Consider the following 221,405-nt stretch of genomic DNA (forward strand, 5'->3'; position numbering starts at 1 on the left):
AGGTGGTCGGGCAGGGCTGCGGCGCGGGCGGCACGACGCGCTGCGCGTCCGCCAGTTCTTGCAGAGCTGCGAGTTTGTTCGTTCATTTTAGGTATCCGATTATTCAGGTGATTGAGATTGCGATCAAAATCAGACCTGTGCTGGGCGTCCCCGTGCCGCACGCCCACGATCCGCGCCAATCGTGCGGCTGATCAGACGTATTTTCCAGACTTCGTTGTGCATTCAGTTCCTCGGACTTTCAGCCCTATCCTGAGCAGCGGTAGATTTAAGTCTGTTCTGTTTGCGACCTAGCTGTCAATTATGTTGCTTTCTCGGTCACATGACGTTTGCCCATTGTCTTTTCCACAGGACTGCTTTTATTGTGTCCGAACGGGCTTGGCGATTTTGACGCCCATAAGTCCCGCTTTTTTGAGTTTCGCTGCTGTGCCGCATGTGATGATCGATCTTTCACGGCATGGCAGACCGATTGTGCCCCCGTCGGGGCAATGGAGTGCCTGAGCCCGGAAAATTCCGGGCGAAAGGAATAAATGGGCAGGCAGCGACCAAGATCGCGCCTGTCGGAGAAGAACCGCGATGACGCGCGCGCAACGTTTGAGAGACCGGGCAGGGGGCCACAGCGCCAGACCCTGCCGCGCGCCGTCTGATATCGCCCGTACAAGTCACCTCCCCAAAAGTGCCTGTCCGCCTGGATGGGTCAGGACAACGCGTTTGGCGCGGTGCATCAAGGACACATGGCTAAGAAAATGCTTATCGATGCCACCCACGCCGAGGAAACTCGGGTTGTGGTGGTTGACGGAAACAAGGTCGAGGAGTTCGATTTTGAATCCGAAAACAAACGCCAGCTTGCTGGCAATATCTATCTAGCAAAAGTTACCCGGGTCGAACCGTCTCTGCAGGCGGCATTCGTGGACTATGGCGGCAATCGCCATGGTTTCTTGGCGTTTTCGGAAATTCATCCCGACTATTATCAGATCCCCGTCGCCGACCGTGAGGCGCTGATGGAGGAAGAGCGCGCCTATGCCGAGGCGATGAAGGCGCGTGATGAGGCCGAGGAAGCCAAGCCCAAGAAACGCCGCTCGCGGTCGCGCAGCAAGGCAGCAAACGTCAAGTCGAACGATCCGGTCGAGACATTGGATGTCACGTCCGAGCCGACGGGTATGGAGACCATTGATCTCGACGACAGCGAAGAGAGTGATGATCTGACAGTGCCCGAGGGGACCTCTCCGATGGAGACGGTTGCCGAGACGCCGGTGGAAGAACCTTCTGAGGATGAAGCGTCTGAGAGCACTGACGCGCCGACCGCAGAAGAAGAGACTGCTGAGGTCGAGACCGTTGAGGCGACCTCTGATGAGCAGGCTGAAACCGACGCGGAAGCGCAGCCCGAAGCTACTGCTGATGCGGAAGAAGCAGAGGCTGACTCCGAGGAAACCGCGCAGGCTGCGCCTGAGGCAGAAACCACTGAGACAGAGCCTGCCGAAGGCGACGACTCCGACGATGAAGATAAAAAGTCTGATCCGACCGCCAAGGATGATTCGATTGAATCGGTCGCAGATGAGGACGACAGCGAGGATATCCGTCCTCCGCGCAAGCCGCGCCCGCGCCGCTACAAGATCCAGGAAGTGATCAAAGTGCGCCAGGTTCTGCTGGTGCAGGTCGTCAAAGAAGAACGGGGCAACAAGGGCGCCGCGCTGACCACCTATCTGTCGCTGGCCGGTCGCTACTGCGTCCTGATGCCCAACACCGCACGCGGCGGCGGCATCAGCCGCAAGATCACCAACGCGCCCGACCGCAAGAAGCTGAAGGAAATCGCTGCCGAGATTGACGTGCCAACTGGCGCCGGCCTGATCATCCGGACCGCAGGGGCCAAACGCACGAAGTCCGAGATCAAGCGCGACTATGAATACCTGCAGCGCATGTGGGAGCAGATTCGCGAGCTGACGCTGAAATCCATCGCGCCCGCAAAAATCTATGAGGAAGGCGACCTGATCAAACGGTCGATCCGTGACCTCTATAACCGCGACATCGACGAGGTCTTGGTCGAAGGCGAGGGCGGTTACCGTATCGCCAAGGACTTCATGAAGATGATCATGCCGTCCCACGCCAAGAACGTGAAAAGGTATGAAGACGCGTTGCCTCTGTTCGCGCGCTATCAGGTGGAAAGCTATCTGGCCGGGATGTTCAACCCGACCGTACAGCTGAAATCCGGTGGCTACATCGTGATCGGCGTGACCGAAGCGCTGGTGGCGATCGACGTGAACTCGGGTCGGGCGACCAAGGAAGGCTCGATCGAGGAAACCGCGCTCAAGACCAACCTTGAGGCCGCCGAGGAAGTGGCGCGCCAGTTGCGCCTGCGTGACCTTGCCGGTCTGATCGTCATCGACTTCATCGATATGGACGAGCGCAAGAACAACACGGCGGTCGAAAAACGCCTGAAGGACAAGCTGAAAACCGACCGCGCGCGTATTCAGGTGGGTCGTATCTCGGGCTTTGGCCTGTTGGAGATGAGCCGCCAGCGCCTGCGCCCCGGTATGCTCGAGGCGACGACGCAGCCGTGCCCGGCCTGTCATGGCACCGGCCTGATCCGCTCGGACGACAACATGGCGCTGTCAATCCTGCGCCAGATCGAGGAAGAAGGCACCCGCCGCCGCTCTCGCGAGGTTCTGGTGCGCTGCCCGGTCAGCATTGCCAACTTCCTGATGAACCAGAAGCGCGAACATATCGCCCAGATTGAGGCGCGCTATGGTCTGTCCGTGCGCGTCGAAGGCGACATGCATCTGGTCAGCCCTGATTTCTCGCTTGAGAAGTTCAAGACCGCCAGCCGGATCGTGCCCGAAGCGACCGCTCCGGTCGTGTCCGTCGATGCGTCACTGATGGATCTGGTTGACGCAACCGAAGAGGAAGAGACCGAAGAAGAGGCGGTTCAGGCCGAAGAAGAATCCAAGCCCAAGCGCAAGCGTCGTCGTCGTCGCCGTAAGAAGGGCGGTAGCGATCAGCAAGAGGCTGAGGCATCGGAAGCGGCTGAAGACTCGGCTGCCGAGGCTTCCTCGGACGAAACCAAGACGGAAGACGTTCCTGAGGCATCGGACGAGGACGAAAAGCCGGCCAAGCCCAAGCGCCGCCGTGCGCCGCGTCGCAAGAAGAAAGACGTTGAAGCCGAAGCGCAGGATGCCCCCGAACAGGAGGCTGAGGCTAAGGAAGACATCCCAGTGGGAGCAACCGATGTGGTTGCAGAGGCTGAGGTTGCTCCGGAACAGGTTGAAGAGGCTCCTGCGGAAGTCGCGGAGGTTGCAGAAGCCACACCGGAACCGGCTCAAGAGATCGAAGAAACTGCTGAGGCTGTTGAAACCGCAGAGGCCGCTGAGGCGGTGGAAGCAGAAGAACCGGTCGAAGCTCAACCGGCTGAGGAACCCGCTCCGGTCGAAGAGGTTGCCGAGGTTGAGGCCGCACCCGCAGTAGAAGAAACCGCAGCCGAGCCCGTTCTGGAAACGGTTTCGGAAGAGCCGGAACAACCGGCAGAGCCGCCCAAGCCAAAACGGCGCGGTTGGTGGTCGCTGGGAAGCTAAAATGAAAAGGCGGGCTTGAGGCCCGCCTTTTTCGTTTGATAGTTTGGGTCTTAGCCCGCTTTCTGGATCAGATACACCTGATGGCCGTTCTCTTCCCCTTGCGACAGTAGCGTGTGGCCGCTCTCCGCGCAAAAATGCGGGACATCAACTATCGCCGCAGGATCATCTGCCAGCACGCGCAACACGGCACCATCGGGCAAAGACTTCAACCTTTTGCGCGCTTTCAACACGGGCAAAGGGCACAGCAGACCCACGGCATCGAGGGTTTCAGTAGGATTAGACATAAGGCTCAGATATTTCGCCCAAGGCGCAGTGTCCAGCGCGCAACCACGAGGATGTGACTTAATAGCCCCGTGACGAAGCCGCCTCCATACCATATGTGCTGAAACATGTTCGGAATAGATATCATCGACGCGGGTCTGCTGCCTGCTATGTTCATTGCCCTGATCGGCGGTTTGATCAGCTTTCTGTCGCCCTGTGTGCTGCCCATCGTGCCGCCGTATCTGGCGTATATGAGCGGCGTCAGCATCAACGAAATGCAGGATCAGGCCCGCGCCCGGCGCAAGGCGACTTTGACCGCCTTGTTCTTCGTTTTGGGTCTGTCGACCGTGTTCCTGCTGCTTGGCTTTACCGCCTCGGCCTTCGGGGCGTTTGTTCTGAAAAATCAGGTGCTTTTCGCCAAACTCTCGGGTGCGGTGGTGATTGTCTTTGGTCTGCACTTTCTGAACGTTTTCCGCATACCTCTACTTGACCGCGAAGCGCGGGTTGAAACCGGTGACTCCGGCGGTACGGTCTTTGGCGCCTATATTCTGGGTCTCGCTTTTGCCTTTGGCTGGACGCCGTGTATTGGCCCTCAGTTGGGTGCAATCCTGTCGCTGGCCGCATCTGAGGCGTCGGTCGCGCGGGGCACTTTGTTGCTCGGCGTCTATGCGGCGGGTCTGGGCATCCCGTTCCTGCTGGCTGCGATGTTCCTGAATCGCTCGATGGGTGTCATGAACCGGATCAAACCCTATATGGGCACGATCGAGAAGGTCATGGGCGGGCTTCTTCTGTTCGTGGGCATCATGCTGATCACGGGCCTCTTCACCGAATTCAGCTGGTGGCTGCTGGAAACCTTCCCGGCGCTGGCGGTTCTGGGCTGATCCACCTTACCTTGGCCGCAATGCTGCGTTAACCTGCGCAGCAGAAGGTAAGGCCATGAGCAGTCAGATAAATCAGCCACAGCTGCGCAGGCGGCATGTGTTATACATTCCCGGCTACGACCCGATCCCTGCGCGGCGTTACCGCGAGCTGTACCGGACCGAGTCGCAAGCGCAGGCTAAGATCTCGGGATATCAGGTCACGCTTGCGCCTAAGACGGGCAATGGCCCGTTTGGCTGGCATGTTTCGTCCGTTCAGGACGGGGTTGAGGTTCAAACGGATGTCGAGGTTCTGGTTTGGTCCGATATCGTGCAGGACAGCATGTCGGGCTCAATTCTGGCGACCTACCGGCAACTTGGTCAGACTGCGTGGACCTATATCTCAACAGGAACTTTGAAGAGACTGCAGAAACTGAGAAAAGGCCCGGTGATTGCGGCGCTCTATCCGGTGGGGATGCTGCTGCTGCAACTTCTCGCCGCCGTATTCGTCGTGTTCCTTGCGGTCACTCTGGCTGGATGGTGGGGGCTGCTGCCGGGTTTGGCTTTGGCCTATGGCTTGCTGAGCTGGTTCCGCAAAATCGACAATCGGCTTTTCGCCTATTACCTGATGCATGATTACGCATACTCGGCGCAATTTCAGGGGGAGACGCCGGACAAGCTGCAGCACCGTCTTGAGGAGTTCGCGGATTTGATCGAGGCCGCGCTAGAGACGGATGTGGATGAGGTTCTGGTCGTCGGCCATAGCTCGGGGGCGCATCTTGGCGTTTCTGTTCTGGCGGATGTTTTGCGCAGACAGACCGCAGGTGGGCCAGCACTGTCGTTTCTGACACTCGGGCAAGTGGTTCCGATGGTCTCGTTCCTACCCAATGCGCAGAAACTCAGGTCGGACCTTCAGTTCCTGTCTACGCAAACCTATTTGACATGGGTGGATGTCTCAGCGCCCGGTGATGGCTGTTCTTTCGCCCTATGTGATCCGGTCGCCGTTAGCGGTGTCGCGGGTCCCGCCAAGAAATGGCCTTTGGTCCTGTCCGCCGCGTTTACACAGACGCTGTCGCACGAGCGGTGGAAAGCCTTGCGGTGGAGGTTTTTCCGGCTGCATTTTCAATACCTCTGCGCCTTTGATCGACCGGGCACATATGACTATTTTCGCATCACTGCGGGACCTCTGACACTGGCAGAACGGTTCAAAGACCGCGCGCCTTCGAACAGCCGGATCGAGACGCCGGTTTCCAGATACACGGATACGTGCTGATGAAGCCGCCCAAGCCGCAGTCTCGCCCGGATCGTGTGTCTCTCTGGCGCTATCTGAAATTGTTCCGGCAGGACCTGCTGTCAGCGCAGCCTCAGCGCCTCTATCGCGCGTGGATGGCTGAGTTTCGCACGCCTTTCTTCAGGTCCTACATGATCAATCAGCCGGATTTGGTGGATGAGGTCCTCAAGAAACGTCCAGATGATTTTCCGAAATCCAATCGCATCAGCGAGGGGTTGCGGCCGTTGCTCGGGGATTCCGTGTTTCTGACCAACGGCGCGATGTGGAAGCACCAGCGTCGTATCATTGACCCTGCTTTTGAGGGCGGTCGGCTGAAGGATACGTTCCCTGCCATGCTCGCCGCCGCTGACGCTTGTGTGGATCGGCTGCGCCCTTTGGCGGGAACGCAAGTCGAGTGTGAACAGGTCACCAGCCATGCCGCCGCTGATGTGATTTTCCGAACCCTGTTTTCCGTGCCCATCGAGCAAAACATTGCCGCACAGGTGTTCGATAGGTTCCGGGCCTATCAGCGTGAGCAGCCCTTGTTGAACCTCGCCGCCTTTGTGCCGCTCCCACGTTGGTTGCCCCGGTTTCATTCGCCAAAGACGCGCGGAACCGCGCAAGAGATCCGCGCCCTGATTGCCAAACTCACGAAAGATCGGGCTGCGGCGATTGCTGCGGATCGCGCGCCTGATGATCTGGCAACCAAGATCATGACGACTCACGACCCGGAAACCGGCAAGTGTTTTGAACCGGAGGAGATGGTCGATCAGGTTGCGATCTTTTTTCTGGCCGGACACGAAACCAGCGCGTCGGCCCTAGCGTGGACTTTCTACCTGATGGCGCTGTACCCCGAGTGGCAGGAGAGATTGGCGAATGAAGCAGAAGCGCTTGAGGACCGGTCTTTCGCGGTGATGTCCAAGCTGAAACTCAGCCGGGATGTGTTCCGCGAGGCCCTGAGGCTCTATCCGCCGGTGCCGATGATGGTCCGGAAGGCCAGTTGCCCCGAGAGGTTTCGCAACAGAGACATTCCAAAAGGCTCACAGATCGTTATCAGCCCATGGCATCTGCATCGGCAGGAACGGCTGTGGGACAACCCGGATGGTTTCGATCCCAATCGTTGGGGCACGGAAAACGGCAAAACCTGTCAGCGCGAAGCCTACATTCCCTTCTCGAGCGGCCCTCGCGTCTGTCCCGGGGCCGGGTTTGCGATGGTCGAGGGGCCATTGATCCTATCCACACTGCTGCGCCATTTCAGATTCGAAACAATCCCGGACAAAACGCCCGTTCCGGTGGCTCATCTGACGGTCAGATCGCAGGATGGCATTTGGTTGCGCGTGGTTGAGCGCTAACAAACTACCATCACCCAGAACTGTGCTGTATGCGGTGAAGGAAATCGGAATCAGTCTTGAACGGGAAAATACTATGTCCAAAGCAGAACAGCGCGCGCAGATGTCAGACGGAGCAGGCTTTATTGCAGCACTGGATCAAAGCGGCGGATCAACCCCGAAAGCTCTGGCACTCTACGGTGTGGACGCTGCGCAATACGCCTCGGAAGAAGAGATGTTCGGCGAAATCCAGAACATGCGCGCGCGGATCATCCTGGCGGATGACTTCACCAAGGACAAAGTGATCGGCGCGATTCTGTTCGAACGCACTCTTGGCGAAGAGATCGAAGGTCGCAAGGTTGCCGATTACCTGTGGTCCGTCAAAGGGATCGTGCCGTTTCTGAAAATCGACAAGGGTCTGGAAGAGACTGCAAACGGTGTGCAAATGATGAAGCCGATCCCAGGCCTGGCCGAGACTCTGGCCCAAGCGGAAAGCGTGTTTGGCACCAAAGAGCGCTCGGTTATCCACGAAGCCAACGCCGAAGGCATCGCCGCCGTTGTTGCCCAGCAATTCGACGTGGCCCGCGTTGTGACCGACGCTGGCATGGTTCCGATTGTCGAGCCTGAGGTGAACATCAGCTCGGAGACCAAAGCCGAGGCCGAGGACATCCTGAAAGCTGAAATCCTGAAAAACCTCGACCAACTGGCCGAGGGGCAGGAGGTCATGCTGAAGCTGACCATCCCAAGCTCTGCGAACCTCTATGATGAACTAGCCGATCACCCACGTGTTCTGCGCGTCGTAGCCCTGTCGGGTGGCTACTCGACCGAGCAGGCCTGTGATCTTCTGGGTAAGAACGGCAAGATGATCGCATCTTTCTCGCGCGCACTGACCGAGGGGCTGTCGAAACAGCAATCGGATGCGGAATTCAACGCCGCGCTCGGCAGCAATATCGACAAGATCTTCAAAGCGTCCGCGTGACGCCTAAACCGGTTTGACGAAATCGCGGCGCATCTGTGCCGCTTTTTCCCGGCTGACGCAGCCTATCGCGTGATCATTGATCAGTCCCATCGCCTGCATGAAGGCAAAAACGGTGGTGGGGCCGACAAACTTCCAGCCCCGCTTTTTCAGGTCTTTCGACATCGCCACTGACTCGGCTGAGGTGCTGGCGGTCTGTGGCTCTGGCGGTGAGGTCGGTTCATACCGCCAGACATAGGCCGCGAGGGAACCTTCCTGCGCCACCAACTCCTGCGCGCGACGGGCGTTGTTGATCACAGCTTCGATCTTTCCGCGATGGCGGATGATACCTGCATCTTGCAAAAGGCGTTCGATATCTGCCTCAGAAAAATCGGCCATCTTGTTGAAATCAAAATCGCAAAAGGCACGGCGAAAATTCTCGCGCTTGTTCAGGATCGTGCGCCAGCTGAGGCCGGACTGAAAGCTCTCAAGACACAGTTTTTCGAACAATCGTCGATCATCGGACACCGGGTAACCCCATTCCGTGTCATGATAGTCGAAGAACTCAGGCGCCGCTTGACACCATGCGCATCGGGCGCGCCCATCTGGACTCAAAACTGTTTTGCTCATGAATGTACCTATTTTGTTCTCGCTCAGGCTACACTCAAAGCTGAGGCTCTGACAAGCATCAAAGCTTGTCGCGGTACCAGTTCAGAACGAAAACGCGAATGGCCGATGCCAGCCCCGTTTCAGGGTCACGTGCAACATCAATATCTGCAGCCAAAGCATTGATGGGTTGTTGTTTTTCTTCGGCAATATCGCGAAAGGCACGCCAGAATTCATCCTCAAGCGAAACCGACGTGCGATGACCTTTGAGGGTCAGAGAGCGTTTGACAGGAGGGCCGCTCATTCATCCAGCTCGTGATTGTCCAGATCGCGGGTCTGCTTGTCTTTTTGCAGCTTCACGACCTGTTTTTCGGCCTTGCTGCGCCCGAAGGCGACCGCGTTCTGATCCGCGCGGGCCTTTTTCTCGGCCCGCGCTTTCTCTTTCCGATACCGGTTCAAGTTGACCGGCTTACCCATCAGTCTTTCGGGCCGATCATCTGTTCGGGGCGCACGACGGCGTCAAAGGTCTCTTCATCGACAAAGCCTAGCGCGATGGCCTCTTCCTTGAGGGTCGTGCCGTTCTTATGCGCCGTTTTGGCAACCGTGGTGGCGTTGTCATAGCCGATTGTGGGGGCCAGAGCGGTTACCAGCATCAGCGATTCCTTCATCAGCTTGTCGATGCGCGGTTCGTTGGCTTGAATGCCCGACAGCATCCGTTCGGTAAAGCTGTCGGTGGCGTCGCCCAGCAGTTGGATCGACTGCAGAAGGTTGTAGGACATCATAGGGTTGTAGACATTCAGCTGGAAATGACCCTGAGATCCCGCAAACTTGATCGCAGCATCATTGCCCATGACATGTGCGGCCACCTGAGTGAGGGCTTCGGCCTGTGTCGGGTTCACTTTACCAGGCATAATGGAAGACCCTGGCTCGTTTTCAGGCAGAATTAGCTCGCCCAGACCCGAGCGGGGGCCTGAGCCTAGCAAGCGAATGTCGTTAGCAATCTTGTAGCAAGACCCGGCGATGGTCGCCAATGCACCCGACAAGAAGACCATGGCGTCATGCGCGGCTAGGGCTTCAAATTTGTTCGGAGCGGTTACAAAGGGCAGGCCAGTAATTTCAGCCATGTTAGCTGCGACGGCTTCGTCCCATCCACCATGGGTGTTCAACCCAGTTCCAACGGCGGTACCACCCTGCGCCAGCTCGTAAATACCGGGCATTGCAGCCTCAACGCGGGTAATGCCCTGACGGATCTGATGGGCGTAAGCTCCGAATTCCTGTTCCAGTGTCAGGGGAGTCGCATCCTGCGTATGAGTGCGACCGATCTTGATTATACCCGCGAATTCAGCCGCCTTTTTCTCAAGCGTTTCGGCAAATTTGGTAAGACCGGGCAGCAGCACGTCGCGCACGCTGACCGCAGTTGCGATATGCATCGCGGTCGGGAATGTGTCGTTCGACGATTGGCCCATGTTGCAGTGATCATTTGGGTGAACCGGGTCTTTCGAGCCGATCACGCCGCCCAGAATCTCGATCGCGCGGTTTGCGATCACTTCATTCGAGTTCATGTTGGACTGCGTGCCCGAGCCGGTCTGCCATACGACCAGAGGGAAGTTGTCGTCGAACTTGCCCTCGATCACCTCGCCAGCGGCTTGAATGATCGCGTCGGCGATCTTGGCGTCCAGCTTGCCGGTCGCTTTGTTCTCCATTGCGCAGGCTTTTTTGATCACGCCCAGAGCGCGCACGATGGCTACGGGCTGCTTCTCCCAACCGATGGGGAAGTTCATAATCGAGCGCTGCGTCTGCGCCCCCCAGTACTTGTCAGCGGGAACCTCGAGCGGGCCAAAGCTGTCGGATTCGGTGCGGGTCTGAGACATCGGGTACTCCGTCTGGTATGCAGTTGTATGCCGTTTAGCCAAGGCAGCGCCGCAACGCAATTGGCCAGTTGCGCGCAGCTTAAACTCAACAAAACCCAAGGTATAGGCGCAAGGCGGGTGAAATTGTTCCAATCGCGCGCACGAGCCCCATTGTGCGCGCCTGCCGCTGAGCTACAATATATGTGTGGCCATCGTGGAGGATGAAATGCCAATCTCAGCTCGGATGATCCCGTTGAAAACCATGCTGTTGGCCATAGGGCTGGTCCTGCTTGGCACGCTGGCGAACGCATCCAGTATTACGCCGTTCGTCGGGGATTACACCGGATCCGCCAATGTTGTCGACGTAGATGGAACTGCAACGCCTCGGGATATGAGCGTTTCGATCCATGAAACCCGCCACGGGTTCAATGTCAGCTGGACCACAACGACCTACAAGCTGGACGGGCGAGTTAAGCAACAGAAATTCTCGGTGGATTTTGTGCCCTCGGACCGACCCGATGTGTTTTCGGCTGCTATGCAACGGAATGTATTCGGCCATGAGGTGCCTCTGGATCCGATGAAAGGTGAGCCTTTTGTCTGGGGGCGGATTGAGGGGGACACGATGACCGTGTTTTCCCTGTTTATTGATGCGCAGGGCGGCTACGAACTGCAGCAATATGATCGCACCCTGGCCGAGGGCGGGCTGAACCTGTCTTTCTCGCGTTTTATCAACGGCAACAAATCCCGTGCGGTAGAGACCTTTTTGCAAAAGCAATAAGCCCCGCGTCGGGCGCGGGGCGTGATTGCCTATTTGCGAAAGCTGTCCAATGAGACGACGTCGGCGTCGTGATGAACCTCGGGTTCTTCGACCTCAATTGTCTCTTCTACGAAATCCTCTTCCGTGTCGTCATCCTCGGGACCTTCAAAGCGCAGGCCGAATTCGACGGACGGATCCACGAAGGTTTTAATAGCCGTGTAGGGGATGTAGAGCGGTTCCGGCGCATCGCCGAAGTTCAACGTAATCGCAAAGCCGTTTTCGCCGACCTCAAGGTTTTCGAACCAGTGCTGCATCACAATCGTCATCTCTTCGGGATAGCGGTCACGCAGCCAGTCCGCGATGTCGACGCCGTCTTCTCTTGTATCAAACGTGATGAAGAAATGGTGCGCGCCTGGTAGCCCGGTTTCAGAGACACCGGTCAGAACGGTTTTGATCAGCCCGCGCATGGCGGTGTGCATCAGGTTTCCATAGTCGATGTCTTGCGACATGTGTCATCCTCGAAAGTGGTTGCCTCCAGCATAGGCGTTTTAGCTGGAAACGAAAGGGCGGGTATCGCCGGATTGATCATAATAGCTGGATAGCGATGCCAGTGACGGACATCAGTGCCAGAACCGTTGCCATCCCTAATTTTGCCCGAAAAATCAATACCCCAGCGGCGATAGTGAGCGCAACCGCAGTGAGGTTTAGCGAGTCCCACCCAGGTAGAGGTATCGAGACAGGCCCCCAACTGTATTGCGTGAGCGCACCGAATAGAACGTTCAAGGCGAACCACACGGAGAGGTTGAGAATCACACCTACGACGGCTGCCGTTATGCCATGCAAAGCGGCAGAGAGCCGAGGGCGGGTCGCCAGTTTGTCCAAGTACGGAGCGGCCAGAAAGATCCAAAGGAAACACGGAACGAACGTCGCCCATAGCGCAACCGCACCTGCGGCGAAGGCCAGCGAGACCCCTCCGTTGATTTGTCCGGTCAGCATCGCGACGAATTGCGTGACCAGAATCAACGGCCCGGGGGTGGTTTCCGCAAGGCCCAACGCGTCGATCATCTGGCCGGTGCTGATCCATTGATATTGATCGACCACTGTCTGTGTCATGTAGGCCAAAACAGCGTAGGCCCCGCCAAAGGTCACCACGGCCAGACGGGCGAAGAACCATCCCAAGTCGCTGAGCAATTGATGACCGGACAGGGACAGGAGGACCAATGGTCCGAGCCAGAGCGGCACCCAAATGGCAACCGTGCGTAGGGTGCCGGAAAAACTTGCGCGTGGGGAGGTGTCTTGCTGTGCAACGGGTCCTTTGAAAGACACATAGCCCCATAGCGCGGCGGCCAGAATGATCAGTGGAAAGGGCAAGTTGAACAGGAAGATACCCAGGAACCCGATCCCCGCGATGAGGCGGTGTTCCGTGTCGGTTAATGCCTTTCGTGACAACTTCAGAAGCGCTTGAAGGACGATCACGATGACCGTGGCCTTGATCCCCAGAAAACCGGCTTGCACAAGGGGCAGGGTGCCGAAGCGCGCATAGAGCAGAACCAGCGCAGAGATGACTATTGCCCCCGGCAGAACAAACAGGGTGCCAGCAATCAAGCCTCCGGTCACGCCCCGAAGACGCCAGCCCGCATAAGTGGCCAGCTGCATCGCCTCTGGCCCCGGCAGCAACATGCATAGGGAAAGAGCGCGCAGATAGGTTTCCTCAGACAGCCAGGCGCGACGGTCTACCAACTCCTGATGCATCAAGGATATCTGCGCCGCAGGGCCGCCGAAGGACAAAAGGCCAATTCTGCCGAAGACCAGAACAAGCTCGCGCACCGAAGGCGTCATGTCACGTTAGCCCAACGGTAAAAATGCGCTCGGACAGCTGGATTTTTCGATCACGAAGCATGACCCATTTCCCTGCAATAGCGGCCGCGCACCGAATGCGCGCGGCACGTATGGCCTTAGCTATCGCGTCAGAAACTTTGGGGTCAAGGCGGCTTGGGTGTTCAGCTCCAATCCAGTCTCTGACCGGTCATGCAGACGGGCAGGGTATCCTGCGGGAATTGCCCAAGCTGTTCAAAAAACGATATGAAATCGAACTGGTTGTAGGCCTCCACCATTTTGTCGCCTTTAAAGCGGGCCATGACCTGGCCCGTCACCTCTAGCGGGGCGCCATTGTCGGCGCGGAAGGTTTTGACGTGCAAAATGCCGGATACCCAGTCCCCGTTTTCGATGATCTTTGGCAGTTCGACCGAGATGTCACCCAGAATATGCCGGAAGGCCATCACCAAATCGCGAAAATCATCGGCACCAACCTGCATTTCGGGGATCAGCCCCTCAGCCATAGTGTCCGGCGCAAAGTACTGATCAATCGCATCGGTATTCCCTTGTTCCCAAACTTCGGCATACCACGCTTTCAAGATATCTGAATGGGTCATCCCGGCCCTCCTGTCTGTCTGGGATGACTTTGGACAAAAGAGATGAATAAACTCTGAATCTGAGCCGAAATAAACGCAGACATAAGGTGGGGGAATGCAGGTTTCTGTTGCCAGGTACCTGCGAACCCCGCCTCACGCGGCTAGGCGCAAGGGCTTAAGTTTCGGTCTTGTTACTGCTTACGCAGCAACTGCAACCGGAGCACGATTGTCGTTTGCAATTGTACTAGTTTCGCCGATAACGGTGGCAGACAGCCGAGACAAAGCTAACCCCTTTAGACGTTCGTCGATCCTATTTCGGCCCCAAAATCCTCAAACGAAGGATGGTTGGTGGAGCCGCCGGGTACCGCCCCCGGGTCCGATCCGCTTATTTCGAGCGCGTTTATGTCCATAGTCCCGAAGGACAGAACTTATATAGGTGAGGAGATTTCGGGATGCAAACCCGGAAATGCCCTTAGAGCACTGTAAATCACGGGGTGCGGTTCAGATTTGCGGCGATCAGCCAGACGGCCAGGATCAGTTCAATTCCCCCGAAAATCATGGCCTTAGCAAGTGGTGGATTGTCCAGAAGCACCGACACGAACCGCCCCAAAGCCGCCCCGGCATAGGCTACGCCCAGCATGGCGTATGCCATTGGGTGGTTTAGCCAGATCACGGCGATGCCCGTGACAACGAACAACCCTCCGACCGAGGCGCGCATCTCGCTCAGACCCATGTTGCTGTTCGTCGGGGCCAGATCCAGCGCCGTCGCGGTGTGCAAAGGTGCGAGAAAGCCGAACAGGCCAAAGCCGATGGTCAGCAGAGCCGCGATGACGTTGAGGATATGTACCATGATCGTGCCTTTGTCCGGTTACACCGCGTAGGCGGCGTCAAAGAAGTCTTTCTCCAGCTCGACCGCCTGGTGGAACAGCCGTGTTACTTCGGCTTGCGCCTCTGGCGTCAAGGTGGGCCAGGTTTTGTCGAGCTGCCCGCGCAGATACTCGACCACGCCCTCAAAACCTTTCCCGGCATGTAGCGTGATCCATTCCGCGAACCAGAAGGGTAAATCGGGTTTCGGCGGATTTTCCGGGCTGGCCCAGCTGAGATAGACCCATTCGGCGACAACCAGCACCGCCAGCATATTCTCATACCGGCCCGAGGCTGCGGCCTCGGCCATCAAGTCCTGAAAGGCTTTGGTAGCGGGGGCAGGGTCGCTGCTGGGTTGGGTGCCCAGCGCTTCGAGCGAGCGCAGGAAGTAGGTATTTTCAGGCCCAGTAATCACCGCAAGAAACTGCGCGGCGGGAACGCTGTCGGCCAGGGTGGGCGCGTGTGCAATGGCGCTGGCCAGCAGGCGGACGAAGCCATCGACGAACTGATAGTCCTGTTGCAGATACCAGCGCATCTTGTCCTCGGGCAGGGTGCCGTCTGACAGCTCGCGCGTGAAGGCATGGGTTGTTGCCGCCTGCCAGTCGGCAGCCTTGCCCTGACGCAGCATTTCCGTGGGGCGCGTGTTCTGGGACACTTCGAAAACTCCTAACTTCTTTCAAAGCAGGACAAAGCGGTTTTTCGGAACATGTGCAAGGTGATCGTGCGGCGACTAGATTGCCGACCAAAGTCCTAGTACGCCGACTAAAATCAGGCTGAGTGCCCAGATGAGTTCCAGGTTGAACCAGGTGCGTGATAGGAATTGCAGCCCGAGCCAGCGATAGACGCCATAGGCCAGAAGACCGCCTCCTAGGATCATAGCCGCCGTGTGCAGCGCGGCCACGGCCAGAACCAGCAGGGTGTTTGTTGTCATGATCTGAGAGATGGCTTGATGCCCGGCGTCTAGCTCATCCAAGTTGCAAAGGCCCAGATAGATCGGAACCAGCATCAAGGCCGCGCCATGGGCGAGCGCGACCAGAAAGGACCAAAGCGCGAGTTTGCTGGGCGGCACACGCGACAAGAACCGAGGGTGGTTGCGTGTGACGGCAATATACAGCCCCATCGCAATAACGATCAGCGCCGCCCCAATGCGGATTTCGCGTTGGTAGTCGATCAACACAGCCATCATTGCAAATGGCAGCAGGACTCCCAGCATCGCCAGGAAATGACCGCCCGCAAGTGCCGCCAACGCGCGCCAGAGGGCCGATTGACGTTGCTCCATCAATGCGGATGAGACAGCAAGCGGCCAGCCCATACCGGGATTCAGACCGTGATAGGCACCGCTGAGAACAACGGCCAGCCAGAGGCCAGCCGTTGATGTCATCAGAAATTCCAACTCAGACCGAGGGGTAGCAGAAACTGTCGGTCGAACAGTCTCCACCCTCCAACCGGATCTGGTGGCTGCGATAGCCTTCGGGGAACTCGACCCAGAACTTGGGATCCAAGGTCAGACCGCCGTTCTCGCCGACGTCGGCTTTGACCATGGCTGCGCCCCGTTCACCCGGATAGAACTGGTCGTCCCAAGTGGAATAGAGCGAGTTTGTCCAGTAGACCCGCTTGCCGTCGCGGCTGATTTCAACCATCTGCGGGCCATAGCCAAAGTCCTGACCGTTTGGATGTTTGGTCTTTTTGACGATCCCGCCAATTTCGACCTTGCCCGCTAGTGTCGGGTTCATCGGGTCCGAGACGTCATATTGGTGCATCTCTCCGGTGCCCCAGCAAGCGACATAGAGGTACTTGTCGTCGAGGCTCAGGTCGATATCCGTCACAAGCGGTGGAACGGCCGAGAACCCTTTCAGCAGGTCCGGCAAGTCATCAGGGTCAGCCGGTTGCGGGTCGATGGTGATGGTCTTCTTGGCCTCAAACGTACCGTCATCGTTTCGCCACCATGTGAAGATCGCGCCTTGCAGGTTGGTTGTGTCCACAACGACGCCGCAGAACCCATACTGTTTGACTGGATCGTGAGCCGGGCGGATTTCCAACGCCATCTGGTGGTTTTCCCCCAGATCAATGGTCTGGATATTGGTGCGGCTGCGCAGGTTCCAGAAATGGATGCTGTGACCATATTTGTTGGACAGCAGATCCTCGGCCACGATTCCGTTCTCAAACTGTGGCGGCAAACCCCACTCGGAACTGACCATGTAGTCACGCGGCAGGTTCCACCAGAAATCATAGTGTTTGTCCTGAACGCCGCGCTCGATCTCATACCGTCCGATGATCTCAAAGCTTTCACAATCCATGATGAAGATACCCGGAGGGCCATCGGTCCCATCCTCTCCGCCGCCACCCAGGGTGCTGACATAGATGCCTTCAGGGCCGCAATGAATGGTGTGTGGGCGGGAATATCCTGTTTTTGCAAAGACTTCTTCGGGTTCGATAATCTTGTGGATTTTGGCCTCAAGCGGGTTCTTCACATCGATGACATAGATCCGGCTTGAGCGGATGCCCGGAACGATCAGATAGCGCCGTTCCAGAAACGCGTGCCCCGTCAGCGGCGACAGCGCCGAAGAGCAAGCATTCCAGCCAAAGTGGTGAAATTCATCGCCTTTTTCCGGCATGATGACCTGATGGACGATCTTTCCATAGTCGTCGGAAGTCGGATCGACATTCACAACCGCCAGCCCGTCAGGTTGCGAAAAATCCGGGCTGAGCATCAGCGTAAAAGCAAGCGTCTCAGTGGGGCCCTCCATCGCCAGCTTGGCAGATGGGTAAAAGGTTGGGTCCGGTCTTGTATTCATAACATCCTCCCGTAAGTCATTGATCTTCAATTCGTTCTGAGAGTTCCGGTCTTGGCGCCGGGTGACATCCTGCCTGCTCGTGTTTCCTTTCTGCCTGTTGGTCTGCGTCAGATTTCGGGCCTGAGTGTCAGGCGGTTTTACGTTTGCGCTCGGCCACATCTCGGGCCAGTTGGCGCGTGTAGGTTTCAAGTTCGATCAGCGTCGCGTCCACGGATGGGGCATCGCGCGCCTCAAGCGCGTCGGCGATCTTGGTGTGCAGCGCAATGATCTCTTCGCGCGAGCGCGCGGTGAAGGTGATCATGTTCATCAGCGGCTGCATGGCCTCGACCGCACCCGCCAGTTGATAGGACAGCACTGGATTGTCCGCGCCATCGACCAGCGCGCGGTGAAAGGCGACGTCCGAGGCGCAGAAGGCCTCATCTGTCAGGCCCGGCTGAGTCTGACGAAAGATCTCGGCCCGCATTGTTGCCAGTTGATCCGCGGTGCGGCGTTCGGCCGACAAGGGCGCGCAGGCGCGTTCCAGCGCATACCGCGCCTCGCACGCCGTATCGAAACTGACGGCGTTCATCGACAGCAGCAGGGTCGAGGTGGTTATTTGCTGCGAATAGGCGTCCTCAAAGCTGATCCGGTTCACAAAGGCCCCGCCGGTTGCACCGCGTTGGGTGCGGATCAGGGACTGAGCAGCCAAGCGCTTTAGGGCCTCTCGAACCGTAGGTCGCGACACCTGGAACTGATCTGCAAGTTCAGATTCAGAGGGCAGGCGCTCATCCACGATCAATTCGCCGGACACAATCGCGTTCCGAATGGCCTGTGCGATCTGGGCAGAGAGGTCTGCGGGATTGGCGGGGTCTATCTTCATTTTTGAGCCGGTCTGAAAAATTTATTTGTCTGACATTTAAAAGTCTGACATTTGAAAAGCAAGAGAGTTGAGTCGGAGGATCACATGAGTCGCGCATTATTCCGCAGCGGAATGTGGCTGGCGTTCTATGCTGTGATCCTTTGGGCGTGGTGGGTCATGTTCTCGATGAGCCGCGACATGGACCTCGACTTCCTTGGTCGGCCGGGGCCGATGGGACAGGCCATGGCGGCGATGGACCCGCGCATGGATATGTATATGCCCATGGCCGAGTTTGGTCCGTTGTTCTGGATGTGGGCAATCATGATGGCGGCAATGATGCTGCCGACGCTGGTGCCGACGCTCCGAAGCTATGACGACCTGATCCGTAGCGCCAATGGCACGCGCGCCGGATGGCTGGGCGTTCTGGCCGGGTATTTTATCGTCTGGGTGGGATTTGCGGCGTTCATTGCGGGTGTGCAACTTGCTCTGCTGTTCGGTGGGTTTGTCGATATGCTGGGCATCGCCAAGTCCAATTGGGTGGCCGGAGGGCTGCTGATCGTGGTCGGCGCCTTCCAGTTCACTCGCGCGAAAGAGGTCTGCCACGGCGTTTGTCACGCCCCAATGACGTATTTCCTGGGCCATTGGAAAACCGGCTTTGCGGGCGGTGTGAGAATGGGGCTGGGGCTCGGCGCGTTCTGCGTCGGTTGCTGCTGGGGCTTCATGGCGCTTGGCTTTGTTGGTGGCGTCATGAGCCTTTTGTGGATGGGTCTGGCGACCCTGTTCATGGTTTTGGAAAAACTCCCCCAGATCGGGCATGCTGTGACCCGACCCATGGGGTTCATACTGATCGCAGGCGGTGTTGTGCTGCTGATCTATCCCTTTGCTTACGGAGGATAAGCTGATGGCGAAAAACAGAAAACCCGAGGCCGACCGGCTTCCGATTAGTCAGCGGATCGACAGCCGTATGCCCAACCCCAAACGGCGTGAGATGAGCCCGACGGACTGGTCCATCAAAGGTGAGTTGATCCTGAACTGCTCGTGCGATGTGTTCTGCCCCTGCGTGGTCTCTTTGGGCGCGCACCCTCCGACTGAGGGCCACTGCCACGCCTGGATGGGTGTGATCATCGACGAAGGGCATTTTGAGGGTGAAGATCTGTCGGGCCTGAATGTTGGTCTTCTGGTCGATATTCCGGGTCGCATGGGCGAGGGGCAGTGGAAAGTTGCCGCCTATGTCGATGAACGCGCCAGCGGCAAGGCCTATAACGGGCTGCTGCAGATTTTTAGCGGTCAGGCCGGCGGCACCACTGGCCTGTTCACCATGCTGGTGAGTGAGATCATCGGGGCCGAACGTGCTCCGGTCCAGATCGAACGGGACGGCAACAAGCGAAGGATCGCGATCGGTCGTAAAATCCAAGGCGAGATCGAGATGCTGGGCGGTAAAGACCCTGAGCATCCGGTGATGGTGTCGAACTCCAAATACTGGATGGGGCCGGACATCATCATAGCCCGAGGAAACAAATCGAAAGTGCGCGACTATGGTCGCGTCTGGGATTTCGGCGGTAAATCGGCCGAGATTTGCCCGATCGACTGGCATGGGCCGAAGTGATGATCACCGGAGCCTTTGCCCGAGAAATGGCGCGCTACAACCACTGGCAAAACAGCCAGTTGGCGGAATTTCTTCAAGCGCTTTCGCCCGAAGAACTGATGCAGGAACGTGGTGCTTTTTTCGGCTCGATTATAGGCACGGCGAACCATTTGCTGTGGGGCGACTGGATCTGGATGTCACGCTTTGACAAAGGGCCGGGGCCAGAGAGCAATATCCACCGACCCGGAGGCGGCATCCACGAAAGCGTGCATCTCTGCCCCGATCTCGACAGCTGGCTGGCTGTGCGCGTGGCTATGGATGACCGGATCTCGGATTGGGCGGATACGCTTGGCGATGAGGTCCTTTCGGGGCCTTTCACTTGGTACTCAGCCGCAAAAGAGGCTGATGTCACTTTGCCTTACGCGCAATGCGTGATGCATTTCTTCAACCATCAAACCCATCATCGTGGACAACTCCACAAAATGCTGACCGAAGCCGGTTCCGAGGCCCCGGTCAGCGATCTTTGCTTCATGCCAAAGGAGGGCTGAATGCCGCAAATATCCCTGTCTCGTCGCCTGCGTCGCACGCCGTTTTCCGAAGGCGTCGAAGCCGCTGGTGTCAAAGGCTACACGGTTTACAACCGGATGTTGTTGCCGACGGTTTTTGAAAGTGTCGAGGCCGACTACCATCACCTGAAAAAGAATGTTCAGGTCTGGGACGTTTCCTGTGAACGTCAGGTTGAGCTGCGCGGGCCCGATGCTGCGCGTCTGATGCAAATGCTGACACCGCGTGACCTGCGCGGCATGCTGCCCGGACAGTGCTTCTACGTGCCGATTGTCGACGAAACCGGCGGGATGTTGAACGACCCCGTAGCCGTGAAGCTTTCTGAAGACCGCTGGTGGATCTCTATCGCCGACAGCGATTTATTGCTATGGGTCAAAGGGTTGGCCAACGGATATCGTCTGGATGTGCTGGTTGATGAGCCGGACGTGTCGCCCTTGGGCGTTCAGGGGCCAAAAGCAGATGAACTGATGGCCCGCGTTTTCGGAGACCGTGTACGTGATATTCGTTTCTTCAAGTTCGACATGTTCGAATTCGAAGGGCGCGATCTTGCGGTTGCCCGCTCGGGCTACTCCAAGCAAGGTGGGTTCGAGATCTATGTCGAGGGCAGCGACATCGGTATGCCTCTGTGGAACGCTCTGTTCTCGACGGGCGAAGACCTGGACGTGCGAGCCGGGTGTCCCAACCTGATCGAGCGGATCGAGGGAGGGTTGTTGTCCTACGGCAATGATATGACCGATGACAACACACCGCATGAATGTGGGCTGGGCAAGTTCTGCAATACGCATACCGCCATCGGCTGCGTGGGCCGAGATGCGTTGTTGCGTGTGGCCAAAGAAGGTCCGGTGCAACAGATACGTCCGATTGCGATCGACGGAGATGCGGTGCTGCCTTGTGTCCAGCCGTGGCCTGTCTTTGCGGACGGAAAGCAGGTGGGTCAGGTGACGTCTGCGGCCTGGTCTCCGGATTTCTCGACCAATGTTTCGATTGGTATGGTCAAGTTGAGCCATTGGGACGCCGGAACCAAGGTTGAGGTTGAAACGCCTGACGGTATGCGGAGCGCGACGGTGCAGGCGAAGTTCTGGATATGAGGGCTCATTGCGCGTCTCCACCGGGTTATTTTGAGCCAGCCGTAGGACTTGGCTGGCCGCCAAAAATGAAAGGATAGCAATATGTTCAATGCGTTGGTTATGGAGAAAGATGAAGAAAGCGGTTTGGCCAGCCCCTCGGTGAAGCAGCTCTCGCTGGAGGATCTGCCTGACGGAGAGGTGACGGTCGCTGTTGAGTATTCAACGGTGAACTACAAGGACGGTTTGTGCCTGTCGGCCAAGGGTGGTGGTCTGGTTCGGAACTATCCGCACATTCCCGGTATCGACTATGCCGGGACGGTCGAGGCGTCCTCGGACGACCGCTACAAGCCCGGTGACAAGGTGGTTCTGACCGGCTGGCGTGTGGGTGAGGCCCATTGGGGTGGTTATTCGCAGAAGGCCAACGCTAAGGCCGATTGGTTGGTGCCGTTGCCGGATGGGCTGGACGCTCGACAGGCGATGGCCGTCGGAACGGCTGGGTTTACGGCCATGTTGGCGGTGATGGCTCTGGAGGATCACGGGTTGACGCCGGATCGTGGGCCTGTGCTGGTAACTGGTGCAGCGGGTGGTGTTGGTTCGGTGGCGACGGCCATTTTGGGCAAACTGGGCTATGAGGTCGCAGCTGTGACCGGACGTCCCGAGACCGGCGTCTACCTGAAATCGCTTGGCGCCACGACCATCGTGCCGCGTGAAGAGCTAAACGAGACCACGAAGCGCCCGCTGGAAAGCGAAACCTGGGCGGGCTGTGTCGATGCAGTTGGCGGTGACATGCTGGCGCGCGTTTTGGGTCAGATGAAATACGGTTGCTCGGTCGCCGCAGTCGGTCTTGCTGGCGGAGCGGGGTTGCCTGCAACAGTGATTCCCTTCCTGCTGCGCGGAGTGAACCTTCTGGGGATCGACAGCGTGATGCAGCCCTATGACAACCGCTTGCGAGCTTGGCAGCGCATCGCGACCGACCTGCCGATGGACAAGCTGGAGGCCATGGTGCATCCGGCAGCTCTGTCCGATTTGCCGCAACTGGGTGCGGATATTCTGAAAGGTCAGGTCAAGGGCCGCGTTGTCGTCGACGTAAACGCCTGATCCAAGAAAATAGCCGGGGCAGAACTGCCCTGGCTTAACCTTCTGGGCGGCAAAAGGACCGAAACAGTTCTGGTCATTGCCACAATTCATGCTCATGATTGCTATACATCCCAAATGCGATGGCTTAAGACCCATCCAAACAGCACTTGAAGACGGGGAGTGAGCAGCATGTCTGACGACTTCGAACTGGACACCGACGATCTGAAACGCCGCATGGACGGCGCGATGTCCAATCTCAAAACTGAATTTGCCTCTCTGCGCACCGGGCGGGCCTCGGCCTCGATGCTGGAGCCGGTGATGGTGGATGCCTATGGCTCGATGACACCGATCAACCAGGTTGGCACGGTCAATGTGCCTGAACCTCGGATGGTGACGGTGAATGTCTGGGATAAGGGCCTTGTGGGCAAGGTGGAAAAGGCGATCCGTGAAAGCGGGCTGGGTATCAATCCACAGCTGAACGGCACAATCATCATGCTGCCGATCCCGGAACTGAACGAAGAGCGCCGCCGCGAGTTGGGCAAAGTTGCCGGGCAATATGCCGAAAGCGCGCGGGTTTCGATCCGCAACGTGCGCCGGGACGGTATGGATCAGATCAAGAAAGCGAAATCGGACGGAATGTCCGAAGATGATCAGAAGTTCTGGGAGAGCGAAGTTCAGGATCTGACCGACACGATGATCAAAGCTGTTGATGCCGCGCTTGAGACCAAGCAGTCGGAAATCATGCAGGTCTGAGCCGGTACTGATGCCCAAAGATCCCCATACGGACGTGCAGGCTGGCCCAAAGCATGTCGCAATTATCATGGATGGCAATGGTCGGTGGGCGCAGGCGCGTGGCCGCCCTCGGCTTTTTGGTCACCACGCAGGTGCGCGGCGCGTACGTGAGGTGGTCGAGGCCTGTCCGGGGTTGGGCATTAAATACCTAACTGTCTTTGCGTTTTCGACGGAAAACTGGAAGCGGACTCAGGTCGAAGTTGCTGGCCTCATGAGCCTGTTTCGGCGCTACATCATCAAGGAAACCCGCACTCTGGCCGAGAACGGCATTCGCGTGCGCTTTATCGGTGATCGGGTCCGCTTGGATGCCAAGCTGATCGACCTGATGGATTCGCTGGAAGAGGCAACGAAGGACAACGATTTGGTCCATTTGACCGTCGCGTTGAACTATGGCGGCCGGGATGAGGTGGCGCGGGCCACAAAACGTCTTGCACGGGATGTGGCCGAAGGGCGGCTGAAGCCCGAGGATGTGGATGAAGAAACCCTGCCCAAGTATCTGGATACACGCGTTCTTCCCGATCCCGATCTGGTCATTCGCACCAGCGGAGAGGCGCGGATCTCAAATTTTCTCCTCTGGCAGTCGGCCTATTCCGAATACGAATTTATTGACACGCTCTGGCCGGATTTCACTGCGGCCGAATTGGAGCGTCTGTGCCGCAACTACGGCTCGCGCGAGCGGCGTTTCGGAGCGGTTCTGGCATGAGCGAAGGCCGATGGTCTGATCTAACCGCACGGATTCTGTCCGCAGTCGTTTTGGTCGCAATCGGCGCGGTTGAGGTATGGCTGGGCGGGTTGTGGTTTGAAAGCTTCATCGCGGTTGCCTGCGGTTTGATGACCTGGGAACTTGTACGCATGATCGAACCGCAGCGCGGAGGCATGGCCATGCAACTCGGTATTCTGACCGGGGTTGCGGTGATCATCAGCTATCACGTGCCGCCGCTCTATAAGTTGCCGTTTCTGGTGGCTCCGGCGCTGGTCGGGGCAGGGCAGGTCACCCGTTCGCGCGGGTTGTACTTTCTGTTCGCCTTGTGGATCGCGGGCGCTGGTCTGGGTTTCATCTCCATCCGTGAAAACATGGGCTTCGGCTGGATGGTCTGGCTGATTGCGGTCGTCGTGGCCACGGATGTTGCCGGGTATTTCGTGGGCAAGGCCATTGGTGGCCCGAAATTCTGGCCCAAGGTCAGCCCCAAGAAGACATGGTCGGGCACGGCAGGTGGCTGGGTCGCGGCTGGCCTGATTGGCGTGGGTTTCGCAATGCACGGCGGGTTCGGAATGCTGTTCGTTCTGGTCTCGGTTCTGGCGTCCATGGCCAGCCAGGCGGGCGATATCGTTGAAAGCGCGGTCAAACGGAAATTCGGCGTCAAGGACAGCTCGAACCTCATACCGGGACATGGCGGCTTTCTCGACCGGTTTGACGGCATGATGGGTGCGGCGTTGTTTGTGCTGATCGCAGGGTTGGTTTACGCACCCGGAGAGATGTGATGCGCAAAGTCTCGATCCTTGGGGCGACCGGATCAGTTGGTCAGAATGCGATTGACCTCATTGCGCGCGATATCGAAGCCTATGACGTGGTCGCCCTGACAGGTGGCGCAAATATCCAGCAACTGGCCGAGGACGCCCAACGGCTTGGCGCGCAACTCGCCGTCACCGCGTTTGAGGACCGATTGCAGGACCTACGCGATGCATTGCAGGGCAGCGGGATCGAGGTGGCAGCGGGTCAGAGCGCGATCGTTGAGGCCGCCGCGCGCCCCGCGCACTGGGTGCTATCCGCGATCGTTGGCGCCGCAGGTCTCGCCCCCGGAATTGAGGCGTTAAAACAGGGCGCAACGCTGGCGCTTGCCAATAAAGAGACTCTGGTCTGTGCGGGCGCCCTTGTGTTGCAGACGGCGCGTGAAAACGATGCGCGTGTACTGCCCGTCGACAGTGAGCATTCGGCGGTGTTTCAGGCATTGGTCGGTGAGGATATGGACGCGGTCGAACGCGTTATCATCACTGCAAGCGGTGGGGCGTTCCGGGATTGGCCGCTTGAGGATTTGGCGTCCGCGACCGTTACGCAAGCCTCAAGCCATCCGAACTGGGACATGGGGCAGCGGATCACGATTGATAGTGCATCCATGTTCAATAAAGCGCTTGAAGTCATTGAAACCCGAGAGTTCTTTGGCGTCGATCCGGGCCAAATCGAGGTTTTGGTGCATCCCGAATCCATTGTCCATGCGATGGTCGGGTTTCGGGACGGGGCGCTGATGGCACATCTGGGTCCGCCTGATATGCGGCATGCAATTGGTTATGCTCTGCACTGGCCCGAACGCCGCAATCTGCCGGTTGAGAGACTGGATCTCGCGCAGCTCAGCCAGTTGCGCTTTTCCCATCCCGACCTGAACCGCTATCCCGCTTTGAAACTGGCCCGAGACGTGATCGCGCAAGGCGGCCTTTCGGGGGCGGTTTTCAACGCGGCGAAAGAGCGTGCGCTGGATCACTTCATCGCAGGCCAAATCGGGTTCACGACCATGGCGGAGGTCGTCTCACGCGTTCTCGACCGTTTTGATGCCGAGGATGGCCTTTTTAACGCCCCTTTGACCCTTGATAATGTACAGCAAACGGACCATCTCGCACGGAAGTGGGCGGATGAAGCCGTGATCAAACGAGCAGGATAGAGTTTTGGACGTACTTTCGCTGATCCCTCAGTTCGGAAATTTGCTCTGGACGATTGTGGCCTTTGTGATTGCCCTGTCCGCGATCGTCGCGGTTCACGAATACGGGCACTACATCGTTGGCCGCTGGTCAGGCATTCATGCCGAGGTGTTCTCGATCGGGTTCGGCCCTGTTCTGTGGAGTCGCGTGGATAAACGCGGCACGCGTTGGCAGATCGCGCTGTTGCCGTTTGGTGGATATGTGAAGTTCCTTGGCGATGCCAATGCAGCGTCGGGCAAGGATGAAGAGGCGATGGATGACATCGCTCAGCAGCAGCCGGAATATCTGCGCCATACTATGCACGGCGCACCCCTGTGGGCGCGAACCGCCACTGTGGCGGCGGGGCCGGTGTTCAACTTCGTCATGTCCATTCTGGTCTTTGGCCTGATCTTCTGGTCTCAGGGCGTCACGCGTGAGCCGCTGACGGTTGGAGAACTGAAGCCGCTGCCGGGAACAGAGCAGGGGTTGCAGGAGGGTGATGAGATTCTGGCCATTGCCGGGATTGAAGTCCCTGATTTCGATGAAGAAGGCGCGTGGAGCGACTTCACCGACGCGCTACCGGTCGAGCCAGTGCTGGACTATACAGTCCTGCGCGATGGCGAAACGCTGGATGTCGCAGCCCCTTGGCTGTTCCCGCCGCTGATTCAACAGGTCACGCCGCGCAGTGCGGCGTTTGATATCCAGCTGGAAGGGGGCGACGTCATCACCTCGGTTGATGGAGATCCGATCTTTGCCTTCGAGCAGCTGAAAGAACATGTCGAAGGCTCGGACGGTCGGGTGTTGTTGCTGAACGTCTGGCGTGACGGGGCCGAGCTTGAATTCGCGCTTGCTCCGCGTCGGACCGATGAACCAAAGCCAGATGGCGGGTTTGTCACCCATTGGCGGATCGGGATCGTTGGCGGCATGATGCTGCAACCCGCGACCGAGCCTGCGGGGCTTTGGGATTCGCTGGTTGGCGGAGTGGGTCAGACCGGGCGCATCATCGAAGGGTCTCTGTCCGGCATGTGGCACATGATTACCGGCGCGATCAGCACCTGTAATATTTCGGGTCCGATCGGAATTGCTGAGACCTCGGGCGCCATGGCCAGCCAGGGCGCGCAGAACTTCATCTTCTTTATCGCGGTGCTGTCAACGGCTGTGGGTCTTCTGAACCTTTTCCCGATCCCGGCGTTGGACGGAGGGCACCTTGTGTTCTACGCCTATGAAGCGGTCTCGGGCAAACCGCCCAGCGACAAAGCGCTGCGGATTTTGATGACACTCGGGATTGCGGTGGTTCTCAGCCTCATGGTTTTCTCGGTCAGTAACGATCTGTTCTGCTGATTGTGGCGCAAGCGGCGCAATCGCGCCGCATTGCTGCCTCATTTCAGGGGTAAAAAATAGCCGCTGAAAATGAGGCGGCCATGACCAAAGCTATTCAAAAATCCTATCAGAGTGTCAGCGTCCTGTTTGTTCTGAACTGGGATGTGCTTTTGTGCTTTGGTCTGACGGCGCTGGCGCTTGCCGGCGGCGCGTATCTCGCCGGTCTCTGATTCCCCAAAACCCTGTAAGAATGCGTGTCAGGTGACCTATCGTCGCCCCGTTGGTTTTGGAGTTTTGACAAGCGCATTCAATCTCGTTACTCAGCATTAAGTCCTAAATTTTTGGGTAGAGAAAAAATGGCTGACGGGCGAGGCGCGGGTATATCCTGCGGAGGGCAGATGACAACAAACAAGATTTTGTGGCGCACACGATCATTTCTTTTTCTTACTGCGGCAATGGGTTTACTGGCTTTGCCGCATGCAGCGCAGGCGCAAAACTTTACCATCAACTCCTTCGAGGTTGAGGGCAACCGGCGCATCGAGACCGGCACAATCATCCAACGGACGGGAATCGAACCCGGGCAGACGGTTTCGGCCGGTCAGTTGAATGATGCGTATCAGCGTGTGCTTGACAGTGGTGTTTTTGAAACAGTCGAATTGACACCTCGCGGCACGACTTTGGTGATCGAGGTGCAGGAATACCCGACGATCAACCAGATCAGCATTGAAGGGAATCGCCGCGTCAAAGATGACCTTCTGCTGGACGTGATCTCGTCCGAGCCGCGCCGTGTTTTCACTCCGCAGGCGGCCGAGGCTGACGCCGACCTGATTGCCGAAGTCTATTCCGCCCAAGGCCGGGTATCGGCAACTGTGATCCCACGCGTCATCCGCCGAAACGACAACCGCGTCGATCTGGTGTTTGAAGTTGCAGAAGGCACGACGATTGAGGTTGAACGCGTCAGCTTCGTCGGCAACCGCGCCTTCTCGGACCGTCGTTTGCGTCGCGTGCTTGAGACCAAACAGGCGACCTTCCTGCGTACGTTCTTCCGCAACGATACGTTTATCGGGGATCGGATCGAATTCGACAAGCAGGTCATTCGGGATTTCTATCTATCACGCGGCTATGTCGATTTCCGTGTGAACAGTGCCAACGTGGAATTCACCCGCGAGCGGGATGCTTTTTTCCTGGTCATGAACATCACCGAAGGGCAGAAGTTCTCGTTCGGCAAAATCACGACCGTAAGCGAGATCCCGGGTGTAGATCCGTCGATCTATCAGGATGCTCTGAAGATCAAGCCGGGCGTGACCTATTCGCCGACCCTGATCGAAAACTCGATTGCGCGTCAGGAACGGCTAGGTGTGAAGCAAGGCGTGGATTTCCTGCGTGTCGAGCCGCGCGTCACACGCAACCCGCGTGATCTGACGCTGGATGTGGAATTCGTCCTCAGCCGTGGGCCGAGGATTTTCGTGGAACGCATTGATATCGAGGGCAACACAACCACGCTGGATCGGGTGATCCGTCGTCAGTTCGACACAGTGGAAGGCGACCCGTTCAACCCACGTGAAATCCGTCAAGCGGCTGAGCGGATCAACGCACTAGGCTTCTTTGCCAACGCCGAGGTCGAGCCGCGCGAAGGATCCTCGCCCAGCCAGGTGATCCTGGATGTGGATGTCGAGGAACAGCCTACTGGCTCGCTGAGCCTTGGTGGTAGCTACTCGGTCTCGGATGGTTTCGGTGTCGCCATCGGCCTGAATGAATCGAACTTCCTGGGCCGGGGCCAGAACCTTGGTTTGACGATCTCGACCGCTCAAGACTCCGAGCAATACTCGCTAAGCTTTACTGAGCCGTACCTTCTGGGCCGCAAACTGCGCTTTGATCTGGGACTGGGTATCGCGACCACGAACTCCAGCTTTGCCAGCTATGATACGGATCGGTTGTTCTTTAACCCTCAGCTGACCTATGCGATCGGCGAACTGTCGGCTCTGCGTGTGCGCTATGGCTGGGAACGCTCGGAAATGACCCAGCAGGACAACGAGACGAACGGTGCGGTCATCACATCGGAGATCGCACAGGGTGAGCGGGTCAACAGTAGCTTTGGCCTGACCTATGTCTATGACAGCCGTATCGGCGGACTGAACCCGAATGCGGGTGTGCTGTTCGAACTTGGCTTTGATGCAGCTGGCCTGGGTGGCGACAACAAGTACTTCAAGACCACGGCGCGCACGATCGCGCAAACCCGTGTATGGAACGAAGAGGTCGTTCTGCGCGCGACACTTGAGGCCGGTGCGCTTCACTGGTCGGGGAATGACTTCAGCCGTACCATCGACCGTTTCGTTCTGGGGCCGAACACGTTCCGAGGGTTTGAACCGGCCGGTCTCGGCCCGCGTGATCTATCCAATGGGCAAGACGACGCCATCGGCGGCAACTACTACTGGGTTGCGCGGTTCGAAAGCGACTTCCCATTGGGGCTGCCGGAAGAGCTTGGCCTGCGGGGCGGTTTGTTCTACGACGTTGGCAACCTTTACAACATCAATGACGTAAATACCGCAGGTGCAAATATTGTAGGTGCGGATGGCTCTATTCGTCACGTCATCGGTGTGTCGGTTCTGTGGGAAACACCATTTGGCCCGCTGCGCTTCAACTTCTCGAAAGCGTTGAAGAAGGAAGACTTCGACAAGGAACAGAATTTCGACCTGACCGTTCAGGCTCGGTTCTGATCCGGCATGCGGTTGCGAATATCTAGACGCGCATGGGGCCCGGTTCGGGCCCTTTGCCTTTTGCTGGGCCTTGTGCTTGCGTCCCAAACAGCGGCGCAGCAATTGGGCGTGCGTGATCCGCTGGTCCTGACCATCTCAAGCGACCGGTTGTTTGCGGATTCAGCGTTCGGCCAGCGCGTGCTGCGCGAAATCGAATCCGAGGGCGCGCAGCTCGCGGAAGAGAATGAGCGGATCGTCGCGGAACTCAGCAGCGAAGAGAAAGACCTGACGCAGAAACGCGCCGAGCTGGCCCCAGAGGATTTCCGGCCTCTGGCGCAGGCCTTTGACGAAAAGGTGCAATCGCATCGCGAAGGCCAACGCGCAAAACTGGACGCTTTGGCCCGGCGTAGCGAAGAAAGCCGCCAAACGTTTTATGCCCTGGCGCAGCCCGTGCTGATCGAACTTATGCGCGAAACAGGGGCCGCCGTCGTGCTGGAACGCGCAAGTGTATTCCTTAGCGCCGACACCTCCGACATCACGGATGATGCGATTGCCCGCATCAATGCCGCAATTGGCGATGGAACCGGCCTGCAGGACGGCACAGGCGAATAGGTTCGCTTGCCCTCGGGGGCGGGTATTGCTAACCACGCGGAAACTGACACATCCAAATAACGGGACGAGTGAACGATGACGACGGAAACCAAAAGCGCCGACATTCAGCTGATTCAGCGGATATTGCCGCATCGCTATCCGTTTCTGCTGGTCGACAAGGTGGTCGACATCGACGGCTATCAATCGGCCCGTGGCATCAAGAATGTCACCATGAACGAGCCTCATTTCCAGGGCCACTTCCCCGGAACGCCGATCATGCCGGGTGTCACCATTGTTGAGGCGATGGCGCAGACCTCGGGCGTGATGCTGGGCGTCGGCATGGATGTCATTGATACTGAGCTCCTGATCTATTTCATGAGCATCGATAAATGCAAATTCCGCCGAAAAGTGGTGCCGGGTGACGTGCTGGAGATGCACGTCGAAACCCTGCGCGGCAAGAAGGGCGGCAAGCTGTTCAAGTTCAATGGACGCGCCACCGTTGACGGTGAGGTCGCAGCCGAAGCCGAATTCTCGGCCTATGTCGATTGGGACATGGAAAAAACGACATGAGCGGCATTCACCCAAGCGCAATCATCGAAGAGGGTGCGCACATCGGTCAGGACTGCGTGATTGGCCCATTCTGCTACGTGGGTCCTCAGGTCAAACTGGGCGATCGGGTCGAGCTGAAGACGCATGTGGTCGTCACAGGTGATACTACGGTCGGCGACGATACTGTGATCTTCAACTTCTCGGTGATCGGGGAGATTCCTCAAGATTTGAAATTCGGCGGCGAGAATACGCGGCTTGAGATCGGCCAGCGCAACCGCATCCGCGAGCATGTTACCATCAACACCGGCACCGAAGGCGGTGGTGGTGTGACTCGGATCGGTGACGATTGCCTGTTCATGGCCGGAGTTCACGTGGCCCATGACGTTCAGATCGGCAACCGTGTTATCATGGTGAACCACGCGGGCGCGGCGGGGCATTGTATCGTCGAAGATGACGTAATCGTTGGCGGAATCTCGGGCCTGCACCAGTGGGTCCGCGTCGGTCGCGGCGCTATCATAGGCGCGCTGACCATGGTGCCCAACGACGTCATCCCTTACGGTCTGGTGCAAGCGCCACGCGGCGAGTTGGACGGGCTGAACCTTGTTGGCCTGAAACGGCGCGGTGTATCGCGTGAGGATATCTCGGCACTGCGGGCGGCGTTCAAGGAACTGTCCGGCGGCGAGGGGACCTTTCAGGAACGCGCCCATCGCGCAGGCGAGGGTACCGACAGCGAATATGTTCAGCGCATTGTCGAGTTCGTCACCGGTCAATCAGATCGCTCGTTCTTGACGCCGAGGAAGTAACCAAATGCTGGCTTTGATCGCAGGGACGGGTGTTCTGCCAGACGCTGTCGTGGACGCTCTGCCAGACCGTCCGTTGGTCTGCGCGATGGAGGGGTTCGAGCCTGAGAACCTGACAGCGGACGTCGTTTTCCGTCTGGAACAGCTCGGCAGCTTTCTTGCAGATCTCAAGGCGCGCGGCGTGACGCAGATCTGCATGGCGGGTGCGGTGCAGCGGCCCAAGGTCGATCCCGCGCGGATTGATGCCGCAACGATGCCTTTGGTGCCGATCATTCAAAAGGCGATGATGTCGGGTGATGATGGCGCTTTGCGCGCTGTGATCGGTATCTTTGAGGATGCAGGCCTGGCCGTCAAAGCCGCGCATGAGATCGCACCTGATCTGCTGCCTCCGCTGGGATGCCTGACCGAGACGCACCCGTCCGAGGCCGATCTGGCCGATGCTGACCGTGCCGCAGGTATTCTGCGCACGATGGGCAGCGCCGATATTGGTCAGGCCTGTGCCGTCTCCAAAGGGCAGGCTTTGGCGGTTGAGAGCATTTTTGGCACAGCCTGGATGTTGCAATCGCTGACCCAGCGCCCGGATGCGGGCGGAGGCGTTCTATTCAAAGGTCCGAAACCTGATCAGGATCGCCGCGTTGATCTGCCTGCAATCGGTCCGGAGACCGTCACTGACGCGGTGGCCGCCGGTCTGACGGGCATCGTCATCGAAAAAGGTGGCGTCATGGTTCTGCGACGCGATCAAGTGGTCGCCGAGTGCAACCGCCTTGGCCTGTTCCTCTACGTGCGCGAGCGGGCCGTCTGATGCGCGTTTTTCTGGTCGCCGGGGAACCTTCGGGCGATCGGCTGGGCGGCGCGTTGATGGAGGGGCTAAAGGCGCTGGTCCCTGACGTCGCGTTTGACGGGGTTGGCGGGCCGCTGATGCAGGCTCAGGGCCTGAACAGCCGCTTTCCCATGTCCGAGCTCAGCGTCATGGGGTTGGTCGAAGTTCTGCCCAAGTTCTTCCATCTCAAACGCCGGATATCTGAGACGGCACAGGTCGTGCTGGAGACACAGCCCGATGTTTTGATCACCATCGACAGTCCGGATTTCTCGTTGCGTGTGGCCAAACTGGTGAAGGCGAGCAGCGAAATTCGCACTGTTCACTATGTCGCCCCCAGCGTTTGGGCCTGGCGTCCAGGGCGGGCCGACAAGATGGCCAAGGTGATTGACCATGTTCTGGCGCTGCTTCCTTTCGAGCCGCCCTACATGGAGCGCGCGGGGATGGAGTGCGATTTTGTCGGCCACCCGGTGGCAAGCGAACCGCAGGCGAAGCAAGCGGACATCAAGGCCTTCCGAGACGCCTATGATCTGGGGGATGCGCCGCTGATGCTGGCCCTGCCGGGTTCGCGCCGGGGAGAAGTCGACCGGCTTGCACCTGTCTTTGGCGAGGCGCTCTCGCTCTACCTTAGGACCCGCCCAGAAACGCGGGTTGTTGTGCCAGCGGTGGCCCATATGGTCGACACCGTGACCGAGCATTTGCGCAATTGGCCCGGTTCGCCCGTGGTGGTTGATCCACGTGATCTGCCCTCGGATCAGGCGGTGGCGCAAAAGCGGGCGGCCTTTGCGGCGGCTGATCTGGCCTTGGCAGCGTCAGGGACTGTGTCACTGGAACTGGCGGCTCAGGCCACGCCGATGGTGATTGCCTATAACCTCAACTGGCTGACAACTCTGATCGCAAAGCGGATGGTGCATCTGGACACGGCGACGCTGGTCAATCTGGTCTCGGACACGCGGACAGTGCCCGAGTGTCTGCTGGACGATTGCCAGCCCGACCGGATCGCCGAAGCCCTGGAACGTGTTGCAGCGCAGCCGGAGGCCCAGCGTGAGGCCATGGCGGTCACGATGGATCGTCTGGGCCGCGGTGGTGAGGCGCCGGGCCTACGCGCCGCCAAGGCCGTTTTGGTCGGGATGGCCAAAGCTGATGCTTGAGTATCTTCTCTTTTCGATCTCGGCCGGGGTTGTGATGGTGTCTACCAATCTCGACAATCTGGCCGTGTTGTTGGGGCTGATGCTGGTGATGGATCACCGCCGCTCGCTTATGGGGTTTGCCGTCGCGCATGGGCTTGTCCTGTGCCTGTCCTTGGCCGTCGCAACAGGCCTGAGCCAGAGCGGACTGCCAGAGTGGATCGGGTATCTTGGGATTGTGCCGTTGGCACTTGGCCTGCGCGGTATCTGGCACCAGATTTCAGGCGTTGAGCAGACAGACGACACTCCAAAGGGCGCGGTGACCTCGGTCGTGACACTGTTTCTCAGCCTGTCGGTCGATACGTTCGCCGTGATGACACCCTTGCTAGCAGATTCCAGTCCCGTATTCCGGCTGGCGGCTCTGATTGGCGCGGGTTGCGCCTCGGCAAGTCTGGCGGCCGTTGCTGCCTGGGGTGCGCCTCATGCGCAGAAACTAGGCCCACGCGTCACTCGGCTCGAGAGGATCGCACCCTATATCATGGTCTGCGTCGGTCTCTACATTCTGCTGAACTCGCCGACCGATATCCTCTGATTTTTGTCGGTGTCGCGAACGAAGCGGCGTTGCAGTTGGACCTGCAGCTTGCGATACCCTGCGGCAGAAGGAGAGCCCTAATGACCCGTATTCCCGCCTTGACCGACGATGACATGACACCGGCCGCGCGCGCGGCGTATGCTGAATTGGGCGCATATGGGTCGTTCGACAATTGGGCACGAGTGGCGGCGCATTGCCCGCCGGTTCTGGAACATGTCAGCGGGATGCTCACCACTTTGCGCGCGCAAGCGACCCTTCCGCGCCGCGCGTTGGAGCTGGCGATGGTCACCGTCTCCAAACTGAATGCCTGTGACTATTGCGTGTCGCATCACACGCCCTTGCTGACTGTGGCGGGTCTCAGCGCGGAAGGCGTAGCGCGGTTACCGGAGGTCGAAGATCACCCCGAACTGGATTCCTGTGACAAGGCAGTGGTCCGCTATGCCGAAGCGGTGACCACCCGGTCCGGCCGGATGCGCGATGCTGAGGTCTCGGACCTGAAAGAGTGGTTCACCGAGGCGCAGATCGTTGAACTGACATGGCGCATTGCCTTGTGCGGGGCATTTAATCGGTTCAACGATGCGCTTCAGATCCAGATCGAACCCGAGGTCACGCCGGTCTAGGCCTAGTAGCCGCGCCAAATCCAGCCGCCGCCAAAAATACGGCTGCTGCCCGGGTCGTAGAACACGCAGGCCTGACCGGGTGAGATGCCTTCCTCGGGTGTCAGCAATTCGACCTCGGCTGTGGTGTCAGACAATGGTCGAATGATCGCCTCGCGCGGGGGGCGGGTCGAGCGCACTTTGACCGACACATGCCATTCGTCGCGTGACGTGAAGTGTTCATCGCCCAGCCAGTTGATCTCGCGCACGGGAACGGTTCGTGTGGCCAGCATCTCTTTCGGGCCGACAACGACCTGTTTCTTGTCGACATCCAGTTTCACCACGTAAAGCGGCTCGCTCAGGCCTCCGATACCCAGCCCGCGGCGCTGTCCGATTGTGTAGTGGATCACACCGCTATGCTTAGCCAAAACGCGGCCATCGGCATGGACGATCTCACCGGGTTCGGCAGCACCGGGGCGCAGCTTTTCGATGACGCTGGCATAGTTGCCGTTGGGCACAAAGCAGATGTCCTGACTGTCGGGCTTGTCCGCAACGGCCAGCCCGTATTGCGCCGCCATTTCGCGGGTCGCATCCTTGGACGGCAGGTGCCCCAGCGGGAAACGCAGGAAATCCAGCTGCTCTGGCGTGGTGGAGAACAGGAAATAGGACTGATCGCGGTTCGCATCCTCGGCGCTGTGCAGCTCGGGCCCGTTCGGTCCCATCTTGCGCTGAATATAGTGGCCGGTCGCCATGCAGTCAGCTTCCAGGTCTTTCGCGGTTTCCAACAGGTCCTTGAACTTCACCCGTTCATTGCAGCGAATACAGGGCACCGGGGTCGCGCCCGCCAGATAGCTGTCGGCGAATTCGTCAATCACCGCGTCCTTGAAGATGTTCTCATAGTCCAGAACGTAATGCGGAAACCCACGCTCTTCGGCCACACGTCGTGCGTCATGGATGTCGATCCCGGCACAGCACGCGCCTTTCTTGGCCAGCGCCGCGCCGTGGTCGTACAGCTGCAACGTGACGCCCACCACGTCATAGCCCTGATCCGCCAGATACGCTGCCACGACCGAGCTGTCGACGCCGCCCGACATAGCAACCACCACCCGCGTTTCCGAGGGCGGTTTGGCAAAGCCAAGCGAATTGAGTTGGGTCTCGGCGGCGAGGGCCATGGCGATTCCAGTCCGGGTTAAGAAAGACCGGCAGAATATAAGAAAATTCTAGACACTCTCAAGGGGCGGTTTCACGCAGCATTAAGTAGGCTGGTGTCAACTTTGTCGCAGCAGAGAAGGGTTGAGAGATGTATTTGCACAAAGTTGAAGGTCCGCGGTCTGTAGCCCTGCCGGATGGCACGATTTTGTCGCAGGCCGATCTGCCGCCGCCAGACACGCGGCGTTGGGTGGCGTCGCGCAAGATCCTTGTCGTGCGCGGGGTACTATATGGCCTGATCACTTTGTCCGAGGCCAAGAAACGCTACGGCATCAGCGATGAGGAATTCAACATCTGGGTCTCTGCCGTGGCAGAGCATGGCGTTGATGCTCTGAAAGTTACCGCGCTAAAAAAATATCGACAACCTAAAGGCGAAAGTGAATAAATGATTCAACGGTAACGCAAGATTAACCATTCTTGGTCAGGTTTATTTTTAATTGGAAGTTTTGACCCGAATTGGAGCAGTGAAATGAGAATACTTCTTGTCGAGGATGATCCTACCACGTCCAAAAGCATTGAATTGATGCTGACGCATGCCAACCTGAATGTGTATGCGACGGACCTTGGGGAAGAAGGGATCGACCTGGCGAAACTCTATGATTACGATCTCATTCTCTTGGACCTGAACCTGCCGGATATGAACGGCCATGAGGTTTTGCGCCAATTGCGTATTGCTCGGGTGGAAACGCCGATTTTGATCCTTTCCGGCGCTGATGACACCGAAAGCAAAATTAAGGGCTTCGGATTTGGGGCAGACGATTATCTGACCAAACCGTTCCACCGCGAGGAACTGGTGGCCCGTATCCACGCCATCATTCGCCGTTCGAAAGGCCATTCGCAATCGGTGATTCACACCGGTCGGGTTGCAGTCAATCTGGATGCAAAAACCGTCGAGGTTGATGGTCAGACGGTGCATTTGACCGGCAAGGAATACCAGATGCTCGAACTGTTGAGCTTGCGAAAGGGCACAACCCTTACGAAAGAGATGTTCCTCAATCACCTCTATGGCGGCATGGACGAACCTGAGTTGAAGATCATTGACGTGTTTATCTGCAAGCTGCGCAAGAAGCTCAGCAATGCGACGGGCGGTGACAACTACATCGAAACCGTATGGGGGCGCGGCTACGTTTTGCGTGACCCGCAAAGCAACTCCCTCGACGAGACGCGGATGGCGGTCAACGCCTGACGTTCGAAGACACTTGCCCCCTATGGTCGAGAGGGTGGCATTTCCACTCACGGCCCAGCACATCTGGACCTAGCCATGACCTCGCCCTATCACTGAGGTCCAGAATAAAGTGACAGGGCGAGGCCATGAGCAATTCTATCTCTATAGCAGACCTGACGGAGGATGAGGCACGCGCCGAACTCGCGCGCCTTGCAGACCTGCTGTTGCGGGCCAACAGGCTGTATCACGGGGAAGATGCGCCCGAGATTTCGGATGCCGAATACGATGCGCTAAAACGGCGAAATGTCGAAATAGAAGAGAAGTTTCCGCATCTAAAACGCTCTGACAGTCCAAGTGATCAGGTGGGCGCGCGCCCGGCGGACGGGTTTTCCAAGGTCACGCATGCACAGCGCATGATGTCATTGGGCAATGCCTTTGATGATGAGGATGTCGCGGATTTCGACCGCTCGATTCGCAAATATCTCGGCCTGTCTGCGGACGCGCCTTTGGCCTATACGGCTGAGCCCAAGATTGACGGGCTTTCGTTGTCTCTGCGGTATGAGCAGGGAAAACTGGTCCAAGCCGCCACGCGAGGCGATGGAGAAGTGGGAGAGAATGTGACGGCGAATGCCCGAACAATCACTGATATTCCGCACACGATCCAAGGTGCTCCCGATATTCTGGAAGTGCGCGGTGAGGTCTACATGTCTCACGCGGATTTCGAAGCGCTTAATGAACGTCAGGCTCAGGCTGGCGGCAAGCCCTTTGCCAACCCCAGAAACGCTGCGGCCGGTTCGTTGCGACAGCTGGATTCCGAAATCACCCGCGCGCGACCGCTGAAGTTCTTTGCCTACGCGTGGGGAGAGCTGTCGGCCCCTCTGGCGGAGACGCAAGATGGGGCGATTGAGCGTCTGAAAAGCTTTGGGTTCTCGACCAACCCGCTGACACGTTTGTGCAAGACAACGCAGGACATGTTGGCGCACTACCGGTCGATTGAAGAACAGCGCGCGACGCTGGGTTATGATATCGACGGTGTGGTCTACAAAGTGGATGACCTTGGCCTGCAAGCCCGTCTCGGGTTTCGATCGACGACACCCAGATGGGCCATCGCGCATAAATTCCCTGCCGAACTGGCCTGGACCCGGCTTGAAGCGATTGACATTCAGGTCGGCCGCACCGGTGCGCTCAGCCCTGTTGCGCGTTTGCATCCGGTTACAGTTGGCGGAGTTGTCGTGTCGAATGCAACGCTGCACAACGAAGACTATATCGCCGGGCGCGATGCCAAGGGTGGCACCATCCGGGATGGCAAGGACATCCGAGAGGGGGACTGGGTACAGGTCTACCGCGCCGGGGATGTGATCCCCAAGATTGCGGATGTCGACCTGTCGAAACGGCCCGAAGATGCGGTTCCTTATGAGTTCCCGCGCACGTGTGGGAAGTGTGGAAGTGCGGCGGTGCGCGAAGAAGGTGACGCGGTGCGACGCTGTACGGGTGGCATGATCTGCCCGGCGCAAGCTGTTGAGAAATTGAAGCATTTCGTGTCTCGCAAAGCCTTCGATATAGAAGGCTTGGGCGCAAAACAGATCGAGATGTTCTATGAAGATCCGGTCCTGCCGATCAAAACGCCTGCTGATATTTTCGATCTGCAAGACCGGGACTCAAGCACTCTGTCTCGTTTGAAAAATCGCGAAGGATGGGGGGACACCTCGGCCAGCAATCTGTTTGCGGCCATTGATGAGAAGCGGACCATTCCCTTTGCTCGCTTGCTGTTTGGCCTTGGCATCCGCCATGTAGGTGAGGTCGTCGCACGAGATCTTGCGCTGCACTACCGCGACTGGGAGGCAATGTCCCAAGCGGTCGATTCCGCGCGCCCGGCGGCGCTTGCGTATCGCGCCGCGGATCAAGCGGAAGAGGCTGAACGGTTGGCCGCCGCCTCTCAAGGACGTCGGGCACGGATCAAGGAAAGCCGCGCCGCCGCCATCGCGGAATTGTCCGTGCCCGAGGAGGCCTCGACCGCGTGGTCGGATTTGATTGCGGTTGACGGGATCGGCGCGACGGTTGGTTTGGCTTTGTCCGACGCCTTCGCCAATGTTGAGGAACGACAGGCGTTTGATGCGCTCAAGGCGCATTTGACTGTCGTGCCACCAGATGCGCCGGCCTCAGAAAGCCCGGTGGCGGGCAAGACCGTGGTTTTCACAGGCACGCTGGAAAAGATGACACGCGCCGAAGCCAAGGCGCGGGCCGAGGCGTTGGGGGCCAAAGTCTCAGGGTCGGTCAGTAAGAAGACCGATATTTTGGTTGCGGGGCCGGGTGCTGGTTCCAAGGCTAAAAAGGCGGCAGAGCTGGGGATCGAAACCCTGGATGAGGATGGCTGGTTGCAGCTGATCGACGGCGCATGAGCGGACGGCCAGAATCCTTGTTTCCCCTGTTCGCAGGGGTTGAAACCTTGGAGGGGGTCGGCCCGAAGACCGCTCAGGCGATGGCGCAGGCCGGGATGGAAAGCCCGCGCGACGTTCTGTTCGGCTTGCCCTATGCCGTGATTGATCGACGCAGGCGCGACACGATCCAAGGGGTTGATCTACCGTCGACGTTGACGGTTGAGGTGACAGTTGGCCCGCATCGCCCATCTCGGAATAGGGGCGGCGCGTATCGGGTCCATGTCGAGGACAGTCAGGCCGATTTCCAATTAGTGTTCTTTCACGCGCGGGGCGACTACCTGAAGAAAGTCCTGCCGGAAGGATCGCGCCGTGTGATCTCGGGCAAGTTGGAGCTGTTCGACGGCATGGCGCAGATGGTGCATCCCGATCATATGCTGCCGGTGGATCAGGCTTCGGACATTCCTGAGTTTGAGCCGGTCTATCACCTGACGCAGGGGATCACGCAAAAGACCATGTTCAAGGCCGTACGTAGCGCTTTGACGCGTGCGCCAGACCTGGCCGAATGGGCTGATCCGGCGCAGATCAGCAGTCAGAACTGGCCGTCATGGCACGCGGCAATTCTGGCCGCACATAACCCACAAGGTGCGGATGACGTGGCCTCATTCGCCCCGGCGCGAGAGCGTTTGGCCTATGATGAACTGCTGGCGCATCAGTTGACGCTGGCTCTGGCACGGCAACGGGAACGCAAAGCACGCGGGATCGTCAGCGTTGGCACAGGCGCGTTGCAATCGAAGGTTCTGGCGAGCCTACCTTATCGGCCAACTGGTGCACAGTCGTGCGCCGTTGCTGAAATTGCCGGCGATATGGCCTCGGAGTCGCGCATGAACCGGTTGCTTCAGGGTGACGTGGGCGCTGGCAAAACGCTGGTGGCGTTTATGGCTCTGCTGGTCGCGGTCGAGGCCGGAGGGCAGGGGGTCATGATGGCTCCGACTGAGATTCTGGCGCGCCAGCATCTCGAAGGGTTACGCCCTTTGGCGGAAGAGGCTGGCGTTGTGTTGGAAATCCTGACCGGACGCGACAAGGGGGCAGAGCGGCGGGCCAAGCTGGCTGCTTTGGAGGCTGGCGATATTCAGATTCTCGTGGGCACCCATGCAGTGTTCCAGGGTGATGTGGCATTCAAGGCCTTGCGTCTGGCGATTGTCGACGAACAGCATCGCTTTGGCGTACGCCAACGGATGGAGCTGTCGGAAAAAGGGCAGGGTGCCGATGTTCTGGTCATGACGGCCACGCCGATTCCGCGCAGTCTCGCTTTGGCGCAATATGGCGATATGGATGTCTCGGTTCTGGACGAAAAACCGCCGGGGCGAAAACCGATCAAGACCGCGATTGTAAGCACGGGACGGATGGAAGAAGTCGTCGCCCATCTGCGCCGCGCCATTGAGGAAGGGCGGCAGTGTTACTGGGTCTGTCCGCTGGTCGACGAATCCGAGGTCTCCGACCTGACAGCGGCGGAAGAGCGGTTCAAACGGCTGCGCGCTATCTTGGGCGAGGGCACCGTTGGTTTGGTCCACGGGCAGATGCCGCCTGCCGAAAAAGATGCCGCCATGACCGCTTTCCAGACAGGTGAAACCAAAGTTCTGGTGGCGACGACTGTGATCGAGGTCGGCGTAAACGTCCCCAATGCCTCGATCATGGTGATCGAACGGGCTGAGATTTTTGGTCTGGCTCAACTGCACCAGTTGCGCGGACGCGTTGGCCGAGGGGATGCGGATTCGACCTGTCTTCTGATGTATCAGGCACCTCTCAGTGAGGGCGGCCGCAAACGGTTGGAGGTCCTGCGTGAGACCGAGGATGGCTTTCGCATTTCTGAGACCGATCTACAGATGCGCGGTGCGGGAGATCTGATTGGAACCGCCCAATCCGGGCTGCCCAAGTTTCGTATTGCGGATCTGGAACGGCAGGCAGGATTGATGGCCGTGGCCCAGACCGATGCGCGGGCCTTGCTGAACACCGATCCCAAACTGACCTCTGACCGGGGAAAGGCTGCGCGTGTTCTGCTTTGGCTGATGAAACAGGATCAGGCGATCCGTTTGATTTCAGTTGGTTAGTAACGAAGTATTCATAAAGTTCGCAAATGTTCTTAAAAAGTTCTTTACCGACTCGGAGAAATATGAGAACAAAAGGTCAACAAAGGATTAAATCCCTGACCCGGAGGTGACCCATGCTGACCCAGATCAAGACCGTAATCACGCGCTCGCACTCGACCATCCTGCAGGATGCTGCGGGTGTTGCGTCTCTGGTCGTTATGCTGATGGTGGCGCTTCACCTTCCGGTTGGTTTCTAACCCTTTTTGCCTGCGATCTCGTGCCGAATAGCCCGCGCCTGTCATCCCCAGTGAATTCAAGGGTGACCTGCCTGTCCCAAACCCCTTGAGGGGCCATGCCTCGGCCCCGCGCGGTGTCCCGGACCCCACACGAGAAACGCATTGCCTGCCGCCGCCCTTCCCGCCCGGAAGGAGCGGCGGTTTTTTTATAGCTGGCCGGTTTTGATGATTTCCAACATGGCCGACAGAACGGAATTCACCGCGACCGAGGCCAGGATCATCCCCATCACCCGGCTGATGATTGCCGCGCCGGAATGGCCGATCAGGCGTATGATCGGTTCAGCCAACAGCATCAGAATAAAGGCGATAAGCACGACCGACAGCATGACCAACGCAGTAATCCCCTGGTCGGCGGCGCTGTAGCGGTGGTTGTCGGTCAGGATCACGATCGCTAGCATCGCACCGGGTGACGCCAGGGATGGTACAGCCAGAGGGAAGATCGCTGGGTTGTGCTTATGGACCTTATCTTCCTTGTCGTCTTCGGCGGCGCGTTGTTCGATCTCCTGTTTGCTTTCGCCAAAGATCATCGTCAGCGCGAACAGGAACAGGATGATCCCTCCGGCAACCTGGAACGAGTTCAACCCGATATCCAGCGCCTCGATCAGCAATTGTCCGAAGACGAGGAAAAACAGAAGCACGCCAGCACTGATCAACGACGCGAGCATCGCCGTTTTGCGCCGTGCAGCGGCTTCGAGGCCCGCAGTGACGGCGATGAAAACAGGGATTGTTCCGATCGGGTCAATGACAACCCACAACGTCACGAAGTGTTCGAGCAGGTTGTTCAAGCCCATTCCTCCACCGAAGTTTGGGTGAAATTAAACAGGTTTAGGCCAAAACACCAAGCTTAGGCGCAGTTCGACTGTTCGGCCTGTTCCATTGCCTCGGCCGTTGCCTCAAGCGCCAGCATGATTGAGGCATGGCGGTTTTTGTATTCGCGGGCGGGGATCAGAACTTCAAGCCCGTCAAACGGGGCATCCGGGGCAGGGCCCTCCTTTTTTAGCATGGCCTTCAGCTGATCTCGGGCGGTTTCCACTTGCGCCCGTGTGGCACCAACCACCGCATCGCCAACTACCGAAGCAGCGGCCTGTCCCAAAGCGCAGGCTTTGACGTCTTGTCCGAAATCGCTGACACGCCCATCTTTCATATTCACGTCGACAGTTACGGTCGACCCGCAAAGCGGCGAGCGTTTCTTGACCGTCGCATCGGGCTGATCCAGCCGATCCAGATGCGGGATATCAGCCGCCAGCGCCAGAATGCGCCCGGAGTACAGCTTAATCAGGTCGTTCTCGCCGCTCATGACTTTCCCTCGTTCCGTGTTCCCCATACATAGTGGTCAGCCCTTGGGATGCAAAAGGTTTTTGTCATGTCTGACACAGTCACGTTCGATCCATCCAATCTCAAATATAACGAAGCCGGGCTGATCCCCGCCATCGCGCAGGATCACGCCTCGGGTGAGGTCCTGATGATGGCTTGGATGAATCAGCAAGCGGTTGAGCGCACGTTGGAGACGCGGCGCGTCACCTATTGGTCGCGCTCGCGCCAGGCGTTCTGGATCAAGGGCGAGACCTCCGGGCACATTCAGGAGCTGGTCGATTTCCGCTTTGATTGCGACCGGGATTGCATCTTGGTCGTGATCCGTCAGACTGGCGCGGCGTGTCACACAAATCGCCGGTCGTGCTTCTACACGGCCGCGCGCGACGGTGAAGAAGTCGAGTTGATGAAACCGATGGAGTGAGTGGCGCAGATGTCGCTACCTTCGGTTTGAGTATTTTTGAAACGACAAAGCGGTGTCAAAGGCCGACCATGGCGCGGATGTCCTGAGGGGTTGCGCCTTCGACCCTGTATTTTGCGATGGCGCGAGCGTCGTCTCGTTTGGCGAGGCGTTTGCCGTTCGGGTCGCGGATCAAGCGGTGGTGCAGGTATTCGGGCGTGGGTAAGCCCAGCAGAGCCTGCAACAGGACGTGGATACGCGTTGCCTCAAACAGATCCTGACCGCGAATGACATGGGTCACACCCTGCGCCGCATCGTCGAGGACGACGGACAGGTGGTAGGAGGTGCCCATACCTCGGCGGGAAAGGACGACATCACCGATCGTTGTTTCCAGTTCGGCCTTGTCGAAGGAAATCCGTCCAGTTTCCCCATTTGGTCCAGTGCCTAGCTCGAGAAAACTGCCGCTCCCATGTGACAGAACGGATTGTGCCGCCATAGCCATATCAAGCCTGAGGGGCGTGTCTTTAGGTCGTTCTACGCTGTTTCGGCTCGCTTTGTGCCGACAGGTGCCGGGATAGATGATCCCGTCCGGCCCGTGCAGAGGTGCCCCTTCCTGAGGGGCGCTGGCCGCCGCGGCGATATCTTTGCGATTGCAGGTGCAGGGGTACAAAAGACCTTCCGACCATAGGGTATCGAGGGCCTGTTCATAGATATGGATGCGCTCAGATTGCCTCAGAACGGGTGTCGGCCAGCTGAGGCCCAGCCATTCGAGATCTGCGTAGATCTGTTCTTCCCACTGTGGTCGTGCGCGGGATTGGTCGATATCCTCGATCCGCAGCAGGAATGTGCCTCCTTCAGAGGCAGCCATGTCACTGGCCAACATTGCCGAATAGGCGTGGCCTAGATGCAAGGGACCTGTTGGAGAAGGCGCAAAGCGGGTCTTAAAAGTCACGTCTTTTCGAGTACATACACGTCAGATTTCATGTCCATTCCAGGCAGATGTGGCCCGTATTCCTTAAACAGCAGGCGCGCGGCCCCCATGTCCAGCCAGTCGTTCAGGCGTGAGGTATAAGAGTAGTCCGCAAGTGCATGATCATTATAAGAGAATGCCAATAGACCATCCTTGGGCAGCGCGTGCATGACGAGGTCTAGAGTTTCAGGCGGTGCTGCTCCGGCACCGATCACTCCGATAGCTGAAATGGTTGAGTAAGCGCCGTGTTCAATGGGTTCGGGATCAGAGATGTCAAAGCCGATCAGCGCACGATAAACGTTTTTGGCTTTGGCCTCCTCAAGCATATTGGGCGTGGGGTCCATTCCGTCGATCACTTCAAACCCGACTGAGCGCAGCGCAAGACCGGACAACCCCGTTCCACAGCCGTAGTCGAGGATGGGAGTTTGTGCCTCAGGCCTCTTGGACCACAGCGCTTTGGCAACCCGGCCCGGGGTGGCATATCCCTGTTCCGCGACAGAATCCTCATAGGTTGCGGCCCATTTCTGGTAGTGCGCTTGGGTGTCCTGCGGAGATTTTGATCCGTATGTGTCCTTGAAAAACTTGTCACTCATAACCGCATGTTAAGCCGCTGGATCGTCTATCGTCCAGTCAGCTTTGCGCGAGCCACTCCGTCCATTCAGCCTTGGCGCGGTCGGTGTAGGCTTTGTAGCGGTCTTTGCGTCCCCGGCGGCCACCTTTCAGGCCATCCACAGGGCGGAACAGGCCGAAATTGACGTTCATGGGCTGAAAGGTTTTGGCTTCCGCGCCGCCGGTGATGTGGTGGATCAGGGCGCCCATGGCACTGTCTTGCGGTACCTCGGGCAGGGCGCTGCCGAGAATTTCAGCTGCCGCCAGTCGACCTGCCAAAAGCCCCATAGCCGCGCTTTCGACATAGCCTTCGACACCGGTGATCTGACCGGCGAACCGGATATTCGGTTTTGATTTCAACCGCATCTGTGCGTCCAGCAAAGTCGGCGAGTTGATGAATGTGTTACGATGTATCCCGCCAAGGCGTGCGAAACTGGCGTTCTCTAGGCCGGGGATCATACGGAACACCTCGGTCTGGGCGCCGTATTTCATCTTGGTTTGGAAACCCACGATGTTGAACAGCGTGCCAAGCGCGTTGTCGCGACGCAGCTGCACAACGGCATGCGGTTTCACGTCTGGCTGATGGGGGTTGGTCAAGCCGACGGGCTTCATCGGCCCGTGGCGCAGGGTTTCACGACCCCGTTCAGACATCACCTCGATCGGCAGGCAGCCATCAAAGTAACCTGCGGTTTCACCCTCATGGAACTCAGTTTTGTCGGCGGCCAGAAGGGCGTCGATGAAGGCCTCATACTGATCGCGATCCATGGGGCAGTTCAGATAGGCGGTACGCTCTTCCTCGGTCTCGCCTTTGTCATAGCGGGACTGCATCCAGGCTTTGCTCATGTCGATGCTCTCAGCATAGACAATCGGCGCGATGGCATCAAAGAAGGCCAGCGCGTCTGAACCGGTTTCGGCTTGGATGGCTTGACCCAACTTGGCCGAGGTCAGAGGACCGGTGGCAAAGATCCACTGACCGTCGTCGGGCAGAGAGGTAACTTCTTCGTCCGTGACCGCGATCCGGGGGTGCGCGCGCAGTTTGGCAGTGACCGCCTCGGCAAACGGATTGCGGTCAACAGCCAGCGCCCCGCCTGCGGGCAGGCGGTGGGCATCGGCAGTCGTCATGATGAGGCCGTTGGCGGCGCGCATTTCCCAATGCAACAGGCCCACGGCGTTTTGTTCATCATCGTCTGAGCGGAACGAGTTGGAACAAACCATCTCGGCCAGATTGCCGGTCTGGTGCGCAAAGGTGCCCACGGTGGGGCGCATTTCGTGGATCACAACATCCACGCCCATTTCCGCCGCCTGCCATGCGGCCTCGGACCCGGCCATGCCGCCGCCCACGATATGCAATGCTTGTGTCATGCGCAGCCACTTAGGGCAGAGCCCAAGCAGGCGCAACTGAGCAACAGCCAAATGGTCCAGATTTTAGGGTGGTCTTGGGGTCGCCGCTGCGGGAATGTCAACGCCAGTGAGAGAAACCAGCTTGGAGGGACCTTCCGCCCACGGCGACCCAAAAGTGTAGCTGAGGCCTTAGCCTCGTCCCAGCATTGCCACAGTGTTGCCCTTTTGAAAAGTGCAAAAATGATGACAGTGGCGAAAAATGTTCGGAATAATCGCTTTATTGAGACCAATTTGGCGGACGTTTTTCGATAAACGCAGAAATGCCTTCTTCGGTATCGCGATGCAGCATATTCTGCACCATTACCTCTCCGGTATAAGCATAGGCTTGATCCAGCGGCATCTGAAGCTGTTGATAAAACGCCTCTTTCCCGATTTTGACGGCGACGCCCAGCTTGTCTGCGATTTGTTCGGCCAAGGCGAGGGTTTGGTCGTTGAGTTGAGTTTCAGGAACAACCCGATTGATCAACCCCAGTTCCTGAGCGCGTTCCGCAGAGAGGAAACCTCCGGTGGTCAGCATCTCAAATGCCTGTTTTCTGGGGATGTTGCGGCTGAGCGCGACCAAGGGGGTTGAGCAGAACAGGCCGATATTCACTCCGTTCACTCCAAAACGCGTGCCTTCGGCGGCGACGGCCAGATCGCAGGTGGCAACCAATTGACAACCGGCGGCCGTGGCAATGCCGTGGACCTGCGCGATAACGGGTTGGGGCAGGGACTGAATCGACATCATCATCCGCGCGCAACGGTTAAAGAGGTCCTGGAAATAGGCCTTGCCGCCATCCTCAGACTGGCGACCGGCTGTCATCTGTTTCAGATCATGCCCAGCGCAGAAGGCCTTGCCTTCGCCCGACAGGACAACGGCCCGGATCGAACGGTCATCGCGCAGCGTATCGAACTCGGCCTGCAGGGCGGCCAGCATCTCATCGCTCAGCGCGTTCAGCCTTTCGGGTGCGTTCATGTGCAGCCGCGCGATGGCACCTGTGTCGTTACGTTCCAAAATTGCCATCTTGCCCTCCCGCTGGCTGTTGGGCCAACTCTAGGGCGAGAAGTTAAGGAGGGGAAGCATGGGATTGGCGTTAAGCAAAGACGAGCTGTCGCAGTACCTTAAAGAGGTATTCCCACAGGTTCATCGCGATTTCGTGGTTGAGGACCTGACCGAGGAGACGATCACCATGCGCCTTGTGGTCGAGGACCGTCATTTACGCCCCGGTGGTACAGTTTCAGGGCCGTCGATGTTCGGTCTGGCAGATGTTTGCGTCTATGCCATGGTGTTGGCGCGCAAGGGGCGTCAGTCCTTGGCGGTGACGACCAACAGCTCTCTGGACTTTTTGCGCAAACCTGAAGGTGGCAAAGATCTGATCGCTGAATGTCGCCTTCTGAAACTGGGGCGCACTCTGGCCGTTGGCGATGTATTGATTTACTCGGTCGGGGCAGATCAGCCCGTGGCGCGGGCCAGTATGACCTATTCCATCCCGCCGGCCGGGTCTTTGGCTGCAAAATTCGGATAAAAAGGGCCGGGGCGAACCCCGGCCAGGGAAGAGGTCCCAAATGAATTTGGGACTGGGGATGGGTTAAAGTTGCCAGAAATAGCGCTTGATTTCGCGATCGGCTTGCAGACGGGTCAGGCCTACGTCCTTGAGCAACCTGTCATCCAGCTTTCCCAGATTGACGCGACTGCGACGACGGCGTTCCCATTGAGTGACCGCCGCCGCAAACTGCACGGCCAGCACAGCGATCAGCGGCAGCCGGGGGCTGGCGTTCAGCAGTGTAAGGGCGGGAGTGTGCATTGTGCGTGTCATCTCAGTATTCCTTTCAAATTGTATTGACACAAAGTAGTAATGTTCGGTACATGTGTTTGATACATTCGCAATTGTGTCAAATGCAAAGGAAGAATTGTAATGGATACAATTTGGCCGGAGACGCTGCCAAAATCCAAAGGGCCCAAATACACCCTGGTGGCTGATACAATACGAAAAGCGATTGAAACTAAGACGTTAGATATCGGGGCCAAACTGCCCCCTGTGCGCGAACTTGCGTATCGCCTCCAGATCACTCCGGGAACCGTCGCGCGGGCCTATACGATTCTGACCGAAGAGGGCTTGCTACAAGCTGAGGTTGGACGTGGTACATTTGTCGCCCCTCCGAAATCTCCGATTCTGGACGATGTCTGGTCAAGGCAGCTTCATCTGGCCGAAGCTCAGAATGCCAATCACGTCAGCCTGTTCAGCCCGAGGCTTGCAGATATGGGGCAGGTGTCTTTGATCCGCGAGTGTCTGCAGAAAGTCGCGCAGTCGGATCCGGCCTTGTTCATGAATTATCCGACACGCGATGCGTATAAACCTATGCGTCAGGCGGTTGTTGAATGGTTGTCGGACCTGCCGCTTGGCAAATTGAGCGACGATGACATTGTACTGACACACGGAGGTCAGAACGGCCTGTGCCTTGTTTTCCAGACCATTCTGCAGGGTCCCAAACCAATCGTGATGGTCGAAGATCTTTCTTATGCCGGGTTCCGTCGCGCGGCAGAGTTGATGCGGGCCGATGTGGTTGGCATCCGGATGGACAAATGGGGCATCGACCCAGGAGCGATGGAGCATGTTCTGCGCCAGACGCCAGCGCAGGCGGTCTGTGTATCGCCCGAGGTTCAGAACCCGACCGGGCTGCACACCCCTTTGGAGCGGCGCAAGGAAATCGTGGAAATTGCACGGAAATACGATGTGCAGATTGTCGAGGACGACTGCTACCGGATGGGAGACGCGAAGGAACCAAGTTTTCGCGCGCTGGCCCCTGAGCGAGGGTGGCACGTATCTTCGATCTCGAAAGTGCTGACACCGTCCTTGCGTGTCGGCTTTGCCATTGCGCCCAGAGACCGGAGCGTGGATCTGCGCCGCTCAGCCGAATATGGGTACTTTGGGCTGGCGCAGCCATTGGCTGAACTGACCCGGCTACTGCTCTCTGACCCTCGCACGCGCCAAATCGCGCGGGATGTGCGCTCTCGGATGGGAGAGTATGTGCGGGTGACCGTGAATGCCTTGGGCGGCTTCGATCTGAACTGGGCGCCTGATGTGCCGTTTGTCTGGCTGCATTTGCCGTCGGGTTGGCGGGCTGCTGCGTTCAGCCGTGCCGCCGAGCGAGAAGGGATTCAGCTGCGGTCTGCAGATGAGTTCGCGCTGCGGGACGGGCGCGCCCCGAACGCTGTGCGCATCGCGATGAACGGGCATGTCTCGCTGCAGAGGTTCGAGGACGCGATGCTCCGCCTTCGGGCTTTGCTGGACAATCCGCCTGAGCAAATCAGTGTTTAGAGTGGGGTAAAATAATACCTATTTTGTAAGTCATTAAAAAATAACAATAAAAACTTGATTGCGTGTGTTGACGTGCATTCTAAGCAGGTCTAAACCCCCTCCATCGAATTCGGACCGCTCTGTCTTGGGGCGGTCTTTCACATCAAACAGGACTATCCTGCCATGAAAACCTTTTCTGCAACACCTGCAGACATCGACAAGAAATGGATCCTGATCGACGCCGAGGGCGTTGTTCTGGGCCGTCTTGCCTCGATCGTCGCCATGCGTCTGCGTGGCAAGCACAAAGCGTCGTTCACCCCAAACATGGACATGGGCGACAACGTCATTGTGATCAACGCTGACAAAATCCAGATGACCGGCAAGAAGCGCGAAGAGAACTTCTACTGGCACACTGGCCACCCGGGCGGCATCAAGTCGCGCACCAAGCAGCAGATCCTGGAAGGTGCCCATCCTGAGCGCGTTGTCGTTCAGGCCGTCAAGCGCATGCTGCCGGGCAACCGTCTGGCGCGTCAGCAAATGACCAACCTGCGCGTATATGCCGGTGCCGAGCACCCGCATGAAGCCCAGGCCCCCGAAGTTCTGGACGTTAAGTCCATGAACAAGAAAAACACCCGGAGCTAATGACCGATGGCTGATCAGATCAATACTCTCGAAGAGCTGAGCGCCGTCGCAGGCGTTGAAACCGTGGCCGAAGAAGTCATCGTGCGTGACGAGCTGGGCCGCTCCTATGCCACCGGCAAGCGTAAAGACGCCGTTGCCCGCGTTTGGATCAAGCCGGGTTCCGGTAAGGTCACCGTGAACGGCAAAGACCAGGACAAGTACTTTGCGCGTCCGGTTCTGCAGCTGATCCTGCGCCAGCCGTTCCAGGTTGCCGGTGTGGAAGGTGAGTTCGACGTTGTTGCAACCGTCAAAGGCGGTGGCCTGACCGGTCAGGCCGGTGCGGTCAAGCACGGCATCTCGAAAGCGCTGCAGCTGTACGATCCGTCGCTGCGTGGTGCTCTGAAAGCCGCTGGCTTCCTGACCCGCGACAGCCGCGTTGTGGAACGTAAGAAATACGGTAAGCGCAAAGCGCGTCGTTCGTTCCAGTTCTCGAAGCGTTAATCGCTGCGAACAACGAATTTCAAAAGGGCTCGCAATCGCGGGCCCTTTTTCTGTTAATACGGTTAAGGCGTGATCATCACCTTCCCGTCGCTCGTTTTCAAAGCGTCTGCTAGGTTGGTGATCAGATCGCCCAGTGTCAGACGCTCGGATACATCCGTTTTCCAGCGCCCATCTGCGAAACGCGCCTGAACCTCGGTCACAACGCGCATCTGGTCGGCCGGAGGGGTGGTCATCATCCAGTTTGTTAGCCAGAATCCTTCAATCCGTTTGCCCATAAAGATCAGTTGCCCGGTTTGGGTCAGGGTCGGAGCGTCGCTGCCGAGTTTGCCATAGCAAATCCAGCGCGCGCGATTGGGCATGGCGCAGAATATCTGCTCGGATAGAGGGTCCATGACCGCGTCGAGAAAGACGCGGGGCTTCAGCCTGGCGCTCAGTTCGGCAAATTGGTGCGCAACGTCAGGGTCCGTTGTGACCAGAACTTCCGCAGCCCCAAGCTCTTTCAGCATTGGAACAGTCTCGGTGCGCCGCACCATGGCGATCGGCTTCAAGCCCAGATCCCGCCCAAGGCTGCACATCAGCTTACCCAACTGGCTGGTGGCGGCTGAAACAACAAACGCATCGCCGTCTACCTTGGCCATATCGACCATGGCCATCGCTGTCAGCGGATTGACGATCTGCGCAGCCCCGTCATCGTCCGAGATGTCGGGGCGCAAAGAGATGCACATTTGCATCTGGGTCACGACATATTCGGCCCACGCTCCCGATCCGGCGGCAACAAAGGCGACGCGCAGGCCTTGTAGACCTTCCGCGCCCTTGCCCGTTGCCACAACATCTCCACACCCCTCAAAGCCCGCAGCGGCGCCTTTGACACGGGGTTGGCCGTATTCGCCTTTGATGAAGTGAATGTCTGACGGATTGACCGAGGCGGTGCGCAACCGGATCAGAACCTGTCCGGGGCCGGGGGTAGAGACGGGCAATTCGGTATCGGCCAACCACTCAGACGCGTCTTCGATCATGGGGCCTGTCATAGTGCCGGAATAGCCATCGTGTTTCATGACAATGGCACGCATAGTAGAGGGCAAATCGGTCATTGGTCAGTCCTTGAATGGCGCCAGGGTCACCGGATCAGCCTTCAGCCTGACGGCAAAGAAAAACGGCGCGGGGTTCTTGTTGGGTCAAGCCAAACAAAAGCCCCGCGCCGCGTCAATTCAGTCGCGATCTAACGTCACGGCATGTGGATAAGGCCGCCCGTGGACAGCCTGATCCTTATTGGCTCATCGCATTTTGCAGGTCCTGAAGCTTGGTCAGAACAGCTTCGGGCGAGGCTTTGATCTCATCCAGGATCTTGATCACCTGATCTTTGACACCCTGTGCCATCTCGCTGTTCTGGACAGAGGCGACCATGGCGTCATAGTCGAAGTTCTGAGCTGTCAGCATGCCCTCTTCAACCCAAGAGTTGAACAATTCCTGACCTTGGTTCGCTAGAGAGGCAACCTGATCACCGGCTTGGTCTGCAGCCTCTGAGGCCTGATCTGCGATCGAATTGGCTGCCTCAGTGGCCTGATCCGCCACAGATGACGCGGCCTCAGAGGCCTGTTCGGTCAGAGATGACGCCGCTTCGCTGGCTTGTTCCGTGGCCGATTCCAGCGCTTCGCTTGCGGCGTCCTGCACGGCCGAGGCCGCTTCGCTGACGGCATCGCTCGCATCCTCGGCTGCGGCTTCAAGTCTTTCGGCCGGCGTCGGTTCAGGTTGGTTGAGATAGAAATACCCGCCCGCGCCAATACCGACGAGGACGATGATAATAAGAAGAGTACGCGACATTATGAGTCTCCTTTGGAAATTTGTGCCGCTGGGATGATCCAAATCTAGGACGACTCAAAGGGGAATTCTTGTGATTTCTCAGCAGAATACGGGTTTGGGCCAAGCTACGCTGATTGTGCGGCTTGATCCGGCGACAAAGCGCCCACTGCCTTGCGCTTTGCATTGAATTTCGATGAAATCGCATTACCGCGTTGAGCCCGGCGTTTGAGGAATAGGCGTTGCACGAGAACGTGGTGCCGAGCGAAACCTGCGATGATGCTCGCACTTTACTGCTCGGTCGAATTTTTGGTCTTATGTGAAGGACTTCACTGCCTTTGACCCCAAAATGACCGACACTGCAGTCAGACGGGGTAAAAGAGACATTGTGGGGGTCGCGCTCGGGTACGGTTCCCAAATTAACGAGTAACGTCTTTTGTTTGAATAGGCCTATTGGGCCAATAGGGGCACTGATCTCTCACTTTGTGGTTGAATGTGAGGGGCGGTGTGAGGGGGGCTGGATGAGGGGGTCTTGGCCAGCCCCTCTCTTTGCGCATCACGACAGACCCGTCAGTCTGTGAAAGCAAAGAAACCATTTGGAAATTATGGCGGAGAGACAGGGATTCGAACCCTGGGTGGGCTTGCACCCACAACGGTTTTCGAGACCGCCCCGTTCGACCACTCCGGCACCTCTCCGCGGGGGTCTGTGAGGGGGGGATTTAGTGAGGAACGCGCAGGGGTGCAAGCAGAAAATTCCCAGATTTCACATTCCTTGGATTTTCCATTGCCTGCCGCAACAAAACACCTAGGCTGATAGCTATGAAAAATCGAGTTGAGCGTTCTGTTGTCCCATTGCTCGCGCTGCTTGTCGCGCTTGTTTTGGTCCCTGTTTCTTCGGCTGCGGCCAATCGCGACCGGATCGAAGCCTTCCTCAATACCACCGGGTTTGATGTGGCGCTGGAGAGTATTGCGCTGGCGTCCGGCTCTGCCCCTGAAATGCTGGGCATTGATCCCGATGGATTCGGATCAGACTGGACCCGCCTGACCGAAGAGGTTTTCGATACCCAGCTTATGCATGAAACGGCGGTCTCGATTCTTGAAGAGACGTTGAGCGATGAGGCGTTGGCTCATGCTGTCGAGTTTTATGCTTCGGATCTGGGGCAACGACTGGTTGAGGTCGAAAACGCGGCGCATCTGAATGACGATGAAGAGGCCAAACAGCAAGAGGGGCAGGAAATTGTTGCTGGCCTCGTGCAGGATGGCTCGCCCCGGGTGGAACAGCTCAAGCGGATGAACAATGCGATTGATGCCAGTGGTACTTCGTTGCGCGCTTTGCAGGAGATCCAATTGCGGTTTCTTCTGGCGGCCAGCGCGTCTGGCGTGATCGACCTGCAGTTGGACGCGGATGAGCTGCGGTTGATGCTGCGGCAGAATGAGGCAGGGATGCGCCAGGCGTTACAACTTTCGGCGCTGGCAGGGGCAGCTTATACCTATCAGGATTTCTCGGACGAAGAGGTCGAGGCCTATGCCGAGGCGCTTGAACAGCCATTGATGCAAGAGGTCTATGAGCTTCTGAACGCGATCCAATATGAAATCATGGCCATGCGGTTTGAGGTTCTGGCTGTCCGCATGGCAGACCTTCATCCGGCTCAGGATATCTGATGCGTCTGGCACTTGCTTTTGTGGTGGCGTTGCTCTGCGCACTGCCAGCTGTCGCGAATGAGCGGGCCAATCGGCTGGCGCATGCCATGAAGCTGGATCAGGTTGTAGGAATTCTGATCGACGAAGGCATGGTTCATCAGCAGGAACTCGAAGAGAGCCTGTTGGACGGTGACGGAGGCCCTCTCTTTCACGATGAGGTTAAGGAGATCTACGACCACTCCTGGATGAAGTCCCGTCTGACCGAAGCTTTCGCCGAGGGAATGACGAAAGGGCAGATGGACCAGGCAATCGTTTTCTTCGAAAGCGATCTGGGGCAAACGATCGTGACGCTGGAAAACTCGGCCCGCAAAGCTTTTGCCAATGAGGCGATCGAAGAAATGGCGAACGAGGCCTATGAGGGCACCGAACCCGACTCGCCCCGTTTCGAGCTAGTCGAGGAATATATCCGCGCGAACGACCTGATTGACCAGAATGTCCAAGGATCGTTGAGTGCGGACTACAACTTTTTCTTGGGGCTCTACGGCGACAGTTTGGCCGAATACGAAGAGGTTCTGGATGGGTTGCTGGCGCAGAAAGACACTGTGACGGCCGAAACGACCACGTGGTTGTACTCCTTTCTGCTTCTGGCCTATCAGCCTCTGAACGAGGTCGAGATGCGCGAGAATATTGCGTTTTCCAGAACCGAGACCGGGCAGGCCTTGAACGCGGCCCTTTTCAAAGGGTTTGACGAGATGTTTGATGGGATTTCCTACCGTCTGGGGGCGGCGGTGGCGCAGGTTTGGCAATCCTCTGATCTCTGACCGGTCTTGGGTGTTGACTTTGCCATTCATTATGTGGATAAGCGCGCATCCCGGCCGGTTCTCCGCGCCGGGTGTCGTTATTATATGACCCTTCGAAACCTCGCGGGGTCTTCCACACAGCCCAAACAGGGCGCGCTGTTCGAGGTGGCTTTCAAGCCAAAAACGCCCGGTAGGGGACCACAGAACGCGGGTTAGAAAAGGAAAGACGCATGTTTGCGGTCCTCAAGACTGGCGGCAAGCAGTACAAGGTTCAGGCGGGCGACGTGCTCCGCGTTGAAAAACTGGCTGCCGACGCAGGTGAAAAAGTTCAATTCAACGATGTTCTGATGCTGGGCGGCGACGCTCCGGTTGTTGGCGCACCTTTCGTTGAAGGCGCAGGCGTACAGGCCGAAGTGATCGAACAGATCAAAGGTGACAAGGTCATCAAATTCGTCAAGCGCCGTCGTAAGCACAGCTCGAAGCGCACCGTTGGCCACCGTCAGAAGCTGACTCTGGTCAAGATCACCGACATCCTGTCGTCGGGCGCTGACAAGTCGGGCATCAAAGCTGCAACCGGGTCTGCTCCGGCTGGCGTAGCGGCACCTGCCGCAAAGCCTGCCAAGAAAGCAGAAGCCAAAGCAGAGGCACCCGCCGCTGCTGCCGCTGACGATCTGACCAAGCTGAACGGTGTCGGCCCTGCCGCTGCCAAAAAGCTGGTTGAAGCCGGTATCGAGAGTTTTGCCGCTCTGGCCGCCTTGTCGGACGAGCAGATTGCTGCTATCGACACCATCAAAGTGAAGCCCGAATGGGTTGAGCAAGCCAAAGAGCTGGCTCAAGGCTAAGGAGAGAGAGAATGGCACATAAAAAAGCTGGCGGTTCCTCCCGTAACGGTCGCGACTCAGCTGGTCGCCGCCTTGGCGTGAAACTGTATGGTGGCCAAGCGGCCATCGCAGGCAACATCATCGTACGTCAGCGCGGCACCAAGTTCTGGCCGGGCGAGGGCGTAGGCATGGGCAAAGACCACACAATCTTTGCAACCACCGATGGCGCCGTGAAGTTCCACAAGGGACTCAAAAACCGCACCTTCATTTCGGTCCTGCCAGTGGCGGAGGCCGCAGAGTAAGCCGAAACCCAGAAGGTTTAATAAAAAATTCATGGGGGACCGGCAGAAAATGCCGGTCCCTTTTTCGTTTTAGCGCAGTCGTGATCCAGAACAGCAATGCCCGTCGCAACCACTAGCTTTCTCATCTTTGCCGCCTCACAGGTCGGCACGCCGGGACCGGCCAACATGGTCCTTATGGGAACAGGTGCGCGCTATGGTTTTCGCGCCGCATTGCCCTTTGTGGCCGGGGTCGTTTTGGGCAAGCAGTTGATCATCTGGCCTGTGGGCTTTGGTCTGATGCAGGTTGCCGATCAGGCTCCGCTGGCGTTTGAGGTGCTGAAATACGCTTCTGCTGCCTATATTTGCTGGCTGGCATGGAAGATCGCCAATCTAAGGCTGTCTCGGGCAACGGCGGACGGGAAAGCACCGGGCTTTGTGTCCGGGCTCATCGTGCATCCGCTTAACCCCAAGGCCTGGGCGATGATCATTGCAGGGTTCACGGGGTTTGTTGCGGCGGGGACGTCCAGTTTTGAGGCGACGCTCACGATCGCTCTTTGTTTGTTGTTCTGCCAGATCGTTTTGCACCCGATCTGGACATTTGCAGGGGACCGGATCGCCCATGTGGTTGAAGGTCGGCCTGCGGAAAAATATCTGATGTGGACGCTCGCCAGTCTGACTGTTGCGTCCGTACTTTTTGTGTTGTTCGGAGGAGGAACGCACTCATGAAACTTGAAGCAATCATAAATCAGCCGGTCATCGAAACCGAGCGGTTCGATCTGCGCCCTCTGCGTCGGTCGGACATGGGGCTTATCGAACATTACGCAGGTGATGAGCGAGTGGCGCGCATGACCACGTCAATCCCACACCCGTTGCCGCCGGGCTCGATCGAGGCCTTCGTGACGCGCTCGATGGCGGAAGACCGGGATGAGGACGTCTGGGCGATGGACGCCACCAAGGACGGCGGGCCCGAGCTGATCGGCCTGATCTCTCTGCAGCGGCTTGATCGCAACCAGTCCGAGGTTGGCTATTGGGTTGCGCCTGTCTATTGGAACACGGGCATTGCCTCGATGGCTGTTGAGGCCCTGGTCGGTGCCAACCCGCTTGAGAACGCCAATATGTTCGCCAGCGTGTTTCAGGACAATCCGGCCTCGGCGAGGGTACTGACCCATTGCGGGTTCCAGTATCTGGGCGATGCGGAAAGCTATTCGGTGGCGCGCGACGCGAATGTACCCACCTGGACCTATACAAAGAAACTCTGACTTGTGGCCGATAGGGCCTTTGCAGTAGGGGACAGACCATGAAATTTCTCGATCTAGCAAAGGTCTACATCCGGTCCGGGGCCGGAGGTGGCGGCTGCGTCAGCTTCCGACGCGAAAAGTACATTGAATACGGCGGACCTGATGGCGGGGACGGCGGCAAAGGCGGCTCTGTCTGGGCCGAGGTCGTGGACGGGCTGAACACCCTGATCGACTTCCGCTATCAGCAGCACTTCTTTGCCAAGAACGGCCAACCGGGCCGCGGTCAGCAACGCACCGGCAAGGATGGTGACGACATCATTCTGCGTGTGCCGGTCGGGACTGAGATCCTCGATGAGGACGAAGAGACCGTGATCTGCGACCTGACCGAGGTCGGGCAGCGGGTTCTGCTGGCCAAAGGTGGCAATGGCGGTTTTGGTAACCTTCACTTCAAATCAGCAACCAATCAGGCGCCGCGTCGGGCCAATCCGGGGCAGGCGGGCATTGATCGCACCATCTGGCTGCGGCTGAAACTGATCGCGGATGTTGGCCTGTTGGGCATGCCCAATGCAGGCAAATCGACCTTTCTGGCCGCAACTTCTAACGCGCGACCCAAAATCGCGGACTATCCGTTTACCACGCTGCACCCCAATCTGGGCGTGGTCGGCGTGGACAATGTGGAATTTGTGGTAGCCGACATCCCCGGCCTGATCGAAGGGGCGCATGAAGGGCGCGGGATCGGCGACCGGTTCCTCGGTCACGTTGAGCGCTGTGCGGTATTGCTGCATCTGGTCGATGGCACCTCGGCAACCGTAGCCGACGACTATCGCACCATCATCCATGAGCTTGAGGCTTATGGCGGAGAACTGGCCGAGAAACCTCGGATCACGGTTCTGAACAAGGTCGACGCGCTGGATGACGAAGAGCGTGATTTGGCCAAGGCCGAGCTGGAAGAGGCCGTTGGCGGCCCCGTCATGACGATGTCAGGTGTCGCGCATCTGGGCGTGACCGAGGTGCTGCGCGCCCTACGTGCTCAGATCGACGAAAACCGCCTGCGCCAGAAACCCGCCGAGGAGGCCGCGCCGTGGCAACCCTGACCGCAGCCCGTCGGCTGGTGGTCAAGATCGGATCCGCTTTGCTGGTGGACCGGAACACGGGACAGCTGCGCTCAGATTGGCTGAAATCACTGGCTCAGGACGTGGCCTGGCTGAAAGGGCAGGGCACGGACGTGATTCTGGTGTCTTCTGGCTCAATCGCTTTGGGGCGCGGTGTTTTGGGCTTGCCTTTGGCGGCGTTGGCTCTGGAGCAGTCTCAGGCCGCAGCTGCTGTTGGTCAAATCCGTCTGGCGCGTGCCTATGAAGAGGTGCTGACCCCGCACCAGATCACCACGGCCCAAGTGCTGGTGACGCTTGAGGATAGCGAGGATCGTCGCCGCTATCTGAACTCTCGCGCGACACTTGAGACGCTTTTGGGCCTCGGCGTGGTGCCCATCGTCAACGAAAACGACACTGTAGCCACGGATGAAATCCGCTATGGCGACAATGACCGGTTGGCCGCGCAGATCGCGGTGACCGTTGGTGCGGACCAGTTGATCCTTCTGTCGGATGTGGACGGGTTCTATACCGGCAATCCGAACGAAGATGCCTCGGCCACGCGCTACGACACGATCGACCAGATCACGCCCGAGATTGAGGCGATGGCTGGTGACGCTGGCTCAGGCCTCTCTAAGGGCGGCATGAAGACCAAGCTGATGGCGGCCAAGATGGCGACGGCTGCGGGCTGCGATATGGCGATCACCGAAGGTTCAAAGCTCAATCCTTTGCAATCGCTTGAGAATGGCGCGAACAGCACGTGGTTCACTGCAACGCTTGATCCGCATGCAGCGCGCAAGCGCTGGATCTCGGCGATGAAACCGCGCGGAGAGATCACGATTGACGATGGCGCCGCAAAGGCGCTTTCAAATGGCAAAAGCCTGCTTCCTGCGGGTATCGTCGAAGTGACCGGTGATTTCGGACGCGGCGATCCGGTTGCCATTCTTGATCTGCAAGAGCGTCGGTTGGCGCAGGGCATCAGCCGCTATACCGCGCAAGAGGCTGACGCGATTAAAGGGCGAAAATCCTCGGAGATTGAGGCAACGCTGGGCTACCCTGGTCGCGCAGCGTTGATCCACAGGGACGATTTGGCGCTATAAAGGCGCAGAAAGGCTAAGGTTATGAAGGATCTCGACAATATTCCCGCTCTGATGGCCGATCTGGGTAAACGCGCCAAAGCTGCCGCGCGCGAGCTTGCCTTTGCCTCGGCCGAGCGTAAACATGCAGCCCTGATCGCAGCGGCTGAGGCTGTCTGGGCCAATCGCGCTCAGATCATCGACGCCAACAAGAAGGATCTGGAGTTCGGACGTGAAAAGGGCCTGAGCCCTGCCATGATGGACCGTCTGATGCTGAATGAGGACCGCATTCAGGGCATGGTCGATGGGTTGCGCACGGTGGCTGATCAGACCGATCCGGTGGGTGAGGTGATGACCGAGTGGGACATGCCTTCAGGCCTTAATATTCAGCGCGTGCGTACGCCGTTGGGTGTCATTGGGGTGATTTACGAAAGCCGTCCCAACGTGACCGCTGATGCGGGGGCGTTGTGCCTAAAATCCGGCAATGCCGTGATCCTGCGCGGCGGGTCCGAGAGTTTTCACTCCTCCACCGCCATTCACGCCTGCCTGGTCGAGGGGTTGAAGGACGCGAACTTGCCTGAGGATTCTATTCAACTCGTGCCGACTCGCGACCGCGCGGCGGTGCAGGAATTGCTGACCATGACCGACTATGTCGACGTCATCGTTCCGCGGGGCGGCAAAGGGCTGGTTGGGCTGGTTCAGCGCGAAGCACGCGTGCCGGTCTTCGCCCATCTTGAAGGCATCGTGCATATCTACATCGACAAGGCCGCCGACCCGCAAAAGACGTTGGACGTGGTGCTTAACGCCAAGACCCGGCGCACCGGCATCTGTGGAGCGGCTGAGTGTCTGCTGATTCATGAGCACGTGGCCGAAACCCTCGGGCGCGACGTGATTGCCGCGCTTTCGGCCGCAGGGGTCGAGGTTCATGCCGAAGGTGTTCTGGCCGTCGATGGAACCACCCAAGCCACCTCTGAGGATTGGGGCAAAGAGTTTCTGGACAGCATCATTGCTGCCAAACCTGTTGCCGACATCGACGCCGCCATTGCGCATATCCAGCAATATGGCTCGAACCACACCGATTGCATCATGACCGAGGATGACGCGGCTGCGGCCCGCTTCTTCCAGCGGTTGGACAGCGCCATCCTGATGCACAATGCGTCAACGCAGTTTGCGGATGGCGGTGAGTTCGGAATGGGCGCTGAAATCGGAATTGCCACGGGCAAAATGCATGCACGAGGTCCTGTCGGTGCAGCACAACTAACCAGTTTTCAATATCTGGTGCGCGGAAACGGTACAACCCGTTCCTAAAACCTCAGGGTGACGCGGGTTGTGCCGGTCTCGACCGAAACCCGCCGCCCCATGGCCGCGGCCGTTTCTGGCAGCAAGGCAAACTGAACCTGCGCCGGGGTGAGTTTGTTGGCGAAATTGCCCATGCCAACACTCTTCCATAAGTCATTGCCAATGTTCAGCTTATCGGCTGTGCCGGTCACCTGCCAGCCGGTGTCAGAGGCCGAGATATCGACTTGCCCACCAAACGGCATTGCACTCTCGCAGCACATCAGGGCCAGAAAGGCCAGTTTGACCTGATTGCGTGGCACAGCCTCGGTCAGGTTCCAGTTGACCCGCACACGACCCACGCGCTCCACGTCTTTCAGCAACTCGGCCACCTCGCTGCGCCCCAATGGCTGGTCACTAGCCGAACCAAAGGCCACGCGGAAAAACCGAATCCGCGCGCCGGCACTGCCGACACTGCCAGAGATCAGCTCCATCTCGGGGCCTTGCACCGCGCCAACCATATCCAACAGCTCTAGCCCGTTGGAGATGGCTCCGATCGGGCTGATCAGATCGTGACAGATGCGCGAGCCAATGAGCTCGGCCAGGTTGACGTCTGTGGCGCCCATGCGTACCTCCTGCTGTATCTGCCACCGGACCGGAGCCCCCATGACAGACCTCAATGCCATTCTTGCACCGGGCATGTTTGTCCGCCACCCCGATTTCCCCGATTGGGGCGTTGGACAGGTGCAGTCCAATATCGGGGGCAAGATTACCGTGAACTTCCGCGAGAAGGGGAAAGTGGTAATCGACGGAACGCGTATCGCCTTGATGCCGGTCTTTGATCCGTGAAACTGGTTTAGGAAAGGTTAACGCCAGTCATCGGATGGGACCCGTATTGCCTTTGGGGGAACAGCTGCGGTATCAGCCGGAGGCAACTTCAAGGAACGACATGCCGGATTCAGGTCCTTCTTTCACCATCCGACTCGCTGAAACCGAACAGGACCTGCGCGCCGCGCAGAGCTTGCGCTACGACGTGTTTGTACGCGAATTAGGTGGTGGCGGAGAGATGGTTGATCACGATGCCGGTCTAGAGCAAGACAAGTTCGATCCGTATTTCGATCACATGCTGGCGATCGATGAGCAGACCGGGGAAACTGTCGGTGTTTACAGGCTGTTACCGGGCGAACGTGCAGCAGATTTGGGCCAGTTTTACTCCGAAGACGAATACGATCTGACCGTTCTGAAGCAGAGCGGTCGCAAGCTGCTGGAGCTTGGCCGATCCTGCCTGCATCCAGACTATCGCGGCGGCACGGCCATGTATCACCTGTGGAACGGTTTGGCGGCCTATGTCAACGAGCGTGAGATCGAGGTTCTGTTCGGAGTCGCCAGCTTTCACGGCACCGATGTCACAGCGCTCGCCCAGCCCTTGTCAATGCTGCATCACAACCACCTGGCGCCTGCCGATCTGAGGGTCCGTGCGCAGCCTGATGTGTTTCAATCCATGAACCTCGTGGCACTCGAAGACCTCGATCGCAGGGCGGCAATGGTGCAGGTGCCCGCGCTGATCAAAGCTTATCTGCGTTTGGGCGGTTTCGTGGGCGAGGGGGCCTTTATCGACCACAGCTTTAACACCACAGATGTCTGCTTGATCCTAGATACCGCTCGGATGAACGAGCGGCAAAAGCGCATCTATGGCGGAGCCTAATCCCGTGAGTGATCCGCTTTGGAACAGTGAAGACGCGCCGGATGCGATTCACCTTGGCGTTCTGGGGTGGGTATTGGTTTTCTTTCGCGGTGTGCCGTTGGCGCTGCTGGTCTTTGGTGGCTTGATCATCTTGCTGACCATCCGCCTAATCGAACTCCCCTTGTTCGGTATTCGCCGACCAATAACTCCGTTCATCACCCAATTTGTTTGCCGCAACGCCTTTCGCATTCTGGGCATAGGTTTCCGAACTTCCGGAGATCTGATGGCTGAGCGTGGTGCAGTGGTGGCCAACCACACCTCTTGGTTGGATATCTTTGCGCTGAACGCCCGCAAACGGGTGTATTTCGTATCCAAGGCCGAGGTGGCGAAATGGCCAGGTATTGGTTGGTTGGCGCGCGCGACCGGAACGGTTTTTATTGAACGGGACCGGAAGAAGGCAAAAGAACAAACACAGGTGTTCGAAACCCGCCTGAAAGCGGGGCATAAGTTGCTGTTTTTTCCTGAGGGAACCTCGACCGATGGCCTCAGGGTTTTGCCATTTAAAACAACGCTCTTTGCCGCGTTCTTCGTGGACGAGTTGCGAGATCTCATGTATGTTCAGCCGGTCTCGGTGGTGTTTCACGCACCTCTGGGAGAACCAGACCGGTTTTATGGTTGGTGGGGCGACATGGAGTTCGGCCCGCATTTGCTGAAGACGCTCGGCGCGCGCAGGCAAGGGGCGGTCGAGCTGATTTATCATGCGCCGGCCAAGATCAGCGACTTTGAAAACCGCAAGGCGCTGGCTGCACATTGCGAAGAGGCCGTCCGTCACGCACACAGCTTGGCGCGGCTTGAAAAATAAGGGCGATTGGCCCTTGCGCTGCATCCAAACCTGCCGTATACGCGCGCCATTCAAACCCGCAGGCGGGGTTTGGGCTTTTTGAGGGAGACATCCTCATCAAGACCGCCGGTTGGAGCATCCGCTTCTTTCACCCCCGCCAAGGCGTAAACCGGAAAAGGAAAATAGCATGGCTCTTCCCGAGTTCTCCATGCGTCAGCTGCTGGAAGCTGGCGTTCACTTTGGTCACCAGACACAGCGTTGGAATCCCCGCATGGGCCCGTTCATCTACGGCTCGCGCAATGGCATCCACATCATGGACCTGACCCAGACTGTTCCGATGCTGGACCAGGCTCTGCAGGCCGTTCGTGACACTGTCGCAAAAGGTGGCCGCGTTCTGTTCGTTGGTACCAAGCGTCAGGCCGCTGGTCCGATCGCTGAAGCGGCGGAAAAGTCGGCTCAGTATTACATGAACCACCGCTGGCTGGGCGGCACTCTGACCAACTGGAAAACCGTTTCCCAGTCGATCAACCGTCTGAACCAGATCGACGAAGCAATGGAAGCGGGCGCAGAAGGCCTGACCAAGAAAGAGCGTCTGGGCATGGAGCGTGATCAGCAGAAGCTGCAGGCTTCGCTGGGCGGTATCCGCGAGATGGGCGGCGTTCCTGACCTGCTGTTCGTCATCGACGTCAAAAAAGAAGCACTGGCCATCGCAGAAGCCAACAAGCTGGGTATCCCGGTTGTGGCTGTTGTCGACACCAACTGCTCGCCCGACGGCGTTGACTACATCATCCCTGGCAACGACGACGCAGCCCGCGCGATCTCGCTGTACTGCGACCTGGCGGCACGTGCCGCTCTGGACGGTATGACCGCTCAGATGGGTGCTGCAGGCGTTGACCTGGGTGCCTTCGAAGAAGCACCGGTTGAAGAAGTCGTTGCGGAAGAAGCCGCCGAAGCTCCGGCCGAAGCGTAAGCTGCCCGTCACGTAAATGACACATGGGGCAGGGTATGACCTGCCCCAATTCCGTTTGAATTGAGGAGAGCCAAAAGATGGCAATCACAGCAGCAATGGTTAAAGAACTGCGCGACGCAACCGGCGCAGGCATGATGGACGCGAAAAAAGCCCTGACCGAAACCGGCGGCAACATGGACGAGGCCGTTGACTGGCTGCGCACCAAGGGCCTGGCCAAAGCGGCCAAGAAATCGGGCCGTACCGCAGCAGAAGGTCTGGTTGCTGTTCACGTCAACGGTGGCAACGGTGTTGCTGTCGAAGTGAACTCGGAAACCGACTTCGTTGCGAAGAACGCTGAGTTCCAGGAAATGGTCGGCAAGATCACCTACGCTGCTGAAGGCGTCGACAATGTCGAAGCTCTGCTGGCTGCTGATCTGGGCGGCAAATCCGTTGCGGACACTATCACTGACAAGATCGCCACCATTGGCGAAAACATGTCTGTGCGCCGCATGTCGAAACTGTCGGGCGACACCGTTGTGTCCTACGTTCACAACGCAGCCACCAACGGCATGGGCAAAATCGGCGTTCTGGTTGCTCTGACCGGTGGCGACGAAGCAATCGGCAAGCAGGTTGCGATGCACATCGCTGCTGTGAACCCGGCAGCTCTGTCCGAGGCCGACATGGATCCGGCTGTTGTCGAGAAAGAAAAGCAGGTTCAGATGGACATCGCCCGCGAATCCGGCAAACCGGAGCAGGTGATCGAGAAGATGATCGAAGGCCGCATGAAGAAATTCGTGGCTGAGTCGACGCTGCTGAACCAGTCCTTCGTTGTGAACCCTGACCTGACTGTTGAAGCAGCGGCCAAAGAAGCAGGTGCAACCATCACTGGCTTCATCCGTCTGGAAGTTGGCGAAGGCATCGTGGTCGAAAAAGAAGACTTCGCTGCAGAAGTTGCCAAAGCGGCACAAGGCTAAGCCTTTGCTCCAGGCCCCGGTTACGGGGCCTGACGAAATTCGGAACCGGTCACGTCGAACGTGGCCGGTTTTTTCGTGCCAGAGATGGGATTGTCTGTTCAAGCAGAAGGTGAATGGAGGGCCCCGCATGATGGGGATGGTCGGGACCCTCCAAAATTCCGACGTCGGTACGCGGACGAATAGGCGCTCCAAAAGTCAGAGTGATTGGAGAGCTCTGGTATTGCAAAGATCCAATCGAATGTTCCTTGGCTAAAGCCACCACTCACGGAACGGTATCAATCTGCAATTTTCCCGTGAAGATGGGAAGTCATGATTTCCTTACCTAAGGTAAATTGACGCGGTTTGGCGTCAATCTCTTGTGGTCAGGCTTCCATAACATACATCTGGTTGTGTAGGGCGGCTTTCAGAACGGCCTGGGCCGTCGTCTCGACCGAAAGCGATTCGCGTGCCAGCCTCAGGTGTTTTTCTACTGTCGCCGCCGTCAGCCCCATCAGCAGGGCTATATCCTGAGTCGTTTTGCCATCACCGACCCATTGCAGCGCCTCTCGCTGGCGTTTGGTGAGCGAACGATTCGGAGGTGTGTAGGGAAGCGTCAGGATCTTGAGATGAGCGATGTTGTTCATCAGAAGAATATCCTCGCCATGCTCTTCCCACATGTCGTCAATCTCGTCCTGGTTGCGGTTTTCTTCGGCCGATAGCGAGATCGCACCCTTGGACCGCACGGAGACTGAGTTGAAGCTGACAGTATATCCAGCAAGCACGTTGTGCGACTTGTTGAAATCCACAACCTTCTGCTGCTCGGGCGTGAGTTCTCCGTTCGAAGCCAAATCCTGAATCAATCCCCAGCTTGCCGCGCCATCGTTGTTCAAAGCCCATTGCAGCATCGGAGCGTTGGAATATCGACTGTCCCCGAGGAAACCGTCAACATACTCACGCCGATGATTGCTGAGGATGACAAAATCCTCAGGGTCGCCCAAGGACGTGGCAGTACGATATTGAGTGTAGCCATAAATTAGCCGGTCAAAACCGTATATAGCCATCTGTCGGCAATGGGCATCCCAAAGTTCTTCCAAGGTTCTGGAATAGCTGACAAAGCGAAGATATTCCTTCAGCTTCATGCAACGTCCCCTGATTTCAGATGAGCCGCCAAGGCATCCAGCGCCAAGACATAGCTCTGCGCACCAAAACCGCAGATTTGCCCAAGGGCAACCGACGCGATGTAGGACTTGTGGCGGAAGCTTTCCCGCGCGTGGATGTTGGACAGGTGAACCTCGACCAAAGGCAGCTCTACCGAGGCAATCGCATCCATCAAGGCAATCGACGTATGGGTATAGGCGCCTGCGTTCAGAACCAAACCGTTCTGCGTGCCACGGGCCTGATGGATGGCGTCTATCAGCGCACCTTCGTGATTGGACTGAAATGTCGAAACCTCAAGCCCGATAGACGTGCCATGAGCAACGCATTGTTCCTCCACCATTTTCAAGGTGGTGCTGCCGTAAACCTCAGGCTGTCGGGTGCCCAAAAGATTGAGGTTCGGGCCATTCAACACAAGAATTTTATTCATAAATCTCCGTCCCCATATTCGTTTCTTAAACGGCATTTGGTGGGGATGTCTACCGGACAATGCTCCAATGAGGCGAGTGGGCTGACAAAGATGCCTTTGATGCAACCCGCTCCAGTTAGGTATCGTCCATTGTGACCACAACCTTTCCGAGAACGAAGCGCTGAGAAAGCAGCTCGATTGCCGCCGCGCCCTCGGAAAGGGGGAAGCGCGCCGTGATGCGGGGTTTGACTTTATCTGCGGCGTATAAGTCAAACAATTCGCTTAGATTTTCGGCGTGAGCGTCAGGCTCCCGAAAGACGGAGGCCCCCCAGAAGACGCCAACGATCTGGCACCCTTTCAGCAGCGCGAGATTGAGCGGTACGCTGGGGATTCCAGCCGGAAACCCGACGACGAGATATCGACCCTTCCACGCAATGCTTCGCAAGGCGGGTTCCGCATAGGCTCCGCCAACCGCATCATAGATGACATCGACACCCTCGGCGCTCGCCAGTGCCTTGATATCTTTTGAGAACGCTTTCTGAGCGTCCTTGTCCGGGTTTCTGGGGTACAGGATCGTCTCATCCGCACCGATCGAGCGGCAGAATTCAGCTTTGTCCGGCGCGGAAACCGCTGCAATGACTCGCGCGCCGATGGCTTTGCCCAACTCGATCGCCGCCGATCCGACACCACCTGCAGCTCCCAGAACCAACAGCGTCTCACCCGGTTGGAGGGCCGCCCGATCCTTGAGAGCGTGGTAAGAGGTGCCATAGGTGAAGATAAAACACGCCGCCTCATCAAAGGGCATGGTTTCGGGAAACTTGATAGCGTCCTTGGCTTTAATCGCAAGATGCGTGGCAAAGCCGCCATGGCCGGTCAGCGCCAGAACGCGATCTCCGATCTCGAACCCTTCAACTCCGTCGCCAAGCGCAAGCACCTCACCTGCGATTTCACCACCAGGGGCGAAGGGCCGTGGTGGCTTCATCTGATAGAGGTCGCGGATCATCAGCGTATCGGGAAAGTTCACCCCGGCGGCCTTTATTCCAACCAGAATCTCTCCGCGGCCCGGGGTCGGATCGGGCAGGGTGGTCAGTTCCAGAGTCTCCGGTCCACCCGCTGCGACGCTGAGTAATGCTTGCATGTTGCCCTCATTGTTCCTGTTATTCTTGAAGATGGAATTTTGGGGTGGGATCGCGCGCTGTCAACGGCGCACCCTCTTTCCCCTACGACAAGCGAGGAGTGCGGCATGACCCCGGAAACCCTGTTTTCTTTGGATGGAAAGGTGGCTCTGGTCACGGGCGGTGCCACCGGAATTGGCCGCATGGCTGCCGAGGCGCTTGTTCGGGCCGGAGCGCATGTGCTGATCGCCTCCCGCAAAGGTGACGCCTGCGAGGCCGTCGCGGCGGAACTAAACGCGCTGGATGCCCCCGGTAGCGCCGAGGGGTTTGCTGGGGATCTGGGCAGCAAAGACGGAATCGATGACGTCGTCGCCGAGATCAATAAACGGACGGAACGCCTTGATATTTTGATGAATAATTCCGGCGTGTCCTGGGGCGCGCCTCTAGGTCAATTCCCGCACGACGCGTGGGACAAAGTGATGTCCGTCAACGTCGCAGGTGTGTTTGAGCTGACGCAGAAACTACTGCCCTTGCTCATGAAATCCGGCACCGCCGAAGACCCGGCGCGTGTGGTCAATGTCGGCTCAGTCATGGGTGAGGTTCCCATGGGCGACGGGGCATACAGCTATTCGGCCTCCAAGGCGGCCGTCCTGCATCTGACCAAAATCCTGGCCAAGGAATTGTCACCGTACCACGTCACCGTCAACGCTCTGGCACCCGGCCCGTTCGTCTCGCGCATGACAGCCTTTGCAACCGCGGATGAGACGACGCGCGAGAAAGTCGGTAAATCGGTTCCTCTGGGCCGAGTTGGGCGCGACGATGACATCGCGGGATGCATGCTGTTTCTCTGCGGGCGAGGGGGCAGCTACGTGACCGGAGCCGTCATCCCCGTGTCCGGAGGCATCAACGTGGTTACAGCAGGCAACATCTTTGCCGAAGCGTTTTGACGATGAATACGAACAGCCCATTGGATCTGGACGCCGTTGATACCTACCTTGCCGCAAACCTCTCAGGGTACAGCGGCCCTCTGAAGGCCCACAAGTTCGATATCGGGCAATCCAACCCGACTTTCGCACTTGAGACGCCGGATCGCACTTACGTTCTGCGCCGTAAGCCTTCGGGAAAGCTTCTGAAATCTGCGCATGCGGTGGAGCGTGAGTTTCGCGTGCAACAGGCGCTTGCAGGCAGTGACGTTCCGGTGCCCGAGATGTTTCTTCTATGCGAAGATACCTCAGTCATTGGGTCCACTTTCTACGTGATGGAACACCTGGAGGGCCGTGTTTTCCTGGAACCAACCCTGACCGGTGAAAGCAACGAGACACGTACCGCCGTCATGGATGAAATGAACCGGGTGCTGGCCGAGTTGCATTCCGTCGATATCGTAGCGGTCGGCCTCGCCGACTATGGTCCGAGCGGCAATTACTTCGAACGTCAGATCGCGCGCTGGACGAAGCAGTACCGAGCCTCCGAGACAAACAAGATTGCTCAAATGGATGCGCTGATCACAGGGTTGGAGGAGGCTTTGCCCGAAGACGATGGTCAGCGCAGTCTTGTGCATGGTGATTATCGGATCGACAACTTGATGTTTGAACGCAACGGCACCCGGTGTATAGGCGTGCTGGATTGGGAGTTGTCGACGATCGGCCACCCTTACGCCGACCTTGCCGCGGTAATCATGCAGTGGCAGTTGCCTCCGGGTCCGGAAGGGCGGGGGCTGGCCGGGATTGACCGCAAAACCCTCGGATTGCCCAGTGATAGAGACTATATCGGTCAATATTGCGCCCGGCGCGGGCTGGCGGAAATCAAGGATTTTGGGTTCTATCTTGCCTTTAATTTCTTTCGCATGGCCGCCATTCTGCAGGGCGTCTACAAACGCGCGCTGGACGGCAACGCATCGGACCCGGGCCGGGCGAAACTGTTCGGTGACTACGTTCCGCTCTTCGCGCAGCATGGTTTGTCGGCTTTGGACGCTTAGGGCAGAGGGAACTTTGGAATGCCGGTTACGTGGGATCAAGACAGGTTGGATCGCATTCGCCCGTGGATGCAACGCTATGTAGATCAACTAAAATATCCCGGCAGCTCGCTTCTTCTGAAGCACAAAGGGCAGGAGGTCTTTTTCCACGCCTGCGGCCAGCGCAATGTCGAAGCAGGACTGCCTTTCGAGCGTGAAACGCTGGTCCGTATCTACTCGATGACCAAACCGATCACCTCAGTTGCGGTGATGATGCTGGTCGAGCGGGGATTGATCCACCTTGGCGCACCTTTGTCCGAGTATCTGCCCGAATTTTCCGCGCCTCAAGCGTTGGTTCCCGATGCCGAGCGGTTGGATCAGACCGAAGCTGCGCCGCCGCCGGCTCTGCACCAGCTTCTGACCCACACGAGCGGGTTCAGCTACCCATTCAATCCTGGTCTTCTGCCATCGGCGATGGAAGAGCGGGATATGATCTTCAAGCCTAATCAAGGGCTTCTGAAGGATAGAGTAAGCGATCTCGCCGCGCTGCCTCTGGCGTTTCAACCGGGTAGCCAGTGGGAGTATTCGGTCAGCACCGACGTTCTAGGTCGCGTTGTTGAGGTCGTCTCGGGAAAGACGTTGGACCAGTTCTTCCAGCGGGAGATCTTTGAGCCGCTCGGCATGCAAGAGACCGGCTTTGTCGTCCCAAAGGATGCTGGCGATGGATTTGCGTCGCTCTATACGCCTCTGGCGGGCGACGCGATGGATCTTAACTCGGCCGAACAGTCCGAGGATACGCTCAGGCTGGTGGATCAAGCGGGTTCTTCCCCGTTCGAATCCACCACCACGTTCTCGGGCGGTGGCGGCTTGGTCGGAACAATCGATGATTATAGCCGGTTTGCTGAAATGTTGCGGAACCGAGGGCAGGCCGATGGCGAACGGCTGTTGGGTCCGAAGACAGTAGATTTCATGATGATCAATCACTTACCCGGCGATATTGCCTCAATGGGCCCCAGTAGTTTTGCGGAACAACCGATGGAAGGGATGGGGTTCGGATTGGGCGGCTCTGTCGTGCTGAACCCGGGTCGTACCGGAGTGCCTGGGTCTGTCGGGGACTTCAGTTGGGGCGGTATGGCCTCGACCTATTTCTGGATTGACCGGTCCTTGGAATTGACGGCTGTGTTCTTCACTCAAGTGTCGCCGTCCAGCTCTTACCCGTCCCGCGCGGAACTCAAGGCTCTGGTCTTGGGGGCGGTGATTGATTGATGGCGCGGGTGTTGGTACCTCATCCCCCAAATGAACAAGATCGAGCAACCCATGACCGAAGCTGAGCGCATTCTCCTGGACCTTCTGAACATCGAACGGCTTGAGGTTGACCTGTTCCGGGGCACTGGATCGGGCGGTGAGACACCGACACGTATCTTCGGCGGTCAGGTCATCGCGCAGGCACTGGCAGCGGCTTACAGTACGGTCGATGACCGGCTCTGCCATTCCTTGCATGCTTATTTCATCCGTCCGGGTGACCCCAGTATTCCCGTTGTTTATCAAGTGGATCGGGCCAGAGACGGCGGTTCTTTCACCACGCGGCGCGTGGTTGCGATTCAACATGGTAAGCAGATCCTCAATATGTCTGCGTCCTTTCATGTTGAGGATGAGGGGTGGTCTCATCAGCATCCAATGCCGTCTTCTGAGAGCCCAGAAACCCATCCATCGCGCAGCGAACTACGCCACAAGTATGTGGACCAAGTCCCTGAAAAGATGAAGAAAGAGCTATTGCGCGAGCGGCCGATCGAAGTGCGCGAAGTAGACCATCTCGACCCATTTCGACCTGAAATTTCCGACGATCAGAATAAGATCTGGTTTCGGATGCCCGGAGCGGCGTCAACTGATCCCCGAACGCAGCATCTGATCTTGGCCTACGCCTCAGACATGAGCCTGATGAGTTCTGGCATGCGGCCACATGGGCTGAGCTGGTTCACGGGTCAGGTAAACGCAGCGAGCTTGGATCACGCGCTGTGGTTTCATGCGCCGGTGCGTTTTGAAAACTGGCATCTCTATGTGATGGAATCACCGTGGACGGGGCAGGGGCGGTCTTTCAATCGCGGCTCCATCTATTCCGAGGATGGTGTTCTGGTGGCGTCAGTTGCGCAAGAGGGATTGATGCGACGACCAAATGGCCGCTCTTAAGGGTCGCCTATAAACTGTTGATTTAATTTGTTCATGCCGAGCAGCCATCGGTCATAGTCAGCTGTTTTGTGGCGAATGTATTCAAGGACTTCGGGATGCGACAGGATCAGGAATTGCTCGGCTCGAATACCGTCCACACAGGCCTGTGCGACATCCTCCGGCTCGAGCATTCCGTCAATAGCCGCGACCGAGGTTTCATGACCGCGTGTCATCTCGGATCTGACAGCTTGCGGGCAAAGCGCCGAAACCTTCAAACCTTTATGGGCGTAGGTCAACGCCAACCATTCGGCAAAACCGATGGCCGCGTGTTTGGTGACGCCATACGCGGCCGCGCCAGGTTGGTTCAATAGTCCGGCGGCCGACGCTGTGATCATGATGTAGCCATGGCCGCGCTTGACGAACCGTGGAACAAGGTGACGCGCCATCCAGATATGAGACATCACGTTGATGTCCCAAATACGGTTCCAGTCTTCATCTGGCACGTCCAAACCGCCGAGCGTTAGAATTCCAGCGTTGGCGCAAAACAGGTCAATCGGCGCAATCTCGTCCTCGACATGCTCGATCAGGGCTTTGATCTGCGCTTCGCTGGAGACGTCGCACGGAAACGCGTGCCCGCCTATCTCGTCCGCCAAGGCTTGCGCATTTGCTCCGTCGATGTCGGAACAGACAACGTTTGCGCCATCTGCAGAGAACCTCTCGGCGAGACCTTTGCCAATACCGCCAGCGGAGCCGGTTATGACAACTGTCTTTCCGCTGAGTTCCAAATCGTCATCCTTGGTGGTTGGGTTTGACTAGTGGTCAGTATATTTACCATAATACCAATTACACGTATTACAGATTAGTGCCGTCTTTGATCAAACCCTACACCTAACCGCCTTTAAGGCCTAGAAAAAAGCCTGCAGCCCAGTTTGCGCACGTCCAAGGATAAGAGCGTGAACGTCATGCGTGCCCTCATAGGTGTTCACAGTCTCCAAATTGACCATGTGGCGGATAACCTGGAATTCCAGCGAGATACCGTTGCCGCCGTGCATGTCACGGGCCATGCGCGCGATGTCCAGCGCTTTGCCGCAGTTGTTGCGTTTGACGATTGAGACCATCTCGGGCGCCGCTTCAGCCTGATCCATCAGGCGACCGACGCGCAGGCTTGCTTGCAGAGCCAAGGCGATTTCTGTCTGCATGTCGGCCAGTTTGCGCTGGTACAGCTGCGTTTGCGCCAGCGGTTTGTTGAACTGCTTACGGTCCAGGCCATATTGCAAAGCCGCGTGCCAGCAATGTTCGGCTGCGCCCATCACGCCCCAGCTGATTCCATACCGCGCGCGGTTCAGACAGCCGAACGGGCCTTTTAGACCTTGCACATGAGGCAGCAAAGCGCCCTCGCCCACCTCGACGCCATCCAGCACGATTTCTCCGGTTATCGAGGCCCGCAGGCTGAGTTTGTTTTCAATCTTCGGCGCAGAAATACCGGGCTGACCCTTGTCCAAAACGAACCCGCGTATCTTGCCGTCATGCGCGTCCGATTTGGCCCAGACCACGAAGACATCCGCAATTGGCGCGTTCGAGATCCACATCTTGGTGCCGGTCAGGCGGTATCCGCCGTCGATTTTTTCGGCCCGTGTTTTCATGCCTGCGGGGTCAGACCCGGCGTCAGCTTCGGTCAGGCCGAAACAGCCGATCCATTCGCCCGAAGCCAATTTCGGCAGGTATTTGCGGCGCTGCTCCTCGGACCCGTAGGCATAGATCGGGTACATCACCAGCGAGCTTTGGACCGACATCATCGAGCGATAGCCGGAGTCCACGCGCTCAACCTCACGCGCGACCAGGCCGTAGGAAACGTAGCCGCCGCCAAGGCCGCCATATTCCTCGGGGATCGTGGTGCCCAGAAGGCCCATCTCGCCCATTTCGCGGAAAATCTCGGGGTCGGTTTCTTCGTTCTGAAACGCGGCAGTCACACGCGGTTGCAGCTTTTCCTGCGCATAGGCGCGCGCGCTGTCGGCGATCATGCGCTCGTCTTCTGACAACTGGTCGGACAGGCGGAACGGATCGTCCCAGGCAAACTTACCCAGATCCGGCGCATCTTTTGCGCGCAACGTCGGTTTGGTGGCGGGGGCGTTCATCGGGTGTCTCCGGTTTGTCTGAAGTCGCTCGCACAGTAACGTGGCACTTCACGGAAAAACAGCAAGAGTTTGACACCCGATTATGAGTAAATGTCATAGGTCAGGGGATAAGCACCCCCTTCCCTTTTATCCCAAGGCGTATCCTGCCCCGCGCACGGTCCGAACAGGATCATTACCGCCATGCTGAGTCAGCGCCTTGCGCAAACGGCCGATATGCACATCGACCGTACGGGTATCTACATAGATGTCGCGGCCCCAGACCCGGTCCAGCAATTGTTCGCGGCTCCAGACCCGGCCGGGTTTTTCCATGAAGGTGCTGAGAAGGCGGAATTCGGTCGGACCCAGTTTCAGCGAATGGCTGCCACGGCTGACCTTGTGGGTTTCGGAATCCAGTATGATATCGTCGAATTCCAGGCGAATACCCACCGTCGCTGGGCGTACACGGCGCAATTGGGTCCGCACCCGAGCCATGAGTTCCACGACTGAGTATGGCTTGACCACATAGTCATCTGCGCCGGTCTCAAGCCCACGCACCTTGTCGACCTCTTCCGAACGCGCCGAGAGCATGATGATCGGAATAGAACGGGTGTCTGGCCGTGTTTTCAGGCGTCGGCAGACCTCGATCCCGCTGAGGTTGGGCATCATCCAGTCCAGAACGATGATGTCCGGGCTGTCTTCGTCTACCAACAACAGCGCCTCGTCACCGCTGGCGGCTTTCGAGACGCGAAAGCCTTCGGCCTCGAGGTTGTAGGCCAGCACTTCACGCTGGGCGAGCTCATCTTCGACCACCAGAACCGTTGGTTGATCTGCAGACATTGGAGGCGTCTCCTAGACGGTTTGCGACGTTGTGTCGGCCTTGGGGCGCGACTCGGTTGGGCGCTCGCCGGTGACCAGATAAACGACCTGCTCGGCAATCGCGGTCACGTGGTCGCCCATGCGCTCGATATTCTTTGCGATGAAATGCAAGTGCATGCAGGACGAAATGCTGCGCGGATCCTCGGCCATGAAGGTCAGGAATTCGCGGAACAATCCGTTATACATCTGGTCCACCTCTTCGTCGCGGTCGATGACATCGGCAGCCAGTTCAGCATCCCGTTGGATATAGGCGTCCAGCGCGTCGCGCAGCATGACCTCAACCTCGCGCGCCATGCGGCGCAGCGCCGAGGCGCTCCCGTTGATCTCGCCCGAGTTCACCAGCACCGTGGTCCGCTTGGCGATGTTCTTGGAATAGTCGCCGATCCGTTCAAGGTTGGCCGAGACCTTCAGCACCGACAGCACCAACCGCAGGTCACTCGCTGTGGGTGCGCGTAAGGCGATCAGGCGGGCGGTTTCCTCGTTGATGATGTCCTCGAGCGCGTCGATGGCTTTGTCGCCCTGACGCACCTGCTGGGCGAGTTCCTCGTCCCGCGTTTCTAGCGAGCGGGCGGCGCCCATGATCGCGGCTTCGACCAGACCGCCCATCTTCATGATATGTGCCTGGATCGCTTCGAGATCGCGGTCGAAGACAGAGGCAATATGTTGTTCTGAATCGTTCATGTCGGAATACCTGTGCTCAGCCGATCCGGCCGGTGATGTAGCTTTCGGTGCGCGGGTCCACCGGGTTGGTGAAAATCTGTCCTGTTTCGCCGAACTCGACGAGGTTACCCAAATGGAAAAAGGCCGTTTTCTGGCTGACACGCGCCGCCTGCTGCATCGAGTGGGTCACGATGACCACCGAATACTGAGCGCGAAGTTCGTCAATCAACTCTTCGACCTGGGCAGTCGCAATCGGGTCCAGCGCCGAGCAAGGCTCGTCCATCAGAAGAACTTCGGGTTCTGTCGCCACGGCGCGCGCAATGCACAAGCGCTGCTGCTGACCGCCAGACAGGCCAGTGCCCGGAGCGTCCAGACGATCCTTGACCTCTTCCCAGATCGCACCGCGACGCAGGGATTTCTCGACGATCTCATCCAGTTCCGCTTTGTTCTTGGCTAGACCGTGGATGCGCGGGCCATAGGCCACATTGTCATAGATCGACTTCGGGAACGGGTTGGGTTTCTGGAACACCATCCCGACCTTGGCGCGCAGCTGAACAGGATCAACGCGTTTGTCGTAGATGTCCTCGCCGTCCAGTTTGAAGCTGCCCTGTACCCGAGCAACATCGATTGTGTCGTTCATCCGGTTCAGACAGCGCAGGAACGTGGATTTACCGCAGCCCGACGGACCGATGAAGGCTGTGACAGTTTTGTCTTCGATATCGACATTCACATCTTTGATGGCGTGAGTGTCACCGTAAAAGACTTGGCAGTCCCGGCACTCCAGCTTGATTTCATTGGTATCCACTTGTCTCTCCACTCGTGACATGTCGTTCATGGGTCTGCCCTTCTTACCAGCGGCGTTCAAAGCGGCGGCGCAGAATGATTGCGATGATGTTCATTGTCAGCAGGAAAATCAAAAGGATGATGATCCCGCCCCAAGCTTTTTCGTAGAACCCAACGTCTGCGCGCGCAGCCCAAGTGTAGATTTGGGCAGGCATGGCTGAGTTTGGTTCTGTGAACCCGGCAAGGAATCCGTCTGGGTAGCCTCGGGCAACAAAGCCCACCATCCCGATCAGCAACAGCGGAGCGGTTTCCCCCAGTGCCTGCGCCAGTCCGATAATGGTACCGGTCAGGATACCGGGCGCGGCCAGCGGCAGAACGTGATGGAACACCGCCTGCATTTTGGAAGCCCCTACCCCAAGTGCGGCATCACGGATCGACGGCGGAACTGCTTTCAGCGACGCCCGGGTCGAGATGATGATCGTCGGCAAGGTCATCAAGGTTAGCACCAGGCCACCAACCAGCGGGGCCGATTGCGGCAGGTGCATGAATTGAATGAAGACAGCCAGACCAAGGATACCAAACACGATCGAAGGAACCGCAGCCAGGTTCGAGATATTAACCTCAATCAGATCGGTGAACCTGTTTTGCGGCGCGAATTCTTCCAGATAGATCGACGCGGCTACGCCAATCGGCAGCGAAAGCGCCAGAACCACCAGCATCATGAAGAACGATCCGACAACCGAAGCACCAATTCCTGCGCCGCCAGGGTTGTCCACGCCCGAGTCTGCCCCAGTGATGAACGGCCAGTTGAAAACCTGTTTGATGATACCCGCTTCCTTAAGTGCATCGACCAGATCCAGATCACTTTTCTGGAGGAAACGACTATCCTGTATGGTGTCACGCGACACCCGGCCCTTAAAGTATCCATCGACGCGGCTTGAGGCTGCTAGATCAAACTCGATAGGTTCGCCTAGTTTGTCCGGGTTGTCTGCATAGAAGGTCCGGATGGTTCCGCCAACTTTACCCAGCAGACGCTCGATTGCAGCTTCGTCGAAATCGACTTGGAGACCGCTTTCATCGAGCTCCTTGTTCAGAGCAGCAATGAACAGGTCCGAATAGGCTTTGGTCTTGAACAGTGTGCTTTCGGCCTCTTCCTGTTCTTGTTGGGTTAGGGTGAACTCTACGCTGACAACAGTCCGGGTGAAGGCCGGAATACCCTCGGACAGGATCGATGCGAACAGGACGATCAGGAAGAATAGCCCGGTCGCGATGGCAACGATACCATAGGCACGGAAGCGTTTTTCTGCCTTGGCGCGTTTGCGGGTCCGCGCATCATACGCAGTCAGGGAAACAGCTTGGCGACCCGTTTCTGGGGTTTGCATGCTTGCGTCGGTCATTCGTACTGCTCCCGGTACTTGCGCACGATGTAAAGGGCAAAGACGTTCAGGCCCAGCGTGACAACGAACAGTGTCATGCCAAGCGCGAAGGCAACCAGCGCTTCTGGAGAGGCAAAGTCTGCGTCGCCGGTCAGTTGGCTTACGATTTTTGCAGTGACGGTTGTCATCGCCTCAAACGGGTTGAGGCTAAGCCGCGCGGCCGCCCCTGCCCCCAAAACCACGATCATGGTTTCACCAATAGCACGTGAGGCTGCCAGCAGGATCGCACCGACGATGCCCGGTAGCGCGGCTGGCAGAACCACCTGGCGGATGGTTTCGGACTGCGTAGCGCCCAGGCCATAGGAACCGTCACGCATCGCTTGTGGCACGGCGTTGATGATATCGTCGGACAGCGAAGACACAAAGGGGATCAGCATGATGCCCATAACCAGACCGGCTGTCATCACGGCCGTACCAGCCTTCATCCAGCCTAGGCCACCATCCCCGAACACACCCAACAGAAGTGGGCCGACAGTCAACAAGGCGAACAGGCCGTAAACGATCGTTGGGATGCCCGCCAGAACCTCCAACAAAGGTTTGGCGAAGGCACGCACTGCGGGTGAGGCATACTCGCTGAGATAAATCGCAGCAAACAGGCCGATTGGCACAGCCACCAGCAAGGCGACAACCGAAATATACAACGTGCCCCAGAGAAGCGGGAGGATACCAAGATCTGACGCCCCACCTCGGCCCGAGAAACTGGGAGCCCACGTGGTGCCGAAGAAAAAGTCAGATGCTGGGTAGAGCCGGAAGAATTCCCATGTGTTGAAGACCAGAGACAATACGATACCGATCGTTGTCAGGATCGCGATAGATGCGGCCGCAAGTAGCAGAACGCGAATGCCCTGCTCGACCACGTTGCGTGCGCGATAGTCAGCGTTGGTTTGCACCAAGCTGATGGCGGCCCCCGCCAAAGCAACAAGGATCACGGCAACTGACATGATCCGATAGCCGCTCGAATTCATGATCCGGTAGCTTTGAGCCCCGCGGAGAACCGTTTGTGTGATGTTCGATGTTACAACTTGACCCGCGTCTTTCAGGCGCTGCGTCATGTCCGTAAAATCTGCGCGCGCGTTACGAGCCACATCCTCGGTCAGCGCGCCCTGCGAAACCGCGTTGTCCAAACCCGTCGCCGTCCGGCGGACTTCGGCCAGCACCAGACCCCGAGACGATCCTTCTTTGATCGCGGTGTCGGGGATCATGCCGGAAACCTGAGAGTTCACGTAAATCGGTTGAACCAATAGCCAGATCACCAGCAAACCAAAGGCCGGAACAATTACTTTAAGCGCAACATTCGCGCCATAAAACGCAGGAAGGGAGTGCAGGTTTCGGCTGTCGCCGCCAGCGCTTTGAAGCGCACGAGATCGGCCCAGCACATAACCGACCAAAGCGATCGCAACAACGATCAAGAAAAGCCAAAGAATCGGCATATCACCCCCACTGGTCCGCTTGGGAATTCAAAAGAAGCAAAGGGGCGGCGACAATGGCCGCCCCCGGCATTTAGACCAATGTCAGGCTTAGCTGCCCGAACCCATGGTAACTTCGTTGGCAATCGCTTCCTGAGTTTTTGCCAGCTCAGGGTCAGCAACGAGGCCATAGTTTGCCAATGGGCTTGTCGGGCCGGCGATTTCGTCAGCGACGAAGAACTGAGCGTATTCTTTCAGACCAGGGATCACGCCGATGTGGGCTTTCTTCACGTAGAAGAACAGCGGACGCGATACAGGGTATTCACCGGTCGAGATGGTCTCGGTCGACGGCGCGATACCGGACATGGTTGCAACTTTCAGCTTGTCAGTGTTGTTCTCGTAGAACGCCAGACCGAAAACACCGATACCGTTCGGGTTGGTGTCGATACGGGCCAGGGTCTCGGTGTAGTCACCGTCGATATCGACCGATTTACCATCGGTACGCACGTCCAAACATGCATCTTCTGCGTCATCTTCGCTCATGCCGCCAGCGATCATTGCTTCCATGGCGCCAGTTGCTTCACAGCCGATCAGCAGAACTTTTTCTTCGAAGACTTCACGGGTGCCGTGCTTGGTGCCGGGGATGAAGCCTGCGATTTCAACGTCAGGCAGGTCGCCGTTGAATTCGGCCCAAGTGTTGTATGGGTTGTCGACGATCTCGCCATCTTTCAGAACCTTCGCGCCCAGAGCGTTGAAGATGTCCGAAGGCTCAAACGCGTTGAAGGCAGGACCAGACTGCTGGCTTGCAAACACGATGCCGTCATAACCGATACGGACTTCCATAATGTCGGTCACGCCGTTTTCGGCACAGGCTTTGATCTCTTTTTCACGGATGGCGCGCGATGCGTTTGCAACGTCGATGGTGTTTTCGCCAACACCTTCGCAGAAACGCTTCAGGCCGGCCGACGAACCGCCGGATTCAACAACAGGTGTCGGGAAGTCGGTGTTTTCACCAAACAGCTCCGCAACGATCGAGGCATAAGGCAGAACGGTCGACGAACCGGCAACCTGAACGTTGTCACGCGCAGCAGCAGCAGTGGCCGAGACAGCAGCGATAGCCAGCGCAGAAGCCGACAGTTTTACAAAGGACATTTCAGTCTCCCTGAGGATTGGGTTTTCGATCACCCCCATGATGATCTTGCGCGAACCACTAGGCCCCGTGCGTAAGGCTTTTGTGACAGGTACGTAACAGTTTTATGACAAGTCGGGTTTTTCTTGCGTCCTGCTGTCATAAATCTTTTGGCTCGGCCGTGATGGCTTTACGGATACCCGCCCTTCAGCGCGGTAAAATCACCGTAAAAACAGTACCTTTTCCTAAATCGCTTTCCACCCGAAGGCGCCCACGGTGACGGTTGACGATATGCTTCACAATCGCGAGTCCAAGCCCGGTTCCGCCCAATTGGCGCGATCTGTGACTGTCGGCGCGATAGAACCGCTCGGTGAGTCGCGGCAGGTGAACGGAATCAATGCCAGGCCCTCGATCGATGATCTGCACCCGGACTGCCGGACCACGCATGGCCGTGTCTCTCTCTGAGGTGGTCACGCGCAACTCGACACTGCCGCCGCTGCCGCCATATTTAATGCCGTTCTCGACCAGGTTGGTAAACACCTGACGCAGCTGATCGCTGTCGCCGGTCATGATCACCGGATCCTCAGGCGCATCAAGCGTCAGCACCACCTCGGCGTCATCGGCCAGAGGGCGCATAGAGTTCAGCGTGGATTGCAGCAGACCTGTCAGTTCCAACTCCTCTTTCGGGCGCACGCGTTCCTCGCTTTCCACCCGGTTGAGCGACAGCAGATCGCCGACAAGGCGGTTCATGCGGTTTGCCTCATCCGTCATGATCTGCAGAAACCGCTCGCGCGCGGCGGCGTCATCTCGGGCCGGGCCGCGCAGGGTTTCGATGAAGCCCATCAAAGCGGTCAGAGGGGTGCGGAGTTCATGACTGACATTGGCGACGAAATCGCGACGCATCTGGCTGGCTTGTTCCAGATGCGTGATGTCCTGAAAGATCGTCAGCACCGCCCCGCCCGACACCGCGCCGATGCCGTTCATATAGCGGCAAATCACCTCGAAGGTCGTATCCTGCGCGCCATCATTTGAAAGGTGCCGCGTTTTGGCCGGACCCTTACTGCGCAGGCTTTGTTCAATCGCTTCAATAACCTGAGGCTGCCTGAGGATCGTCGCAAAGTGGCGGCCCGTTATATTCTGGCTTAGCAGGGTTTTGGCGTCGGTATTGGCGGCGATGATCCGTTCGGTCTGGTCGACCAGAAGCGCGGGCATCGGAATGGCCGATACATATTCTTCCAGAAGGTTTTCAGCCATGTCCGATTGATTTCCTGCCGCTTAAGCCAACGGTTTCAGGGTTTCCCTGAATTTGCGCATGTTCTGTTGATAGTGCAGCGCGCTGAGCGTGTTCCGCTGGGCTGCGGCCTCATCCAGCTGCCGCACCACCTTGCCCGGAGACCCCATGACCAGCGAGTTGTCAGGGATCTCTTTGTTTTCCGTGATCAGTGCCCCTGCCCCGATCAGGCAGTTCTTGCCGATCTTCGCCCCGTTCAGAATGATCGCCCCCATCCCGATGAGAGAGTTCTCACCGATCGTGCAGCCATGCAGCATGACCTTGTGCCCGATTGTGCAATTTGCCCCGATCGTCAGAGGAAAGCCCGCGTCGATATGCATGACGCAGTTCTCTTGCACATTGCTGCCCGCGCCGACGCGGATTTCTTCGTGATCCGCCCGGATCGTGCAGCCAAACCAGACCGAGGCGCCCTCTTCCAGCACCACCTTGCCGATCAGATTGGCGTCCGGCGCGACCCAAGTGTCTTCGTGGATTTGGGGCGTGTGATCTCCTAGCGCGTAGATCGTCATGACTGCTCCTCGAATTCCATCTGCAGGGTACGGACGTGGTTTTGCAGTTTTGGTTGCTGAATACGACGCATCCGTTCGGCGCTGACGATGGTCTTCAGCTTTTCTTCTGTCGAATCCAGATCGTCATTCACCAGCACATAGTCGTAATAGCCCCAGTGGCTGATCTCATCCCAGCTTTTCAGCATGCGCTTGCCGATCACATCGGCACTGTCCTGAGCCCGGCTTTCCAACCGGCGGCGCAGTTCGGGGATTGAAGGCGGCAGGATGAAGATCGACAGCGCGTGTTTGCCGAGGTCCGAGTTACGGATCTGCACCTCGCCCTGCCAGTCCACGTCGAACAGCACGTCCTTGCCGGACTCGATGGATTCGCGCACAGGTCCAGCTGGTGAGCCATAGAAGTTGCCGAAGACATGCGCGTGTTCCAGCATTTGCCCATCGGCCACCTGCTGTTTGAACTCGTCTTCCGACAAGAAGTAGTATTCGCGGCCATGTTCCTCACCCGGACGTGGTTCGCGGGTTGTGGCTGAGATCGAGAATTCGAGTTCGGTATCCCAGGTCATCAGTCTGCGGGCCAAGGTGGATTTACCCGCGCCCGAAGGGGATGACAGGATGATAAGGAGGCCGCGGCGATCTGCCATGTCAGTTCTTCCTACTGTTATTCAACGTTTTGTACCTGCTCGCGCATCTGGTCGATCACCGCCTTCAATTCCAACCCGACCGAGGTCAGATCGGCGCTTTGTGCCTTGGAGCAAAGGGTGTTTGCTTCGCGGTTGAATTCCTGCATCAGGAAATCCAGCTTGCGGCCAACCGCACCATCCTGCGCCAGAAGGTCCCGCGCGGCGGTGACATGGGCGCTGAGGCGGTCGATCTCTTCGGTGATGTCGGCCTTGACGGCGATCAGGGCGAGTTCCTGCGCCACTCTCTCAGGTTCGACCCCTTGGGCGTTGTCCAGCACGCGGGAGAGGTTTTCGCGCAGCGCTTCGGCCATCTTGTCCTTGCGCTGTTCGGCCAGTTCGGCGGCCTTCGACGTCAATGCCGCAACCTGATCTAACTGAGACGCCAGGATCGCGGCTAGAGCCTCGCCTTCGGTCTGACGCATCTCGAGAAACGCTGCCAAAAGCGGAGTGAACTCGGTGGTCATCTGCGCGACCAGCGGCGCCGGATCGTCGGCCTCGGCACCTGCATCCAGCATGCCTTTAAGGGTCAGTAGATCACTTGCTTTGGAGGGGGCGAGTTCCATCCCCCTTGCCTCGGCCATGGCTTGTGTCTGTTGCAAGGCATCCAAGGCCGCCGACATCGCAACCGTGTTCAAAGCAAGATCCGGCTGGGACTCATCTCGGCTAATCCGCAATGACAGGGTCACATTGCCCCGGCTCAGCGATTTGGACAGAACGGCCCGCAACGCGGCCTCAAGGCCAGTGAGCCAATCGGGGACGCGGACGCGCATGTCCAGCCCTTTTCCGTTCACGCTGCGCAGCTCCCATGTCCAGCTATGGGGGCCGAACTCTCCCTTGCCCGAGGCGAACCCGGTCATGGATTTGATCATCACTGCCCTTTCCATCGCTGTCAGTCTTAGTGTCTGCCGCACCTAATGCCATTGCCCGGTGCAGAGCAAGAGTTTGCTGAGGTCGCAGCCGTTCGACAGAAGTTAACCATTCGTTAAAGAATTACTCCAAAATTGACTTAACCCGTGTCAATCATGTCTCTAGCTCGGTCGTTTGGCCGAAAATGCCTCCGATATGTTGCATTTTATGAAAATGACGATGATTAGGCGCTAGGGTTATGAAAATAGGAACCTTTTTCGGGACTGGCTCGAAGTCCAAACTTGGAAAGATTGTCGCAATGGATCGCTTTGACAGCGGGCGCAGCCTCTCACCGATCCGTCAGGCCGAGGCCTACTGGACCGCGTTGCTTGACGGGAATGGCGTGCCCATGCGGTCGCAGATTGATCCGCGCGGGCTTGAGAATGTTCTGGAATACACCTTCATTCTCGAGCGGATTGCCCCCGGTCTGGCCCGGTTTCGCCTTGCGGGCAGCCACCTGAACAAGCTGGCGGGGATGGAAGTGCGGGGCATGCCTCTGACCGCGTTTTTCGATCCCGAGGCGCGTAAGGCAGCCACGAATGCTCTAGAGCAGGTCTTTGCTAACCCCGCCATTGCCGAATTGGATATGGTGTCCAGCGGCGCATTCGGGCGCGCCCGGATGCAGGCGCATATGCTGCTTTTGCCGCTGAAAAGCGATCTGGGGGATGTCAGCCGCGTAATGGGCGTCATGGTCAGTGACGGCGCGATCGGAGCGACACCGCGCCGCTTCTCGATCCAAGACAGCCGGATCAAACCGGTGAGCGAGGTTCAGGCGCCGGCCAAGCCAAAGCTGGAAGTCACGGACGGTTTTGCTGAGGGCTTTGCCGAGGGCAAGGCAGAGTTCAAACGCCCCAAAGGGCACCTCAGGCTGGTTGCATCGCGCGACGACTGATCCAAAGAAAAACGGCGGGCTAAGGACCCAGCCCATGCGGTAAATGTTGACAGGACGCTGGAACATCCCTGATGTGACGGGCTTTTGTGATCGTTTCCGCCCGAAGATTTCTTCGAGGGCGGCATAGCTTTCTGAAAGCAGACGTTGTTATGGCTCTGCGCAAGGGTCGACATGCGGACTTTGCGGACTTTGGTCCAGAGATCCCTAATGTCGGCAAACGTCCTAAACCGGCGTTCTCAGCTTTCAAGGCTGCGGTAGTTATTGGGTTTTAGCCTTCTATTCCAAAAAGGCAGTTCGCTTTAAGAGCCATGAGCAGGGTGTCCAAGTCCTCACGGCTTTTTGCCCCGTACTTCAAACCCATTATGACCGTGACGACAAAATGGGCTTGTTGCGTAACCGATAGTTCCCGTGCCTCAAAGGCTTCTGAATAGGGTTCCAGAAAGCCTCGAACAAGAGCTTCATGACGTCTGTGCGAACGCTCGATTTCATCTTTGCCCGCCGCGTTGTGGCCGGTGATCAGATCCTCTGCATCTCCCGCTGTTTGAAGCAATTCAAAGCTCTTGATCACCGTTTCTTCGAAATAGACGTCGAGCTTTTCTGACAAGGTGTTGCACTCCGCCAGACGCTGCCTGACCAGTGCGAGGTTCTGGTCGGTGATGGTGCGGATCGACGCGCGGATCATCTCATCCTTGCCGCCGAATAGATCGTACAGTGTTTGGCGTGAAACTCCCGCTTCGGCTGCGATATCGTTCATGGATGTCTTGCGTGCACCGAAACGCACGAAGCAGCGGATCGCTGCCGCGATGGATTTTTCTTCAGTCTCTGTGAGAGGTTTAGCGGTCATATCAGTCATGCCAACCAAATAATTGACGCCTTACCACTTGACAAGATGTGTTTAGATGTAAAATACAATCCGACAACAATGATAAACTTGTAAAGTTTGGAGATGGCAATGCCTAGAACCGTTCTGATCACCGGCTGCTCAAGTGGCTTTGGCAGATTAATTGCTCGCACATTCCTTGATTCAGGTTGGAACGTGGTCGCCACCATGCGTAGCCCGGAAAAGGAGACTGAGCTGAAGAAAGATGATCGTCTGCTTTTGACCCAGCTGGACGTGACCGTTTCAGACAGCATTCAAAGGGCCTTCACAAATGCCCGAGAGGTATTTGGGCAGGTGGATGTTGTCATCAACAACGCAGGCTACGGCGGTAGCGGCTTGTTCGAACAGTTCAGTCCAGACGACATCCACGCAATGTATGAAACAAACGTATTTGGCCCGATGAATGTCATGCGAGAGGCACTGCCGGACATGCGGGCGGCTGGAAGCGGCGTCATCGTCAATGTGACCTCGATGGCTGGCCATCTCGGTTTGCCCGGCAATTCGGTCTATTCCTCCAGCAAGCATGCGCTGGTCGGTTTGACCGAAGCCATGGCGCAGGAATACGCGCCCTTTGGAGTCAGGATATTCAACGTCGCACCAGGCGCTTATCCGACGACCGGATTTGATGAGGCGGTAGACAAACGTCTCGACAGCGGAGATGCGCAACTGGTGGCCTTCTCTCACAAACTACGAGCGCAAATTAGTGCAGTAGGCGCGCACATGGCCAACGAGGGAGGCGCACTTGCCGATCCTCAAGAGGTGGCAGATCACGTGTTTGCTTGCGTAACCGAGGATCGCCCGATCCATAACCCCAGCGGTTCCGATGCAGAAATGCTGACGGAAATGGCGGGCCAGGCAAACCGACAAGCCTTTATCGACCAGCTATCCGCCATGCTGGTTCCCGCAGCCTGATCAACAAATAGGAGAAGCCGATGTTTGGAACGATGATATCGAACATGATGGTCAAGCCGGGCCAATCACCTTTGTTCGACAACCCCGAAGATCACGGGCTGGAGTACGAAAACGTCGAATTCAAAACCGAAGATGGCGTTACGTTGCGTGGGTGGTTGATAAATGGCGGAAGCGACAAAGTGATCGTGCAAACCCATTTCGGCGTTCAATGCAATCGCGGTGGCTGGACTCCCAAGGGGCACGGACCAATCACGCCTTGGAAGCAGGACATCCAGTTCTTACGACAGGCAAAATACCTGGTGGGTCAGGGGTATTCGGTGCTGATGTATGACATGCGCGGTCATGGCGAAAGCGATCTTGGTCCGATCCCATGGGTCAGTTGGGGGCCGGAGGAGGCAAAGGACGTCATCGCTGCTGTGGACTTTGTAACCCGCCGGTTCCCGGATGCTTCGATTGGGCTTCTGAGCATCTGCATGGGCGCAGCCTCTACGACATATGCCTACGGTCGCGATAACGGCTTGGCCAACCGTCCGAACATCAAGGCCATCGTTGCTGTTCAGCCCTTGCTTTACACCTGCTTTGTGGAGGCACTTGGCATGCCTGGGTTCATGACGCGAGCAGGTGAAAAAGTCAGTGAAAAGCGGCTTGGCTTCGATATGGGCGCACCTAATTTCATTGACGATGCTCCCAAAATCTCGGTGCCAACACTGGTTGTTCAGAACAGCAATGACCCATGGACGAAGATGGGCATGGTGGAAGATTACTTCCAAGCTCTCGGCGTCGAAAAGGAGCTGAAACTGCTCGACCTCGAGAAAAGCCGTTTTGCGGCTTATGACTATGTTGGGGCTCACCCCGACGACGTGCTGGTCTGGTTCGACAAGTTTGTGTGATGCTCTGGACCTTGATGAAATGGGGATTGCCCGCGCTTGGATTGGTGGTCGTCGCGGGCCTTCTCACCCAGAAGACCTTTCGTGCTGAAATTGTGATTGCCGCCCCGGCCGATGAAGTGTGGCGCGTTTTGATGGCTACGGACACGTACCCTGATTGGAATCCGATTTTCGTCGAAGTGATTGGTGATTACGCCGAGGGTGCCAAGCTTCGAAACAAAGTTCTGGACCCTACCGGTAAAACTCTTGAGATGAACTCGACAGTCGTAGCGATGACGCCCGAAAAAGAGCTTCGCCAAAAAGGTGGCGTTCCCGGTATCCTGACCTTTGATCACCGATGGCTGTTGGAGTCGGTCCCAGGCGGCACGAAAGTTACCCAATATGAAGTCGACCGAGGCATCGGTCTGTGGTTTTGGAACTCCAGCTGGATCGAACCAGCCTACTCGAAGGTTAACGATGCGCTGAAGGCTCGGGCCGAAACCTCTATTGAAGAATGAATGCCTCTCTCGGAACAACGACAGCTTTTGGAGCATATGCACGGTTCGTGCACTGTGCAGCATCGGTTAATTTGGGCTCTTCGGACACCTTCGCGACACATGGGATGAGCGGCAGCATTCGGCTCAAGCCAAGCGGCTCCGTCACACATGCGGCGGAGCCACCTGTAATCAACATTTACAGCATGGGCTGGGGCTAAGGACCCGCCGTTTTCTTTGATTGATTGAACCTTAGCTTGCTTCGCGCTTGGTGCGGTCGCGGCGCAGGTTGGTCAGTTCTTCGGCGACCAGGAAGGCCAGTTCCAACGATTGCGACGCGTTCAAACGCGGGTCGCACGCCGTGTGGTACCGGTCCGAGAGGTCCTCTTCGGTCACGGCACGCACGCCGCCGGTGCATTCGGTGACGTCCAGACCGGTCATCTCGAAATGCACACCACCGGGGATGGTGCCTTCGGCCTGATGCACGCCAAAGAAGTCCCGCACTTCGCGCAGGACCGAATCGAACGGGCGGGTTTTGTACCCGGTGGCCGATTTGATCGTATTGCCGTGCATCGGGTCGCAGACCCAAGTGACCTTGGCGCCCTCTTCTTTGACTGCTTTCACCAGACGCGGCAGATGCTCGCCCGCCTTGCCTGCACCGAAGCGAGCGATCAGTGTTAGTCGACCCTCTTCGTTTTCGGGGTTCAACTTGGACATCAGAACCTTGAGGTCCTCGGCCGTTGTGGTCGGGCCACATTTCAGACCAATCGGGTTCTGCACGCCACGGCAGAATTCCACATGCGCGCCGTCAGGCTGACGGGTGCGGTCACCGATCCAGATCATATGACCCGAACCTGCCAGCCAGTTGCCAGAAGTCGAATCCAAACGGGTCAGCGCCTCTTCATATTCCAGCAGCAGCCCTTCGTGGCTGGTGTAGAACTCGACGGTCGAGAACTCATGTGTTGTCTCGGCTGTGATGCCCGCAGCCCCCATGAAGTCGATCGTGTCCTGAATGCGGTCGGCGATCTCGGAGTATTTCTGAACGTCCTGTTCATCTGTGAAGCCCAGCGTCCAGGAATGCACGCGGCTCATGTCGGCGAAACCACCGGTCGAGAAGGCGCGCAGCAGGTTCAGCGTGGCAGCGGCCTGCGTGTAGGCCTGAAGCATCTTGGACGGATTCGGAATCCGCGCCTCGGGTGTGAAGTCCAACTCGTTGATGATGTCACCGCGGTAGCTGGGCAGCTCAACGCCATCCACAACTTCGGTCGGTGCGCTGCGCGGTTTGGCAAACTGCCCAGCCATGCGGCCCACTTTGACCACCGGCACCTTGGCGCCATAGGTCAGAACCATCGCCATTTGCAGCATCACTTTGAACGTGTCACGGATCGCATCCGCGCTGAATTGTTCAAAGCTTTCAGCACAATCCCCGCCCTGCAACAGGAAAGCCTCGCCGCGACCGGCGGCACCCAAATGTTGCTTGAGACGCCGCGCCTCACCGGCAAAGACCAGCGGGGGATACTGCGAAAGCTGCGCCTCGACTTTGGCCAGCGCGGCCGCGTCGGTATAGTCTGGCATCTGAACCCGGGGCTTGTTGCGCCAGTTCGATTTTTGCCATTCGGTCATAGCCTTGATCTCCGCTGATAGTATTCAGGTGGTCTCTATACAAAAAGCCGGGAAGAGAGACCATATCCGATTTGCGGCTCTTGACGTCGTAAACAAGCTTTGATCATGGTATCTGTCAAATCATGCGCGCCCAGGGCGCATCGGCCACCGAATCAAGGACAAAAACCCATGCAAGAACAACGCCAAGTTGTCAAAGTCGACGGTAACGTCGACAAGCCGATCAATTTTGTATTCGTCTTATTGGATGGATTTTCGCTTTTGTCCTTTGCGTCGGCTCTGGACAGCCTGCGCATTGCCAATCGTATGGCTGATAAGCCTGTCTATACGTGGTCTTTGATCGGTGAAGGGGGCGACACAATTACCTGCTCGGCAGGCACGACTTTCAAGCTGGATCAGGACCTGATCGAGCTGCAGCGTGATGACATCGTTCTGATCTGCGGCGGGGTCGAGGTAAAAACCGCAACCACCAAGAAGATCCTGAACTGGATGCGGCGCGAGGCCCGCAAAGGGCTGCGGATCGGTGGCTTGTGTACGGCCGCTTATTCGCTTGCCAAGGCAGGGCTGCTGGAGGGTAAGCGAGCGACCATCCACTGGGAAAACTCGGACAGCTTCATTGAAGAGTTTGACAATGTGGAACTGACCAAATCCGTTTTTCAGGTCGACGGCAACCGGATGACGACCGCGGGGGGCACCTCATCCATTGATCTGATGCTGAAACTGATCGCGAATGACTATGGCGAGGGTCTGGCCAGCGCCGTAGCCGATCAGATGATCTATTCTTCGATCCGCACAGATCAGGACACACAGCGCTTGTCCACGCCCACTCGGATTGGGGTCCGGCATCCGAAGCTCAGCCAGGTCATCCTGATGATGGAAAAGAACATCGAAGAGCCGATCTCGCCTTCGATTCTGGCCAAGGATGTCGGCATGTCGACCCGGCAGCTGGAGCGTCTGTTCCGCCGCTACCTGAGCCGCTCACCCAAACGGTACTACATGGAGTTGCGGCTGCACAAAGCCCGCAACCTGCTGATGCAGACGGATATGAGCGTGATCAACGTGGCTCTGGCCTGCGGTTTCGCCTCGCCGAGCCATTTCTCGAAATGCTACCGGGCGCACTACAACACCACGCCATACCGTGAGCGTGGGGCACAGTCGGGACGGCTGTCCGTGTAAAGCCGCTTTACAGGGTCTTCTCAAAATAGTGCAGATGGGGCCTAAGCATGGGCTGATCCAGATAGGTCGTCGTCTCAATGGGTTCGGACAGTTCGACAAATCCCAGTTTCGGATACAGGTCCCTCATTTCGACATTCGGAGTAAGTGTGTCAGCCACAAGGCGTTTTAACCCCAGCGTGCGGGCCGCCTCCTCTCGGGCTTGTATCATGGCACGCCCCGCACCTGTGCCGCGCGCGGCTTCGGTCACGAACACGCGTTTCAATTCGCCGGTGTCCTGATCCAGCCGTTTCATCATGCCACAGCCGATGATCTTACCCGTGCTGTCTCGCGTCAGAACCAGGCACCCGTTTGGCGGCAGATAGTCCTCTGAGTGTGCCCAAAACTCGGCCAGCGCGCTTTGCGGCGCAGCCGGATCGATTTCAAACCCCATGGCCGTCATGCGCTCAACGATCAACGCATAATATTGGGACAGGATGCCGTTCAACTCATCCTGATCTGGCAGCGTGTCACACATTTCAATCGAAAAGTCGCGCAATGGACCGTACCCTCAGATGGTTTCTTGATACAGGATCAAGCTCGGTTACTCGGCAACAGTCAAGGAGGGCGAGCACTGATCTATCTATCCGGGGAAAGCCGGAAAACTGCCCCATTGCCTACGGAAATGAACCAGATCGACCCATCCGGGGCCTCAACGATATCCCGGACCCGCTCTGTTTCGGGGCCTCTGATCTGTTCGACCTCGCGCAGTGGGTTGCCGTCCAGCCGGGCGATGTAATCAAACTTGAGCGATCCCACGAAGATGTCGCCTTTCCATTCCGGCCAGAGCGCACCTGAATAGACCATCAACCCCGACGGCGCGATTGAAGGGTCCCAATAGTGGCGTGGCTGCTCCATCCCATCTTTGGAAGTGCCTTCGCCTATCGTCTTGCCCGAGTAGTGCTTGCCATAGGAAATGACGGGCCAGCCGTAGTTCAGCCCCGGTTGCACGAGGTTGACCTCATCCCCTCCGCGCGCGCCATGCTCGGATGTCCAAAGACGCCCCTGAGCATCCAGATCGGCGCCCTGAGGGTTGCGGTGCCCGTAGGACCAGATCTCGGGCCGAATATTCGCCTGCCCGACAAAGGGGTTGTCGGCAGGAACCGAGCCATCCCGATTGATGCGGATAATCGACCCGATTGGGTTTGAGCGGTCCTGAGCCTGCGGCCGATCCCCCCGATCCCCGATGGTGACAAACAAACTGCCGTCTTCCGCCTCAACCACCCGGGAGCCAAAGTGACGCCCGCCCGAGCCTCCGGGCGTGGCCTCGAACAGGATACGCGTGTTGGTCAGGCGTTTGCCGTTCTCTGACAGGCGCGCGACGGCCAGCGCGGTGCCAGCCCCATTGCTCTGAGGTTTCGAGAAGGTCAGAAAAACCTCGCGCGTCTGTGGGAAATCCCTCGCGATGGTCACGTCCAGCAAGCCGCCCTGCCCTCTGGCGGCCACTTTCGGCACCCCCTTCACTTTTTGAGATTTCCCGTCCGACACATAAAGCACATCGCCATCCCGTTCGGTCACCAGAAACGATCCATCGGGCAGGATGCCTACGGCCCAGGGCGCATCCAGTCCCTCGATCATCGGCTCGATCTGAACCGTACCTTGGGATGTCTCAAGCTCCTCAGCGGAGGCGAGACCTGTGCTGATCATCAAGGCAAGAATCGCAAAGGGTCTGAGCGTCATGGGTCTTCCTTTCGGACTGACAGCGTTATCACCATGAGAACAAATAGGATTATGGAGCGTAAAAACACGATTGCGTTAGGACTTTTCTTTTCCGGATTGCTTGCCTAGGGTCATGCGCAGAACGAATACGTTCACAATAGGGAGTAACCATATGAAAAAGCTGCTGACTGCAACTGCAGCCTCCGCTCTGCTGGCGGGTACCGCAATGGCCGAAGACGTCAAGCTGGGCGTTCTGTTCGGCTTCACCGGCCCGATTGAATCGCTGGCACCTGCCATGGGTTCGGGCGCCGAGATGGCGATGGCCGAAGTCACCGAATCCGGCAAGCTGCTGGACGGAGCAACCGTGACTGCAACCCGCGCAGATACCGGCTGTATCGACAACGGCCTGTCCACGTCGAACGGCGAGCGCATGATCGCTGACGGCGTTGCTGGCATCATCGGCGGTGACTGCTCGGGCGTGACTGGCGCGATCCTGCAGAACGTCGCGATTCCGAACGGCATGGTGATGATCTCGCCATCGGCCACCTCGCCCGGTCTGTCGACCATGGAAGACAATGGCCTGTTCTTCCGTACCGCGCCATCGGATGCGCGTGAAGGTCAGGTGATGGCCGACATCCTGAACGATCGCGGGATCAGCTCGATCGCTCTGACCTACACCAACAACGACTACGGCAAGGGTCTGGCGGATGCGATCCAGTCCTCGTTCGAGGCTTCGGGTGGTGAAGTGACCATCGTCGCAGCCCACGAAGACGGCAAGGCCGACTACTCGGCCGAAGTTGGTGCGTTGGCCTCGGCCGGTGGCGACATTCTGGTCGTTGCGGGCTACCTGGACCAAGGCGGTCTGGGCATCATCCAGTCGGCTCTGGACAGCGGCGCGTTTGACACGTTCGGTCTGCCCGGCGGCATGATCGGTGACTCGCTGCCTGCCAATGTCGGTCCGGACCTGAACGGTTCGTTCGGTCAGATCGCTGGTTCGGGTGGTGAAGGCGCTGAAAAGTACTTTGCCATGGCCGAAGCTGCAGGTTTCGACGGCTCGTCGCCCTACTCGCCTGAATCCTATGACGCCGCTGCCCTGTTCATGCTGGCCATGCAGGCCGCAGGTTCGACCAACCCAGCGGACTATGGTTCCAAGATCATGGACGTCGCCAACGAACCTGGTGAGAAGATCTACCCGGGTGAACTGGCCAAGGGTCTGGAACTGCTCGCTGCCGGTCAGGAGATCGACTATGTCGGTGCCTCCGGTGTTGAGTTGATCGGCCCCGGTGAAAGCGCGGGATCCTACCGTGAGATCGAAGTCACCGACGGCGAGAACAAAACCGTCAACTTCCGTTGATCCAAGGTTAACAGTCATAAAAACAAGCAGCCCGGGCCTTGTGTCCGGGCTGTTTCAATGACAAAAGCCCGCACCATTCGTACAGGGATGTGGCAACAACGCCGGAAAACGGCGGCTAGGGGAAAAGATGATCGTCGTCGAAGACGTGCATAAGCATTTCGGCGGGTTTCATGCGGTGGACGGGGCATCGCTGGAAATCCAAAAGGGCTCGATCACCGGTCTGATCGGACCGAACGGGGCCGGAAAAACCACTTTGTTCAACGTGATCGCGGGTGTTTTGCCTCCAACCAGCGGCAAGGTGGTAATGGATGGTGAAGATATCACCGGCCTGCCCCCACATGAGCTGTTTCACAAGGGCCTGCTGCGCACCTTCCAGATCGCGCATGAGTTCTCGTCGATGACGTGCCGCGAGAACCTGATGATGGTGCCCGGTGCGCAATCCGGGGAATCGCTTTGGAACACATGGTTCGGTCGCAAAAGGATTGCTGATGAGGAACGCGCGCTTCGGGCCAAGGCTGATGAGGTGCTGGAGTTCCTGACCATCGAGCATCTGGCCGATCACAAGGCGGGTCAGGTCTCGGGCGGGCAGAAGAAGCTGCTGGAACTTGGTCGCACCATGATGGTCGATGCCAAGATCGTTTTTCTGGACGAGGTCGGCGCGGGTGTGAACCGCACCCTGCTGATGACCATTGGCGACACGATCCTGCGTCTGAACAAGGAACGTGGCTATACTTTCGTCGTCATCGAGCATGACATGGATTTCATCGGAAAGATCTGTGACCCCGTCATTTGCATGGCCGAGGGCAAGGTGCTGGCCGAGGGGACTTTGGACGAGATCAAAGCCAATGAACACGTGATCGAGGCCTATCTGGGCACCGGCCTGAAAAACAAAGACAAGCTGGAGGCCGGGGCGTGAGCGATAATCCTTATCACGACGACAAAGGCAACAAGGACGCGTCGATCACGACCACGCATGGCGTCGGCACCATGACCCCGGCCCATCGCAAAAGCGGCGTGACACAAAAGGTCGATGGTGGGCCATTTCTGATCGGCGACACGATGACAGGTGGCTACGGCAAAGGGCCGGACATTCTGCACGACTGCACCATCGCCGTTGATCGGGGCGAGATCGCGGTCATCGTCGGGCCAAACGGCGCGGGCAAGTCCACTGCGATGAAGGCCGTTTTCGGAATGCTGGATGTGCGCTCGGGCGCCGTTCGGTTGGACGGGGAGGATATCACTGCGCTTACGCCGCAGGATCGGGTGATGCGTGGCATGGGTTTTGTGCCCCAGACCTCGAATATTTTTACCTCGATGACGGTGGAAGAGAACCTTGAGATGGGTGCCTTTATCCGCCGGGACGATTTCTCGGACACGATGGAGCAAGTCTATGAGTTGTTCCCCATCCTCCGCGATAAACGCCATCAAGCGGCCGGCGAACTGTCGGGCGGTCAGCGCCAGCAGGTCGCCGTGGGCCGCGCGCTGATGACTCAGCCGAAAGTACTTATGCTGGACGAGCCGACCGCTGGTGTCTCGCCCATCGTGATGGATGAGTTGTTTGACCGGATCATCGAGGTCTCGCGCACCGGTTTGCCGATCCTGATGGTCGAACAGAACGCCCGCCAGGCCTTGGAGATCGCGGACAAGGGATATGTGCTGGTTCAGGGGCGGAACGCCTATACCGGTACGGGCAAGGAACTTCTGGCCGATCCCGAAGTGCGTAAGAGTTTCTTGGGGGGGTGAAGTGAGGTCCGCAATAACGATCGCATTTGCCTCAATGTGCAGTACGGCTTGGGCGGCGCCTTGCATCCTACAAGAGGCCTGCGCAGACGTGCAAAACTGTGTAGCTGGCGAACTCATGCTTGAGTTGCTAGGCTCTCCGCCCGAGCGTATAGAAAGCAACTTTGGTGACTTTTCAGTCGATCAGATCGCCAAGGCCGGTGATATCACCTCCAAAATTCGCTTGTCTAATGGGCAAGAGTGGACGGCCGTTTCAAAAAGCGACTTGTTAGTGGCGTCCCGAACCGAAGACGACAGACACGAGCATATGTATGTGACCAAGACTTCGACCACCGAACTAACCGTGACACTGGTCACCCAACCATTGCGTTATGTCGATTATGCGAAAGCTAACAATGGACGACGCACTTTCTCTGGAAAATGCGAGCAGGAGTTTTAATGGACTTCCTCAACGCCCTTGTGGCGCTCTCCAACTTCGTTCTTGTTCCCGCGATCGCCTATGGCAGCCAGTTGGCGCTGGGCGCTTTGGGGGTGACGCTGATCTACGGCATCCTGCGGTTCTCGAACTTTGCCCATGGCGACACCATGGCCTTTGGCGCGATGATCGCCGTTCTGGTTACATGGGGCTTGCAGGCCGCAGGGGTCAGTTTCGGGCCGTTGCCGACGGCTCTGCTTGCCCTGCCCTTTGCCATTCTGGGCTGTATTGTTCTGGTGCTGATCACTGACCGGCTGGTCTATCGCTTCTACCGCGAACAAAAGGCCAAACCGGTTATTCTGGTGATCGTGTCCATGGGCGTGATGTTCATCATGAACGGTATCGTCCGGTTTATCATCGGGCCGGATGATCAGCGGTTCTCGGACGGCGCGCGGTTTCTGATCAAGGCACGGGATTTCAAGGAATGGACCGGGTTGAACGAAGGACTCGCGATCAAGACTTCTCAGGCCATAACGGTCGTTGTGGCAGTGATCGCCGTGGCCGCTCTGTTCTGGTTTTTGAACAAAACCCGGACCGGCAAATCGATGCGCGCCTATTCGGACAATGAGGATCTGGCGCTGCTGTCCGGCATCAATCCTGAACGCGTGGTGATGATCACCTGGATCATCGTGGCTGCACTGGCGACCACGGCGGGCGTGCTTTATGGCCTCGACAAGAGCTTCAAGCCCTTTGTCTATTTCCAGCTTCTGCTGCCGATCTTTGCCTCGGCCATTGTCGGAGGTTTGGGCAACCCTCTGGGTGCTATAGCGGGTGGGTTCATCATTGCGTTTTCCGAGGTGACGATCACATACGCCTGGAAGAAAGTGCTGACCTATCTTGCCCCTGAAAATCTGGAGCCATCGGGATTGGTTCAGTTCCTCTCTACCGATTACAAATTCGCCGTCAGCTTTGCCATCCTGCTGATTGTGCTTCTGTTTAAGCCCACGGGCCTGTTCAAAGGAAAATCGGTATGAGCGAGGTTACCAAGAACACCCTGCTTTTCGTCACAGTTGGCGCGCTGATCCTTTTGACGGGATTCACGCAAAGTTGGAACGCCGCGATCCTGATCCTGAACATGGGGCTGATCTCGGCCATCATGTCGATTGGTGTGAACCTGCAATGGGGATTTGCGGGCCTTTTCAACGTTGGCGTCATGGGCTTTGTGGCTTTGGGTGGGCTGGCCGTTGTCCTGATCTCGACCCCGCCAACGCCCGGGGCATGGTCCGAGGGCGGTTATGGCGTCATTCTGGCGCTGCTTCTGGGGGCCGCGACTGTTGTTGCGACCGTCATGGTCGCTCAGAAGATGCCCAAAGGGCGCGCGCGGACACTGGCTATCGTCGGAATCCTCATCGTCGGCTTCTTTGTTTACCGTGCGATCTTTGACCCGAACGTCGCCGCGATTGAGGCGATTGATCCTGCCGTTGCCGGCAATATCGGTGGTCTGAACCTGCCGGTCTTGCTTGCCTGGCCTGCCGGAGGGTTACTGGCCGCAGGGGCGGCATGGCTAATTGGCAAGACAGCTCTGGGTTTGCGTTCGGACTATCTGGCGATTGCGACCCTTGGTATTGCCGAGATCATCATTGCCGTCATGAAGAACGAGGACTGGCTGGCCCGTGGCGTCAAGAACGTCTATGGCATCCCGCGCCCCTCGCCCGTGGTGGGCTATGAAGTTGAGCTGCAGCAAGACCCTTCATTCCTTGCGCGGGCGGACTGGCTGGGGCTTGATCCGGTGATCGCCTCGACCCTTTCGGTCAAGCTGGGCTATTCGCTGCTGTTCCTGATCGTTCTGCTGGTTCTGCTCTGGATGGCGCAGATGGCGCTCAAAAGCCCATGGGGCCGGATGATGCGCGCCATTCGTGACAATGAAGTCGCGGCTGAGGCGATGGGCAAAGATGTCACCCGCCGCCACCTACAGATCTTTGTGCTTGGCTCTGCCATCTGCGGTATCGCCGGTGCGATGATGACCACGCTAGACGGTCAGCTGACGCCGGGCACCTACAACCCCTTGCGCTTTACCTTCCTTGTCTGGGTAATGGTAATTGTCGGTGGGTCGGGCAACAATTTCGGCGCCGTGCTGGGTGCGTTCCTGATCTGGTTCTTGTGGGTCCAGGTCGAACCGATGGGCCTGTGGCTGATGAACCTGATTACCTCGGGCATGCCGGATGGCAGCGCGCTGAAGGCGCATCTGATCGAAAGCGCGGCGCATATGCGGTTGTTCACCATGGGTCTGGTCTTGCTGATTGTTCTCAGATTCAGCCCCCGAGGGCTAATCCCCGAGAAATAGTCGCATCGCGATCACAATCCAGAAGCCGCGCCCCTCAACCGGCGCGGCTTCTTGATTTTTAAAGAGGTTTCTGAGTACACGAGACTACCGCTCGTTGTTCGGACTTTTGGGGTCCGGCCTATGCTCAGAAGAAACCCGACCGATCTCTACGATCATTCGCACTCAATTGATGAGAGTATCAGACTTGACCAAGAAAACACTGATCACCAAAGCCGTTGTCATGCTGCCGGTTCTGGCCGCGCTGACGGCTTGTATTCCGTCGCCCGAAGACCTTGAGACCACTCCTGTTCAGGTTAACACTCCGCAGGGCGTCGTAACCTGTCAGCTTTACCGACATGATCGTGTGACCTGGGACCGAGCAATTGATTTCCCGGCCACTAAGATGTCGGTGAAACAGGCCGATGCCTATTGCCGTCAGGAGGGCCAGCGCCGCCTGAAGTAAGCCGGTTGGCGCCCTGTGCTGGGCGCCTCCGATCAGCGATTTCGGAACAACCCGCCTAGAATTCCCCGCACTATGCGACGGCCGGTTGTTCCCTTCAGCTCTTTAATGACGGCCTCACTCATAGCCGTTGCAAAAGTGTCTTTCTTACGCACTACCCGAGACGTTGAGCGCCCAACCCGGCTACCTGAATACCGGCGCGCCGAGCTATATTCGCGCTCCATCGGGGTTTGTTGTTCGATGATCTCTTCCGCCTCTGCGGCCTCGGCCTCTTTGGCGGCAGCCTCCGCACGGGCTTGCAGGATTTCAAAGGCCGATTTGCGATCGACGGGCGTGTCATATTTCACCGCCATCGGTGAGGCTTGCAGAATACCCTGACGCTCAGATCCCGAAATTGGGCCAAGCTGCGATCCCGGTGGGCGAATCAAAGTCCGCTCGACAATTCCCGGCACGCCTTTTTTCTGCAGCATTGAGGTTACGGCCTCACCAACCCCAACCTCTCGGATCGCGGCCTCGGTATCGAAGGCGGGATTCTCGCGGTAGGTTTCCGCCGCCATACGAAGGTTCTTTCGGTCCCGCGCGGTAAAGGCGCGTAGCGCGTGTTGTACCCGGTTGCCCAACTGCCCCAGAATATCCTCGGGAATGTCAGCGGGGTTCTGCGTGATGAAATACACCCCAACACCCTTGGAGCGGATGAGGCGCGCGACCTGCTCGACCTTGTCGACCAGTACCTTGGGCGCATCATCAAACAGAAGATGCGCTTCGTCGAAAAAGAACACCAGCTTCGGCTTCTCCGGATCACCAACTTCGGGCAGTTCTTCGAACAGTTCGCTCAGCAGCCACAACAGGAACGTGGCATAGAGCCGAGGCGCGCCCATCAGTTTGTCCGAGGCCAGTATGTTCACCATCCCCTGCCCGTTTTCATCCGTTCGCATCAGATCGGCCAGATCCAGCGCGGGTTCTCCGAACAGCTTGGTGCCGCCTTGGTTTTCCAACACCAGAAGACGGCGCTGGATGGCTCCGATAGAGGCCGTCGAGACATTGCCATAGCGCAGAGACAGCTGCGCCCTGTTCTCACCAATCCACACCAGAAGCGCCTGAAGATCCTTAAGATCCAGCAGCGGCATCCCTTCTTCATCAGCGACTCGGAACGCGATGTTGAGAATCCCCTCCTGCGCCTCGCTCAGCTCCATAAGGCGCGACAAAAGCAGAGGTCCCATTTCGGTCACAGTGGTCCGGACCGGGTGCCCTTGTTTGCCGAACAGGTCCCAGAACGTGACCGGACAAGCGGCGTAGGAGAAATCAGAAAAGCCGATCCGTTCCGCGCGCTCGGTAAACGCCTGATGCAGTTTGTGGGTTTCGCTGCCTGCCAGAGCCAAGCCTGACAGGTCTCCTTTGACGTCCGACAGGAAAACAGGCACGCCCGCTTGCGAAAATCCTTCTGCCAGGATTTGCAGAGTGACAGTCTTGCCGGTCCCAGTGGCCCCTGCGATCAGCCCGTGGCGGTTCGCGTATTTCAGCGTCAGACCCTGAGGCGTTCCGTATCCCTCGCCCGCACCGCCCAGAAAAATCTCTTTACCCATGTAATTGCAGCCTTTTTTTCACTGATCCGCAACCAGCATACAAACTTAACCTTTGGCTGCCATAGTCTATTCGTTCCCTTTGTGGCCTCGGGTTGCGAAGGGGACACTTCCTCCCTGTCGACTGGCCGTGCCTTCGGGCACGGCTTTTTTCACTGAAGTGGGCGAATAAACCTGTGCTGATTAGTGCATTAAATTTTTCTGTTAGCGGTTGACCCTTGCTCCCCCCTTTCGTAACGTCTGCGCATAACTAAGTCGGCCAGTCCGACGGGGAGAAAAATTTTGGGAAGAGGGCTGCTCCACCAGCCCTCTTTTCTTTTGCCTGTATTGGTCCTTGAGCGGGGTTTGGCCCAAGAAAACGCTCACATTGATTTCTGCCATTCGGTTAACGACTGACAGCCGCGGCGAAGGATGCTAGATGAGGCAAAACAAACAGCAAACCGAGGCATTCATGTTCAAGAAACTCCTCTCGTTTAATACTCTGGCAGCCGTTCTGATGTGTGGAGCGGTTAGCGCGCAGGAAACGACTTCCGAAGGCACGACCACTGAAGGCACTGGGGCCGATGCGGGCGCGGGCCTCGATTTGGGCCAATCCGGTCCTCGTGTAGGTGAGCAATTTGTCAAAGAAGAATCCGGCGATTGGGATGTCTCCTGCATCAAGGCGCCGGAAGGCGAAGATCCCTGTGCGATCGTTCAGGTTCTGAACGGCCCTCAGGGTGATCCGATTGCAGAAGTGTCCATCGGAAAGCTGCCCGAAGGCGGAGCGGCTGTTGCATGGGCCAATGTAATCGTACCGTTGGAGACCCTGCTACAAGCGCAACTGGCCCTGTCGATCGACGGCGCACCGCGCAAGCTCTACAACTACCACCATTGTCTGCCTGTTGGCTGTGTCGCGCAGCTGGGCCTCAGCCAGGGTGACATTGACGCGATGAAAGCGGGCAGCAAAGCGACCTTCTCGCTGGTTCCGGCACGCTTCCCCGATCAGGTCATAACAATGGAAATGTCCCTGTCGGGTTTCACTTCGGGCTTTGACGGTCTGGCCATTAACGTCAACTAAGTCGGCTGCGAATAGATATCGCCGCCACAGCTTTGTGGCGGCGGTTTTCTTTGCAGCTCAGACGCTTTTGAGCGCCAAGACCGCGTTTAACCCGCCGAACGCAAACGCATTGCTGAGCGCCACGTCGACCTTGGCTTCACGCGCGACATTTGGCACCACGTCCAGCGCGCATTCCGGGTCGGGTTCTTCATAACCGATAGTGGGCGCGATGACTCCGTCCCGCAGCGCCATTATACAGGCCAGAAGCTCTACCGCTCCGGTGCCTCCGATCAGGTGGCCGTGCATGGATTTAGTTGATGAGATCATCAAATCATCTGCATGCGGTCCAAACACATCAGCTACGGCGGCACATTCCGTTTTGTCATTTGCCGCAGTACCTGTGCCATGTGCATTGATATAGCACACATCGCTGGCGTTCAGCTTGGCATCCGCCAACGCGCCCGCCATCGCTCGTGCGGCCCCCTGCTTGCTGGGCATCACGATATCCGAGGCGTCCGAAGACATGGCGAAGCCAACAACCTCGCACAGGATATCTGCGCCCCGCGCGCGGGCATGTTCGTATTCCTCGAACACAAAGACACCAGCACCCTCGCCCTGCACCATCCCGTTGCGGTTGGCGCTGAAGGGGCGGCAGGCATCCTTGGACATCACGCGCAGACCTTCCCAGGCCTTCACACCGCCGAAACACAGCATGGACTCGGAACCACCCGTGATCATCGCAGGAGCGGCACCGCTGCGCACCATCTGAAACGCTTGCGCCATTGCATGGTTCGAGGATGCACAAGCCGTCGAAACCGTAAAGCTGGGGCCTTTCAGGTTATGCTCCATTGAGACATGGCTGGCCGCCGCGTTGTTCATCAGCTTGGGCACAACAAAGGGATGCACCCGGTTCTTACCGTCCTCATAGACCGAGCGGTAATTGTCATCCCAGGTCGAGACACCTCCGCCCGCCGTGCCCAGAACCACGCCGGATCGTGCCGCGAGCTCGCCGTGGAACTGAATGCCCGACTGGTCGATCGCCTCTTTCGCGGCTGTCAGGGTGAACTGCGTGAACCGATCGTAGAGAGACATCTGCTGTCGGTTAAAGCGCCCTTCGGCCTCGAACCCCCGTACCTGACCGCCGATCTTAATCGCCAGACGGTCAACATCGCGGAATTCAAGATCCGAGATACCGCAACGCCCTTCGCGCATGGCCTCGAGCGTGTCGGGGACCGAATGACCCAGCGAGTTGATGGTGCCCGCCCCGGTAATGACAACCCGTTTCATTGTTTTGGGTCAGACCTTTTCCGACACAAGCTGTTCGATGCCCGCAATGATCGCGGCCACGTTCGAGATGTCGAAATCATTCGCCTCGGGCTCATTGGCGTTGAAGGGAACCGAGATGTCGAACTCTTCCTCGATGGCAAAGATGCTTTCGACCAAACCCAAGCTGTCGATGCCCAGATCTGCAAGTGTGCTGTCGGGTGTGACATCCGATGGCTCCAGAACGGCCTGCTCTGCAATGATTGCGATGACGCGGTCGCTGATGCTCATGTTGATCCCCTGGCTATCAATCTGAGGATGATTTAATCGCTCGGAGACTGTTTGAAAACAGCCTTTTTCAATGCCTCGACGTCGCGAGCCATGCGCGGCAAGCGGCGTTGAGCCTTGTAGATCTCGGTATGGGTTTCCATCTTGACGCTCGGATAGCCCATGACCACACGTCCGGCCGGTACGTTGGACAGGATCTTGGTGGCGCCCCCCGCGATCACGCCATCGCCGACGAAGATATTGTCGGCCACGCCAGTCTGACCGCCAAGAACCACGTTGTTTCCCACATCGACTGAGCCGGACAATCCACTTTGACCGCACAGCAGACAATCGCGCCCTATGCGCGCGTTGTGCCCCACATGCACAAGGTTATCGAGCTTCGAACCATCGCCAATCCGCGTGTTTCGGATCGTACCATTGTCGATCGTACAGTTGGAACCTACCTCGACATCATCGCCGATTTCCACCGCGCCCAGAGAATGGATACGCAGCCAGCTTTGCGCTTTTGCATCGCCTTGATCGCCCAACGTCTTGCGCGCGTTTTCAACACCTGAAATCTCAGGAGTAACAAAGCTGAACCCGTCGGAACCGATACGCGCGCCGGGTTGGGCGATGAAGCGGTCTCCGATTTGCGCACGCGCACCGATGCTGACCATTTCGCGCAGATGGGCTTGCTCACCCAACACCACGTCCATTCCGATTGTACAGTGCGGACCGATCACCGATCCCGCGCCAATCTTCGCCCGCGCGCCGATAACGGCCAACGGACCGATCGAGACACCCTCAGCAATTTCAGCCGTCGGGTCGATCAAAGCCGAGGGGTGAACACCTGGCTCAACGCCCTGCCCCCGGTCCAGCATTGTCGTGATACCAGCCATCGCCATTCGGGGGCGCGTAACAAAGATCGCAGCGCGCAGGCCCATTGCTTGCCAATCCGCGCCTTCCCACAGCATTGCCGCGCGGGCCTCACCGCCCGAAAGCGTTTCGGCATATTTTGGGGACATTGCCATCGCCAGATCGGTTGGTCCGGCATCACCCGGTTCAGCGGCCCGCAGAATTGTCAGGTCTGTTTCACCCTGACACTCGGCCCCAAGGCTGTCGGCGATCTGTTGGATGGTGAACTGCATAGCGGGCGTCCTCTTGGGCAGGATTTACCCTGAGTGCTTACCCCTGAACGTCCGGCAGGGCCACCCCTGCCTTTTGCAGCGCGTCCCAAATTTTGGCATCGCGGTTATAGACGTCACGGCGATACTGAACCTCACCCTTCGGGCCGATATAGGCGGTGCGATAGATCAGGTGGACGGGCACTTTCTTGTCCAACTTCACCGTCGTTTCTTTGCCGGTATTCAATACACGGTGGAAGAACGCCTTGGGGTCCTCTTCCTGTTTGGACAGCAGCGCATAGGCGAACTCGAAAGGTTGCGCCAGGCGGATGCACCCGTGCGAGAACGCCCGCACTTCACGCGCAAACAGAGATTTCTGAGGCGTATCATGTAGATAGATGTTGTACTTGTTAGGGAACATGAACTTCACCAGCCCTAGCGCATTGCTTTTGCTAGGGGGCTGACGCATCGCGAACGGGAAGTTGCGTGCGGTAAACTGGGTGAAGTCGACAGCTCCTCGATTGACCTGACGACCACTGCGGTCCGTGATCTGGATATGGCCCACCGCGTTCGGGTTCGATTTCAGTTTCGGCAGGTACTCCTTGGTGATGATCGAGCGTGGCACATACCAGCTGGGATTGATCACCATATGTTCCATCTCGTCCGAGAATTCCGGGCTGCGGCGATCATGTACGTTTTTGCCGATCACGGCGCGGGTCTCGAACGTGACCAGCCCGTCATCCACGATCTTTGCCGAGAAGTCGGCCTGATTGACTAGAATATGCCGCTCGCCCCGCTCGCGCGGGAGCCAACGCTCCCGCTCCAAGGCGACATAGACGGCCTTTAAACGGTCCGAAGCCGGTCGGTTCAGCTCGGTGATGGTACCTTGTCCCGCCACACCGTCCGATTCCAGTCCATGTGCTGTTTGGAACGCCTGAACGGCCGCAAGCAGGTCGTCATCAAATTCTGGACTGGCCGTGGGTTTCAGGTAACCCATCGCAACAAGCCGATTGCGCAGTTTGATCACATTCGGACCGGTATCGCCGTATTCCAGTTTAGAGACCGGAACAGTCGGCCCCCACCCGCCTTGGCGTATAAGGTTCTCCAACGCGATCTTTTGCTTCATCAAAGCGCGATATTGGGCGGTCTGCGGGATCAGAGTTTCAAAATACGCTGCACCTTGGGTGTTGAGCGCCTCAAGATGCTGGTTTGCATCACGGCGTTTAACCTCGCGCACTAGGCCATCATCAATACTGGCTGGCCGCAAGGCGCCGGAATAGATGTCATTTGCATAGGTCAGGAAGACGCGAGACAGCTCAGCCTCGACCGTGCCCAAATCGCGAACTGATCGCGCCTCAGCCATCTGATCAACCAGGGCCTGCACGTCAAATGCAGCGGGCAATCCATGACGCTCCATCTCGGACAGGGCTTTGATCAACGCCGCACGGCGTTTGGCGTGTTCCGTTGTATCGCCGACCCACAGAGGGACAAAGCCATTGCCGCGGTAAAATTCAGCAACCTGATCAGAGGGCGAGGTATTCTCGGCAACCGCCATCCGGAACGCCGTGTTCGAACCCTCGCCTGATGACGCGTTCGCGATGGATGCCGTCGCCAGAAAACAGGCGGTGAAAACAAAACTGGTAGTGGTCCGTAACACTGAGAGCATAGGATGGCCTTGGTTCTTCAATAACTTATGCGATGTCTGTCGGAGCTTTATTTATATATGGTTTTCAGCCATTGGGCTTGTCTATTCACAAATACCTTACCTTTTTTCTTCTCTAGCACCCTGATGCGCGTTTGCATCTACCCGATGCCGAAAACACTCAGTTGCTCAATAAAATGACTCATTTGCATCACCTGCGCAAAAAACTGCCGAAAATTCCCCCTAACAAAGGTGCATTCCAAAGACTTCTTGGCCGACGATTCCAACTGTGCCATACATTCGCCATCTGGGATGGGAAAATATTAATACAGCGCGCGTAACATCGTGCGCAGGCAGGAACAGTACGGGACGAAACAAAAATGACCAAGAGCAGTACTTCGGGTATTACCCGTCGTGCCCTTCTGGGCGCATTCGCGGCAACGGCCGTGGCGGCAGCACCAACCTATTCCAACGCAGCAGGTTTCCTTCGTGGTGGTGGAGATGTCCGCCGCATCCGCATGTATTCCGGTCGCACGGGAGAGCGGATTGATATGGTTTACTGGGTCGACGGCAAATATATCAAAGACGCCGTGAAAGAAGTGAACCACTTCATGCGCGACTGGCGTACCGATCAGTCGAAAGCGATGGATCTGCGTACAATCGACATCATGGCGGCGTCGCACAACCTTTTGGATGCTGATGAGCCCTATATGCTCCTTTCGGGGTATCGCTCGCCACAAACCAACGCCATGCTGCGGTCCAAATCGCGCCGGGTAGCGCGGAACTCGCTCCATATGCAGGGACAAGCGGCTGACCTGCGCCTCGCATCCCGCTCGGTTTCGCAGATGGCCAAAGCGGCCATTTCCTGTCGTGCAGGCGGTGTTGGACAATACTACCGTTCGAACTTCGTCCATATGGATTGCGGCGTTGTTCGCAGTTGGCGCGGTTAATCATACTGTCGTTTATTGAGATGGACTTGGCAGGCCATTAGGTCTGCCTGAGTGTTGTTGCAAAACTCGAATTTTGCTGGAACGGGCTGCTGCAATTGGCGGCCTTTGTTCGTTGCAGAGCCAATCACCCAACGTTTCTCTAGCTTGTTCAGGATAGAGATATTTTCCAAATCAAACATCTAGCGGATGCAACGACCACGACGGTCGGAATGAAAAAATCATCAAGACTGTGAGATGTGGCGCACCTGAGAGGATTCGAACCTCTGGCCTCTGCCTTCGGAGGGCAGCGCTCTATCCAGCTGAGCTACAGGTGCCTTGGCCGTTAGCTAACCTTGTTCCGAGCCGGGTGCAACTGGAAAACGGACCGGCTCGGCCGAGATTTAGGCGAAGAGATCATGCGCCAGTTCAAGCGCGTCGATCAGGGTGTCGACCTCATCCGTGGTGTTATAGAGGCCAAAGCTGGCGCGGCAGGTGGCCGTCACCCCAAGGTGATCCATCAAAGGACCAGCGCAATGGTGACCAGCGCGAACAGCGACGCCTTTCTTGTCGAGAATCGTCGAGACATCATGTGCATGCCCTGCCCCATCCAGCGTAAAGCTGAAGATCGCGGCCTTGTCCGGCCGGGTGCCCTGAACCTGTAGCCAGTTCAGACCAGTCAGACGTTGCATGGCGTAGTCACGCAGGCCCGCTTCGTGACTGGCGATATTCGCCATCCCCAGATCCATCATATAGTCCAGAGCCACACCGAGACCGATGGTTTGGACGATGCCCGGCGTGCCAGCCTCAAACTTCATCGGTGGATCATTGTAGATAACCTGATCCTTGCTGACCTCTTTAATCATGTCGCCGCCGCCGATGAAGGGGCGCATTTCGGCCATACGTTCGGATTTGATATAGATCGCTCCGGAACCGGATGGGCCATAGAGCTTGTGCCCGGTAATGGCATAGAAATCGCAGCCGATATCCTGCACGTTAACCGGCACGTGAACCGCACCCTGACTACCATCAACCAAGACCGGCACGCCCTTGGCATGCGCGCCCGCAGTGATGGCCTTCACGTCGACCACAGTGCCCAACACGTTCGAACATTGCGTGACCGCGACCAGTTTAGTCTTGGGGCCGATTGCGTCAATCACGGCCTGCGGATCAAGCCCGCCATCCGCATCGACATCGACCCATTTCAGCACCACGCCCTGACGCTCACGCAGGAAATGCCAGGGCACGATGTTGGCGTGGTGCTCCATCACGCTGAGGACGATCTCATCCCCGGCCTCAAGCCGCGGCATGGCCCAGCCATAGGCGACCAGATTGATCCCCTCGGTCGTGCCGGAGTTCAGAACAATCTCATCCTCATCCGCGACACCTAGAAAGCGCGCAACGGTGCCGCGCACGGATTCATATTTCTCTGTCGCGAGGTTCGAGAGGTAGTGAAGCCCGCGATGCACGTTGGAGTATTCCTCGGCATAGGCACGCGTTACGGCATCAATCACGACCTGAGGTTTCTGCGCCGACGCGCCATTGTCCAGATATGTCAGGGGTTTGCCGTTCACCTGCCGCGACAGGATCGGGAAATCGGACCGGATTTTCTGCACATCATACATGAGAGATCTTTCTAGACAGGACCCAACGGGTTGAGAAATAGGACAAAAGGTACCGCCAGCAACGCCGTCAACAATATGACGCCAAAGGACTTGCCCAGAGATCCAAACTTGTGTGCCTCATTCAGAAAATGAAGCGTTATGTAGAGGCTGTAGATGGCCGTTGCCAGGATCAGAGGGGCCATAAAAGCTACCGCGATCAAGCTCAGCGCGAGGGTTGCGACCAGTGCTGCAATTTGCAGAAACTGCAGCCAGATCGTCAGGATCATCAGATCTTCAAAACGCCCCGTTCCGCCCAGAAAACGCCCGACATAGAGAAAGGCCAGAATGCTGAACAGCATCGTTCCTGCGGATCGGATCAGCACAACCGGGATCGATTGGGATACAGTTGGGCCACCCGATGCAGCGATCGACAGATCTATGCCCATCTGCGCGATGCAATTGAGGACAACGGCCAGAAAAAACGCCAGCCACAAAACCTCTCGCCCCGGGTTGAGGGCTAAAATCTGTCGCGCCGCTTCGGCAGGTTTTCTGAGCGTCAGGCTCGCCAGCGGGCCCAGGGGGGGTATAGTCATTCAGCCGACCTTTGTGCTTGTCGCAATCCGGATAACCAGAACCAGACAAAAACGGCAACCCAAATCAATCCGACCAAAGTTTGAGTCGGACCAGGGCCTATAAACCCGGCGACCAGTCCGTTTAGCAAAACCAAAGGCGCCGAGGACAAGAGCGCCCAGAACAATGCCAGTCTGGCGCCATAGGCACTGCCCTGCCCGCCCACCAGTCGCGCGACCCAATGAGACACCAAAGCCAGCGTGTAGAAGAACAGCGGCAGGATGAAGACCGAGCCCAAAAGCGCTCCACCCAGAAGCATGTTCAACTCGACCTGCTCAAGATGCGCGCGGCGGGCTAAGCTGGGCATTTGCGCGATGAACGCCACCACGCAGAAACCCATGATGAAGATCAGCGCCCGGTCTTCGCGCGGCCCCATATCCAGAAGCCGGCGCACAACGCGCCCCGGCCCCCGGTATGTGGCAACGATATCTGATGAGACCGGCATATTAGCTGTGACGCGAAAGCCAGCCTTCCAGACGGGTCACGATCTCTTCGGCCAGTGTCTCGTCCTCGATCTCATCCACCGCTTCGGCAAGGAAAGCCAGCGTCAGCATGTTGGTGGCGTCCTTCGTCGGAACCCCGCGCGAGCGCAGGTAGAACAAGGCCGTCTCATCAATCGCGCCCGAGGTCGACCCGTGTGAACAGGCGACATCATCGGCGTATATTTCAAGCTCGGGCTTGGCGAGAAACTGGCTGTCATCGTCCAACAAAAGCGACTGGCTGATCTGGTAGCCATCGGTTTTCTGCGCGCCTTCCTTCACAAGGATCTTGCCTTGGAACACGCCCGTCGCGCCGTTGCGCAGGACCTTTTTGAACACCTGACGACTTTCGCAATTCACAGCGTCATGTGTTACAAAAACGGTGTCGTCGTGGTGAAAATCACCGTCCCCGACGCAAGCACCGGCCACATGGGCCACGGCATCGTCGCCGGTCAGCTCGATCACTTGCTCGTTACGAGTCAGCACGCCATTGGCGGTCAAGGTGAACGACTTGTAGGTCGATTCCTGACCAAGCCGCGTAAACATATGGGTCGCGGCCCGGCGTTCATGATCCCGGCCCTGAGCACGGACGTGGTGCAAGGTCCCGTTGTCGGCGATGTCGATCTCCATGCATTTGTTGAAGCGCGACGCGGCGGGACCATTTTCGAGGATCGTGGCCTCGGCATCGCTTTCAACACGGATAACGTGGTGCAGGATCGCGTCCGAGTCTTCCGACTCGTGACGGTACACCAGATTGATCGGCTTCGACGGTTTGCCGGTTACATGGATGGCAACGCCGTCGGTCGCGAATGCGGTGTTCAAAGCGGCCAGAGGACGCTGAACCGGGCTTTGGCCCCGCTCCTCAAGCTTGCCGTAAAGATCCTTGGCCCAGTGGATATCCTTACAGCAGATATCTTCCAGCCGGTCGATCTTGACGCCTTCAAGGCTCAGATCATCCGAGGCTTCGGCATCGAACACACCATCGACGAATACGATTTGCAGCCGATCGACATCGTTGAACACCATCGGCTCGCCCGAGTCGAAAATGGCAGCCTTGGGCGCATCGGCCGAGACCAGCGTATCAGGACGCGTATATTTCCAGTATTCGTCGCGACGGCTTGGAAGCCCCATTTCTCGCACCCGGGCCAAAGCCCCTTGGCGTGCGGCCTTGGTACAGCCGGGATCAGGCATCGTCAGCGATGCCAGACGCTCTTCGGTTGCGGTCTGTTTTGCTTGCGGTAAGGCCATCAGTTCACCTCGGCAAGAATGTCGGAGTAACCGTTGTTTTCAACTTCCAGCGCCAACTCAGGACCACCCGATTTCACGATGCGGCCATCGGCCATGATGTGAACGACATCCGGTTTGATGTGGTCCAGCAGGCGCTGGTAGTGGGTGATGACCAAGAAACCACGTCCCTCATCCCGCAGCGCGTTCACGCCTTCGGAGACCAGCTTCATCGCATCCACGTCGAGGCCCGAGTCGGTCTCGTCCAGAATGCACATTTTGGGTTCCAGCATCGCCATCTGCAGGATTTCATTGCGCTTTTTCTCACCGCCGGAGAAGCCGACATTGACCGGACGCTTCAGCATGTCCGCGTCGATCTTCAGCGATTTCGCCTTTTCGCGAACGAGTTTCAGGAAGTCAGCGGCCGACAGTTCCTCTTCGCCACGTGCTTTGCGCTGCGCGTTCACAGCGGTGCGCAGGAAGGTCATGTTGCCGACGCCCGGGATCTCAACCGGGTATTGGAACGCGAGGAACACACCAGCTGCGGCACGCTCTTCCGGCTCCATCTCTAGCAGGTCTTCGCCGTCCAGAGTGGCCGAGCCTTCGGTGACCTCATAGCCATCGCGCCCCGACAGCACATAGCTGAGCGTGGACTTGCCCGAGCCGTTTGGCCCCATGATCGCATGCACCTTGCCAGCCTCGACCGTCAGGTCGACACCCTTGAGAATTTGCTTGTCTTCTTCTTCAAGCTGTACGTGCAGGTTCTTGATTTCCAGCATGTTTTGTCCTTTTGCGTATCGCAAGTGGGCGCGCGGCCCTCGCGTAAATTCTGATTTCAGAGAGGCTTGGGATTAACCCACAGACCCTTCGAGACTGATGGCAACCAACTGCTGGGCCTCCATCGCAAATTCCATCGGCAGCGCCTGCAGCACGTCCTTGCAGAACCCGTTGACAACCAGCGCCACGGCTTCTTCTTCGTCCATGCCGCGTTGACGGCAGTAGAACAGCTGATCGTCATCCACCTTCGAGGTCGTCGCCTCATGCTCAACGCGGCTCGAGTTGTTCTTGACCTCGATATAGGGAACAGTATGCGCCCCGCACTTGTCGCCAATCAGCAAGCTGTCACACTGGGTGTAGTTACGGCTGTCTTTGGCTTTCGGGTGCATCGAGACCAGACCACGATAGGTGTTTTGCGCCTTGCCCGCGCTGATGCCCTTGGAAACGATGCGCGACTTGGTGTTCTTGCCCAGATGAACCATCTTGGTGCCGGTGTCGGCCTGCTGATAGTTGTTGGCAATCGCGATCGAGTAGAACTCACCCTGGCTTTCTTCACCACGCAGGATGCAGGACGGGTATTTCCAAGTCACGGCCGAGCCGGTCTCGACCTGCGTCCACATCACCTTGGAGCGATCCCCACGGCAATCGGCACGCTTGGTCACGAAGTTATAAATACCGCCCTTGCCGTTCTCGTCCCCGGGGAACCAGTTCTGAACGGTCGAGTATTTCACCTCGGCGTCTTCTTCGACGATGATCTCGACCACGGCTGCATGCAGCTGCGCGGTGTCGCGCTGAGGCGCGGTGCAGCCTTCCAGATAAGACACGTAGGAGCCTTTGTCAGCGATGATCAAAGTACGCTCGAACTGGCCGGTGTTTTCCGCGTTGATACGGAAATAGGTGCTCAGCTCCATTGGGCAGCGGACACCCGGCGGGATGTAGACGAACGAGCCATCCGAGAACACAGCCGAGTTTAGCGTGGCATAGAAGTTGTCGGACACCGGAACCACGGTGCCCAGATATTTCTTCACCAGTTCAGGATGCTCTTTGATCGCTTCCGAGATCGAGCAAAAAATGACACCTGCCTTCTTCAATTCAGCTTGAAAAGTTGTACCAACGGAAACCGAGTCAAATACGGCGTCGACGGCCACTTTACGACCCTCGGCGGGCATATCCTCGGCGCCTTCGACACCTGCAAGAATCATCTGTTCTTTCAGAGGGATACCGAGCTTTTCGTAAGTGGCCAGAAGCTTGGGATCGACATCGTCCAGAGATTTGGGTTTCTCTTCCATAGATTTCGGACGGGCATAGTAATATTGGTCCTGAAAGTCGATCTCAGGGTAGTTGACCATGGCCCATTTCGGCTCTTCCATCTTGGTCCAGCGTTCGAAGGCCGACAGACGCCATTCGGTCATCCATTCGGGCTCTTCGTTCTTCTCCGAGATCAGTCGAACGATATCTGGATTCACGCCTTTGGGCGCGTATTCCATCTCGATCTCGGTTTCCCAGCCGTATTTATAAGTGCTGACCTCGCGTACCGCATCCACGGTTTCCTGATCGACACCCTCTTTTACCTGGGTCTGATCCAAAGCGGCCATTGTTTACCCTCCGTCAGATCACGCGGCCCGCGCGCGATGCTTTTTCTCTTTCTCAAGCCATGTTTCGGCGAAACGCAGCACATCTTCCTTGGTAGTCCGAGGTCCCAGCGACACGCGGATTGCGCTGGCTGCCGTCCCCTCATCAAATCCCATCGCAGTCAGAACAGCGCTGGCGCGGACCTTTCCGCTTGAGCAGGCCGAACCCGCGCTGACCGCAAAACCAGACAGGTCCATCTGCATGACCTGCGTTTCACCCTTCCAACCCGGTGACGCGAAACATGACGTGTTTGGCAGGCGAGTCTGGTCTTTCCCGACAAAAATAGGTGATCTTTCACCAGCCTCAAGGGCGTTTTCTAGAATATTTCTAAATTCTTCGACTTGCTCCCAAACACCATTGGCAAGATCCTTGGCAGCTGCTTCAGCAGCGGCCCCGAACCCCGCGATTCCAATGACATTTTCGGTGCCCGAGCGCCGCCCCATCTCTTGTCCGCCGCCCTTGATCTGAGCAGGCAGATCCGTGCCACGCTTCATCACGACGGCTCCGATCCCTTTTGGGCCACCCAGCTTGTGCGCAGACACAAGCGCCATCTGAACGTCCATCCAGTTGAAGGCAATCGGTAGCTTGCCAAATGCCTGAGTCGCATCGGTCACCGCCAGCCCTTTAGGCAGTGTCTGTACGATACCTGTCTCCGAGTTCGCAACCTGCAATGTCGCATTCGCTGGATCGCTCACAGTGGCGATCCCGTCCGAAGAAGCCAAGATATCCTCGGCAATCCATGCTCTTACCGCGTCATGCTCAATTGATGCACCGTGCAGATTTCGACCCGCCAAAGCCAAAGCGGCGCCTTCGGTCGAGCCTGAGGTAAATACGATATCCGCACCATCAGCCCCAAAAGCCGATGCAACCTGTGCCCGCGCGCGTTCGATCAAAGCCTTCGCCGCGCGCCCCTCGGCATGAACCGACGATGGGTTCCCGCAGACATCCATTGCCGCAATCATCGCGTCCCGCGCTTCGGGCCGTAAAGGCGTTGTGGCGTTGTGATCGAGATAAACACGATTCATGGAGTCATCTTTTCCCAGATATTTCTGAAACTTGTACTCAGAGGCTACGGATTACTCGTCCACAACAGCAAACAGGTTCGGAACCGCCGGACAGGGCGCGAGGTCGTTCTTGATCACGTCAGACAGGCGGGTCTGATGCAGGAACACATAGACATGTGCGCTGAGGCTTTCCCAAAGACGGTTCGTCAGGGATTGCGCCCGGCTGCCCGAGGACGCACCCGAGGCTCCGGCCCCCTTGGCCATTGCATCCACCGTCTCATCTACGGCAGACAGAATCTCGACAACGCGGATCTCCGACGGCTGCCGGGCAAGGCGATATCCTCCACCCGGACCACGGGTCGAGGTCACCAGCTCGGCCCGGCGCAGTTTGACGAACAACTGCTCAAGATACGGCAGCGAGATATCCTGCCGTTCCGAGATTTCGCCCAGTGTCACGATCTTGTCCGAGGGCTGCAGCGCAATGTCCGCCAGCGCCACCATGGCATACCGGCCCTTTGTCGACAGCTTCATTGTCATTTCCCTTCGGCAAGTTGGACGCGAAATCATTGACGCCGCCGCCGCCAGTGCGTATCTCCGACTGACAGCGCGTTGCGCAGCATATCACATTTAGAACCGTTCTAAGGTGCCCAACGAATACAGTCAAGTATTTCCCGGCGCCCAAGATAAAGACAGGACCAAAGCACACATGCCCGAGGTGATTTTTCCCGGACCCGAAGGCCGCCTGGAAGGCCGCTACCACCCGCAAAAGGAAAAAGACGCACCGATCGCCATCGTGCTTCACCCGCATCCTCAGTTCGGCGGGACCATGAACAACAAGGTGGTCTACAATCTGCACTACGCGTTCTACAACATGGGCTTCACTGTGTTGCGGTTTAACTTTCGCGGCGTGGGCCGCAGCCAGGGTGAATATGACCAGGGTGTGGGCGAGTTGAGCGATGCCGCCTCGGCTCTCGACTATCTGCAGTCGATGAACAACAACTCCAAGCATTGCTGGGTAGCCGGCTTCTCGTTCGGTGCCTGGATCGGAATGCAGTTGCTGATGCGCCGCCCGGAAATCACCGGTTTCATCAGCGTGTCGCCCCCGGCGAATATGTACGACTTCTCGTTCCTCGCGCCCTGCCCGTCTTCGGGCCTGATCATCAACGGCTCGTCCGACCGCGTGGCGCCTCCGGCGGATACAACCGCGCTGGTCAACAAGCTGCATGAGCAGAAGGGCATCACCATCACGCATAATGAGGTCGAAGGCGCGGATCACTTCTTCCAGGATCAGCACATGGATACGCTCATCACCGATGTCAGCGACTATGTGAAACGCCGCCTGACCGAGAACACGCGCTGATGACAGACACCATCAATACCCTCGCTGCCAAACTGGCCGAGGATACATTGAAGGTCATGGACGAAACCGGCGATGACCGGTTTTACATGGAGGTCGGCAACCTGCTGGCGGCCTCCTCCCAATCTCTGGAAGAGGCCTTTCTGACCGAGATCCGCGTGCGCCTGTCTGAACGTCAGGCCCGCCAATTCGTGATCAAACGCCTGACAGATCACCGCTCCAAACTGAAAGCGATAGAAAAACAATGAATGATCGACTGTCCGCGCAAATCGCGTTTCTGAAACAAGCGGACAAGTTGAAGACGGTGGATCGGGCAAACACCCTGCTGGATCAGTCTCGCCCGGAAAACTCTGCAGAACACAGCTGGCATCTGGCGCTTTGGGCGCTGGTCATGGGGCCTCTGGCCGGGTCGGACGTGTCAATTGATCGGGTCATCCGCATGTTGTTGCTGCATGATCTGGTCGAGATCATCGTGGGTGACCATCCAATCCATCTCGAGACCGACTGGCAGAGCGTCGCGAACGCCGAACACGCAGCGGCTTTGGATTTGTTCGGTCTGTTGCCGTCGGACCAGACCCAAAGTTTTTTGGACCTGTGGACGGAATTCGAAGCCGATCAGACGCCCGACGCCAAGTTCGCCAAGATGCTCGACCGGTGTCAGCCCCTGTTTCAGGTACTGTATGCTTCTCCCAAACGGCCCGACCATATAGAGATCGCCCGTGAGAACCTCGCGACCGGGCGCGCGGCTTATCTGAGTGAGGCGCTGCCTCAAGCCTATGAACACGCGGTTGCGTTATTGTCGGAAGCACCGACCGAGGATAACAGCTTCACCCAACGGCTGACGTTTCTGGTTGAGGCAGATCAGTTGAAATCCGTCATGCGCGCGTCGCGCCTGATGGCGGTCGATCGGTTCGAAAACTCGGCCGAGCACTCGTGGCACATCATGCTGTACGCATGGGTTCTGGCCGAACATTCCGATGCTGAGGTCCAGTTGAACCGCGTCCTGCACATGCTGCTGCTTCACGATATTGTCGAGATCGACGCGGGAGATCACCCGATCCACGGTCAGGTCGATCACGCCGCCCAAGCCGAAAAGGAAGAGGCCGCAGCGCGACGCCTGTTCGGACTATTGCCCCAGGATCAAACGCAGGCGTTTTCGGATCTCTGGCATGAGTTTGAGAGCGCCAACTCGGCAGATGCGCGGTTCGCCAAGGCTGTTGACCGGTTTCAAACCCCAATTGCCAATCTTGAAACGGGCGGCGGCTCGTGGGTGGACTATGCCGTGACCTACCCTCAGATCGAAGCGCGGGTACGGCCCGCCATCGAACGCGGTGCGCCCGGTCTTTGGGATTGGTTACAACCGTATTTGGCAGATTACTTCACGGTTTCAGCGAGGGGCTAGGCAAAAGAAAAAGGGCCAATAAGGCCCTTTTCCCTGCTTGGATCTTGATTAACGCCAAAACTACAAAATAAAGAAACCAACTAACATTTGGGCTGCATCAGAACTGACGGACCCCCCGTCTGCAAGCCACCCTAGCGCCGCAATAAGAGTCAAAGCAAAAACGACGTATTTAATAAACACAGTCATTGAAAAACTCGAAAACAAATCAACAAATACTGTTCTGTTATTTGCATAAATTGTGATCAGATCGTAGTCAGGTATACCCGACCTTTATCTTGTGGTGTCACGCACCCAATCAACCGAATGTGCTTGCCGGGGCGGCCTGTTTCATGTTGAGAATTCGCGCGTGATTTGCATGCAAAAGGTTGAGATCATGCCCAAAGCCTACCTGATCCTGCTGATGGCCGTCTTTGCCGAAACCGTAGGCACAACGGCCTTGCAGGCCAGTCAGCAATTCTCGCGCTTCTGGCCTTCGGTTCTGGTCGTAGTTGCTTACGGAGTGGCGTTCTACCTGTTGGGATTGACGTTGAAATACATGCCAGTGGGCATCGTCTATGCGATCTGGTCCGGGCTTGGGATTTTTTTCATCGCAATCATCGGCTTTGTGGTGTTTGGGCAAAAGCTCGACCTTTGGGCGGTTCTGGGGCTGGCCCTGATATTGGCCGGAATCCTGATCATTCATCTGTTTTCAAAGACCGCAGGTCACTGAACGCCGGTTTGGGCTGGTATATTGCGTCAAGCCGCGCTATGCGCCGGGCAACTTCCCGTTCAAAGGCTGACCTCTCATGGACCTGCGCAATATCGCAATCATCGCTCACGTGGACCACGGTAAAACGACCCTGGTGGATGAGCTGCTCAAACAATCCGGCGCGTTCCGGGAAAATCAGGCCGTGGCGGAACGCGCCATGGACAGCAACGATCTGGAACGCGAGCGCGGCATTACCATTCTGGCCAAAGCGACCTCGGTCGAATGGAAAGGCACGCGCATCAATATCGTCGACACCCCCGGCCACGCCGATTTCGGCGGCGAGGTTGAGCGTATCCTCAGCATGGTGGACGGTGTTGTCCTGCTGGTTGACGCGGCTGAAGGTCCGATGCCTCAGACCAAATTCGTGACTTCCAAAGCACTGGCACTGGGCCTACGCCCCATTGTGGTCCTGAACAAGGTCGACAAACCCGATGCCGAACCCGACCGTGCGCTGGATGAGTGCTTCGATCTCTTCGCAAACCTCGGCGCAGATGACGATCAGCTAGACTTCCCTGCCATGTATGCCTCGGGTCGCTCGGGCTGGGCGGATATGGAGTTGGACGGGCCGCGTAAAGACCTGACCGCGCTGTTCGATCTGGTTGTCGATCACGTGCCTGCGCCGAAACAGGCTGAAAAGAAGGACGAGCCGTTCCGTATGCTGGCCACCACCTTGGGCAGCGACCCCTTCATCGGCCGCATCCTGACGGGCCGCGTGGAAAGCGGTACTCTGAAAGCGGGCGACAGCCTCAAGGCGCTCAGCCGCGATGGCTCGCTGATCGAGAACTTCCGCGCATCGAAAATCCTTGCCTTCCGTGGTTTGGCGCAACAACCGATCGATGTGGCCGAGGCCGGTGACATCGTGACCATCGCAGGTATGAGCAAAGCCACTGTCGCAGACTCGCTAGTGGCGCCGCAGGTTGAAGAGGCCCTGCCCGCTCAGCCCATCGACCCGCCAACCATCACCGTGACTTTCGGCATCAACGACTCGCCTTTGGCTGGTCGTGACGGCAAGAAGGTGCAATCTCGCGTTATCCGTGACCGTCTGATGAAAGAGGCGGAATCCAACGTTGCGATCCGTATCACCGACACCCCGGGCGGCGAGGCGTTCGAAGTGGCCGGTCGTGGCGAGCTTCAGATGGGCGTTCTAATCGAGAATATGCGCCGCGAAGGGTTCGAACTCAGCATCTCGCGCCCGCAGGTTCTGTTCCGTGAGGAAGATGGTCAACGGCTGGAGCCTGTCGAAGAAGTCACGATCGACGTGGATGACGAATACTCGGGCGCAGTCATTGAAAAGATCACCGGTGCTCGCAAGGGCGAGCTGGTCGAGATGCGCCCCGCCGGTGCCGGCAAGACCCGGATTATCGCGCATGTGCCGTCCCGTGGCCTGATCGGCTATCACGGAGAGTTCCTGACGGACACCCGCGGCACCGGTGTTCTGAACCGCGTGTTCCATGGCTGGGCCGCACATAAAGGTCAAATCCCGGGCCGCCGCGCAGGCGTTCTGATCTCGATGGAGAATGGCCAGGCCGTTGCTTACGCTCTGTGGAACCTCGAAGAGCGTGGCCGCATGTTCGTTGGACCTCAGACCGATGTCTATCAGGGCATGGTGATTGGTGAACATTCCCGCGACAACGATCTGGAAGTGAACCCGCTGAAAGGCAAGAAGCTGACCAACGTGCGGGCCAGCGGCTCGGACGACGCGGTGCGTCTGACACCCCACATCCAGTTCTCGCTTGAAGAAGCCATCGCCTATATTGATGACGACGAACTGGTCGAGGTGACGCCCAACGCGATCCGTCTTCGCAAGCGATTCCTTGACCCGCATGAGCGGAAACGGATGGCGAAAGCCGGATAAATCGCCGTTCTCGATTGGGAAACAATGCCATTTTTGTGACATTATTTCCTCAATCTTGAAAAATGGCATTCAAGGAACGGTCAGCCCTCGGCTGGCCTTTCTTATTGGTTTTAAGTGATTTTTGCGATTTTTCCGGTCTTTTGGCAATCTCGCCAATTGGGCGGCGACTTGTAAGTTCGACCTTAAAAAGGTGTAATCTTGTCCAAACTGTGACGTTGTTCATACAAGCCCATTTGGTTTTGGTGCATAAGTTCGACGCAGAGATTAACGAGTACCGAGGAGTTCCATCATGGGCATCCATTCCAGCAAACTAAAAGTAATCGCCGCAGCTGTTGCCGTTCAAATGGTAGGCGTTCCAGCCGCACAAGCCGCGTGTACCGTCTCAACGGCACGTCAGGCTGCAAGCTCGCCCGAGATCCTCTGCGAATGTGACGCCGTCACATCGGGTATGATCCGCTACATTCAGCGTCGCGCCGATTTCGGAAACTTCCTTGCGCGTACCGGCGCGGAATGCCCGCAACTGGCTGCGCTGCTTTCGGACCTGCCGACCGCATCCATAGGGTTCGCTGATCAAAGATCCGGTGACGGCAAAGCCGATCCAACCGGCAATCCGGGCAGCCGGACTGGAGGTGGCGAAGGACCTGGATCTGAAGGAGAGCCAACAGGCGAGCCAAAGGGGGAACCAACAGGCGAGCCCAAGGGTGAACCAAACGGCGAGCCCAAGGGTGAACCAAACGGCGAGCCCAAGGGTGAACCAACAGGCGGCCCTAAAAGTGATCAACAAACTTGACAAGGTTGGCTTTATCAGACTGAGCAACTACTACCAAACTTAGTAAAACCTTGTGGAACAACGTTCAGCCCGTCATTGAAGCTTTGTTCTTTAAATCAACTCAGCTTTTCCCGTAAACCCCAACCCAACGGCGGGGCTGTTTTGGGTCTTGCATCCTCAGAAACAGGTACCGGGTCGCTTTCCACGGTTTGATGCTGTTGGTCAAGTTGTCCAGAATCAGGTCACCCTGAGCTGATCGATAGACCAACACAGCATGCGCGTTCCGACGCGTATCTAGAACAGTCGCAATCAAAAGCTTGCTAGGATCAATTCCTGCTTTGATCAAATTGCGCTTTTTCAACAAGGCAAAGTCTTCGCAATCACCGCCCCGTGTCGTCGGCAAGGCCCAAAACTCACGCTGGCGGTATTGCGATTGATCTGTAATTGCACGGGTGGACGCGTTGACTTGCAAGTTCACTTTCTTGACGATCTGCATTTCCTGCTTGCTCGTCAACGAGGCCGCTCTTTGACCTGAACAGGCCCAGCTGTACTGGCGGCAAAGCTGCTGCGCTCCGGACGGAGGTGGAGAGGCTGAAATCGCAGTGATGAACGCACCCTCGGACGCCTGCGCCACAGAGGCGGTGAAGAACGACGTCAAGACCAAAGCGCAAATCCCAACGGAGCGCCTTGAAAATCTGGCGACCGACCGAAGACCCGCCGAAAAACCTACTGTCGAATATTTCATCCCCGTTCCTCAATCCATGTTTGCCCGCGTGATTCCGGCCAATCAGGGTGTCGCAGTCTTTCGACTTTAACCGCGACTGGCTCTGTTGACGCAATCAATGTTGAAGATCAGGGGTAAAAAAGGCGGAAATTCGTCACAATCCGCGGCAATTTCGAGCAAGAATTGAGGGTAATCCGCCACATTTGTGAATAGGTCGTATTGCGAAAACGCCTCAACACGTTGTTTTAAAGAACTTTGTGAATATCCGAGGCCTCCAAGAAAGAAAGGGAAGCCGCGCTGTGTTTCATGTGCTGATATTCGCCCAGACCGGCAACCCGACCCGGTTGAACCAGCGATTCTCAGTCGGTGATTTCAACAACGACCAATTCACGCTCGCTTGCCCCGCGGGCATGATCGAGCGCTTCTTGGTAGGCTGCAGAATTATAGCACTCGACCGCGGCCTCAACCGAGGGGAACCGCGCGACCACATTGCGCGGACGCTCTTTCCCCTCTAGCTGAACATAACGCGCCGCACGCGCGATGAACTCTCCGCCATGCTGAGCGATTGCAGGTCCCGCCAGCTTGGCGTATTTTCCATAGGCTTCGGCGTCAGTCACCGTGACATGCGCGATCCAAAGAGCAGCCATTTATCCCTCCAATACCTGTTCGGCGGCTTTGATCGCCGCATCTGCGTTACTCGCGTCCTTGCCGCCACCTTGGGCCATATCCGGTCGACCACCGCCGCCCTTGCCGCCCAGTTCCACCACGGCGGCTTTGACCAGATCAACCGCAGAAACCGTATCGGTCAGGTCCGCAGTGACCCCGGCCGCGACGGCCGCTTTGCCGCCTGTATCCGCGATCAACAGAACCGCGCCAGATCCCAGCCGGCTTTTGTGTTCGTCAATCAAGGCCGGAAGATCCTTGCCGGACACACCGCTGAGTGTCTGGGCCAGGAACTTGACGCCATTGACCTCGGTGGCTTCCGCGCCGGCGCCCTGCCCGGCTCCGCCTGCCATAGCGAGATCCCGGCGCAGTTGCGCGACTTCGTTCTGCAAGGCTTTCCGCTCATCCAGCAGCGATTTCACGCGGGCCACCACGTCATCCGGCTGCGCTTTCAACTCTAACGCGACCTGTGCCAAGCGGTGATCTTGCGCGGACAGATAGCGGAAGGCTTCATCGCCCGTGAGCGCCTCAATCCGCCGGACACCTGCACTGCTTGCACTGTCGCCCAGTACAACGAACGTGCCGATATCGCCAGTTTGGCGGACATGCGTGCCACCGCAAAGTTCAATCGACCAAGTCTCGCCATCCTGGCCCTTGCCGGTCGGCGCCTTACCCATCGAAACAACGCGAACTTCGTCGCCGTATTTCTCACCAAACAAAGCCTGAGCACCCAGTTCACGTGCGTCATCCGGCGTCATGATCCGGGTTTCTACGCTCGAGTTCTGGCGGATGAAATCGTTCACCTCACGCTCGACCTTTTGGATTTCCTCCAGCGTCAGGGCCTTGGAATGGCTGAAATCGAACCGCAAACGATCCGAGGCATTCAAAGAACCCCGCTGTGCTACGTGATTGCCCAAAGTCTCTCGTAGAGCTTCGTGCAAAAGGTGCGTGGCAGAATGGTTGGAACGAATGGCCGAACGGCGCGCATGATCCACTTCTAGCTCAACCGCGTCACCTTTGGATAGGGTGCCATGATCCACGGTCACCTTATGTGCATAGACTTTGCCATCGGCGAATTTCTTGGTGTCTTCAACGCGCGCAATTTCTTCGCGCGCATCGAGGCGGCGTAGCTCACCACTGTCGCCGACCTGACCACCAGCCTCGCCATAGAACGGTGTTTGGTTCACGACGACCCAGCCACTGCCACCCTGTTCGATCTTGTCGACCAGAGCGCCATCGACGATCAGCGCTGCAATCTGAGCCTCAGCCTTTTCAGTGTCGTAGCCCAGGAAATCGGTCGCGCCAGCGCTGTCGGCCACGTCAAACCAGACCGCCTGATCCGCAGCTTCGCCCGACCCGGCCCATGCTGCGCGGGCCTTCGCCTTCTGCTCTGCCATGGCCGCATCGAACCCGTCAGTATCGACGGTCCGGCCTTTTTCCCGCAGGGCATCCTGGGTCAAATCGAGTGGGAACCCATAGGTGTCATAGAGCTTGAACGCCGCATCTCCGGACAGGGCCGCGCCTTCGGGCAGGCTGGCTACCTCGTCATCCAACAGTTTCAGGCCGCGATCCAGCGTTTGTTTGAACCGCGTTTCTTCCAGCAGCAGAGTCTCTTCGATCAACGCCTGCGCCTGCCCCAGTTCCGAGTATTGAGCGCCCATCAGCTGTACGAGTGAGGGCACCAGCCGGTGCATCACCGGATCCTTCGCGCCCAAAAGATGCGCATGACGCATGGCGCGGCGCATGATCCGGCGCAGAACATAGCCACGCCCGTCATTGCTGGGCATCACGCCATCGGCAATCAGGAATGAAGTAGACCGTAGGTGGTCTGCGATCACGCGGTGGTGGACGTTCTGATCGCCATAAGGATCAACGCCGGTCGCGTCCGCCGAGGCCTCTATTAGTGTTTTGAACAGGTCGGTGTCGTAGTTGTCATGGCTTCCCTGCAACAGCGCGCCGATCCGCTCCAGCCCCATGCCGGTGTCGATCGACTGCATGTCGAGTTCCACCATCGAGCCGTCCTCGAACTGCTCGTTCTGCATGAAAACGATATTCCAAATTTCGATGAACCGGTCGCCATCTTCATCGGCCGATCCCGGAGGGCCGCCCCAGATGTGATCGCCGTGGTCATAAAAAATTTCGGTACATGGCCCGCAGGGTCCGGTCGGCCCCATCTGCCAGAAATTGTCGCTGGTCGCGATGCGGATGATGCGATCTTCAGGAACGCCGACTTTCTTCCAGATTTCAAAGGCTTCGTCGTCGGTGTGATAGACCGTGGTCAGCAGACGGTTTTTGTCGATGCCGAATTCCTTGGTGATCAACTCCCACGCGAAGGGAATCGCGTCGTGCTTGAAATAGTCACCGAAGGAAAAGTTCCCCAGCATCTCAAAGAAGGTGTGGTGGCGCGCCGTATAGCCCACATTGTCGAGGTCATTATGCTTGCCGCCAGCTCGCACACACTTCTGCGCGGTGGTTGCACGCTGATAGTCGCGGGTTTCGACACCGGTGAACAGGTTCTTGAACTGCACCATGCCCGAGTTCACGAACATCAAAGTCGGATCATTGCGCGGCACCAGAGGGCTGGACGCCACCACTTCGTGCCCCTGCTTGGCAAAGTAGTTCAGAAAGGTCGATCGGATGTCGTTCAACGTTGGCATGGGGCTCTCTCAGCGCGCAATCATAATGGTCTGCGCAGGTTTATCGCCGTGCCTGCAGAGTGTCCACAGCATTGACCTTCCAAACGAAACAAGGCGGCCCCGACGGACCGCCCTTTTTAAGTTATTCTCAGCACTGTCGGAGCGCCGGGAGATTTCTGGTGTTCCCTCTCGCGCGTTCCTTAGGCCTCGAGGATATCGTCATCCTCGGCCGCTCCGGGCGGCATGTCGAAGTCCAGACCATGGGCCGCGCGGATCTTGTCCTCGATATCCAAAGCGATCCGAGAGTGATCGCGCAGATACTGCTTGGCGTTTTCGCGACCCTGCCCGATCCGTTCGTCCCCGTAGCTGAACCACGAACCCGACTTCTCGACCACACCGGCCTTGACGCCAAGATCCAGCAGCTCACCCATTTTCGAGATGCCTTCGCCGTACATGATGTCAAATTCCACCTGTTTGAACGGAGGGGCCACCTTGTTCTTAACGACTTTGACACGGGTCTGGTTACCGACCACTTCATCTCGATCCTTGATCGCGCCGATACGGCGAATGTCCAGACGAACCGAGCTGTAGAATTTCAGCGCGTTACCACCCGTTGTAGTTTCCGGGCTGCCAAACATCACGCCGATCTTCATCCGAATCTGGTTGATGAAGATTACCATGCAATTCGAACGGCTGATCGAGCCGGTCAGTTTGCGCATCGCCTGACTCATCAGACGGGCCTGAACGCCGACGTTGCTGTCGCCCATGTCGCCTTCCAATTCGGATTTCGGCGTCAGCGCCGCCACCGAGTCGACCACGACCATGTTCACCGCGCCAGACCGGACCAGCGTGTCGGTGATCTCAAGCGCCTGTTCGCCGGTATCGGGCTGCGAGATCAGCAGCTCATCCAGATCAACGCCCAGCTTACGGGCATATTGCGGGTCCAGCGCATGTTCTGCGTCGACAAATGCACAGACACCGCCGCGTTTTTGCTGTTCGGCAATACAATGCAGAGTCAGTGTGGTCTTACCCGAGCTTTCGGGTCCGTAAATCTCAACAATCCGGCCCATCGGCAGACCGCCGATTCCCAGAGCGATATCCAGACCCAGAGACCCGGTCGAGCTCGCCTCGATATCCTGCTTGGCATCCTCGCCCAGCTTCATGATCGAGCCTTTACCGAATTGCCGTTCGATCTGGGCCAGCGCGCTATCGAGCGCCTTTTGCTTGTCCGCGTTTTTCTTGTCGCTCATCGTCAGAAGATCCGCCATAGTCCTGTCGCCTTCCCTTTTGTCACACCCTTTGCCGGGCGGCAATCGCTGCTTTGTTCGCCTCTTGTTCCTTATGGGACCAAAAAGAGAACATTTCAACTAAAACTTACAGAACTTATTCTTGGACAATTGTGTTAAAGATCCGTTTACGCCAATCTGCCATCTTATCAAAGATCGACATGGGACCACTAAATGCTTGTTTTCTATAAAGAACGCCTTGCGTTTTTATCTGTTCCCAAAACCGGAAGCACCGCATATCACTCTGCATTGCGTACTCGCGCGGACCTTGTGATCACCCATCCGCCTGAGCTGAAACACGCGCCGGTGCGCCGATATGACCGTTTTATTCAGAACATGTTCCGCAAAATGTACGACACCGAGATGGAGATCATGGCCGTTGTCCGCGAACCCATCGACTGGCTGGGCAGCTGGTACAGGTTTCGTCGGCGCGAAGATCGCATTGGGCATCCGCATTCGACGCGGGATCTCAGCTTTGACGCCTTCGTACAGGCCTATATGCAGACCCCACAGCCCGAATTTGCCAATGTCGGCAGTCAGAGCCAGTTCTTCCGCACCCGCAACAACGGTGTCGGGGCCAGCCATGTTTTCAAATACGACCATCAGGACAGAATCGTCGAATTCTTGCAAAGCCGGTTGAATTTCGATTTCACACTACAAAGCGAGAACGTCTCACCGCCCGCAGAAACAACTCTGTCTTCTGCAACCGAAGCTGCATTCCGCAAGCATTCTAAGGCCGATTTTGCGGTCTATGAGGCGGCGCAATAGCCGTCAATTCATCTGCTGAAACACTGCCTCGGTCAGTTGGGTCAAAGAGAAGGGCTTTGGCAAAAAGGTCGAATTCGGAACCTGAGGGCCCGAGTCGCCAAACGCGCCCTCAGTATAACCCGAGACAAACACGACTCGGACATCCGGCCGCGTCTCCATGGCCTTGGCAACCCAAGTCGGGCCGTCCATTCCGGGCATGACCACATCGGTTACGAACACATCCACGTTCAGTTTGACATCTTCCAGCAAGGTCAGGGCGTCCTCGGCGGACTCGGCCTCGAGCACCGTATAGCCCTTCAGGCGCAAAGCGCGGGTCGCGAAGGCGCGTACCGGCGCTTCGTCTTCGACCAGTAGCACCACGCCCTCGCCTTGGCGCGCCGTTTTAGAGTCCGGCACATCTTCGGTCTGCACCTCGGCGGGTTTCGCTTCGACGCAAACTGGGAGGAGCAGTGAGAACTCGGTGCCGCGACCAACAACGCTGTCGACAAAGATGAATCCACCCGTCTGTTTGACGATCCCGTAAACGGTGGAAAGGCCAAGACCTGTGCCCTCGCCCGTTCGCTTAGTCGTGTAGAACGGCTCGAACACCTTTTGCAGTTTGTCGGCGGGAATACCGACGCCGCTGTCGATCACCTTGACGGTCATGTAATCGCCGGGTGGTACGGTGGCCCGGTCGCGGCGCAAGGGCTCGGTGAGGCTCAGCACTTCGGTTTCGATGCGAATCTCACCGCCCTCTGGCATTGCATCGCGCGCGTTGACGACGAGGTTCATCAACACCTGCTCCAACTGCCGCTTGTCCGCGCGCACAGGCTTGAGGACAGGATCATGGCTTAGCGTCAGTTGCACTTTCTCACCGACCAACCGGTTCAACAGGTGGATGAGGTCCGAGATGGTGTCGCGCACATCCAGAACCTCGGGCCGCAAGGTCTGTTTGCGCGAAAAGGCCAGAAGCTGGCTGACCAGAGCCGCCGCGCGATTGGCATTCTGATTGATTTGAACGAGGTCACCATAGTTGGGATCGTTTTGATCATGGCGCAGTAGCAGCAGATCGCAATGACCGGATATCGCGGTTAAAAGGTTGTTGAAGTCATGCGCAACCCCACCAGCCAACTGGCCGACAGCCTGCATCTTCTGCCCCTGAACAAACTGCGCCTCAAGCGTTTTTAGCTCGGTCGCATCGTTCAGGACCGCTATAAGATGGGTTTTCCCGTCGATCTGAACACGGTCCAAAGTGACTTGAACAAATAGCTCTTTGTCATCGCGGGTCAGTCGCTGAAATTCCGATCGGGCGGAATCCTCGCCTGATGCCGTTTGCGCCAGCCACTCGAGAATTGGATGGTTCAGCCCCTGCAGGATCTGGTCGATATTGGTCTCGTTTAGGCAGAGATCACCCAAGAGAGCCAACGCCATCTGGTTTGCCTGCAGTATGGTCCCCTCGGGCGTCATGCAAATGATCGGGACGGGCAGTTCGGCAAGTGAGGATCCATGCTCGGGTTGGACAGGCTGAGAAACCGGCATCAAAACAAGGTGCCGTTCCGCCCCCGACGCCGATACGCCAGTGACCGCGACGCGCCTTTCCCCCTCATAAGCAGGGACCGAGCAGATTTGACCATCATGTGGCAATCCGTCCGGAAAGATATTGTCAATCGAACCCGGTACCGTGCCAAAAAAAGCCCTTGCGGCGGTATTAAGGTGTAACAGGCGCCCACCCCGACCGATGGTCAGTACGGGAAGGGCGATTTTGTCCCACTGCCCTTGGTGACCAAGTTTGAACCGCCAGCAGAACAGATGGTCTCCCAATCGAACAACCGAAACCGGGACATTCTCGCCAACTGTTATGATATCCTCCTCCGCTGAGCCATTTGATTGAGCCAGTGTCTGCAGTCTCAAAAGCAGGCTCGACGGGTTGGCGAAGACCGAGCGCAGCACCTCGGGCAGTGTTGCCTCCGGGCTGGCTCTCAACTGTTCGCGCGCAGTTGGGTTGGCGACCAGAACAGTGCCCTCTTCATCGGCAATAACGCTTGCGCTATAGTCGTGATCTACAAAAGCCGCCAGTACATCTAGGGTTTGATGAGCAGCTTTGTCGGCAAAGAGGCCCCCGATCAGAATCCAGAGAGTCGCAAACAGGACCGAGACTCCTACGAGAATCATGCCCTGCGTCCAGTCCGCAGGCACCCGGCCCGTATATGGCGCCACGTATAAAAGAGCGGCCAGTCCAACCAGCGCCAAAACGCGTACAACAGACGGCGTTCTCCGCGAGCGGGGATCGGAGAACGAATATGCAGAATCGGACATGAACGACCCGGGTAGCTTTTCTAAGAGCAATAACGATCCAAAATAGTTAATGCCCGCTTAACAGAGTTAAGGGGTCAAGAAAACTACCTGTAGTTGTTTGGGTTGGTGCCTATCTTATCAGATGCGCCGTGAAAAACCCGTCGACGCCATCCGTTACAAGCCAATTCCGTTGCAGCGTCGCTGTCCAATCGGGGTTCTCCGACACAAAGCTTTCGACAACCTGCGCGTTTTCGTCCTGAAGCATCGAACAGGTTGCATAGGCGAGAAGACCTTTGGGATGAACCAGTGCCGCGACCTCACCTAGGATCGCGCGTTGCAGCTTGGTCAATTCGATCAAACGCTCTTCGGTCAGAGCCCATTTCCCGGCCGGAGCGCGCCTCCACGAGCCGCTGCCCGAACAGGGCGCATCGACTAGAACGATGTCAAAGGGCGCGAAACGGGCCAGTTCCGCGGTCTCAAGGCAGGTCACTTTGACGCCCGCGCGGTCGGCGCGGTTCGGCAGGTCCTGCATGCGCTTCGGGTTGATGTCATGTGCAAACACTTCGACCCCACGATGGGCCGCGAGGGCCAGTGATTTCCCGCCACCGCCGGCACAATAATCAAGAACGCGCAAACCAGGCTTGAGGGGCAAAGCTGCCACAACCGCCTGACTGGCCGCATCCTGTAGCTCGACCAGACCCTCCAGATAAGCCCGGCTTTGCGCAACCTTGCGTGCGCCGTCAATCACGGTAAGAGCCGTGTCGCAGGCTGGATGAAGTTCAGTTTGAATACCCTCAGCCGCCAAAGCAAGGGCCGCGCGTTCCACGTCTGTTTTGTGCAAATTGACCCGCAGATGCACCGGAGCTCTGCTTTGCAGCGCCGCTGCGGCTTCACTCGCCGCATCCCCCAAAGACGCAGAAAACCGGGGCCAGAGCCAGTCTGGAATATCAAACTGCTCGGCCAGTGACAGGAAATCCCGACCCTGCTCAGAGGCTTCAATCGGCGCAGGCGCGTGGCGTTCGCCGGTGAACAGAGCGTCCGGCACTTGCCCTGCAGCACGCAGCGCTCCGATCATCAAGCCCCGACCTGTCTCAGCCCCTCCAAGTGCCGAAAAGGACCGTTTGCAGCGCAAGGCCGAAAAAACGTGATCCCGCACAGCCGCGCGATCCTTGGAACCTGCGAACCGGCTGCGCCGCGCCCACCCAGTCAGGGCTTTTTCACCGGGCGCGCCGTCCAGAATTTGGTCAAGGATCTCTATCGAGGCCTGAACGCGGGCTGCCGGGGTCATCTTTCCCTCCGTAGGGTTTTCCAGGAACGCAAAACGGCGCCCGCGTCGGGGCGCCGCCTGCAATAGGTCACCAGATCACATGATCCGGTAGTTCGGGCTTTCACGCGTGATCTGCACGTCATGCACGTGGCTTTCTTTCAGACCCGCCCCGGTGATTTTGACGAAATTGCAGTTCTTGCGCATCTCTTCGACTGTGGCGCAGCCGGTATAGCCCATGGCCGCGCGCAGACCGCCGACCAGTTGGTGAACAACCGCTCCGGCAGAGCCTTTATAGGGCACCTGCCCTTCGATCCCTTCCGGTACCAGCTTGTCATTGGCGGCATCCTTCTGAAAATAGCGATCCGCCGAACCGCGCGCCATGGCGCCCAAGCTGCCCATGCCGCGATAGGATTTGAACGAACGACCCTGATACAGGATCACCTCACCCGGGCTTTCATCGGTACCTGCGATCATCGATCCGACCATGGCACAAGACGCACCCGCCGCGATGGCCTTGGCGAAATCACCCGAGAACTTGATGCCTCCATCGGCAATCACCGGAACATCTCCGGCGGCTGAAGCGCAGTCCATGATCGCCGTCAGCTGAGGCACGCCGACACCGGCCACCATCCGAGTGGTACAGATCGAGCCCGGCCCGATACCAACCTTGATCGCATCCGCGCCCGCATCAATCAGCGCTTTAGTAGCATCGGCGGTAGCGACGTTGCCCGCAATGATCTGAACTTCGTTCGACAGCGTTTTGGCGCGCTTGACCGCCTCCAGAACACCTTCGGAATGGCCATGCGCGGTATCGACGACGATGATATCGACCCCCGAGTCGACCAGCAGTTCCGAACGCTCAAACCCTGCATCCCCGACCGAGGTCGCGGCGGCAACGCGCAAACGGCCAAGGTGGTCCTTGCAGGCTGTCGGGTTCAGAACGGCTTGTTCCGTGTCTTTCAGGGTCAAAAGACCGGTCAGCTTGCCTTCGCCATCAACGACCAGCAGTTTTTCGATCCGGCGGGCGCGCATCAGCGATTTGGCCTCTTCCAGATCGGCGGGCTCTTGCAGCATCGCCAGATTGTCCGATGTCATCATGGCCTTGATCGGCGTATCATCCGACGTGGCGAAGCGCATGTCCCGGTTGGTCACGATGCCGACAACGCGGCCCTGCTCATCCACGACCGGAAAGCCGGTGAAGTTGTAGCGCTGCACCAACGCCTGCGCGTCTGCGAGCGTCTGATCGGCGCGTAGCGTCACTGGGTTGTAGACGATGCCCGATTCGAACCGCTTCACCCGGCGTACCTCGCGGGCCTGTTCCTCGACCGAGAGGTTCTTGTGGATCACACCGATTCCACCGGCCTGCGCCATGGCAATGGCCATACGCGCCTCGGTCACAGTATCCATGGCCGAGCTGAGCAGCGGGATGTTCATGGAAATCTGACGCGTCACGCGCGTCGTCGTATCCGCCGTTGCCGGCAGCACTGAAGATGCGCCCGGAACAAGAAGTACGTCGTCAAAGGTAAGTGCCTCACGAATCTGCATCATCAAACCCCATGCAAAAGCCCGTTTGGCGGTGACCCTATTGCATGGATTGACCCGAAGGAAAAGCCCCAGAACCTAAGTTGTTTACCCTTGGGGGGGAATAGCACGTCACAAAACGACGCTCGTTGTACAAAACGTGCCGCTGTCGGGGCTTTCCCTTTGTGAATAAACTCATATCTTCCCCTGCATACGCGCGAACACAATTTAGGCAGGCCGACCATGACCACCGACCCCCTTGTCGTCTTTACCCCCTCGGGCAAACGCGGGCACTTTCCCGTTGGCACCCCGATTCTGACCGCCGCCCGACAGCTGGGCGTCGATCTGGATTCGGTTTGCGGAGGGCGCGGCATCTGCTCGAAATGTCAGATCACGCCTAGCTACGGCGAGTTCCCCAAGCACGGCGTTACCGTCTCGGAAGACGCGTTGAGTGAATGGAACGCGGTTGAGCAGCGCTATGACGACAAACGCGGCCTGAAACCCGGCCGTCGTTTGGGCTGTCAGGCCTCGGTTCAGGGCGATGTGGTGATCGACGTGCCGCCCGAAAGCCAGGTCCACCGCCAGGTTGTCCGCAAGGCCGCAGCGGCGCGCGCTATCACCATGGACCCGGCCACGCGGCTATATTTCGTCGTAGTCGAGGAACCCGAAATGCACTCGCCCACCGGCGATCTGGAACGTCTGGAACGCGCCCTGCGCGAGCAGTGGAAGATCGAGGCCGTCACCGCAGATCTGTCCCTGATGTCGAAGCTGCAACCGGTCCTGCGCAAAGGGAAATGGGAGGTCACGGTCGCCGTTCACAAAGGTCACAAGGACACGGTGGCCCGCATCGTCGAAATCTGGCCCGGCCTGCACGAAGGCGGGCTTTATGGTCTGGCCATTGACCTCGGTTCAACCACGGTTGCGGCGCATCTGACCGATCTGGAGACAGGCGAGGTCAAGGCATCCTCGGGCCTGATGAACCCTCAGATCCGCTTCGGCGAAGACCTCATGAGCCGCGTCTCCTACGCCATGATGAACCCCGGCGGCGATCAGGAGATGACCAAAGCCGTGCGTGAGGCGATCAATGACCTGACCACCTCGATCGCTGAAGAAGCGGGCATTGACGCCAGCCTGATCGTCGAGACAGTTTTCGTTTGTAACCCGGTCATGCACCACTTGCTGCTGGGTCTGGACCCGGTCGAGTTGGGACAAGCTCCATTTGCGCTGGCGACCTCGGAAAGCATGTCCCTGCCCGCGCGTGAGATGGACCTGACCACGATGAACCCGCGCGCGCAGATCTACATCCTGCCCTGTATCGCCGGTCACGTGGGTGCCGACTGTGCCGCCGTTGCCCTGTCGGAAGAGCCCGGCAAATCCGAAGATCTGGTGCTGATCGTGGACGTGGGCACCAATGCCGAAATCCTGCTGGGCAACACAGGCCGCGTTCTGGCCTGCTCATCGCCCACAGGGCCTGCCTTTGAAGGCGCGCAGATCAGTTCTGGCCAACGCGCCGCCCCTGGTGCGATTGAGCGGATCGAGATTGACCCCGTCACCAAGGAACCCCGCTTCCGCGTGATCGGATCCGAGAAATGGTCCGATGAGGACGGCTTTGATCAGGACATCGCCACCACTGGCATCACCGGCATCTGCGGCTCTGGCATCATCGAGGCGGTGGCCGAGATGCGCATCGCTGGCCTGTTGGACGAAAGCGGCCTGATCGGATCGGCCGAGCAAACCGGCACGCCCCGCTGCGTTCCCGAAGGGCGCACACACGCCTATCTGGTCCATGATTCCAGCGCGGAAGGTGGCCCTCGGATCACCGTCACCCAAGGTGATATCCGGGCCATCCAACTGGCGAAATCGGCGCTTTATGCCGGTGCGCGCCTGTTGATGGACGAGATGGAGGTCGACCGCGTGGATCGCGTGGTTCTGGCCGGGGCCTTTGGCGCACATATCTCGACCAAACACGCGATGGTTCTGGGCATGATCCCGGATGCGCCGCTCGACAAGGTCTCCAGCGCGGGCAACGCGGCTGGCACCGGCGCCCGGATTGCCCTGTGCAACATCGGATCGCGCGCCGAGATCGAGCGTGTGGTGCGCGAGATCACCAAGATCGAGACCGCCATCGAGCCGAAGTTCCAGGACCACTTCGTCGCCGCCAACGCGATCCCGCATAAAACCGACCCGTTCCCGGAACTCGCACAGGTCGTCACCCTGCCCGCACCGTCCTTCAACACCGGTGGCGGCGAAGAGGAAAAGACTGGCCGCCGTCGCCGCCGGAGGTCATAGTTCCCCTAAAAAGGGGGCTGCGATGCTGAACATCAATGGTGATCAGGAAGACTTCTGGGGTAAGTCTGAAATGGGTGCCCGCTGGCTGACCTTTGAAGATCAGCTGGACACCTTGTTTAAGCCCGTCCTGGAACTGGTCCTGAAACGATCTGGTCTATCACGGGGCATGCGGATTCTTGATATCGGCTGTGGCACTGGCGCATCTGCGCTGGCCGCTGCGCAGCTTGTTGGGGCTGAGGGTGCGGTACGCGGCATCGACATATCGGAACAGTTTCTAGAGCGCGCGCGCCAGCGGGCCAGCAATGCTGGTCTGGGCAACCTTTCGTTTCAATACGCCGACGCTCAGACCACAGAGCTTTCGCGGGGCGATATTGACGCGATGATCTCAAGGTTCGGCGTCATGTTCTTTGCCGACCCGACCGTCGCCTTCGCCAACATGGCTCGCGCCCTGAAGCCCGGTGCGCAGATGACCTTTGCCGCTTGGGGCGGTCTGTCTGACAACCCTTGGTTCAAAACCCCGCATATCGCTGCCGCAGCGCGGTTGGGTCAGCCGCCTAAAGTTGACCGGAATGCCCCTGGGCCGCTCGCCTTCCATGACAAGGACAGAGTCGCTGGCCTGATGCGCGATGCGGGGCTGGTTGATGTTCAGGTCACGACGGTTTCGCTGGTGCTAAACGGACCACTATCGGTCGAAGATGCAGCCCTGCTCTGCACCCGTGTGGGTCCTGCTGCGCGTGTGATCGCGCATTTCAACGGCACCGAAGAGGATGTGCGCGCGATCGTCGATACTGTTGTGCTACAGTTCGAGGAGTACCTCACTTCGGAAGGAACGCGTGTCCCGGCCGCGATCAACCTGCTGCAAGCGCGCCGTTCACAATAGAAATTGAAGTTGGAGCGGGTAGCGGGAATCGAACCCGCGCGTTCAGCTTGGGAAGCTGACAGGCTACCATTACATCATACCCGCCGCGAGGTTTGAGATACCATCGCCACCTGAGGAACTGCAAGCGCCTTTCGGTGAGGTTTATGGATTACTCTGTCCTTGCCCGCAGAGAGTCGATCAATGATTGGTCAACATCCAAAGCCTCGCAAGCTGCGTCCAAAGTTCGTTTGTCCAAATGCTGTGGGTTTAGATCTATGTCCTTTGAGAACGCATCAACGATGGTTTGCATTGCCTTGATTCTCGCAGATTTTTTGTTGTTAGCCGGAATAACGTGCCACGGTGCAATCGCCGTTGACGTACGCGCCAGCATCTCATCGACGGCGATCCCGGCTTCGTCCCAACGCTCGCGATTGCGGAAATCCTCATAAGTTAGCTTCCAGCGTTTCAACGGGTTGCGCAGGCGTTCTGTGAAACGTGCCATCTGTTCGTCTTGTGAAATATGAAAGAACAGCTTTACGATCCGGGTGCCGTCATCAACGAGCATGCGCTCGAAATCGTTGATCTCTCGATATCCCGCCCGCCACCGTTTCTCCGGTGTGAATTTCTCGATCCGTTCCACCAGAACACGCCCGTACCAACTGCGGTCAAAGGCCGAGATTGCACCTTCGGGCGGCAGGCGCTCCCAGAACCGCAGCAGATAGTGGCGGTTGAGATAGTAGTTGCGCGGCGCGCCGATCGGCCAGACTTTGAAACTGCGCGGATCAAGCGCCTGGCTGATACGGCGGATCGTGCCACCTTTGCCAGCGGCATCCCAACCTTCAAAGACGATTACGCCCTTGGTTCCATGGAAGAGAAAAGCTTGCTGAATACGTGCTAGTTTCGCCTGCAGATCGATCAGCTTGTCGAAATAGTCCTTCTTGCCCAACTTCTCACTCAGGTCTGCGTCGGCCAGTTTTGGAGGGTGATGTTTGGACATGAAAGCACCTGATCGTTGCGGAAAGGACCGCCCCAGTCTCAACGATATCACGTTTGTTGCATTGATCAGGGTCAAACGAAAAAGGCCGGGCGCAGGGCCCGGCCTTTGATCTGATAGCTCAAAAAATCAAGCGCGACGACGACGGCCACCGCCGCGACGACCGCCTGCTCCACCCGCCGCAGCCGCTTCTTCAGGCGATTTGTTGAACTTGATCCATGCGCCGCCGTGCGGGTCGTTGTTGGTCAGCAGGTTGGCGGCACGTATGGCCTCCATTTCCTTGCCGGCACGCGGCTGGGTCGAGCCCAGACCGAACATCTGAACAAAGGCCTCATCGTCCATGCCTTCGGGCAGGATGATACCGGCGGCGGCAACGGCCTCTTTCTTCTCGGCGATTTTCTTCTGCGTCGTCGGCAGAGCAACCGGGTTCATGATCGCAGAGGTCATGCCAGCACCCATCGCCATCGGCAGGAAGGCGTTGTTGATGCCGTGGCGGTTCGGCAGACCGAACGAGATGTTGGACGCACCACACGTGGTGTTCACACCCAGTTCCTCACGCAGACGGCGGACCAGAGCGAAGACCTGCTGGCCAGCAGTTGCCATTGCACCGATCGGCATAACCAGCGGGTCAACAACGATGTCATGCGCCGGGATGCCGAAATCGGCGGCACGCTCTACGATCTTCTTGGCCACGTCGAACCGCACATCGGGATCTTCAGAGATGCCGGTATCGTCGTTCGAGATCGCAACAACCGGAACGTTGTACTTCTTGACCAGTGGCAGAACCAGCTCCAGACGCTCTTCTTCGCCGGTGACCGAGTTCAGCAGCGGACGGCCTTCAGCCGCCTCCAGACCGGCCTCCAGCGCGCCAGGAACCGACGAGTCGATGCAGAGCGGGACGTCAACCAAACCCTGAACCAGTTCAACGATCTGGCGCATCAGCGGCGGCTCGGTCTCGTTCGGGTTGGGGTTCGAATTGTAGACAACGCCTGCGTTGATATCCAGAACGGTCGCGCCTGCAGCGACCTGAGCCAGGGCGTCTTTCTCAACGGTCGAAAAGTCGCCCGCTTCTAGCTCAGCGGCTAGTTTTTTGCGGCCTGTGGGGTTGATCCGCTCACCAATCACGCAGAACGGTTCGTCAAAGCCCAGAACGGCGGTTTTTGTTTTTGATTCTACGACTGTACGGGTCATGTCCGTTCCTTAAGCGTTGGCAGGCTTCGCCGAAGCGCCGCCGTTGTTGATAGCCCAGTTGGCGTTGGTTTTGATACCGCCAAGGGGGAAGAAGTGTACGTTGGTGATGTTGAAATCCGGGTTCGCCGCTTTGTATTCGGCCAGCTCGGTGATCACATCATTCGGCTCATAAGGCAGCAGCAGCTTGGAGACATCCATGGCGCGCTTTTGCAGAACTTTCAGCGACGGGCCAACGCCACAAGCGATGGCGAACTTGATCAGGGTCTGCAACTTGGCAGGGCCTGCGATGCCGATGTGAACCGGGATGTCGATCCCCGCCTCTTTCAGGCCGTTCGCCCATTCGATGATCGGCTTTGCGTCGAACGCGAACTGAGTTGCCAGAGCCATCTCGGCGTCGGTGGTTTCGCTGAATTTTTGTTTCCAGCGCAGCGCGTCGTCGACATTCTTGGTCGAGCCGTCCGGGTCAATGTCCTTGTTGCCCTCGGGGTGACCAGCAACGTGCAGGCGCTTGAAACCGGCTTTGTCGAACAGGCCGGACTCCAACAGTTGCATCGAGCTGTCGAAATCACCATGGGGCTTGGCCACGCCGCCAGCCAGCAGCAGCGCCTGATCAACGCCCGCTTCGCCCTGATACATCGAGATCCAGTTCTCCAGCGTCGCGGCATCCTTGATGATACGCGCTGGGAAGTGCGGCATGACCGTGTAACCTTCGGCGGCGATTCGCTTGGCGGTTTTCACCATGTCTTCGATCGGCGTGCCCTCGATATGGGCGATGTAGACACGGGTGCCTTCGGGCAGCAGCACGCGGAAATCTTCGACCTTTTCGGCGGTGCGAGGCATTACCTCAATCGAGTAGCCCTGCAGAAAGGCTTCGACGGTCGGGTTTACAGGGCCGTTTTCGGCGGCATCACGTTTCTTGAAGTTCAGCAAAGCCATTGCGGCCTCCCATATAGATTTCGGGCTCATGCCCAACCGTCATTCGCGATCAGTGCCTTGATGCGGTCCTGATCGTATTCCGTTTCCAGACGCACAGCCTGCGCTTCGGCAATCTCGGACGGGTCGCCCTCAACCGCGAAAGGCTCGGCTTTACGCCATTCGGCCAGGTAGGCATCACTGTCCTTGGCATTCACCTTCATGGCGGCGCGGTCGATGGCCTGTTCAAACCGTTCTTCCAACTGCCGCTTTGCGCCACGACGGCCTTTGCCGACGATGACCTGAGCGGGAATGTCGCGCCAGTACACGATGGTGACGTCAGGCATAGCTGTGATTCCTCCTAACCAATGGGGCGGTTCTAAACGTCTATATTGGGCTAAGGAGGTCGGTTTTCGACACCCAGCGCCTTCCAAGCGACCTTTTTGCCTATGACGGTGTACAGTGGTTTTAGCCGGGATTCACAGAAAACCAGATATCAAAACTTTCAACGCTTGTATGAGGATGGCTCAACACAAGCAAAAACCCCGGGCAGTAACACCGTCCGGGGCTTGTTTTTAAGGGCGTTTTTGGCCCTAGCCGACCAAGCCACCATCGTCGCGTGTGACCGCGATGATGGCCGAGCGTGGCACCGCATCGCCGCCTTCGGGCCAGTGGCTGTTGCCGTCCTCACCGGGGTGCTGGACGCCCACGAACATGGTGCGGCGATCCGGCGACCAGCTGAGGCCGGTGATCTCGCACTCATTCGGGCCGACCAGGAAGCGACGGATTTCGCCGGTGACCGGGTCACCTGCCAGCATCTGGTTGTTGCCCTGACCTTCGAAATCACCTTCGTTGCCATAGTTGCCGTCGGTCTGGATCCACAGCAGGCCGTTGCTGTCAAACTTCAGACCATCGGGTGAGTTGAACATGTTCTCGGCATTGACGTTGTCCGACCCGCCATAGGTGTCTTGATGGACATTCGGGTTGCCCGCCAGCACATACAGATCCCAGGCAAAACCGGACGCAGTATGATCGCCACCTTCGGGGCGCCAGCGTACGATTTGGCCATAGTTGTTGGCCTCGCGCGGGTTCGGACCGTTGACCGAGGTGTCATCCCCACCGGCATTCGGCTTAACGCCCCGGTTCTTGTTGTTGGTCAGACAGCAATAGACCTCGGCCACGTTCGGGTTGGCGGCCACCCATTCGGGGCGGTCCATGGTGGTCGCGCCAACAGCAGACGCGCCCTGGCGGGTGTGGATGCTGACCTCAGCTTGCGAGGCCAAACCGGTTGTCTCGGGCGTCAGGTCCAGCCATTCACCGGTACCGTCATCGTTGAACTTGGCAACCGACAGCGTGCCGTTTTCCAGCAGCGCGTTGGTATCGACCCCCGCCGCATAAACGCCGTCCGAGACGAAACGGTACAGGAACTCGCCGCGCTCATCATCGCCCATATAGACGACAACGCGACCGTCATTATTGACCACAGACTCGGCGTTTTCATGCTTGAAACGTCCCAGAGCGGTCAGCTTGCGCGGCGTAGAGGTCGGGTCGGTCGGGTCGATCTCAACAACGTAACCGGCGCGGTTCGGTTCATTGGGGTTCTTCGAGACGTCAAAACGCTCGTCGATCTTGGCCCAGCCATAGCCCCAATCCTTGGACGAGACGCCATAGCGCTTAAGCTCGGCGCTGACTTCGTGGGCTTCGTCTTCCGCCGAGAAGTAGCCGTTGAAGTTTTCTTCACAGGCCAGATAGGTGCCCCAAGGCGTCATGCCGTTGCCGCAGTTGTTCCACGTCCCTTTGGAGGTCGCGCCGGTCGGATCAGCGGCGGTTTTCATCAGGTCGTGGCCCGCAGCGGGCCCGGTGATGGTCATATCGGTCTGCGGCGTGATGCGGCGGTTATACGGGCTGTCCTTGACGATGCCCCATTTGCCGTCGGTATTGGCAATCTCGACCACCGTCACACCATGCGCCATCATGCCCTTGGCGACGTCATCGTCCGAGGCCGCTTTGGCGTCCGGATTGTTACCCCACAGAATGTCACGGTTGGTGTATTCGTTGTTCACGACCAGCAGCACGTGACCGTCATGGAAGAAAACGTCCTGACCGTCGGTGTTGTCGCCAAAGGCGCGTTCCTGGCTGGCGGCGGTGCCACGGGTCGCAGGATCGAATTCAGGTGCGTCGGACCACAACGGATCGCCCCAGCGTACCATGACTTCGGCCTTGTAGCCTGCGGGCACGACCACCTCATCGGCAGTTGAGACCGGAATCGCCTCGAACGAGAACCGATCAGCTGACGCGCGCGCACCTGTGGGCAGAAGCGAGCCGCCTACTGCGGTAAAGCTGCCCATGGCCAAAACGCCCCCCAGAAAGCCACGTCGCGACAAGGCACGTTCGACCACGCGGTCGAATTCACATTCCTCGGGGCGCGGATTTACGACTTCATCAAATTCATCGAAGGACAGGGTGCGCTCATCTTTCATGGCAGTCTCCGTATCTGGCTGTAAGCTTGTAGAGAATCCCGAAATGGGGATCGGCACGGGAATTGCATTTCAGTATGAACGCTGTGTGACACTCACGTTAAATTCAAAATTGAAATCACTTGCGCGTCGGCGAGACCCCGCCTAGGGTCAACTTAACTCGAAAATCGGAGGGCGTTACGAATGGCGCCCAAGCGTCCCAAAGGTGCGGGCGCGTTCCCGAAGGCGGTCGAAAGCCCCGCGCCGGCAAGACCCGATCCAGATGCACTCTATGCGGCGTTGGATCTGGGGACAAATAGCTGCCGCATGTTGATAGCCCAACCCAAGGGGAGCGGGTTCCATGTGGTCGATAGTTTCTCCAAATCCGTGCAGTTGGGCGCGGGTTTGGAACGCACGGGACGGCTGTCCCGGGCATCCATGTCGCGCACCGTTCAGGCGCTGCGAATCTGTCAGCAGAAACTGAAGCGCAACAAGGTCAAACGGATGCGTTTGGTCGCAACCGAGGCCTGTCGGCGCGCCAAGAACTCACGCGATTTCATCCGGCAGGTACTGCGTGAAACCGGCCTGAACCTTGAGATCATCCAGCCCGAGGAAGAGGCCCGCCTGGCCGTTATCTCCTGCGCGCCACTGGTGTCGACCAAGACCGAGCAGTTGCTGGTCGTCGATATCGGCGGCGGCTCGACCGAGCTGGTGTGGATCGACATCTCGTCTGTGCCGCGCCGCGATCGGCCAGCTGCAATCATGCGTCTGCATAACGGGTTTCACACCGCCGACAGCCCCTTCCCGGCCGCCAAGGTCGTGGACTGGATCAGTGTCCCACTGGGCGTTGCAACCTTGCGCGACCAGTTTCATGACGTTGAGGACGACTCGGCCCGGTTTGCGTTGATGAGCTGGTTTTTTGAAGAAAACCTTGCTGATTTCGCCCCTTACAAGGACGAGCAGACCCGAGCGGGTTTTCAGATCGTCGGCACCAGCGGCACGGTGACAACCGTAGCCGCCTCGCATCTGGGCCTGAAGCGCTATGACCGGACCAAGGTGGACGGTTTGCGTATGACCAGCGATCAGATTGACAAAGTCATACGCGGGTATTTAGAACTCGGCCCTCACGGGCGACGCCGGGACCCTCGGATTGGGGATGACCGGCAGGCCCTGATCATGTCCGGCTCGGCCATTTTGCAGGCCCTTTTGCGTTGCTGGCCTACCGACCGCCTTTCCGTGGCGGACCGGGGGCTGCGTGAAGGGTTGCTTTATGCGCAGATGAGCGCGGACGGCGTATTGGAAGACGGACCGTTCTGATGGCGAAGACACCGAGTGGAAAAAACACCTCAGGCCGTGGACAGCGTGACCTGAAGGTTAAGGTGAAGACGGCGCGTGGGCGCAAGCTCAGCTCGACCCGGTGGCTCGAGCGGCAGTTGAACGACCCCTATGTCAAGCGCGCGAATGCCGAAGGCTATCGTGGGCGCGCTGCGTTCAAGATCCTGGAACTGGACGACAAATTCCGCTTTCTGGTTCCCGGTGCGCGCGTCGTTGATCTGGGCTGTGCGCCCGGTGGCTGGCTGCAGGTCGCCGTCAAGCGTGTGAATGCACTGGGCGAGAAAAGCGGTAAACGCATTGGCACCGTTCTGGGTGTTGACCTGCAAGAGGTTGAACCGGTTGCAGGCGCCACGGCCCACGTGCTGGATTTCATGGAAGATGACGCGGACCTCAAGGTCAAAGAGTGGCTGGGCGGCAAGGCTGACGTTGTGATGTCTGACATGGCCGCCGCGTCCTCGGGTCACAAGCAGACCGACCATTTGCGGATCATGGCCCTGTGCGAAACCGCCGCTTACTTTGCCTTTGATGTTTTGGAAGAGGGCGGCACTTTTGTGGCCAAGGTTCTTGCCGGTGGCGCCGAGGGCGATTTGCAAAAGCTGCTCAAGCAGAAGTTCGAAAAAGTGGCAAACGTCAAACCGCCTGCATCGCGTTCGGACAGTTCCGAGAAGTTCGTGGTTGCGACCGGATTCCGAGGCGGCGCCTAGTCCTCAAGTACGATCTGACCAGCCAACCGCTGTTCTCGCAGCGACGCGGCGGCGATGCCTTGCAGCATCAGCCCCTCACCATGATTCAGGTCAACCGGCTTGCGGTTCCGAAGTTCCTCGATCCGTTGATCCAATGAGACCTGCCTGCCCCGTGAGGCAGGATGTTTCAAAACATGTTCCGACATGTGACACCTTTTACGACCCGTTGGCCTGACACCCTCAGACACAGGTCTACGTGTGAAATCTGCCGGGATGATGGCGCGAAACGGGCGCGCAAGGGCCGTTCTTATGGCCCGAGTTGCCGGGACAGTTCTTGCAGGTTCGGATCATTGGGAATGCGCTGCAAGCCCTCCTGCACGACCTCACGGGCGGCCTGCGGCCCGCGATTGATCTGTGCCAGCTGCACCAGCATCGGCCAGGCTTCAACGCGTTGTGGGTCGAGGGTCACAACCTCGCGAAAGGCGCGCTCGGCAGCTGGTGCGTTGCGAAAGGTCAGTGCCATTCCGCCCAGCACCATATGGGTTTCAGGAAAATCCAGACGGTTTGCGATTGCCCCTTGCCACTCGGCAGTGGCCTGCCCTGCCAAAACCCGCTGTTCCTCGGTCATCGCCTCGGGCGGGATTGTCAGGACTTCTTTCGCAGCTGAAATCCGAACGTTGCGCAGCGGGTCCGAGAGCAGCGGCTCCAATCGCTGCACCTGATCGCGCGGAGAGGCCTGGCGTTGCAACGTCACAGCGTTGGCCCTAACCAGCGGGTCGGCATCCGTCAGCAACTCAGCCGTGGCGTCGGCCACCTGACGCGAGCCGAAGGGCTGAAGGAGATACGCCGCTGTCGCGCGCACGATCCCGGCCTGAGACGGATCGTTGGCAATCGCCAGTAGCCCTTCCGGACTGTCCGCCTGCCCCGCCATTGCCGGAGCGAAGACCGAACCGAAATGCGGGCCTCGATGGGTTGAGTCTGGAAACCAGCCCTCGATTTGCGCCGCAGCCCATGGCTGGTCTTTGTCGGTGTGGCAATCGGTGCAGGCATCCTGCCCAAGCCTCAGATCAGGGCGCGGCACACGGAAACTGTGATCCCGCCGACCGTCGACGCCCATATAGACACGCTCGATCATGTGGCAGGTCTTGCATTGCGCACCTGCGCTGTCTTCGGGGTGGTGGTGATGATCAGGGGTGTCATAGTCCTTGCGGGCCAGAGTTGGGAAATCCGGATTGCCCGCCGGAGAATGGCATTGCGTGCAGACCCCATTGCCATCGGCCATCAGCGTCGCGCTATGGGGTTCGTGGCAGTTCATGCAGCCCACGCCCTGCGCATACATTTTGGACTGCAGGAAGGACCCGTAAACATAGACCTCATCCAGAATCTGACCGTCGGGGTGATAGGCCCCCGGTCGCAGAAGCGCAAGATTGTAGGCGTCGTGATAGGGCGTTCCGGGCAGAGGGTTGCCCTGCTCATGCGCCTCGCGACGGGAATGGCACCCTGCGCATTGCTGAATTTGTGCCTCGGTCTGGCCTTTGCCCCATGACATCGCGAAGCCGGCCTCACCTACCCCTTCGGGCAATATACGGCCATTGACCCAGTCGATATGCGCCGAACCGGGGCCGTGGCAGGCCTCACACCCGACACCGATCTCAGCCTGGCGAGACTGGTAGCTGCGGGTTTGCGCGTCGTAGTTCTTTTCAAAGCCGGTTGCGTGGCATTCGGCGCACCGGGCGTTCCAGTTCTTGTAGGGCCCGGTCCAGTGCAGCCCGTCATCCGGGGGCAAATTCTGATCCGGGTAAAGGTGATACCAGCGCTTGTTTTCGGTGTCCCAGACCACGTCAAAGCTCTGTAGCCGGCCAGGATCGGTTTCGAACAGGTATTGCTGCAAGGGTTCAATGCCGACGACCGAGTGGACGTCATATTCGGTCATCACACCGTCTTTTTCGGTGACCTGAGCAGTTGGGACCCCTCCACTATGGTCGAACAGAACCGACATCCCGTCATGCTCAAAGCTGGTGCCATCAAAATCGGCAACCATCTTCCCTGCCCCGACCTCGGTCCAGGCCAGCGCGTGGTGAGAGTTGGCCCAGGCCTCGGCCTCCTCCACGTGACAATCAGTGCATTGATCCGAACCGACATAGGACTGCGCATTGGCGGCCCCGGCCAATACAACAAAGAGCAAAACCCACCTCATGCCGAAGCGCTTTCTTGGTCGCGCTGCAAATCCATCAGGGCGCCGTTATACTCGGCACCCAGGATCAGGATCGCCGCGCACAGATACAGGAAAATCAACGCCGCCATGGCCCCCGCCAACCCGGCATAGGTGGCGCTGTAGCTGGCGAACTGGCCTATATAGATGGAAAACCCCCACCCTCCTGCCCCCAGCAGAACGAGTGTCAGAACAACGCCGGGCAAGATCTGCGTCACCCGATGGCGACCGGTCGGCAGGATCATATGCGCCAGCAGGATCGTACCCGCCGGAACCGCAATCGTGAAAGTCCAGCGCAGACGGTCCACCGACAACCAGTTCGAGACATCCACATCCGTATGCTCGGACACGAGCTGCGTGTAGACGGGCAAGACAACCTCGACCGCGGCGATGATAAGGATCGCGGTGCCGCCTAGGATGACCAGGCCAATGCACAGCAGCCGCGTTTTCCAGAACGGCCAGCTGTCCTGATCGTGATAGGCCTGATTCATCGCCGCCCGCACCGCAGCCACCCCGTTCGAGGCGAAATAGACCGCCAGCAGACCACCGATGGTAATTACGCCTGAGCTGGAGCTTTGCAACACCGCTCGCAGCTCGGAGACGATCGGTTCAGCCACATCCTGTGGCCACGCTCCGAAAATCAGCTCGATCAATTCGTCGTTCACATAGCCTTGAGACAAGGCGCCCGCCAGCGCCACGGTGAACAGAACAAAGGGAAATAGCGCCATCATCATTGACATGGCGACATGGCTGCTCATGACAAAGCCGTTCTTCTCGCCAAAGCGCCGAACGGCCAGGAAAAGCGCCTTTATCAAACGGCTTGATATGGGATTCGCAGCACTAGACATAGGGAACTCTACCCTGCGCACCCTACGGGTAGAAGCCACCCAAGCGGAAAATCAATCATATAAATAATTGAGCGCATTGCATAAACTCTTTGCCCTGTGCAGGATCGTACCAAGCACCTTTTGCCAAACTGGTTTGCACATGCCTCTGGACCCGAACACCACCAAGGAAGTCCCCCGCGCCACACTGCCTGTGGTGCGTGACACCTGTATTGTCGCAACCCTTGTGGTTTTGGGATTATACGCCGGAGCCGCATTCCTGATCCCGTTGACCATGGCTCTGCTGGTCAACGTGCTGATCATCGCGCTGAGCGACCGGATCGCCGCCCTGACGCGTGTCCCCGTTTGGCTCGCCAACATAGCTGGTGTCACCGTCGTTCTGGCTGGCTTGTTCATGATTATGTATATCCTCGGAAGTCAGGCCACCCAGTTCGCCCGCACCGTCGGCACCTATGAGGAGCAATTCGACAATGCCGTGAATCGCGTCGCCGGATTAGTCGGCAGCGACGTGACGCGTTTTATCCGGGACAATCTGGTCAGCATCGACATGTCCTATGTCGCCCGCATCCTTCTGGGCAGCGCGACCTCGCTGCTGAACCAGTTCTTCCTGATCAGCCTCTATGTTGCGTTTCTGATGGCCGAGCGTTTAGCGTTTCGAAAGAAAATCCAGATGGCGGCCGGCAACCCGCAAACCGGTCGAGAATTCGCGGCCATGCTGGATGCGATCTCATTTAGTCTGCAACGCTATGTCGGGGTCAAAACCCTGATCAGCCTGATCACGGCGGGCATAAGCTACAGCATCTTTCGCGTGCTGGGCCTTGAATATGCCGAGACATGGGCGGTGCTGACCTTTGCGCTTAACTTCATCCCTTCGATCGGGTCGATCATTGCCGTCATCTTCCCCGCGATGATCGCCCTGGTACAATTCGAAAGCATCGCTCCGTTTCTGGTGGTGGTTCTGGGCTGCGGCACCATCCAGTTCCTGATCGGCAATTTCCTCGACCCGGCGTTGCTGGGCCGATCGCTGAACATGTCGACTTTTCTGGTCATCCTTGCCCTGATGTTCTGGACCACCGTTTGGGGCCTGATCGGAGCCTTCCTGAGCGTCCCCCTAACCGTCTGTATCCTGATCGTCTTCAGCCATATCCCCGCGCTGAGGCCTGTTGCGATCCTGATGTCTCTAGATGGCAGGCTTGGGGATGACAGCAACGGCGCGGTTTCTCGCTAGTTTCGCCGCCTCGCAAAAACAATCAAATATAAGGAAGTCAGAATTCCTGTTGGTCTGCGTGGTGTCGCGCTGATAACATGTTCTCATTACTTGAAAATCCCGATTCCGGGTCATTGCAGACATTGGGCTGCACGGCCTGCCTTTCGGGCCGCAACGGGATATTTATATGAGCGCACTTAATCAGATCATGGATCTCAGATCCCGCATGGCGCAGTCGATCATTGGGCAGACTGAGGTGATTGATCGCCTGTTGATCGGTCTTCTGGCCAACGGCAACCTGCTGATCGAAGGGCTACCGGGTCTGGCAAAAACGCGCGCGGTCAAGGCCATGGCCAAGAACATGGATGCTCAGTTCAGCCGCATTCAGTTTACGCCGGACCTGCTGCCCTCGGACGTGACAGGGACCGAGATTTATCAACAGACGGACAAAGGCAGCGAATTCAAATTCGAACCCGGCCCCATCTTCGCCAACATCGTCCTCGCCGACGAAATCAACCGTGCACCTGCCAAGGTGCAGGCCGCTCTGCTTGAGGCGATGGAGGAACGTCAGGTCACCGTTTCCGGCACAACCCACAAGATGGAACCGCTGTTCATCGTCATGGCCACTCAGAACCCGATTGAGCAAGAGGGCACCTACCCTCTGCCCGAGGCGCAGATGGACCGGTTCCTCATGCATGTGCAGATCACCTACCCTCCGGTCGAGGATGAGGTTGAGGTCATCCGTCTGGTGCGCGGTGAGGACATCGCCGCAGGCAAAGATGCACCCAAAGAACGTCCGTCAGCGATCCCGCAGGATGCTATCTTTGACGCTCGTTCCGAGATCGGACAGATCCACGTCTCAGAAGCAATGGATCGCTATATGGCTGATATCGTGCAGGCCACCCGCACGCCCGAGGCACTCAGCCCCGAATTGGCCAGTTGGATCGAGATCGGCGCCAGCCCCCGCGCCTCACTTGCGTTGGACAAATGCGGGCGCACGCATGCGTGGATGAACGAACGCGATTATGTCGATCCCGCAGATATCCGGGCCATCGCCCATGACGTGCTGCGCCATCGCGTAACCCTCAGCTTCGAGGCGCAAGGATCCGGCAAATCCGCGGATGACGTGATCGCCGAGCTGTTGCGTTTGGTTGCATTGCTCTGACGCTTAAGGATACCGGCCGCATGAGTCAGACTGCGCCATATTCCAAAGACCCGCGCATCCATGTGGATGCCGACCAGCTTGTGCGTCTTGGCCCCCGCGCCCGAGCGCTCAGCCTGTTGCCCCGTCAACCTGCGCGGTCGATCCTGAATGGCCGCCATGCTTCGCAACTGCGCGGACGTGGCCTGAACTTTGAAGAACTGCGCGGCTATCTGCCCGGTGACGACATCCGGACCATCGACTGGAAGGTTACCGCCCGCACCGGAGACCCCCATATTAGGGTCTACACCGAAGAGCGCGACCGCCCGGCCCTGTTGCTGGTCGATCAGCGTGTTTCGATGTTCTTTGGGACCGTCGCCTACATGAAATCCGTCATCGCCGCCGAGGCCGCAGCGATTGCAGCGCATCGCGTATTGGGCCAGGGAGACCGTGTAGGCGGCCTCGTCTTCAGCGACACCAGCGTGGCCGAACATCGCCCTCAGCGCCGCGCGATCGCCCTGACGCGATTGTTGTCTTCCATAGAGGCAGCCAACTCCGCCCTGCATGCGGGCCTGACGCCAGAACCAACCGTATCCTTAAACGATATGCTGACCGAAGCCGCGCGCGTCTGCCAAACTAGCGGCTTGATCTGTTTATTCTCGGACTGCGACGGGCTGGATGACCGGTCGGAAGCCCTGCTCCGCCGTCTTGCGGCGTCGAACGATCTGATTGTGTTCAACGTCGCCGATCCGACATCGCGCAGCTTGGCGCCGGACCTTAAATTGACCGTCTCTGACGGGGACACGCAGATCGAAATCGACAGCTCCGATCCCGAGCTTTCCGCGAAAATCCGCGCCTCCATGGAGGACCGCCTTGAGCAGCTCCACAAATGGTCGCGCCGATACGGGTTCCCTGTGGTTCCCTTGACGACCTCGGAACCGGCGCTGGACCAGTTGCTGCGCTTGTTCGGACATGGCGGAGCACGACGATGAGCATCGACACCACCGGGAAATCTCTTGTCGACTTACTGAACATGCTCGAACCCGCACCCGAGCCTTCGCCTATTTCAATGACGCCTCAGACATGGGGATGGGCTGCTTTGGCAATCGTGCTGTTGATCGTCTTGTTCGCCGCGGTCTCGGTAATTCGCAAACACAGACGCGCCAACGCTTATCGACGGGCTGCTCTGGCAGAGTTGTCGGTGCCAGACATCCCTTCAGCAAAGATCGCCGAGGTGCTTCGGCGGACGGCTTTGGCTGCATATCCTCGGGATCAGGTCGCAGGTCTGTACGGTGAAAAGTGGATCACGTTTCTGAACCAATCCTCTGATATGCCGTCATTAAACCAAGAGTTAAGCCATGCACTGACCGAAGCGCCATACAAGACAACACCTTCGAACGAAGACCTCAGGCAAATGGCCCGGCATTGGGTCAAGTCTCACAAACCGTATCGGAGCGCATGATGTTATCCTTCGCCGTGCCCTGGGTCTTCCTCTTGCTGCCATTGCCCGCAGCGGTGTATTTCCTTGCCCCACCTCGGCGTGAGAAGACGGCCTCCGTCCGTATTCCCTTCTTTCGCCGCGTCGCGCAAGCTGCTGGTGTTGAGCCCAAATCTGGCTCCGTGATCCGAAACCGCGCCAGACTGCAAACAGCCAGTATCATCATTATCTGGGCGCTGCTGGTTCTGGCCCTCGCTAGACCGGAGCGTTTGGGCGAGCCAATTGTGATCGAAAAATCCGCCCGCGATGTTGTTCTTGCCTTGGATATCTCAGGCTCGATGGATCAGCGCGACTTTCAGACTGACTCTGGCGCGCCGATGCAACGACTGGATGCCGTTAAAGGCGTTCTAAAGCAGTTTATTGCCGAACGAGATGGCGACCGGATGGCCCTGATCATCTTTGGGACCCGCGCATTCATTCAAGCCCCGTTCACCGAAGACCTCAATAGTTTGAATGGGTTCTTGGATCAAACGCAAGTCGGCATGGCTGGTCCAAACACGGCGCTTGGCGATGCTATTGGCCTTGGAATACGCACGTTCGAGTCAAGCGAGGTTGACCAGCGCCTGATGATCGCTCTCAGCGATGGGGCCGATACGTCAAGCCGCATGACGCCGGTAAACGCCTCAGCCATTGCTGCCGAGAAAAACGTGGTCATCTATACGGTTGGCGTCGGAGACCCGAACGCCTCTGGCGAAGATCGCGTCGACCTGCAGGCCCTGCAAGACATAGCCGACCGGACGGGCGGAGAGTATTTCTTTGCCGACGATACAACGGCTTTGGCGCAGACCTACGCGCGCATTGATGAGTTGAACCCACGAACTGTTGAAACCCAAAGCTATCGACCCCGTCAAAGCTTGTCACATATTCCTTTGCTGCTGGCGCTGATGACCATACTTGTCAGCACAGCCGGGTTCCATATCTCCCACCGAAAAAAGGGAGTGAGCTGAAAATGGACCTAACGGATTTCCATTTTATTCGAGTGTATTACCTGTTGCTCCTCATCCCCATGACGTTCCTGTGGTGGAGGATCAGACCCAAGCCTTCCCGTCAATCGGCTCAGACTGCAGGGATCGCGCCACATCTTGCTGCCGCTCTGCAATTGGGCGCGGAGGAGAACCGTCGAATTCATCCCATAGACGTTGCCATGATCATCGCCACGCTCATCACCTTCGCGGCGGCGGGGCCGACGTGGTCGCGCGCACCCAATCCGCTGATCGCGGATACTGCGCCGCTGGTGATCGCTCTTAAAGTCAACGAAAGTATGGAGACCACCGATCTTGCGCCGTCGCGCCTGGACCGGGCCAAGTTCAAAATCGCCGACCTGATCACCGAACGCGCCGGGGCACGCACCGCCCTGATCGCCTATGCCGGTACCCCTCACCGCGTCGCGCCTCTGACAGAAGATGCCAACATTCTGCGCCCACTGCTTGAGGGGCTGACCCCGGCCGTGATGCCCAAACAGGGTGATGCCGCCGCTGATGCCCTGGCGCTAGCACAATCCATTCTGGACGAAAGCGAGAGCCCGGGCGCAGTTTTGTTTGTTTTGGACGATCTCGACCCGTCGCAGGTTCCCGCTCTAAGCAACTCAACTCATGACCTTTTCTTCCTGACCGTGCTGCCCGATAGCGACCGGATTGCGCAGTTGGGAAATGTCCAAGGCGCTTCGACTGTTGCGTTCACGGATGACGACCGGGATATCTCTCGGCTGCAACGCCAAATTCAGTCGGCTTATACCGCAGCGCTGGACGATGACGATCGGCTGGACTGGCAAGACAAAGGTTGGCTGCTGGCCTGGCCCGCTGCGCTGCTGTCGCTTTTGTGGTTCCGAAAGGGTTGGGTGATCCGTTGGGCACTTTTGGCGTTGTTCGTCCTGCCGCCCTCGGGCGCGCGCGCCGAAGGATGGCGGGATTGGTTCCTGACACCGGATCAGCAGGGGCAAATTGCGATGAACCAGAAGCGGTTTGGAGACGCGGCCGCGTTGTTTGAGGACCGGTATCACAAGGGCTATGCCTATCTCAAAGACGGACAGTATGAACAGGCCTCTGAGATTTTCGCTGGTTTGAACACGGCCGAGGCTGCTTTTGCCGAAGGTATGGCGCGCATCCGAAATCGCGAATACCGCCCGGCAATCGCGGCCTTCGAAACCGCTCTGGAACGTCGCCCGGATTGGCCAGAGGCGCAACATAACCTTGAGGTCTCCAAGGCCATCTTGGACTATGTCGAAACGACCCGGGAACAGTCGGACACAGGCGAAGAAGCTGGCATCGGCGCGGACGATACTGTGTTCGACAATGACGACGCGCGCGGTAGCGAAACCACGGTCCAAGCACCCAAGGACGGACCGCAAACGCTGAATGCGGAGCAATGGATCAGCACCATTGATACTGACATGCAGGATTTCTTGCGCAATCGCTTCCTGTTGGAAAATCAGGAGCGAACGGAATGAGATACGCGCTCCTCTTCATTCTCCTCTTCCCCGTTTCTGTCTTCGCACAAGGCAACGAAACAAGTGCCCCGCTGATCACCGTGGAGGCCCCGCAGGAGCCCGTCATCGTCGGCCAGCCAGCGATTGTTCGGATCAAGGTTCTGGTGCCGACCTTCATGCCGCAACCGCCGGAATTTCCTTCTCTAGAGCAACAAAACCTCTTAGTGCGCCTGCCCGAACGGGCCTCGGGGCCGGTCAGCGAGACCATGAACGGAGAGACATGGTCGGGCGTTCAACGCAGCTACCGTGTGTATCCGTTGGTCGCTGGCGACATCACCTTCGATGCGCAGACGGTTGCGGTGACCTATGCCGATCCCGCCACAAGTGCTCCGGTTCAAGCCACAGTCGACCTGCCTCCGGTCAAGATCACAGCCGAAATACCTGGTGGAGCCGAAGGCCTTGATCCGTTGATCATCGCAACCGGGTTTACCCTCGAGCAGAAACTCGAAGGCCCAACTGACATGCAGGCTGGTGACGCCATCACGCGCGAATTGACTGCGCGTATCTCTGGCACAACGCCGCTGTTGATCCCGGTTCTGACACCGCAACAGCAAAGCCCGCTGTTGCGCGCCTATCCCAAAGAACCTCGGATTTCAGAAACCGAGGACCGAGGCGTATTGTCCGGCCAACGTCAGGAAGAGGTCGTGTATATCGCGCAGCAAGAAGGTGACGCGCAGTTGCCCGAGGTTTCCATCGACTGGTTCAACCTGCAGACCAACCAGATCGAAACCGCCTCGGTTCCCGCGACGGACCTGACGCTTGCGCCGCCGAAATGGCAGCCGCCCAGTCTGGACGAAATTCTGAAAATCGTTGCCTTCGCCGCAATCGCCCTTTTCGCTACTGGTGCTTTGTGGCGTTTTCTTTCCCCACGCATCCGCGATTTGAGAGAGGCACGCCGTGGTCGGTATCTGGCGTCGCGGAGATATGCGTCTGACGCTTTGAAGACCGCAGTACAAGCGCATGATTTAAATGCGACTTATACCGCGTTGGAGCTTTGGAGATCGCGTGGCGGGAACTCCAAAAATGCAGAAAAGCTGGAGGACTGCCTGATCCGTATCGGTGCTGCTCGTTACTCCGGTTGCGATCAATCGGAAGACTGGAGTTCCGCCTTGCAAAGCCTAACCTCCCTGCGAGACGCGGCAGCGCGCGACAAGGATGCTTTGCCGCCGCTCAACCCCTAGATCAACTCTGGCAATTGGCAATCAGTTTGCTGCGGTCGATCAAGCGCAGGCGCCCATAGCCGAGCTCGACCAGACCCAGATCCACCAGACGATGCAGGTTGCGATGCAAGGTCGGCTGAGAAACCGCGACCATCGCGGCCAGCTCCTCTTGCGATACGATGATCCATCCGTCGGCTTTCGCAGCACCCTCGTCCAGATGCAACAGACGCAAAACAAGGCGTTTCTCGGTGCCCGTGACGGCCAGATTGGCCATGATGCGCAGGGATGTTTTCATGTTCTCGCGCGTCAATGCGTAGAAATCGCGTATGTATTCCGGGTTGTCCTGAACCAGCCTCTCGACCCGAGAGGTGGGAAAGAACAAGGCCCGGGTTTTCTGGGTCGCCATCACACTAATGAGGCGTCGCGCTTCGGCGAACAGCGCCAAATCACCAACCCAAAATCCACGTCCATCGCGATGAACGACAAATTCCTGCCCGTCATCAGCCGGTGCGGTGATTTGCACGGCGCCGCTGAGAACCGCGTGAATTCCATTTGCCTCATCGCCGTAGAGATAAAGCGTTTCCCCCGCATCAAAGGTTTTTCGCACGGCGCAGGTCATAAGATCGCTCTGAAATTTGTGGCCGCGCGCGCCAAACCAATCCGACTGGGTCAGCGTTCGGATATCCTCATCAACATCAAACATTAGTATCTTTCAAAGCGATCATATGATAAGTTTTCGATACGTTTCATAGCCTAATCTAGTTCTGTTCGATTCTCGGACCAATAGATAGTTTTTTGTCCGACAATCAACACCTTGCTCGCGGTCTTTTCCTTAAGTCGGCCGCTGCCATTAACGATAGAATTACCGGGCCATTAATTCCCGTTTACTGAGGAGTACTACATGTCACCTCCACGAATGATTGCTAACAATTGGCGCAGTGCAGTGCGCAGGGTCGCCGTTGCGACCGTCGCCGTTGCCCTTGCCCTGCCGGCTTGGGCGCAAGATCAAAAGCCCAATATTCTTGTGATATGGGGCGATGACATTGGTCAGTCGAATATCTCGGCCTACACGATGGGCTTGATGGGATATCAGACGCCCAATATCGACCGCGTCGCCAAAGAAGGCATGATCTTCACCGACTATTACGGTGAGCAGTCCTGTACTGCGGGCCGGTCCTCCTACATCATGGGTCAGTCCGTGTTCCGGACCGGTCTGTCCAAGGTCGGCCTTCCCGGTGCTGATCTGGGAATGCAGGTCGAGGATCCGACGATTCCTGGCCTGTTGAAAGACCACGGCTATGTGACCGGTCAGTTCGGCAAGAACCACCTTGGTGACAAAGATGAGCATCTGCCGACAAACCACGGATTTGATGAATTTTTTGGCAATCTTTACCACCTGAACGCCGAAGAAGAGCCGGAAAACGAAGACTATCCCGGTGATCGCGTGTTGGCCGATGGCCGCACCTTCCGCGAGGCGTACGGCCCGCGTGGCGTGATCAAATCCAAATCAGATGGCACGATCGAGGACACCGGCCCTCTGACCCGCAAGCGCATGGAAACCGTAGACGATGAGACCGTGGCCGCCGCCATCGATTTCATCACCCGAGCGCATGAGCAGGGTCAGCCCTTCTATGTCTGGTGGAACGGGACCCGCATGCACTTCCGGACCCACGTCAAGGACGAGATGCGCACCAAAGCCAACGAAATCTCGGGTCGTGTGGCCGATGAGTACACCGCAGGCATGATCGAACATGACATGCATGTCGGGCAACTGCTGGATTTGCTGGACGAGCTTGGCATCGCCGACAACACGATCGTTCACTACTCCACCGACAACGGCCCGCACATGAACACGTGGCCGGATGCCGCCGCGACGCCTTTCTGGGGTGAGAAGAATACCAACTGGGAAGGCGGATGGCGTGTGCCCTCGATGGTGCGCTGGCCGGGCCAGATTGAGGCCGGTTCTGTCACCAACGAGATCGTCCACCATATGGACTGGCTGCCCACCTACCTTGCAGTTGCCGGCGATCCGGACATCAAGGAAAAGCTGAAAGCGGGCTATAGCTCGTCTGGTATGGGCCGGGACTACAAGGTGCATCTGGATGGCTACAATATCCTGCCCTTGCTGACCGGTGAGTCTACCGAAAGCCCCCGGAAAGAGATCTTCTACTTCTCGGATGATGGCGACCTGACAGCGCTCCGTTTTGAGGACTGGAAGCTGATCTTCCTGGAGCAAAAAGCATGGGCAACCCTGCGCGCCTGGATCGAACCCTGGACCGAGCTGCGCATCCCGTTGATCATCAACCTGCGCCGTGACCCGTATGAGCGCGCCTATCGGACCTCGAACACCTACTATGACTGGCTGTTGGATCGGGCCTATTTCCTGGTGCCCGCCCAGCAATATGTCGGTACGTTCCTGAGCACGTTTGAAGAATTCCCACCGCGTCAGAAAGCGGCAAGCTTCAACCTTGATCAGGTGATGGAGAAGCTGACAACGCCGACCAACAACTAAGATCGGCGTGCAAATAAACCGGGCCGCCCGTGTTGGGGCGGCCCTTTTCCATTCAAAAAACCACCGAGAATTTCATGAAACACGCTGTTCTAAGCGCCCTTTTGTCCGTCGCCCCTTTTTCACTGTTGGCGGACCCTCTGCCCAGTTGGACGCAAAGTGAATCGAAGGCGGCGATTGTAGAGTTTGTCGAGGCCGTGACCGACCCTGACGGTCCGGATTATGTCACCCCTGCGGACCGGGTCGCGGTCTTTGACAATGACGGCACGCTTTGGGCAGAACAGCCAGTCTATTTCCAGTTCATCTTTGCTATGGATCGGCTGGCCGAGTTGGCTGAGCAGGACCCAGGCATCCTGGCCACTCCGACCTTGAAAGCTGCCGCAGAGGGTGATCTTGCTACCATCCTAGAAGGCGGTCACGACGCGTTGATCGAGGTCGTCAACGCCTCGCATTCCGGCGTCAGCGTCGAGGCGTTTCAGACCGCGGTAGCCGATTGGCTGGACAATACGCAGCACCCCGATACCGGTTTAGCCTTTGATCAGATGACCTACCAACCAATGGTCGAGTTGTTGCGCTATCTGCGTGATGAGGGATTTACGACCTACATCGTCTCAGGCGGCGGTCTTCATTTCATGCGGGTCTTTGCCGAACAGGCCTATGGCATTCCGTCCGAGCAAATCCTCGGCACTTATGGCACCACCAGCTATGCGCAGGTCGATGGTGTTCCAACCATCGTCAAGGAACCGGGCATCGCCTTTATCGACGACAAGGAGGGCAAGCCGATCAACATCGAACGCACACTCGGCAAGCGGCCCATTCTGGCCGGGGGTAACTCGGACGGCGACTTCGCCATGATGGAGTGGACCACGGCCGGTGATGGTCCGCGTCTTGGGGTCCTTGTCCACCACACGGATGCGGAACGGGAATGGGCCTATGACCGCGAAAGCCCAATTGGGCGCTTGGTTGATGGGTTGGATAAAGGCCCCGACATGGGCTGGGTCATTGTGGATATGGCGCAGGACTGGTCTCGCATCTACACTGGCGCTAACTAACCTGCGCCGGAGGCCCTCAACCCTATGTGGACATTGCTTGTTTCTGCCCTCGTTTTTTGTCTCTACGTGACAGCAGGCGTGTTCTCGCTACGCGCGGCGCAAACCGCGCGTACCCCTCAGGGGGCAGTGGGCTGGGTGGTCTTCCTGATCTCGGCCCCCTTCTTTGCGGTACCGATGTATTTGTTTCTAGGCCACCACCGCTTTCGCGGCTACCGCATCGCGCGGCAGGAAAGCGAGCGTGTCGTCGAGGGCATCAAGACCTTTGCCGACTATTCGAAACCCGATCCCTCGACTATGACACTCAACCCACGTCCGTTTGAGGTTCTGGCCCACCTGCCCGTCTCACGCGGGAACGGGGCTGAGTTGCTGGTCGATGGGCAGGCCACGTTTGATTCGATTTTCAAGGCGATTGATGCCGCTAAAAACTACATCCTGATCCAGTTCTACATCGTCCGGGATGATACACTTGGGCAAAAGCTGCAGAAAAAGCTGATCGCCGCAGCCAAGCGCGGCGTACACGTTCGGTTCATGACAGATGCCGTCGGCAGCTACGGCCTTCCTCCCACGTATCTCGAAACGATGCGCGATGCTGGGATAGATGTTGCCGACCCCAAAGAACAACGTGGCCCGAACTTCCGGTTTCAGCTGAACTATCGCAATCACCGCAAAACGGTAATCATTGATGGCGAAACCGGATTCATCGGCGGCCACAATGTAGGGGTCGAGTATCTGGGCCAAAGCGAGCGTTTCGGCCATTGGCGAGATACCCACCTGAAGATGACCGGCCACATCGTGCGGCAGCTACAGCTGATTTTCTGCGAAGACTGGCACTGGGCGCGCGATGAGGATCTGATTGACCACCTTGATTGGGCAGGAAGCGAGGCCGAGCAGGACATGAACGCCCTATTGGTGGCAACCGGGCCGGGAGATGACACCGAAACCGGTGCCATGCTGTTCTTTGCTGCGATCGCAGAGGCCAAGGAAAGGCTATGGATCGCCTCGCCCTATTTCGTGCCGGATATAGACATCATGACCGCCTTGCAGCACGCGGCCATGCGCGGCGTCGATGTCCGTATTTTGCTACCAGACGTGATCGACCACCGCCTGCCCTGGCTGGCTGCCTTCGCCTATTTCGATGAGATTCGAGACTGTGGCGTGCGCGTGTTCCGCTACACTGACGGCTTCATGCATCAAAAGGCGTTTGTGGTCGACGATGCCCTGGCTGCGGTTGGAACGACAAATCTGGACAACCGCTCATTCCGGCTGAATTTTGAGGCGATGGCGCTGTTTTTCGACCCACGCGCGGCGGAAGCCGTCAGTCAGATGCTGTCAGCCGATTTCGAGAACTGCTACGAGCTAACGCGATCCATGCCCCAGCAACCAGCCCATATCCGCTTTGGCGCCCCTCTGGCGCGGCTCTTTGCACCTATCCTCTAAGAGAAAATTCGGTCCTGAAATACGCGCGTCATCATGGCAACCATGTATGCGGTCGACAGGCCAAAGGCCAACAGCCCCGCCACGGAAGCGAAAGACCCGAAAATCCGAAGTGCCTCACCCAGAACAATGTCGCCGTAGCCCAGGGTCGTGAAGGTCACCAAGGAAAAGTAAATCGCGGTGTTCCAATCCGGCAGAACGTCGAGCAACACCCAGACGATCGCCCAAATCCAAACCTGAATGGTGTGGATCGCGACAATGAAAACGAGAGCCACCGCAATCGGCATCGCCGTGCCCATAAACACGCCTCTCTTTTCCAGATTGGTTTCCATCTTCATGATCACCACGGTACACCATGTCAAAAGCAGGATTTCGACCAGAAAACAAAGGCCCAGAAACGTGCTTCCCCAGACAATCTGATGTAGCAAGGTCATGTTTTTACGTCCTGAATCAAGCTGCGGTAAGGTCGTCTCAGCATGACCTTTGCCGCCCGCAAGCACAAGGGCACAGGCCGATGTCAGGTATCAAGACCCAGTCGGCACTGGACAGCGGGTCAAACAGTTGCACATCTAGGACGAAAAGCGAGGCGGATCATGCTGTTGTCGATTGAACATGTTCACAAGACCTATCCCGGTGGACGGCCTGTATTGCAGGATGTCTCGCTGTCGCTGGACCACGGCCAAACCTTGGCGCTGACCGGTGAAAGCGGCAGCGGCAAATCCACCTTGCTGAACCTCTCGGCCGCGCTGGATCATTTCGACGCCGGAGAGATCACGCTGGACGGTATTGCTCTGTCACATCTGGATGATGCCGGGCGCGCCGGGCTACGACGGAAACACGTCTCGCTGGTGTTTCAACAATTCAACCTGATCCCGTCGTTGTCGGTTGCCCAGAACCTCTCCTTCCACGCGCGGCTGGCCGGGAGCCACGAACCAGAGTGGGAGGCGCATCTGGCAGATCGCCTTGGCCTGAGCGATCTTCTGTCCCGCTTCCCTGAGCGACTGTCCGGCGGTCAGCAACAACGCGTCGCCATCGGGCGCGCGATGGCCGTGAGGCCGAAGCTGCTGCTCGCGGATGAGCCGACGGGCAATCTGGATGAAACCGCCAGTGCGGCCGTTCTGGATCTGATGCTGTCCCTCGTGGCCGAAACAGGTGCCGCGCTGCTGTTGGTAACCCATTCGCAAGATATCGCAGGCCAACTAGATCGCAGAGTTCACTTGGCGGGCGGGCGTATTCAATGACGGGTGCCATAATACAAGCGCTGTTATCGCATTGGCGAAGCCATTGGTTGCAGCTTGCAACGCTGCTGATTGGGATCGCGCTGGCAACCGGGCTTTGGTCGGCCGTTCAGGCGATCAACGCCGAGGCCCGCGCCAGCTACGCCCGTGCCAATGCGCAGCTTGCCCTCGGCCAGTTTGATGAGCTGCGCGACTCTTCCGGGGTGATACCGTTGAGCCGCTATGCCGACCTGCGCCGCGCTGGGTGGCAGGTCGCAGCGGTGCTCGAGGGGCCCTATCGCATCCACGGCCGAACGCTGCGCGTGTTAGGCGTCGACATGGTCGCCTATCCAGCCCTGCCTGCGATCACCGAGGCTGAGGCCGAAACGGATCCCGCTGATATCCTGACGGCCCCGGGCCGCTTGCTGGCCTCGGCTGAGTTGGCCACCCTATTGCAGGCACAAGACGATCTGCCGCCGGTCCTGATCACGACCGAGCTTCCACCCGATGTCATCCTGACCGACATTGGAGTCGCCGAAACCTTGCTCGGCGCGCCCGGCCAAATCTCTCGCCTTGTGGTTCTGCCGAACCAACCTCGCTCGGTCCCTCCACTGTCCGAAATCGCGCCAGAGTTGGAGCGGGTCAGCCCCGCGTCACAAGTCGATACCGCGCAGCTGACCGACAGTTTCCACCTGAACCTGACCGCGTTTGGAATGCTGTCCTTTGCCGTGGGGCTGTTCATCGTGAACGGCACGGTTGGTCTGGCCTTTGCACAGCGTCGCGGCATGATCCGAACGTTGCGGGCGCTTGGTGTCTCGATGCGGCGGCTGGTCTGGTTGATCCTGGCTGAGCTGACCCTGCTGGCCCTGATCGGAGGCATCATCGGCTTGATCCTAGGCTTCTTCCTCGCCGGAGCGCTTTTACCAGATGTGGCCGCCACATTGCGCGGCCTCTACGGCGCACCTGTGACCGGGCAATTGACCCTCCAACCCGCATGGGCGTTGGCCGGATTAGGAATGGCGCTCGGAGGCACTCTGATCGCGAGCGCACAAGCCCTTTGGCGCCTGTCACGAATGCCGTTATTGGCTGGCCCGGGCGTGCAGGCCTGGCGCGGAAGCGGGCAAGGCCAACGGCTAGCGGCCTACTGCGGCTTGGCGCTGCTTGTCTTCGGGGGCCTCGCTTACACCACGGTCGGAGGCCTCCTCGGCGGTTTCGCACTATTGGCGGGCCTGTTGACGGGGGCGGCCTTGCTGTTGCCGATTAGCCTGTCTGTAGCGCTAAACCTCTGCGCCCGTCGCGCCAACGGCCCGGTTGCGCAATGGGTCTGGGCCGACATGCGCGCGCAACTGCCCGGTCTGTCGCTCGCCCTGATGGCGCTGTTGCTGGCCTTGGCGGCGAATATCGGCGTAGGAACTATGGTCTCCAGCTTCCGCCTCACCTTTGTAGGTTGGCTGGATCAGCGATTGACCTCCGAGCTTTACCTGACCGCCGAAAGCGACCAACAAGGGCGCGAGATCACCCAGTGGCTAGAGCCGCAAGTCACAGCCATCCTCCCCATCCGCAACGTGGAACTGGCGCATGAAACCGGGCCGTTGTTCCTGTATGGCGTGGTCGATGACCCGACCTACCGCCAGTTTTGGCCACTGATCGCGCGCGCAGATGATAGTTGGGATCGGGTCATGTCGGGTGCTGCGGTTTTGATAAACGAACAGCTTGCGCGACGCGCCGACCTTTGGCCCGGTGACGTGCTGCGCCTTGGCCCAAACCACCAAATGCCAGTCGCAGGGGTTTACTCGGACTATGGCAACCCGACCGGACAGGCGATCGTTTCGATGGCGCAACTGGACCTGATCGCACCGGGGCAAGAGGCGCGCCGGTTCGGCATTCGTCTCGACCCAAACCGCGCAACCGAGTTGGCGCAGACCCTACGCGAGCGGTTCGGTCTTGCGCCTCAGGCCGTTGTTCAACAAGCCGCGATGAAGGCCCAATCCCGCGCGATTTTCGAGAAGACCTTTGTGGTAACTTCGGCACTAAATGTCCTAACGCTTGGGGTTGCCGGGTTTGCCATCCTCACCAGCCTCCTGACGCTCTGGACGCAGCGACTGCCCCAGATTGCTCCTGTTTGGGCGCTTGGGCTAGACCGCGCGCAACTGGCACGGCTGGAGCTGTCGCGCAGTGCCATTCTGGCCGCGATGACGGCTTGCCTTGCGCTGCCACTCGGTCTGATCCTCGCCTGGGTGCTGCTGGCCGTAATCAATGTCGAGGCCTTCGGTTGGCGGCTGCCCATGTATGTCTTCCCATGGGACTGGCTTGTTCTCTTCCTGCTGACCCTCGGTGCCGCGCTGGCCGCGGCCGCCCTGCCCGCCCTGCGTCTGCTGCGTCTGCCACCCGCTGACTTGCTGAGAGTATTTGCCAATGAACGCTAAGGCCTTTTTGATTGCGGTGCTGCTTCTCTTCCCCTTTGGCGCATTGGCTCAGGGGTATGCAGGGCTTGGCGGTTCCGCCGAAGGATTCGAAGTCCCTCAGCGCGGCTACACGTTCGAATTCCCCGCAGATCACGGCCCTCATCCCGCGTATCGGATCGAATGGTGGTATTTGACGGCCAACCTGAAGGGCGATGACGGGAAAGACTATGGCATTCAATGGACCTTGTTCCGATCAGCCCTGAAACCCTTTGCAACCGAAGGCTGGCAAAGCCCTCAGATCTGGATGGGACACGCAGCAGTCACCACGCCTGAACGCCACTTCTTTGCGGAACGCCTGTCACGCGGCGGCGTGGGTCAGGCCGGTGTCGTCGCCGAACCGTTTGCGGCGTGGATTGACGAATGGCGGATGAGTGGACCTGACTTTGATACTCTGTCCCTGACGGCCCATGGCGCGGATTTCGGCTATGACCTTTCGCTGAATGCCCAAGGGCCGTTGGTCTTTCACGGGGACGCTGGCTACTCCATAAAATCTGCCGACGGACAGGCAAGCTACTACTACTCGCAACCGTTCTACGCTGTGGAAGGCACATTGCACCTGCCGGATCGGGACGTCACGGTCACCGGTCAGGCGTGGTTGGATCGCGAGTGGTCCTCGCAACCGCTGGCCGAGGATCAAAGTGGGTGGGATTGGTTCTCGCTCAGCTTTGACACCGGCGAGAAGCTGATGGCATTTCGCCTTCGCGGCGATCGTCAGGACTTTACGGCGGCCACTTGGATCAATGCCGATGGCACCACGCGGGCGTTGCCCGATGGGTCGGCCTCCTTCACGCCGCTTGAAACCGCGTCGGTTGCCGGGCGCGACGTGCCGATATTCTGGAACGTCGCACTGCCAGAATATGACTTGGATGTTGAGGTTGCAGCCTTGCTCCCCGATGCATGGATGGGAACGCGATTTGAGTATTGGGAAGGCCCGGTCACCGTCTCAGGCAGCCACGCCGGGCGCGGCTATCTGGAGATGACCGGCTACTGATCTATAGCGTTTCGAGTTTTTGTTGAAACTCCCCTGCATCGCTTTTCGCGTTCGCCTCTCGTCGCTCGAATGAGCGACTGTCGGCAACACATCGCGACCGCGATGTGTGAGAGACCGAAGGGAAAGGCAGCGAACAAGCGATTCAACGTAAACTCGAAACGTTTTACCGCACAACGTAGACCGAGACATTTGCGTGCCGCACCACGCGAGCGGCATTCGGCCCCAGAAGATAGTCTTTCAGGTCCGGCTTGTGCGCCCCGATTACGATCAAATCGGACCCCGCATTTTCCGCTGTTTTCAGGATCTCCTGATAGGCGGTCCCGGTGGCGACGACATGTCGGACGGAGGCATTACGCGCAGCGCCCAAGGTCGCCACGCACAGCTCGGTCAACTGAGCCTGCGCCTGTTCCAACGCTTTCTCGTGGTGGTCAGCCTCGAAGAACCCCGAGACCCAGCTTTCGCCGTAGTCCGGCAGGACGGTCACCACATCCAGTTGCGCACTGTCCAAATCTGCCAAGGCAGCCGCTTTCTTCAGCACAGGGCTGTCAAGTTCACCGTTACTGATATCTACGGCGCAGAGAACCGATTGTGTCATGCCGCCACCTCTTCTTGTCTGGCGGCCCGGCCGCGTTGCAGGAAGGCGATCAGGCCCAACAAGAGCATCGCCGGAATATAGATCAGCTGTTTCGGAGGCTGACCGGACGGCAGGCTGACCGAGCTCAGACGCACCGCGTCATCGCCGTAATAGTCGAAAATGCCCAACTCATCCGCGACGGGCGACCCGAACAGAGGCTCTTCGAGCTTGACCAGTCCGTCCTCTTCCAACAGCAGCAGGCCCATGGCGTCAACGCGCGCGGCTCCGCCCTCTTCGTCGCCGACAGTCACGACAACGGTAGTGTCCGTCATCTCAAGCGTGTCGAAGTCAGGACCACTGACAACAACGCGGACCTCGGTGCCCGGAGGCGTTTCTCCGATCGTTTCCACGAAGGCGGCTGGCTCGACCGAGCTAAAGGGTGGCGAGATCCGGTCCATGAAGAAGTCTGGCCGGAACAGCGCAAAGGCCACCGCGATCAGAGCGATGCTTTCATAGATGCGGTTATGAGTTAGGAAATAACCCATAGTACCCGCAGTGAAGACCAAAATCGCAATCGTAGCGAATATGGCGACGGTGATCCCTTCGACCCAAGTCACGTCGATCAGCAGCAGGTCTGTGTTGAAGATGAACACAAACGGCAGCGCAACGGTCCGCAGGCTGTAGAAGAAGGCCGTGAAGCCAGTGCGGATCGCATCACCACCGGACACGGCCGCGGCAGCAAAGCTTGCCAACCCGACCGGAGGCGTCACGTCCGCCATGATCCCGAAGTAGAATACGAACAGGTGAACCGCGATCAGCGGAACGATCAGCCCGCTTTGCGCGCCCAGTTCGACCACAACGCCTGCCATCAGTGAGCTGACGACGATGTAGTTCGCTGTGGTCGGCAGGCCCATACCCAGGATCAGGCTGAGGATACCAACCATCACCAGCATCAGGATCAGGTTGCCGCCCGACAGGAACTCGACCAGATCGGCCATCACCTGGCCCACACCGGTCAGCGTCACGGTGCCAACGATCACGCCCGCCGTGGCCGTGGCCAAGGCGATCCCGATCATGTTGCGAGCGCCGTCGATCAGGCCTTGCCACAGATCCGCAACTCCGTCGATGAAGCGGTTGTAGACCTCGCTCTCGCCCCGGAACATCGCCTTGAGCGGCTTCTGCGTCAGCAGGATCACGAACAGCAGCGCCGTTGCCCAGAAGGCGGACAGACCGGGTGATTTCTGTTCGATCATCAGGAAGTAGACCAGCACGATGATCGGCAGCAAATAGTGCAGACCCGCCTTGTAGATGTCTGCGATGACGGGCAGTTCCACCTCTTTGGCATTTGGATCATCCGGCTCAAGGTCAGGGACCTGCGCAGCCAGATACAGCAGCGCCACATAGACTGCGCAGACGATCAGGCTCAGCACCATGCCAGCGGCGGTTGGCACCATGCTGGTGACCGCTTCGACCGGGTATTGCGAGCCAAAGCACAGGCCAGCAAAGACGATGAAGAAGGACAGCATCCCGACCACGGTCCGTGCGAGGTGAACCTCACGGTTGCCCAGCGTCGGCATGTTCCGTTTCACGGCTTCCAGATGCACGATATAGACCAGCGCGATGTAAGAGATCGCCGCCGGCAGGAAGGCATGAGTGATGACCTCAACGTAAGAAATGCCCACATATTCCACCATCAGGAAGGCCGCGGCCCCCATGACGGGTGGCATGATCTGGCCGTTCACGGATGAGGCAACCTCGACCGAGCCCGCCTGTTCGCTAGAGAAGCCGACGCGCTTCATGAGCGGAATGGTGAATGTACCAGTGGTCACAACGTTTGCAATCGACGAGCCCGAGATCAGACCGGTCGCCGCAGACCCCACAACAGCCGCCTTGGCCGGGCCACCGCGCAGGTGGCCAAGGGCGCCAAAGGCCATCTTGATAAAGTAATTCCCTGCCCCGGCCTTGTCGAGCAAGGCGCCGAACAGCACGAACAGGAAGACGAATTTCGTCGAGACTCCAAGCGCGATGCCGAACACGCCTTCGGACGTAATCCACATGTGGCTCATGGCTTTTTTCAGGCTCGCGCCTTTCCAGCGGATCACCTCAGGTACCCATTCGGACGAACCGAAGAAGACATAGGCCAAGAAGATCGTCGCAATAATCGCCATGGCCGGGCCTAGCGCACGACGCGCGGCCTCGAACAGTAACAGCAACCCACACAGCGCGACCCATTTATCGGTGTCGTCCGCCAGACCGCCCGCATTCACGATCTTGTCGTAGAAGAAATACCCATAGAGCGCCACAAACGCGCCCAGCAGGCCCATGATCCAGTCCTGCACGGGGATATAGTTCCGAGGGCTGGATTTCAGCGCCGGATAGGCCGCAAAAGCCAAAAACATGGCAAAGGCCAGGTGGATCTGGCGCGAGTTGTTGACCACGCTACCCGGCAAAACGATGTTTGATACGGGAGAGGCCAAAACGACCTGAAACACCGACCAAAGCGCGGCGACAATCGCCAGAAAGATCCCGACACTACCGACCGGGTTTCGACCGCCGGCATCGGAGGAGGCAACAAGCTCCTGTAGCTCTTCTTCGGATAGCGGTCGGTTGGATTGCGTGTCGGAACTCATATAAATGTCTCCCCGTCATGTGGCCTTTTTGGCCTTATTTTTGCCCGTTCGATCCGGGCTTGGGTTGCAGGGCGCCCTTGGGCACCCTGCTTCAGGTCTGGTTTACTGAACCCAGCCTTTTTCTTTGTAGTACTTTTCAGCACCCGGGTGCAGCGGAGCCGACAGGCCGTCCGCGATCATCTCTTCGGGCTTCAGGTTTGCAAATGCAGGGTGGAGCTTTTTGAAGTCGTCGAAGTTCTCGAAGACCGAGCTGACAACTGCATACACAGCATCTTCCGACACATCTGCCGAAGTCACGAAGGTTGCGCCAACACCAAAGGTGGTGGTGTCACCGTCCGAGCCACGATACATGCCACCCGGAATGGTCGCAGTACGGTAGTACGAGTTGCCGTCGATCAGGCCGTCAATCGCGTCGCCAGTGACGTTCACCAGAACGGAATCACATGCGGTGGTCGCTTCCTGGATCGAACCCGACGGGTGACCAACAGTGTAGATCATCGCGTCGATCTGGTTGTCGCACAGAGCTGCCGACTGCTCGGCCGCTTTCAGCTCGGATGCCAGTTCGAAGTCATCCAGAGTCCAGCCCATGGCTTCCAGAACAACGTCCATGGTGCCACGCTGACCGGAACCGGGATTACCGATGTTGACGCGCTTACCTTTGAGGTCTTCAAAGCTGGCGATGCCGGAATCGGCGCGGGCCACAACGGTGAAGGGCTCGGGGTGTACCGAGAATACGGCGCGCAGATTTTCGAAGGGGCCGGCCTCTTCGAATTTCGATGTGCCGTTATATGCGTGGTATTGCCAGTCGGACTGGGCCACACCAAACTCCAGCTCACCCTCGCGGATGGTGTTGATGTTGTAGACCGAGCCGCCGGTCGATTCGACCGAGCAGCGCACGCCGTGTTCCTTGCGGCCTTTGTTGACCAGACGGCAGATCGCACCACCGGTGGGATAGTACACGCCGGTTACGCCACCTGTACCGATGGTGATGAACTCTTCCGCATAGGCGGCAGGTGCCATCATTGCAGCGGTCACAAACGCGCCGAGGCTAAGCTTGCTGCTGTTTTTCATTTAAGAACTCCCATTATTATGACTTGGGCGGGAAAAGGCTGACGCCTCCCTTTCGGGACCCGCATTGGGGATTGTGCCGATAGGTCAGATCAATCCGCATTGCAACAGGGCCAGCTGTATAGATTTTCCGATATCTCCCAACAGGTCCGAGGTTTCATTCAGATACGCTGAAAGTCAAGGCCAGCCCGTCAACAGAACGCCTCTCGCGTCAGATATGAGGTTGTTTTCAAATCTTTCCCCATCGCGCGGCAGCTTCTGAGCCATTGGACCCGCAGCGAGGTAAAACGCAATTTATTCAGAGGATCGCGGGTTAAATGCCCAATTAGGGTGCACTTGCGTAGCAAGACATCACCTGAAAAAGAAAAAACAGAGAGCAGGTTCCCCTAACTCTCTGTTTTTACTTTGGTACCCAAGGCCGGACTCGAACCGGCACGGTATCACTACCGGGGGATTTTGAATCCCCTGCGTCTACCATTCCGCCACTTGGGCCACGGACATTGGATTAGCGTCCCTGACTGGGAAGGTCCAGAGGCAAAAACACACTGCCCCGTCGATTGTTGGCCGCACGGCAGTTGACCCTTCCGCACGCCCGTGGTTTGCCTGTCACGACCCAAGACGCGACTGTGAGAGTGTGATGCTGCGATCCCTGTATGACTGGACCATTCGGCTGGCCGAGCACCCTCATGCCCTATGGGCGCTTGCCGTCGTGGCCTTTATCGAAAGCTCGTTCTTTCCGATTCCACCCGATGTTCTGATGATCCCGATGATTCTGGCGCGCCCTTCGAGGGCGTGGTTGATTGCAGGCGTGGCCCTGGTGGCCTCGGTTCTGGGCGGCATGCTGGGCTATGCGATTGGTGCCTTTGCCTATGAAAGCATCGGACAACCCATTCTCGAGTCCATGGGCAAGGCCGACGCGATGGAAGAGTTCAACACCCGCTTCAACGATTTCGGCTTCTGGGCCGTGCTGGCCGCCGGTGTGACCCCCTTCCCCTACAAGGTGATCACCATCATGTCCGGCTGGACCGGCATGCCGCTGGGCACCTTCATCGCAACATCCATTCTGGCGCGCGCATTGCGATTTTTCCTTGTGGCAGGCCTGTTGTGGAAGTTCGGAGAGCCGATCCGGGATTTCATCGAAAAGCGCCTGGGGCTTATGTTCACCCTGTTCATCATCCTGCTGTTTGGTGGGTTTCTGGCGGTTAAATACCTATGACAAAACGATCAACTTACGTGATCCTCGCAGCCGGAGGGTCGGCGGCCCTGTTGTTGGGAGCATGGGGATTTCAGCATATTGCCGGTCTCGCCCCGTGCAAAATGTGCATCTGGCAACGCTATCCCCATGCTGCTGCGGTCGTGATCGGCGCTCTGACCTTGGTGCTGCCAAAACTCAACCCGCTACCGCTAATCGGAGCCTTGGCCGCGATGACTACGGCCGGAATTGGTTTCTTCCACGCGGGCGTCGAGCAAGGATGGTGGGAAGGCCCTTCAACCTGCACCTCGGGTGATATCGGAGGGTTGTCGGCAGAAGAGCTGATGAACCAGATCATGGCCGCCCCGCTGGTGCGATGCGATGAGATTGCGTGGGAAATGTTTGGCCTGTCCATGGCCGGTTGGAACGCAGCCATATCCGCCGTTCTGGTTCTGCTCTGGCTGGCCGCGTGGTGGGCGAAGGCCTAAGCCTCGTCCAGTTCCGCGTCCCAATAGAGGAAGTCGATCCAGCTGTCATGCAGGTGGTTCGGCGGGAATTTCCGTCCGATATTGCGCAAGGCCTCTGCATCAGGCTGCCGCGGCGGTTTGCGCAGGTTCATGCCTGCCTGACGCAGCGATTTGGAGCCTTTGCGCAGGTTGCACGGGCTGCACGCGGCAACCACGTTCTGCCAGCTCGTTACCCCTCCGGCGGCGCGCGGCACAACGTGGTCAAAGGTCAGGTTGTCCCGGCTTCCGCAATACTGGCAGCGGAATTCATCCCTCAGAAATAAATTAAAGCGCGTGAAGGCCACGCGCTTTCTGGGTTTTACATAGTCTTTGAGGACAACCACCGACGGTATTCGGATCTCGGTGCTCGGGCTGCGGACCACTTCGTCATATTCAGCCACGATGTCGACCCTGTCCAACCAGGCCGCCTTGACCGCCTCCTGCCACGGCCACAGAGACAAGGGATAGTAGGATAAAGGGCGGTAATCGGCATTCAAAACCAAGGCCGGATGCTGTTTGAGCATACCCGGTTCTCTTACAAAATCGGTCCTGAAGTCTCCGTCCATCACAGAATCGCTCCTCGCTCTCAGCTGCCCGTTTGTGACACCAGAGCGGAGAGCACCCGCTCCGGCCTTAAGATAACTATATATCGTGTTAAAACTCTGACAAGCCCTGAGTTTCCACAATATGTCGCAGATTGGGTAAGCCGAATCCGTAACAGACAGATGACAGTTATCCACAGGTTGCACACAGCCTGTTTTGCAGGCTATGGCGGAGGTATGAGCTGGTTCATTCGATTCAACAAACCCTTTGATGTGCTGCCGCAGTTCACCGACCGCGCAAACGCCGAGTCGCCGCGCAGCACCCTGTCGGACTTCATCGACCTGCCCGGCGTCTATCCCGCCGGTCGGTTGGACCGTGACAGCGAAGGGCTGATGTTGCTGACCGACAATGGCAAGCTGCAGGCGCAGATATCAGACCCCAAGCACAAAATGGCCAAAACCTATTGGGTGCAGGTCGAGGGCGAGCCGGATATGGCGGCCCTCACGGCCCTGCGCGATGGGGTCGAGTTGAAGGATGGCCTAACCCGCCCCGCCAAGGTGCGGGAAATTGACGAGCCCGAAGACCTATGGCCTCGCACCCCTCCAATCCGCGAACGCAAGACCGTGCCGGACAGCTGGATCGAGCTGACGATTCGCGAAGGCAAGAACAGGCAGGTGCGCCGGATGACAGCGGCCGTTGGTCTGCCGACCCTGCGTCTGATCCGCTGTCGCATCGGAGACTGGACGCTTAAAGGGCTCAAGACGGGTCAGTGGGACAGCCTGCCGATGCCGCAGACACAGGCCACGGCACAGCGCAAACGGGATCGACGCCCCCGGCGGTGACAGACCACGCGGGCCGGACTAAACTGAACCGCATGAAGGTGACACCCGAAATACCGGCCCCCTCTGCCATCTTGGAAGCGGCGCTTTATGTCGATGATCTGGACGCCGCCGAACGGTTCTACGGTGAGGTTCTGGGGCTGGAAAAGATACAACGCATTGAGGACCGCCACGTGTTTTATCGGGTCGGAGCCTCTGTTCTGCTGATATTCAATCCTGAAAAGACCCAGCAGCCACCGCTGAACCCAGACCTGCCTGTCCCTCCGCACGGGGCGCTTGGGCCGGGGCATGTGTGCCTCGTCCTGACGCGGGATGAGATGGCTGCAATGCGAAAGCATCTGCTGGATTGGAACATCCCCCTGGATGCCGAGTTCGATTGGCCAAACGGCGCGCGGTCCATTTATGTGCGGGATCCTTCTGGCAACTCGGTCGAGTTTGCCGAAGGGCATCTGTGGGCCTGAAACCGTCAGCGCAAGGGCTGCTTTTCACCACCCAAAACGCGATAGATCTCGCTTGAGATCACCCCAACCTCAGCCAAAACGGCTTGGAACGCCGCCATATGTGGGGTGACGAAATGCGCCTCCAGCGACGCCTGATCCTGCCATTCTTCATAAACCCGGAAGAGGTTCGCATGGCCCAGTACCTGACTGAACTCATAGATCAGGCAGCCTGGCTCTTTCACTGTTTCTGCGACCATCACCTTTGCAGCCTCGGCCGCCTTTTCCACATGATCAGCCGAGACTTCGACGGTTCCGGTGACAATCAACATGCGTTGCCCTTTCCAAGATCAAAGCGTTTCGAAATTCGATTGACCGGCGTGCCATCCCGCAATGGGCGGCCATAGTCCACTGAATAGTCTTCGAACCCCATTTTTTCGTAGTAGCCAAGGCCCGGCGAATTGTCCGCGCGTATGGTGGCGTTGATCGCCTTGAACCCGAAGGCCGCCGCAATTTTCGAGGTTTCTTTAAACAACGCACGCCCTGCGCCACGCAATGGAGGATCGCGCCGTGTGAAGGTGGCAATATCCGCACAATCTTCGGGCAGTGCATCATGAGTACCCAACCACTGAAACCCGGCCACCGCGCCTTGGTCGTCCAAAGCGACATGGCAGCAGATTTTGTCAGCCCCGGTCAGATAGCTCTGTGAAAACAACGCCTCCGAAAACGGAATTTCATGTGCGGTTGTCCCACCTGCGGCGATGATATCGTTGAGGATGCGGCAGGCGTCGGCCGCATCCTCGGGCATCATGGGGCGAACCGCGATCATGCCTACAGGCTCAGCTTGTCGCGCATGAAGGCCAGCGCCACGCTCAGGCCGTCCGGCGCGATGCCGTGGCCGGTGCCTTTCATGACATGGGCGTAGATCTCTTTGAAATCCGCCGCTTGAAGGGCCTCGGCCGCCTCGGGCAGCGATTGCGGAGGCACCACGTCATCGGCATCCCCATGGACCAACAGGATGGGCATCCGGCTGACGGTTTCATCCGGCAACAAATCAGGTTCCAGCAAACGGCCCGAGAACGCGACGATCCCCGCTACCGGGTCCTCACGGCGCGGCGCGACGTGCAGGCTCATCATCGTGCCCTGGCTGAATCCGAACAATACAACCTGCTCTGGCAGTACGTCTTCGTCCACCATCAGCGCGTCGAGGAAGGCGTTGAAGTCGTCGCTTGCCATCTCCATGCCGCGTCGGGATTCTTCCTCGGACGAGCCGTCGATCCACGGGATTGGGAACCACTGAAACCCATTTGGCATTCCGGGGATTTGTTCCGGCGCATCGGGGGCTACGAACAGCGTGTCGGGCAAATGCTCGCCCAGTGGGTCGGCAAGGCCCAACAGGTCGGCCCCATTCGCCCCATAGCCGTGTACGAACACCACGACCGAGCGTGTGTCGCCCGAAACCGGCTCTTTCCTGAGCGCGTTCAAAACCCGTGTCATCTGATCCCTTCTCTTTGCTTGGCCACCCGGTAATAGGCCCACAAAACGCGCGCCGCAACCGACCGCCAGGGCGACCAGGCCTCGGCCATCTGCCTGAGTTCCTTGTCTGTCGGACGTTTGGGTAAGTCGTAGAGAACCCGCGCGGCCTCTTGCAGGGCCAGATCGCCCGGAGCGATCACATCGGCGCGGCCCAGCGAGAACATGGCGTAGATCTCGGCGGTCCAGACACCGATGCCGGACACCTCGGTCAGGGTCGAGATGACCTCCGCATCAGGTGCGTCACGTAACGCGTTGTAATCAATACGTGCTTCGGCCAGAGCACGGGCATAGCGGATCTTCTGTCGGCTTAGCCCAACGGCCCGCAAATCCTCATCAGTCGCCCACATGATCTTGCGCGGGCCGGTCAGCTTGGCCTCCTGCATCCGTTTCCAGATCGCATTGGCCGAGGCCACGCTGACCTGCTGACTGACGATTGCACTCAACAATTGCGTAAAACCATCCGGTTTGCGACGCAGCGGCAGAGGCCCCGTCTGTTCCATCGCATAGGCCATACGCGGACAGGATTGGGCCAGCCACTCGGCCCCTTCGGACACACAGGCGTTGGTTTCGATGATGCGTCCGACGGACATGTACGCTCCGGTGTTTTGGGTCACTTGCACGTTAGGGCGCTTTGCCGCGTATGCAACCCGCTTGTGCAAGCCGCAGATCGCCGATACGCATGGCGTCATGACTGTGATTTCAGAGACTCCGAACGACCATCAGGCCAAGCGCAATGTTGCAGTCCTTGTGGCAGCGCAAGCTGTTCTGGGTGCGCAGATGCCGATGATGTTCATTGTCGGAGGGCTGGCCGGCCAATCGCTGGCCACAAACGCCTGCCTTGCGACGCTGCCCATTTCGCTGATCGTTTTGGGATCGATGCTGGCGGCCACGCCTATCTCTGCGATCATGCAACGATGGGGTCGTCGCGCCGGGTTTCTGGTCGGTACAACCGCCGGTGCGCTTGGCGGTTTGATCGGAGCATATGGTTTGTATCTGGGCTCTTTCCCGGTCTTCCTGATCGGCAGCCTGTTGACCGGCATCTACATGAGCGCGCACGGGTTCTATCGTTTTGCGGCGGCGGACACAGCATCGGACGCGTTTCGGCCCAAAGCGATTTCCTATGTGATGGCGGGCGGGTTGGCGGCTGCCATTATTGGCCCGCAGATCGTCAAGCTGACCTCAACGGCCTATGTCATTCCGTTCCTGGGCACCTATCTGGCGGTGATCGGCATCAACGTCATCGGCTCGGCGCTGTTCTTCTTTCTCGACATCCCCACACCTCCGCGCGCGAGCGAAGACAGCCCCAAAGGCCGGTCGCGGATCGAGATGTTGAAGACCCCTCGGATCGCTGTCGCCATCATTTGCGCCATGGTGTCCTACGCGCTGATGAACCTCGTGATGACCTCGACCCCTCTGGCTGTGGTCGGGTGCGGATACACGGCCAATGATGCGGCCGATGTGGTGACTGGCCACGTGCTCGCCATGTATATCCCGAGCTTTTTCACCGGCCACCTGATCGCCCGTTTCGGCGTTGAAAAGATCGTAGCTCTCGGCCTCGCCATTCTCGGCGCCGCAGGCGTCGTCGCCCTCCAAGGGGTGGAGCTTGGCAACTTTTTCATCGCTCTGATCCTGCTGGGGATCGGCTGGAACTTCGGCTTCATTGGCGCGACCTCAATGCTGGCCGATTCTCATGACGTGAGTGAGCGTGGCCGGATGCAGGGCATTAACGACCTTTTGGTGTTTGGCGGCGTGACCTTTGCCTCGCTGGCCTCGGGCGGGTTGATGAACTGCTCGGGTGGGTCCCCGGTCGAGGGATGGACGGCTGTGAACCTTGCCATGGTTCCCCTGCTCACACTGGCCGGAGGCGCATTGTTGTGGCTCGTCATGCGCCCGGCCGAGCCGGACACTGCCTGATCACCAACGGCCCGTGCTAGCCGTCCACATCAGAGAGATCCTGCACCCGAGGTCCCCCTGCGCCAGATCCCCGCGCGCTACTCGCGCGGGATTGGCCAGAACCTTCCGCAAAACCCACTCGGCCTGCCACCCGGCATAGAGCGCCGGGCGAGCGGCGCGGGAAACCTCAGATCGCCTGCTGCGCGCGGACTTCAACCGCCTCAACGCAGTGTCTGCCAACGCGTGTACTCCGTCTTCAGTGCCGTCGAGCAAGGGAATCCGCCCCCGGGCCTCCAGCTCAGGAATGGCTCGAAACCAGTTCGCGACGCCGACCCCATAGCCGAAATCTCGCAAAACGCCCTCATCCGCAGCCCCGAGGGATTGCGCAGCGACTACCATCAACGTGCCAGCGCTTTGGTCGATGTAGTTCTCGAAATGCTCAGTATCTTCAAACGGATCTCGATAGATATCCCACCGCCTGACAGCCACATATTCATCCAGCAAACCGGCCAGATGTGGCGACAATACACGGGAAAGAGGAGTCACCACCTCATGCCGCCGCACCTGTTGCCCTTCGGCAATCTCCTGCAGCGCATCGCGCCACCATTGCAAGCGCATTTCGGCAATCATCGTCTCTTGCGTAACCCAGGGCGCGCGCGCGATTTCGGCATTCAGCGCATAAATCGGAAACAGAACGGCCCGCGCTTCGACGGGGGACGCCATGGTGGCAAGAAACCGGTCCGGATCGGCCTTTTGCACAAGGGCCGCACAAGCCTTTACGTCATCGTCAAAGACGGCAGTCACTCGGCCGCCGCTTTCCGGTGTCCACTATCACGGACCAGTTTCCACTGGATCGCCTCCAGCAGCGCTTCGAACGAGGCGTCGACTATGTTGGCGCTTACACCTACGGTCGACCAATGCCGCCCCTGCCCGTCTTCGCTGTCGATGATGACGCGCGTCACCGCCTCGGTCCCGCCTTGGGTGATCCGCACTTTGAAGTCTACCAGCCGCATATCCGACAGCACCTGCGAATACTGCCCCAGGTCCTTTGCCAGCGCCTTGGAGAGCGCGTTCACCGGCCCTCGGTCGCTGCCTTGATCATCCACCGATTCACTGACCGAGAGCTTCTTTTCACCGTCCACTTTCACCACAACCACGGCCTCGGACAGGCTGACCATTTTGTTGTACTTGTTCTTGCGGCGTTCAACGGTGACCTTGTAGCGCTTGACCTCAAAGAACTCGGGCATCTGCCCCAGCTCATCACGCGCCAGCAGTTCGAAACTCGCCTGAGCGGTGTCGTAGGAATACCCCTCAGCCTCGCGCTGTTTGATCCGGTCGAGGATACGGCCAAGGGCGGGGTCCCCCTTTTCCACCATCAGGCCCGCGTCGGTCAGCCGTTTGCGCAGGTTCGACTGCCCGGCCTGGTTCGACATCGGGATGATCCGCGTGTTCCCTACCGTCGCCGGGTCGATATGTTCATAGGTCGATGGGTCCTTGAGAATCGCACTCGCATGAAGCCCCGCCTTGTGCGCAAAAGCCGAGGCCCCTACGTAAGCCGCTTGCTTGCTCGGCACCCGGTTCAGGATATCGTCCAACATCCTGCTCACCCGCGTCAAACCGGCCAGCGCGTTCGGGTTCACACCGATCTCGAACCCCGAGGCATAGGGTTCCTTCAACAGCAATGTCGGGATCAGAGCGGTCAGGTTGGCATTGCCACATCGCTCTCCCAAACCGTTCAGAGTGCCCTGAATCTGGCGCGCGCCCGCATCGACAGCCGCCAGTGAACACGCGACGGCGTTTTCGGTGTCGTTATGGGTGTGAATACCCAGCCGATCCCCCGGCAGACCTGCGGAGATCAACTCGGACACAATGCGCCCGACCTCGGATGGCAAAGCGCCACCATTCGTGTCACACAACACTACCCAACGCGCGCCCGCATCCAAAGCGGCCCGGCAGACCTCGGTCGCATAGGTCGGGTTGTCCTTGTAGCCGTCAAAGAAATGCTCCGCATCGAACAGCGCCTCACGCCCCTTCGCCACAAGATGCGCGACCGAGGCGCGGACGTTCTCGACATTCTCCTCCAGTGAAATGCCAAGCGCATGGGTCACGTGGTAGTCATGCGATTTGCCCACCAAACAAACGGCCTGCGTCCCGGCATTCATAACGGCCGCCAGGACATCGTCGTTCTCGGCCGACCGTCCGGAGCGTTTGGTCATGCCGAAGGCTGTCAACCGGGCAGAGGTCTTCGGAGCGACCTCGAAAAACGCGCTGTCCGTGGGGTTCGCCCCGGGCCACCCGCCTTCGATATAGTCCACCCCAAGCGCGTCCAAAGCCTGCGCGATCTGCACTTTCTCCGCCGTCGAGAACTGCACACCCTGCGTCTGCTGCCCGTCACGCAGGGTCGTGTCATAGAGATAGAGGCGTTCCTTGGTCATGGCTTGCTCCCGCTGGCCCAGAGTAGTCGAACTTTCCACGTGGCGCGCGGATTTCCTTCAAACATCATCCAGTTTCGACGCATCAAATCCCGCAGCCGGAACCAATTCAACGCCTTCTTTGCTCATGCGCACTTCCAGACCTGCGGCAACAAAAGCGGATTTCAAACGGTCCACTTTTGAGAAGTCCTTGCTTTGCATCGCTTCGGCCCGTGCTTCAGCCAACCGGGCAGCGAAAGTGCTCAGATCCATCGCTTCGGCCCAAGCGCCCATATCGTCGCCCAAAAGCCCGAGAACCCGCGCGCTGGCCAGCAGAGCAGCCGCATCTCCTTCCGCAGCCAAACGGTGCAGTTCGGCGATGGCACCCGCCGTGTTCAGGTCATCCGCCAGCGCCTCAATGACCGAGGGGGCCGCGCTGGCGGCGGGCTCGATGCCAGCTGTCAGCGCCCGCCACTTTCTCAAGGTGGCTTCAGCTTCACGTGCCTTCTTCTCGGTCCAGTCCATCGGCTTGCGATAGTGGGTCTGCAGGAAAACAAAGCGGATCACCTCACCCGGCACGCCCTGTTCCAAGAGATCATGCACGGTGAAGAAATTGCCCAGCGACTTGGACATCTTCTTGCCTTCGACCTGCAGCATCTCATTATGCAACCAGATGCGCGCAAACTCACCCTCGGGATGGGCGCAGCAGCTCTGGGCGATCTCATTCTCATGATGCGGGAACATCAGATCATTGCCACCGCCGTGAATGTCAAAACTCGCCCCTAGTAACTCATAACTCATGGCCGAGCATTCAATGTGCCACCCCGGACGGCCCCGGCCCCAAGGTGAGTCCCACCCTGGAAGCTCATCGGTCGAGGGCTTCCACAGCACAAAATCCATCGGGTTCTTTTTGTAAGGTGCAACCTCAACCCGCGCCCCGGCAATCATGTCATCGACCGACCGCCCTGAAAGCTTGCCGTACCCCGCCTTCCAACTATCGACAGCAAACAGCACATGACCTTCAGCAGCATAGGCATTGCCCTTCGCGATCAGTCCTTCGATCATCTCGATCATCTGCGCGATATACTCGGTCGCGCGTGGCATCGCGTTCGGCTCCAACGCCCCAAGCGCTCCCATGTCATGCAGATACCAGCCGATGGTCTCATCGGAGCGTTCCTGCACCAACTGCTCCAACGATCCCTCGGCCCCTGCCTGTTTGCGGGCCAGAGCGGTGGCGTTGATCTTGTCATCCACGTCGGTGAAGTTGCGCACATAGGTCACCTGATCCGCACCGTAGACATGGCGCAGCAACCGATAGAGCGTGTCGAAAACCACCACAGGCCGCGCATTACCCAGATGGGCCCGGTCATAGACGGTGGGTCCACAGACATACATCCGCACGTTGTCGGAATCGATCGGAACGAAGTCTTCCTTCGTCCGCGTCCGGGTATTGTGCAGCTTGATTGTCGTCATCACTCGGGCTCCTAAAGCTTGCGCGTTGGCGCGGGCTTAGCAACTTGTCTCAGGGATGAAAACGAAAGAAACCGGCCCGCTTGAGAATTCAGCAGGTAATGCAGCAGATAATGGTGCAGATCATCCGGTTCATTTGCTCGGCATATCATGCGTCACGCGCCAAGCCAAGGCTTGAGTTCGCGCGTCTTCTCCAGCACTCTGCGCGCATGAGCAGGGATTTCGTCAACTCTATCTGCCGCGAGCTGCCGGGGGCCGAATGGTCGGACCCCTGGGGCGGCGGGCATGATGCGTGGAAGGTCGGCGATAAGATGTTCGCCTGTATCGGGACTGCGAATGATGGCGTGTCGGTCAAAACACCCGATATCGAAACCGCGCAGATGCTGATCGATGCGGGTGTCGGTGTGAAAGCCCCGTATTTCCACCGCAGCTGGGTTCGCCTGCCCTTTGACGCGGATGAGGACGAAATGCGCTACCGCCTTGCCGCCTCTTACGATCTGGTGCGTGCATCGCTCACGAAAAAAGTTCAGGCCACCCTTCCTGCGCGAAGCTGATTGACAATTTCGGATCGCTCTGCCCCTGTCGCCACAAATACAAACCGAGGCAATATCATGAAACTGTCAGATCGCATCACGCAAATCACTGGAGGCGGCAGCGACGGATGGGATGTGTTCTATCGCGCGCGCTGCATGGTCGCCGAAGGCCACGCCGTGATTCAGCTGACGATCGGCGAACATGACATCGGCACCGATGCCTCGATCCTGGATGCGATGAACCGATCGGCCCGCGACGGCCATACCGGTTATGCCATGGTGCCGGGCACCGATCTACTGCGCGAAACGGTCGCCGCGCGGGTTGAGAACCGGACCGGAGTACCAACCACCCGAAACAATGTCCTGATCACTCCAGGAGGACAGGCGGGGTTGTTTGCGGCCCATACGGCTGTGTGCAACCCCGGCGATGTCGGGCTGTTCCTTGACCCCTACTACGCCACTTATCCCGGCACCATTCGCGGAACCGGCGCTGTGGCGCGGGCGGTTCAGACCTCGGCTGAAGATGCCTTTCAACCGCGTGCCGAACAGATCGAGGCCAAGGTCGATGGCGCTGTATCATTGCTGATCAACACGCCGAACAACCCGACCGGAGTGGTTTATTCACCCGAGACACTGAAGGACATCGCTGAGCTGTGCCAGAGGCGCGATCTGTGGCTGATCTCGGATGAGGTGTACGACACTCAGATATGGAACGGCGCGCATCTGTCTCCGCGTGCTCTGCCCGGTATGGCCGATCGCACGCTGGTCGTCGGTTCTATGTCCAAATCGCATGCCATGACCGGATCACGTTGCGGCTGGATTATTGGCCCGGAAGAGGTCATCAGCCACCTCATCAATCTCGCCACCCACACCACTTATGGCGTTCCGGGCTTCATTCAGGATGCCGCGAGCTTTGCCCTGAACGCGGGCACAACGCTCGAAGATAAAATCGCCGCCCCTTTCCGTCGTCGCCGGGCCCGCGCGTTAGAGGTGCTGGCCGAACAGAATACCATCGGCCTCGTCCCCGCGGATGGCGCGATGTACCTGATGTTGGATATCCGTGCGACCGGACTGACCGGTGAGGGGTTTGCAAATGCCCTTCTCGATAAACACGCAATTGCCGTCATGCCCGGAGAGAGCTTCGGTACAGCCGCTGCAGGACACGTCCGCGTTGCCATGACTGTCGATGACGATCGTTTCGAAACGGCTCTGAAGACGATCTGTGAGTTCGCGTCCGAGATGGCAGGTCAACAAGCTGCCGAGTGAGGGTGCTTAGAACCGGAACGTTGTGCGCAGGTTGAAGATATTCGTGTCCAACCCACCGCCCGAGCGGGTGACATCGTCAAAATCCTGCCGCAACGCCTCGCCACTTATGACGAAGTTGTCGCCGATGGGATAAGCGATTCCTATGCCATAAACTGCCGCTGTGTCATTCTCTTCCGAGGTTTCAACACGCGCAGCGCCGACCACGACATAACCCATTGCCGCGCCAAAATCATACCCGCCGCGAAACTTCAGCCGGGTTATGCTGTCGACGCTGCCCTGATCCTGACCAAGGTTGAGAGAAAGCCGGTTATATTCCAGTTCACCGCCCAGAACGAAGGCACCGAAATCGCGGTCATACCCGACATGAGGTCCGAAAACGGTATCGTTGCCACTTGCGCCACCAGACCCGTCCGCATCCGCATAGCCAAAGCTGAACCCAGCATAGGCGCCCGTCCAGTCCTCGGCCGAGGCCGGGCTGGTCATCGCTATCGTCGCAGCGACAATAAGGGCCGATAGAGGCTTCATACACTTCTCCAAATCAGGCGCATCGCCGGGTTTTTGCGGACCAAACACCCGCGTATTTGAGTGTTTAATCTAGGAACGCCACTGCTTAATTCAAATCTGCATCAACGATAAGTGAATGCAGTTTAACAGATTTCCCCTGTATCGGGTTAAAATCTATTTAAGATACGTCCAAAAACCCAGCGCGAACCTTTTCACCATAAAAAACGCCCCGACCACTTGCGTGATCGGAGCGTTGAATAAGCGCCTGCGTGGTTCTTAAAGATAGTCCGACCGCTGCAGTCCGTATTTGGCCATCTTTTCGTTCAGAGTCCGGCGGGGCAGGCAAAGCTCATCCATCACCGACGCGATTGAGCCCTTATGGCGACGCATGGTGTTATCGATCAGCATCCGTTCGAACGCTTCCACGTATTCCTTCAGGGGTTTGCCCTCGGTGGTCATTACCGGCTGCATTTCCTCGTGATCGGACATCAGCAAAGACGCAATAGTTCCCGAGCCACGTCGGGATTGCAGCACCGCGCGTTCGGCGATGTTGATCAACTGCCGCACATTGCCCGGCCACGGGGCTTGCAACAGTTGCGCCGCTTCCTGCGCACTGACCTGAGGGGCGTCACAGCCATATTCCTCTGCGAACTGCTCACTAAGGCGTGTGAACAGCGTCAGGATATCCTCACCTCGCTGTCGCAGAGGCGGCATGGTTATGCGGAGAGCGGCCAGACGGTAGAACAGATCCGGGCGCAGAACGTCCTCGGAGGTCTTGCCGGCTTCTTGCAGGTTCGAGATCGCGACGATCCGCGTTTCCGCTGGGGTGCCCTGCTCGTTCATCACGCTCAGCAAGCGGGCCTGCAACGTGTCGCTTAACGCCTCGACATCTTCCAGAACCAGAGTCCCGCCGCGAGCTTCCTCAATCGCGGGAAGCTGCGCATCCTCTGGCATCATCGGGCCGAACAGACGCTTCGACAGCACTTCCTCTTCCAGTGCCGCACAAGATACCAGGACGAATTTCTTGCCCGCTCGACTACCAACGGCGTGCAGAGCGTGCGCCACAAGCGTCTTGCCGGTACCCGTCTCTCCGTCGATCAAAACATGGCCGTCCGCCTGCCCCAGATCGAGGATATCTTCGCGCAGACGCTCCATCACCGGGCTGGCGCCGATCAGCTTGTTCATGATCTGAGTACCACCCGACAGCTCGCGCCGTAGGGCGCGGTTGTCCAGCGTCAGCCGCCGTGCGTTGCTGGCGCGTTTGGCCAGTTCTGACATGCGGTCGGGGTTGAAGGGTTTTTCGAGGAAATCAAACGCGCCAACGCGCATCGCCTCAACCGCCATCGGCACATCGCCGTGGCCGGTGATCATGATAACGGGCAGCGTGCTATCCGCCCCCATCAGTTTTTTCAGCAATTGAATGCCGTCCATACCCGGCATTTTAATGTCCGAGATCACGATCCCAGGATAATCCGGCCCCAGAACCTTGAGCGCGTCTTCGGCGCTAGCAAAGGTTTCGGTGTCATATCCCGACAGCGCCAGCCATTGGCTGATCGACTGGCGCATGTCCTGTTCGTCATCGACAATGGCGATTTTCATGGCCTGTGCCATAGTATTCCCTCGTGTTATTCAGCGGCCTGGAGGCCGTCGCTTCCCAGTGGCAGTTGCATCTCGAAGACCGCGCCACCCTTCTGGCCGTTGCGTGCGGTTAGCCGTCCGCCATGGTCGTTCACGATCCCCGACGAGATAGCAAGCCCCAGCCCGACCCCGTCACCTGGCTGTTTGGTGGTGTAGAAGGGCTCAAACAGGCTTTCGATATCCTTGATACCATACCCGTTGTCGCGCACGGTCAGCACCGCCATATCGCCTGCCGCCAGGATGATCTCAACATCCGGCTCTGCTACAGATTTGGTGGCGTCTAGCGCGTTGCGCAAGAGGTTGACCATCACCTGTTCAATCCGCATCCGGTCCCCCATCACAATGACAGGGTCTTCGGGCAGGATCTGCGTGATCTTAACATGGCGCTGCCGCAGCTGAGGCTCCATCATCGAAAGCGACGAGGCCAGCGCTTCGCCAAGGTTTACTGGCGAAAACGCATCCGCCCCCTTACGCGCGTAAGACTTCAGCTGCCGAGTAATAGCGCCCATCCGTTCGATCAGACCATCAATGCGACCAAAGCTGGCAAGGGCCTCTTCCGGTCGGTTTCTGCGCAGCAGCAAACGCGCCCCGGCAAGGTAGGTTTTCATTGCAGCCAGAGGTTGATTAAGCTCGTGACTTACCGCCGCCGACATCTCACCCAAGGCCGCCAGTTTCGAGCTTTGCGCAAGCGTCTGTTCCGCCAAATCCAACGTCTTTTCAACCCGTTCGCGCTCAGCGATTTCCCGCTGTAGCCTTGCGTTCAATGCGCGAAGCTCTGCCGACTCGCGCTGGAACAGAACCACGCGCGAAGCGGCGCGGCGACTGAGCAGATAGAACGCCGCCGCCAGGAGAATCGCAAAGCCCATGATTTCCAGCGCCAGGACACTGTTCACCTTCTCGCGGATTGAGTCATAGGTGGTGAACGAGGCCATTTGCCAACCGCGGAACGGTATGCGTGTCTCAAGCCGAATGACGGCCTCACCTTCCAGATAACCATCCGGCGGCAATGCAGACCAGTCGGCCGTCGCCCTCAGCGCGCGCTGGATCGCACTTTCCGGCGTCTGTCGCAGCATGGCCGAGCTTTCGTCCAGCCCACGCCATTGCGGCTCGGTCGACAGGATGATGTTGCCGGTGCTGTCTCGCACCAGCACGGCATCAGAAATCCCGGCCCAGGCGCGTTCGAATTTCTGTAGGTCGACCTCAACCACGATCACGCCGAGGATTTCGGAATTCGCCTCGATCCTGCGGGAATAGATAAAGCTGTAGTCGCCAGTTTCGCGCGGGCTGACCGTGAAAATCGTCGCGTTCGAGCGGATTGCGTCCACAAAATATGGCGCATTGCGATGCCCTTCGAGCAGTCGGTTGCGGTCGGTGGCCGCCACTGTCACGCCATCTCCATCCATCAGCATCAAGGACGCGGCCCCAATCTCTTCAACGAAAGAGATCAGACGCTGGCTGGACAACAGGTAGTCACTGGATTGCAGTGCCGAGATCAGCGTCGGGTCTCGCGACAGAAGCTGCGGCACAATCGCGTTGCGTCGCAATTCGCTGAGGAGGTTGCCGGAATACAGGGCAAGACGCAGCTCGGCGCGGTTGCGGGTCGACTCGGTGAAACGGTCGGTCAGCAACCGGTTCGTCACCCAGATCGTCGCAACGGCGGTCAAAAGGACCAGAATAACGGCCACCCGCAGCCGCCACCCCAAGGGGGCGCCGCGAAATGGACGGGTCATCTTGTCCTTGATCGAGTGAAGGCCTGAACTCATTCCCGAAAGTTACGCGGGCTGAGCGGCGACCTCAAGTCACGCCGGGGCCAGAACGCCGGACAATGCGCGGAACAATGCCGTCCCGTCGGTGCCGCCATGCCCCTCATCCGCTGCGCGTTCGGGGTGCGGCATCATGCCAAGAACGCGACGGTTTTCCGAGAGGATGCCCGCGATATCCCCAACCGAGCCGTTTGGATTCTCGGTATAGGTGAACGCGATCCGATCCTGATCCTTCAGCGCGGACAAGGTGCCGTCATCGGCGAAATAGTTTCCGTCGTGATGCGCTATCGGAATGCCGATCACGTCTCCTGCATTGTAGCCTTGGGTAAAGGCGCTGTCGCTGGTTTCGACCTTCAGGCCAACCGTTTTGCAGATGTATTTCAGACCGGCATTGCGCAGCAGCGCGCCGGGCAGAATTCCGGTCTCCGTCAGAATCTGGAATCCGTTACAGATACCAACGGCATAGCCGCCACGCTCGGTATGATCGACCACAGCCTTGCAGATCGGAGATTGCGCCGCGATGGCCCCGCAGCGCAGGTAGTCGCCATAAGAGAAGCCACCGGGAACGCCGACGATGTCGACCCCCTCAGGCAGCGCGGCATCCTTGTGCCAGACCATGTCAACGGCGAAGCCGGCCTGTTCAAAGGCTACGGCAAGGTCCCGGTCGCAGTTTGATCCGGGGAATACGATGACGGCTGCGCGCATGGCGGACCCTCCTAGCAAGTAAAATCAGTGACCACCGCCACACCCGGAGGTGCAGGAGCGTCGAAAGCGGCGAGTTCTTCACTCACCTGGTTCAGAGATACGTTTCGCGTCACGAGCGGGCTGAGATCAAGATCCGAACCCGTGATCAACGACAGAAGCGATGGATAGCGCCAACTGGGCATCCCTCGCGTTCCATATACAGAAAGCTGACCGGAATAGAGAACATCCATCGGCAGCGTCATAGCTGCATGATCGCCCGCAGGCATGCCAATCTGAACCATCCGGCCCAGTTTGCGCAAGGACCGCATCGACGCCACGGTCGTGGCTTCAATCCCCAGCGCCTCGATCGCCACATGGGCACCACCGTCGGTGATATCTTTCACCGCTTCAGGCGCATCGCATGTCGCCGCGTTCACAACAGCATCCGCGCCCAGAGACTTGGCGTAGCTCAGCTTGTCGTCCGAGATATCGACGACAACCACCCGTGCGCCAAGCGCCTTGCCCAACAACAAGGTTGAGACGCCTACTCCGCCTCCGCCGAACACGGCCAGCCATTCGCCGCCTTGCAGTTGAGCGCGTCCAACCAGAGCTTGCCACGCGGTCGTGACCCGACATCCCAGCGCCGCCGCGATCTCGGGTGCGAGTGTCTCGGGCAGTTCCGTCAGATTGGCATCCGCATGCGCAACCGCAATATACTCGGCGAACGCACCGTCACAAGTAAACCCCGGCACGACCTGGTCGGCGCAGGTGGTTTGATTGCCTTGGGCACAGTCCTGGCAATGACCACAGGCCAGAATGAAAGGCGCAATCACCCGATCACCGACTTTCCAACGGCGGACGCGGCTGCCCACCGCAACAACCTCGCCGCAATATTCATGGCCGGGTGTCATCGGGAGGATCACATCCGGGTCCGACCCCGACCACGCATGCCAATCTGACCGGCAGACGCCGCAGGCCAACACTCGGACGACAACGCCATCCTCGGCCGGTTCAGGGTCGGGAATGGTGGTCAGCTCCAGCGGCTGGCGATAGGTGATCAGACGCGCTGCCCGCATCCAATCAGACCAGTTCGATCTCGTAGCGTTCGATGACGGTGTTGGCCAACAGCTTTTCGCACATCTCGGTCACGTCCGCCTCAGTCGCGCCTTCGGCGAGTTCCAGATCAATGACCTTGCCCTGGCGCACACCTTCTACCTGATCAAAGCCCATGGCGCCCAATGCGTGGCGGACCGCCTCACCCTGAGGGTCCAGCACCCCGTTCTTGAGCATCACATGCACCCGTGCCTTCATCTTCGCAACTCCACCTGAGGGCCACGATCGCCGGCCCATTTCGTTGCGCGGGGGATAGCGCGGTTGTGCCTTTGGGACAACCCTGTTTGCGGCGAAGATTGAAAAGGTATGAAAATGCGCGCCCTTAAACGGACCTGGCGGGTGTTGCGGGTCGAACGACATACCCTGCCCTCGTGCGAAAAACGCCGCCCGGATGAGGGCGGCGCTTTGCAATTCCGTCAGGCAGAGGCCGAGATCAGTTGATCAGCGTCGGCTTGGTCACATTGCTTTGCGGTAGAACACCCAAGCGGCGCGCGACCTCGGAATAGGCGTCGGTCAGATTGCCCAGATCGCGGCGGAAGACATCCTTATCCAGCTTCTGGCCGGTTTCGATATCCCACAGGCGGCAGCTGTCGGGGCTGATCTCATCAGCCACGATCAGACGCTGGTAGTCACCGTCGAATACGCGGCCGATCTCGATTTTGAAATCAACCAGTCGAATGCCAACCGCCAGCATCACACCGCTCATAAAGTCATTAACGCGCAGCGCGAGGCTGAGGATATCGTCCATATCCTGCTGGCTGGCCCAGCCAAAGGCCGCGATATGCTCCTCGGTGACCAACGGATCACCCAGAGTGTCGTCCTTGTAGCAGTACTCGACAATTGGACGCGGCAGCTGCGTGCCCTCGGCAATGCCCAGACGTTTGGACATTGTACCGGCGGCATAGTTGCGCACGATCACTTCCAGAGGGACAATCTCGCAATTCCGCACCAGCTGCTCGCGCATGTTCAAGCGGCGGATGAAGTGGTTCGGAACTCCGATCTGGGTGAGACCGTTCATGAAGAACTCGGACAGTCGGTTGTTCAGCACGCCTTTGCCGTCGATCACGTCTTTCTTCTCCGCGTTGAACGCGGTGGCGTCATCCTTGAAGTACTGTACGATGGTGCCCGGCTCGGGGCCTTCATACAGAATCTTGGCTTTGCCTTCGTAGATTTTCTTGCGACGCGCCATCGGGGCCCCTTCCATATCGGCAATACGCGCAGTTCGCGCGGCTGCGGCCCTCATAGAGCAGCCCGCCCCAACCCGCAAGTTGTCTGGTTGCTTTCCATCGAAGCATCCGCTTTTCAACGGTTCCTCATACGGTGTTGAGCACTCTTAAGACCTGCCAACGAAGCCTGCGTGCAGCAACACAGCGTATTTGGTCGCGCAAAGCCCATTTTCGCTATACATTCCGAAATTCGTTTCTTATCTAGATGGGGAATGTCCACGCTAAGAGGTCCCAATACAATGACCACGTTCGACGAACGCGAAAACGCCTTTGAAGCCAAGTTTGCCCATGACGAAGAAATGCAGTTCAAGGCACAGGCCCGCTGCAACAAATTGCTGGGCCTTTGGGCGGCGGCAAAGTTGGGGAAAACCGGCTCTGACGCGGACGACTACGCCAAAACTGTCGTGATCGCCGATATGGAAGAGGCAGGCCACGAGGATGTCGTGCGCAAGGTCTCTGCCGATCTGGGCGGTCTATCCTCGGATGACGAAATCCGCGCAAAAATGGCCGAGCTTCTGCCCGAAGCCAAAGCTCAGGTCATGAGCGAGACCGACTAAGCCACCGGTCACCTCATGATCTTCATGAGTAATATGAATTTGATTTGACGCCCCGGTCATGAGACACGGGGCGTCTCATATTCATACTGGCGCTTTGCGCCAAACACGTCGGACCAAGCCCATGACAAACGCGTTGACCCAGCTTCTCGAGACCAAGGAGGCCATTCTGGCCGATGGTGCGACCGGAACCAATCTGTTCAACATGGGTCTGCAATCGGGCGACGCACCCGAGCTTTGGAATGTGGATGCGCCGGACAAGATCCGCGCTCTGTATCAGGGCTCGGTCGATGCGGGCAGCGATCTGTTTCTGACCAATACGTTCGGCGGCACCTCGGCCCGGCTCAAGCTGCATGACGCGCAAAACCGCGTGGGTGAGCTGAACCGCATTGGCGCTGAACTCGGGCGTGAGGTCGCGGACAAATCCGGACGCACCATCGTGGTTGCCGGCTCGGTCGGGCCAACCGGTGAGATCATGGAGCCAGTCGGAAGCCTGTCGCATTCCGAAGCGGTCGAGATGTTCCACGAACAGGCTGAAGCCCTCAAAGAGGGTGGCGTTGATGTTCTGTGGGTCGAAACGATTAGCGCCCCGGAAGAATTCCGCGCCGCGGCCGAGGCCTTCGCGCTGGCCGAAATGCCATGGTGTGGCACCATGAGCTTTGACACTGCTGGGCGCACCATGATGGGTGTTACCTCGGCGGATCTGGCCCTTCTGGTCGAAACGCTGCCCAACCCTCCGATAGCGTTTGGCGCGAATTGCGGCACCGGAGCGTCGGACATCCTGCGCACTGTACTTGGGTTCACCGCGCAAGGGACCGAGCGGCCCTTGATCTCGAAAGGCAATGCCGGAATTCCGAAATATGTCGATGGTCATATCCACTATGACGGCACGCCTGATCTGATGGCCGACTATGCCGTGATGGCCCGCGACGCAGGTGCAAGGATCATCGGAGGCTGCTGTGGCACCATGCCCGCACATCTTGAGAAAATGCGTGTAGCTCTGGACAGCACAGAGCGTGGCGCACGCCCGACGCTTGATCAGATTACGGATGCGCTAGGGCCGTTCTCATCCGCCTCGGATGGTACGGGCGACGACGCCGCGCCCGAGCGCCGCACCCGACGCCGCCGCCGCGCCTGAGTTAGCGCCCCTCGAATTTCGGGGGGCGTTTTTCCATGAAGGCCACCACGCCTTCGGCAAAGTCGCGCGAACGTCCACATTCACCTTGCAAATGCGCCTCGGTCGCCAATTGCTGTGGCAAGGTCTTCTCATAAGTACCGCGGAGCGCCTGTTTGATCGCGCCATAGGCCGCCGTCGGACCTTGGGCCAAATGTGCGGCCCGACTACGCCAATGGGCATCAAATGCATCATCGGCGACGGCTTCCCAGATCAGACCCCAATCATCGGCCTGACGTGCGGTAATCTTGTCGGCAAACAACGCGGCCCCCATGGCCTTGGCCAGCCCCATCTGACGAGGCATGAACCATGTACCGCCAGCGTCCGGAAGCAAGCCGATGCGGGAAAAGGCCTGGAGGAAATAGGCGCTCTCGGTCGCGATCACCACATCGGCACAGAGCGCAAGGTTGGCCCCTGCCCCGGCTGCCGGTCCATTGACGGCGGCAATGGTAGGTGCCGGGCTGTCATGGATGGTCTCGAGCATCGGCTCGTATTCATCGCGCAGCGAGCGTTCCAGGTCGATCTTTCCGGTCGAGGACGCATCACCCAGATCCTGCCCGGAACAAAAGGCCGGCCCGGCACCGGTCAACACGATGCACCGCGCATTTCGGGCTGCGTGTTTCATCGCGTGGGTGATCTCGGCCCGCATCTGCGTGGTCAGCGCGTTCATCTTGTCGGGGCGGTTTAGCGTCAGCACCGCCAGCCCGTCCGTGATGTCCAGCAGGATCGTTTCGTAGTCCATTAAAGCTCTCCCTCGCGCCTGTGCGTGAGCGGACACTGCCGCATTCACAGGCCGAGGAAAAGTGGAACCACGCGTCAGTCTTTCAGAATTTGGCGCAGGCGCTCTTTTTCGGCGTCGCTCAGCCCGTCGCTTTCACCCAACGCTTGTGCCCTGGCACGGTTGCGCAGAAAGACTAAGCCAACACCTGCGGCAATCGACAACATGATTGGCCCGGCCAGCCACAGCATCAGGTTCGAACCTGTAACCGTAGGCTTCAGCAACACATATTCTCCATAGCGATCGACGATGAAGGCAATTGCCTCTTCATCCGTATCCCCTGCCACCAGCCTTTCGCGAACCAGCAATCGCAAATCGCGCGCTAGATCGGCGTTGCTTTCGTCGATGCTCTCATTTCGGCACACCAAACAGCGTAGACCGGTGCTGAGGTCGCGGGCCCGTTGTTCCAGCACCGGATCGTCCAGAACTTCGTCGGGCTGCACGGCAAATCCCGGTGCCGCCAAAAGCATAAGGATCAGGATCAGACGTTTCATTCTGCGGGTACTCCGGCAGAGGGGGCTTTGCGTGCGCCGGCCGCAACCCGGAACCGACGATCGCAGAGGCTGAGGATTCCGCCCAACGCCATCATGAGGCATCCGGCCCAAATCCAGTTGGCGAAGGGTTTGATATAGGTCCGCAAGACCCAGCCCCCATCCGCCTGCTGGTCCCCGATTACAACGTAGAGATCTCGCATGACCCGGTAGTCAATCGCCGCCTCGGTGGTGGGCATACGCGCAACCGGATAGTCGCGTTTTTCGGGATGCAGCGTCCCGATCATGCGCCCGTTGGTCTCCACCTTCACATCCGCCATGGTCGAGAAATAATTCGGCCCTTGCACGCGATTGACATCCTCAAGCGTCAGGGTGAATTGACCAACCTCGAAGGGCTGACCCGGTTGGGCGACGCGGATATCCTCAACCTCCCACGCGGTCAGACCGGCGATGGCGAAGATGGCCACACCCAGCCCCGTATGGGCAACCGCCTTGCCCCAATCGGCCCCCGGCAGGCGGAACAGGCGTTTCAGACTGCCGTTGCGTCCTGTCCGGCTCCACAAATCGAGCACGGCGCCGAAGGTGATCCATGCACCCAGAAACAGACCCACAGGTCCCAAAGCGCTACGCCCTGTCTGCATGGCCCAGACCAGCACGCCAAGGGCGACAGCCAACACAAACGCATAACGCAGAGACCACGCTGTCTTGCCCAGCTTGCCGCGCTTCCACGGCAACATTGCGCCAACCGGCAGGACCAGCCCCAACAGCACCATGAACGGCGTGAAGGCCGCGTTAAAGAACGGAGGTCCGACCGAGAGTTTCCGGTCAAACATCATCTCGGCCACCATCGGCCACATGGTACCGACGAATACAACAAAGCAGCTGACGGCCAAAAGCACGTTGTTCACGACCAGCGCGCTTTCCCGGCTGACCATGCCAAAGACGCCCTTCGCCTCCATCGCCTGCGCCCGCGCCGCAAACAGGGTCAGCGCGCCACCGATAAAGAACACAAGAATCAACAGAATGAAAACGCCCCGCTCTGGATCTGTTGCGAAGGCATGAACCGAGGTCAGAAGCCCCGAGCGCACAATGAAAGTCCCGATCAACGAGAACCCAAAGGCAATGATCGCCAGCAGGATTGTCCAGCTCTTCAGCGCCTCGCGCTTCTCCACGACAATGGCGGAGTGCAACAATGCAGCCGCCAGCAGCCATGGCATGAACGAGGCATTCTCGACCGGATCCCAGAACCAGAAACCGCCCCAGCCCAGCTCATAATAGGCCCACCACGACCCCAGAGCGATCCCGATGGTCAGAAACACCCAGGCGGCCAGAGTCCACGGTCGCACCCACCGGCCCCAGGCCGCATCGATACGGCCCTCGATCAACGCGGCCACGGCAAAGCTGAACGCCATGCTGAGACCGACATAGCCCAGATACAGAAACGGCGGATGGAACGCCAAGCCCGGGTCTTGCAGCAGCGGGTTCAGGTCGCGCCCATCGAACGGAGCAATCGCCAGCCGGTCGAACGGGTTCGAGGTAAACAGGATGAAGGCGAAGAACGCCACGGCCACAGCCGACTGCACAGCCAACACGCGTGCTTTCAAAGTGGGCGGCAGGCCAGCGCCAAAAAACGCGGCCATCGCGCCAAACAGGGTCACGATCAGCACCCACAAAAGCATCGAGCCTTCGTGGTTCCCCCATGTCCCACTGATTTTGTAGATCATCGGTTTCGCCGAATGGCTGTTCTCAACCACGATCCTCAGCGAGAAATCTGACGTAGTGAACGCCCAGACCAGCGCTCCGAAGGAAAACGCCGTCAGCAGGAATTGTGAGATTGCCGCCGGTTCCGCAAACGCCATCCATCCGGCCCAACGTTTCGATGCCCCGATCAGGGGCACCACGCTTTGCACGATAGCGACGAAGAAGGCGAGGATTAGCGCGAAGTGACCTAGCTCTGTAACCATAGGGCAGGATATATGCCGGAGGCACGGCAATCGCCAACCACTTTCGTTTGATTTCGGGGCACATAGTGTCGCAACTCAGCCCCTTTCGCGTCGCCAATCCTCTAAAGCCGGGTTCGCATCAGCCAGCAAGCTCTCTTGCGACAAGCGCGCATCCGGCCCCGTATCTGCCACACCGGGTCGGTCACTACGCATATTTCCAAGCGCATCAAGGTTGGCCATCACCGTCGGAGTCCGCGCCATCACGGCCGAGATCTCGCGTTGCAAATCCTGCGATTTCGCCTGATGACGCGCGCCGAAATAGAACGAGACAATCACGCCCAACAACCACCACAAAGGCTCGGGCACAAGCGCAATCCCCTGCATCCGCGCCGAAAACCAGATCGGATCGATCATGGCAGCAGCAAACAGACCCAACGTTCCCAGCGCCAAGGCCGGACGCGGAAGCCGGTTCAACCCATCCATAAACCGGTCGAACATGCCTTTGGGTGGTCTCTGAAACTCAGCCCCGAACTGGGTCATGGCCTGAGTTTGCACCACCATCCGGCGTTGAGCGCCCGCATCAGCGTGTTCCCGAAAGACCTCTGCAGTCTCGCGTACCACGTTACGCCCACCACCGAACAAGAAGCTCAAAACGCCCGAGATCAATCCCATCCCGCAACCCTCCTCTCAAACGCCTCATCGCTCAGGTGATAGCGATCAGACAGGAACTCTTCCGCCCGCCTTATCCAACCGCCTTTCCCACCCGCACGGGTACTCGCGTATTTTCGCGACGCAGGACGCCTATCTGCGAGCCGCAAGTAATAGTTCCGCCGCGCCACCCCATAAGCGTCCCGCAACTGAACCGGGTTCGGGCGCGCCGCGTCCTGACTGGCCCCTATGGTCTGTGGGCCGATAACCCCGTCCACCACAACAGCAAACCCCATCTTCACCAGCAGTGATTGCAAAATGCGCACCGCTTGCGCGCCTGCGTTTACATACATGTCGAACACGCTGGCCTGCAGCGCCTCGGGCAAGGCGGCGATCCCCGGTTTCTCAAAATAATGCTGCACAAAGATATAAACCGCCTGCGCGCGGCTGAGGGCCCGTACATCCGCGGCGTCAACCACCCCGTCCCGCGTCAAATCCAAACCCAACCGTCGCATCGTGTGAATGGTCACGCCGAAATTGGTGGCTCCTCCCGGATCATCCGGATCATCCACAAACCCGCCTTCCCGACGCACAATCTCTTCGGCAATCTGTTGAACCGTCTGCATCACGACCCCCACCTGAACTAGTCGAGGGAACGATCCTGCAAACTCCTTAACAACCCCAAACGAAACAGAGCGCCGCTTGCCACCCGCACGCAACGCCCCTGCTTCTTCTGTTCAAAAATACCTCCGCCGGAGGCACGCAGCGCAGCTGCGTTCAGCTTTCGCCCGGATCCTTGTAAACGCCCTGTTCCTTCAAGGCGTCCATGACCTCTTTCGGCATATAGGTCTCATCATGTTTTGCAAGGATTTCAGTGGCTTCAAACACACCGTTGACGTAGCGACCCGTGCCTACCATGCCCTCATTTTCCGAGAAGAGATCCGGCAAAACCCCGGTAAATGCCACCGGAACACTTTCGCCGCCATCAGTGACCACGAAACGCACCGTTTCACCCTGCCCCCGCACGATCGAGCCCTCTTCGACCAGACCACCAATGCGAAACACCTCGGTCGGCGCAGGCGGCTCAGCGATCACCTGGCTGGGCGAGCGGAAGAAGTTGATGCCATCGCGCATCGCATACCCAATCAACGCCGTCGACACCGCCAGCGCCGCTACGGCCACCAGAATGATCTGAACTCGACGACGTTTCTTGAGCGTTTTCATACCGTCCTCACGGGAACAAGGGGGCCATCATCAGCCCTCGGGTTTCATCCTCACCTAACATCAGGTTGGCATTCTGCAAGGCCTGCCCGCTGCTACCTTTTGTCAGGTTATCCAATGCGGCGATCACAATCGCACGCCGTTCGATCCGGTCCGCAACTACACCGATATGGCAGAAATTCGATCCCCGCACATGGTGGGTCGAGGGCGCCTCGCCCATCGGCAGAACCTCAATGAAAGGCTCGTCAGCATAGGCTTTTGCCAGCGCATCAAAAACGCTCTGCGGGTCGCCCTTCACGTAGGAGGTCGCCAGAATACCCCGGTTCGCAGGGATCAGGTGCGGCGTGAATTGGATATGCACCGTGCGCCCGGCCAGTTTTGAAAACTCCTGATCGAACTCTCCCAAATGGCGATGCGTACCACCTATGGCATAGGCATTCGCGCCTTCGCTCAGCTCGGCATGCAGCAGGTTTTCTTTCAACGACCGGCCAGCGCCCGACACGGCGCATTTCAGATCGAGGATGATGTCGTCCAGATCAATCACACCGGCTGACATCAGCGGCCGCAGCACATATTGTCCAGTCGCCGCGTTGCAGCCCGTACCGGCCACAAGCCGTGCGGTCCTGATGTCGTCACGATAGAACTCGGTCAGGCCATAGACCGCCTCTTCCTGCTGCTCCAACGCGCTATGCGGGTTGCCGTACCATTTTTCGTACTCATCGGCGTCCTCCAGCCGGAAGTCTGCGGAAAGGTCGATGATTTTCAGGGTTTTCGGCAGGTCGCGGATCACTTCCTGACTGGTTTTGTGCGGCAACGCGCAGAAACACAGGTCGATCTGAGAAAAGTCGATCTCAGAAATCTTGCACAGGTCCGGCAGGTTCATATGGCGCAGATGTGGGAAAACCTGAGCCATCGACAGGCCCGCCTTTCGTTCCGCCGCTAGAGCCACGATCTCCATGTTCGGGTGCTCGGCGATCAGCCGCACCAGTTCAGCGCCAGTATAGCCCGAGGCGCCCAGAATTGCGATTTTGTGGGTCATGTCAGACCTCTTTTTGCATGTGTCACATATCATGACCGCCACTGTGACGGTCTTGCATTTAGAAAATCGGAGGGGTGGCGTCCTTGACCTAAATCAGGCCGCCTCAAACAAGATTTGTCGTCGGAGGAACTGCGTCGCCCGATCGCTGACAAAACCCGGCTTGCCGGTGGTTAGATAGCCGCCTTCTCCCTCACCCAGCATGGTCGGGTGGCGTTGCAGATAGTCGGCCAGGCTTTCAGCCACCAGATCGCCCTGGCTGAACACCTGAACATCCGCGCCCAAAGCAGCCTGAAATGTCTCGGCCATCAAGGGGTAATGTGTGCAGCCCAGAATTGCCGCCTGAGGCTCTGGCATCTTGCGCTTCAACGCATCCACATGGCTGCGCACCAGTGCCTCGGCCAGAATCAAATCACCGTCTTCAATGGCATCGACAACGCCGCCGCAGGCCTGTGCCTCGACATCCACACCAATCGCGCGGAACGCCAGTTCCCGCTGGAAGGCGCGGCTGGAGACTGTGGCGGGCGTTGCAAACAAGGCCACATGCTTGACGGCCACTTCCCGCGGCGGAGAGTTGTCGCCCCATTGCCGCTCGGTCAGCGCTTCGATCAGAGGGACAAAGACGCCAAGAACCCGCTTGCCCTCGGGCACGCCCTCTTCCTGCATTCGCCGCAGGGCTGCGGCGCTGGCGGTATTGCAGGCCAGAATCACCAGATTGCAGCCACGATCCCACAGGTCGTAAACCGCCTTGCGGGTTAGCTGATAGATATCCTCGGCATCGCGCACGCCATACGGCGCATGCGCACTGTCCGCGTAATACAGGAAATCCACGTCGGGCAGCCGTTGCTGCGCGGCGTTCAGGACGGTCAAACCGCCCAAACCGGAATCAAAGATACCTACTGCCATTAGCCCTTCAGGCGCGATGCCGTTCCTCAAATTCATAGCCGTAGTCATATGACTTCAGCGGTGTCGGAGACAGCTCATACGTGGCTTTGCGCAGGAAATCCATCATCTTGCGCGTATCCTTGCTGAGTGGGTCCAGAACATCACGGCCAATCGGCTCGCCGATCACAACTCTCACAGGTGTATCAACGCGTTTCTTGAACTCCTTGATCAGCAAACCCATCCGCAGAGTATTGTGCAAATGGCTAGCGATCTGGAATAGACGAGAAGTGTGGCCGTCGAAGAAAACCGGCACCACGGTCGCGTTCGATTTGGCGACCATCCGAGCGGTAAAGCCCCGCCAACCAGGGTCCATCGGGTGGTCGAACGGCGTGAGAGCCGTGCTGACGGTTCCACCCGGAAAAATCCCGATCGCGCCACCATCGCCAAGATAGTTCAACGCGGTTTTGCGGGTTTCAAGGTTCAGCTTCATTGCCTCTTTCGTCTCATCAAAAGAGATCGGCAGGATGATGCGGTTCAGATCTTCTGCCTTACGGAACACGCGATGGGCCAGAATCCGGAAATCGCCGCGCGTTTCAGACAGGATATGCCCCATCATCAATCCGTCCAGAATGCCGTAAGGGTGATTGGCAATCAGGATCAGAGGGCCGTCCTTCGGGATATTCGACAGCGCCCCGCCCACAACATCCAGCGTTAAACCGTAGCGTTCGACCATGACATCCCAGAAATCGCGCCCCTTGGCGACGTCTTGTTCGTACCCGTCCGCACGCTTGATAAGTCGCATGCGCCCTGTCGTGTTTTCCATCAGCTTGATGACCATACGACCGCCCTTGGTTTCGGCGGAATGGGCATAAGAAATGTCTCGAACGACATGACGGCGCGAGGGCATCTGAGGACTCCGGAACTAACTGCCTGCACTATACGTTAAGCGGAGATTTTGCCTAGCGAAGGTGACAGGTTTGTGACGCCTCATTCCGCCGCAGCGCGCATCTCCGGTCCTCCGCTACGGATCGTCGCCAGCAGTTCCTCGCGCCGTTTCGCAGCTTTGGCTTCGTTTTGCATCAAAACGGGGCCAAACCCACGTATGTCGAGCGGCAAACGGGCCAGTGCAACAATCGCATCCTGCGTGTCTTCCGTTATCAGAGGCAGTACCTCTTTCATGTCCTGTTCGTACTGTTTGATCAGCGCGCGTTCCATCCGCCGCTCGGCTGAGTAGCCGAAGATATCCAAAGGCGTGCCGCGCAAACTCTTCAACTTGGCCAACAGTTTAAGAGGTCCAAGCATCCATTCCCCAAAGGCGCGCTTGCGCGGTCTGCCATTGCTACCCTCCCCACCAAAAATCGGCGGGGCTAGATGGAAAGTCATGTTGAAATCGCCGTCGAACTCGGCTGCGGCCTTGTCCCGGCTGGTCAGTAAAAGGCGCGCGACTTCGTATTCATCCTTGTAGGACAACAGCTTGTGATAGCCTTTTGCTACAGCCTCGCGCAGCGTTTCATCTGCTATACCGTCCACCAGCTTGCGGTAGCGTTTCGCCAATCGGGCCGACTGGTAGTCGGTCAGGTGCTGCGCCCGGAAGTCGATCATTTGGTCCAGGGTCTTGGGCAATTCCGAGACGGAAGGTGCCAGTATCGCCTGTGCCTCCTCCGGGTGTAGAACAGCCCAGCGACCCACGTCAAAAGCCCGTTTGTTGCGTTCCACGGCGGTTCCGTTCAGCTCAATCGCGGTCATGATCGCCTCATGACTGACAGGCAGAGTACCGCGCTGCCATGCCGCGCCGAAGACCATCATGTTGGAGTAGATCGAATCGCCCATCACGATCTTGGCCAGATCGGTCGCATCGAACAGGCTCACCCCGTTCTTCAGCCGCGCTTGCAGCGCCAGCTCCAACTGCTCGCCCGGAATACGGAATTCTGTATCGCGGGTAAAATCGCCGGTCACCGTGTTGTGGTTGTTGACCACCGCGCCGGTCTGTCCGGCCCGTGTCAGGCCCAGAGTTTTTGCCCCGGCCGAGACCACGAGGTCGCCGCCGATCAGCGCATGCGCCTCGCCGGTTGCGACGCGAATGGCGCTAATATCTTCCGGTCTGTTCGCCAGACGGCAATGAATGTGCACCGCGCCGCCTTTTTGGGCGAGGCCGGCCATCTCCATCATACCCGCGCCTTTGCCGTCAATCTGTGCCGCTTGCGCCAGAATCGCCCCGAGGGTCACAACACCTGTGCCACCAATTCCGGTGATAACCACATTATGCGTACCCTTGATTTGCGGCAGATCAGGCATCGGCAGATCGGGCAGATCAAGCTGTTTGGTCGCCTCTTTCCGGATCTTTGCCCCTTCCAAGGAAACAAAGGACGGACAGAACCCGTTCAGGCACGAGAAATCCTTGTTGCAGCTGGATTGATCAATCGCGCGTTTGCGGCCCAGTTCGGTCTCCTTGGGCACGATTGAGACGCAGTTTGACTGCACCCCGCAATCACCGCATCCTTCGCAAATATCTGTATTGATGAAGACGCGTTTGTCCGGGTCCGGGAACTCACTGCGCTTGCGGCGACGGCGTTTCTCAGCCGCGCAAGTCTGGACATAGACGATGACCGAGACGCCTTCGATCTCGCGGAACCGATCCTGCACTTTCATCAACTCGGCACGTTCAAAGCTTTCCACGCCCGAAGGTAGAGCCCCAAGGTTCACGTCTTCCTTCTCATCATAGACCAGCGCAACATGCTGCACGCCCATGGCTTTGACCTCGGCCACGATCCTTTCAGCCGTCAAATCGCCTTCGTTCCCCTGCCCGCCAGTCATGGCAACCGCATCGTTGAACAGGATTTTAAAAGTGATGTTTGTGCCCGCCGACAGCGCCGCGCGTATCGCCTGCACGCCCGAGTGGTTATACGTCCCGTCACCCAGGTTCTGGAACACGTGTTTGGTGGTCGAGAACGGAGCTTCACCAATCCAGTTCGCGCCCTCGCCGCCCATCTGAGTGAAGCCGGTGGTCTCACGGTCCATCCACTGCACCATGTAGTGGCACCCGATACCCGCATAGGCACGGCTGCCCTCGGGCACTTTGGTTGAGCTGTTATGCGGACAGCCCGAACAGAAATACGGCAAACGCGTTGCGATTTCTTGTGCGTTGTCAGCCCGTCGCGCCTCTGACAGTTTGGCGAGGCCTGCGCGAACGCCATCCGTTTCACGCCCCTCTTCGATCAGGATCCCGCCCAGCTTTTCGGCAATCATGATCGGGTCCAACGCGCCGCGTGTCGGGAACAACTCCTCTCGATGCAGCGTACCCGCGCCACCCTTGTACCAGCCATAAACGCGGCGACCCCGGCGGTCGTCAAAAATTGCCTCTTTGACCTGCACCTCGATCAGCTTGCGTTTTTCTTCAACGATCACAATCAGATCCAGTCCTTCAGCCCAATCATGGAACCCGGCCATATCCAGCGGGAACGTCTGCCCGATCTTGTAAGTCGTGATGCCCAGCCGTTCCGCCTCGGCCTCATCAATGTTCAGCAAAGACAGCGCGTGGGTCAGGTCCAGCCAGTTTTTACCCGCCGCAACGAACCCGATCTTGGCCCCCGGCTTGCCCCAGACACGTTTGTCCAGCTTGTTGGCATGCGAGAACGTCTCGGCCGCGAAACGCTTGTAGTCGATTACGCGGGCCTCTTGCAGATGCGGCGTATCACCAAGGCGGATGTTCAACCCACCCTTGGGCATGTCGAACTCGGGAATCACGACGCCCATCCGGTCGGGCCTGCCATCGACGACCGAGGTCACCTCAATCGTGTCCTTCATTGTTTTCAGACCAACCCAGACACCGGCAAACCGGCTGAGCGCAAAGCCGTAGATGCCATAGTCCAAAATCTCCTGCACGCCTGCAGGGCTGACCACGGGCATATACATATCGACCAGAGACCACTCCGACTGGTGCAACACGGTCGAGCTTTCGCCTGTATGGTCATCCCCCATTGCCATCAGCACACCGCCATGTTGCGCGGTGCCCGCCATATTGGCGTGACGCATCACATCGCCCGACCGGTCAACCCCCGGCCCCTTGCCGTACCAAAGACCAAAGACGCCGTCATACCGGCCATCGCCGCGCAGGCCCGCCTGCTGGCTGCCCCAAAGCGCGGTGGCCGCCAGATCCTCGTTCAAGCCGTATTGAAAGGTCACATCGCTTTCAGCCAGATAGCGCTGGGCGCGCATCATCTGCTGATCCACCGCACCCAGAGGTGAACCGCGATAACCCGTCACTAGCCCAGCGGTATTGAGCCCGGCCTTTTGATCGCGGGCCTTCTGCATCAGCATCAGACGCACAAGCGCCTGCGTTCCGTTCAAAAGAACGGGTGATTTTTCAAGATCGAAGCGGTCGTTCAGCGTTATGTGTGGCTGACTCATCAGACGTCTCCCCTCGTCAGATCAGTGTGCTTTATATTCACGCATTTTAGGTCACAATTATTGACCTGTATAGCCATTATCCCCTGAATCCCAAGGATTTCATGGTTTGATTGTGGAACTTGTTACCTATTTCATATAGGGCTTCACGAGGATAACGAAAGTTGCGGCGATGGATTGGGACAAGCTTAGAATATTTCACGCGGTGGCCGATGCCGGCAGCCTGACCCATGCAGGGGACAGGCTCAATTTATCTCAATCCGCCGTGAGCCGTCAGATCCGCGCGCTGGAAGAATCACTCGATGCGACCCTGTTCCACCGCCACGCGCGCGGCCTGATTCTGACCGAACAGGGTGAGCTGCTGTTTGATGCAACCTCGGCCATGTCCAAACGTCTGGACGCCGCCGCCGCCCGCATCCGCGACAGCGAAGAGGAAGTGTTCGGCGTCCTACGTGTGACCACCACGTTCGGCTTCGGCACCCTATGGCTGGCCCCGCGCCTGCCCAAACTCTACGAACAGTACCCCGATCTGAACATCGACCTGATGCTCGAGGAACGTGTTCTGGACCTGCCCATGCGTGAGGCTGATGTCGCCATCCGCATGAAAGAGCCCAGCCAGGCCGATCTGATCCGCAAACGCCTGATGACCGTCCAGATGAAGCTCTATGCCACGCAGGAGTATCTGGAATCCCATGGCGGGATGCTGAAATCGCTCGAAGAGATCAAGGAACACCGTCTGATCAGCCAGACCCCTTCTGCCCCGCAGGTGGGTGCAAGCGCGGCGATGGTGCGCCATCTGATGACCTTCAATCCGGGGTCCCTGCTGACAGTGAATAATTATTTCGGCGTACTTCAGGGCGTGCTGCACAATTTGGGAATAGGCGTCCTGCCCGACTACGTAACGCAGGACTTCCCGCACCTTGTTCCGATCCTGTCGGAAATCGAAAACGCGGACGTTCCCGTATACCTCGCTTATCCGGAAGAATTGCGCCATTCCAAGCGGGTCGGAGCGTTCCGCGACTTCGTTCAGGACGAGATCATCGCGCAACGCAAACAACTGAAAATGATGGGTAAACTCTAGCTATGCACTCGCGGCATAGCAGCAATGCTGAACGATCAGATTAAAACTTCTTGAACGTTCACAAACCGACCCCTAAATGAGCACTCGAAGGCGGTGATGCTGAAACGCTCATCATCTTCATACCTCCCTGTTGGACTATGGCCGAGCTTAGTGCTCGGCCTTTTTTTTGGCTTATTCAAAAATCATTTTTTAGTTTTCCCCAATCTCACCGCCCAGAGCGATGAAATTTCTGGGAAAATCTCCGACACCTGCCTATGATCCGAAAAAACGTTTAAAAATTCGTGTTCGAGGACAGAACCATGATAAGCCCCCTCCGCCTTCTGGCGGCGATTTTTTCACTATTTTTACTGGTTGGACCCCTGCATGCCCAAGTCGCGGGCACGTCGACCTCCAGTGCGCCTGCCCCTGTTAGCATTCCGGAAGACCTGACGCCCGAGCAGGTTGATGACTTGGTTGCACGGATGTCGGATGATCAGGTCCGCTCTATCCTGTTGGAGCGTCTGGACGCGGTGGCCGAGAAAAACGCAGCCGCTGCAGAGGATCGCGAGGATCCGATTACCGAGTTGAATGAAGTCTGGAGCGAAATGGTCGCCTCTTGGACGCATGTCATAACGACCGTCCCCAATCTCTTCAGCGCGCAAGCCACCGCCATCAAGAACTTTGCGACCACGTTCACCTCATATGGCGCGTTGGTTCTGATGGGGCTGGTCGTTAGTGTTCTGGTTGTGGGCTTCATCGCCGAAAAACTGTTCGAGATTCTGACCCGCCGCTGGCATGTCCAGACCGAGGCCGAAGCCGAAGGCGATCTCTGGGGCGCTGCCCGCTATCTTTTCGGTCGTTTCTGTCGAGAAATCGCAGGGCTTGTAGTCTTTTACGTGGTCATCCGCGCGGTTGGGCGCGGCCTGCTGACGCCCGAGCAAATCACCTATGCCGGGCCGTTTGTGTTCTACCTGATCTGGATACCACGGCTGGGTGCCGCCGCCTCACGCTTTGTGCTGGCGCCGAACAAACCCCATTACCGTCTGGTAAATATCGACGATCATTGGGCCAAATACCTGCATCGCAACCTGATCGGGTTGCTGATCCTGATCGGTTTCACCCTGTTCCTGCTACACTTCAACAGCCTGAACGGCATCACGGGGGATGATACGCGTATCGGCTTCTGGCTGAACGCAGGCATCCACATCTATATCGGCTTAATCGCATGGAAAGCGCGTGAAGGTCTGTCGCAGATGATGCTGGGAACTGACCCCGACCACACCAAATTCGACGAGGAAGTGGCACATTATTACCCCTACTTCGCCATTGGGGTCTCGGCTGCGACCTGGCTGCTGGTCGAGTTTCTGGTGGCTCAGCGCAACCCGTCATCACTGGCTCTGCTGGTGCAGGGGGCGCATTTCACCACCATGTTCTGGCTGTTGATCGCCCCGGCGCTCGACACCCTGATCCGAGGGCTTGTCCGGCATCTGCAACCGCCGATGCAGGGCGAAGGTTCGGTGGCCGAACGCGCCTATAAATCAACCAAGCGCAGTTACATCCGTATCGGTCGGGTTCTGGCCGGTATTCTGGTCATCCTGATGATTGCCAATGCCTGGGATCTTGATCTGCAGGAAATCGCTGGTGGGGACGCGGATTCAGGTAGCAAACTGGTGCAGTTCTTCATCATCATCGCCGTCGGCTACATTCTGAATGAGGTCGTCTCGCTCTGGATCAACCGCCGACTGGCGAAAGAGATGACCGCCGCGCAAAGCCCGGACGAAGAAGCTGGCGAAGGCGGTGGTGCTGGTGGCTCGCGCCTGGCAACGGTTCTGCCGCTGCTGCGCGTTACGGCTCAGGTGGCAATAGCGGTGATCTTTGTATTGCTGGCCCTGGGCGCGCTTGGGCTGGACATTACACCGCTTCTGGCTGGTGCTGGTATCCTGGGTCTGGCCATCGGTTTCGGCGCGCAAAAGCTGGTATCCGACATCGTGGGCGGGATCTTCTTCCTGATCGACGATGCCTTCCGCGTGGGTGAGTATGTCGATGTGGGTGGCACCACCGGAACGGTCGAGAAGATCTCGATCCGCTCCATGCAGCTGCGTCACCATCGCGGTCCGGTGCATACCATCCCTTACGGTGAGATTCAGAAGCTGACCAATTACAGCCGCGATTGGGTCATCATGAAACTGAAGTTCACCGTGCCTTTCGATACCGATCCCAACAAGGTGAAGAAGATCTTCAAGAAGATCGGTGCCGAGATGATGGAGGACGAGACCCACAAGGATGGTTTCCTGCAGCCCTTCAAGTCTCAGGGTGTGTTCGACTTTGACGATGTGGGCATGATCATCCGGGGCAAGTTCATGGCCAAACCCGGCAAGCAGTTCACACTGCGCAAAGAGATCTTCAACCGCGTCAAAGCGGCCTTCAAGGAGAACGGCATCGACTTCGCCCGTCGCGAAGTGCGCGTTGCCATACCCGGTCTGGATGATGCGGAACACCTGAGTGACGACCAGAAGGCAGCCGTCGGCGCCGCCGCTGGGGCCGTCGCGCAGCAAGCGCAGCAACAAGACCAACAGAAGTAAACTCACCCGGCACGCGGCTGTCTCTGTCGCTTGCCGGTACCTCATTTGAGGCTATGTCCGATCCGCGCAAATTGCACCTTTGTTCAGTTTGCAACAGGACAGTGCTTAGAAAGCGCCTTTTCTCTTCCCCCCGGCGGTCCCTTCCCCTAAAAGGCGCCAAACATTGCCATCTCGGGGACCGAAACAGGATGCAAGAGCCAGCCATCACACCTGATCTGATTGCCGCCCACGGGTTGAAGCCCGAGGAATACGACATGATCCTCGAGATCATCGGGCGTGAGCCGACATTCACCGAGCTTGGCATTTTCTCGGCCATGTGGAACGAGCATTGCTCGTACAAATCCTCCAAGAAATGGCTGCGTACCCTGCCAACCTCGGGCCCTCAGGTTATTTGCGGACCGGGTGAGAACGCGGGTGTTGTCGATATCGGCGACGGGCAAGCTGTTGTCTTCAAAATGGAAAGCCACAACCACCCATCTTACATCGAACCCTATCAGGGCGCGGCGACCGGCGTTGGTGGCATTCTGCGCGACGTCTTCACCATGGGCGCGCGCCCGATCGCCTCGATGAACGCTCTGTCTTTTGGTGAGCCCGGCCACCACAAGACCCGCCAGCTGGTCAACGGCGTGGTCGAAGGCATTGGCGGCTACGGCAACTGCTTCGGCGTGCCCTGCGTGGGTGGCGAGGTTCGCTTCCACCCGGCCTATAACGGCAACTGCCTTGTGAACGCCTTTGCTGCAGGTTTGGCAGACAGCGATAAAATCTTCTACTCGGCGGCCTCTGGCGTCGGTATGCCCGTCGTTTACCTCGGTGCCAAAACCGGACGTGACGGCGTTGGCGGTGCGACCATGGCCTCGGCCGAATTCGACGACACCATCGAAGAGAAACGTCCCACCGTTCAGGTCGGGGACCCCTTTACCGAAAAGCGCCTGATGGAGGCGACGCTGGAGCTGATGAAAACCGGCGCCGTGATCTCGATCCAGGACATGGGCGCGGCGGGCCTGACCTGCTCGGCCGTTGAGATGGGTGACAAGGGTGGTCTGGGTGTCCGTCTGGATCTCGAAAACGTCCCGCAGCGCGAAGAGAACATGACAGCTTATGAGATGATGCTGTCCGAGTCTCAGGAACGTATGCTGATGGTACTGAAGCCCGAGCTTGAGGCCCAAGCCCGCGCCGTATTCGAAAAGTGGGATCTCGACTTTGCCATCGTCGGTGAAACTATCGCCGAAGACCGTTTTCTGATTATGCACAATGGCGAGGTGAAAGCTGACTTGGTCCTGTCGAAACTCTCGTCGACCGCGCCGGAATATGACCGCCCATGGGTCGCGACACCCGAGGCTGAGGAATTGGCCGACGTCCCGCAGATCGACCCGATTGATGGTCTGCGCGCCCTGCTCTCTTCGCCCAACTATGCGGGCAAGCAGTGGGTCTATGAGCAGTATGACACCATGGTTATGGCTGACAGCGCCCGCACGCCGGGTCTGGGTGCCGGTATGGTGCGTGTTCACGGCACCGACAAGGTTCTAGCCTTTACCTCAGACGTGACGCCGCGCTATGTCCACGCCAACCCGGTTGAAGGTGGTAAGCAAGCGGTGGCAGAGGCTTATCGCAACCTGACCGCTGTCGGGGCCAAACCGCTGGCCACAACCGACAACCTGAATTTCGGCAACCCTGAAAAGCCCGAGATCATGGGCCAGTTCGTTGGCGCGATTCAAGGCATCGGAGCCGCCGTTGGCGCGCTGGATGTGCCCATCGTGTCCGGCAACGTCTCGCTCTACAACGAGACCGACGGTCAGGCGATCCTGCCGACCCCGACCATTGGCGCCGTTGGCCTGCTCAACCATACCAATGAGATCATTGGAAACGAGGTGCGTGAAGGTCACGTGGCCCTCGTGATCGGGGAAACCAAAGGCCATCTGGGTCAATCCGCCCTTCTGGCCGAGGTGTTCAACCGCGAAGAAGGCGACGCGCCCCACGTGGATCTTGAGGCAGAGAAACGCAACGGCGACTTCATCCGCGCCAACCGAGAGATGATCAAGGCCTGCACCGACCTGAGCGACGGCGGCCTGGCACTGGCCGCGTTTGAACTAGCTGAAGCAGCAGGCGTTGGCGTTCACCTTGACGATGCCTCGACCGAGGTACTGTTCGGCGAAGACCAAGCCCGCTATCTGGTCGCCTGCAACTTTGACCAGGCCGAGGCATTGATGATTGCTGCCGGTCAGGCCGGCGTCCCGCTGACCTCGGTTGGTCGCTTTACGGGCGAGACGGTCAAGATCGGCAGTTCCGAAGCCCCTCTGGCCGAATTGACTGAGGTTTTCCGCCAAAGCTTTGCAACCGCGGTCGCCTGATCACATTACTCTTTCTACAAACCAATAGTCCCGCGCCCTGATCGGTGCGGGATTTGCATATCTGAAAGACCTTCCACATCTTGCACGCGCCTTCCCATCGCTCTACATCTTGGGAAAGACCTTCAGGAGTAAGCCTAAATGCCGATGAGCGCCCACGAGATTGAAACCCTGCTGCGCGAGAGCTTTCCCAACGCGGAAATTCAGGTTGGCGGCAGCGATGGCGTTCACATGTCCGCCATGGTCGTGGACGAGAGCTTTCGCGGCAAGAACCGCGTCCAACAACAACGCGCTGTCTATGCGGCCCTGAAAGGCAAAATGGACGGCCCGGATGGAGACCTGCACGCTCTGGCGCTGACCACCAAAGTGCCGGAGTAGAATGGAACATGCGATTGTAATCTCAATTGCGGTTTCCGTCTTTGTTCTGCTCATCACGCTGTTGGCGCGGAACAAATCAAAGACTGGGCGCAAGACGAGGCGAGGATCGCCGCCGTGACAGGGGAAACACCTCCTGCAGGCCTCCTATCAATCATATGACAGTGCAATCAGCTCGGCAGAGCCCCATATCCCCAAGGATACGCAAGATTACGCCAAAGCTATGATGCCTAAGAGCAAAGGAAACGCGAAATGACCGACGTGAAGACCCAGATCGACGAAACCGTCAAAGCCAATGACGTGGTGCTGTATATGAAAGGCACCAAAGAGATGCCTCAGTGCGGTTTCTCATCCCGTGTGGCAGGTGTGCTGAACTACATGGGCGTCGACTACGCTGATGTGAATGTTTTGGCCGACGAAGCAGTCCGTCAGGGCATCAAGGACTATTCGGACTGGCCGACAGTGCCGCAGCTCTATGTCAAAGGCGAGTTTGTTGGTGGCTGCGATATCATCACCGAAATGACCCTGTCGGGTGAATTGGACACGTTGTTTGACGAAAATGGTGTCGGCTACAACAAGGAAGCAGCCGACAAAATCCGTGAGGCCAACGCCTGATCCGGCTTTAACGGCTGGAGCAATCCTGAAAAATGACCTGTTCACTGGCGGCGTTTGTCGCCAGGAAGCTCACCGTGGCATTCCACCCTTTTGATCGCAGGATATAGGTTCCGTTCGTATCCACGGATTCGTACCGAATGCCCGAGCCGCTCTCGACCTGACGCATCGCGACCAGAGAGTTGTCGACCATCGTCGCCGCGGCGCCCGAGCCATCTGATGCGTTGAAATAGGTCACTGGCAGTGGAATGCCGTTCTCACAGTTGAACGTCACCGTTAGAATGTCGATCTCGGCCATTGCCTTGGACGCACACACAAGGGCCACGGCCCCGCAAATCAAGCCGCATGCTCGTTTCATTTTGTTTTTTCCTCGATGTCTGATGCCAGGGCTTCGGCCCGTGCGGCCAATTCGGCCAGTGTATCCGTAACCGAAGGCGGCACGACAGCGACTTCGATCCGTTCGGGTTCAGGTGCAGGCGTGCTGCGTAGTGTTTGAAGCTCGGCCTCGGTTTCCGCCAGTTTCGCCTCAAGCGCTTTGACTTTGTCGTCAGTCGCCGCTGTTTTGTCCGCCAACATCAGACCGGCCATCAACAGCATACGGGACTCGGGCATACGCCCAATCTGATCCGACAGCACCTGCGCTTCGTCATCCAGCATTTTCGCGGCGGCCTGCAGAAAACTTTCTTCCCCGTCCTGACAAGACACGTCAAACCCGCGCCCGCCGATATGAATGGTCACTTCGGGCATTACTCAACCTCACCTTCTGCCAATTTCGCCTGCGATAGCAGAGGCTCAAGGCGAGCCAAAACAGCCCGTGCCTCGGCCGCATCGGTCGCTTGCGCCGCGCGCGTTGCTTCCAACTCCGCCACAGTCGCCTGATTCAACAGCTCCGCGTCCTGAACTCCCTCTTGCGCCGCAGCGCGCAGGGCATCAACCGAGTTGCGTAGTTGCTCATTCGCCTGCCGCATCCTCTGCAGATCGTCATCAAGACGTGACATGGCAGCCCCGTGGCTTGCACGCTCGGCCCTCAGCATCTCCAGCTCCGCGTTCAGCTCGGCCACCCTTTCGCTATCGGCCAATTCGGCCCGCAAACGGCTATTTTCGGCCTCGACGTCTCCAGCGCGCAAGATAGCAGCCCTCATCTCTTCAATCTCGGCCCGCAGCGCGGCCGGGTCTTCCTGACCTTCCAGATCAGCCCGCAATTGCGCGTTCTCGGCTTTCAGAGCGTCCAGTTCCTCAGTGTTTTCCAGTGCCGCCTTGGCCTCGGCTAGTTCGGCCCGCGCAGCCTCAACCGCAGAAAGCTTGGTTGCGGCTTCGGCCAACTCAGCCCGCAGCGCGTCCACATCGGCCGTAGGCTCTGGCGCAGCACGCAGCGCCTCCATATCGGCGCGCATACCGTCAACTTCCTGCTCGTGGCGTTCCTTCAACGAAGTTAGGCGCTCTTGCAGCTGTGCGTTGGCAACACGTTCATCGTCCAGCGCCGCTTGCAACCCTTCATCTGCATCGCCCGCCGGCGCATTTTGCAGGGCTGTCACGCCCGCGCCAATTCGCTCCATCGCGGCAAGAATGCGTTGCTGTAACTCTTCAATCTGGCTCATGCCCCTGTCACCTCTTAACCAAGGTTCATTCTGTTGCCGAACCATCCGAATCAAGAATCGGTCCCGCTTGGCCCCAGTCTAGCGGAATGTGACGGAAAATACCCACTGTTTGGTTTCAAAGGCTTGGACAGCTCTCTTCAAGCGGTGCGACCTTGTTTCACCCGGTTCTGCTTGCACTTTGAGGGCTGAATGCTATTGAGCGCGCAATCTGCTTCAAACCCAAAGGAACAACGCCCGTGGACCTGACTGCGCTGCGCAATGCAAACCCCGAACACTGGGACAAAGCTGCGGCCATCCGCACCCTGACCCTTGACGCCGTCGCCGCCGCCAATTCCGGCCATTCCGGTATGCCGATGGGCATGGCCGATGTTGCGACTGTCCTTTTCGAAAAGCACCTGAAATTCGACGCCTCGGCCCCGAACTGGCCGGACCGCGACCGGTTCATTCTGTCGGCGGGTCACGGCTCGATGCTGATCTATTCGCTGCTGTATCTCACCGGCCACGCGGATGTGACGCTTGATGAGATCAAGAACTTCCGTCAGCTGGGCGCAAAAACTGCGGGTCACCCGGAGAACTTCCTTGTAGACGGGATTGAAACCACCACCGGCCCGCTGGGTCAGGGCATCTCGAACGCTGTGGGCTTTGCCATGGCCGAGGAGATCCAACGCGCCCATTACGGCAAGAAGATCGTTGATCACTACACCTACGTGATTGCAGGCGATGGCTGCCTGATGGAAGGCGTCAGCCAAGAGGCGATCACCCTCGCCGGCCGTCATGAGCTGGGCAAGCTGATCGTTTTCTGGGACGACAACAACATCACGATCGACGGCACCGTGGATATTGCCGACCGTACCGATCAGGTGCGCCGTTTTGCAGCTTCGGGCTGGCATGTTATCGAGATCGACGGCCATGATCCGCAAGCCATCGACGCGGCGATCACGCAGGCGAAAAAGTCGAAAAAACCTTCGATGATTGCTTGCAAAAGCCACATCGCTCTGGGTCACGCCGCACAGGATACCTCGAAAGGTCACGGCGCGCTAACAGATCAGGAGCAGCTGAAAGCCGCCAAAGAAGGCTATGGCTGGCCGCATGACGCGTTCGAAATCCCTGCCAATGTAAAATCGGCTTGGGAAGCCATCGGCGCCCGTGGTGCCGCCGAGCGCGCAGAATGGGAAGAGCGTTTCGCGCAAATCTCGGAGCGCAAACAGGCCGAGTTCAATCGCGCCTATGCGTTTGAAGCGCCAAAGAAACTGGCCGGTGCGATCCGTTCTTTCAAGAAACAGATGTCCGAGGATCAGCCCAAGCTGGCCACCCGCGCCTCGTCCGAGAAGGTTCTGAACGTCGTGAACCCGATCATGACCGAGACCGTGGGCGGCTCGGCTGACCTGACCGGTTCGAACAACACCAAATCGGCTGATATGGGTGTGTTCCTGCCCGAAAACCGCAAGGGTCGCTACATCCACTACGGTATCCGTGAGCACGGCATGGCCGCTGCGATGAACGGTATGGCGCTACACGGTGGCATCCGCCCCTATGGCGGGACCTTCATGGCCTTCACCGACTATGCCCGCCCGTCCATGCGTCTGGCCGCGCTGATGAAAATCCCGTCGGTTTTTGTGATGACCCATGACTCGATCGGTCTGGGTGAAGACGGCCCGACCCACCAGCCGGTCGAGCATCTGGCAATCAGCCGCGCGACGCCGAACACCTATGTGTTCCGCCCCGCCGACACTGTTGAGACCGCTGAAGCCTGGGAACTGGCGCTGACCTTCAAGGACAGCCCCTCGGTCCTGTCGCTGACCCGTCAAGGCGTGCCGACCGTGCGTAAGGATCACAAAGCCAAGAACCTGACCGCTCAGGGCGCTTACGTTCTGGCGGAAGCCGAGAGCAAGCGTCAGGCGATCCTGATTGCCACGGGCTCTGAGGTTTCGCTGGCGATGGAAGCCAAAGCGATGCTTGAAGCCGAAGGCATCGGCACCCGCGTCGTCTCCATGCCGTGTATGGAGCTTTTCGCCGAACAAGACGAAGCCTACCGCAAACGCGTTCTGCCCGCCGGTGCTGTCCGCGTCGGTATCGAAGCTGCCGTTCGCGCCGGTGGCTGGGACCGCTGGTTGCTGGGTGAGCGTGGTCGCGAAGCCAAGGCAGGTTTCATCGGCATGTCGAGCTTTGGTGCCTCTGCTCCGGCTGGTGAGCTGTATAAGCATTTCGGCATTACCGCCGAAGCGACCGTAGCCAAGGTCAAAGAACTTCTGGGCTAATCCAGCCTGCCACAAAATGAAAAGCCCCGGTCCACGCCGGGGCTTTTTTCTTACACGAAGATGATCACGGATTGCATTCCATCCACGATCAAATCGCCTTCTGTGTTCCAAACGCGCATGACCTGCGAACTATAGCCATCGCGGCCTGCGGTTAGTTGGTGCTCCAGTAAGAACCAACCGTCGCGTGTTTGAATATCCTCGGACAACACGTTGAAAATCCAGTTCATTGACGAATTTGGTCCGGGTTTCTTTAGCGTGGGGTAGATAGCTGGCGGTGGGAGGTCAGCGATTGCAATCAAGCCCTCCGTCCTGTTCCACATCCGAGGATCGTTGTGTCTGGCCCAAAGGCGCAGATACCCGCGATCTGCCCCCATGAAAGGCAATTCACCCTCGACCTTTCTGACGTCAAAGTTTGTAAGGAAAGGTATCGGCGGTCGCGGCAAATCTGGAGGGAAATAATACTCCGTCATCTCGGGCGCATCTGCGGGCTTCGCCGGGCAATCGAACGCGACATGGCTGTCTTGCGCGCGGCCAAAGGAAAATGTCGCTTGCGCCGCAACACTGCCACCGATTTCGGCACGAGCGCTGATGGTCTTCACATTGCGCCCCTCGCGCAAGATTTCCGTTTTGACTAGCGGCGGATCACTGATCGGCGCCGTGAAATTTACCAGAGCTGATCTGAGGGGCGGTAAATCTTTGTGCCGATTGTAAACCGTTGACAGCATTAGGGCCGACGAAAACCCTCCGAATGTTGTGCGGCCTTGCTTCCAGTTCTGCGGCACCGGGTAGCAGAGGCAATCGCCTTGCGCCTCAGCGGCGCTGAGGACATCGAACAGGGATGGCTCGGACATGGGAATTCCACTTAGCTATTGGCATGTCGAGGATAATCTGACCGCAGACGGAGGCCAGCAGGACCTAACGTCACCGCCTAGTGTTCTTTGGATGAACCTGAAAACGCCCCATCACGGGCCCGATGACTTTGGTTGCCAGGGGGATCAAGACCATCCCCCAGGCCAGACCAAAGATGCCGTCCATGGTCGCCTTGGCGATCCACTCCGCCGCGGCCTCCCACTGCGCGGAGACCGAATGACCAACCGCATAAGCCCAGTCATGGATATGATGCCCCAGCCAGCCAAAGCCCAGAACCTCCATCCCGTGGATGACGATTGATCCGCCCACCCACAGCATGGCCGCCGTTCCGACGATCGAAAGGGTTTTCATCACCGTGGGCATGGCCTTGACCAATCCGCGCCCCAACCCTCGGCCCACCGGCGTCGGAGCGTTTCCGGCCAGATACAACCCGACATCGTCCATTTTCACGATCAAGGCGACCGAGCCATAAACGGCCACAGTCACCCCAAGCCCGACAACGGCCAAAGTCGCCGCTTGCATCCACACATTCGGGGCCTCAATCGCGGCCAGCGCAATGGTCATGATCTCAGCCGACAGGATGAAATCCGTCTTGATTGCGCCCTTGACCTTCTGTTCTTCAAGATGGCCCGGATCACGCACATCCATGTCCTTTTCGATGGCGTGGCTACCATGCGGGAACAGAACATGGAAAATTTTCTCGGCCCCTTCAAAACACAGATATGACCCACCCAGCATCAGCAAAGGTGTGATCAGCCACGGCGCAAAATTCGCAAGCAACAAGGCGACTGGTAGTAGCAGAATGAGTTTGTTGAAAACCGACCCACGGGCAATGCGCCAAATGATCGGCAACTCACGCGCGGGCGCGAAGCCCTGTACGTATTTCGGCGTAACCGCAGCGTCGTCGATAATCACCCCGGCCGTTTTGGCCCCTGCCTTGCCAGCAGCCGCCACGACATCATCCACCGAGGTCGCAGCCACCTTGGCAATCCCCGCCACATCATCCAAAAGGGCCAACAGTCCGCTCATCGCGTGTCCTTTCCTGTCACCTGCCGCAAACGGACCCTACCCGATCCAACAGCTAGCGCAAGCGTTAGCGCAATCTGCCCAGGTTTGCGCTAACACCTTAAAAATATGCCGCTTTTGCCCTTTTGAGATTCCGGTTTCAAGGCTATATGGCCTCAAACGCAAGCGCATTTGGAGACGTCACATGACCATCAAGGTCGGTATCAATGGTTTTGGCCGCATTGGCCGCTGTACCCTGTCGCACATTGCCGCCTCGGGCCGCAACGACATCGAAGTGATCAAAGTCAACGCCACCGGCCCGCTCGAGACATCGGCGCACCTGCTGAAATATGACAGCATTCACGGCCGTTTCCCGCGCGAAGTATCGATCGAAGGCGACACCATGGATCTGGGCCGAGGCCCGATGCAGATGTTCTCGACCTACGACATGAACGAACTGGATTGGGAAGGCTGCGACGTCGTTCTGGAATGCACCGGTAAGTTCAATGACGGCACCAAGGCAAAAACCCACTTGGATCGCGGCGCGCGAAAGGTTCTGCTGTCGGCCCCCGGCAAGAATGTCGACAAGACCATCGTGTTCGGCGTGAACCACAACACCCTGACCGCGAATGACAACATGGTCTCGAACGGCTCCTGCACCACCAACTGCCTTGCTCCGCTTGCCAAGGTTCTGGACGAAGGTGTTGGGATCGAACACGGTATCATGACCACCATCCACGCCTATACCGGCGACCAGCCGACACTGGACCGTCGCCACAGCGACCTTTACCGCGCTCGCGCGGCGGCGATGTCGATGATCCCGACCTCGACCGGTGCAGCTGCTGCCTTGGGCGAGGTTCTGCCCAATTTGAAAGGCCGTCTGGACGGCTCGGCGATCCGCGTCCCTACCCCGAACGTCTCAGCTGTAGACCTGAGCTTCCGCGCTTCGCGCGATGTGACCGTCGAAGAGGTCAACGCAATCGTTGAAGAGGCCGCAAAAGGCCCGATGCAGCGCGTCCTGGGCTATGAGCCCGCGCCGCTGGTCTCGACCGATTTCAACCATACCGAGGAAAGCTCGATCTTTGCTCCTGACCAGACCCGCGTGGTCGACAACCGCATGGTCCGCGTTTTGGCGTGGTATGACAACGAATGGGGCTTCTCGGTTCGTATGGCCGATGTCGCCGTCGCCATGGGGCGCCTTAACTGATTTCCCCATGATCGCTTGAACAGCGTCGCCCGCTCAGGTTATCTGAGCGGGCGTTTTTGTTCGGGGCCTTCATGACAAATCAAATTGCCATCTGGCTGGCGCTGCTGATCCTTGGCGCTATCATGCTGGACTATGCCCTGTTTGGAACTGAACATTTTCTGTTCCTAGGTAAGAAACTTTACGACTTTCTCGATTGGCTCGCCTTCTGGCGCTGAGCAAGGTTTTACTTGACTTTCTCGCCGATCTCGCTTTGTTAGCGCTAACTCATTTTGAGCAGAGACTCTGACGGAGCAGGACATGACACTTAAACTGGCCATTAACGGATTTGGACGTATCGGGCGCGGCGTTTTGCGCGCGGTTATGGAGTCGGGACGGACCGACGTTGAAATCGTTGCGATCAACGATCTGGCCAAGCCGGAAATGAACGCCCATCTGTTCGAGTTTGACAGTGTTCATGGCCGCTACTCCAAGCCCGTCATACTGTCCGAGGCCGGTCTCGACGTTGGCGCGGGTCCGATCCGTTTGACCAGCGAACGCGATCCCGAAGCGTTGGACTGGTCGGATGTCGATGTCGTGCTGGAATGCACCGGCGTTTTCCGGACCCGAGAAGCGGCTGAGCGTCACCTGCAGAATGGCTCCAAGAAAGTCCTGATCTCCGCTCCGGCTCGTGGGGATGGCGGCGTCAAGACGATCGTGTTTGGCGTGAACGATTCCGAACTGACCGCAGACGATACGATCGTGTCGAATGCCTCATGCACAACCAACTGCCTGTCGCCTGTTGCTGCGGCGCTGGATGCCGGGTTGGGGATCGTGCACGGCAACATGACCACCGTTCACGCCTATACCGCAAGCCAGCCGGTGCACGACACCGCAGGCAAAGATCCCTACCTGTCGCGCGCGGCAGCTCTGTCGATGATCCCGACAACCACCGGTGCTGCCGCAGCTGTTGGGCTGGTTCTACCGCAGCTGGCGGGCAAGCTGACCGGTCAGGCGATCCGCGTGCCAACCCCGAATGTTTCGGTGGTTGATCTGGTGGCCGAGGTCTCGCGCCCAACGACCGAGGACGAGGTCAACGCCCTGTTTGTTGAGGCCGCTACCAAAATCCCTGGCGTGCTGGCCGCAGAAAATCGACCGCTGATCTCGATCGATTTCAATCACGATGCCCATAGCTCTACCGTGTCGCTGGCGGAGACCAAGGTCACGGATGGCACGCTGGTGCGCGTGCTGGCATGGTATGACAACGAATGGGGTTTCTCGAACCGGATGCTGGACACAGCCGCCGCGATGGGCGCGTTATCCTAACCGCTCTTTAAGGGCCACATTCACGCGGGGCGTGACGAATTTCGACACGTCCCCGCCTAAACGCGCGATCTCTTTCACCAGTTTCGAAGCAATGGCCTGATGCCGCGCTTCGGCCATCAGGAACACGGTCTCGATTGAATCGTCCAGAGCCCGGTTCATGCCAACCATCTGGAATTCATACTCAAAATCTGCAACGGCCCGCAGCCCGCGCACGATGACCTGCGCGCCCACATCCCGCGCGCAGTCGATCAGCAAGTTCTCGAAAGGATGCGCCACGATCTGGGTCCCGGTCTGTTCTGACAGATGCGCGCATTCCGCCTCAATCATGGCAACACGTTCTTCCAGCGAAAACAAAGGCCCTTTGTCGCGGTTGATAGCCACGCCGATCACCAGCTTGTCCACCAGCGCCGAGGCTCGACGGATGATGTCGATATGCCCCAAGGTGATCGGATCAAAAGTTCCGGGATAAAGGCCAACCCGCATCACGCTCTCCTGCGTTCAAAAAACTCGGCGACAGCAAACACAATCATGCTGCAGGTGCAAGAGGGCGTTATGCCCTGCCCCCCTCAATGCCCCATGATCATGCCCTGCAGGGCGTCTTTTTCCATTGCAAGTTCGGTCAGTTGCGCCTTGACCACGTCCCCGAGGGTGACGATGCCGACAAGATTGCCATCCTCGACAATCGGCATGTGGCGGAACCGGCCTTCGGTCATGCGGGCCAGAATATCTTCGACCGATTCCTGTCGTGTCGCAGTGATCAGGTCCTTGGTCATATAGCTATCGACCGATTGGTTCAGGCACCCGCTGCCGCTAGCCGCCAGTTCTCGGACGATGTCGCGTTCGGACAGGATACCGACAGCCGTGCTGCCTCCGTCCTCTGAGACAACCACTGTACCGATGCGTCTTTCCGCCAGTATCTTCGCCGCCTCGGACACAGTCGCGGATGGGGCGACGGTCACCACCTCATCGGTGGCTTTGGATGTCAGAATGGCTTGAACGAGCATAAAAAACCTCCGGCAATAACGTACTGTTTTCCAAAGCGTTGCCGGAATGGTCATGTGTGTCAAGTTCCGGCTTCCGCCTCAAGCCGTGCAACTTCGTCGCGAATCCCACGGGTCAATGCCTGCGCAAAGCGGTTGAGGCGTTCGTTTCGCTGATCGCCTTGATGCCGAACCAGATGAAAGCTGCGGGTCAGACTGACCTGATCAGTCAACAACCTGCGCAGGTTCGGATGAAACGGAAGCGTGAAGTCATGCGCAACACAGATCCCCGCCCCAAGCGCCGCCTGACGCAATTGAACAGGTACCGAGTTCGACGCAAGCGCCACCCGGTCAATCCCCAGATCGTTGAGGTAGTCCAGCTCGCGATCAAAAATCATATCCGGGATATAGCCGATCAAACGGTGGGCTTTTAGATCCTCGACCGTCTGGATCGGGGCGTGTCGGTCCAGATAGTCCTGCGCCGCAACCAAATGCAGTTTGTAGTCGCTGACCTTTTGCACCAGCAGTTTGCCTGCGGTCGGAGAGCTGACCGTAACAGCCATATCCGCCTCACGCCGCGACAGGTTAATGATCCTCGGCAGCGCCAGGATTTGAATATCCAAATCCGGATTGGCATCGCTGATCTTCGCGCATACTTGAGGCAAAAGGTAGTTTGCCGAACCATCCGGAGCACCAATCCGAATCTGACCACTCAGCGACTCGGTCGATCCAACCACTGCGCCAGCGGCGGCGCGCATCGCCTCTTCGGCTTGCAGACCGTGATCCAGCAGGCGTTCTCCGGCGGTTGTTAAAATGTAGCCTTGTTGCGACTTAGTGAACAGCTGCGCGTCCAGACTGCCTTCTAACCGGGCGATCCTCCGGCCAACGGTAGCGGGGTCAATCTTGAGAATCCGCCCCGCTGACGACAGGCTTTCCTCACGCGCGACGGCAAGAAAAACGCGCATATCATCCCAATTTGGCGTCATCCCGCCCCTCTTGCATTTTTGCAAAGCTCTTTTGAGACATTGCCTCTGTTCAGGTTATTTCTGCAAGCCTATTCTGCGCGCAAACATATCGGAGGAGTTTGCAATGCAAGATCTGACTCATTTCATCAATGGCGAGAACGTGGCCGGAACCTCGGGCCGTTTTGATGACGTTTTCAACCCGGCAACGGGTGAAGTTCAGTACAAATGCCCAATGGCAAGCGCGGCCGAAACCACCGCCGCGATCGAAGCAGCCGCAGCCGCGCAACCCGCGTGGGGCGCGACCAACCCGCAAAAGCGCGCGCGCGTCATGATGGCCATGGTCGGCCTGATGAACCGCGACATGGACAAACTGGCCGAAGCGCTGAGCCGTGAGCATGGCAAGACCATCCCCGACGCCAAGGGCGACCTGCAGCGCGGTCTCGAGGTGATCGAATACTGCATCGGCGCACCGCAAATGCTGAAAGGTGAGTTCACCGACAGCGCAGGTCCGGGTATCGACATGTACTCGATGCGCCAGCCTTTGGGTGTTGTCGGTTCGATCATGCCGTTCAACTTCCCGGCGATGATGCCTCTTTGGCACGTTGGTCCGGCGCTGGCCTGCGGCAACGCCGTGGTTCTGAAGCCGTCCGAGCGTGACCCTTCAGTTCCGCTGATGCTTGCCGAGCTGTTCATTGAGGCCGGTCTGCCCAAAGGCGTCTTCCAGGTCGTCAATGGCGACAAAGAGGCCGTGGACACCATCCTGGACAGCGAAATCATTCAGGGCGTCAGCTTTGTGGGCTCGACCCCGATCGCGCAATACATCTACAGCCGCGCAACGGCAAACGGCAAACGCGCGCAGTGCTTCGGTGGTGCCAAGAACCACATGATCGTCATGCCCGACGCGGATCTGGATCAAGCCGCAGACGCGCTGGTCGGCGCAGGTTTCGGCGCGGCGGGCGAACGCTGCATGGCAATCTCGGTTGCCGTTCCTGTGGGCGAAGAAACCGCAGACCGTCTGATCGAGAAGCTGATCCCGCGCGTCGAAAAGCTGAAAGTCGGCCCCTACACAGCCGGAGACGACGTGGATATGGGACCCGTTGTGACCGGAGCTGCAAAAGAGCGTATCCTCGGCCTGATCAACTCGGGTGTTGAGCAAGGCGCGAAGCTGGTCGTCGACAACCGCGATTTCAGCCTGCAGGGCTATGAAGACGGTTTCTTCGTCGGCCCGCACCTGTTCGACCACGTGACGCCTGACATGGATATCTACAAGCAGGAAATCTTCGGCCCGGTTCTGTCGACCGTTCGCGCGGGCTCCTACGAAGAGGCAATCGGTCTGGCGATGGACCACGAATACGGCAACGGCACCGCGATCTTCACGCGCGATGGTGACACTGCACGTGACTTCGCCAGCCGGATCAACATCGGCATGGTTGGCATCAACGTCCCGATCCCGGTTCCGCTGGCCTACCACACCTTTGGCGGCTGGAAGAAATCCATGTTCGGTGACCTGAACCAGCACGGCCCGGACAGCTTCAAGTTCTACACCCGCACCAAGACTGTCACGGCTCGCTGGCCGTCTGGCATCAAAGAAGGCGGCGAGTTCAACTTCAAAGCGATGGACTGATCCAAAGCCAAATCTGTTCAAACCCGGCCGCTCTGGCCGGGTTTTTCATTGGCAGGGTTCCGCCAGAACCCTCCAAAACCAGGATTCTCACGATAAATTCAAGCTGTAGAGGCTGGCAATTTGCGAGCCTGGCAAATATTTTCGGCGCAACTATATATTCGAGCAGATTGAACCTCCGGAGGTCGCCTTGTCCAAATCCAATATGACTCGCCGTACGGTCCTTTTGGGGGCTGCATCCGTTCTCGCCACACCTGCCCTCGTCCGCGCGCAAAGTTCCGATGCGTTTCCGCAAACCGAAGACGCGATCAGCACGCAACTGCCGGTCCGCCGAAATGTCTCGTCGTTCTCGCAGCAGAACTGGCAAGACCATTTTGATCAGCTCGGTGCGGGCTGCCTGCTGGCCGACATCACCAGCCGCGCGGTTCACTATTGGGGACCGGACGGGACGTATAAGCTGTACCCCAGTTCGGTTCCGATGAGTGAAGAGCTGACGAGGCGAGGCTACACCAAGGTCGTCCGCAAGGCCGAATACCCGACATGGACGCCAACCGCCTCGATGCGGGAACGTGATCCGTCTCTGCCCGTTCGGATGGAGGGTGGTGACCCCGGCAACCCGCTGGGAACGCGCGCGATGTATCTGGGCTGGCCAGCTTATCTGGTCCATGGAACCCACGACACCCGCAAGATCGGACGGCAGAGTTCCTCGGGCTGTATCGGCCTTTACAACCAACATGTCGAAGAGCTGTACCCTCTGGTCCAAATCGGCACGCAGGTACGTTTGGTCTGAGGTCTAAAACTCAGAAACAGCAAAGCCCCGGCCATCAGGACCGGGGCTTTTTGTTTAACGGGGCGCCAAGGTTATTCGGGCAGAATAACCTCATCGACCACATGGATAACGCCATTGCTGGCTTCGATGTCGGCCTGCACCACATCAGCGCCATTCACGCGGACGCCATTTTTTGCGTTGACGCTCAGACGATCGCCCTGAACGGTCAGAACCTTCGCGCGCTTGCCAGCGATATCACCCGACATCACTTTGGCAGGCACAACGTGGTAGGTCAGAATTTCAACCAGTTTGTCCTTGTTTTCCGGCAGCAACAGGCTTTCCACCGTGCCTTCGGGCAGAGCAGCAAACGCCTCATCTGTCGGTGCAAAAACGGTGAAAGGGCCGTTGCCCTTCAGCGTGTCGACCAGACCGGCGGCCTGAACGGCTGCGACCAGTGTGGTGAACGATCCCGCAGATACGGCGGTGTCAACGATGTCAGCAGCCTGAGCCTTGATTGGCATGGCAAGTGCAACGGCGGCGGCAGCGCCCATCAATGTGCGACGAAACATGGCTGTCTTCTCCTCTCCAGCTTGTTATGGAAAGGGGTACGGCGCATGTTTCACACCGGATCACTTTAGGATCACTGTTCTTTGATCTGAACCCAGATACTCTGCGCCCGACCATCATTCAGAAACGGCAGCGCCTTACACGCATCGGGGCGGTCTTTTTGCAGATAATACCCCGGCCAAAGCATTGAAAAACCGCCAGATTGCAGCAGGGCGTGCAGCATGTACTGCTCACCCCAACCGGGGCAATCATAGAAGAACCGCTTGGGATATTCGTAGGGCAAAAAAACATCATGCACGTGGATGACAACGCCCGGTTTCAGCGTCGGAATGATGCGGCAGAAGAGATGCGCGACGTCATTGCTCATCCTAACAACATGGCTGGAATCGATGAACAGAACATCCCCGGCCTCGAGCTGTTCGAACAGCGCCGGATCTACCTCCTCCAGCCTTTTTTGTTCGAACGCATCGACCACATGAGCGATATCCGCCCGCGGGTACGGGTCGATGGCTGTGATATGTGTATCCAACCCTCCGTCAAGGATGGCTTGCCGCGTCACGCGGGTTGAGTTGCCGCAGCCGACCTCGATCACGCGTTTCGGTTTGAACCTGCGGATCATCAGATACAGAGCGTCAGCATCCGGACTGTCGTAATAGCCATTGCCCAACCGATATCCCGTCTGGTTCCGGGCCGGGTCCTTGAGGGCCTCCAGCGCATCCTTGTGCTGACCGTATTCGGCGACCAGTTCTGCGATGTCGAAACCTTCCATACCCGGTGACAGCGCGTAAGCGGGGCGCTCCAGCCCGCCTGCCCGCTCGAACGCCTCCAGCCGGGCGCGTTCGTCCTGTTCGGTCACCTTGTCGACCAGCTTCACCCCTAGCTCATCAAGGGCTGCGTTGATCTGCGGGAATTTTCTGGGTTTCACGAGGCCGGCTCCGTTATCGCTTTGCTGCCCGTTCCTTAGCGCTGCTTGCGGTCGCTCCGCAAGCGGCGCAGCGGCAAACCCTTGGCAAAACGTTGATTTACGTATTCACTGATTGCATTGGAAAATGGCAGGTAGGCCCATGCAACAAGATTTCACGATCGGCATTGAAGAAGAATACCTGCTGGTCGACCGCGACAGTCTGCATCTGGCCGAGGCCCCCGCCGCATTGATGGAAGCCTGCCAGGCGGATTTCGAAGGACAGGTCAGCCCCGAGTTCCTGCAATGCCAGATCGAAGTTGGAACCCGCCCACACACGACTGTCAAAAGCGCGCGCGAAGATCTCAGGCGTCTGCGCTCATGTGTGTCCAAACGGGCCGCCGAGTATAACCTCAGCCCGATCGCCGTGTCCTGCCATCCTTTTGCCGATTGGAAAAAACAGCACCACACACGCAAAGAGCGTTACGACGCGCTGCAACACGCTTTGGGCGGCGTTGCACGGCGGATGCTGATTTGCGGGATGCATGTGCATGTGGGGGTTGAGGACCCGGCCCTACGCGCAGACCTGATGCCGCAACTCAGTTACTTCCTACCCCATCTGCTGGCGCTTTCGGCGTCCTCCCCTTTCTGGAATGGAGAGGATACGGGGCTTTCCTCCTACCGCCTGACCGTGTTCGACAACCTGCCGCGCACGGGATTGCCGCCGGTCTACAACAGTTGGAGCGAGTACGAACGC

The 221,405-nt window shown here is 58.2% G+C and carries 227 protein-coding genes, 4 tRNA genes and 1 other RNA gene (2 of these 232 cut by a window edge); 114 read left to right on the top strand and 118 right to left on the bottom strand.

Translation table 11 applies throughout. The features are described 5' to 3' along the window. On the bottom strand, positions 1-86 hold the 5' portion of the coding sequence (locus tag ACXAH8_RS02780; RefSeq protein ID WP_475215869.1) for a trimethylamine methyltransferase family protein. It extends 1,459 nt beyond the left edge of the window; only the first 86 of its 1,545 coding nucleotides appear in the window; its start codon is at positions 84-86; its stop codon lies beyond the left edge, outside the window. Positions 87-731: 645 nt separating this feature from the next. Between ACXAH8_RS02780 and ACXAH8_RS02785 the strand changes: the two genes are divergently transcribed. Next, on the top strand, positions 732-3,563 hold the full coding sequence (locus tag ACXAH8_RS02785; protein ID WP_475215872.1) for an Rne/Rng family ribonuclease: 2,832 nt from the start codon (positions 732-734) through the stop codon (positions 3,561-3,563). Positions 3,564-3,613: 50 nt separating this feature from the next. Here the strand turns inward: ACXAH8_RS02785 and ACXAH8_RS02790 are convergent, their stop codons facing one another. Beyond that, entirely contained in the window at positions 3,614-3,847 is a 234-nt protein-coding gene (locus ACXAH8_RS02790; RefSeq protein ID WP_170659611.1) for a sulfurtransferase TusA family protein, read from the bottom strand. Positions 3,848-3,952: 105 nt separating this feature from the next. On the opposite strand from ACXAH8_RS02790, the gene ACXAH8_RS02795 reads away from it, so the two are divergent. The 4 genes from ACXAH8_RS02795 to ACXAH8_RS02810 all read left to right on the top strand — a co-directional run bounded on the left by ACXAH8_RS02795 (position 3,953) and on the right by ACXAH8_RS02810 (position 8,258). Beyond that, complete coding sequence (locus tag ACXAH8_RS02795) at positions 3,953-4,705, top strand: cytochrome c biogenesis protein CcdA (RefSeq protein WP_170458345.1); 753 nt, start codon at positions 3,953-3,955, stop codon at positions 4,703-4,705. Between the two features lie 55 nt (positions 4,706-4,760). Further along, positions 4,761-5,954 carry a hypothetical protein gene (locus ACXAH8_RS02800; RefSeq protein ID WP_475215875.1) on the top strand — a complete coding sequence of 398 codons (1,194 nt, stop codon included), beginning with the start codon at positions 4,761-4,763 and terminating at the stop codon, positions 5,952-5,954. Further along, on the top strand, positions 5,954-7,303 hold the full coding sequence (locus ACXAH8_RS02805) for a cytochrome P450 (RefSeq protein WP_475215877.1): 1,350 nt from the start codon (positions 5,954-5,956) through the stop codon (positions 7,301-7,303). Before ACXAH8_RS02800 ends, ACXAH8_RS02805 begins: the two co-directional genes overlap by 1 nt. Positions 7,304-7,376: 73 nt before the next feature. Next, entirely contained in the window at positions 7,377-8,258 is an 882-nt protein-coding gene (locus ACXAH8_RS02810; protein ID WP_475215879.1) for a fructose bisphosphate aldolase, read from the top strand. A gap of 3 nt (positions 8,259-8,261) precedes the next feature. Here ACXAH8_RS02810 and ACXAH8_RS02815 read toward each other — a convergent pair whose 3' ends face one another. From ACXAH8_RS02815 to fumC, 4 genes are read right to left on the bottom strand one after another with little or no spacing between them, the layout of a single operon-like run. Further along, a complete protein-coding gene (locus ACXAH8_RS02815) occupies positions 8,262-8,864 on the bottom strand; it encodes a DNA-3-methyladenine glycosylase I (protein WP_475215881.1) in 603 nt (200 codons plus the stop codon). Between the two features lie 58 nt (positions 8,865-8,922). Next, positions 8,923-9,144, bottom strand: a complete 222-nt coding sequence (locus ACXAH8_RS02820; RefSeq protein WP_170466824.1) for a ribbon-helix-helix domain-containing protein — start codon at positions 9,142-9,144, stop codon at positions 8,923-8,925. Further along, positions 9,141-9,317: a DUF4169 family protein gene (locus tag ACXAH8_RS02825; protein WP_209253623.1), complete on the bottom strand. Its 177-nt coding sequence runs from the start codon at positions 9,315-9,317 to the stop codon at positions 9,141-9,143. The genes ACXAH8_RS02820 and ACXAH8_RS02825 overlap by 4 nt, the downstream gene beginning before the upstream one ends. Beyond that, the gene (fumC, locus tag ACXAH8_RS02830) at positions 9,317-10,711 is read right to left on the bottom strand and encodes a class II fumarate hydratase (protein ID WP_170548552.1); all 1,395 of its coding nucleotides are present in this window, start codon (positions 10,709-10,711) and stop codon (positions 9,317-9,319) included. Before fumC ends, ACXAH8_RS02825 begins: the two co-directional genes overlap by 1 nt. A 241-nt stretch (positions 10,712-10,952) precedes the next feature. Here fumC and ACXAH8_RS02835 point away from each other — a divergent pair, with 241 nt between their 5' ends. Next, the gene (locus ACXAH8_RS02835) at positions 10,953-11,468 is read left to right on the top strand and encodes a hypothetical protein (protein WP_475216272.1); all 516 of its coding nucleotides are present in this window, start codon (positions 10,953-10,955) and stop codon (positions 11,466-11,468) included. A 29-nt stretch (positions 11,469-11,497) separates the two neighbouring features. Here the strand turns inward: ACXAH8_RS02835 and ACXAH8_RS02840 are convergent, their stop codons facing one another. The 9 genes from ACXAH8_RS02840 to ACXAH8_RS02880 form a co-directional block, all read right to left on the bottom strand. Next, positions 11,498-11,956, bottom strand: a complete 459-nt coding sequence (locus tag ACXAH8_RS02840) for an SspB family protein (RefSeq protein ID WP_419738003.1) — start codon at positions 11,954-11,956, stop codon at positions 11,498-11,500. A 76-nt stretch (positions 11,957-12,032) separates the two neighbouring features. Beyond that, positions 12,033-13,286 (bottom strand): chromate efflux transporter, encoded by a 1,254-nt coding sequence (gene chrA, locus ACXAH8_RS02845; RefSeq protein WP_475215884.1) that lies wholly within the window; start codon positions 13,284-13,286, stop codon positions 12,033-12,035. Between the two features lie 161 nt (positions 13,287-13,447). After that, positions 13,448-13,879, bottom strand: a complete 432-nt coding sequence (locus tag ACXAH8_RS02850) for an ester cyclase (protein ID WP_475215886.1) — start codon at positions 13,877-13,879, stop codon at positions 13,448-13,450. Between the two features lie 93 nt (positions 13,880-13,972). Then, positions 13,973-14,320: a transfer-messenger RNA gene (gene ssrA / locus ACXAH8_RS02855) on the bottom strand. Positions 14,321-14,345: 25 nt separating this feature from the next. Next, positions 14,346-14,708, bottom strand: a complete 363-nt coding sequence (locus ACXAH8_RS02860; RefSeq protein WP_170665087.1) for a DUF4345 family protein — start codon at positions 14,706-14,708, stop codon at positions 14,346-14,348. A gap of 18 nt (positions 14,709-14,726) precedes the next feature. Beyond that, positions 14,727-15,377, bottom strand: coding sequence for a TenA family protein (locus ACXAH8_RS02865; RefSeq protein WP_475215889.1), 651 nt, complete (start codon positions 15,375-15,377; stop codon positions 14,727-14,729). A 75-nt stretch (positions 15,378-15,452) separates the two neighbouring features. Further along, positions 15,453-16,103, bottom strand: coding sequence for a hypothetical protein (locus tag ACXAH8_RS02870; RefSeq protein ID WP_170373782.1), 651 nt, complete (start codon positions 16,101-16,103; stop codon positions 15,453-15,455). Positions 16,104-16,116: 13 nt separating this feature from the next. Beyond that, positions 16,117-17,517 carry a selenium-binding protein SBP56-related protein gene (locus ACXAH8_RS02875; RefSeq protein WP_170688702.1) on the bottom strand — a complete coding sequence of 467 codons (1,401 nt, stop codon included), beginning with the start codon at positions 17,515-17,517 and terminating at the stop codon, positions 16,117-16,119. 127 nt (positions 17,518-17,644) lie between these two features. Further along, a complete protein-coding gene (locus ACXAH8_RS02880; RefSeq protein ID WP_475215892.1) occupies positions 17,645-18,376 on the bottom strand; it encodes a FadR/GntR family transcriptional regulator in 732 nt (243 codons plus the stop codon). Positions 18,377-18,460: 84 nt separating this feature from the next. Here ACXAH8_RS02880 and ACXAH8_RS02885 point away from each other — a divergent pair, with 84 nt between their 5' ends. The 19 genes from ACXAH8_RS02885 (at position 18,461) to ACXAH8_RS02975 (ending at position 35,222) form a co-directional block, all read left to right on the top strand. Then, positions 18,461-19,252, top strand: coding sequence for a DUF2182 domain-containing protein (locus ACXAH8_RS02885; protein WP_475215894.1), 792 nt, complete (start codon positions 18,461-18,463; stop codon positions 19,250-19,252). Between the two features lie 4 nt (positions 19,253-19,256). Continuing rightward, a complete protein-coding gene (locus ACXAH8_RS02890) occupies positions 19,257-19,961 on the top strand; it encodes a DUF1326 domain-containing protein (protein WP_475215898.1) in 705 nt (234 codons plus the stop codon). Further along, positions 19,961-20,488: a DinB family protein gene (locus ACXAH8_RS02895; protein ID WP_475216274.1), complete on the top strand. Its 528-nt coding sequence runs from the start codon at positions 19,961-19,963 to the stop codon at positions 20,486-20,488. The genes ACXAH8_RS02890 and ACXAH8_RS02895 overlap by 1 nt, the downstream gene beginning before the upstream one ends. Continuing rightward, entirely contained in the window at positions 20,489-21,592 is a 1,104-nt protein-coding gene (locus tag ACXAH8_RS02900; RefSeq protein ID WP_475215900.1) for a dimethylsulfoniopropionate demethylase, read from the top strand. Between the two features lie 81 nt (positions 21,593-21,673). Then, positions 21,674-22,669, top strand: coding sequence for an acryloyl-CoA reductase (acuI, locus tag ACXAH8_RS02905; protein ID WP_475215902.1), 996 nt, complete (start codon positions 21,674-21,676; stop codon positions 22,667-22,669). Between the two features lie 168 nt (positions 22,670-22,837). Continuing rightward, on the top strand, positions 22,838-23,401 hold the full coding sequence (frr, locus tag ACXAH8_RS02910) for a ribosome recycling factor (RefSeq protein WP_170373774.1): 564 nt from the start codon (positions 22,838-22,840) through the stop codon (positions 23,399-23,401). 10 nt (positions 23,402-23,411) lie between these two features. After that, entirely contained in the window at positions 23,412-24,143 is a 732-nt protein-coding gene (locus tag ACXAH8_RS02915; protein ID WP_170458293.1) for an isoprenyl transferase, read from the top strand. Further along, complete coding sequence (locus tag ACXAH8_RS02920; protein WP_475215905.1) at positions 24,140-24,922, top strand: phosphatidate cytidylyltransferase; 783 nt, start codon at positions 24,140-24,142, stop codon at positions 24,920-24,922. The genes ACXAH8_RS02915 and ACXAH8_RS02920 overlap by 4 nt, the downstream gene beginning before the upstream one ends. Beyond that, positions 24,922-26,094 carry a 1-deoxy-D-xylulose-5-phosphate reductoisomerase gene (dxr, locus tag ACXAH8_RS02925; RefSeq protein ID WP_475215907.1) on the top strand — a complete coding sequence of 391 codons (1,173 nt, stop codon included), beginning with the start codon at positions 24,922-24,924 and terminating at the stop codon, positions 26,092-26,094. Before ACXAH8_RS02920 ends, dxr begins: the two co-directional genes overlap by 1 nt. Before the next feature lie 4 nt (positions 26,095-26,098). After that, a complete protein-coding gene (gene rseP, locus ACXAH8_RS02930) occupies positions 26,099-27,451 on the top strand; it encodes an RIP metalloprotease RseP (protein ID WP_475215909.1) in 1,353 nt (450 codons plus the stop codon). A gap of 80 nt (positions 27,452-27,531) precedes the next feature. Further along, a complete protein-coding gene (locus tag ACXAH8_RS02935) occupies positions 27,532-27,660 on the top strand; it encodes a hypothetical protein (protein WP_419737989.1) in 129 nt (42 codons plus the stop codon). A 168-nt stretch (positions 27,661-27,828) separates the two neighbouring features. After that, on the top strand, positions 27,829-30,147 hold the full coding sequence (gene bamA, locus ACXAH8_RS02940; protein WP_475215911.1) for an outer membrane protein assembly factor BamA: 2,319 nt from the start codon (positions 27,829-27,831) through the stop codon (positions 30,145-30,147). A 6-nt stretch (positions 30,148-30,153) separates the two neighbouring features. Beyond that, on the top strand, positions 30,154-30,738 hold the full coding sequence (locus ACXAH8_RS02945) for an OmpH/Skp family outer membrane protein (protein ID WP_475215913.1): 585 nt from the start codon (positions 30,154-30,156) through the stop codon (positions 30,736-30,738). A 75-nt stretch (positions 30,739-30,813) separates the two neighbouring features. Further along, positions 30,814-31,287, top strand: coding sequence for a 3-hydroxyacyl-ACP dehydratase FabZ (gene fabZ / locus ACXAH8_RS02950; RefSeq protein ID WP_170373767.1), 474 nt, complete (start codon positions 30,814-30,816; stop codon positions 31,285-31,287). Next, on the top strand, positions 31,284-32,069 hold the full coding sequence (gene lpxA / locus ACXAH8_RS02955) for an acyl-ACP--UDP-N-acetylglucosamine O-acyltransferase (protein WP_475215916.1): 786 nt from the start codon (positions 31,284-31,286) through the stop codon (positions 32,067-32,069). The genes fabZ and lpxA overlap by 4 nt, the downstream gene beginning before the upstream one ends. Before the next feature lie 4 nt (positions 32,070-32,073). Continuing rightward, positions 32,074-32,868 (top strand): LpxI family protein, encoded by a 795-nt coding sequence (locus ACXAH8_RS02960; protein ID WP_475215918.1) that lies wholly within the window; start codon positions 32,074-32,076, stop codon positions 32,866-32,868. After that, positions 32,868-34,034: a lipid-A-disaccharide synthase gene (gene lpxB / locus ACXAH8_RS02965; RefSeq protein WP_475215920.1), complete on the top strand. Its 1,167-nt coding sequence runs from the start codon at positions 32,868-32,870 to the stop codon at positions 34,032-34,034. Before ACXAH8_RS02960 ends, lpxB begins: the two co-directional genes overlap by 1 nt. Next, entirely contained in the window at positions 34,027-34,602 is a 576-nt protein-coding gene (locus tag ACXAH8_RS02970) for a hypothetical protein (protein ID WP_475215922.1), read from the top strand. The genes lpxB and ACXAH8_RS02970 overlap by 8 nt, the downstream gene beginning before the upstream one ends. Before the next feature lie 80 nt (positions 34,603-34,682). After that, positions 34,683-35,222: a carboxymuconolactone decarboxylase family protein gene (locus ACXAH8_RS02975; RefSeq protein WP_475215924.1), complete on the top strand. Its 540-nt coding sequence runs from the start codon at positions 34,683-34,685 to the stop codon at positions 35,220-35,222. Positions 35,223-35,224: 2 nt separating this feature from the next. On the opposite strand, the gene mnmA is transcribed toward ACXAH8_RS02975, so the two are convergent. Next, on the bottom strand, positions 35,225-36,370 hold the full coding sequence (gene mnmA / locus ACXAH8_RS02980) for a tRNA 2-thiouridine(34) synthase MnmA (RefSeq protein ID WP_475215927.1): 1,146 nt from the start codon (positions 36,368-36,370) through the stop codon (positions 35,225-35,227). Positions 36,371-36,498: 128 nt separating this feature from the next. On the opposite strand from mnmA, the gene sciP reads away from it, so the two are divergent. The 5 genes from sciP (at position 36,499) to ACXAH8_RS03005 (ending at position 42,294) form a co-directional block, all read left to right on the top strand. Further along, on the top strand, positions 36,499-36,792 hold the full coding sequence (gene sciP, locus ACXAH8_RS02985) for a CtrA inhibitor SciP (RefSeq protein ID WP_475215929.1): 294 nt from the start codon (positions 36,499-36,501) through the stop codon (positions 36,790-36,792). An 84-nt stretch (positions 36,793-36,876) separates the two neighbouring features. After that, positions 36,877-37,593, top strand: coding sequence for a response regulator transcription factor CtrA (gene ctrA, locus ACXAH8_RS02990; RefSeq protein ID WP_170466869.1), 717 nt, complete (start codon positions 36,877-36,879; stop codon positions 37,591-37,593). Positions 37,594-37,718: 125 nt separating this feature from the next. After that, positions 37,719-39,971 (top strand): NAD-dependent DNA ligase LigA, encoded by a 2,253-nt coding sequence (ligA, locus tag ACXAH8_RS02995; RefSeq protein ID WP_475215931.1) that lies wholly within the window; start codon positions 37,719-37,721, stop codon positions 39,969-39,971. Continuing rightward, entirely contained in the window at positions 39,968-42,058 is a 2,091-nt protein-coding gene (gene recG / locus ACXAH8_RS03000; protein WP_475215933.1) for an ATP-dependent DNA helicase RecG, read from the top strand. Before ligA ends, recG begins: the two co-directional genes overlap by 4 nt. Positions 42,059-42,171: 113 nt before the next feature. Beyond that, entirely contained in the window at positions 42,172-42,294 is a 123-nt protein-coding gene (locus tag ACXAH8_RS03005; protein WP_256439826.1) for a hypothetical protein, read from the top strand. Positions 42,295-42,479: 185 nt separating this feature from the next. On the opposite strand, the gene ACXAH8_RS03010 is transcribed toward ACXAH8_RS03005, so the two are convergent. Both ACXAH8_RS03010 and ACXAH8_RS03015 read right to left on the bottom strand, forming a co-directional pair. Next, on the bottom strand, positions 42,480-43,118 hold the full coding sequence (locus ACXAH8_RS03010) for a MarC family protein (RefSeq protein WP_170373756.1): 639 nt from the start codon (positions 43,116-43,118) through the stop codon (positions 42,480-42,482). A 59-nt stretch (positions 43,119-43,177) separates the two neighbouring features. Continuing rightward, positions 43,178-43,630: an iron-sulfur cluster assembly scaffold protein gene (locus ACXAH8_RS03015; RefSeq protein ID WP_170548631.1), complete on the bottom strand. Its 453-nt coding sequence runs from the start codon at positions 43,628-43,630 to the stop codon at positions 43,178-43,180. A gap of 48 nt (positions 43,631-43,678) precedes the next feature. Here ACXAH8_RS03015 and hisI point away from each other — a divergent pair, with 48 nt between their 5' ends. Further along, on the top strand, positions 43,679-44,068 hold the full coding sequence (hisI, locus tag ACXAH8_RS03020; RefSeq protein WP_170659581.1) for a phosphoribosyl-AMP cyclohydrolase: 390 nt from the start codon (positions 43,679-43,681) through the stop codon (positions 44,066-44,068). Positions 44,069-44,123: 55 nt separating this feature from the next. On the opposite strand, the gene gluQRS is transcribed toward hisI, so the two are convergent. The 4 genes from gluQRS to ACXAH8_RS03040 form a co-directional block, all read right to left on the bottom strand. Beyond that, positions 44,124-44,996, bottom strand: a complete 873-nt coding sequence (gluQRS, locus tag ACXAH8_RS03025) for a tRNA glutamyl-Q(34) synthetase GluQRS (RefSeq protein ID WP_475215936.1) — start codon at positions 44,994-44,996, stop codon at positions 44,124-44,126. Beyond that, positions 44,993-45,607 (bottom strand): class I SAM-dependent DNA methyltransferase, encoded by a 615-nt coding sequence (locus ACXAH8_RS03030; protein ID WP_475215938.1) that lies wholly within the window; start codon positions 45,605-45,607, stop codon positions 44,993-44,995. Before ACXAH8_RS03030 ends, gluQRS begins: the two co-directional genes overlap by 4 nt. Before the next feature lie 37 nt (positions 45,608-45,644). After that, positions 45,645-46,985, bottom strand: coding sequence for a methylenetetrahydrofolate--tRNA-(uracil(54)-C(5))-methyltransferase (FADH(2)-oxidizing) TrmFO (gene trmFO, locus ACXAH8_RS03035; protein WP_475215940.1), 1,341 nt, complete (start codon positions 46,983-46,985; stop codon positions 45,645-45,647). 256 nt (positions 46,986-47,241) lie between these two features. Next, positions 47,242-48,027: an enoyl-CoA hydratase gene (locus ACXAH8_RS03040; protein WP_475215942.1), complete on the bottom strand. Its 786-nt coding sequence runs from the start codon at positions 48,025-48,027 to the stop codon at positions 47,242-47,244. A 58-nt stretch (positions 48,028-48,085) separates the two neighbouring features. On the opposite strand from ACXAH8_RS03040, the gene ACXAH8_RS03045 reads away from it, so the two are divergent. After that, complete coding sequence (locus tag ACXAH8_RS03045) at positions 48,086-48,529, top strand: PaaI family thioesterase (protein ID WP_475215944.1); 444 nt, start codon at positions 48,086-48,088, stop codon at positions 48,527-48,529. Positions 48,530-48,592: 63 nt separating this feature from the next. On the opposite strand, the gene ACXAH8_RS03050 is transcribed toward ACXAH8_RS03045, so the two are convergent. Then, a complete protein-coding gene (locus ACXAH8_RS03050) occupies positions 48,593-48,820 on the bottom strand; it encodes a DUF1127 domain-containing protein (protein ID WP_170373748.1) in 228 nt (75 codons plus the stop codon). 99 nt (positions 48,821-48,919) lie between these two features. Between ACXAH8_RS03050 and ACXAH8_RS03055 the strand changes: the two genes are divergently transcribed. From ACXAH8_RS03055 to rpsI, 3 genes are all read left to right on the top strand, one after another. Continuing rightward, positions 48,920-50,323, top strand: a complete 1,404-nt coding sequence (locus tag ACXAH8_RS03055) for an aminotransferase-like domain-containing protein (RefSeq protein WP_475215946.1) — start codon at positions 48,920-48,922, stop codon at positions 50,321-50,323. A gap of 162 nt (positions 50,324-50,485) precedes the next feature. Continuing rightward, positions 50,486-50,944: a 50S ribosomal protein L13 gene (rplM, locus tag ACXAH8_RS03060; RefSeq protein ID WP_170373746.1), complete on the top strand. Its 459-nt coding sequence runs from the start codon at positions 50,486-50,488 to the stop codon at positions 50,942-50,944. A gap of 6 nt (positions 50,945-50,950) precedes the next feature. Beyond that, positions 50,951-51,424 carry a 30S ribosomal protein S9 gene (gene rpsI, locus ACXAH8_RS03065; protein WP_475215948.1) on the top strand — a complete coding sequence of 158 codons (474 nt, stop codon included), beginning with the start codon at positions 50,951-50,953 and terminating at the stop codon, positions 51,422-51,424. Between the two features lie 62 nt (positions 51,425-51,486). On the opposite strand, the gene ACXAH8_RS03070 is transcribed toward rpsI, so the two are convergent. From ACXAH8_RS03070 to ACXAH8_RS03080, 3 genes are all read right to left on the bottom strand, one after another. Further along, positions 51,487-52,515 carry an alcohol dehydrogenase catalytic domain-containing protein gene (locus tag ACXAH8_RS03070; protein ID WP_475215950.1) on the bottom strand — a complete coding sequence of 343 codons (1,029 nt, stop codon included), beginning with the start codon at positions 52,513-52,515 and terminating at the stop codon, positions 51,487-51,489. 175 nt (positions 52,516-52,690) lie between these two features. Then, positions 52,691-53,245, bottom strand: coding sequence for a hypothetical protein (locus tag ACXAH8_RS03075; RefSeq protein ID WP_170373744.1), 555 nt, complete (start codon positions 53,243-53,245; stop codon positions 52,691-52,693). A gap of 582 nt (positions 53,246-53,827) precedes the next feature. After that, positions 53,828-53,917: transfer RNA gene (locus tag ACXAH8_RS03080), tRNA-Ser, on the bottom strand. A 123-nt stretch (positions 53,918-54,040) separates the two neighbouring features. Here ACXAH8_RS03080 and ACXAH8_RS03085 point away from each other — a divergent pair. The 9 genes from ACXAH8_RS03085 to ACXAH8_RS03125 all read left to right on the top strand — a co-directional run bounded on the left by ACXAH8_RS03085 (position 54,041) and on the right by ACXAH8_RS03125 (position 61,474). Then, positions 54,041-54,883: a DUF2059 domain-containing protein gene (locus ACXAH8_RS03085; RefSeq protein ID WP_475215953.1), complete on the top strand. Its 843-nt coding sequence runs from the start codon at positions 54,041-54,043 to the stop codon at positions 54,881-54,883. Then, positions 54,883-55,683 carry a DUF2059 domain-containing protein gene (locus tag ACXAH8_RS03090; protein WP_475215955.1) on the top strand — a complete coding sequence of 267 codons (801 nt, stop codon included), beginning with the start codon at positions 54,883-54,885 and terminating at the stop codon, positions 55,681-55,683. Before ACXAH8_RS03085 ends, ACXAH8_RS03090 begins: the two co-directional genes overlap by 1 nt. Before the next feature lie 209 nt (positions 55,684-55,892). Next, positions 55,893-56,504 (top strand): 50S ribosomal protein L21, encoded by a 612-nt coding sequence (locus ACXAH8_RS03095; RefSeq protein WP_475215957.1) that lies wholly within the window; start codon positions 55,893-55,895, stop codon positions 56,502-56,504. An 11-nt stretch (positions 56,505-56,515) separates the two neighbouring features. Next, positions 56,516-56,785 (top strand): 50S ribosomal protein L27, encoded by a 270-nt coding sequence (gene rpmA, locus ACXAH8_RS03100; protein ID WP_039535512.1) that lies wholly within the window; start codon positions 56,516-56,518, stop codon positions 56,783-56,785. Between the two features lie 96 nt (positions 56,786-56,881). Then, positions 56,882-57,490, top strand: a complete 609-nt coding sequence (locus ACXAH8_RS03105; RefSeq protein ID WP_170665115.1) for a LysE family translocator — start codon at positions 56,882-56,884, stop codon at positions 57,488-57,490. Then, the gene (locus ACXAH8_RS03110; protein ID WP_170458229.1) at positions 57,487-58,023 is read left to right on the top strand and encodes a GNAT family N-acetyltransferase; all 537 of its coding nucleotides are present in this window, start codon (positions 57,487-57,489) and stop codon (positions 58,021-58,023) included. The genes ACXAH8_RS03105 and ACXAH8_RS03110 overlap by 4 nt, the downstream gene beginning before the upstream one ends. 38 nt (positions 58,024-58,061) lie before the next feature. Further along, positions 58,062-59,096: a GTPase ObgE gene (gene obgE, locus ACXAH8_RS03115; RefSeq protein WP_475215960.1), complete on the top strand. Its 1,035-nt coding sequence runs from the start codon at positions 58,062-58,064 to the stop codon at positions 59,094-59,096. Continuing rightward, complete coding sequence (gene proB, locus ACXAH8_RS03120; RefSeq protein WP_475215962.1) at positions 59,084-60,190, top strand: glutamate 5-kinase; 1,107 nt, start codon at positions 59,084-59,086, stop codon at positions 60,188-60,190. Before obgE ends, proB begins: the two co-directional genes overlap by 13 nt. A 21-nt stretch (positions 60,191-60,211) precedes the next feature. Beyond that, a complete protein-coding gene (locus tag ACXAH8_RS03125) occupies positions 60,212-61,474 on the top strand; it encodes a glutamate-5-semialdehyde dehydrogenase (RefSeq protein ID WP_475215964.1) in 1,263 nt (420 codons plus the stop codon). On the opposite strand, the gene ACXAH8_RS03130 is transcribed toward ACXAH8_RS03125, so the two are convergent. Continuing rightward, positions 61,471-62,067 carry a histidine phosphotransferase family protein gene (locus ACXAH8_RS03130; protein ID WP_475215966.1) on the bottom strand — a complete coding sequence of 199 codons (597 nt, stop codon included), beginning with the start codon at positions 62,065-62,067 and terminating at the stop codon, positions 61,471-61,473. The two genes, ACXAH8_RS03125 and ACXAH8_RS03130, sit on opposite strands and share 4 nt — an antisense overlap. Positions 62,068-62,107: 40 nt before the next feature. Here ACXAH8_RS03130 and ACXAH8_RS03135 point away from each other — a divergent pair, with 40 nt between their 5' ends. The 5 genes from ACXAH8_RS03135 to tsf all read left to right on the top strand — a co-directional run bounded on the left by ACXAH8_RS03135 (position 62,108) and on the right by tsf (position 65,889). Next, positions 62,108-62,290: a DUF3553 domain-containing protein gene (locus tag ACXAH8_RS03135; protein WP_475215968.1), complete on the top strand. Its 183-nt coding sequence runs from the start codon at positions 62,108-62,110 to the stop codon at positions 62,288-62,290. 100 nt (positions 62,291-62,390) lie between these two features. Further along, positions 62,391-63,146: an L-ornithine N(alpha)-acyltransferase gene (gene olsB / locus ACXAH8_RS03140; RefSeq protein WP_475215970.1), complete on the top strand. Its 756-nt coding sequence runs from the start codon at positions 62,391-62,393 to the stop codon at positions 63,144-63,146. Continuing rightward, entirely contained in the window at positions 63,133-63,987 is an 855-nt protein-coding gene (gene olsA, locus ACXAH8_RS03145) for a lyso-ornithine lipid O-acyltransferase (RefSeq protein ID WP_475215972.1), read from the top strand. The genes olsB and olsA overlap by 14 nt, the downstream gene beginning before the upstream one ends. Before the next feature lie 166 nt (positions 63,988-64,153). Beyond that, positions 64,154-64,936 carry a 30S ribosomal protein S2 gene (rpsB, locus tag ACXAH8_RS03150; protein ID WP_170466928.1) on the top strand — a complete coding sequence of 261 codons (783 nt, stop codon included), beginning with the start codon at positions 64,154-64,156 and terminating at the stop codon, positions 64,934-64,936. Between the two features lie 77 nt (positions 64,937-65,013). Then, the gene (tsf, locus tag ACXAH8_RS03155) at positions 65,014-65,889 is read left to right on the top strand and encodes a translation elongation factor Ts (protein ID WP_170373730.1); all 876 of its coding nucleotides are present in this window, start codon (positions 65,014-65,016) and stop codon (positions 65,887-65,889) included. A 362-nt stretch (positions 65,890-66,251) separates the two neighbouring features. Here the strand turns inward: tsf and ACXAH8_RS03160 are convergent, their stop codons facing one another. From ACXAH8_RS03160 to ACXAH8_RS03170, 3 genes are all read right to left on the bottom strand, one after another. After that, positions 66,252-67,007, bottom strand: coding sequence for a LuxR family transcriptional regulator (locus ACXAH8_RS03160; RefSeq protein WP_170641620.1), 756 nt, complete (start codon positions 67,005-67,007; stop codon positions 66,252-66,254). Next, positions 67,004-67,453 (bottom strand): type II 3-dehydroquinate dehydratase, encoded by a 450-nt coding sequence (aroQ, locus tag ACXAH8_RS03165; RefSeq protein ID WP_170466932.1) that lies wholly within the window; start codon positions 67,451-67,453, stop codon positions 67,004-67,006. Before aroQ ends, ACXAH8_RS03160 begins: the two co-directional genes overlap by 4 nt. 115 nt (positions 67,454-67,568) lie before the next feature. Further along, a complete protein-coding gene (locus ACXAH8_RS03170; protein WP_475215975.1) occupies positions 67,569-68,570 on the bottom strand; it encodes an NADPH:quinone oxidoreductase family protein in 1,002 nt (333 codons plus the stop codon). A 105-nt stretch (positions 68,571-68,675) separates the two neighbouring features. On the opposite strand from ACXAH8_RS03170, the gene ACXAH8_RS03175 reads away from it, so the two are divergent. Genes ACXAH8_RS03175 through ACXAH8_RS03190 form a run of 4 tightly spaced genes read left to right on the top strand, consistent with a single transcriptional unit; the run spans position 68,676 to position 72,685 of the window. Continuing rightward, positions 68,676-69,494: an SDR family NAD(P)-dependent oxidoreductase gene (locus ACXAH8_RS03175; RefSeq protein ID WP_475215977.1), complete on the top strand. Its 819-nt coding sequence runs from the start codon at positions 68,676-68,678 to the stop codon at positions 69,492-69,494. Between the two features lie 2 nt (positions 69,495-69,496). Then, entirely contained in the window at positions 69,497-70,522 is a 1,026-nt protein-coding gene (locus tag ACXAH8_RS03180; RefSeq protein ID WP_475215979.1) for a phosphotransferase family protein, read from the top strand. Positions 70,523-70,540: 18 nt separating this feature from the next. Beyond that, positions 70,541-71,764: a serine hydrolase domain-containing protein gene (locus ACXAH8_RS03185; RefSeq protein WP_475215981.1), complete on the top strand. Its 1,224-nt coding sequence runs from the start codon at positions 70,541-70,543 to the stop codon at positions 71,762-71,764. Positions 71,765-71,815: 51 nt separating this feature from the next. Next, complete coding sequence (locus tag ACXAH8_RS03190; protein WP_475215983.1) at positions 71,816-72,685, top strand: acyl-CoA thioesterase; 870 nt, start codon at positions 71,816-71,818, stop codon at positions 72,683-72,685. On the opposite strand, the gene ACXAH8_RS03195 is transcribed toward ACXAH8_RS03190, so the two are convergent. From ACXAH8_RS03195 to ACXAH8_RS03250, 12 genes are all read right to left on the bottom strand, one after another. Beyond that, complete coding sequence (locus ACXAH8_RS03195; RefSeq protein WP_475215985.1) at positions 72,682-73,449, bottom strand: SDR family NAD(P)-dependent oxidoreductase; 768 nt, start codon at positions 73,447-73,449, stop codon at positions 72,682-72,684. The genes ACXAH8_RS03190 and ACXAH8_RS03195 overlap by 4 nt on opposite strands. 120 nt (positions 73,450-73,569) lie before the next feature. Then, positions 73,570-74,799 (bottom strand): acyl-CoA dehydrogenase, encoded by a 1,230-nt coding sequence (locus tag ACXAH8_RS03200; protein ID WP_475215987.1) that lies wholly within the window; start codon positions 74,797-74,799, stop codon positions 73,570-73,572. A 126-nt stretch (positions 74,800-74,925) separates the two neighbouring features. Further along, the gene (gene phoB / locus ACXAH8_RS03205; RefSeq protein WP_170373721.1) at positions 74,926-75,615 is read right to left on the bottom strand and encodes a phosphate regulon transcriptional regulator PhoB; all 690 of its coding nucleotides are present in this window, start codon (positions 75,613-75,615) and stop codon (positions 74,926-74,928) included. A gap of 12 nt (positions 75,616-75,627) precedes the next feature. Beyond that, positions 75,628-76,335, bottom strand: coding sequence for a phosphate signaling complex protein PhoU (phoU, locus tag ACXAH8_RS03210; protein ID WP_170373720.1), 708 nt, complete (start codon positions 76,333-76,335; stop codon positions 75,628-75,630). A 16-nt stretch (positions 76,336-76,351) separates the two neighbouring features. Then, entirely contained in the window at positions 76,352-77,149 is a 798-nt protein-coding gene (pstB, locus tag ACXAH8_RS03215) for a phosphate ABC transporter ATP-binding protein PstB (RefSeq protein WP_209254708.1), read from the bottom strand. Between the two features lie 13 nt (positions 77,150-77,162). Then, positions 77,163-78,494, bottom strand: a complete 1,332-nt coding sequence (pstA, locus tag ACXAH8_RS03220) for a phosphate ABC transporter permease PstA (RefSeq protein WP_475215990.1) — start codon at positions 78,492-78,494, stop codon at positions 77,163-77,165. Further along, positions 78,491-79,963: a phosphate ABC transporter permease subunit PstC gene (gene pstC / locus ACXAH8_RS03225; RefSeq protein WP_475215992.1), complete on the bottom strand. Its 1,473-nt coding sequence runs from the start codon at positions 79,961-79,963 to the stop codon at positions 78,491-78,493. Before pstC ends, pstA begins: the two co-directional genes overlap by 4 nt. An 87-nt stretch (positions 79,964-80,050) precedes the next feature. Further along, a complete protein-coding gene (locus tag ACXAH8_RS03230; protein WP_209254716.1) occupies positions 80,051-81,091 on the bottom strand; it encodes a substrate-binding domain-containing protein in 1,041 nt (346 codons plus the stop codon). 184 nt (positions 81,092-81,275) lie between these two features. Then, positions 81,276-82,322, bottom strand: a complete 1,047-nt coding sequence (locus tag ACXAH8_RS03235) for a sensor histidine kinase (protein ID WP_475215994.1) — start codon at positions 82,320-82,322, stop codon at positions 81,276-81,278. Positions 82,323-82,343: 21 nt separating this feature from the next. Beyond that, complete coding sequence (locus ACXAH8_RS03240) at positions 82,344-82,868, bottom strand: gamma carbonic anhydrase family protein (RefSeq protein WP_170659554.1); 525 nt, start codon at positions 82,866-82,868, stop codon at positions 82,344-82,346. Further along, positions 82,865-83,506 (bottom strand): guanylate kinase, encoded by a 642-nt coding sequence (gene gmk, locus ACXAH8_RS03245; RefSeq protein WP_425082787.1) that lies wholly within the window; start codon positions 83,504-83,506, stop codon positions 82,865-82,867. Before gmk ends, ACXAH8_RS03240 begins: the two co-directional genes overlap by 4 nt. A gap of 17 nt (positions 83,507-83,523) precedes the next feature. Continuing rightward, positions 83,524-84,414: a YicC/YloC family endoribonuclease gene (locus ACXAH8_RS03250; RefSeq protein WP_475215997.1), complete on the bottom strand. Its 891-nt coding sequence runs from the start codon at positions 84,412-84,414 to the stop codon at positions 83,524-83,526. Positions 84,415-84,710: 296 nt separating this feature from the next. Here ACXAH8_RS03250 and ACXAH8_RS03255 point away from each other — a divergent pair, with 296 nt between their 5' ends. After that, positions 84,711-85,343: a PAS domain-containing protein gene (locus tag ACXAH8_RS03255; protein WP_475215999.1), complete on the top strand. Its 633-nt coding sequence runs from the start codon at positions 84,711-84,713 to the stop codon at positions 85,341-85,343. A gap of 268 nt (positions 85,344-85,611) precedes the next feature. On the opposite strand, the gene ACXAH8_RS03260 is transcribed toward ACXAH8_RS03255, so the two are convergent. Next, on the bottom strand, positions 85,612-86,196 hold the full coding sequence (locus ACXAH8_RS03260) for a TetR/AcrR family transcriptional regulator (protein ID WP_475216001.1): 585 nt from the start codon (positions 86,194-86,196) through the stop codon (positions 85,612-85,614). A 99-nt stretch (positions 86,197-86,295) separates the two neighbouring features. On the opposite strand from ACXAH8_RS03260, the gene ACXAH8_RS03265 reads away from it, so the two are divergent. From ACXAH8_RS03265 to ACXAH8_RS03275, 3 genes are read left to right on the top strand one after another with little or no spacing between them, the layout of a single operon-like run. Beyond that, a complete protein-coding gene (locus tag ACXAH8_RS03265) occupies positions 86,296-87,135 on the top strand; it encodes an SDR family oxidoreductase (protein ID WP_475216002.1) in 840 nt (279 codons plus the stop codon). Positions 87,136-87,155: 20 nt separating this feature from the next. After that, positions 87,156-88,025, top strand: a complete 870-nt coding sequence (locus ACXAH8_RS03270; protein ID WP_475216003.1) for an alpha/beta hydrolase — start codon at positions 87,156-87,158, stop codon at positions 88,023-88,025. Then, positions 88,025-88,519 (top strand): SRPBCC family protein, encoded by a 495-nt coding sequence (locus tag ACXAH8_RS03275; protein WP_475216005.1) that lies wholly within the window; start codon positions 88,025-88,027, stop codon positions 88,517-88,519. The genes ACXAH8_RS03270 and ACXAH8_RS03275 overlap by 1 nt, the downstream gene beginning before the upstream one ends. A 228-nt stretch (positions 88,520-88,747) precedes the next feature. On the opposite strand, the gene ACXAH8_RS03280 is transcribed toward ACXAH8_RS03275, so the two are convergent. Beyond that, entirely contained in the window at positions 88,748-90,118 is a 1,371-nt protein-coding gene (locus ACXAH8_RS03280) for a class II 3-deoxy-7-phosphoheptulonate synthase (RefSeq protein WP_170373710.1), read from the bottom strand. Between the two features lie 168 nt (positions 90,119-90,286). On the opposite strand from ACXAH8_RS03280, the gene ACXAH8_RS03285 reads away from it, so the two are divergent. Further along, a complete protein-coding gene (locus ACXAH8_RS03285; protein ID WP_170548735.1) occupies positions 90,287-91,291 on the top strand; it encodes a GlxA family transcriptional regulator in 1,005 nt (334 codons plus the stop codon). 7 nt (positions 91,292-91,298) lie between these two features. On the opposite strand, the gene ACXAH8_RS03290 is transcribed toward ACXAH8_RS03285, so the two are convergent. Together ACXAH8_RS03290 and ACXAH8_RS03295 are read right to left on the bottom strand one after the other, a co-directional pair. Continuing rightward, on the bottom strand, positions 91,299-91,826 hold the full coding sequence (locus ACXAH8_RS03290) for a GNAT family N-acetyltransferase (RefSeq protein WP_475216006.1): 528 nt from the start codon (positions 91,824-91,826) through the stop codon (positions 91,299-91,301). Between the two features lie 80 nt (positions 91,827-91,906). After that, a complete protein-coding gene (locus ACXAH8_RS03295) occupies positions 91,907-93,007 on the bottom strand; it encodes a PQQ-dependent sugar dehydrogenase (RefSeq protein ID WP_475216008.1) in 1,101 nt (366 codons plus the stop codon). A gap of 151 nt (positions 93,008-93,158) precedes the next feature. Between ACXAH8_RS03295 and ACXAH8_RS03300 the strand changes: the two genes are divergently transcribed. From ACXAH8_RS03300 to ACXAH8_RS03330, 7 genes are all read left to right on the top strand, one after another. After that, positions 93,159-94,340, top strand: a complete 1,182-nt coding sequence (locus ACXAH8_RS03300; RefSeq protein ID WP_170458188.1) for an ABC transporter substrate-binding protein — start codon at positions 93,159-93,161, stop codon at positions 94,338-94,340. Positions 94,341-94,467: 127 nt separating this feature from the next. Continuing rightward, positions 94,468-95,256: an ABC transporter ATP-binding protein gene (locus ACXAH8_RS03305; protein ID WP_170458187.1), complete on the top strand. Its 789-nt coding sequence runs from the start codon at positions 94,468-94,470 to the stop codon at positions 95,254-95,256. Then, complete coding sequence (locus ACXAH8_RS03310; protein WP_475216011.1) at positions 95,253-96,083, top strand: ABC transporter ATP-binding protein; 831 nt, start codon at positions 95,253-95,255, stop codon at positions 96,081-96,083. The genes ACXAH8_RS03305 and ACXAH8_RS03310 overlap by 4 nt, the downstream gene beginning before the upstream one ends. A gap of 115 nt (positions 96,084-96,198) precedes the next feature. Beyond that, a complete protein-coding gene (locus tag ACXAH8_RS03315) occupies positions 96,199-96,519 on the top strand; it encodes a hypothetical protein (RefSeq protein WP_475216013.1) in 321 nt (106 codons plus the stop codon). Continuing rightward, a complete protein-coding gene (locus tag ACXAH8_RS03320; RefSeq protein WP_170638716.1) occupies positions 96,519-97,529 on the top strand; it encodes a branched-chain amino acid ABC transporter permease in 1,011 nt (336 codons plus the stop codon). Before ACXAH8_RS03315 ends, ACXAH8_RS03320 begins: the two co-directional genes overlap by 1 nt. After that, on the top strand, positions 97,526-98,839 hold the full coding sequence (locus tag ACXAH8_RS03325; RefSeq protein ID WP_170548748.1) for a branched-chain amino acid ABC transporter permease: 1,314 nt from the start codon (positions 97,526-97,528) through the stop codon (positions 98,837-98,839). The genes ACXAH8_RS03320 and ACXAH8_RS03325 overlap by 4 nt, the downstream gene beginning before the upstream one ends. Before the next feature lie 169 nt (positions 98,840-99,008). After that, positions 99,009-99,281 (top strand): hypothetical protein, encoded by a 273-nt coding sequence (locus ACXAH8_RS03330; protein WP_475216016.1) that lies wholly within the window; start codon positions 99,009-99,011, stop codon positions 99,279-99,281. Positions 99,282-99,313: 32 nt separating this feature from the next. On the opposite strand, the gene ACXAH8_RS03335 is transcribed toward ACXAH8_RS03330, so the two are convergent. Continuing rightward, the gene (locus ACXAH8_RS03335; RefSeq protein ID WP_475216018.1) at positions 99,314-100,861 is read right to left on the bottom strand and encodes a helicase HerA-like domain-containing protein; all 1,548 of its coding nucleotides are present in this window, start codon (positions 100,859-100,861) and stop codon (positions 99,314-99,316) included. A 448-nt stretch (positions 100,862-101,309) separates the two neighbouring features. Here ACXAH8_RS03335 and ACXAH8_RS03340 point away from each other — a divergent pair, with 448 nt between their 5' ends. Beyond that, positions 101,310-101,915: an invasion associated locus B family protein gene (locus ACXAH8_RS03340; protein WP_475216020.1), complete on the top strand. Its 606-nt coding sequence runs from the start codon at positions 101,310-101,312 to the stop codon at positions 101,913-101,915. A gap of 57 nt (positions 101,916-101,972) precedes the next feature. Here the strand turns inward: ACXAH8_RS03340 and ACXAH8_RS03345 are convergent, their stop codons facing one another. Genes ACXAH8_RS03345 through ACXAH8_RS03360 form a run of 4 tightly spaced genes read right to left on the bottom strand, consistent with a single transcriptional unit; the run spans position 101,973 to position 106,214 of the window. Further along, on the bottom strand, positions 101,973-103,181 hold the full coding sequence (locus ACXAH8_RS03345) for a beta-ketoacyl-[acyl-carrier-protein] synthase family protein (protein ID WP_170479505.1): 1,209 nt from the start codon (positions 103,179-103,181) through the stop codon (positions 101,973-101,975). A 9-nt stretch (positions 103,182-103,190) separates the two neighbouring features. After that, positions 103,191-103,448: an acyl carrier protein gene (locus ACXAH8_RS03350; RefSeq protein ID WP_170373697.1), complete on the bottom strand. Its 258-nt coding sequence runs from the start codon at positions 103,446-103,448 to the stop codon at positions 103,191-103,193. 32 nt (positions 103,449-103,480) lie between these two features. Then, the gene (lpxD, locus tag ACXAH8_RS03355) at positions 103,481-104,572 is read right to left on the bottom strand and encodes a UDP-3-O-(3-hydroxymyristoyl)glucosamine N-acyltransferase (protein ID WP_475216023.1); all 1,092 of its coding nucleotides are present in this window, start codon (positions 104,570-104,572) and stop codon (positions 103,481-103,483) included. A 37-nt stretch (positions 104,573-104,609) separates the two neighbouring features. After that, positions 104,610-106,214, bottom strand: a complete 1,605-nt coding sequence (locus ACXAH8_RS03360; protein ID WP_475216025.1) for a L,D-transpeptidase family protein — start codon at positions 106,212-106,214, stop codon at positions 104,610-104,612. Positions 106,215-106,570: 356 nt separating this feature from the next. Between ACXAH8_RS03360 and mepK the strand changes: the two genes are divergently transcribed. After that, positions 106,571-107,140: a peptidoglycan L,D-endopeptidase MepK gene (gene mepK, locus ACXAH8_RS03365; protein WP_475216028.1), complete on the top strand. Its 570-nt coding sequence runs from the start codon at positions 106,571-106,573 to the stop codon at positions 107,138-107,140. On the opposite strand, the gene ACXAH8_RS03370 is transcribed toward mepK, so the two are convergent. The 10 genes from ACXAH8_RS03370 to iscR form a co-directional block, all read right to left on the bottom strand. Next, on the bottom strand, positions 107,137-107,319 hold the full coding sequence (locus ACXAH8_RS03370) for a hypothetical protein (protein WP_475216030.1): 183 nt from the start codon (positions 107,317-107,319) through the stop codon (positions 107,137-107,139). The two genes, mepK and ACXAH8_RS03370, sit on opposite strands and share 4 nt — an antisense overlap. A 58-nt stretch (positions 107,320-107,377) precedes the next feature. Next, positions 107,378-107,454 (bottom strand) — tRNA-Arg (locus ACXAH8_RS03375). A 66-nt stretch (positions 107,455-107,520) separates the two neighbouring features. After that, positions 107,521-108,741, bottom strand: a complete 1,221-nt coding sequence (locus tag ACXAH8_RS03380) for a cysteine desulfurase (protein ID WP_475216033.1) — start codon at positions 108,739-108,741, stop codon at positions 107,521-107,523. Between the two features lie 11 nt (positions 108,742-108,752). Further along, on the bottom strand, positions 108,753-109,313 hold the full coding sequence (locus ACXAH8_RS03385; RefSeq protein WP_475216035.1) for a Yip1 family protein: 561 nt from the start codon (positions 109,311-109,313) through the stop codon (positions 108,753-108,755). After that, complete coding sequence (locus ACXAH8_RS03390) at positions 109,310-109,795, bottom strand: YIP1 family protein (RefSeq protein WP_475216037.1); 486 nt, start codon at positions 109,793-109,795, stop codon at positions 109,310-109,312. The genes ACXAH8_RS03385 and ACXAH8_RS03390 overlap by 4 nt, the downstream gene beginning before the upstream one ends. 1 nt (position 109,796) lies before the next feature. After that, positions 109,797-111,077 (bottom strand): Fe-S cluster assembly protein SufD, encoded by a 1,281-nt coding sequence (gene sufD / locus ACXAH8_RS03395; RefSeq protein ID WP_475216039.1) that lies wholly within the window; start codon positions 111,075-111,077, stop codon positions 109,797-109,799. Continuing rightward, a complete protein-coding gene (sufC, locus tag ACXAH8_RS03400; protein ID WP_170373689.1) occupies positions 111,077-111,832 on the bottom strand; it encodes a Fe-S cluster assembly ATPase SufC in 756 nt (251 codons plus the stop codon). The genes sufD and sufC overlap by 1 nt, the downstream gene beginning before the upstream one ends. A 72-nt stretch (positions 111,833-111,904) precedes the next feature. Then, positions 111,905-113,425, bottom strand: a complete 1,521-nt coding sequence (sufB, locus tag ACXAH8_RS03405) for a Fe-S cluster assembly protein SufB (protein ID WP_170764253.1) — start codon at positions 113,423-113,425, stop codon at positions 111,905-111,907. 18 nt (positions 113,426-113,443) lie between these two features. Further along, a complete protein-coding gene (locus tag ACXAH8_RS03410; protein ID WP_475216042.1) occupies positions 113,444-114,487 on the bottom strand; it encodes a cysteine desulfurase family protein in 1,044 nt (347 codons plus the stop codon). 51 nt (positions 114,488-114,538) lie between these two features. After that, positions 114,539-114,997: a Fe-S cluster assembly transcriptional regulator IscR gene (gene iscR / locus ACXAH8_RS03415; RefSeq protein ID WP_170373686.1), complete on the bottom strand. Its 459-nt coding sequence runs from the start codon at positions 114,995-114,997 to the stop codon at positions 114,539-114,541. Positions 114,998-115,172: 175 nt separating this feature from the next. On the opposite strand from iscR, the gene ACXAH8_RS03420 reads away from it, so the two are divergent. From ACXAH8_RS03420 to ACXAH8_RS03445, 6 genes are all read left to right on the top strand, one after another. Then, positions 115,173-115,826: an alpha/beta hydrolase gene (locus tag ACXAH8_RS03420; RefSeq protein ID WP_170373685.1), complete on the top strand. Its 654-nt coding sequence runs from the start codon at positions 115,173-115,175 to the stop codon at positions 115,824-115,826. Then, positions 115,826-116,071, top strand: coding sequence for a hypothetical protein (locus ACXAH8_RS03425; protein ID WP_170373684.1), 246 nt, complete (start codon positions 115,826-115,828; stop codon positions 116,069-116,071). The genes ACXAH8_RS03420 and ACXAH8_RS03425 overlap by 1 nt, the downstream gene beginning before the upstream one ends. Then, the gene (locus ACXAH8_RS03430; RefSeq protein WP_475216045.1) at positions 116,068-117,225 is read left to right on the top strand and encodes an HD domain-containing protein; all 1,158 of its coding nucleotides are present in this window, start codon (positions 116,068-116,070) and stop codon (positions 117,223-117,225) included. The genes ACXAH8_RS03425 and ACXAH8_RS03430 overlap by 4 nt, the downstream gene beginning before the upstream one ends. Before the next feature lie 373 nt (positions 117,226-117,598). Then, the gene (locus ACXAH8_RS03435) at positions 117,599-117,934 is read left to right on the top strand and encodes a DMT family transporter (protein WP_170373682.1); all 336 of its coding nucleotides are present in this window, start codon (positions 117,599-117,601) and stop codon (positions 117,932-117,934) included. Positions 117,935-118,010: 76 nt separating this feature from the next. Beyond that, positions 118,011-119,828, top strand: coding sequence for a translational GTPase TypA (typA, locus tag ACXAH8_RS03440; protein ID WP_170373681.1), 1,818 nt, complete (start codon positions 118,011-118,013; stop codon positions 119,826-119,828). A gap of 289 nt (positions 119,829-120,117) precedes the next feature. Beyond that, positions 120,118-120,618 carry a hypothetical protein gene (locus ACXAH8_RS03445; protein ID WP_475216048.1) on the top strand — a complete coding sequence of 167 codons (501 nt, stop codon included), beginning with the start codon at positions 120,118-120,120 and terminating at the stop codon, positions 120,616-120,618. A 100-nt stretch (positions 120,619-120,718) separates the two neighbouring features. On the opposite strand, the gene ACXAH8_RS03450 is transcribed toward ACXAH8_RS03445, so the two are convergent. Next, positions 120,719-121,231: a transglutaminase-like cysteine peptidase gene (locus ACXAH8_RS03450; RefSeq protein WP_475216277.1), complete on the bottom strand. Its 513-nt coding sequence runs from the start codon at positions 121,229-121,231 to the stop codon at positions 120,719-120,721. Here ACXAH8_RS03450 and ACXAH8_RS03455 point away from each other — a divergent pair. Next, on the top strand, positions 121,203-121,412 hold the full coding sequence (locus ACXAH8_RS03455) for a hypothetical protein (RefSeq protein WP_475216284.1): 210 nt from the start codon (positions 121,203-121,205) through the stop codon (positions 121,410-121,412). The two genes, ACXAH8_RS03450 and ACXAH8_RS03455, sit on opposite strands and share 29 nt — an antisense overlap. 268 nt (positions 121,413-121,680) lie before the next feature. On the opposite strand, the gene ACXAH8_RS03460 is transcribed toward ACXAH8_RS03455, so the two are convergent. The 3 genes from ACXAH8_RS03460 to recA form a co-directional block, all read right to left on the bottom strand. Further along, the gene (locus tag ACXAH8_RS03460) at positions 121,681-121,968 is read right to left on the bottom strand and encodes a DUF1330 domain-containing protein (RefSeq protein ID WP_475216050.1); all 288 of its coding nucleotides are present in this window, start codon (positions 121,966-121,968) and stop codon (positions 121,681-121,683) included. Further along, entirely contained in the window at positions 121,969-124,641 is a 2,673-nt protein-coding gene (gene alaS, locus ACXAH8_RS03465; RefSeq protein ID WP_475216052.1) for an alanine--tRNA ligase, read from the bottom strand. Between the two features lie 179 nt (positions 124,642-124,820). Further along, on the bottom strand, positions 124,821-125,888 hold the full coding sequence (recA, locus tag ACXAH8_RS03470; protein WP_170373677.1) for a recombinase RecA: 1,068 nt from the start codon (positions 125,886-125,888) through the stop codon (positions 124,821-124,823). 192 nt (positions 125,889-126,080) lie between these two features. On the opposite strand from recA, the gene ACXAH8_RS03475 reads away from it, so the two are divergent. After that, positions 126,081-126,674 carry a sulfotransferase family protein gene (locus tag ACXAH8_RS03475; RefSeq protein ID WP_475216057.1) on the top strand — a complete coding sequence of 198 codons (594 nt, stop codon included), beginning with the start codon at positions 126,081-126,083 and terminating at the stop codon, positions 126,672-126,674. Between the two features lie 3 nt (positions 126,675-126,677). On the opposite strand, the gene ACXAH8_RS03480 is transcribed toward ACXAH8_RS03475, so the two are convergent. The 3 genes from ACXAH8_RS03480 to guaB all read right to left on the bottom strand — a co-directional run bounded on the left by ACXAH8_RS03480 (position 126,678) and on the right by guaB (position 131,760). Beyond that, entirely contained in the window at positions 126,678-128,825 is a 2,148-nt protein-coding gene (locus ACXAH8_RS03480) for an ATP-binding protein (RefSeq protein WP_475216059.1), read from the bottom strand. 253 nt (positions 128,826-129,078) lie between these two features. Then, entirely contained in the window at positions 129,079-130,236 is a 1,158-nt protein-coding gene (locus ACXAH8_RS03485) for an RsmB/NOP family class I SAM-dependent RNA methyltransferase (protein ID WP_475216062.1), read from the bottom strand. A 75-nt stretch (positions 130,237-130,311) separates the two neighbouring features. Next, positions 130,312-131,760 (bottom strand): IMP dehydrogenase, encoded by a 1,449-nt coding sequence (gene guaB / locus ACXAH8_RS03490; protein WP_170459273.1) that lies wholly within the window; start codon positions 131,758-131,760, stop codon positions 130,312-130,314. Between the two features lie 219 nt (positions 131,761-131,979). Here guaB and ACXAH8_RS03495 point away from each other — a divergent pair, with 219 nt between their 5' ends. Continuing rightward, positions 131,980-134,025 carry an ASKHA domain-containing protein gene (locus tag ACXAH8_RS03495; protein ID WP_475216065.1) on the top strand — a complete coding sequence of 682 codons (2,046 nt, stop codon included), beginning with the start codon at positions 131,980-131,982 and terminating at the stop codon, positions 134,023-134,025. Positions 134,026-134,047: 22 nt separating this feature from the next. Then, positions 134,048-134,905, top strand: a complete 858-nt coding sequence (locus ACXAH8_RS03500; RefSeq protein ID WP_475216067.1) for a class I SAM-dependent methyltransferase — start codon at positions 134,048-134,050, stop codon at positions 134,903-134,905. Between the two features lie 10 nt (positions 134,906-134,915). On the opposite strand, the gene ACXAH8_RS03505 is transcribed toward ACXAH8_RS03500, so the two are convergent. The 6 genes from ACXAH8_RS03505 to ACXAH8_RS03530 all read right to left on the bottom strand — a co-directional run bounded on the left by ACXAH8_RS03505 (position 134,916) and on the right by ACXAH8_RS03530 (position 140,461). Next, positions 134,916-134,989 (bottom strand) — tRNA-Gly (locus ACXAH8_RS03505). Positions 134,990-135,053: 64 nt separating this feature from the next. After that, positions 135,054-135,881, bottom strand: coding sequence for a polyphosphate kinase (locus ACXAH8_RS03510; protein ID WP_170373671.1), 828 nt, complete (start codon positions 135,879-135,881; stop codon positions 135,054-135,056). 126 nt (positions 135,882-136,007) lie between these two features. Beyond that, positions 136,008-137,069 (bottom strand): methyltetrahydrofolate cobalamin methyltransferase, encoded by a 1,062-nt coding sequence (locus ACXAH8_RS03515; protein WP_170373670.1) that lies wholly within the window; start codon positions 137,067-137,069, stop codon positions 136,008-136,010. A gap of 9 nt (positions 137,070-137,078) precedes the next feature. Then, on the bottom strand, positions 137,079-138,005 hold the full coding sequence (locus ACXAH8_RS03520) for a methylenetetrahydrofolate reductase (RefSeq protein ID WP_475216069.1): 927 nt from the start codon (positions 138,003-138,005) through the stop codon (positions 137,079-137,081). Positions 138,006-138,031: 26 nt separating this feature from the next. Next, positions 138,032-138,328, bottom strand: a complete 297-nt coding sequence (locus ACXAH8_RS03525; protein ID WP_170373668.1) for a virulence factor — start codon at positions 138,326-138,328, stop codon at positions 138,032-138,034. A gap of 246 nt (positions 138,329-138,574) precedes the next feature. Then, positions 138,575-140,461 carry a PhoX family protein gene (locus tag ACXAH8_RS03530; RefSeq protein ID WP_475216072.1) on the bottom strand — a complete coding sequence of 629 codons (1,887 nt, stop codon included), beginning with the start codon at positions 140,459-140,461 and terminating at the stop codon, positions 138,575-138,577. Positions 140,462-140,641: 180 nt separating this feature from the next. Here ACXAH8_RS03530 and ACXAH8_RS03535 point away from each other — a divergent pair, with 180 nt between their 5' ends. Further along, positions 140,642-141,754: a Ppx/GppA phosphatase family protein gene (locus ACXAH8_RS03535; RefSeq protein WP_475216074.1), complete on the top strand. Its 1,113-nt coding sequence runs from the start codon at positions 140,642-140,644 to the stop codon at positions 141,752-141,754. Continuing rightward, complete coding sequence (locus tag ACXAH8_RS03540; protein WP_170676020.1) at positions 141,754-142,476, top strand: RlmE family RNA methyltransferase; 723 nt, start codon at positions 141,754-141,756, stop codon at positions 142,474-142,476. The genes ACXAH8_RS03535 and ACXAH8_RS03540 overlap by 1 nt, the downstream gene beginning before the upstream one ends. On the opposite strand, the gene ACXAH8_RS03545 is transcribed toward ACXAH8_RS03540, so the two are convergent. The 3 genes from ACXAH8_RS03545 to ACXAH8_RS03555 all read right to left on the bottom strand — a co-directional run bounded on the left by ACXAH8_RS03545 (position 142,473) and on the right by ACXAH8_RS03555 (position 145,515). After that, a complete protein-coding gene (locus tag ACXAH8_RS03545; protein ID WP_475216076.1) occupies positions 142,473-142,661 on the bottom strand; it encodes a hypothetical protein in 189 nt (62 codons plus the stop codon). The two genes, ACXAH8_RS03540 and ACXAH8_RS03545, sit on opposite strands and share 4 nt — an antisense overlap. Before the next feature lie 101 nt (positions 142,662-142,762). Continuing rightward, positions 142,763-144,652, bottom strand: a complete 1,890-nt coding sequence (locus ACXAH8_RS03550) for a cytochrome c3 family protein (RefSeq protein ID WP_475216078.1) — start codon at positions 144,650-144,652, stop codon at positions 142,763-142,765. Then, the gene (locus ACXAH8_RS03555) at positions 144,649-145,515 is read right to left on the bottom strand and encodes a YihY/virulence factor BrkB family protein (RefSeq protein ID WP_475216080.1); all 867 of its coding nucleotides are present in this window, start codon (positions 145,513-145,515) and stop codon (positions 144,649-144,651) included. Before ACXAH8_RS03555 ends, ACXAH8_RS03550 begins: the two co-directional genes overlap by 4 nt. 139 nt (positions 145,516-145,654) lie before the next feature. Between ACXAH8_RS03555 and ACXAH8_RS03560 the strand changes: the two genes are divergently transcribed. The 7 genes from ACXAH8_RS03560 to ACXAH8_RS03590 all read left to right on the top strand — a co-directional run bounded on the left by ACXAH8_RS03560 (position 145,655) and on the right by ACXAH8_RS03590 (position 153,024). Beyond that, complete coding sequence (locus ACXAH8_RS03560) at positions 145,655-146,740, top strand: AI-2E family transporter (RefSeq protein WP_475216082.1); 1,086 nt, start codon at positions 145,655-145,657, stop codon at positions 146,738-146,740. 166 nt (positions 146,741-146,906) lie between these two features. Then, entirely contained in the window at positions 146,907-147,884 is a 978-nt protein-coding gene (locus ACXAH8_RS03565) for an AAA family ATPase (RefSeq protein WP_475216084.1), read from the top strand. A gap of 20 nt (positions 147,885-147,904) precedes the next feature. Then, positions 147,905-148,852 (top strand): DUF58 domain-containing protein, encoded by a 948-nt coding sequence (locus tag ACXAH8_RS03570; protein WP_475216086.1) that lies wholly within the window; start codon positions 147,905-147,907, stop codon positions 148,850-148,852. Next, the gene (locus ACXAH8_RS03575) at positions 148,849-149,322 is read left to right on the top strand and encodes a DUF4381 domain-containing protein (protein WP_475216088.1); all 474 of its coding nucleotides are present in this window, start codon (positions 148,849-148,851) and stop codon (positions 149,320-149,322) included. Before ACXAH8_RS03570 ends, ACXAH8_RS03575 begins: the two co-directional genes overlap by 4 nt. After that, on the top strand, positions 149,322-150,305 hold the full coding sequence (locus tag ACXAH8_RS03580) for a vWA domain-containing protein (RefSeq protein ID WP_475216090.1): 984 nt from the start codon (positions 149,322-149,324) through the stop codon (positions 150,303-150,305). Before ACXAH8_RS03575 ends, ACXAH8_RS03580 begins: the two co-directional genes overlap by 1 nt. A gap of 197 nt (positions 150,306-150,502) precedes the next feature. Then, positions 150,503-151,804, top strand: a complete 1,302-nt coding sequence (locus tag ACXAH8_RS03585; RefSeq protein ID WP_475216092.1) for a VWA domain-containing protein — start codon at positions 150,503-150,505, stop codon at positions 151,802-151,804. After that, entirely contained in the window at positions 151,801-153,024 is a 1,224-nt protein-coding gene (locus ACXAH8_RS03590; protein ID WP_475216094.1) for a hypothetical protein, read from the top strand. Before ACXAH8_RS03585 ends, ACXAH8_RS03590 begins: the two co-directional genes overlap by 4 nt. 1 nt (position 153,025) lies before the next feature. On the opposite strand, the gene ACXAH8_RS03595 is transcribed toward ACXAH8_RS03590, so the two are convergent. Continuing rightward, positions 153,026-153,706: a Crp/Fnr family transcriptional regulator gene (locus tag ACXAH8_RS03595; RefSeq protein ID WP_170373655.1), complete on the bottom strand. Its 681-nt coding sequence runs from the start codon at positions 153,704-153,706 to the stop codon at positions 153,026-153,028. Positions 153,707-153,904: 198 nt separating this feature from the next. On the opposite strand from ACXAH8_RS03595, the gene ACXAH8_RS03600 reads away from it, so the two are divergent. The 3 genes from ACXAH8_RS03600 to cls all read left to right on the top strand — a co-directional run bounded on the left by ACXAH8_RS03600 (position 153,905) and on the right by cls (position 158,001). Beyond that, a complete protein-coding gene (locus ACXAH8_RS03600) occupies positions 153,905-155,515 on the top strand; it encodes an arylsulfatase (protein WP_247748279.1) in 1,611 nt (536 codons plus the stop codon). Between the two features lie 74 nt (positions 155,516-155,589). Further along, a complete protein-coding gene (locus ACXAH8_RS03605) occupies positions 155,590-156,564 on the top strand; it encodes an HAD family hydrolase (RefSeq protein WP_475216097.1) in 975 nt (324 codons plus the stop codon). Between the two features lie 24 nt (positions 156,565-156,588). Next, a complete protein-coding gene (cls, locus tag ACXAH8_RS03610) occupies positions 156,589-158,001 on the top strand; it encodes a cardiolipin synthase (protein ID WP_475216099.1) in 1,413 nt (470 codons plus the stop codon). Here the strand turns inward: cls and ACXAH8_RS03615 are convergent. After that, positions 157,998-158,432: a potassium channel family protein gene (locus ACXAH8_RS03615; RefSeq protein ID WP_170373652.1), complete on the bottom strand. Its 435-nt coding sequence runs from the start codon at positions 158,430-158,432 to the stop codon at positions 157,998-158,000. The two genes, cls and ACXAH8_RS03615, sit on opposite strands and share 4 nt — an antisense overlap. Before the next feature lie 159 nt (positions 158,433-158,591). On the opposite strand from ACXAH8_RS03615, the gene ACXAH8_RS03620 reads away from it, so the two are divergent. The 3 genes from ACXAH8_RS03620 to ACXAH8_RS03630 are packed head-to-tail and all read left to right on the top strand — an operon-like array spanning position 158,592 to position 162,671. Continuing rightward, positions 158,592-159,239, top strand: a complete 648-nt coding sequence (locus tag ACXAH8_RS03620; protein WP_475216101.1) for an ABC transporter ATP-binding protein — start codon at positions 158,592-158,594, stop codon at positions 159,237-159,239. Continuing rightward, positions 159,236-161,641 (top strand): FtsX-like permease family protein, encoded by a 2,406-nt coding sequence (locus tag ACXAH8_RS03625; RefSeq protein ID WP_475216103.1) that lies wholly within the window; start codon positions 159,236-159,238, stop codon positions 161,639-161,641. Before ACXAH8_RS03620 ends, ACXAH8_RS03625 begins: the two co-directional genes overlap by 4 nt. Beyond that, positions 161,631-162,671 carry a lipocalin-like domain-containing protein gene (locus ACXAH8_RS03630; RefSeq protein WP_475216105.1) on the top strand — a complete coding sequence of 347 codons (1,041 nt, stop codon included), beginning with the start codon at positions 161,631-161,633 and terminating at the stop codon, positions 162,669-162,671. Before ACXAH8_RS03625 ends, ACXAH8_RS03630 begins: the two co-directional genes overlap by 11 nt. Positions 162,672-162,834: 163 nt before the next feature. Here the strand turns inward: ACXAH8_RS03630 and ACXAH8_RS03635 are convergent, their stop codons facing one another. The 4 genes from ACXAH8_RS03635 to ACXAH8_RS03650 form a co-directional block, all read right to left on the bottom strand. Beyond that, entirely contained in the window at positions 162,835-163,266 is a 432-nt protein-coding gene (locus ACXAH8_RS03635; RefSeq protein WP_475216107.1) for a universal stress protein, read from the bottom strand. Next, entirely contained in the window at positions 163,263-165,875 is a 2,613-nt protein-coding gene (locus tag ACXAH8_RS03640) for a TRAP transporter permease (protein WP_475216109.1), read from the bottom strand. Before ACXAH8_RS03640 ends, ACXAH8_RS03635 begins: the two co-directional genes overlap by 4 nt. A 102-nt stretch (positions 165,876-165,977) precedes the next feature. Then, positions 165,978-166,946, bottom strand: coding sequence for a TAXI family TRAP transporter solute-binding subunit (locus tag ACXAH8_RS03645; protein ID WP_170373646.1), 969 nt, complete (start codon positions 166,944-166,946; stop codon positions 165,978-165,980). 403 nt (positions 166,947-167,349) lie between these two features. Continuing rightward, positions 167,350-167,435 (bottom strand) — tRNA-Leu (locus ACXAH8_RS03650). 145 nt (positions 167,436-167,580) lie between these two features. On the opposite strand from ACXAH8_RS03650, the gene ACXAH8_RS03655 reads away from it, so the two are divergent. Together ACXAH8_RS03655 and ACXAH8_RS03660 are read left to right on the top strand one after the other, a co-directional pair. Next, positions 167,581-168,159 carry a YqaA family protein gene (locus tag ACXAH8_RS03655; RefSeq protein ID WP_475216113.1) on the top strand — a complete coding sequence of 193 codons (579 nt, stop codon included), beginning with the start codon at positions 167,581-167,583 and terminating at the stop codon, positions 168,157-168,159. Next, positions 168,156-168,623 (top strand): disulfide bond formation protein B, encoded by a 468-nt coding sequence (locus ACXAH8_RS03660; RefSeq protein ID WP_475216115.1) that lies wholly within the window; start codon positions 168,156-168,158, stop codon positions 168,621-168,623. Before ACXAH8_RS03655 ends, ACXAH8_RS03660 begins: the two co-directional genes overlap by 4 nt. On the opposite strand, the gene ACXAH8_RS03665 is transcribed toward ACXAH8_RS03660, so the two are convergent. Continuing rightward, on the bottom strand, positions 168,620-169,207 hold the full coding sequence (locus tag ACXAH8_RS03665; protein WP_170458136.1) for an HNH endonuclease: 588 nt from the start codon (positions 169,205-169,207) through the stop codon (positions 168,620-168,622). The genes ACXAH8_RS03660 and ACXAH8_RS03665 overlap by 4 nt on opposite strands. A gap of 213 nt (positions 169,208-169,420) precedes the next feature. On the opposite strand from ACXAH8_RS03665, the gene ACXAH8_RS03670 reads away from it, so the two are divergent. Together ACXAH8_RS03670 and ACXAH8_RS03675 are read left to right on the top strand one after the other, a co-directional pair. Further along, the gene (locus ACXAH8_RS03670) at positions 169,421-170,026 is read left to right on the top strand and encodes an rRNA large subunit pseudouridine synthase E (protein WP_475216117.1); all 606 of its coding nucleotides are present in this window, start codon (positions 169,421-169,423) and stop codon (positions 170,024-170,026) included. 32 nt (positions 170,027-170,058) lie between these two features. Further along, the gene (locus ACXAH8_RS03675) at positions 170,059-170,484 is read left to right on the top strand and encodes a VOC family protein (protein ID WP_475216119.1); all 426 of its coding nucleotides are present in this window, start codon (positions 170,059-170,061) and stop codon (positions 170,482-170,484) included. Positions 170,485-170,489: 5 nt separating this feature from the next. Here ACXAH8_RS03675 and ACXAH8_RS03680 read toward each other — a convergent pair whose 3' ends face one another. From ACXAH8_RS03680 to ACXAH8_RS03695, 4 genes are read right to left on the bottom strand one after another with little or no spacing between them, the layout of a single operon-like run. Further along, entirely contained in the window at positions 170,490-170,792 is a 303-nt protein-coding gene (locus ACXAH8_RS03680; protein WP_475216121.1) for a putative quinol monooxygenase, read from the bottom strand. Beyond that, entirely contained in the window at positions 170,786-171,289 is a 504-nt protein-coding gene (locus ACXAH8_RS03685) for an N-acetyltransferase family protein (RefSeq protein ID WP_475216123.1), read from the bottom strand. The genes ACXAH8_RS03680 and ACXAH8_RS03685 overlap by 7 nt, the downstream gene beginning before the upstream one ends. Before the next feature lie 2 nt (positions 171,290-171,291). Next, on the bottom strand, positions 171,292-171,957 hold the full coding sequence (locus ACXAH8_RS03690) for an alpha/beta hydrolase (protein ID WP_475216125.1): 666 nt from the start codon (positions 171,955-171,957) through the stop codon (positions 171,292-171,294). Beyond that, complete coding sequence (locus ACXAH8_RS03695; RefSeq protein WP_475216127.1) at positions 171,954-172,586, bottom strand: DNA-3-methyladenine glycosylase family protein; 633 nt, start codon at positions 172,584-172,586, stop codon at positions 171,954-171,956. The genes ACXAH8_RS03690 and ACXAH8_RS03695 overlap by 4 nt, the downstream gene beginning before the upstream one ends. A 97-nt stretch (positions 172,587-172,683) precedes the next feature. Here ACXAH8_RS03695 and ACXAH8_RS03700 point away from each other — a divergent pair, with 97 nt between their 5' ends. Next, entirely contained in the window at positions 172,684-173,910 is a 1,227-nt protein-coding gene (locus tag ACXAH8_RS03700; RefSeq protein WP_475216129.1) for an MFS transporter, read from the top strand. Here the strand turns inward: ACXAH8_RS03700 and ACXAH8_RS03705 are convergent, their stop codons facing one another. The 3 genes from ACXAH8_RS03705 to cysS are packed head-to-tail and all read right to left on the bottom strand — an operon-like array spanning position 173,911 to position 177,773. Then, entirely contained in the window at positions 173,911-174,693 is a 783-nt protein-coding gene (locus tag ACXAH8_RS03705) for a squalene/phytoene synthase family protein (protein ID WP_475216131.1), read from the bottom strand. Beyond that, positions 174,690-176,324, bottom strand: a complete 1,635-nt coding sequence (gene cimA / locus ACXAH8_RS03710; RefSeq protein WP_475216133.1) for a citramalate synthase — start codon at positions 176,322-176,324, stop codon at positions 174,690-174,692. Before cimA ends, ACXAH8_RS03705 begins: the two co-directional genes overlap by 4 nt. 57 nt (positions 176,325-176,381) lie before the next feature. Continuing rightward, positions 176,382-177,773 (bottom strand): cysteine--tRNA ligase, encoded by a 1,392-nt coding sequence (cysS, locus tag ACXAH8_RS03715; RefSeq protein ID WP_475216135.1) that lies wholly within the window; start codon positions 177,771-177,773, stop codon positions 176,382-176,384. A 98-nt stretch (positions 177,774-177,871) separates the two neighbouring features. Between cysS and ACXAH8_RS03720 the strand changes: the two genes are divergently transcribed. Both ACXAH8_RS03720 and ACXAH8_RS03725 read left to right on the top strand, forming a co-directional pair. Next, complete coding sequence (locus tag ACXAH8_RS03720) at positions 177,872-178,324, top strand: MmcQ/YjbR family DNA-binding protein (RefSeq protein ID WP_475216137.1); 453 nt, start codon at positions 177,872-177,874, stop codon at positions 178,322-178,324. 57 nt (positions 178,325-178,381) lie between these two features. Next, positions 178,382-179,569 carry a pyridoxal phosphate-dependent aminotransferase gene (locus ACXAH8_RS03725; protein ID WP_475216139.1) on the top strand — a complete coding sequence of 396 codons (1,188 nt, stop codon included), beginning with the start codon at positions 178,382-178,384 and terminating at the stop codon, positions 179,567-179,569. 6 nt (positions 179,570-179,575) lie between these two features. Here the strand turns inward: ACXAH8_RS03725 and ACXAH8_RS03730 are convergent, their stop codons facing one another. The 6 genes from ACXAH8_RS03730 to purS form a co-directional block, all read right to left on the bottom strand. Continuing rightward, positions 179,576-180,094 (bottom strand): outer membrane protein, encoded by a 519-nt coding sequence (locus tag ACXAH8_RS03730; RefSeq protein ID WP_475216141.1) that lies wholly within the window; start codon positions 180,092-180,094, stop codon positions 179,576-179,578. Between the two features lie 255 nt (positions 180,095-180,349). Continuing rightward, the gene (locus tag ACXAH8_RS03735) at positions 180,350-181,684 is read right to left on the bottom strand and encodes a sigma-54-dependent transcriptional regulator (protein ID WP_170373631.1); all 1,335 of its coding nucleotides are present in this window, start codon (positions 181,682-181,684) and stop codon (positions 180,350-180,352) included. Between the two features lie 14 nt (positions 181,685-181,698). Continuing rightward, positions 181,699-183,474 carry a sensor histidine kinase gene (locus ACXAH8_RS03740; RefSeq protein ID WP_475216144.1) on the bottom strand — a complete coding sequence of 592 codons (1,776 nt, stop codon included), beginning with the start codon at positions 183,472-183,474 and terminating at the stop codon, positions 181,699-181,701. A gap of 36 nt (positions 183,475-183,510) precedes the next feature. Beyond that, complete coding sequence (gene purQ / locus ACXAH8_RS03745) at positions 183,511-184,179, bottom strand: phosphoribosylformylglycinamidine synthase subunit PurQ (protein ID WP_170659488.1); 669 nt, start codon at positions 184,177-184,179, stop codon at positions 183,511-183,513. A gap of 11 nt (positions 184,180-184,190) precedes the next feature. Beyond that, on the bottom strand, positions 184,191-185,234 hold the full coding sequence (locus ACXAH8_RS03750) for a zinc-dependent alcohol dehydrogenase family protein (RefSeq protein ID WP_475216147.1): 1,044 nt from the start codon (positions 185,232-185,234) through the stop codon (positions 184,191-184,193). A 4-nt stretch (positions 185,235-185,238) separates the two neighbouring features. Beyond that, the gene (purS, locus tag ACXAH8_RS03755) at positions 185,239-185,469 is read right to left on the bottom strand and encodes a phosphoribosylformylglycinamidine synthase subunit PurS (protein WP_170374301.1); all 231 of its coding nucleotides are present in this window, start codon (positions 185,467-185,469) and stop codon (positions 185,239-185,241) included. A gap of 114 nt (positions 185,470-185,583) precedes the next feature. Between purS and ACXAH8_RS03760 the strand changes: the two genes are divergently transcribed. Next, a complete protein-coding gene (locus ACXAH8_RS03760; RefSeq protein ID WP_475216150.1) occupies positions 185,584-185,712 on the top strand; it encodes a hypothetical protein in 129 nt (42 codons plus the stop codon). Here the strand turns inward: ACXAH8_RS03760 and purC are convergent. Next, positions 185,705-186,460 carry a phosphoribosylaminoimidazolesuccinocarboxamide synthase gene (gene purC, locus ACXAH8_RS03765; protein WP_475216279.1) on the bottom strand — a complete coding sequence of 252 codons (756 nt, stop codon included), beginning with the start codon at positions 186,458-186,460 and terminating at the stop codon, positions 185,705-185,707. The genes ACXAH8_RS03760 and purC overlap by 8 nt on opposite strands. A gap of 276 nt (positions 186,461-186,736) precedes the next feature. Here purC and ACXAH8_RS03770 point away from each other — a divergent pair, with 276 nt between their 5' ends. Continuing rightward, positions 186,737-187,054 (top strand): DUF1476 domain-containing protein, encoded by a 318-nt coding sequence (locus ACXAH8_RS03770; protein WP_170373627.1) that lies wholly within the window; start codon positions 186,737-186,739, stop codon positions 187,052-187,054. Between the two features lie 121 nt (positions 187,055-187,175). Continuing rightward, complete coding sequence (gene bmt, locus ACXAH8_RS03775) at positions 187,176-188,189, top strand: betaine--homocysteine S-methyltransferase (RefSeq protein ID WP_475216152.1); 1,014 nt, start codon at positions 187,176-187,178, stop codon at positions 188,187-188,189. 1 nt (position 188,190) lies between these two features. Here the strand turns inward: bmt and ACXAH8_RS03780 are convergent, their stop codons facing one another. From ACXAH8_RS03780 to ACXAH8_RS03825, 10 genes are all read right to left on the bottom strand, one after another. Further along, entirely contained in the window at positions 188,191-188,967 is a 777-nt protein-coding gene (locus ACXAH8_RS03780; protein WP_475216154.1) for an enoyl-CoA hydratase-related protein, read from the bottom strand. A gap of 74 nt (positions 188,968-189,041) precedes the next feature. After that, entirely contained in the window at positions 189,042-189,497 is a 456-nt protein-coding gene (locus ACXAH8_RS03785) for a cytochrome c-type biogenesis protein (protein WP_475216156.1), read from the bottom strand. Further along, a complete protein-coding gene (locus ACXAH8_RS03790) occupies positions 189,494-191,458 on the bottom strand; it encodes a heme lyase CcmF/NrfE family subunit (RefSeq protein WP_475216158.1) in 1,965 nt (654 codons plus the stop codon). Before ACXAH8_RS03790 ends, ACXAH8_RS03785 begins: the two co-directional genes overlap by 4 nt. 75 nt (positions 191,459-191,533) lie before the next feature. Then, positions 191,534-192,109 carry a holin family protein gene (locus ACXAH8_RS03795; protein ID WP_475216160.1) on the bottom strand — a complete coding sequence of 192 codons (576 nt, stop codon included), beginning with the start codon at positions 192,107-192,109 and terminating at the stop codon, positions 191,534-191,536. After that, on the bottom strand, positions 192,100-192,711 hold the full coding sequence (locus ACXAH8_RS03800) for a holin-associated N-acetylmuramidase (RefSeq protein WP_475216161.1): 612 nt from the start codon (positions 192,709-192,711) through the stop codon (positions 192,100-192,102). The genes ACXAH8_RS03795 and ACXAH8_RS03800 overlap by 10 nt, the downstream gene beginning before the upstream one ends. Positions 192,712-192,862: 151 nt before the next feature. Then, positions 192,863-193,309 carry a cytochrome c maturation protein CcmE gene (ccmE, locus tag ACXAH8_RS03805; protein WP_170467093.1) on the bottom strand — a complete coding sequence of 149 codons (447 nt, stop codon included), beginning with the start codon at positions 193,307-193,309 and terminating at the stop codon, positions 192,863-192,865. A 7-nt stretch (positions 193,310-193,316) separates the two neighbouring features. After that, positions 193,317-194,345, bottom strand: coding sequence for an N-acetyl-gamma-glutamyl-phosphate reductase (gene argC / locus ACXAH8_RS03810; RefSeq protein ID WP_475216163.1), 1,029 nt, complete (start codon positions 194,343-194,345; stop codon positions 193,317-193,319). A 93-nt stretch (positions 194,346-194,438) separates the two neighbouring features. Further along, the gene (locus ACXAH8_RS03815) at positions 194,439-195,248 is read right to left on the bottom strand and encodes a glutamate racemase (protein ID WP_475216165.1); all 810 of its coding nucleotides are present in this window, start codon (positions 195,246-195,248) and stop codon (positions 194,439-194,441) included. A gap of 7 nt (positions 195,249-195,255) precedes the next feature. After that, positions 195,256-196,134: a lysophospholipid acyltransferase family protein gene (locus ACXAH8_RS03820; RefSeq protein WP_475216166.1), complete on the bottom strand. Its 879-nt coding sequence runs from the start codon at positions 196,132-196,134 to the stop codon at positions 195,256-195,258. Positions 196,135-196,214: 80 nt separating this feature from the next. Further along, a complete protein-coding gene (locus ACXAH8_RS03825; RefSeq protein ID WP_475216168.1) occupies positions 196,215-199,634 on the bottom strand; it encodes an indolepyruvate ferredoxin oxidoreductase family protein in 3,420 nt (1,139 codons plus the stop codon). Positions 199,635-199,803: 169 nt separating this feature from the next. Between ACXAH8_RS03825 and ACXAH8_RS03830 the strand changes: the two genes are divergently transcribed. The 5 genes from ACXAH8_RS03830 (at position 199,804) to grxD (ending at position 206,608) form a co-directional block, all read left to right on the top strand. Then, the gene (locus ACXAH8_RS03830) at positions 199,804-200,712 is read left to right on the top strand and encodes a LysR family transcriptional regulator (protein WP_170373615.1); all 909 of its coding nucleotides are present in this window, start codon (positions 199,804-199,806) and stop codon (positions 200,710-200,712) included. 299 nt (positions 200,713-201,011) lie between these two features. Continuing rightward, complete coding sequence (locus tag ACXAH8_RS03835; protein ID WP_475216171.1) at positions 201,012-203,273, top strand: mechanosensitive ion channel family protein; 2,262 nt, start codon at positions 201,012-201,014, stop codon at positions 203,271-203,273. Positions 203,274-203,461: 188 nt separating this feature from the next. Next, a complete protein-coding gene (gene purL, locus ACXAH8_RS03840; RefSeq protein WP_475216172.1) occupies positions 203,462-205,621 on the top strand; it encodes a phosphoribosylformylglycinamidine synthase subunit PurL in 2,160 nt (719 codons plus the stop codon). A 138-nt stretch (positions 205,622-205,759) separates the two neighbouring features. Next, the gene (locus tag ACXAH8_RS03845) at positions 205,760-205,996 is read left to right on the top strand and encodes a BolA/IbaG family iron-sulfur metabolism protein (RefSeq protein ID WP_170373612.1); all 237 of its coding nucleotides are present in this window, start codon (positions 205,760-205,762) and stop codon (positions 205,994-205,996) included. Between the two features lie 249 nt (positions 205,997-206,245). Continuing rightward, positions 206,246-206,608 carry a Grx4 family monothiol glutaredoxin gene (gene grxD / locus ACXAH8_RS03850; RefSeq protein WP_170548961.1) on the top strand — a complete coding sequence of 121 codons (363 nt, stop codon included), beginning with the start codon at positions 206,246-206,248 and terminating at the stop codon, positions 206,606-206,608. Positions 206,609-206,615: 7 nt separating this feature from the next. On the opposite strand, the gene ACXAH8_RS03855 is transcribed toward grxD, so the two are convergent. From ACXAH8_RS03855 to ACXAH8_RS03865, 3 genes are read right to left on the bottom strand one after another with little or no spacing between them, the layout of a single operon-like run. After that, positions 206,616-206,963, bottom strand: coding sequence for an MliC family protein (locus ACXAH8_RS03855; RefSeq protein ID WP_170373610.1), 348 nt, complete (start codon positions 206,961-206,963; stop codon positions 206,616-206,618). Continuing rightward, positions 206,960-207,352, bottom strand: a complete 393-nt coding sequence (locus ACXAH8_RS03860; RefSeq protein ID WP_170718049.1) for a cell division protein ZapA — start codon at positions 207,350-207,352, stop codon at positions 206,960-206,962. Before ACXAH8_RS03860 ends, ACXAH8_RS03855 begins: the two co-directional genes overlap by 4 nt. Next, a complete protein-coding gene (locus ACXAH8_RS03865; RefSeq protein WP_475216175.1) occupies positions 207,352-208,203 on the bottom strand; it encodes a hypothetical protein in 852 nt (283 codons plus the stop codon). The genes ACXAH8_RS03860 and ACXAH8_RS03865 overlap by 1 nt, the downstream gene beginning before the upstream one ends. Before the next feature lie 236 nt (positions 208,204-208,439). On the opposite strand from ACXAH8_RS03865, the gene tkt reads away from it, so the two are divergent. Beyond that, positions 208,440-210,461 (top strand): transketolase, encoded by a 2,022-nt coding sequence (gene tkt, locus ACXAH8_RS03870; protein WP_170665196.1) that lies wholly within the window; start codon positions 208,440-208,442, stop codon positions 210,459-210,461. Between the two features lie 50 nt (positions 210,462-210,511). Here tkt and ACXAH8_RS03875 read toward each other — a convergent pair whose 3' ends face one another. After that, positions 210,512-211,312 (bottom strand): thioesterase family protein, encoded by an 801-nt coding sequence (locus ACXAH8_RS03875; RefSeq protein WP_475216179.1) that lies wholly within the window; start codon positions 211,310-211,312, stop codon positions 210,512-210,514. Between the two features lie 70 nt (positions 211,313-211,382). Then, the gene (locus ACXAH8_RS03880; protein ID WP_475216181.1) at positions 211,383-212,360 is read right to left on the bottom strand and encodes a DUF808 domain-containing protein; all 978 of its coding nucleotides are present in this window, start codon (positions 212,358-212,360) and stop codon (positions 211,383-211,385) included. Between the two features lie 181 nt (positions 212,361-212,541). On the opposite strand from ACXAH8_RS03880, the gene gap (ACXAH8_RS03885) reads away from it, so the two are divergent. From gap (ACXAH8_RS03885) to gap (ACXAH8_RS03895), 3 genes are all read left to right on the top strand, one after another. After that, the gene (gene gap / locus ACXAH8_RS03885; protein WP_170467120.1) at positions 212,542-213,543 is read left to right on the top strand and encodes a type I glyceraldehyde-3-phosphate dehydrogenase; all 1,002 of its coding nucleotides are present in this window, start codon (positions 212,542-212,544) and stop codon (positions 213,541-213,543) included. Positions 213,544-213,614: 71 nt separating this feature from the next. Next, entirely contained in the window at positions 213,615-213,758 is a 144-nt protein-coding gene (locus ACXAH8_RS03890; protein ID WP_170458101.1) for a hypothetical protein, read from the top strand. A gap of 82 nt (positions 213,759-213,840) precedes the next feature. Next, positions 213,841-214,845, top strand: a complete 1,005-nt coding sequence (gene gap, locus ACXAH8_RS03895; protein ID WP_475216184.1) for a type I glyceraldehyde-3-phosphate dehydrogenase — start codon at positions 213,841-213,843, stop codon at positions 214,843-214,845. Here gap (ACXAH8_RS03895) and coaD read toward each other — a convergent pair. From coaD to ACXAH8_RS03910, 3 genes are all read right to left on the bottom strand, one after another. Next, complete coding sequence (coaD, locus tag ACXAH8_RS03900) at positions 214,837-215,328, bottom strand: pantetheine-phosphate adenylyltransferase (RefSeq protein WP_170548987.1); 492 nt, start codon at positions 215,326-215,328, stop codon at positions 214,837-214,839. The genes gap (ACXAH8_RS03895) and coaD overlap by 9 nt on opposite strands. A gap of 83 nt (positions 215,329-215,411) precedes the next feature. Continuing rightward, on the bottom strand, positions 215,412-215,849 hold the full coding sequence (locus tag ACXAH8_RS03905; protein WP_170467126.1) for a CBS domain-containing protein: 438 nt from the start codon (positions 215,847-215,849) through the stop codon (positions 215,412-215,414). A 59-nt stretch (positions 215,850-215,908) separates the two neighbouring features. Further along, complete coding sequence (locus ACXAH8_RS03910; RefSeq protein WP_170373599.1) at positions 215,909-216,811, bottom strand: LysR family transcriptional regulator; 903 nt, start codon at positions 216,809-216,811, stop codon at positions 215,909-215,911. A 103-nt stretch (positions 216,812-216,914) separates the two neighbouring features. On the opposite strand from ACXAH8_RS03910, the gene ACXAH8_RS03915 reads away from it, so the two are divergent. Together ACXAH8_RS03915 and ACXAH8_RS03920 are read left to right on the top strand one after the other, a co-directional pair. Then, the gene (locus ACXAH8_RS03915; protein WP_170467131.1) at positions 216,915-218,414 is read left to right on the top strand and encodes a CoA-acylating methylmalonate-semialdehyde dehydrogenase; all 1,500 of its coding nucleotides are present in this window, start codon (positions 216,915-216,917) and stop codon (positions 218,412-218,414) included. Between the two features lie 202 nt (positions 218,415-218,616). Then, positions 218,617-219,201: a L,D-transpeptidase gene (locus ACXAH8_RS03920; RefSeq protein ID WP_475216191.1), complete on the top strand. Its 585-nt coding sequence runs from the start codon at positions 218,617-218,619 to the stop codon at positions 219,199-219,201. A 71-nt stretch (positions 219,202-219,272) separates the two neighbouring features. Here ACXAH8_RS03920 and ACXAH8_RS03925 read toward each other — a convergent pair whose 3' ends face one another. Together ACXAH8_RS03925 and ACXAH8_RS03930 are read right to left on the bottom strand one after the other, a co-directional pair. Further along, positions 219,273-219,749, bottom strand: coding sequence for a fasciclin domain-containing protein (locus ACXAH8_RS03925; protein ID WP_170373597.1), 477 nt, complete (start codon positions 219,747-219,749; stop codon positions 219,273-219,275). A 71-nt stretch (positions 219,750-219,820) separates the two neighbouring features. Beyond that, positions 219,821-220,672: a class I SAM-dependent methyltransferase gene (locus ACXAH8_RS03930; protein ID WP_475216192.1), complete on the bottom strand. Its 852-nt coding sequence runs from the start codon at positions 220,670-220,672 to the stop codon at positions 219,821-219,823. A gap of 139 nt (positions 220,673-220,811) precedes the next feature. Here ACXAH8_RS03930 and ACXAH8_RS03935 point away from each other — a divergent pair, with 139 nt between their 5' ends. Beyond that, positions 220,812-221,405, top strand: the 5' portion of a protein-coding gene (locus ACXAH8_RS03935; protein ID WP_170373595.1) for a carboxylate-amine ligase. It continues 522 nt past the right edge of the window; only the first 594 of its 1,116 coding nucleotides appear in the window; the start codon lies at positions 220,812-220,814; its stop codon lies beyond the right edge, outside the window.

This window comes from Ruegeria sp. ABV3_008, from assembly GCF_056161185.1.

Bases quoted from the DNA above. Each gene is read 5' to 3' on its own strand.
- ACXAH8_RS02785 (WP_475215872.1), top strand. From the start codon at position 732: ATGGCTAAGAAAATGCTTATCGATGCCACCCACGCCGAGGAAACTCGG.
- ACXAH8_RS02790 (WP_170659611.1), bottom strand. From the start codon at position 3,847: ATGTCTAATCCTACTGAAACCCTCGATGCCGTGGGTCTGCTGTGCCCT.
- ACXAH8_RS02795 (WP_170458345.1), top strand. From the start codon at position 3,953: ATGTTCGGAATAGATATCATCGACGCGGGTCTGCTGCCTGCTATGTTC.
- ACXAH8_RS02800 (WP_475215875.1), top strand. From the start codon at position 4,761: ATGAGCAGTCAGATAAATCAGCCACAGCTGCGCAGGCGGCATGTGTTA.
- ACXAH8_RS02805 (WP_475215877.1), top strand. From the start codon at position 5,954: ATGAAGCCGCCCAAGCCGCAGTCTCGCCCGGATCGTGTGTCTCTCTGG.
- ACXAH8_RS02810 (WP_475215879.1), top strand. From the start codon at position 7,377: ATGTCCAAAGCAGAACAGCGCGCGCAGATGTCAGACGGAGCAGGCTTT.
- ACXAH8_RS02815 (WP_475215881.1), bottom strand. From the start codon at position 8,864: ATGAGCAAAACAGTTTTGAGTCCAGATGGGCGCGCCCGATGCGCATGG.
- ACXAH8_RS02820 (WP_170466824.1), bottom strand. From the start codon at position 9,144: ATGAGCGGCCCTCCTGTCAAACGCTCTCTGACCCTCAAAGGTCATCGC.
- ACXAH8_RS02825 (WP_209253623.1), bottom strand. From the start codon at position 9,317: ATGGGTAAGCCGGTCAACTTGAACCGGTATCGGAAAGAGAAAGCGCGG.
- fumC (WP_170548552.1), bottom strand. From the start codon at position 10,711: ATGTCTCAGACCCGCACCGAATCCGACAGCTTTGGCCCGCTCGAGGTT.
- ACXAH8_RS02835 (WP_475216272.1), top strand. From the start codon at position 10,953: ATGCTGTTGGCCATAGGGCTGGTCCTGCTTGGCACGCTGGCGAACGCA.
- ACXAH8_RS02840 (WP_419738003.1), bottom strand. From the start codon at position 11,956: ATGTCGCAAGACATCGACTATGGAAACCTGATGCACACCGCCATGCGC.
- chrA (WP_475215884.1), bottom strand. From the start codon at position 13,286: ATGACGCCTTCGGTGCGCGAGCTTGTTCTGGTCTTCGGCAGAATTGGC.
- ACXAH8_RS02850 (WP_475215886.1), bottom strand. From the start codon at position 13,879: ATGACCCATTCAGATATCTTGAAAGCGTGGTATGCCGAAGTTTGGGAA.
- ACXAH8_RS02860 (WP_170665087.1), bottom strand. From the start codon at position 14,708: ATGGTACATATCCTCAACGTCATCGCGGCTCTGCTGACCATCGGCTTT.
- ACXAH8_RS02870 (WP_170373782.1), bottom strand. From the start codon at position 16,103: ATGACATCAACGGCTGGCCTCTGGCTGGCCGTTGTTCTCAGCGGTGCC.
- ACXAH8_RS02875 (WP_170688702.1), bottom strand. From the start codon at position 17,517: ATGAATACAAGACCGGACCCAACCTTTTACCCATCTGCCAAGCTGGCG.
- ACXAH8_RS02880 (WP_475215892.1), bottom strand. From the start codon at position 18,376: ATGAAGATAGACCCCGCCAATCCCGCAGACCTCTCTGCCCAGATCGCA.
- ACXAH8_RS02885 (WP_475215894.1), top strand. From the start codon at position 18,461: ATGAGTCGCGCATTATTCCGCAGCGGAATGTGGCTGGCGTTCTATGCT.
- ACXAH8_RS02890 (WP_475215898.1), top strand. From the start codon at position 19,257: ATGGCGAAAAACAGAAAACCCGAGGCCGACCGGCTTCCGATTAGTCAG.
- ACXAH8_RS02895 (WP_475216274.1), top strand. From the start codon at position 19,961: ATGATCACCGGAGCCTTTGCCCGAGAAATGGCGCGCTACAACCACTGG.
- ACXAH8_RS02900 (WP_475215900.1), top strand. From the start codon at position 20,489: ATGCCGCAAATATCCCTGTCTCGTCGCCTGCGTCGCACGCCGTTTTCC.
- acuI (WP_475215902.1), top strand. From the start codon at position 21,674: ATGTTCAATGCGTTGGTTATGGAGAAAGATGAAGAAAGCGGTTTGGCC.
- frr (WP_170373774.1), top strand. From the start codon at position 22,838: ATGTCTGACGACTTCGAACTGGACACCGACGATCTGAAACGCCGCATG.
- ACXAH8_RS02915 (WP_170458293.1), top strand. From the start codon at position 23,412: ATGCCCAAAGATCCCCATACGGACGTGCAGGCTGGCCCAAAGCATGTC.
- ACXAH8_RS02920 (WP_475215905.1), top strand. From the start codon at position 24,140: ATGAGCGAAGGCCGATGGTCTGATCTAACCGCACGGATTCTGTCCGCA.
- dxr (WP_475215907.1), top strand. From the start codon at position 24,922: ATGCGCAAAGTCTCGATCCTTGGGGCGACCGGATCAGTTGGTCAGAAT.
- ACXAH8_RS02935 (WP_419737989.1), top strand. From the start codon at position 27,532: ATGACCAAAGCTATTCAAAAATCCTATCAGAGTGTCAGCGTCCTGTTT.
- bamA (WP_475215911.1), top strand. From the start codon at position 27,829: ATGACAACAAACAAGATTTTGTGGCGCACACGATCATTTCTTTTTCTT.
- ACXAH8_RS02945 (WP_475215913.1), top strand. From the start codon at position 30,154: ATGCGGTTGCGAATATCTAGACGCGCATGGGGCCCGGTTCGGGCCCTT.
- fabZ (WP_170373767.1), top strand. From the start codon at position 30,814: ATGACGACGGAAACCAAAAGCGCCGACATTCAGCTGATTCAGCGGATA.
- lpxA (WP_475215916.1), top strand. From the start codon at position 31,284: ATGAGCGGCATTCACCCAAGCGCAATCATCGAAGAGGGTGCGCACATC.
- ACXAH8_RS02960 (WP_475215918.1), top strand. From the start codon at position 32,074: ATGCTGGCTTTGATCGCAGGGACGGGTGTTCTGCCAGACGCTGTCGTG.
- lpxB (WP_475215920.1), top strand. From the start codon at position 32,868: ATGCGCGTTTTTCTGGTCGCCGGGGAACCTTCGGGCGATCGGCTGGGC.
- ACXAH8_RS02970 (WP_475215922.1), top strand. From the start codon at position 34,027: ATGCTTGAGTATCTTCTCTTTTCGATCTCGGCCGGGGTTGTGATGGTG.
- ACXAH8_RS02975 (WP_475215924.1), top strand. From the start codon at position 34,683: ATGACCCGTATTCCCGCCTTGACCGACGATGACATGACACCGGCCGCG.
- mnmA (WP_475215927.1), bottom strand. From the start codon at position 36,370: ATGGCCCTCGCCGCCGAGACCCAACTCAATTCGCTTGGCTTTGCCAAA.
- sciP (WP_475215929.1), top strand. From the start codon at position 36,499: ATGTATTTGCACAAAGTTGAAGGTCCGCGGTCTGTAGCCCTGCCGGAT.
- ctrA (WP_170466869.1), top strand. From the start codon at position 36,877: ATGAGAATACTTCTTGTCGAGGATGATCCTACCACGTCCAAAAGCATT.
- ligA (WP_475215931.1), top strand. From the start codon at position 37,719: ATGAGCAATTCTATCTCTATAGCAGACCTGACGGAGGATGAGGCACGC.
- recG (WP_475215933.1), top strand. From the start codon at position 39,968: ATGAGCGGACGGCCAGAATCCTTGTTTCCCCTGTTCGCAGGGGTTGAA.
- ACXAH8_RS03005 (WP_256439826.1), top strand. From the start codon at position 42,172: ATGCTGACCCAGATCAAGACCGTAATCACGCGCTCGCACTCGACCATC.
- ACXAH8_RS03015 (WP_170548631.1), bottom strand. From the start codon at position 43,630: ATGAGCGGCGAGAACGACCTGATTAAGCTGTACTCCGGGCGCATTCTG.
- hisI (WP_170659581.1), top strand. From the start codon at position 43,679: ATGCAAAAGGTTTTTGTCATGTCTGACACAGTCACGTTCGATCCATCC.
- ACXAH8_RS03030 (WP_475215938.1), bottom strand. From the start codon at position 45,607: ATGAGTGACAAGTTTTTCAAGGACACATACGGATCAAAATCTCCGCAG.
- trmFO (WP_475215940.1), bottom strand. From the start codon at position 46,985: ATGACACAAGCATTGCATATCGTGGGCGGCGGCATGGCCGGGTCCGAG.
- ACXAH8_RS03040 (WP_475215942.1), bottom strand. From the start codon at position 48,027: ATGGCAATTTTGGAACGTAACGACACAGGTGCCATCGCGCGGCTGCAC.
- ACXAH8_RS03045 (WP_475215944.1), top strand. From the start codon at position 48,086: ATGGGATTGGCGTTAAGCAAAGACGAGCTGTCGCAGTACCTTAAAGAG.
- ACXAH8_RS03050 (WP_170373748.1), bottom strand. From the start codon at position 48,820: ATGACACGCACAATGCACACTCCCGCCCTTACACTGCTGAACGCCAGC.
- ACXAH8_RS03055 (WP_475215946.1), top strand. From the start codon at position 48,920: ATGGATACAATTTGGCCGGAGACGCTGCCAAAATCCAAAGGGCCCAAA.
- rplM (WP_170373746.1), top strand. From the start codon at position 50,486: ATGAAAACCTTTTCTGCAACACCTGCAGACATCGACAAGAAATGGATC.
- rpsI (WP_475215948.1), top strand. From the start codon at position 50,951: ATGGCTGATCAGATCAATACTCTCGAAGAGCTGAGCGCCGTCGCAGGC.
- ACXAH8_RS03070 (WP_475215950.1), bottom strand. From the start codon at position 52,515: ATGACCGATTTGCCCTCTACTATGCGTGCCATTGTCATGAAACACGAT.
- ACXAH8_RS03075 (WP_170373744.1), bottom strand. From the start codon at position 53,245: ATGTCGCGTACTCTTCTTATTATCATCGTCCTCGTCGGTATTGGCGCG.
- ACXAH8_RS03085 (WP_475215953.1), top strand. From the start codon at position 54,041: ATGAAAAATCGAGTTGAGCGTTCTGTTGTCCCATTGCTCGCGCTGCTT.
- ACXAH8_RS03090 (WP_475215955.1), top strand. From the start codon at position 54,883: ATGCGTCTGGCACTTGCTTTTGTGGTGGCGTTGCTCTGCGCACTGCCA.
- ACXAH8_RS03095 (WP_475215957.1), top strand. From the start codon at position 55,893: ATGTTTGCGGTCCTCAAGACTGGCGGCAAGCAGTACAAGGTTCAGGCG.
- rpmA (WP_039535512.1), top strand. From the start codon at position 56,516: ATGGCACATAAAAAAGCTGGCGGTTCCTCCCGTAACGGTCGCGACTCA.
- ACXAH8_RS03105 (WP_170665115.1), top strand. From the start codon at position 56,882: ATGCCCGTCGCAACCACTAGCTTTCTCATCTTTGCCGCCTCACAGGTC.
- ACXAH8_RS03110 (WP_170458229.1), top strand. From the start codon at position 57,487: ATGAAACTTGAAGCAATCATAAATCAGCCGGTCATCGAAACCGAGCGG.
- obgE (WP_475215960.1), top strand. From the start codon at position 58,062: ATGAAATTTCTCGATCTAGCAAAGGTCTACATCCGGTCCGGGGCCGGA.
- ACXAH8_RS03125 (WP_475215964.1), top strand. From the start codon at position 60,212: ATGAAGGATCTCGACAATATTCCCGCTCTGATGGCCGATCTGGGTAAA.
- ACXAH8_RS03130 (WP_475215966.1), bottom strand. From the start codon at position 62,067: ATGGGCGCCACAGACGTCAACCTGGCCGAGCTCATTGGCTCGCGCATC.
- ACXAH8_RS03135 (WP_475215968.1), top strand. From the start codon at position 62,108: ATGACAGACCTCAATGCCATTCTTGCACCGGGCATGTTTGTCCGCCAC.
- olsB (WP_475215970.1), top strand. From the start codon at position 62,391: ATGCCGGATTCAGGTCCTTCTTTCACCATCCGACTCGCTGAAACCGAA.
- olsA (WP_475215972.1), top strand. From the start codon at position 63,133: ATGGCGGAGCCTAATCCCGTGAGTGATCCGCTTTGGAACAGTGAAGAC.
- rpsB (WP_170466928.1), top strand. From the start codon at position 64,154: ATGGCTCTTCCCGAGTTCTCCATGCGTCAGCTGCTGGAAGCTGGCGTT.
- tsf (WP_170373730.1), top strand. From the start codon at position 65,014: ATGGCAATCACAGCAGCAATGGTTAAAGAACTGCGCGACGCAACCGGC.
- ACXAH8_RS03160 (WP_170641620.1), bottom strand. From the start codon at position 67,007: ATGAAGCTGAAGGAATATCTTCGCTTTGTCAGCTATTCCAGAACCTTG.
- aroQ (WP_170466932.1), bottom strand. From the start codon at position 67,453: ATGAATAAAATTCTTGTGTTGAATGGCCCGAACCTCAATCTTTTGGGC.
- ACXAH8_RS03170 (WP_475215975.1), bottom strand. From the start codon at position 68,570: ATGCAAGCATTACTCAGCGTCGCAGCGGGTGGACCGGAGACTCTGGAA.
- ACXAH8_RS03175 (WP_475215977.1), top strand. From the start codon at position 68,676: ATGACCCCGGAAACCCTGTTTTCTTTGGATGGAAAGGTGGCTCTGGTC.
- ACXAH8_RS03180 (WP_475215979.1), top strand. From the start codon at position 69,497: ATGAATACGAACAGCCCATTGGATCTGGACGCCGTTGATACCTACCTT.
- ACXAH8_RS03185 (WP_475215981.1), top strand. From the start codon at position 70,541: ATGCCGGTTACGTGGGATCAAGACAGGTTGGATCGCATTCGCCCGTGG.
- ACXAH8_RS03190 (WP_475215983.1), top strand. From the start codon at position 71,816: ATGACCGAAGCTGAGCGCATTCTCCTGGACCTTCTGAACATCGAACGG.
- ACXAH8_RS03200 (WP_475215987.1), bottom strand. From the start codon at position 74,799: ATGAACGCCCCCGCCACCAAACCGACGTTGCGCGCAAAAGATGCGCCG.
- phoB (WP_170373721.1), bottom strand. From the start codon at position 75,615: ATGTCTGCAGATCAACCAACGGTTCTGGTGGTCGAAGATGAGCTCGCC.
- phoU (WP_170373720.1), bottom strand. From the start codon at position 76,335: ATGAACGATTCAGAACAACATATTGCCTCTGTCTTCGACCGCGATCTC.
- pstB (WP_209254708.1), bottom strand. From the start codon at position 77,149: ATGAACGACATGTCACGAGTGGAGAGACAAGTGGATACCAATGAAATC.
- pstA (WP_475215990.1), bottom strand. From the start codon at position 78,494: ATGACCGACGCAAGCATGCAAACCCCAGAAACGGGTCGCCAAGCTGTT.
- pstC (WP_475215992.1), bottom strand. From the start codon at position 79,963: ATGCCGATTCTTTGGCTTTTCTTGATCGTTGTTGCGATCGCTTTGGTC.
- ACXAH8_RS03230 (WP_209254716.1), bottom strand. From the start codon at position 81,091: ATGTCCTTTGTAAAACTGTCGGCTTCTGCGCTGGCTATCGCTGCTGTC.
- ACXAH8_RS03235 (WP_475215994.1), bottom strand. From the start codon at position 82,322: ATGGCTGAAAACCTTCTGGAAGAATATGTATCGGCCATTCCGATGCCC.
- ACXAH8_RS03240 (WP_170659554.1), bottom strand. From the start codon at position 82,868: ATGACGATCTACGCGCTAGGAGATCACACGCCCCAAATCCACGAAGAC.
- gmk (WP_425082787.1), bottom strand. From the start codon at position 83,506: ATGGCAGATCGCCGCGGCCTCCTTATCATCCTGTCATCCCCTTCGGGC.
- ACXAH8_RS03250 (WP_475215997.1), bottom strand. From the start codon at position 84,414: ATGATCAAATCCATGACCGGGTTCGCCTCGGGCAAGGGAGAGTTCGGC.
- ACXAH8_RS03255 (WP_475215999.1), top strand. From the start codon at position 84,711: ATGGATCGCTTTGACAGCGGGCGCAGCCTCTCACCGATCCGTCAGGCC.
- ACXAH8_RS03260 (WP_475216001.1), bottom strand. From the start codon at position 86,196: ATGACTGATATGACCGCTAAACCTCTCACAGAGACTGAAGAAAAATCC.
- ACXAH8_RS03265 (WP_475216002.1), top strand. From the start codon at position 86,296: ATGCCTAGAACCGTTCTGATCACCGGCTGCTCAAGTGGCTTTGGCAGA.
- ACXAH8_RS03270 (WP_475216003.1), top strand. From the start codon at position 87,156: ATGTTTGGAACGATGATATCGAACATGATGGTCAAGCCGGGCCAATCA.
- ACXAH8_RS03275 (WP_475216005.1), top strand. From the start codon at position 88,025: ATGCTCTGGACCTTGATGAAATGGGGATTGCCCGCGCTTGGATTGGTG.
- ACXAH8_RS03280 (WP_170373710.1), bottom strand. From the start codon at position 90,118: ATGACCGAATGGCAAAAATCGAACTGGCGCAACAAGCCCCGGGTTCAG.
- ACXAH8_RS03285 (WP_170548735.1), top strand. From the start codon at position 90,287: ATGCAAGAACAACGCCAAGTTGTCAAAGTCGACGGTAACGTCGACAAG.
- ACXAH8_RS03295 (WP_475216008.1), bottom strand. From the start codon at position 93,007: ATGACGCTCAGACCCTTTGCGATTCTTGCCTTGATGATCAGCACAGGT.
- ACXAH8_RS03300 (WP_170458188.1), top strand. From the start codon at position 93,159: ATGAAAAAGCTGCTGACTGCAACTGCAGCCTCCGCTCTGCTGGCGGGT.
- ACXAH8_RS03305 (WP_170458187.1), top strand. From the start codon at position 94,468: ATGATCGTCGTCGAAGACGTGCATAAGCATTTCGGCGGGTTTCATGCG.
- ACXAH8_RS03315 (WP_475216013.1), top strand. From the start codon at position 96,199: ATGCTTGAGTTGCTAGGCTCTCCGCCCGAGCGTATAGAAAGCAACTTT.
- ACXAH8_RS03320 (WP_170638716.1), top strand. From the start codon at position 96,519: ATGGACTTCCTCAACGCCCTTGTGGCGCTCTCCAACTTCGTTCTTGTT.
- ACXAH8_RS03325 (WP_170548748.1), top strand. From the start codon at position 97,526: ATGAGCGAGGTTACCAAGAACACCCTGCTTTTCGTCACAGTTGGCGCG.
- ACXAH8_RS03330 (WP_475216016.1), top strand. From the start codon at position 99,009: ATGAGAGTATCAGACTTGACCAAGAAAACACTGATCACCAAAGCCGTT.
- ACXAH8_RS03335 (WP_475216018.1), bottom strand. From the start codon at position 100,861: ATGGGTAAAGAGATTTTTCTGGGCGGTGCGGGCGAGGGATACGGAACG.
- ACXAH8_RS03340 (WP_475216020.1), top strand. From the start codon at position 101,310: ATGTTCAAGAAACTCCTCTCGTTTAATACTCTGGCAGCCGTTCTGATG.
- ACXAH8_RS03345 (WP_170479505.1), bottom strand. From the start codon at position 103,181: ATGAAACGGGTTGTCATTACCGGGGCGGGCACCATCAACTCGCTGGGT.
- ACXAH8_RS03350 (WP_170373697.1), bottom strand. From the start codon at position 103,448: ATGAGCATCAGCGACCGCGTCATCGCAATCATTGCAGAGCAGGCCGTT.
- lpxD (WP_475216023.1), bottom strand. From the start codon at position 104,572: ATGCAGTTCACCATCCAACAGATCGCCGACAGCCTTGGGGCCGAGTGT.
- ACXAH8_RS03360 (WP_475216025.1), bottom strand. From the start codon at position 106,214: ATGCTCTCAGTGTTACGGACCACTACCAGTTTTGTTTTCACCGCCTGT.
- mepK (WP_475216028.1), top strand. From the start codon at position 106,571: ATGACCAAGAGCAGTACTTCGGGTATTACCCGTCGTGCCCTTCTGGGC.
- ACXAH8_RS03370 (WP_475216030.1), bottom strand. From the start codon at position 107,319: ATGTTTGATTTGGAAAATATCTCTATCCTGAACAAGCTAGAGAAACGT.
- ACXAH8_RS03380 (WP_475216033.1), bottom strand. From the start codon at position 108,741: ATGTATGATGTGCAGAAAATCCGGTCCGATTTCCCGATCCTGTCGCGG.
- ACXAH8_RS03385 (WP_475216035.1), bottom strand. From the start codon at position 109,313: ATGACTATACCCCCCCTGGGCCCGCTGGCGAGCCTGACGCTCAGAAAA.
- ACXAH8_RS03390 (WP_475216037.1), bottom strand. From the start codon at position 109,795: ATGCCGGTCTCATCAGATATCGTTGCCACATACCGGGGGCCGGGGCGC.
- sufD (WP_475216039.1), bottom strand. From the start codon at position 111,077: ATGGCCTTACCGCAAGCAAAACAGACCGCAACCGAAGAGCGTCTGGCA.
- sufC (WP_170373689.1), bottom strand. From the start codon at position 111,832: ATGCTGGAAATCAAGAACCTGCACGTACAGCTTGAAGAAGAAGACAAG.
- sufB (WP_170764253.1), bottom strand. From the start codon at position 113,425: ATGGCCGCTTTGGATCAGACCCAGGTAAAAGAGGGTGTCGATCAGGAA.
- ACXAH8_RS03410 (WP_475216042.1), bottom strand. From the start codon at position 114,487: ATGAATCGTGTTTATCTCGATCACAACGCCACAACGCCTTTACGGCCC.
- iscR (WP_170373686.1), bottom strand. From the start codon at position 114,997: ATGAAGCTGTCGACAAAGGGCCGGTATGCCATGGTGGCGCTGGCGGAC.
- ACXAH8_RS03420 (WP_170373685.1), top strand. From the start codon at position 115,173: ATGCCCGAGGTGATTTTTCCCGGACCCGAAGGCCGCCTGGAAGGCCGC.
- ACXAH8_RS03425 (WP_170373684.1), top strand. From the start codon at position 115,826: ATGACAGACACCATCAATACCCTCGCTGCCAAACTGGCCGAGGATACA.
- ACXAH8_RS03430 (WP_475216045.1), top strand. From the start codon at position 116,068: ATGAATGATCGACTGTCCGCGCAAATCGCGTTTCTGAAACAAGCGGAC.
- ACXAH8_RS03435 (WP_170373682.1), top strand. From the start codon at position 117,599: ATGCCCAAAGCCTACCTGATCCTGCTGATGGCCGTCTTTGCCGAAACC.
- typA (WP_170373681.1), top strand. From the start codon at position 118,011: ATGGACCTGCGCAATATCGCAATCATCGCTCACGTGGACCACGGTAAA.
- ACXAH8_RS03445 (WP_475216048.1), top strand. From the start codon at position 120,118: ATGGGCATCCATTCCAGCAAACTAAAAGTAATCGCCGCAGCTGTTGCC.
- ACXAH8_RS03455 (WP_475216284.1), top strand. From the start codon at position 121,203: ATGAACGCACCCTCGGACGCCTGCGCCACAGAGGCGGTGAAGAACGAC.
- ACXAH8_RS03460 (WP_475216050.1), bottom strand. From the start codon at position 121,968: ATGGCTGCTCTTTGGATCGCGCATGTCACGGTGACTGACGCCGAAGCC.
- alaS (WP_475216052.1), bottom strand. From the start codon at position 124,641: ATGCCAACGTTGAACGACATCCGATCGACCTTTCTGAACTACTTTGCC.
- recA (WP_170373677.1), bottom strand. From the start codon at position 125,888: ATGGCGGATCTTCTGACGATGAGCGACAAGAAAAACGCGGACAAGCAA.
- ACXAH8_RS03475 (WP_475216057.1), top strand. From the start codon at position 126,081: ATGCTTGTTTTCTATAAAGAACGCCTTGCGTTTTTATCTGTTCCCAAA.
- ACXAH8_RS03480 (WP_475216059.1), bottom strand. From the start codon at position 128,825: ATGATTCTCGTAGGAGTCTCGGTCCTGTTTGCGACTCTCTGGATTCTG.
- ACXAH8_RS03485 (WP_475216062.1), bottom strand. From the start codon at position 130,236: ATGACCCCGGCAGCCCGCGTTCAGGCCTCGATAGAGATCCTTGACCAA.
- guaB (WP_170459273.1), bottom strand. From the start codon at position 131,760: ATGCAGATTCGTGAGGCACTTACCTTTGACGACGTACTTCTTGTTCCG.
- ACXAH8_RS03495 (WP_475216065.1), top strand. From the start codon at position 131,980: ATGACCACCGACCCCCTTGTCGTCTTTACCCCCTCGGGCAAACGCGGG.
- ACXAH8_RS03500 (WP_475216067.1), top strand. From the start codon at position 134,048: ATGCTGAACATCAATGGTGATCAGGAAGACTTCTGGGGTAAGTCTGAA.
- ACXAH8_RS03510 (WP_170373671.1), bottom strand. From the start codon at position 135,881: ATGTCCAAACATCACCCTCCAAAACTGGCCGACGCAGACCTGAGTGAG.
- ACXAH8_RS03515 (WP_170373670.1), bottom strand. From the start codon at position 137,069: ATGACCCGTACAGTCGTAGAATCAAAAACAAAAACCGCCGTTCTGGGC.
- ACXAH8_RS03520 (WP_475216069.1), bottom strand. From the start codon at position 138,005: ATGGCTTTGCTGAACTTCAAGAAACGTGATGCCGCCGAAAACGGCCCT.
- ACXAH8_RS03525 (WP_170373668.1), bottom strand. From the start codon at position 138,328: ATGCCTGACGTCACCATCGTGTACTGGCGCGACATTCCCGCTCAGGTC.
- ACXAH8_RS03530 (WP_475216072.1), bottom strand. From the start codon at position 140,461: ATGAAAGATGAGCGCACCCTGTCCTTCGATGAATTTGATGAAGTCGTA.
- ACXAH8_RS03535 (WP_475216074.1), top strand. From the start codon at position 140,642: ATGGCGCCCAAGCGTCCCAAAGGTGCGGGCGCGTTCCCGAAGGCGGTC.
- ACXAH8_RS03540 (WP_170676020.1), top strand. From the start codon at position 141,754: ATGGCGAAGACACCGAGTGGAAAAAACACCTCAGGCCGTGGACAGCGT.
- ACXAH8_RS03545 (WP_475216076.1), bottom strand. From the start codon at position 142,661: ATGTCGGAACATGTTTTGAAACATCCTGCCTCACGGGGCAGGCAGGTC.
- ACXAH8_RS03550 (WP_475216078.1), bottom strand. From the start codon at position 144,652: ATGAGGTGGGTTTTGCTCTTTGTTGTATTGGCCGGGGCCGCCAATGCG.
- ACXAH8_RS03555 (WP_475216080.1), bottom strand. From the start codon at position 145,515: ATGTCTAGTGCTGCGAATCCCATATCAAGCCGTTTGATAAAGGCGCTT.
- ACXAH8_RS03560 (WP_475216082.1), top strand. From the start codon at position 145,655: ATGCCTCTGGACCCGAACACCACCAAGGAAGTCCCCCGCGCCACACTG.
- ACXAH8_RS03565 (WP_475216084.1), top strand. From the start codon at position 146,907: ATGAGCGCACTTAATCAGATCATGGATCTCAGATCCCGCATGGCGCAG.
- ACXAH8_RS03570 (WP_475216086.1), top strand. From the start codon at position 147,905: ATGAGTCAGACTGCGCCATATTCCAAAGACCCGCGCATCCATGTGGAT.
- ACXAH8_RS03575 (WP_475216088.1), top strand. From the start codon at position 148,849: ATGAGCATCGACACCACCGGGAAATCTCTTGTCGACTTACTGAACATG.
- ACXAH8_RS03580 (WP_475216090.1), top strand. From the start codon at position 149,322: ATGTTATCCTTCGCCGTGCCCTGGGTCTTCCTCTTGCTGCCATTGCCC.
- ACXAH8_RS03585 (WP_475216092.1), top strand. From the start codon at position 150,503: ATGATCATCGCCACGCTCATCACCTTCGCGGCGGCGGGGCCGACGTGG.
- ACXAH8_RS03590 (WP_475216094.1), top strand. From the start codon at position 151,801: ATGAGATACGCGCTCCTCTTCATTCTCCTCTTCCCCGTTTCTGTCTTC.
- ACXAH8_RS03595 (WP_170373655.1), bottom strand. From the start codon at position 153,706: ATGTTTGATGTTGATGAGGATATCCGAACGCTGACCCAGTCGGATTGG.
- ACXAH8_RS03600 (WP_247748279.1), top strand. From the start codon at position 153,905: ATGTCACCTCCACGAATGATTGCTAACAATTGGCGCAGTGCAGTGCGC.
- ACXAH8_RS03605 (WP_475216097.1), top strand. From the start codon at position 155,590: ATGAAACACGCTGTTCTAAGCGCCCTTTTGTCCGTCGCCCCTTTTTCA.
- cls (WP_475216099.1), top strand. From the start codon at position 156,589: ATGTGGACATTGCTTGTTTCTGCCCTCGTTTTTTGTCTCTACGTGACA.
- ACXAH8_RS03615 (WP_170373652.1), bottom strand. From the start codon at position 158,432: ATGACCTTGCTACATCAGATTGTCTGGGGAAGCACGTTTCTGGGCCTT.
- ACXAH8_RS03620 (WP_475216101.1), top strand. From the start codon at position 158,592: ATGCTGTTGTCGATTGAACATGTTCACAAGACCTATCCCGGTGGACGG.
- ACXAH8_RS03625 (WP_475216103.1), top strand. From the start codon at position 159,236: ATGACGGGTGCCATAATACAAGCGCTGTTATCGCATTGGCGAAGCCAT.
- ACXAH8_RS03630 (WP_475216105.1), top strand. From the start codon at position 161,631: ATGAACGCTAAGGCCTTTTTGATTGCGGTGCTGCTTCTCTTCCCCTTT.
- ACXAH8_RS03635 (WP_475216107.1), bottom strand. From the start codon at position 163,266: ATGACACAATCGGTTCTCTGCGCCGTAGATATCAGTAACGGTGAACTT.
- ACXAH8_RS03640 (WP_475216109.1), bottom strand. From the start codon at position 165,875: ATGAGTTCCGACACGCAATCCAACCGACCGCTATCCGAAGAAGAGCTA.
- ACXAH8_RS03645 (WP_170373646.1), bottom strand. From the start codon at position 166,946: ATGAAAAACAGCAGCAAGCTTAGCCTCGGCGCGTTTGTGACCGCTGCA.
- ACXAH8_RS03655 (WP_475216113.1), top strand. From the start codon at position 167,581: ATGCTGCGATCCCTGTATGACTGGACCATTCGGCTGGCCGAGCACCCT.
- ACXAH8_RS03660 (WP_475216115.1), top strand. From the start codon at position 168,156: ATGACAAAACGATCAACTTACGTGATCCTCGCAGCCGGAGGGTCGGCG.
- ACXAH8_RS03665 (WP_170458136.1), bottom strand. From the start codon at position 169,207: ATGGACGGAGACTTCAGGACCGATTTTGTAAGAGAACCGGGTATGCTC.
- ACXAH8_RS03670 (WP_475216117.1), top strand. From the start codon at position 169,421: ATGAGCTGGTTCATTCGATTCAACAAACCCTTTGATGTGCTGCCGCAG.
- ACXAH8_RS03675 (WP_475216119.1), top strand. From the start codon at position 170,059: ATGAAGGTGACACCCGAAATACCGGCCCCCTCTGCCATCTTGGAAGCG.
- ACXAH8_RS03680 (WP_475216121.1), bottom strand. From the start codon at position 170,792: ATGTTGATTGTCACCGGAACCGTCGAAGTCTCGGCTGATCATGTGGAA.
- ACXAH8_RS03685 (WP_475216123.1), bottom strand. From the start codon at position 171,289: ATGATCGCGGTTCGCCCCATGATGCCCGAGGATGCGGCCGACGCCTGC.
- ACXAH8_RS03690 (WP_475216125.1), bottom strand. From the start codon at position 171,957: ATGACACGGGTTTTGAACGCGCTCAGGAAAGAGCCGGTTTCGGGCGAC.
- ACXAH8_RS03695 (WP_475216127.1), bottom strand. From the start codon at position 172,586: ATGTCCGTCGGACGCATCATCGAAACCAACGCCTGTGTGTCCGAAGGG.
- ACXAH8_RS03700 (WP_475216129.1), top strand. From the start codon at position 172,684: ATGACTGTGATTTCAGAGACTCCGAACGACCATCAGGCCAAGCGCAAT.
- cimA (WP_475216133.1), bottom strand. From the start codon at position 176,324: ATGACCAAGGAACGCCTCTATCTCTATGACACGACCCTGCGTGACGGG.
- cysS (WP_475216135.1), bottom strand. From the start codon at position 177,773: ATGACGACAATCAAGCTGCACAATACCCGGACGCGGACGAAGGAAGAC.
- ACXAH8_RS03720 (WP_475216137.1), top strand. From the start codon at position 177,872: ATGCAGCAGATAATGGTGCAGATCATCCGGTTCATTTGCTCGGCATAT.
- ACXAH8_RS03725 (WP_475216139.1), top strand. From the start codon at position 178,382: ATGAAACTGTCAGATCGCATCACGCAAATCACTGGAGGCGGCAGCGAC.
- ACXAH8_RS03730 (WP_475216141.1), bottom strand. From the start codon at position 180,094: ATGAAGCCTCTATCGGCCCTTATTGTCGCTGCGACGATAGCGATGACC.
- ACXAH8_RS03735 (WP_170373631.1), bottom strand. From the start codon at position 181,684: ATGGCACAGGCCATGAAAATCGCCATTGTCGATGACGAACAGGACATG.
- ACXAH8_RS03740 (WP_475216144.1), bottom strand. From the start codon at position 183,474: ATGAGTTCAGGCCTTCACTCGATCAAGGACAAGATGACCCGTCCATTT.
- purQ (WP_170659488.1), bottom strand. From the start codon at position 184,179: ATGCGCGCAGCCGTCATCGTATTCCCCGGATCAAACTGCGACCGGGAC.
- ACXAH8_RS03750 (WP_475216147.1), bottom strand. From the start codon at position 185,234: ATGCGGGCAGCGCGTCTGATCACCTATCGCCAGCCGCTGGAGCTGACC.
- purS (WP_170374301.1), bottom strand. From the start codon at position 185,469: ATGAAGGCACGGGTGCATGTGATGCTCAAGAACGGGGTGCTGGACCCT.
- ACXAH8_RS03760 (WP_475216150.1), top strand. From the start codon at position 185,584: ATGCGCGCCCTTAAACGGACCTGGCGGGTGTTGCGGGTCGAACGACAT.
- purC (WP_475216279.1), bottom strand. From the start codon at position 186,460: ATGGCGCGTCGCAAGAAAATCTACGAAGGCAAAGCCAAGATTCTGTAT.
- ACXAH8_RS03770 (WP_170373627.1), top strand. From the start codon at position 186,737: ATGACCACGTTCGACGAACGCGAAAACGCCTTTGAAGCCAAGTTTGCC.
- bmt (WP_475216152.1), top strand. From the start codon at position 187,176: ATGACAAACGCGTTGACCCAGCTTCTCGAGACCAAGGAGGCCATTCTG.
- ACXAH8_RS03780 (WP_475216154.1), bottom strand. From the start codon at position 188,967: ATGGACTACGAAACGATCCTGCTGGACATCACGGACGGGCTGGCGGTG.
- ACXAH8_RS03785 (WP_475216156.1), bottom strand. From the start codon at position 189,497: ATGAAACGTCTGATCCTGATCCTTATGCTTTTGGCGGCACCGGGATTT.
- ACXAH8_RS03790 (WP_475216158.1), bottom strand. From the start codon at position 191,458: ATGGTTACAGAGCTAGGTCACTTCGCGCTAATCCTCGCCTTCTTCGTC.
- ACXAH8_RS03795 (WP_475216160.1), bottom strand. From the start codon at position 192,109: ATGGGATTGATCTCGGGCGTTTTGAGCTTCTTGTTCGGTGGTGGGCGT.
- ACXAH8_RS03800 (WP_475216161.1), bottom strand. From the start codon at position 192,711: ATGCAGACGGTTCAACAGATTGCCGAAGAGATTGTGCGTCGGGAAGGC.
- ccmE (WP_170467093.1), bottom strand. From the start codon at position 193,309: ATGAAAACGCTCAAGAAACGTCGTCGAGTTCAGATCATTCTGGTGGCC.
- argC (WP_475216163.1), bottom strand. From the start codon at position 194,345: ATGACCCACAAAATCGCAATTCTGGGCGCCTCGGGCTATACTGGCGCT.
- ACXAH8_RS03815 (WP_475216165.1), bottom strand. From the start codon at position 195,248: ATGGCAGTAGGTATCTTTGATTCCGGTTTGGGCGGTTTGACCGTCCTG.
- ACXAH8_RS03820 (WP_475216166.1), bottom strand. From the start codon at position 196,134: ATGCCCTCGCGCCGTCATGTCGTTCGAGACATTTCTTATGCCCATTCC.
- ACXAH8_RS03825 (WP_475216168.1), bottom strand. From the start codon at position 199,634: ATGAGTCAGCCACACATAACGCTGAACGACCGCTTCGATCTTGAAAAA.
- ACXAH8_RS03830 (WP_170373615.1), top strand. From the start codon at position 199,804: ATGGATTGGGACAAGCTTAGAATATTTCACGCGGTGGCCGATGCCGGC.
- ACXAH8_RS03835 (WP_475216171.1), top strand. From the start codon at position 201,012: ATGATAAGCCCCCTCCGCCTTCTGGCGGCGATTTTTTCACTATTTTTA.
- purL (WP_475216172.1), top strand. From the start codon at position 203,462: ATGCAAGAGCCAGCCATCACACCTGATCTGATTGCCGCCCACGGGTTG.
- ACXAH8_RS03845 (WP_170373612.1), top strand. From the start codon at position 205,760: ATGCCGATGAGCGCCCACGAGATTGAAACCCTGCTGCGCGAGAGCTTT.
- grxD (WP_170548961.1), top strand. From the start codon at position 206,246: ATGACCGACGTGAAGACCCAGATCGACGAAACCGTCAAAGCCAATGAC.
- ACXAH8_RS03855 (WP_170373610.1), bottom strand. From the start codon at position 206,963: ATGAAACGAGCATGCGGCTTGATTTGCGGGGCCGTGGCCCTTGTGTGT.
- ACXAH8_RS03860 (WP_170718049.1), bottom strand. From the start codon at position 207,352: ATGCCCGAAGTGACCATTCATATCGGCGGGCGCGGGTTTGACGTGTCT.
- ACXAH8_RS03865 (WP_475216175.1), bottom strand. From the start codon at position 208,203: ATGAGCCAGATTGAAGAGTTACAGCAACGCATTCTTGCCGCGATGGAG.
- ACXAH8_RS03875 (WP_475216179.1), bottom strand. From the start codon at position 211,312: ATGTCCGAGCCATCCCTGTTCGATGTCCTCAGCGCCGCTGAGGCGCAA.
- ACXAH8_RS03880 (WP_475216181.1), bottom strand. From the start codon at position 212,360: ATGAGCGGACTGTTGGCCCTTTTGGATGATGTGGCGGGGATTGCCAAG.
- gap (WP_170467120.1), top strand. From the start codon at position 212,542: ATGACCATCAAGGTCGGTATCAATGGTTTTGGCCGCATTGGCCGCTGT.
- ACXAH8_RS03890 (WP_170458101.1), top strand. From the start codon at position 213,615: ATGACAAATCAAATTGCCATCTGGCTGGCGCTGCTGATCCTTGGCGCT.
- gap (WP_475216184.1), top strand. From the start codon at position 213,841: ATGACACTTAAACTGGCCATTAACGGATTTGGACGTATCGGGCGCGGC.
- coaD (WP_170548987.1), bottom strand. From the start codon at position 215,328: ATGCGGGTTGGCCTTTATCCCGGAACTTTTGATCCGATCACCTTGGGG.
- ACXAH8_RS03905 (WP_170467126.1), bottom strand. From the start codon at position 215,849: ATGCTCGTTCAAGCCATTCTGACATCCAAAGCCACCGATGAGGTGGTG.
- ACXAH8_RS03910 (WP_170373599.1), bottom strand. From the start codon at position 216,811: ATGACGCCAAATTGGGATGATATGCGCGTTTTTCTTGCCGTCGCGCGT.
- ACXAH8_RS03915 (WP_170467131.1), top strand. From the start codon at position 216,915: ATGCAAGATCTGACTCATTTCATCAATGGCGAGAACGTGGCCGGAACC.
- ACXAH8_RS03920 (WP_475216191.1), top strand. From the start codon at position 218,617: ATGACTCGCCGTACGGTCCTTTTGGGGGCTGCATCCGTTCTCGCCACA.
- ACXAH8_RS03925 (WP_170373597.1), bottom strand. From the start codon at position 219,749: ATGTTTCGTCGCACATTGATGGGCGCTGCCGCCGCCGTTGCACTTGCC.